We start from the raw sequence: 227,295 nt of genomic DNA, 5'->3' as shown, positions 1-227,295 counted from the left end.
GAATTCGAGTTCCACCGGCGTCGCGCGGCCGAAGATGGACACAGCCACCTTCAGGCGCGAGCGGCTGTCGTCGACCTCTTCCACAATGCCGTTGAAGGACGCGAACGGGCCGTCCGACACCTTCACCGTCTCGCCGACCTCATAAGAAATCGACGGCTTCGGACGCTCGATGCCCTCCTGCACCTGCTGCAGGATGCGCATGGCCTCCGATTCGGAGATCGGCATGGGCTTGTTGTCGGCGCCCAGGAAGCCGGTGACCTTCGGCGTGTTCTTGATGAGATGGAAGGCCTCGTCGGTGAGGTCCATCTTCACCAGCACGTAGCCGGGGAAAAACTTGCGCTCGGTGTCCACCTTCCGACCGCGGCGCACCTCAACCACCTTCTCGGTGGGCACGAGGATCTGCTCGAACAGATCGGTCAGGCCGCGCTGGTCAGCCTGCTCGCGGATCGAGTCGGCCACCTTCTTCTCGAAGTTGGAATATGCGTGAACGATGTACCAGCGCTTCGCCATGTGGGCCTCCCGCCTCAGTGCCCGAGGGTCAGCAGCGTGGAGACGCCGAACCGGATGATCTGGTCGGAGACGAGGAAGAAGATGGACGCCAGGAAGACCATCACGAACACCATGGCGGTGGTGATCAGCGTCTCGCGGCGGGTGGGCCAGGTGACCTTGGCCGTTTCCGCGCGGACCTGCTGATAGAACTCCATCGGGCCGTTCTTCGCCATGGCGTCTCGCCGTCCGTTCCTGTTGCCGCCCGTTCCCGCGCCGCCGGTTGCCACGCACCGGACCTTCCGATGACGCGAATGCGGCACATGCCGCTCAAATCTTCTTCCCGCCGGCTTCGGCTCTCGCGAGACGCTGCTGCGGGCTTGCCTTCGGCGGGGCCGGATCGTGCCCTCATATGGGCTGTCCGAAACGCGCCTTCAAGCCGTGCCATTCCGGCGTCGTCGTCTCGCCTGACCTGCCGTCCTGCGGTTGCCCAAGGTCCGGGCTGGCCGAAGATGGCAGGAGTGGAGGGACTCGAACCCCCAACCCCCGGTTTTGGAGACCGGTGCTCTAACCAGTTGAGCTACACTCCTAAGGCCCGCGCCCCGAAGCCTGGCAGAATCAGCTTTTCAGCGATCAGCTTGCCTCGAGGGTAGACTCCGCCGCGCCGGGAAGTGACCCAGCGCATCGGCCGGCTGTGTTTAGTGGGATGCCGCGCGGCTGTAAAGGGGGACCGAGGGGCGATCCGGCCTGTCCACCGCAAAGGCGGCTAGAGGTGATGGAGGACGAAGGCCGCTCGTCCCGTCCCGTCGGTCCGTGGCAGGTCCACCGTCTCGTGGCCGAGGGCGCGATAGGTGTCGACCATGACCGCATGGGTGCGCACGGCTTCGTCCCAATCCTGCCGGCGCTCGGCATCGTTTGCGTAGATCTCGCGCCATGGCGGGGCGACGAACACGAGGGGATCGTATCTGAACACCGCGCAAGCCCGGCTGATGTGCCGGGGAATCGGCAGGCCACATAGCGAAAGGTATCCGGCCACGTCTGGAATGCCGCGGTCGAAGAAGACCGGGCCGACCCGCCCTACCTGCTCCTCGTAGGATCGCAGGTCCCAGGCAAGCATCGCCTCCGCGAACGCCGCCCTGTCCCGCCACGGGAGGGCTGGGCCGTCAATGGCCATCTGCTGGCGGATGACGGCCCGGCCCGCCTCCGGCGCGATGGCGTGCCCGGCGGTCGCAAGAGCATCCAACAGGGTGCTCTTGCCCGAACCCGGACCACCCGTGAGCACGATCAAGCGTGTAGAGCCGCGCGCCATGGCCGCCTGCCTCTGCATTATCGAGTTTTAGGGATGCACCCGGACGCGCTGCGTGTAGCCGCGTCAAAAGGGGAGCCCAAGCAGGATGCCCCGCGCGAACCGGGAGCGCAAGCCACCGGGACAGTGGGAGACAGCATCTGTCTGCGGGGTGCCCGGGGTTAGGGATAGGCCAAAAGAAAAAGGCGGCGCCCGAAGGCGCCGCCCTGTTCCGTCACGCTGCAGACGCGAGGTCCGAAAGCGCTATCACTCGATGATGGCAGCGACGACGCCGGCGCCGACGGTGCGGCCGCCTTCACGGATGGCGAAGCGCAGCTTCTCCTCCATGGCGATCGGAACGATCAGGTGCACGTCCATCGACACGTTGTCGCCCGGCATCACCATCTCGGTGCCTTCGGGCAGCGTGCACACGCCGGTCACGTCCGTCGTGCGGAAGTAGAACTGCGGGCGGTAGTTGGTGAAGAAGGGGGTGTGACGACCACCCTCTTCCTTCGTCAGGATGTAGGCCTCGGCCTTGAACTTGGTGTGCGGCTTCACCGAACCCGGCTTGCACACGACCTGGCCACGCTCCACGTCCTCGCGCTTGGTGCCGCGCAGCAGGATGCCGACGTTGTCGCCAGCCTGGCCCTGGTCGAGCAGCTTGCGGAACATCTCGACGCCGGTCACGGTCGTCTTCACGGTCGGACGGATGCCGACGATCTCGACTTCCTCGCCGACCTTGATGATGCCGCGCTCGACACGGCCGGTCACCACGGTGCCGCGGCCGGAGATCGAGAACACGTCCTCGATGGGCATCAGGAACGGCAGGTCGATGGGGCGCTCGGGCTGCGGGATGTAGGCGTCGACCGCCTCCATCAGCTTCAGCACCGCGTTCTTGCCCAGCTCCGGATCGCCGTTCTCGAGCGCAACCAGCGCCGAGCCACGGATGATCGGGATGTCATCGCCGGGGAAGTCGTACTTCGAGAGGAGCTCGCGCACCTCCATCTCCACGAGCTCGAGGAGCTCCGGATCGTCGACCATGTCGCACTTGTTCAGGAACACCACCAGCGCCGGAACGCCGACCTGACGGGCGAGCAGGATGTGCTCGCGGGTCTGCGGCATCGGGCCGTCGGCGGCCGAAACCACCAGGATCGCGCCGTCCATCTGCGCCGCGCCGGTGATCATGTTCTTCACATAGTCGGCGTGCCCGGGGCAGTCGACGTGCGCATAGTGGCGGTTGTTGGTCTCGTACTCAACGTGAGCGGTCGAGATCGTGATGCCGCGCGCCTTCTCTTCCGGCGCCTTGTCGATCTGGTCGTACGCCGTGAACGTCGCGCCGCCAGACTCCGCAAGGATCTTCGTGATCGCTGCCGTCAGCGACGTCTTGCCGTGATCAACGTGACCGATCGTGCCGATGTTGCAGTGCGGCTTCGAGCGGTTGAACTTCTCTTTGGCCATTTCGTCTCTCTCACTCTCGGTCAGCGCCCCGCGCGGGCCGCCAAAAAATCCGCCGTGGGATAGGGGGTTTCAGAAGCGGATGCAAGAGGCGGGACAATCGCGCGCAAAACCGTCCGCCCCCGCGCGCACGCGCGAAGGCCAGTCCGACAAGGCCGCGACGCGGCCCCCTTCCCCTATCCGCCGTCCCCGGGACAAGCCTCAGAGCCACGGCCGGCGCCATAGGGTGTCGCGGCGATGAAGGCGTTCAGCGCGTCCGCAACGCCCGTCGATTTCGCGCGGACGATGAAGGAGAACGGCTCGTTCCGCACGTTTCCGTCCGGCGTCATCATGCAGTGCGGCCAGACCGGGACGAGGCCCATCTTCTGCGACAGGTACTGGACCGTGCCGAGCCCCGAGCCGAAGGCGAACGGGCCTTCTCCCTCCGCGGCGTCGCGGACCCGCCGGGCATTTTCCACATCGTCCGAGGTGCCGATGATGGTCACGTCGGCGATCCGGGCCTGTGCCACGCGGCTGCGGGCGTCCACATCCGCCGTCGAGCCGGCGATGACCATGATGGTCCTGCCCTCAAGGTCGGCCGCACGCGCCAGCTTCCCGGCATCGGCCTTGCGCACGCCGAAGGCACGCAGCACGAAATAATAATGATCGGACCACACCCCCGCCGCGCCGGTCGCCTGCCGACGCGTGGCGAGGTCGGCGATACCCGAGGCGGCGATGTCGCAGGCGTCGGCGCCGGGGCGTGTCCACAGCCCGTCGAAATCCGCCACCTCCACCGGCTGGAACCGCAGCCCATGCGTCGCGGCGAAGGCCTTGAGATAGTCCACGTCCCACCCCTCCCAGACGCCGGCGTCAGACTTGCCGACGAAGGGCGGGAAGGTGGCGAACATGCAGACCGAGAGCGTGCCGGGCGCAAGCGTTTCAACCGGCGCGGCAGCGAGCGGCGGCACGGTGGCAGCCGCCAGAATCATCCCGGCCGCGAAACCGACGGCCCCACGTCGAGCTACCCGCACGCACGCCTCCCCGAAGCTGTGCCGGGACCATAGTCGAGCCGGCCGAACGCGCAATGCGGAGGTATCAACGGGCGCTAGAGAATCGCTCCCACGGGCTGGCGCCTTGCCCCAGCGTCCGCGAACCGTCACAGTGCGACGGTCTTTGCTGACCTCAAGGAAATGCAGGGGCACCACAGCCAGCACGGGTGCGACATGAGCCCTGACATGTCCCCTCTTTCCAGCCCTCCTCTTGCCTGCTCTCCTCTTGACTGCGCGCCGGACGACCTCCTGTCCGCCTCCGACGTGCGCGACATCGTGAGGCTGCTGGGCGACGTTATCGTCTCGCGCGCGGACTTCTCCTGCGTGAAGCGGCAGCTCATCGATGGCATCTCGACGCTGGTCGGCGCCGATTCCTGGACCTGGAGCCTCGGCTGCCTCGCGGAGCCGGGCGAGCAACCGGTTTATCTCGGCGTGGCCCATGGCGGTTTCGACGAGGCGCGCTATGGGCGCCTCCTGCTCGCCGCCGCCCATCCCGACATGGCCTGGACCTCTGCGAAGCTGCTGGGCGAGATGCGCGCGTGCAACGCCCACGTCACCCGGACACGGCAGCAGATCGTGGATGAAGCCACCTTCGTCGCCTCGGGAGTCGGCACCCACCTGGCTGATGCGGACATCGGACCCTTTATCTTCTCGCTCCGGCCCATCGACGAGCGCGCCGTGAGCACCATCTCGCTCTTCCGGCGCCGGGACGCAGCCCCGTTTTCCGATCGGGAGGCGCGCATCGCCCATATCCTGCTCAGCGAGCTGCCCTGGCTGCACGAGCAGGGCTGGCCGAGCGACCGCGGCGCCAGCGTGCCCCGCCTCTCCCCCCGGCTGCGGCTGGTGCTGAACCTTCTGCTCGACGGGCGCACGCGCAAGGAAATCGCCGTCAACCTCAACCTCTCCGAATACACGGTCGCGCAATACCAGCGGGCGGTCTATCGCCACTTCGGCGTCCGTTCCCACGCCACCCTGCTGCGGCGGTTCCAGATGGGCGACGGTGGCGACCGCCGGTCGACCGTCCAGGAGGCGGGCTGATCACCGCAGTCCCGGCCCCCTCCCTCAAATGAGGGAATAGGAAGAGTTCCGGCGCGTTTGGTATGCAGGGCAAGCTGCAGCGTCGGCGGACAGCATCTGTGAAGCACGGATAGCTTCACGCGGCGGGATATGCCCCGCAGGACGCATGCGCACTTGCACGTCCAGATTAAATTTAAACGCCTGATTTAAATTTTATCGCACCGCACGCCTCGAATTTCCAAAAATGACGCGACGTATCGGCATTCATAAATTACTGATACCCTGATTTTTACTTGGTCCGGGGAAGAAAAAAACATGCGTCCCTCGCGGCGTGATTTCGTGACGTGGGTTGCTGCCAGCGGGATCATGCTTGCCATGAGCCGCATCGGCGCGGCGCAGGCCGCCGGCTTCGATGCGAGCCAGACGCTCCCCGGCCCGGCCGCGTCCCGCCTCCCCGGCGCCACGACCGGGCGCATCGATGCCTTGGCCAAGGTGACGGGTGCGAAGCTCTACGCATCGGATTTCCGCGCGGCGGACATGGAGGGCTGGCCGGCAACGACCGCCCACGCCCTGCTCCTGCGTGCCGCCGACGCCACCCACGTCTTCACCGGGCTCGATCTCTCCGCGCTGGACGCCGGCGCCCGGCCGACGCAGGTGGTGACGGCGCAGGATCTGGAGCGCGCCGGGGTCCGCGTGCCGCCCTTCTATGCCGGCGACCTGCTCTGCCCGGCGGGCAAGACGCCGCTCTATCTCGGCCAGCCGCTGGCGCTTCTGCTGTTCGAGACGTTCGATGCCTATGACCGGGCGCGGGCGATCCTGCGCGAGAAGGCCCCCGCCCAGTTCGGCGCCGAGACCGGACCCGTGGCGGAGCCGAACTACGCCGCCCTCCGCTTCACCCGCGTCGCGGGGGATGCGCCCGGCGCCCCGGATGTCTATTCGCCGCTGATCGAGGGCTGGATCAGCCCCGGCGTCTTCGAGCCCGGCGGCCGGCCCGTCTGGCAGCCGCTGCCTACCTCCGAAGGCGGCCAGTACAAGAAGGGCGCCATCCACGGCGAGGCCATCCGCGCCTTCATCGCCGCCGGCGGCGCACCGGACATGCTGGTCCTCGACCGCCGGTTCCGCACCCAGTCCGTGGACCCCATGTTCCTGGAACCGGAGGGCGGCCTCGCCTGGTACGACCCGCAGGCCAAGGCGCTGCGGATGGTGCTCGGCGTGCAGTCGCCGTTCGAGGCGAGCGAGGAGCTGGCTCACCTTCTGGGAGCGGCGGCGGCGGGGTTCCGCCCCGAGCGGATCGAGAGCCATTTCGCCCATCTGGGCGGCGGCTTCGGCGGGCGCGACCATACCCCGTTCCCGTTCTACGTGGCTTTGGCCGCCATGTTCCTGCCGGGACGCCCCATCCGCCTCGCCCACGACCGGTTTCAGCAGTTCCAGGGCGGCATCAAGCGCCATGCCTTCGACATGCACACGCAGGTGGCCTTCGAACGCGCCACCGGGCGGATGCGGGCCTTTGCGGCCGACCATGTCCTCGACGGTGGCGGCCTCGCCAACTATTCGGCGAGCGTGGCCGCAGTGTCCGCCACATCAGCCATCGGCATCTACGACATTCCGAAGGTGGACGTGACCACCCTCGCCGAGCACACCCGGGGCGTCACGGCCGGGTCCATGCGCGGCTACGGCGTGCTCCAGACCACCACGGCTCTGGAGACCCTAGTGGACGAGGCGGCGCAGGCGCTGTCGATGGACCCGATCACCCTTCGGCGGCGCAACCTGCTGAAGGCCGGCGATCTGACCATGACCGGCAATCCGTGGACCGTCTCGATCCGCACGCCGGAAATCCTCGACAAGCTGGAAACCCACGCCCTGTGGCGGGGCCGCGACGCGGCCCGCAAGGCCGCTCCGGCCGGGACGCTGGTCGGCACCGGCGTCGCCGTCTGCGCCAAGGACTACGGGACGGGCGCCGACTGCTCCCTCGGCCGGGTGGAGGTCGATCCCCAGGGGCGCATCCGCATCTTTTGCGACGCGGTGGAGATGGGCAACGGCATCGGCACGGCGGTGGCGAACCGCGTGGCGGGCTTGCTCGGACGGCGGGCGGATGCGGTCTCCGTCGCCCGCATCGATGCGTTCGATGAACTCGGGCTCGTGACCTCAGGCGATCCCTACACCCTCACGCAGTCGGAGCAGGACGCCGCCGCCCGCAATCCGCGCTGGGTACCGGCGATCAGCTCGGCCACCAGCGCCTCCATCGGCGCCCATGTGGGTACCCAGGCGGCGGCCGAGGCGGCGCGGCTCATTTTTCGCTTCGGTCTGTGGCCGGCGGCGCTCAGCCTGTGGGGCATCGCCCAGGACGATCCGCGCCGCTTCCTGTGGCAGGAGGCGTTCTGGTTCGACGACGCGCTCATCCTCTCCGGCCTGCCGCCGCTGCAGCAGGAGAAGGTGGCCGCCCGCGCCCACGAGGTGGGCGGCCTCACCGGCGCCATGGCCCACGCCTTCTCCCGCTGGGCATGGGCGCAGGCGGCTTTTCCGCTGGACGGGTTCGAATGGGTCGTGGACCTCGATGCGCTGGCGGTGCGCCGCGGCGGCGGCGCGTTCAAGGTGCTGGATCGCAGCTTCATCGCCTTCCCGCCGGCGAGCTACAACCGGATCGGCACCTCCTTCACATCGAGCTGCGGCACGCTGGTCAAGGTCGAGATCGAGAAGGCGAGCGGCGCCGTGCGGGTCTCGCAGGCCTACAGCGTGCTGGAATGCGGCGAGGTGCTGACCCCCGAGGTGGTGGTCGGCCAGGCGCAGGGCGGATTCGCCATGGGCCTTGGCTACGCTTTGCTCGAAACCCTGCCGCCGTTCGAGGACGGGCCCGGCAATGGCCGCTGGAACCTCGGCGACTATGTGGTCGCCCGCGGCTCCGATCTGCCCCTCCACGCGCTGGAGGTGGAAGTCTTGCCACGCGTCGCCCCGAACGAACCGCCCAAGGGCATGGCCGAGGTGGTCATGATCCCTGTGGTGCCCGCCATTCTCAACGCCATCCACGATGCCACCGGCCATCGTTTCCGTGCCTTGCCCGTCACGCCGGACGATGTCCGGCGGGTGCTGTGAAGGGAGAAGCCGCTTGCCTCCGGTCTCACTCACCATCAACGGTCGCAGCCACGGTCCCATCGAGGTCCGCGAGGGCCTGAGCATGAACGACTTCCTGCGGGAAGTGCTGGGCATGACCGGCACCAAGTTCGGCTGCGGCGCCGCCCAGTGCCTCAGTTGCGCGGTCATCGTGGATCATGCGGACGGAACCAGTTCCACCACGCCCACCTGTATCGCGTCCGCCACCGACTTCAACACGCTCGCCATCCGCACCGTGGAGGGCCACGCGAAGAACGGCGAGCTGACGCCGCTGCAGAAGAGCTTCGTCGCCCATTTCGCCTTCCAGTGCGGCTATTGCACCCCCGGCTTCCTCAACGAGGGGCAGGTGTTGCTGGAGCGGCTGGAACGCTCGCCCATTCCCCGGGCCGATCTGGAGCGCACCATCGCCGAGGCCCTCGACGGCCATCTGTGCCGCTGCTCCGGCTACGTCAAATATCATCAGGCGGTGCGCGATGTCGTGCTCGCCGACCCCAAACGCTTCCTGACCTGAGGGGCTTCGATGCTGTTCGACAGGCGCCTCGCAATGACCCTACCTGCGGCGGCCCTCGCCGGGCTGCTGGCGGCAGCCGGGATCGCGCTTTCGGCGCCCGCAGGTACGCTTGCGGCACCCGCAGGTGCTCTTGCGCCGCCGGACGCTTTCGCCGCCATCGCCGATCCGGCACAGCGGTCGGCAGCCTATTTTGGTGAGCTCAGCAAGGTGCTCACCCACCCGCGCTGCACCAATTGCCACCCCGCCACGGATCGGCCCCGACAGGGGGATTCCGCACGTCTGCACCAGCCGCCGGTGACGCGTGGCACGGACGGGTTCGGCACCGCGAGCCTCAGGTGCGGCACCTGCCATCACGGCGAGAATTACGCGCCGGCCGGCGTGCCCGGCCATCCCGAATGGCATCTCGCGCCCGCCGAGATGGCCTGGGAAGGCAAGAGCCCGGCCGAAATCTGCATCCAGATCAAGGACCCGAGCCGCAACGGCGGACGATCGCTCGCCGATCTCATCGCCCATATCGGCGACGACACGCTGGTCGGCTGGGCCTGGCATCCCGGCGGCACGCGAACGCCCGCGCCGGGCTCGCAACAGGAGGCGAAAGCCCTGGTCAAGGCGTGGGTCGAGAGCGGCGCCGCCTGCCCCAAATGATCTGCCCCCAGCGACCCGCGCAAATGACATATGGAGGAGGAAAAGATGAAATACCGTTCCGTCGGATTGGCCGTGGCGGCGGCGCTCGCCGCAACGCCGCTGCCCGGCGCCCTCGCGGCCGAGCCACCGGCCTATCTCAAGCCCATCTCCGGGCCGCCGCAGCCGCTTTCCGCGCAGGATCTCGCCACCCGCAACGTCCTCCAGCTCAACACCACCATGTTCGCGCTGTACGACAATGCCGGCACCGCGTTTCGCCGCAACATCCTCGCCAGCCATCCGGTCATCCTGGCGCTGTTCTCGGGCGCCGGCGGCCGCATGATCCTCTACCGGCCGGGCCAGCCGCCGCTGGAGGCGCCTTCAGTGCCCAAGGCCTATCAGGTGATGAAGTCGCTCGGCCACAGCGCCATGGCCATTTCCGAGGTCGTGCTGCCGTATCTGGACACGCCGGCCGACACCTCCTGGGTCGCGCCCATGCGGGCCTATCTGAGTGAGACGAAGAGCGCGCTGGAGACCATCGGCGCGGCGGAGATGCCCGATGCGTGGCGGGCGAATTCCCGCGCCATCCTGGAGAACAACATCGCCTTCATGGAGGACAGCCTCGCCAAGGGCGTCGTCACCCTCGATGCGGTGCAGGCCTATGCGAAGAAGCAGGCGCCGGTCCTGCGCAATGCCATCGCCTGGGCGGCCCAGACGCAGGTCAAGCACTGGATGGGCGTGCTGGACGGCTGGAAGAAGGACCTCGGCGGCAGCTTCGATCAGGCCTTCGGCGCCAGCAACACCATCTATGTGGCCCGCCAGAACAACGTGCTGTTCAGCGTGCTCGCCCAGTATTTCGGTGAGAAGGCCATCAACGACCGCCTGTTCCTGATCGAGACCGTCTCCTTCACCACCACGCCGGAGGACATGCTGACCGCCGTGGTGCGCATCATCTCCGACCGCTCGGTGGGCGGACTGTTCTTCAACAGCGATCGGCTGATGGATTACGAGCTGATGGGAGGCGATGCCCGCAAGGCCATCATCGCGGAGATGAAGGCGCGCGGACAGGAGCCGTTCCTGCCGCCGCAGGTGCCGTTCGGCTCGAAGCAGTGGCCGGCGCTGATCTCCGGCGGATCGGGCGCCGCCTCCCTCGACGACCTCCATTGAACGACGCCCCGGGCGCGGCACATCCGTGCCTGGGACCATGCACAGGCAGGTGGGACATGCGCGCACCGATCTTCGCCCTTCTCCTCGCCGCCGTCGCGGCCCTCACCCCCGGGCGCGCTCCGGCGGCAGAGGGCGCTGGCACCGACTGGATCACCGGCCTGCCACGGCAGGACATTCCCGTCGCCGCATGGCCGGGCGGCAAGAAAGTCGCCGTGCTGTTCGTCCTCTATGTGGAGACGTGGGGCCACGGACAGGGGCCGAACTTCCGCCCCGACATGACCGGCCGCACGCCCGACCTCGTGGACGAGGGCTTTCGGCAATACGCCATCAATTTCGGCTTGCCCCGCACCGGCCGGCTGTTCAAGGAGATGGGCGTTCCCCTCAGCCTCGCGCTCAATGCCCAGTTCCCCAAGGCGCAGCCGCAGGTGTGGGCGACGCTGCGGGCGCTCGTTCCGTCAGCGCCCATCATCGCCCACGGGCTGAACAATTCCACCGACCTCCTGCCCCTGTCGGAGGGGCCGGCGGCGCAGCGGGCCTATATCCGCAAGACGCTGGACATGATCGAGGCAGACACCGGCGTGCGCTCCACCGGCTGGTCGAGCCCGAGCGTCTATCCCGATGCGCAGACCTTCGAGGCCACCGCCGCCGAAGGCATCCGCTACACCCTCGACGGGATGGATTCCGACGTGCTGGCGCGCCTCGACACCAAGCCGGCGCCGCTGGTGCTGGTGCCCTACCCGCCGAGCGTGGTGGACATGGGCCAGTATCTCTCCCGCTTCAAGGAAGCCGACGACCTCGCTCGCCTCTGGATCGACTACGTGCGCGAGTTGGCCCGCGAGGCGAAAGCCGATCCGGCGCGGCCGGCGACGGTGGTCGCCATCGGCATCCACCCCTTCGTCGTCGGCACGCCGGCGGGAGCGGCCGCCCTGCGGCGGGTGCTGGAGGCGCTGAAGGTCGAGGATCAGGTCTGGCTGGGCGACACGGAGGCGGTGATGCAGGCCGCCGGCCCGTCTTTGGCGAGTCCCGCTCCCGGCAAGAAGTGATGAAGCGTCCTCAAATACCGCTCATACCGAGATCTGGAGGGTGCGCCGGGGTTTGACGAGAAGTTGAAGCCAATTTTCGGCGGGGAAAAATGCGCAGCGCTCCCTTGACCCGCGAAGATCGACGAAATCGGCGCAGGCGTTGAATAAATCCTGTTTTAAGAAATGGCCTCCGAACGGACTGAGATTACTAACCTACCACCCGACGTATCGGCAGGTATCAACATATTTCCCCGCCCCCTGTGCGATGGCGCGCAAAGCAAAACGCGGCGCTTGGGCTTGAGATAACGTCCCGCCGCGCCGCAGGGCGGCTAGATGCAACGCAAGTTGCTCTTTATCGATTGGGGGATACGCAATGAAAGTTTCCAGGCGCACAGTTACGGCCGGTCTCGGCCTTCTGGGTGCAAGCTCAGCGCTTGGCTCTGCGCAGGCGGAAGGCTTCATCGGCGAAATGGTGACGGACGCGGAAGATCTGCGCGCCGCGTCGGATGCCTATATCTACGGCTACCCGCTCGTGACCATGGAGTTCACGCGCCGGGTGATGACCAATGTGGCCGCCCCCGAAGGCAGCCATGCGCCCATGGGGCAATTCGCGCGCCTGCGCACCTATCCCGATGCGAGCTTCCGCGACGTGACCGCGCCCAACGCGGACACGCTCTACACGATGACGTGGCTCGACGTGGCCAAGGAGCCGTGGATCGTCAGCATCCCCGACATGAAGGGGCGCTATTACCTCTTCCCCATGCTGGACGGCTGGACCAACGTGTTCCAGGTTCCCGGCACCCGCACCACGGGCACCGGCGCGCAGACCTATGCCATCACCGGCCCCGGCTGGAAGGGCACGCTCCCGGCCGGCGTCGTCCAGTACAAGTCGCCGACCGCGCTCGTCTGGCTGCTCGGCCGCATCTACTGCACCGGCACGCCGGAGGATTACGCCGCCGTCCATGCGCTGCAGGATGCCTGCAAGGTCTATCCCCTCAGCGCCTATGGCAAGGACTACACCCCGCCCGCCGGCAAGGTGGACCCGTCCGTCGACATGAAGACGGCTGTGCGCGAGCAGGTGAACGCCCTGAGCGGCGTCGAGTACTTCAAGCTTCTGGCGGAGCTGATGAAGACCAACCCGCCCGTTCCCGCCGATGCGCCCATCCTGCCGAAGCTCGCCGAGATCGGCATCGTGCCCGGCAAGGATTTCGACGCCAAGGCCGCCAATCCCGAAGTGCTCGACCGGGTGAAGAAGATCAGCGTCGACCGTGTCATGCTGCACATGGTCACCAGCGGAGACTTCAAGAACGTCAACGGCTGGCGCTACAGCACCAAGACCGGCCTCTACGGCACCGACTACATGCAGCGTGCGCTGATCACCGCCGTCGGGCTCGGTGCCAACCGCCCCGAGGACGCGATCTATCCCATCTCGCTGAAGTCCGGCAGCGGCGTCTTCGCGCGCAAGTACAACGGCGCGAACAAGTATGTGATGCACTTTCCCAAGGGGCAGCTGCCTCCGGTGAAGGGCTTCTGGTCCCTCACCATGTATGACGACAAGTATTTCTTCGTCGCCAATCCCATCAACCGCTACTCGATCAGCGCCCGGCAGAACCTGAAGGCCAACGCCGACGGCTCGATCGACCTCTACGTCCAGCACGACTCGCCGGGAGCGGACAAGGAATCGAACTGGCTGCCGGCACCGGCGGGCGAGTTCATCCTCATGCTGCGCATGTACTGGCCGAACCCCAAGAAGCCCTCGATCCTCGACGGCACCTGGACGATCCCTGAAGTCAAGGCGTCCTGACACCAGGGCGCTGGCTCCAGCGCCCCCCGCAGAGAAACGATCCGCCCTCCGGACGCAGGCGACCTCACCGGCCGCCTGCGTACAGGGCGTTCATTGACTGTTCCCGAACTCCCGGCCTGGTGCCGGGTCCACCAAAAGGAAAATGACATGACCTTTCGCACGCTGAAGCTGGCCATCGCTGCCGGCAGCCTTGCCGCCGCCAGCCTCGCCGCCGCCCTGCCGGCCGCGGCCCAGGCACCCGCCGTGCCGAAGCCCGAGGCGGTCGAGGTCGTGACCCTGCCGGGCGTCGGCAGCGCCACCGTCCTCACCTACAAGGTCCGCTTCGTCTCTGCCGATCCGGCGACCCGCCGGGTCGTGCTGGAGACCCCGGCCGGCAAGCGCTGGGCCGTCATCGCCCCGCCGCTGGTGGGCGACCTCACCGCCTTCCGCAACGGCCAGAGCCTGCTGATCCGCAAGCTGCCCGGCGTGGTCACCGCCATTGCCAAGCCCGCCAAGAACGAGCCCGCGGAAGTCCTGAACGAGGTCGTGGTGAATGACGGCCTGCCCGGCCTGCCCGAGGGCTTCGGCCTGCGCGAGGTGACGATCGTCGCCCCCGTCGTCGGCACCGATCCGGCCGCGGGCACCGTGAGCTTCCCCGGCCCGGATGGCTACCTGCGCACCCTGAAGGCCGCCAACGGCAAGGTTCTCAGCGACCTCCAGACGCTGCAGCAGGGTGTCAACGCGAAGTTCACCTACGTGGAAGGCCTCGCCATCAACGCGGTGCAGTGAACGGTCGCCTGACGACCGTTTGAAGGATTGGAACCTCGACCTCGGTGGGGTGTGCGATGTCGGCTCCGGGCCGCCGTGCAGCGAGCGAGGTTCCATGCCGTCAGGGGCTCCGAACGCCCCTGACGGCCGCTTTCGTTCTGGGGGGCGAAATCGTCACGGCCATCGGAGTCTCCCGCATCGCCGGCACGGTCGCGTCCCGACGAATCGGGGCGGTCAGCACCCGAGGCGATCGGCGCTCATGAGCCGGCTGGAACAGCGCGGACAGGCACGGTCTGAAATTCAGAAAACAGGGCTGGAGCGGGTGAAGGGAATCGAACCCTCGTATTCAGCTTGGAAGGCTGCTGCTCTACCATTGAGCTACACCCGCATGCCGGCTGGCTTAGCATGCCGGTTCAAAGGGCGGAAGAGGTGGCGGGCGACCGGACAGGCCGGCTCCCTCCTGCTTCCGCGGGCCGGCGGACACCGGCCCCGCGCTCGCGAGAGCGCATTGCGACGACGGGTGGTGGAGGGGGTTGGATTTGAACCAACGTAGGCAGAGCCAACGGATTTACAGTCCGTCCCCTTTAACCACTCGGGCACCCCTCCATAACGACGCCCGTCATCGCGGACCTTCATGCCGGAGCAGGAAGGCTTCGAGCCGGACTGGTGATGCAGGAAAGCGCCAGCGGCCGAAGGTGACGCAGAGCGTGAACTCAAATCGCCATCCGAGGCCGGGTTTATGTGAAAACACCGTGCCGAAGTCAACCGGAAATCGCCCGCCCATGCGCCTCGATCCCCGCCCCTGTGGACGGCCGGGCCGGCCGTGCCGCCGCAACCGGCACCGAAACGCCTGTCCGGGCCCCGCCGCCCCTTGCGCGCGGCGGCGGTGTCTGACAAAGCCACGTCATGTCTGATCGTCCGCCCCGCGAACCGCGCCGCCCCGGCGCCCGCCCGCCCTTCGCCGGCCGTGGCGGCCCGCGCCCATCCGGCGCGCCGTTTCCCCCACGCAAGGGCAAGGGTGGCGGCAAGCCGCCGCCGTGGGCCGGCGCGGACGATGTCGCGCTGCTCTATGGCTGGCACACGGTCGCCGAGGCGATCGGCAATCCCAAGCGGCGGTTCCGCAAGCTGATGGCGACGGAAAACGCGATCAACCGCCTCGCCGAGGAGGGACTTGTCCCGCCGGTTACGCCCGAGCTGGTGCGCCCCGGCGACATCGACAAGCTGCTGGGGCCTGATGCGGTGCATCAGGGGCTCCTGGCGGAGGTCGACCACCTGCGGTCGCCCCCGCTCAAGGATCTCGCGCAGAGCGAGCTTGTCCTCGTGCTCGACCAGATCACCGACCCGCACAATGTCGGCGCCATCGTGCGCTCGGCGGCGGCGTTCGGGGTGAGCGCCATCGTCACCACCGCCCGTCACAGCCCGGCGGCCACCGGTGTGCTGGCCAAGAGCGCGTCAGGCGGGCTGGAGCACGTGCCCTTCTGCCTCGTGCAGAATCTGTCGCGGGCGCTGACCGAGCTGAAGGACAACGGCATGCTGGTGGTCGGCCTCGACAGCGAGGGGCCGGCGGATATCGAGGACACCCGGTTGCGCGCGCCCCTCGCCCTGGTGCTGGGCGCCGAGGGCAAGGGCCTGCGCCAGCTCACCCGCGAGACGTGCGACGTGCTGGCCCGCATCGACCTGCCCGGCGCCATCAAGAGCCTCAACGTCTCCAATGCCGCTGCCTTGGCCCTCGGCATCGCCCGCCGCGCGCTGAAGAAGGGCTGACGCGGGGCAGGCCTGCCAAACGGCAGGCCACCATGCTGCGGCGCATGCATTTTTCGCCCTGCACCTAAGACCAATGACCAATCGTAAGGCTGCCACACCTTCGCCATGATACCGCTCGACGCGCCGTGCGCGTCCAGCCCTGCGGGATATCCGTGCGCCAACAATGACGCGGAACCCAGAGGGTCTACCGGAGGAACGCCCTGAGATCCGTCGCACTCCCGCGTGCGCACGGCGCGGTGGGCTTGCGCCGAAAAGACCCTCTCTCGCAGGACCTGTTGGGTCCGACATCCGCCGGCGGCGGAACCCGAAGCGATGGGAGGGATAGGTTCCATGAGCGTGACCACAGCGGGGGCGGCAGCCAAGCCTCGCCCCATGAGCCGGGAGGAGAAGAAGGTCATCTTCGCCTCGTCCCTGGGCACCGTCTTCGAGTGGTATGATTTCTATCTGTATGGCTCGCTGGCAGCCATCATCGGCGCGCAGTTCTTCTCCGCCTATCCGCCGGCCACGCGCGACATCTTCGCCCTGCTGGCCTTCGCCGCCGGCTTCCTGGTGCGCCCCTTCGGCGCCATCGTGTTCGGGCGCATCGGCGATCTCGTCGGCCGCAAGTACACCTTCCTCGTCACCATCCTCATCATGGGCCTGTCGACCTTCATCGTCGGCATCCTGCCCAATGCCGCCTCTATCGGCATCGCCGCCCCGATCATCCTGATCGGCCTGCGCCTGCTGCAGGGCCTCGCCCTCGGCGGTGAGTATGGCGGCGCCGCGACCTACGTGGCGGAGCACGCCCCGCACGGCCGCCGCGGCTTCTACACCTCGTGGATCCAGACCACGGCGACCCTCGGCCTGTTCCTGTCGCTGATCGTGATCCTGTTCACCCGCACCATCGTGGGTGAGCAGAACTTCGCGGCGTGGGGCTGGCGCGTGCCGTTCCTCGTCTCCATCGCGCTGCTCGGCGTCTCGGTCTGGATTCGTCTCCAGCTCTCCGAATCGCCGACCTTCCAGAAGATGAAGGAGGAGGGCACCACCTCGAAGGCACCGCTCTCGGAGGCCTTCGGCAAGTGGGGCAACCTCAAGGTGGTCCTGATCGCGCTGTTCGGCCTCGTCGCCGGCCAGGGCGTGGTCTGGTACACGGGCCAGTTCTATGCCCTGTTCTTCCTGCAATCGATCCTCAAGGTCGATGGCTACACCTCCAACCTGCTCATCGCGTGGTCGCTGGTGTTCGGCACGATGTTCTTCGTGTTCTTCGGCTGGCTGTCCGACAAGATCGGCCGCAAGCCGATCATCCTCGCCGGCTGCCTGATCGCCGCGGCGAGCTATTTCCCGCTGTTCAACATGATCACCACCTACGCCAACCCGGCGCTGGAGAAGGCGATCCAGAACATCCGGGTCACGGTTGTGTCCGATCCGGCGAACTGCGGCAGCCTCTTCAACCCGGTGGGCACCCGCATCTACACCCAGCCCTGCGACCTCGCCCGCGACTTCCTCGCGAAGTCCTCGGTGAAGTACTCGACCGAGGCCGGCCCCGCCGGTTCCCCGGTGCAGCTGAAGGTCAACGACACGGTCGTGCCCTACAGCCCCGACTTCAACAAGACGGCCCTCGCGGCGCTCCAGACGGCGGGCTACCCGTCGGCGGCGACCAACAAGGACGTCGTGAAGATGGCGCATCCGTTCGACATCTTCCGCCCGCAGGTGGCGGCGGTGATCGGGCTGCTGTTCATCCTCGTGCTGTTCGTGACCATGGTGTACGGCCCGATCGCGGCAGCTCTGGTCGAGCTGTTCCCGGCCCGCATCCGCTACACCTCCATGTCGCTGCCCTACCACATCGGCAACGGCTGGTTCGGCGGCCTGCTGCCGGCCACCGCCTTCGCCATGGTGGCCGCCACCGGCGACATCTACTACGGCCTCTGGTACCCGATCGTGATCGCGCTGATGACCTTCGTCATCGGTCTTCTGTTCGTGCCCGAGACCAAGGATCGCAACATCGATCACTGGCACTGAGGTTGCGCGCGGCCCCGCCGCGCGTCTCCCCGCAATCGAACGGCTCCGCCCAAGGCGGGGCCGTTTTCATTTCCCCCTGCTCCCGGCTTGTTCAGCCCTTGGCGCGCTGGTAGAGCATGGGGCCGGAGCCGGGTTAGCACAGCGGTAGTGCAGCGGTTTTGTAAACCGAAGGTCGGGGGTTCGATCCCCTCACCCGGCACCATTCCCCCCTTCTCTGACATTCACTGACGTAAAGAAAATGGCCCAGATACAGGGCTTTTCGCGAGATCGGCGTTAGTGGGCATAAGCCCTCAGCTGTTGGCATTCAGCGGATTTGTTGGCATGATTGTTGGCATCGTCAGGTGCCAACAAATCCGGATGCCAACAATATGGCGCTTTCTGATGTCGCCGTTCGTTCCGCCAAACCCCAGCCGCGTCCCGTGAAGTTGTCTGACGGAGGCGGCCTCCACCTGCTGGTCACGCCCACGGGCGGCCGTCTTTGGCGCCTGGCTTACCGATTCGAAGGCAAACAGAAGCAGCTCGCGCTCGGCGCCTACCCGGCGGTTGGGCTCGCCGACGCCCGAAAAGCACGGGACGCGGCAAAGTCGGCTTTGGCGGCAGGTGTCGATCCAGCCGCGAAGGCAAAGGCGGAGAAAGCTGCGCGTCAGACGGCGGCAGCGAACACGTTCAATCTCATCGCCGACGAGCTTCTGGAAAAGCTGGCTCAGGAAAATCGGTCCGCCACAACGCTGGACAAGGTCGCCTGGCTGTTGGGGTTCGCCAGGGAGGAACTTGGAAATCGCCCAATCTCGGAGATCACCGCGGCAGAGGTGCTCTCCGTGTTGAAAAAGATGGAGGCACGGGGCCGACATGAAAGTGCCGGCCGGCTCCGATCGACGATTGGACGCGTTTTCCGATATGCGGCTGCGACAGCTCGCACGGATCGAGATCCAACCCTCGCCTTGAAGGGGTCTCTCGTCACACCGACGGTCGTGCATCGTCCGGCAGTGACCGACCCGAAAGCCTTTGGAGCGCTGCTTCGGGCCATTGCGGGCTTCGACGGGCAACCCACGACAAGAGCTGCACTGCAGCTCATGCCGATCCTCTTTCCGAGGCCCGGCGAACTCAGGATGGCGGAATGGAGAGAGTTCGACCTCGAAAAGGCCGAATGGACCATTCCGGCGGCGCGCATGAAGATGCGACGTCCGCATAGGAGCCCCCTCCCCCAACAGGCAGTATCGATCCTCAAGCGGCTGCACCAGATCACAGGACGGGGACGGCTGGCCTTCCCTTCTATCCGCACCGTGCTCCGCCCAATCAGCGAAAACACGATGAACGCGGCCCTCCGACGGCTAGGCTATGCGAACGACGAAGTCACCCCTCACGGCTTTCGGGCCACCGCGTCCACGCTGCTGAACGAGAGCGGCCTGTGGCACGCGGACGCCATCGAGCGCCAGCTTGCCCATCTCGACGGCAATGCAGTTCGAAAAGCATATGCCCGCGGCGAGCACTGGGACGAGCGCGTCCGGATGATGCAGTGGTGGGCGGACCACCTCGACGCATTGGCGAGCGCGACGCCGGTGGATAATCCAGCCGACACCGGCGATTGACGGCAGCAGTCGGAAGGCGCTCAGCCGGTGGAAAACGGGTACAGCGCTGCAGCGTGGATCATAGGGTCGGCCAGCCTACTTCCGAGCTGGACCAGATGTGGTATTTATAACTGCGAACATCCACTAGCCATTGGGGAGAAGCTCCACGACCCACGCTTAGGTGTGAACTTTGGAGGTCACCGATGGGTGCCGCGAAAAATACTCGCCACGCCGCCACTTGCCGTGGGGCGGGATACTGGAACGCCGCTCAGGCGGTGGTAATGATCGCGACTGGCGACGACCGTCTAGCCACGCGAGCTACTGCATATGGGCGAGCTGCCCTAAGCAAGCTTGGTCCTGCTTTTTATCTGGCTTGCAGTGAGTTAGAGAGCGCGTGCAAAAGCTTCGCTCCGTCATTTTCAGGGAACGAAGAGCGCGGCATTCAAGTCCTAGCTGTACCCAGCGATGGATCCGATGGCCCCCTAGAAGTTATCGAACCAGCAGACCTCCTAGGCCTTCGCCTTCGTCTGGCCGACAACGCTTTGGCTTTCTGCACGTCGCGATCAGTCGAATTTAAGAATCTTCATTTTGATCGATCAGCCATCGTCCGTTTAGCGGCTCTAAAGCGCCAAATGGCGAGAGATGAACACTTTCGACGCATTGCTGAAATCGAGGCGTTGAGCAAGATCAACTGGTGCTCGCTCGGAGATACAGTTCGGCTGATGATGGCTTTCTCGGATAGTGAAGGGATGCAGCTCGCTGCAATCTGCGACGTTGACACCGTTAACCGCCACAGCCTCCCCAAAAATCTGGTTTGGATCTATGGCGTGGAGCTCGCGGCCTCGACCCACGGGAGAGCCATGAAGATTTGGGCTCGTGCCAAAGCCAACCTACTGCACCGCCTGCAGGCCGGGGAAGTGAAAGCTTTCGGTGAAGGAGGTGAAATCAGGCCAGACGAATGGAGTGATGTCGCAACACTGGATGGTAAAAATTTGAACATATGGGGCAGCTCTCTTGGAAATCACGAAAAAATTCGAGTAGGCCCCTTGAATAGCGCTAACCTACCAGAGCGGAAGTCTCCGCCGCCATCGGCTGAGCTAGACAAAATTTACGTCGAAATTGTCGCCCCGATGCTCCTGTCAGCACCCGCAGAAGAAGCTTTTCTGAGGAAGCATTACAACGTCAAACGGTGGGTCGCGCGCGAGTTGCGTGCGAGGCTCGCCCATCGACGATCTGGACGGCCCGCACTTCAATCTCACAATCCTCGCCGGGAACCTCGCCACGGCGAGGATGCCGGACCGCTATTATAAATGTCTGCTCACGAGCATTCCTGGTTCGAAATGCCCGTGAGGTTAGAATGTCCATTGGCTGCGCCGAGCACATCCCGCAAACGAAAGAGGCGGCAGGCCGCCGGCCCCGTCTGCAAGAGATAAAACACTTCTGTGCTGACTACAGCATCAGCCATGTGACCGCGTACAAGCTCATCCACGAACAGGCCATCGAAGCAGTCAAGCTCGGTCGGAAAACCCTGATCGTGGTGGAGTCGGCGGACGCCTGGGCAGCATCGCTCCCGCGGATGAAGCCTAAGACGCGGGCGGCTTGAGCGATGGCCGCAACGAAAAGCCCCACGCCGGGGTGGGATCGGCGCGGGGCTCTTGGGCAAACCGTTCAGGCGAGCGGTGACCAGGAGCTTCCCTCTTCCCCATTCGTGCCTCAACGCACCGGCACCCGCCCTGCACATCAGGCGGTAATCCTAAGCCACGGCATCCAACGGTGTTCGCCCAGCGATAGAGCCGGCCGGCCGGTGTTCGTCGTCGAAACCGCCTCGGAGAATGGCACCGTTCGGCTGGTCGCGATTTGTTGGACGCGGAAAGCCGCGGATGACGAAGTGCTCCGCCATCTGGTGCCGGGCATGGCGTTCGTCGATCGGACGGGAGGCGGGTCATGAAGAGCCCGTCCCCGATCACCGTCGCGGAGTGGCCAAAGAATGGCAAGGAAACGCTGCGGGTCCAACTGACGGAGTACCAAGGGCGCCCAATCATCGATCTGCGCGTCTGGTACGAGGGCCGGGACGGTGAGCTACGCCCCTCTCGCTCTGGCCTCACCTGCTCCACATCGCACGTCGAGCGGCTTGCTGATGCCCTCGCCGAGGCCTTATCGCAGCTGAAGGCTGCTCGTCGATGACGGCCGCCCTCTCCCTTTCCCAGCTGGCCCGTGTCCTCGGCGGGGATGTCGCCGGCGCGCAGGTGCTGGCGCCTGGGCCCGGCCATTCGCCGAAAGACCGTAGCCTAAGCGTCCGTTTGGCGGCTTCGGCGCCCGACGGCTTTGTCGTCCACAGCCATTGCGGCGACGACTGGCAGACGTGTCGCGATCATGTTGCCGAGCGGCTGGGCATACGCCGAGGATTCGAGCCGCGCCGGTCGGAACCGGTGACGGCACCGCGCCGCGTCGAGCATCCCCGGCCCGAGCCGATAGCCGGTGATGACGACGCTGCCCAGCGGATCGCGACAGCGCTACGCATCTGGGACGAGGCGTTGGATCCCCGCGGAACGGTGGTCGACGCGTATCTGCGTGCTCGCGGTCTCGCTATCGAGGACGGCATGGCCGGCGTCGTGCTCCGCTTGCATCCAGCACTCCGCTTCGAGAGCGGGACCGTGCCTGGAATGATGGGGCTCTATCGCGACATCCGAACTGATGAGCCGTGCGGCATTCACCGCACCTTTCTCGGTCCCGACGGCCAGAAACTCGGTCGGAAGATGCTCGGGCGCGCCAAGGGCGCCGCCATCAAGCTCGATAGCGACGACACCGTGGCACTCGGGCTGACCATCGGCGAGGGCATCGAGACGGCGCTCTCCGGTCGGATCGCGGGATTTCGCCCAGCTTGGGCACTGGGCTCAGCTGGAGCGATCGCGGACTTCCCCGTCCTGTCGGGCGTCGAGTGCCTCACGGTACTCGGAGAGACCGATGACACCGGCGCGAACGAGCGCGCTGTGCGCGTCTGTGCCCAGCGCTGGCTCAATGCTGGCGTCGAGGTTCAGGTTATTCGGCCGAGGCGACGGGGAGATCTCAACGACGTGCTTCAGGGAGGGCTTCGTTGACCAGCGCCTCCTCCGAACTGCTCGCCAAGCTCGACGTGCAGGTTCTCCGCCCGGAGGATCAGTCCTCCACGAACGCAGGGGAATCGAAGCCCACGGGTCGCAGGGGCTCGAACGAGCTCGTTACCGAGGACAATGCTGCGCGGCTCTTCGCCGAGGAGTACGGGGGCAAGCTCAGGTATTGCCATAGTCGGGGCTCTTGGTTTCGGTGGGACGGTGTTGTCTGGCGCATGGATCAGACGAGGCTCGCATTTGACTGGGCGAGATGCCTCGCGCGCGAGCTGGCGACGAACGAGCCCGACCGTGTTCGCTTCATCGTCGGGAAAACCAGCTTCGCCTCCGGCGTAGAGAAGTTTGCCCAAGCCGACAGAGCGTTTGCCCGAACTGCTGCCGATTGGGACGGCGACCCGCTATTGTTGGGCACCCCCTCGGGAACGGTCGATCTTCGGACCGGCCGCCTTCGGCCCGGGAAGCCCGACGATGGAATTACGAAGCTCACGGGATGCGGCCCCTCACCGGCACCGGCCTGCCCCCGCTGGATGCGGTTTCTGGAAGAGGCCACGGGGGGCGATCCGGATTTCATCCGCTTCCTGCAGCAGTGGTGCGGATATTGCCTCACCGGCGACACGCGCGAGCATGCCCTCGTCTTCCTGCATGGGATGGGAGGGAACGGAAAGTCTGTGTTCCTCAACGTGTTGCTGGGGATCCTCTTCGACTACGCCATCATGGCCGCAATGGACACCTTCACCGCTTCACGTTCCGAGAAGCACCCGACCGACCTTGCCATGCTCAATGGCGCCCGGGTCGTCACGGCATCGGAAACTGAAGAGGGGCGTGCTTGGGCTGAGGCTCGCATTAAGCAGATGACCGGTGGCGACACCATCACGGCACGGTTCATGCGGCAGGACTTCTTCAGCTTTCGGCCGACGTTCAAGCTGACGATCGTCGGCAACCACAAGCCGGCGCTGCGCAATGTCGATGATGCTGCTCGCCGCAGGTTCAACATCGTGCCGTTCACCCGGAAGCCGGCGAAGCCTGATCCCGAGCTGGAGGCGAAGCTGAAGGAGGAATGGCCCGGCATCTTGCGATGGATGATCGAAGGCTGCCTGGACTGGCAGATGAATGGCCTAATCCGGCCGGCGATCATCGCTGACGCCACCCAAAGCTACTTCCTGGATCAGGATGTCCTCGGCCAATGGCTCGAGGAGAAATGCGAGGTCGATCGCGACAATGGCGCGTTGTGGGACCGGACCAGCGATCTGTTCGAATCCTGGGCCCAGTTCGCCCGCGCTGCCGGCGAAGAGGCTGGCACGGTGAAGTCGTTCAATGATGCCCTTCAGCGCAAGGGCTTCGTCCCCCATCGGAAGACGGCCGGCCGCGGCTTCAGGGGAGTGCGCTGCCGCTCAGAAATTACCAGCCCGCCTGCGTGGAATGACGGATGACGCTTAATGACGGGTTTTTCTATTCCACGCTCCTATACGCGTACACGCGCGCGCAATAGGGGGCCTATGGCGTAAAACCCGACATAACCCGTCATCCGTCATTTTGCATGCGTCAGATGTGGAATGTGAGCCGGTTCGGCTGAGGTCCCCACAATGCCCGACGAAGTCACTTGGAGCGTGTAGGAGAGGCACTGAAGCCGAAGGAACAGCGGGTTGTGGAGGTGAGGTAGGTCCACCGCGCAACGCGTCCGGCAACCTTCTTTGACCCCTCGCCGACCGCCCGGCCACCGCGTCACGCGACCGCCCGTCCTCCCGGCCCGCCGGGAAGCGCGCGGGACGCAGAGCAGTGCGGGAAGGATCGGTGGGAAGGTGCGGTCGGCACTCGACGCAGAGCCGGGCTCAGCCGGCAGCCAGGCGCTTCCGGAGCCGGGCGACGCCTGCGGCGGTCCAGCCTTCAGCGCCGTTGACGCTCGGAACGCCCTCGGCTTCTAGTGCTGCGGCCACCGTGCGGAGGGACAGGGCACCGTGCGGATCGATGCGAGAAAGGATCGGCGCCAGGGACCGGGCGCGCTCGTCGGCGTTCTGCTGGCGCGCCTCGCGGGCCTTCGCCAGATCCTCCGCCCGGCCGACATAGCCGCGATCCCCGCCGAGCTTGACGCCGCGGGCCTTTGCAGCGGCCAGCGCTGCCTTTGTCCGGGCACCGATCATGCGGCGCTCCTCCTCGGCCACCATCGCCATGATTCCGACGGTGAGCCGGTTCGCGGAGGGCATGTCCGTTGCGACGAACTCCACGCCGGCCTTTTGCAGGCCCAGCAGGAAGTGGGCATCGCGAGCGAGACGATCGAGCTTCGCGACCACCAGCGTCGCCTTCTTCGCCTTGCACAGCGCCAGCGCCAGCGCCAGTTCCGGCCGATCGTCGCGCTTCCCGCTCTCGACCTCCACCACCTCGGCCAGCAGCTTCCAGCGGCCCCCGTTGAGGAAGTCGGCAACGGCCTGGCGCTGGGCTTCGAGGCCGAGCCCGGACCTGCCCTGCTTGTCGGTGGACACCCGCAGGTAGGAGACAAACCGTCCATCAGCCATCGTTCCGACCCCTGTATCGCGAACATCATCCTTCGTTGATGATGACGATACATGCATCGCGAACGCCTGCAAGTCCTTTATTTGCAACGCCTCGCGCGTGATCCTGCCCGTTTCTCCTGCGATGGCAAGCAGGCCGACCGGCACCCCTTTTCCGGCTCGGCCCTGCGCCGGCCGACGGGGCGCCCCCCACCCTGGGGCCATTGCACATGCGAACGCGCGGGAGGGGGTGGGGGGCAAAAACCGGGCCCGCCTTCGGGGCTCCTGCTTCGCCCACACAACAGGCCCGAAAACGATCCGGGGTTCAGGATTTTTCTGGCTCGGATATCGTCCCGGAAATGTCCGCGCCGCATCCGCTCAGCGGTGGTTCAGTTCGCGGCACACCTCGATGACATGGTTCATGACCGCCCTCACGCGGGCTGCGCGCCTAAGGTCGGGGTGAACCACGAGCCAGAGTTCCCGCGAGACCTCGCCCTCCATCACGCAGGTTAGATCGTCCTGCCTTGCCAGCACGTGAGGGAGAGCGGCGAGGCCGATGCCCGCGCGCACCGCCGAGATGAGGCTGGAGAGATCGTTGCTCTGAAACACGATGGGGCGACCTTGCGCCACCGTTTCGAGCCAGATCTGCTGCGGGGAGCGAGCCAGTTCCTCGTCATAGCCTAGATAGACGCGGCGCGGCTCCGGCGTCGCCTCCACATAGGCCCGTGCCCCATAGAGCCCGTAGGCGAGGCTGCCCAGGCGTCGGGCGACCAGCCCCTTCTCCTGCGGTCGCGACAGGCGAAGTGCAAGGTCCGCCTCGTTCCGAGACAGGCGCGCGGCGGCAGGTGTGCCGGAAACATCGACTTTGAGGTCGGGATGGCGAGCGAGCAGCGGCGCGAGGCGTGGCACCAGCCAGTGGCTCGCAAGCGCAGGCGGCGCGCTGATCCGGACCCGCCCGACAATCCCCGGCGCGGCGCCGGATGCGAAGCGCTGCACCCCGTGCACCGCCTGTTCCACGAGACCTGCGCGATCCAGCAACTGCTCCCCGTCCTCGGTGAGTGCGTATCCGCGCGGCAGGCGGTCGAAGAGCTTCAGGGCCAGCGCCTCTTCCAACGCAGCGATGCGCCGGGAGACGGTGGAATGGTCGGCATCGAGCTGTCGCGCGGCCTTGGACAGGCTACCGGACCGCGCCAGCTCGACAAAGAAGCGGAGGTCGTCCCAGTTCAGCATCGGCACATCTGCGCAAAAATCCCCAGGAAGTGCGCATTTATCAGGAATTTCTGCCCAGAACCATCGCGGCTAGGGTTCCAGCGACCTCACAGGGGATCCGCGATGAACACCACCTTCGCCATAGAGTTGACCGCGCCCGGCGGCATAGAGTGCTTGTGCGCCGCAAACCGCACCCTTCCCGCTCCAGGGCCCGGAGAAGTCCGCATCCGCCATACCGCGATCGGCGTGAACTTCGTCGACATTTACCAGCGCAGCGGCCTCTATCCGGTCGGCGAAATGCCAGCCGTGCTTGGGGTGGAGGGCGCAGGCGTGGTCGAGGAGATCGGCCCGGATGTGCGTGATGTGGCTGCAGGCGAGCGCGTGGCTTACGCCGGCTTGCCATTGGGGGGATATGCGCAGGCCCGCAACATTCCTGCGAGCCGGCTCATCCGCATTCCGGATGGGATCGAAGACCGTATCGCCGCAGCGGCCATGCTGCGCGGTGTCACCGCCCACATGCTATTGCGGCGCGTGTTTCTGGTGGGAGCCGACACAACCATCCTTCTCCACGCCGCTGCTGGCGGGCTGGGGCTGCTGGTGACCGCATGGGCGAAGCGGCTTGGCGCGCGCGTGATCGGCACCGCCGGTTCGCCCGCCAAGGCGGAACTGGCCCTCGCCCAGGGTGCCGACCATGTGATCCTCTACAGAGAGCAGGATTTCGTCGCCGAGGTTCGCCGTCTGACCGATGGATGCGGCGTGGACTTTGCGATTGATGGCATCGGGGGCGAGACGCTCGTTCGAACGCTGGATACCGTGCGCCCTTTCGGAATGGTGGCGAGCATCGGCCAGGCTTCCGGCTCGCTGCCGCAACTGCCTCTGACGGAGCTTGGCGCGCGCCGCTCTCTGGCCCTTAGCCGGCCGAGCGTGTTCGCATATGCAGCCGATCTCTCCGCCTACCGGCCGGCAGCGGAAGATCTGTTCAGCGAGATCACCGCCGGGCTGCCTGTGACCATTGGGACCGAATTGCCACTCGCTCGCGTCGCCGATGCCCACATCATGCTCGAGCGAGGCGAAACCACGGGATCGCTGCTTTTGGTGCCGTAGGGTTCGTCGGAATGAAGCTCCAGCTTCGGCGAGTGTCGGACCGCAGTCGTGTCCTCCGCCTCCCGGGCCAGCGTGGCGGCGGCCGGCCCAGAGCGAGACAGGCGGAGCCCCAAAAGCTCCCGGGTCGGAAATTTTTCAGGCCGGAGAAATATCCGGAACATCGATGCTGCCTTGTTCCTTCTCAGAGGCGGTTCGAGCGGAGCGCCACGCGCGGCGGTTGCTTGCGCCAACCGGAGGGGCCACTCTCGCGCCCAAAGATCGGCGTATCAGCCCATGAAGGGTGCCCGGGGGAATGGCTGCCACCCTGCGCGAGGCGAGGAGCAAGCGTCATGCTGCGACTGGGCAAAAGATACGGCCACCTCGCGGGTTCGAACGGGTGCGGCTGCTGCGATCCCGCGCTTCGGCAAGCCACGCGGCGTCTCGACGCGTTCTCGCGGCGGCACTTCCTCGCCGGGGCCATAGCCAGCGTTGCTGGCTTGGCCAGCGGCACGGCTTCGGCGCAAGCGCCGCGTCGCATCCTGTTCCGGGGCACCAAGGTATTCGACGGACGCTCGGGCACAGGCTTCGTGCCGGCCCAGGTCCTGGTGGAAGGCAATCGCATCGCGGCGGTCGACACCGCCATGAACCCGGCTCCGGACGGCGCGCAAGTGATCGATTGCGACGGCCGCATCCTCATGCCGGGCCTGATCGATGCGCACTGGCACGCGATCTACGCCGCCGTCCCGCTGAACGTCCTTTTGGCCGGCGACCCCGGCATCATCTTCGCGACCGCCACAGCGGAAGCCGGGCGGACACTGCTGCGCGGCTTCACCACCGTGCGCGATATGGGCGGACCCGTCTTTTCCTTCAGGCAGGCGATCGACAGCGGGATCATCGCCGGCCCGCGCATCTTCCCCTCGGGCGCGATGATCACGACGTCGGGCGGCCATGGTGATTTGCGCATGCCGTCGGAGATCCCCCGCGACGGCGACCGGCTCTCCCTGAGCGAGCGCATGGGCGCTGCGGCGATCGCGGATGATGCCGGCAGACTGCAGCAGCGGATCAGGGAGCAGCTGCTGCAAGGCGCCTCGCAGGTGAAGGTGGTGGGCGGCGGTGGGGTATCCTCACCTCGCAGCCCGCTCGACATTTCCACCTTCAGCGAGGACGAACTGCGTGCCGCGGTGGCGGTGGCACGCGACTGGAACACCTATGTCGCCGTGCACGCTTATGCGCCCGAGACCGTCCAACGGGCGCTACGAGCAGGCGCCACCTGCATCGAGCACGGGCACCTGATGGACGAGGCCACGGCACAGGCCATCGCCGAAAAAGGCGCTTGGCTCTCGATGCAGCCCTTCCTCACCCCGGCCGATACGGGCGCGCTGACAGGGCCGGCGGCGGAGCGCGCCGAGCGGCTCTTCGCCGGCACGCCGAAGGTCTACGACTTCATCCGGCGCTTCGGCATCAAGGCGGCCTGGGGTTCGGACCTGCTGTTCTCCGCCGAGCTCGCACCACGGCAAAGCGTGATGTTGACCCATCTCGCCAACTGGTACTCGAACGCGGAGGCACTGCGCATCGCCACGGCCGTCAACGCGGAACTTCTGGCGCTCTCCGGGCTGCGCTCGCCCTATGACGGCAGGCTGGGTGTGATCGAGGCCGGAGCGCTGGCGGACATCCTGGTGGTGAACGGCGACCCGGTCGCCGACATCCGGCTGCTGGAAGATCCGGCCCGGAACCTCGCAATCATCATGAAGGACGGACGGGTCCACAAGAACACCCTGCCGTAGTGCCGAAGGGCCGAAAGCGATCCATGTGGGCAGGGCGTGGCGTTCCATCCGCGCCCTACGGGCTGGCCGCCAACTGCGCCGGCAACGGATCGGCGGTCACCGCCGGCGCGTAATTGACCCACGCCTTGTGCGCCGCAAGCTCGTCCGTCTGCCCGGACGACAGCGCCTTGATGTAGGGGTCCGGCCGCAGGAACTTCGTCGATTGCACCTCACGGAGCGGCTTGCCTTCTTCGAGCAGCCGCTTTCGGATTGTCAGGGCCCGCGTCACATCCTCGAAGATGTAGAGGGCAATGTCCGCTGCATTGTGCTGGTGCGGATGGCCGTGGGTGAGCGCGACCCTCAACGTGTTGCAGAACACGAAGATCGCAACCTGATCCTCCTGCAGGATCGAGTCATATAGGGCAACGGTGATATCCGGTCGCTGCAGCTGGCTCCGCAGCGTGTCGATCTTCATCAACCGGTTGGGGTCCGTGTCCGCGGTGTCGCGCATCTCCATCCAGGTCGAATAGAGGTTGCGAATGGTCGCGAGGTAGCCGGTGATGCGGTGAACGGCTGCGTCTCGGCTGCTGGCAGCGTGACCGTAAAGCACGCCGACGTAAGCGAGCGCGCCGGCCGTGACAGTCGCCAGGGCTCCCAGCACGGCGCCGGTGAAGCCGAGCCAGTTGGATAGCTGGTTCTCGTTGATGGCCCGGACCAGCGGATCCCAGAATGTGGCTGCCAGGGCGAACCCAAGCACGACGCCGATCACGACGCCGAGGCCGCAGATCATTGCCGCTCCCAACCCATCCTTCATCCCTTGCTCCCTTATCGACCGCGCCGCCCCCAGCAAGAAGTACCGCAATCGTGGTGCTCTCGCACCTACCACCGGGATGCAGCCCGCTCTTGGCATCTCCCCCTCTAGGGCTGCAATCGGCTGCCCGGTGCCCCCCATGTCCGAGCTAGCCCTGAGAGATAGCTGCACGCATGACCCGGTGCGTTGTCGCGATTTGCGGCGGCCCTAGCCTCTCCTGAACACCTGCTGGCAGCGGGTGAGCGCGGCCACCGATCTCGAATTCTCTCGGCTCCGGCGGTCGCTCTGCGACCCCCTTCGTTCGCGCTCTGGGCCTGCCAGGCCGGAGCCGGGAGAACTCCATGCCGAGCGGCGTATCCACCCACCACATGCAGGCGTCGGAGGAGCGGACCGTCGCGAACATCGCGCCCTTCCCGTCGCACCTCGTTCGCCCGAGCAATCTGCCGCGCTTTGCTGATGCCCAGGTGGCGCCGCAGCGCGAGGAGACGCTGGTTGAAGAGCTCAATCGCGTCCTCGCCAACATCGGTCGCCTCAGCACGCCGCAGGAGGGCATCTGATGGGCGACCCCATTTCTGCAACTGTCATGCTGGGCACGATGGCGCTGCAAGGCGCGTCGACCATGACAAAAGCCTACGGTGAATCCCAGGCGCAATCCTATCAGGCGGCGGTTGCCGAGCGCGACGCCATGGTGGCGAAGACGCAGGCGGCGCAGACCGACACTGCCCTGCGCGAGGAGCTGAACCGCACCCTCGCGCGCATCGGCACCATTCGCGCCTCCGCCAATGTAGGCCTCGACAGTCCCACGACGCAGGCGATCATGGACGAGCAGCGACGGGTGTCCGATCGCGAGCGGCGCATTCGCGTCGAGAGCCTCGACATGCAGGCGACAGCGAAGCGCGATGAGGCCGCGTTCCGGCGGTCGGCCGCCAATATGGCGCTGGTGGGGGGCGGGCTAGATGCCGTGACCGGTATGGCGAAGTTCGGCTTCGGCAGCATGAAGTCGCCCGGCTCGACCAGTTCCTGAGGAGGCGGCAATGGTTGATCTTCCTGAAGTTCCCCACCGCCTGGCGCTGACCGAGGCGCCTCGCTCCGGCATCACGGCCGCCGACATTGCCGCGCCTTATGCCATGTTCGCGCGGGCCATGGACAACGCCGCCGAGGTGGTGAAGCCCATCGCCATTGAGCAGGCGGAAGCCCGCGGCGCCGAGGCCGTCACCATCGGCCCCGACGGCACCCCCGAAATCACCGAGATGGCGACGCTCGGCGTGCTGGGGCAGGCCTATCAGCGTGGTGCCCGCGCACATTACTTTGCCCAGCTGCAGACGAACGCGGCTGAAAAGATGCTGGAGCTTCGGCAGCAGTTTGAGGCGGACCCGAAGCGGTTCGACGATATGGCGAAGCTCTATAACAAGGAGCTGGTGAACCGGGCCGAACCGGCCCTGCGGCCGGCGGTGTCCGCCGCCCTCGATAAGCTGCGGCTCGGCCACTATCTCGACTTGTCGGAGCGGGATTTCGCTGTCGCGCAGGCCAATGCCAAGACGGCACTGGAGACCCAGTACAACACAGTGGCCGACAATATCGTCGCCCTCGCCCGCAAGGGCGGCGTGAACAGCGGCGAATACCTGGCCCAGGTGCAGAATGCGCGGTCCATCCTCGGCGAACTCGGCAAGAACCCGCGTTGGGGCTACAATCCGGCCGTCGTCGACGATCGCCTGCGCCGCCTGGAGGACCGCGGCCGCGCGGCTGCCGTCCTGTCGAGCGTCGACGCCACCTATGATCGCGTCGGCCCTCACGAGGCCCTGAAGCAGGCCGAGATCGCCATCTTCGACCCCGGCCTGCAAATGGATGAAGCGGAGCGCCAGTCGCGCTTCAACATGGTCAAGGCGCACGTCTCGGCGCGCAAGGCCGAGGCGACCGAAGACATCCGCGAGATACGCGCCCTGGCCGAACCCACCATCACGGCGCTCCGGGATGGTGTGGATCTGGAGGCGGACGGCGACCTGCTCCGCCAGAAGATGCTCAGCCTCGGTGACACGATCGGCGCGGCGCGGGTCACCTATGCGATGGAATATGGCCGCGGAAAGCGCGGCCAGTTTGCGCTTCCGACGGCGGATTGGTCACGGAGCTCGGCGGTGCCGGGCGCGACCTCGCCCATCGGCCAGAAGGTGGCCGCCGCTGCCCAGGCAGCGGGGCTGCCGCTCAACATCGTCATGCCCATCATTGCGCAGGAAAGTGGGTTCGATCCCGCGCGCCGGCCGATCGGGAAGGACGGAAAGGCCCTCTCGTCGGCGTTCGGCATCTTCCAGCTGCTGAAGGCCGAGCGTGATTCCGCCGGCATCGGCGACACGACCGATCCGGACGCGCAGATCCCTGCCGGCATTCGCAAGATGCAGTCCGTCTATGCCACCGCGAAGGCAGCTGTCGGGCGCGAACCCACACCCGGCGAGTTCTACGCGGTGTACTATCAGGGCGAAGGCGCCGGGCCGAAGATCCTCCAGAACCCGGAGGGCGATTTCCGCGCGACCGTCGGCCAGAGGGTGATCGACGCGAACCCCTGGCTTGCCGGGCTCAAGACCAACGGCGATTTCATCCGGTGGACCAGCCAGAAGATGGCGGAGCGCGGAGCCGGAGCGGTTGACCCGCTCCCCTCGCGCCCGCCGGCTGGCCTTCTGGAGACGGGAAACATCGATCTGGGCAGTCGCCCGGTGGTGAAGAACGCCGACGGCTCCATCAGCACCGTTCGGTCGATCTCGATTGGCGAGGACGGGCGCGAGGTGCTGATCCCGACCGTCTCACCGGATGGCAAGGTGCTGTCCAATGAGGAGGCGATCGCGCTCTATCGCCAGTCCGGCAAACACCTCGGCAAGTTCGACACGCCTGAGAACGCGACGGCCTATGCGCAGTCGCTGCATCAGCAGCAGGCGCAGCAGTATGGAAGCGGCGTCGCGGGCCTCCCGCCGTCTCAGATCGCGGGCCTGCGCCAATGGGCCGGCACCACGTTCGACGGCATGATGGCCGACGCGAAGAAGTCCATCGGCAAGTGGCACGTCACCGAGGATGATGTCGGGTTTCTCTCCGGTCGAGTGTTCCCGTTCCTCGATGAGAAGCGGAAGCGGCAGGCCGTCGAATTTCTCGGCGATGCGGAACGGGCGGGGGCCTTGCTCGACCTCTCGCCCGATGCGCGGCAGGTTCTCCGCAACAGCCTCGAGGAGGCGGCGGCCGGCGGCAACCACGCGGCCCGCGCCGCTCTGCTCGATGACGAAGAGCGGTTCGCCACCCTCCAGCGCATGGAGCAGGAGACGCCGCTCCTGCGCGGCGTGCGCGCCGGCTGGATCAAGCCCCCGCCGCCGGTGCCGTGGCAGGGTTCCGATGATCAGGTGCAGGCCGCGCTCCAGGCGCACGCCAAGGCCGCCATGGTGGTCACGAACCAGTTGAAGAGGCCGGTCCCCGCTTTCGAGGGGGAGGATCTGCGATCCCTCACCAGCGCCCTCGATGCCGCTGACACCAGCGGGAAGGTGCGTATCCTCGGCGCCCTGGCCACACTGCCGCCCGGCGTGCGGGAAGCCACGTTCGGGAAACTGCACGAGACTGGGCCGAAGGGGGCGGTGCTGGCCTTTGCCGGAGGTCTGGCGAAGGATGCACCGGATATTGCTGCCGGCATCGTGCGCGGGCGCGAAGCGCTCTCGGTCGAGCCAAGGTTCGTCCCCGAGAAGGGCACCGACGCCGAAGACTTCGTGAAAGCGCTCGACGCCGCACTGCCCGTGGGGGCGTTTTCTGCGCGCGCCGGGGTCAGCGAGAATGGCCCCTATGCGACGATGCGGACCGCGATCAAGGCGCGGTATGCCGACCTGTCGGCGGCCGCCGGCGACACGTCCGGCGTGCTGAAGCGCGAACGGCTCGACCGGGCGACGGAAGAGGTGACGGGTGGCACGGTCCGCCACAACGGCAGCACCATCATCGCCCCGCGCCGCGGGATGGGCCAGTCGACGTTCGACGGCATCTTGCTTGGCCTCGCGGATACGGACTTTGCGGGCGTTCGCACGAGTTCCGGCAAGCCCATCACGGCTCAATATGTCCGGGACAGCGCCGGCCTCGAATCCTTCGGCGCCGGGCGCTACCTGGTGCGGCTCAACCGCAATGCCGAGAGCCCCCAATATGCCGTCCAGGAGGACGGCACGCCCTTCATCCTGCGCCTGGACAACAGGGTGCCTGCCCCGCCCCGCACCTGGGGTGTGCCGGCGGCAGCACCGGCCCTCCCGTGGGCCCAATCGAACTTCGGTCAGCAAGATGGCGGTTGGCCTGGAGAGGCACGATGAGCCTCGACATTTTCACCCGCTACCAGAGCGAAGCGCTCGACTTCGCGCGTCAGCACCCGGCCGAGGATCTGCCGCTGGAGTTCGGCGAGGCCTTCGACGCCTCCTGGCGGGAAGGCCTCCTCTTCGGCCAGTCGGTCTCCTCCAGCACCTCGCGCATGGAGGGCGTCCAGGATTATCTCGACGGCATCCGCGAGAAGACCGGCACGGTGCTCACCAACCCGGCGCTAGGCGGCGGCGATGCGGCGCTCGCCGAGCTGAACGGCCAGCTGACGGCGCTCGCGCCGCGCTTCCCCCATCTCAATCTGAAGCCGCTGACCGTGGACGATCTCGACCGCCTGGGCGAGGAGAAGGCCCGCCGGGCGCGGCAGGTGTACCAGCGGGCCGTCTCCCGCGAGCAGACATGGGGTGGAGCCGCCGGGCTGGCGCTCGGCTCCCTCGCGTCCGGTGCGACCGACCCCGTCAACATTGTGACCGTGCCGCTGGCGGCGCCGGCCTCTCTTGGCATCCTCGGGACCGCGCTCGCCACCGCGGGCATCACCGCCGGCACCCAGATCGGCATTGAGGCGCTCGCCGCTCCCTTCAAGGAACGCGTCGAGCCCGGCTACGGCGCGAGCGGCGAGGCGGCCCAGAACGTCTTGATGGCGGGCGTCGCTGGTGGCGTGCTCGGGGGCGGCGTGAAGGGGCTTTCGGCGCTCTGGACGCGGTATCGCACCGGCGCCTGGCCGCGCTCCGTTCGCGACGCCGGCAACGTGGTGGCGAGCGAAGGTCAGATCGCCGACACCAACCTCGTGCCCACGGTCGAAGGCGAGATCGCACACCGCACGGCGCTCCAGAAGGCCATCGACGACCTCGTCTCCGGCCGGCCGGTAGATGTCTCCGAGAACGTCACGCCCGACCTGCTGCGCGCCTATGGCGAGCGCCTCGCCCCCGTGCTGGAGGCGCGATCGAAGGCCGTCGCCGCGGAAGAGACCGCCTTCGCCCTGGAGCGTGAAGCCGCTCGCCTGCCCGCCTCCATGGAGCGGCTCTCCGAGCTTCAGCTCGCGGAAATCCGGGGCTCGGCCCGGTCGCTTGATCAGGAAGCCGCCGCGGCCTTCGCGTCCCTGCGCGCGGAAGCCGACAGCTTGGCTTCGCGTCGCGCAGCAATCGAGGCGCGGGCTCCCGATCGCGATGCCCTGCGCACGGAGGTGGAAGGCCTCCGCGCGGACCTTGCGGCGGCCGAGCAGCGCCTCGCCGGTGCGCGCACCCCGACGGATCCAGACACGGCGGCCCGGCTGTCGGCCATCGAGCAGGATCTTGCCGGCGAAGGCCTGCCTGCCACTCGCCGTGCGGAGCTCGAAGCCGAGCGCACCAGCATCACCGAGACGCTGGCCGCCACGGCACCGGGAGACGCCCGGGCCATCGCGAGCCTCGCCGCCGAGGCGAAAGGCCTGCGCTCCGCCCTCGCGAGGAAGGAGAAGGCGCTCGCCCGGGCGGAGGAGACCGACGCGCGAGCCCGCGCCAAGCTCGACAAGGCGGACGCGGACCTTCCGCGCCGGATCACGGCGGGAGAGCAGCGCGCCGCCGGTCGGCGGGAAGCCATCACCACCGAGATGCGCCGCACCGTCGCCCGGCTCGCTCAGGACGGATATGGCGTTCGCCTCTCTCAAGACGAGGCCGCCCAGATCGCCAGCCGCATTCTCGATGCTGGCGATGGTGAAGCCGATCAGGTGCTGCGCTCGGTCACCGAAGACCTGGTCGACCGCGCCCTGGCCCGGCGCCGCGCCGAACCGCTATCTACGCCCGCCGCCGGCCGGGCCGATCCTGTCGGCGAGCAGCGGGCGCGTGCCGGGCATTGGACCGAGCAGACGCGCAAGCGCATCCAGGGGCTCGCCCGCGAGGTCGGATATGACATGCCGCGCGACGAAGCCGCGACGGTCGCCGCCGCTGTGGCGCGCGCAGGCAACGAGGATGAAGCTCTCGCCATTCTGGACGAGGTGATGCTGCGGCCGCGCACCATCGCGGAGGCATTGCCCGGCTCTGCGGCAGCCCGCGAGCCGCTTCGACCGGCCTCCACGCCGTCCGCGGAGCGCCCGGAGCAGGTGGCCGCGTTGGCCGACGAGCTGACGGCGGAGAAGATCGTCGCCGCCCGCTCCGCTGACGAGACCGAGGCGGCGGTGCTGCACGACCTCGACAAGCTGCGCGCCACCCGAGACCTCCAGATCCCCGTCGGCGAGCGTCTCGATGAGGCCGGCCAGCGCGTCGCCGATATGCGGTCTGTCGACGATCTCCTGGACGAAGCCGATGCCCGCATCGCTGCGGCTGCGGAAATCCGCGCTTGCGCCATGCCCATTCCGGAGGTGCTGCCGTGAGCGTCGTGGACTGCATCGACAAGCTGGTGAAGACGGGGCAGATCACGCGGCAGATCGCCGACGAGGCGCTCGGCCTCTACGAGCGCTCCCGCGGCGAGTTCTCCCGCAGCATGGGGCCTGCCAGCGCCGAGGCCGCCGCCGGCCTTGCCGCGGCGCGCGCGCTGGAATCCTCGGCCAAGCGTCTGAAGAACGACACAGCGAAGCAGGCCATCGCCTGGGCGAAGGCGGAAGAGCGCGTCCTCAGCCATCCCAAGGGCCGCGTCGCCGGCGTCATGTCCATGCTCACCCGGGACATCTGGGAAGCCGGCGGCGAGAACGTCGCGACCAAGGGCGAGGTCATCTGGGCTCAGCTCGCGCGTAAGGTCGACCAAGCGCTGGAGGCCTATTCTCCCGGCCTGCTCGGCCAGTCCCGGCAACAGATCGCCGGCGTGCGCAATCTTGTGCGGGAGGTGTTCGGGGTCGAGACGGGGGATGCTACGGCGAAGGCCGCCGCAGCAGGCTGGAAGGCCGCCGAGAAGGAGGCCGTAGACCGGGTCACCGCGGCCGGGCGGAACCTCCCCGCCAGCGAGGATTGGCGGGTGCCCCAGTTCTGGGACACGCTGCGCGTCCGCACCTTCACGCGAGAGGAGTTCAAGGCCGACTTCGCTGCCGAAGTGGACCGCGGCGCCGTGACCCTGTGGGATCGCGACACCGGCGCGCCGGCGAAGATGGACCGACGGGACTTCGTTCTGGATCGCGCCTATCGGGACATCACAGTCGGCGACAGCTCCGCAACCGCATTCTCGCCCGAACAGCGCACATTCCAGTTCAGCGGCGGCGCCGATGGCGCGGAGGCCTGGCTGCGCCTCTCCGAGAAGTACGGCGCCGGCGAGAACGCCTTCGGCCTGCTGATGGGCCACCTGCACAAGATGGCCAATGAGATCGCCCTCGCCGAAGTGGTCGGGCCGAACCATGGGGCCATCGTTCGGGCGGCGCTGACCATGGCCAAGGAGGAAGAGGCCGGCCTGTCGCGGCTGCAGCGTCTCAACCCGCTGCGGATGCTGGAGAGCCGCTCCATCGCCGAGCGCACCTATGACGTGCTGACCGGCCGCGCCAATGCCGTCGACGGGCCACTGATGGCCGGCTTCTTCGGCGGGCTGCGCTCCTTGAACGTTTCCTCGAAGCTCGGCGGCGCCATCGTCTCGGCCATCCCGGGCGACAGTGTCACCACCGCGCTCGCCGCGAGCTACAACGGGATGGACCCTGGTCGCATTCTGTCCGGGGTCATCCGGGAGATAGGCCGCGGCGGTGAGGAGAGCCGGGCCCTCGCGGCGCGCCTGCAACTCACCGCGCATGCTGCAATGGACAGCGCCCATGGCTTCGTCCGCTTCGCCGGGGAGGCATCCGGCCCGCAGATCCTGCGCGCCATGGCCAACACCGTGATCCGGGCACAGGGGCTGGCGGCGTGGACCGACATGATGAAGCGCGTCTTCACCATGGAATTCATGGGCAATCTGGCGGATCACGCTGGGCACTCGCTGGATGCCCTGCGCGGGGTGAACGAGCCGCTCGCCAACTTCCTCGACCGTCACCAGATCAGCGCGAAGGACTGGGACAGCATCCGCTCCGGCGCGCCGCTGGAGGTGGAGGGTGCGCGCTTCCTCGACAGCGAGGGCATCGCGGACCGGTCGCTGCGCGAGAAGCTGCTGGGCGCGATTATCGAGGAGCGGGCGTTCGCGATCCTCGAACCCGATGCCCGCATCCGCGCCGTCATGACTGGCGGCACCACGGCCGGCACGTTCTGGGGCGAGATGGTCCGCAGCGCCACGCTGTTCAAGTCGTTCAGCATGACGATGGTCGCCACGCACATGATGCGCCTCGCGACGCAGGGGCCGATCGAGAAGCGCATCTGGAATGGCACCGCCTTCGTGCTGTTCAACCTGCTCGCCGGCGCTGCGGCGATCCAGGCCCGCGCGGTGATCTACGGCAAGACGCCGGAGGCCATGGACAATCCCGGCTTCTGGGTGCGCTCCGGCCTGCAATCCGGCTCGCTCGGCGTCTATGGCGACCTGATCAATGCCTCGACCTCGCGCACCGGCCGATCGCCCGTCTCGGACCTCGCCGGCCCGGCCATCGGTGCGGCCGAGGATGTCGCCCGCCTGTCTTCGCAGCAGCTGCGGCGCCTCATGGAAGGCGACGACACGACGTTCGGCGCCGAGCTCGTGCGCACCGCGCGGCGCTATGACCCAAGCCTCTGGTACACGCGCCTCGCCGTGGATCGCCTCCTGTTCGACCAGCTCCAGACGCTCGTCGATCCTGATTATCGCGCCTCGTTCCGCCGCGCCGAAAAGGCGGCGCAGCGCGATTTCGGGCAGTCCTATTGGTGGGCGCCCGGCGATGCGATGCCGCGAGGCGTGCGATGACCCGAATGAACTGGGGCGCGCCCTGCAAGCGCTGGGATCCCGAGACCAGCTTCGCACGGCCCCTGCCGGCGATCGATCGGAAACCTCGCGCGCCCCGGCCCTCATCCCCGCCGGCGGCAGCGCCGATCGACGCGGCTGGCATCTCGCTCTCCTATCTGGCCGGCTTCGGCTTCAACCGGCTCTCAGCCTGGTGCCCAAGGTGCCGCGTCGTTGCGCACGTCGCGTTCGCTGACCTTGCCGCCGAGCACCTTGATCGCGCGCTGGAGGATTTGGGCAGCGTCCTGTCGTGCCCGGACTGCGCCACGCCGCGCGCCGTGTCCGCCATGACGGAGAAGGCGGTGCGAAAGGGATGATCCTAGAGCCGCTCGCCATCTGCCGCGACTACCGCCAGCTCATGGATGTGCTGAAAGCGCGACGGCTGGCGCTCGGTTTCACGCAGTTGGAAGTGGACGAGCGTTCCGGATTGCAAGACGGGTACACGGGCAAACTGGAGGCATGGGACCGCGATAGCGGCCGTCGGCTCGGCCCAGTCTCCATGGCGCTCCTCCTTCAAGCCCTCGGTCTGGAACTCGCCGTGCTGGAGGCGCGCCGGCCCGCGCCGACGCCCATTCCCGATCCCGATCAGCTCGTTCTTCCACTGTCCGGCGGAGAAATGCGCCGATGGACGGATCAGGATTTCCAGCGCCTGCCCGGCCGCAACCGGAGGCGAGAAGCCAAAGCGGCGGCCGAGGCAGCCTCGGCCGCCGCTCTCCTCGAAATCAAGGAGGCCGCGGAGTGATCGACGCTGAGAACGGCATGCGCAATCGCATCCGGGCCGAAGTCCGCCGGCGCTGGAAGCCGCTTTCGCGCCGCGCGCTCGGCTGCCGGAAGGGCGGGAGGGACCGGCGGGGCGCCTGGCTCCTCGCCAGCGACATGAGCGCCATCATCATGCGGGTGATCGCGCGCGAACTGGCGGCCGGCCGCGACGTGCATATTCCCGGCTTCGGCACGTTCTATTCCCGCTTCGGCGGAACGACGATCGGCCTTCAGGGCAATGTGCCCGGCCACAGGCCTTTGCCGCCGCGGCGGATGGCGCAGGTGCGCTTCTCCGACACCCTGCTGCGGCAGGTGCCCGGCGACGGGACGCGATACAGCCTGCGCTTCCGGGCGTCGCCGCTGCTCAAGGCTGCCATCCAGCCGGGTGGGCCGTCGCTGAAGCGCAAGCGGCGGAGGAAGGTCCTGCCTGTGCCCGTCATGCGACCCGCGCCGGCGCCGCGCCCGCCGGCACCCCTGGCCGAAATCCGGCTGCGCTGAGGAGAACACGATGACCGACGAGACCGACGACGACCTTCTCCCCGAGCTGACCACGCCGGACCCGATGACGCCCAAACGCCGGGCCCTGATCGACGGCATGGTGTGGCGGGGTCTCAAGCTCGCCGAGGCCGCCATCGAGGCCGGGATGACCGAGCGCAATGCCCACATGTGCGCCCAGGATCCCAAGTTCCGTGCGGCACTCAACGCGGAAATGGCGGCGTTCAAGGTGTCGCAGCGCCCGCGCAATGTGCATCGCCTCGCCGAGTTGCGGGATCAGAACGAAGCTAAGGGTGCCGCGGTCCAGGCGATCCGGGCGCTCGAAGAATTGGCGCAGCAGGCGGACGCCGCACCTCCTTCCGATGTGCGGCCCGGCATCGTCGTGATCATCCAGCGTGGTCATCTCCAGCCGGAGCCGTTGGGCAGCGGGGCGCAGATCATGTTCTCCGATAGCGGGGATGAAGAAGAATAAGACGGGCCTGCCAGCAAAGAGCCATCACCGTCGTCGGTAAGGTTAACGGTAGTGCGTTGTTGACTGACTCACGCCAAGGTTGATTTCTTAAGGAATTGTTAAATTGGACGACCTCGGGGGCAGAAATGGGTGCCGGCGCTCGTGCACAGATGTCGCCGCTTGCCTTCGTCAAGAAGTGGAAGTCAGCCTCGCTTAATGAGCGACAAACTGCGCAGGAGCACTTCATCGATCTTTGCGCCTTGGTCGGCCACCCGACGCCTACCGAAGACGACCCGACTGGCGAATTCTTTGCCTTCGAGAAGGGCGCCAGCAAAGTCGGCGGCGGGCGGGGCTTTGCCGATGTTTGGAAGCGCGATCACTTCGCCTGGGAGTATAAACAGAAAAATGGGGATTTGGACGGCGCACTTCTCCAATTGATGCGCTACGCCCCGGCCTTGGAAAACCCGCCACTTCACGTTGTCTGTGATATCGAGCGGTTCCGCATCCACACAGCATGGACGAACACAGTCCCCACTACCTACGAGATTGCTCTAGACGACATCACGGATCCGCATAACCGTGAGATTCTACACAACGTCTTTTTCAATCCCGAAAAGCTTAAACCCACGCGCACGCGGGCCGGACTGACGAAGGATGCGGCCGACAAGTTCTCCACGATCGCTTGGCGTCTGCAAGGGCGGGGCTCGCCGGAAGAGATCGCGCACTTCGTCAACCAGCTGGTGTTCTGCTTCTTCGCGCAGAGCGTTGGCCTTCTCCGCGGCGCGATTTTCACCAAGCTGTTACGGCGGGTGTCCCAAAATCCCGGTAAAGCGTGTGACTACCTCAATGGCCTGTTCGAAGCCATGGAGAAGGGCGGCGAGTTCGCACTCACCGACATCATGCACTTCAACGGAGGCCTGTTCGACGGACGTAGGGCGCTCCCGCTTGACGAAGGCGACATCGGCCTTTTGATCGCCGCCGACAGCCTCGACTGGAGCCTGATCGACCCGACCATCTTCGGTACACTGTTCGAGCGGTTCCTTGATCCCAAAAAGCGGGCTCAGATCGGCGCCCACTACACCGATGCCGACAAGATCAGCCGGATCGTAGATCCTGTGATCCTGCGGCCGCTTCGAGCCGAGTGGGAGAAGGCGAGAACGGAGATTTCGGCACTCCTCGAAGGGACGCGCACGCCGCCGATGCGGAAGAAGCTCCGGCGCCGGATGACCCGGGATGAAGCCGCGGAGGAGGTGCGGTCACGCTTCATCGAGAGGCTGTGCGAACTGCGCATTCTCGATCCGGCCTGTGGCTCCGGGAACTTCCTCTATCTCGCCTTGCAGGGGGTGAAGGACATCGAGAACCGCGCAAACCTTGATTGCGAGATGCTCGGCCTGAAGTCGCGTCTGCCGGCCGTCGGCCCAGAGATCCTGCTGGGCATCGAGATCAATGCCCTCGCCGCCGAGCTCGCGCGCACGACGATCTGGATTGGTGACATCCAGTGGCGCCTGCGAAACGGGATCCGCACGCACCACGTTCCCGTTCTTCGGAAGCTGAAGGCGATTGAGCAAGCTGATGCCCTCGTCGAACGCGTGCCGGTTCCCGAAGGAGAGGGGCAGATGGATCTGCTGGCTCGCCCCGAGGCCGGCGGCGCTTTTCGGTCCACCAAGTGGCCCGCCGCGGATTTCATCGTCGGAAATCCGCCGTTCCTCGGCGGCAAGCTGCTGCGGCAGGGGCTCGGGGACAATGCCGTGGAACGGCTCTTCACGCTCTACGATGGTCGGGTGCCGAGGGAATCCGACCTCGTCTGCTATTGGTTCGAACAAGCGCTGGCGATGGTTCGGAACGGCCACACGCAGGGGGTCGGCCTCGTAGCGACAAATTCCATCCGTGGCGGCACCAACCGTAAGGTGCTGGATCAGATAGCAGCCGACAGCCGTATATTCGAGGCTTGGAGCGACGAGCCCTGGGTCGTCGATGGTGCCGCGGTACGGGTGTCCTTGGTATGCTTCGGCAGTGGCGAAAACGTGTGCCATCTTGATGGCGAGCCTGTTGCGCGGATCAATGCCGACCTCACAGCCGGCGCAGTGGACCTCACAAAGGCGCGCCGCCTCAGAGAAAACCTTGGCGTCGCATTCATGGGGGACACGAAGGGCGGCGCCTTTGACATCCCAGGAGAACTCGCGCGAGCTTGGCTTCAGATGCCATTGAACCCCAACGGTCGATCAAACTCCGACGTGCTGCGGCCCTGGCGCAACGGCATGGATACCACTCGCCGGTCCCGTGATATGTGGATCATCGATTTCGGCTGGGAAATGTCGGAGCAGGAAGCATCACTATACGAGGCGCCGTTCCAATATGTGAAGGAGCATGTGCTCCCCGAGCGGGCCAAAAACCGACGTGATACCTACCGTGAGCGCTGGTGGCGGCATGTTGAACCAAGGCCGGGAATGTGGCGCGCGCTTCATGGGCGTCATCGAATTATCGTTACCCCCGAGGTCTCGCGCCATAGGGTCTTTGCATGGCAATCTACTCAAATCGTCCCGGACCACAAACTTCAAATCATTGCTCGGGACGACGATTTTATATTTGGATTGTTAAATTCAAAATATCATCTTCGGTGGTCGTTAGGCGTGGGGTCATGGCACGGCACGGGAAATGATCCTCGTTATACCATAAGCTCTTGCTTCGAATCGTTCCCATTTCCTGATGGGCTGACGCCGGACCTCCCAGTCGCCCGTCTGCAGCGTGATCCACGCGCCGGTTTCATCGCTCAAGCCGCCAAACGCCTGGATGAGCTTCGCAACGCCTGGCTTAACCCAGCCGATCTGACCAGTATCGAGCCGGAGGTGGTGCCCGGCTTTCCCGATCGCATGCTCCCGAAGGACACTGCCGCGGCAGCGATCTTGCGCGTCCGCACCCTGACCAACCTCTACAACCGGCCTCCGCAATGGCTGATCAACGCCCACCGCGAACTCGATGATGCTGTTGCGGCAGCCTATGGCTGGCCAGACGACATCTCAGACGACGAAGCCCTGGCGCGGCTGCTGGAGCTCAACCTAGCGCGGGCTTCTGCCGAGGAGGCGCGACCGTCGGCTCGATCGACCAAGCGCCAGCCGAAGTCTGATGGCGAGCATCGCCAGACGCACATGAAATTGCCGATCACTGGCAAGCCGCAGAGCAAGGGAAATGTCTCGCTTCCTGAACTGCCACAGCAATCGGAGTTGGAGAGAGCCCCTCCACGACACCGCCGTGGCCGGCGCCGAGCCAGCTGATGGTTGCCGAACACGACGACGATCTGTTCAGCGCGGGGTGACCGCGAGACGCGAGCGCTATTTCTTCGCCACCGGCTTCCGAGGTGGCTCCAGCGGTTCACGCGGTCGTTCCATGCCCCCCACCTTCGAGGGGATGAAGTGGTTATGGAGGCTGGCTCGACGGTCGAACCAAGCTTTGACCGCGGGCCAGTACCGGGCGCCGAACACGAGATCCTTTATCGGGAGCCCATGCCGCTCCAGAATCACGGAGATCGCCTTCCATTCGTCCGTGTGCCCCGGCCCCAGGATGGCACGGGAGATGTCAACATCATCGGCAAACATCGGAAGGTCATCGAAGCGCCGGCTGGTTGCCATAGCCCGTCCTCGGCGCCGTTTGCCGAATGCCGCCGCGATGGCGCTGGCGCCAACGGCGGCTCAGCTCATACCCTGAGCGGATCACAGACAAGGCCGTACTCGTCGCCATCGATCACCTCGCCGTCATCGCGATCGGAGCGCCTTGCGAGAGCCGCCTGGCGGCGAGGGCGTTTGCGCGGGAGGCCGGCACTATCCCTCGCCTTCTTTTGTACGCGGTTGGCAATCGCATGCCGTCACCCCCCGAGCGTTGATATTGTGGCAGCGCGGGCATTCCCAGTTGGGCCGGTAGGGCGGGGGCGTAGTATCCGGGACGGGCAGGCTCATGATGAGCGGGTCGCAATGTTCGCAGCCTGGGGACGGACAAGGGAATCGGGTGCAGGCATGCGGTATCATGGCGCCTCCTCTCGCTTTGGTGCCACGGCGGGGACAATAAGCCTGACCACATCATCCTTGGGCCACGCCGTTTGTTTTGGCGAGTACTTCTTCGTCGGCTTTCAACGACTCTTCAGTCACTTCACGCTGTGCAGGTATCTGCATGCTGTAGCTGAAATCGAATACCCAAGACTAGACGTCAGCATAGTCGCGAAAGAGTTCGTCTGCGGCTCCATCGATCACCGGCCCATGCGTCGATTCTGTCCGCTGCCCGAACCTGTGCTCAGCCACCCGCGCCATCCCGGCGAGGATCGCGTCACCTCCGCGGAGATCGCCGCTCCGGAAGCCGGCGGCCCTGGCGCGCTTCCCGAACTCGGAATCCGGATGATCGATGAGGACTTCCGCGGCGGCCGTGACCATCGACGACCGGGGCTCCGTCCGTCGCCGCTGCGCTCCCGGCGCCGGATCATAGGCCCCCTCCATCATCTTCGCGAAGCTCTCGGGCTTCAGCAGGAAATCCAGGCTCGCCCGCCATCCGCGGTCGTTGTCGCCGCGGAGGAACGGCGATGACCGAACCCGGTCCATGGCGATCCGCCAGCCGGCAATCCCTCCGCAGTCCTGCAAACGAGCCTTCAGGGCCAGCCGGCGTTTACGGCTCAGTCCCTGCGCTTCGGGTAGGCCGACCTCAGCCGCCATCCGGTTGAATACCGTCAGCGCCTCGGCAAGTTCGTCCTGTCGATCCGTCGCGTCGCAATCCGTCGCCGAGGGGGAGGAGGTTCCGTTAGGAACCGACGGGGTGAAATTGGGAGAGGGTTGGGTTTTTTCTTTAGAGGGGGTGCAGGGGGAGACCTTTCTTTTTTCCTCGGGAGAGGGGTCGCATTCGTCGCGCGATGTCGCGGAAGTCGCGCGACAATCGGCGACTTCGTGCGACACCTGCGACTTTTCCCGGTCGTCCGCCCGACCGTTCTCCGCCCTGGCAGCTTCCCTCTTCCGACGCAGGCGCTCGCGGTCGGCTTCGCGCTTCCGCTCGACCGCGTCGCTCGAACGAGCGATCGGCGGAGAGATCGCCATCTCGGCCTCGATCCGGGCGACGGCAGCGACCAGTTCGTCGCCGGTGAGACCGGCGGCCATCAGCTCGCGCAGGGCAGCGGCGATCACGCTCATGCGCCGCTCTCCGGTCCGCGCGTGATGCCGATCGCCGGCACGAACACACCCACGATGCGACCCACCAGCCGGCTTGCGGCGCCCTCGGTCGAGAACAAGCCCTCCGACAGCGGGAAAGCCACGGCCCCGTGCGCAAGCCAGAATGATCCGCCATCTGGCTCGTGGTGATGCGCGATCCATCCCTCTTCCCTCCCTTCGCGCCGCGAGCGCTTCCGACGCATCTCGCACAGGCGGTAGCGCTGGCCGCTCTCCGCGCGGGGATCCCGGTAGGAGATCAGGAACAGCTCGCCATGGGCCGGCTGGTGGTCGGCGAAGTCCACCACGGCGAATTCGCCGCGGCGCAGGTGCGGATGAAAGGCTTCGTCCAGGACTGGAAAGGTCAGGTGTCCGGCGGGGATCGCGGCGACCACCGGTAGCGCCCGGAGATCAGGCTGGTGCTCGAAGGTGGAAGCGACCGACGGCACCGTCTTTGCGGGAGGGACGCGCCTAGCCATGGGCGCCTCCAGTGGCCACGACAAAGGCCCGCATCGTGCCGAAGATGGCCGCCATGTCGTCGTCGCGCGGAGCGATACCGTCGAAGCCGGCCGGCCCGCTGATGTGGTCCAGCCAAGCCAGCATGCCGGCGGACGTGAGGGGCACGGTGTGCAGCACCTGCTCCAGAGCCTCGACCTCCAGCTCGGAGGCGGCATCGCGCAGTGCGCCAGCTTCGGCAGCGAGAGGGCAGTCGGGACAGTCTGCCAGTTCGGCCTCTCCCGCCGCGTCGAATGCAGCCTCGTGTTCGGCCCGGCGCCGCTGGTGTTATGCGATGGCGGCGAAGATCGGATCAGCCATGGTGGGCCTCGTCTTCTGATCCGGTCGCCTTGTCCGGTCCCAATATACCGCCGCCATTTGCTCCGCAGCGGGCGATCTTCTCGAAGTTCGCGCCGACAGCCGTGAGTATTCGCACTGCTCGCGACGAAGGCTTCGCTATTTTCCTCCAGGAGCCGCAAGGCGGCAGATGGAGTTCGCCAGCGCCGGTGTTGCAGGGGACCACGCGATCAGCATCGTCCCCCATCTCCGGATAGAGCTCCATCCCGAGGAGGCGCCCTTCCATGAAGAGCCACTCGCGATAGGCCTCCAATTCCATTCGCGTCGCTGGCCGCTCGACCGGAGCGGTGAACGTTTTCAGGCAGCCGAGTGCCGACCGGACCAGCGCGGGCGCGAAGTCGGGTTCAATCTGGGCCAACTCCAGTGCCGCGATGGCCCCCTCGAGACTTTGTGCCGAGGGAACTCGGTTCAGCTCGTCGTCGTCATGCCAGCTTTCGGTATCGTTCGGCGGTCGCGAGGCGAACTCGGCGCGGGCCTCTCGCCATTGGGCGATCAGCGCAATGACCGGATCGACGGGCTTCTGGGCAGTGGGCAAGCCGGGGGCTTTCGCGCCGGCGCGCGGTGGGGTATTCGTCGTTCTACTCATCGTTGGTTCTCGCTGTTCTGATGGTGGGTTCAAAAGCGGCGGTGGAGCGGGTTTCCTAGGCCTCTGGCTCCGCCGCCGTTTCGTTCTCGGGTGTGTAATCAACCATCCGGTCCATTCGCTCCCGAATGCACCGGATGATCTCGCTGTTGAGCGAGGCGCCATTGCGCCCGGCTTGCCGTTCGATCCATTCCCTCATTTCGGGTGGCACGCGGAGCTTGATCTGATGGGCGCTTCTTCGCATCGGATAAACCAAAATTAACCACGGTGGTACCGTAACCACGGTGGTCCATTGATGTCAACACCACGGTGGTGCATCGTGCCCACATGTCCCGCGAAGACCCCCAATTGAAGCTTCGGCTTCCTCCAGAACTAAAAGATCGAATTACCAAGGCAGCCTCTGATAATGGCCGCTCGGTAAATGCGGAAATATTGGCTCGACTTGAACGTTCATTTGAAGATGATGAAACGATTTCTGAGCTATATACGCGCGTTGATAAGATTGAAGACATGGTATATTCGCATGATGAAATTCTGAATCCTGGAAAATACAATCGAAAATAAGTGAAAAATTGACAAGCTAAAGAACCTTTTGCCGCTCCTCGGCTCGCACCCTCCATTTCGAGTTCGACGCGACGCCCACTGCCGGCCCCGGCCCCGGCCCCGGAGCGGCGCCGGCCCGGCGTGCTGCCGACGGACGAGGTGACAGCCTATTCGGAAGGCCCCGGAGTGCGCCTTGCGAAGGCCTCGTCCAAGGATTGAAGCAGGGCGAGACGCGGCTATTCTCTCTCGTAGCGTGCAGAACGCACGGGAGGCGCTCGATGAGCCTGGACATCTTCACCCAATCACAGCGAGACGGGCTCGATTTCGCACAGCAGCACCTTGCTCACACGCTCCCAGATCCGCCGCTCGACCTGTTCCCGTGGGTGGTGCTGGTACTCACGATTCTCACGTTCATCGTATTCCTGCTTGCGAACCGCGCTCTTGACCGTGCCCGAACGCGGGAGGCGGACTTATCCCTCTCTGGTTTGGCGGCCGGCCTTATCCTCTGGATTTGCGGAACGGCGCGAGCCATGTCCGATCCGGTGTGCCGCTTCGCCGCCGATGTGCGGGCGAAAGTGCAGAAGGGGCAGTCGCATTAAGGCGCGCCACCGCATGGCCTCGAAGCCGCCGGCGTGATCTTCGTTGCCGAGAACGGCGTGGGGCCCGGGGTGAGGCTGAGGAAGGGGCAAAAATGATGGCAACGGGAAGCACCAGCATCCCGGCCAATCTCTATTCCCTGCACGGGGCAGAGGAACAATTACGCGAGAAGGCCATCGGCATTATTGCCAATGACTACCGCCTCCAACTGCACCTGGAAATCGTGGAAGCGGCAATGAATCTTGCCGACATCTTTCGACAATTCGAAACCATAAACGAAGACCTTAAGGTCGCTCAGGTTCTATCGATGCGGATGTTCAATGCGTTCGGAGCCAGCCTCAAGCTGGTGCTGTCCGGGTATCATCAGAACAGTGCGCTGATCCTTCGCGATATTCTCGAGACGGTCTTCCTGCTCAACCTTTTCGCTCGTGACAGGACCCTGATCGCGCGATGGCGTCAGGCCGACAAAAAAGCGCGAATGAAGGACTTCTCGCCCGTGAAAGTGCGGGAGGCGCTCGATGCCCGTGATGGCTTCACCGCGAAACGGCGTGCGGAGATTTACGAGCTGTTCTCGGAGCTGGCGGGCCACCCGACGATGAAGTCGGCTTGGATGATGCGCCCTGAGAAGGACGGGGATGCAGTCATCGGCCCGTTTATGGCGGCGACCACCCTTGAGGCGGTCGTGTCGGAGATGGGTCGACTGGCGGTACAGGTCGGCGAGCAGGTCAACGCCTTTCTTCCTGCAGATTGGATGCGAGGATTACCCAGTAGGGTCTCCTTCGCCCAGTTGAAGCGACAGTGGATTGGGACCTTCTACCCGTCTCCCGAAGAACGAAGCTGACCCATGGCCAGATCGGGCGAGCTCGTATCCGAGGTAGGCCTGCTCCCGACGAGCGCGTGGATTGTCGGACGCGGATCCCCGCAGCCTTGCCTATCACCGCGCTTGCTGTATCGTCACTGTGCTTCCTGAGACTGCGTGCGGCAGCACGTTGAGGAGGCCGGGTCATCCGCACCGCCTGTGCGCGTCGCCCCCGCATCGCTCCGAAGGCTCAGCCCAACAAGGGCATGAGCCGCACGTAGGCTACTCAGTTAGCTGGAGTTGATGCTATGTCCATTGAAGATCAGGTTCTCGCTGCATATCATCGTGCCATCGCCCGTCACCGCGATCGGACCGGCGTGTCCTATCCGTTTGTTAGAGCGTCATGTGTGGACCTGGAGCGGCAGGAAGTCGGAACCACTGGATGCTTCCCCGAGGTGGTTGCCACGTTCACCTGGGACGCGCTTGACCGAGTGCGCATCAGGTTGGTTTGACAAGCGTCGGCCGGCGCCCATCCCGCAGACGCCGGCCGTTGATGCACGTGGCTCCGAGAGCGCCGCGCCGGCGCCATAGCCACAAGCGCCACGGCGCCCCATGGCGAAGCCGGAGACCATAAGCGCGGTGGCGGTCGAACTCTGCAGCAGAGTGGTGACGACGGCGACGGCGCAGAAGCCTTTCAGCGGCCCCGCCAGCGCATGGCCGAGCACCATCTTCAGCCGCGGCCCGAGCGCGCGCATCACGCCGCTCTGGACCATATGGATGCCCCACAGCAGCAGAGCCGCGAAACCCGCGAGGTCGAGCAGGGTGGCGGAGAAGCTCATGCCATGCAGCTCCGTGGGTAGTCGTCAAAAGACGATGGTCGGCTAAGCTTCAGGCCAGCCGAGCCAACAAGCAAGATGAATGGCTATTCTGGCAGCGGCAGGGCATCGTGCCGGGATGCGAGTTCGAACCTGCTCCGCGCGAATTGGATCCGCGCCGGCGGCACCACCGCCCGCCCACATCGCGAGTTCCGCCTGATCGCCTCGGTCGCCACCGTGATAAGGCGGCTAAGCGCGCGACGGGGCAGCACCACCCGCGCCGCTACCCGCGCCCGTCCGGTGGGCCATGTACATAAGATGGCGCATATTTTGAGGTTGTTTTCGTAAAAAAGGGGAGCTATCCTCCCTCATGACATGAGTGAGGATTCTTCGTGCCACTTCCATTGCGAGATTTTGTTCAGCAGGTGCTGCTGGAAAAGGGGCGGGCGTCGCGGATTCATGGTGCGGTCCACCGCGCATGGAGGCAGGCGAACGAGGAGTATCCTCAGCGTGCCCGTTGGCGGCGGAAATCTACCTTCCGAGGGCTGGTATGGGAGGAGGTAGTTCGCGAACTCAGCCTTCTATCTGTCGATGACCCAGACTTCAAATTCGTCGAACATCGGGATACAGCCTCATTTATCATTGAGGATGCAGTCCTATTTCGTTTCAAGCATGCAGATATCAGCCTGACCACGGCAAACTATCCCACAACAGAAGCGGTAAGCTTCGACAATCATGACATTGATCTTTACGGCTATGCAGGCCTTCAGCGTGTTGAACTCTGCTATGTCCTCAACGAGTTTGAGACGGAAATAATTTGGATTGGTGTGTCAGCCCGAGACAAAGGCGCGCATCTCTGGAAGATTGAGCTCAATGACGCTGGTGTGGTAGTGCCGACCGCCGAATTGCCGTTGCCCGAACCGGAGGTGGATCCGGCGAAGCTGGCGAAACTCAAGCATACGGATCAACCATCCGTCGAAAAGAAGACGAAAGACAGTGGCGGAAAATGACTTCCGTATTTAATAGCGACATGCTGCTTCTTGCACGGCAGTATCGTGGAAAAAGCCAAGCAGAAGTTGCGCAAGACGCCGGGCTTGACCAAGGGCACTACTCTCGCATCGAGAGGGGGCTGCTAAATTCGCTGCCCTCTACGGCCACGATTGAGGCCGTCGCGACAGCTCTGCGTTTTCCAGTTTCCTTTTTTACTCAGAACGATGAGCTTTCAGGCCTCCCATTGAGCGTTCACGATGTAGCTTGGAGGAAAAAGGCGTCGGTGAACGCCACTGATCTCAAGCGATTGCACGCCGAACTCAACCTGCGCGTCATGAATCTGCGCCGCCTTCTCAGCGCTATCGATCTGGCGCCTGAACTCCCGCTGCCTCGGCTGGACGCCGATGAGATGGGCGGGGCGGACAAAGTGGCTCTGTTCATCCGCAAGGCGTGGATGGTCCAAGACGGTCCTATCAAGAATCTCACTGCGCTTTGTGAGCGTGCAGGCATCTTGGTGATTTTGGCGGATTTCGCAGAACATGTCGACGGTGTGACTATGCGCCTGAGGGATGTTCCGCCGGTCATTTTCCTGAACAAGAATGCGCCTGCCGATCGGATGAGGCACTCGCTTGCGCATGAGCTTGGTCATCTCATCATGCATTCGATCCCCTCGGATGAAATGGAGGATGAGGCGGACTCTTTCGCGGGTGAGTTGCTGGCTCCGTCCGCGCAATTGAGGGGCGATTTCATTGGCGGTAGAGTTACGTTGGAGCGTCTGGTCCAGCTTAAGCGGTATTGGCGCGTTTCCGTTGCGTCGTTGCTATATCGTGGGGGCCGGGCGGGTTTCCTCTCGAAAAACCAAACCGATTATCTTTGGCGGCAACTCAGTGCCAGAGGGTGGCGCAAGCGAGAGCCCGAGGAAACACAATTTCCCGCCGAGACGACAAGGCTGTTCGATCACATTGTCACGCTTCACCAGGACCAGTTCGGCTATACCTCATCCGATTTTGGCGCACTGCTGCATCTCGACGAGCGCGATGTTCAATTACTTTACGGCATAGAGCCGTCGAGCCGGCCGCCTCGTCAACTGAGGGTCGTCAAATAGCGCAATCAGAGAGATATCGCCTTCATTTCCTTTCCACTACCAGCACCACCTGCGCCGGCTCGCTCATTAACCGGATAGCATCGCAATGTGTGAGCCGGATCACCTCCGCCGCGGCTCCGGACCGGGTGACGGCATAGGCGCCGTCACCCTCCCAATCGATAGAGAGGCGGGTCACGGGTGGGGCTTCATGATCTGGATCTGCGCACCGATCCACATCAGGCCGGTCATGGCCACCACGATGATCCCGATGATCACAATGCTGATCTGCCGGGCGAGCCCGCCCAGCCGGCGACCTGACCAGCCGAGGGTCACTGCCCCATGGCATCCTTCACGCACTTGGTGGTGAAGCTGGTTTGGGCGGCGCCGTGAAGCTTCTTGTCGGCCGCCTGCGTGTTGCAGGCCGCCCTCGCGTCCTTCTGGCACTTGGTGAGGAAGCTGGTGCGGGCCGCGCCAGCAAGCTTCTTCGCGTCGGCATTGGCAACGCAGATGTCAGCCGAGGCGGCGGCCGCCGAAAGCGACAGCAGGGCGAACGCGATTGCGAGCGTCTTCATGGTGAGGCTATCACCGGCCGAGACGACGTTCGACGGTGCCGGAACGTCAGACGCCGAGCCGCCTTCGCCGCTCTCTCCGGAGCACCGACCGCCCTCGACTGATCCGTTCCAGAAAAGTCCCGCCTTTCGCACGCCCAAGCGGCCCTGATAAGCTTGGCCGCAGCGGGCCGAATGCTGAAGGCGCCCGCCGCCCAAGGGGGAGAAATCATGAGCATCAATCGCCGCACGCTTCTTGCGGGCCTTGTCGCCTGCCCGGCCTGCGCCAGCGCCGCACGCGCCTCGGAGGGTGCCCACTGGACCTATGAAGGCCACGGCGGGCCGCAGGAATGGGGTTCCCTCGAACAGGGCTTCTCGGCCTGCTCGGTGGGATCGCAGCAATCGCCCATCAATCTGGAAGGCGCCGTCAAGGCGGAGAGCGCCGGCCCCGTGCTCGCGTGGAAGCCGTTCGCCTACAAGGTCGTGAACAACGGCCACACCATCCAGGCGGACGTGACCGGCGATGGCGGCACCGCCACCCTCGGCGGCAAGACCTATGCGCTGAAGCAGTTCCACTTCCATTCGCCGAGCGAGCACGCGATCGACGGTAAGCGCACCGCCATGGAAGCGCATTTCGTCCATGCGGCGCCTGAGGGCGGACTCCTGGTGGCCGGCGTGTTCATGGTGCCAGGTGCGGCCAATGCCGCCTTCTCCTCGCTCATGGCCGCCGCTCCGCGCGCGGCAGGAGACAAGACGCTGGCCGCCCCGCTCGATCCCGCCGCCTTCCTGCCGTCGGCCCGCGGCACGTATCGCTATGAGGGGTCGCTAACCACCCCACCTTGCTCGGAAATCGTGGACTGGAACGTGTTCGCGGCGCCCATCGAAGTGGCGCAAGCGGACATCGACGCCTTCCGCGCCATCTTCCCCATGAACGCCCGCCCGCTGCAGGCGGTGAACCGGCGTTTCCTGCTGCGGCTGAACTGAGGTCAGCGCACACTGATACGGCCCCAACCCATTGCGGACCGTCAATTGCGGGGGAGGACGGCGCGTCCTCCCTAGTCGCGGTCGGCGAAGTTCACCCAAAGCGGCGCCCATGCTACATTTAGGCGAACTTATGGAGAAGCGAGATGGATCCGCAGAGTAGATTGCTCGATCTCACAGATTCTGAACGCACATTTCATAAAGACATGCACGGCCTTTCAATTGACAAGGGTGGAAGCGAAATATTGTCCGGACTTACGCATGAGGAATCAGTTTTTTATATCGAATGTCTTCATCTTCGCGCTGCAAATTCGGATGCGGTCAGAGGGAGGGATTTTGACAGATGGGTCGGCTTGGATGAAAAGCATGAACACGCCCGTTTCAGAATGATCGCTGCCGACGCTGAAGCGAAATGCGCCTCTAAATCCGCATCGTAAGCTTATCCTGCCTGTACTCGAGAGAAGCGCGGGCGACGTCGCCCGCGCTTCGGGCATGCACTGGCGGGACACCGGACAATCCATCTACCCGCCGAGCGTCACGTCAGTTGCCCCGACGGCGTTATCGAATTCGTCCGGCTGGTAGATCACGACGCGGTTCCTGCCCGCGCCCTTAGCCTCGTAAAGCGCACGATCCGCCCGCGCGACGAGGTCTGCTCCCGATGTCGTTGGGTCCGCCAGCGTCACTGAAATGCCTATGCTCACAGTGACCTTGCCAAGTGCTGGCTCGTTCGGACAGGGCTCCATCGAAGCAATCGCCAGCCGCATCCGCTCGGCGATGAAGCTGGCCCCTCCCGTCTCGGTCGCAGGAAGTATGACGGTGAACTCTTCTCCGCCGTAGCGGGCGGCGAAGTCGCCGGGCCGGCGGATGGACCGCGAGATTTCCTTGGCAATCCGCGCCAAAACCACGTCGCCCACCGCGTGTCCAAAATTGTCGTTGACGCGCTTGAAGTGATCGACATCGAGCATCAGCACCGCAAGGGACGTGCGGTGCCTCGCGGCGCGGCGCATTTCCGCAGCCAAAGCCAGATCGAAGGCCCGGCGATTGGGTAAGCTCGTGAGCTCGTCCGTGACAGCCAGGACTTCCAGTTGCTCCTCGACTTCCTGACTTCGCCGGAGAGCGAGCCGGAGCACGCGGACCAGCACAATGAACAGAATGCACATTCCGATCGTGAGCGCCGAGGAAATCAGAGCAAATTCGGTCCATTCAGCCAGAGCCGCCGCCGGCGAAATGCCGACGGAGAGAAGGAGAGGATAGTCGCCGATGATCGTGTGAAGGTAATAGCGATCGATGCCATCCAGCCGCGACCGCTCGCTGAATTGCTCGCCAGGCCTTGCGATCATCCTTTGAAACACGGGAGAGGCAGCGACGCTAATGCCGGAATTCCCCTTGCCATCGGTCGAAGGCGATCGAAGGATCACCGTCCCGTCCGTGCGCGTGATGGCGATCACACTTTCCAGCCCGAGATTGATGGAGTTGAGGAGCGACTGGAAAAAGGCGAGGCGGAGCGCCGCTGCTACGACGCCTTCAAACTGACCATCCCGGCCGGAGATGCCCCGGCTCAAGGCAATGCTCGGGTCATTGTCGCGCAGCCGGCTCAGGAATGGCGCGCTCACATACGTGCCGGTCTTCCCATTCACCTGGGCTTTGAAATAATCCCGGTCTGCAAAATTCATCTGGTGCTGCTGAGATGACCCCGACTCCTCGACGAGGTTTCCGTCGCGATCAAGAATTACCAGCGCACCGAGGTATCGGGCGCTTGCGGCTCGGTCGAACAACACCATGCGCCGGATCTCCGGCGTCAGATTCCTCACCGCCTCTGCGGTAAAGGCGTCCTCGGCGCCGCGCAACGTCAGATCGATGACGGTCAAGTTCCGTTCGATGTTGGCCGCGACGGTATTCAGGACGTTCTCTGCGGAGTGGACCGCGAGCTGCCAGGTGGCCTGATAGGATCGCCAGAGGGTCAGACCCTGGGCAAGGATAATGACAGCAACCAGCGTCACCACAATCAGCGGCACATACGCCCCGGCTATTAGACGCCGCATAATCGATCCGCTCGCGAGCAATCCGGACGGTGCCCTGACGATGGGAAACATGCACTTCAGGCTGTGAAATGGCAACCGCGCCGGAAGTAGGGCTTGGGCAGTTAGCTCCGGCGCTTAGCTTATCAAGGACGCATCTTCCATGGTTTTAGACTGGCGCTCAGCTCAATGTCGCAATAGGCTTCCCTTGCGATAGGTTGGCTTACGGCCGAGAATGTCGCTCCCGGTCATCCCAACGCCGGGAATCCGGTCCCTGAAACGGCCGGAGGACGCTGAGCCGGGATAAACATCCCCCGCTCGCCCCCGGCTCCGCTCCCATCATTGAAGAAAATTCCACTCCGTTGAACAAAGTCGCGATTGCTTGCACTTTTGACGCCGAGCTGCGGTGTTGCGTGTATAGTGTGGTGGCCCGCCTCTAGCCCTGATCGAGGCGGGTGGAAGCCGGGTGGTCTGCCCCGGTAGGTCGCTCGGCTTGCCTTCATTTGAGGTGGCTCAGACTAAGATCCGGGCGGTGTCCGCACATGCCCACCCGGCCCTTGCTGCTCTGCTTCAGGTTGCGCTAGCGTGCCGCGGCCTACCACGGCCCAAGTTTCACACGGGGTAGGCAGCCGGACGGTGGAGCCGCAATCGCCGTCCGGCTCTTGTCAATGCGATTGCCTCGTTGAATGAGGCGGCTGTCATCGCGGAAGCCGGAACATGCCGATGGGCACCAGCATCCGCATTACCCCGACGCATGCACGGGCAGGGCGTGTGACATCTGCTTCAGGGTTGCGCGCGGATCTACGGTCCATCTAATCTGGTCTCAAGGGGCTCCCGCGATTGCCCCGTGAGGCGCCAGCCTGAAATCGCGTCCTTTCTCCCCTCTGCTCAGGGATGGACGCTCGTGCCTTCAAACACCGAAATCACAGTGGCGCAGCTCGGCCGCCTCGTCGGCCTGCCAACCGCGCCCATCATCATCGACGTGCGCACCGACGACGATTTCGCCGCGGACCGGCGAATGCTGCCGGCGGCTCGCCGGCGCTCCCATGCGGACGTCGCGGGCTGGGGGCCCCCGCTGGCGGGACGATCCGTCGTCGTGGTCTGCCAGAAGGGCCACAAGATCAGCCAGGGCGCGGCCGCGTGGCTTCGGGTCCAGGGCGTTGCGGCGGAAACGCTGGAAGGCGGATTCGCGGCGTGGCGGGATAGCGGCGGCCTGCTCTTCTCTGAAGCAGCCCTGCCGCCGCGCGATGCGGAGGGGCGGACCGTCTGGGTCACGCGCACGCGCCCAAAGGTGGATCGCATTGCCTGCCCCTGGCTGATCCGCCGCTTCATCGATCCCGACGCCGCCTTCCTCTTTGTCGGCGCCTCCGAGGTGGAGGGCGTCGCGGCGGCCTTCGGTGCCGCGCCCTTCGATATCGACGGCGCATTCTGGAGCCACCGCGGCGAGGGCTGCACCTTCGACACCATGATCGAGGAATTTGGCCTCCGGTCCCCCGTTCTCGACCACCTCGCGGTCATCGTCCGCGCCGCTGATACGGCACGGCTCGACCTGTCGCCCCAGGCGGCCGGCTTCCTTGCGGCCTCCCTCGGTCTCTCCCGCATGTATCGGGACGACCTGCAGCAACTCGACGCCGGCATGCTGCTCTACGACGCCTTCTATCGCTGGTGCCGTGACGCCGTGGAGGAAACCCACAACTGGCCCGCGGGCCAGCAGAAGCAGGGCTGAGGGGCGCGCCATGACCATCACCTTCGAGACGAGCGGCCCCGCCGCAGCACCCGCGCGCCCGACCTTCCGGGAGGCCGTGAAAGTCTGGGCGAAGATCGGCTGCCTCAGCTTCGGCGGCCCCGCCGGGCAGATCGCCCTCATGCACCGGGAACTCGTGGAGGAGCGCCGCTGGATCGGCGAGCAGCGGTTCCTGCACGCCCTGAACTACTGCATGCTCCTGCCCGGTCCCGAGGCGCAGCAGCTCGCCACCTATATCGGCTGGCTGATGCACCGCACCGCAGGCGGGCTGGTGGCCGGCCTGCTGTTCGTGCTGCCCGGCGCAGTGGTGATGCTGGCGCTCAGCATCCTTTATGCCCTCTATCGCCATGTGCCGCTCATCGACGCGGCCTTTCTCGGCATCAAGGCGGCCGTGCTGGCGGTGGTGGTGGAGGCGCTCCTGCGGATCAGCCGCCGTGCGCTGAAGAACCGCCTGATGGTGGGAATTGCCGGCCTCGCCTTCCTGGCCATCTATGTCCTGCATATCCCGTTCCCGCTCATCATCCTTGCCGCTGGCCTCACCGGATGGGCAGGCAGCCGGGCGGCTCCGGAGCTGTTCCAGAGCGCCGGCCACGCGGGCGCCAAGGCCGATACCCATGGTGTGGTGGACCAGATGTTCGAGCGGGGAGAACTGGCCCATGCCGAGCCATCGCTGCGGCGGGCGGCCGGCATCATCGCGGTCTGGCTGCCCCTGTGGCTAGGCCCGGTCGCGCTGCTGTGGGCGACCTTCGGCAGCGGGAGCGTGTGGACGCAGATCGGCTCCTTCTTCAGCCTCATGGCGGTTGTCACCTTCGGCGGCGCCTACGCGGTGCTCGCCTATGTGGCGCAGGCGGCGGTGGACGGATTCGGCTGGCTCGCGCCCGGCGAGATGCTGGACGGTCTGGGCCTCGCCGAGACCACGCCCGGCCCCCTCGTCATGGTGCTGCAGTTCGTCGGCTTCCTCGCCGCCTACCGCGCGCCCGGCGTCCTAAACCCGATGCTGGCGGGTTGCCTCGGCGCCGTGCTGACGCTCTGGGTGACCTTCGCGCCCTGCTTTTTCTGGATCTTCCTTGGGGCGCCCTACGTGGAGGCCCTGCGCGGCAACCGCGCGCTCGGGGCAGCCCTGTCCGCGATCACGGCGGCGGTGGTGGGCGTGATCCTGAACCTCGCATTGTGGTTCGCGATCCACGTCGTCTTCCGGCACGTGGTGAGCGTGGACTGGCGCGGCATCGGGCCAGACCTGCCCGTGCTCTCCTCCATCGACTGGCGAGCGGCGGTGCTCTCCGCGATGGCGATGCTCGCCATGTTCCGGCTCAGGCTCGGGATGCTCCCCGCGCTCGCGGTATGCGGCGTGGCGGGGGTGGCGCTCTCGGTGTTGGGCTGAGTTCGTCGCCCGGGCACCCCGCCCCGAGTTTCGCTGGCCGAGGAAGAAGCTGCAATCCAGCGACGTTCTCAGCCATCCACATAATACCGCTGCCAGGGGCTTTTCGCGGGCTGGTGAATCATAGAAACAGCGCGCCCTTGCCGCCACTACCCCCGGCACCGGAGCAGCATAAATAATGATCGGCAGACCAAAGACGAAGTTCGCCCGCATGGTGGTACGCTTCTGCCGCACACGAGCTGCTACGGCACTATCCCCTCGCGAGGTGGCGAACTTTCAGCGCTACCTGCTGGAGCTTTTGACCGAAGGGAGATCGCCGTCGGCGCAACATAGCTCGATCGACTGGAACGCAATCGCTGCTGCTTGTGAGATAGACCCCCAGATCATGGAGCAAGCGGCTCAGACGCTGTCTCCCGTACTGGAAGCGCTCTCCCGTGAGATCTCACGCAGCCGCCGCGTGTCCAAAAGAGTGAGCACGCGGATCAGCATTTCCGACGCGCTTTCGACCGTGGTCGCCCTCTGCGAGCCCAGCCCGAGTTTGGTTGGAAGCGCCCCCGCGCAGGAAAATTTGGCCAGCTCGGTCGGACGTGGTGGTGCGCGGCGCAGAGCTGGGCGACCTGCGAAGCCGGTCGTGGAGTTCCCGCCGGCAAAGACCACACATTGGCTAGATCCCTGCGAGTTCTCTGACGCATTGACGCTGCACATGGAACGCCATGACGATTCGACAAAACACCTCGCTAAAGCACTTACCGTTGGTGGCTTTCCCACGAACTGGACGACAATCCGCTCGTGGCTGCACAGCGAAAAATGCCCTCGGTCGGCTGATAGCCTAGCCGCGTTGGATTTCCTAGATCGGCGCTATCGCCTTCCGCTCGGCTACTTCAGATCCAAGCTACCAATGTCCGACCGCAGCCCATCCGCGAAGAAACTTCCTGGCATCACGGCCGCGGAGCGTCGGCGCCTGGCTTGGCACCTCCCCCATGACTTCGATCGCCGACCGCTTCATGAACGGGAAGCGATTCTCGAATGGGTCCAGCGAGTGGTCATCACCGGAACGACCGAATATCGTCAGTTCCAGGCGGCAGCCATGAAGCACCCCTACGCGATTCGCTTCCCAGAGTTTCAGTCGAAGAAGCTGCGCCGGGCCCGCGCCGCCGTCGATGAGGAAGCGGTTGGAGCAGACCTTGATCCGGACCTTTCCGGCACCGTCACCGACGCTCCCGCAGGGCTCGCGGCCGAGATGGCGCAGCTCGTGCGGTTCAAAACATCGACGCTCACAAGTTTCGGCCTGCAGCGCAGCGGCGTATGGGGTGAAGAGACGGCCTCCCAGCGGATCGAGCATTTCGGCCTGATGTTCGGGGCCCTGGCGGCGGCACCCAGTGGGGCAGTCCGCGGGTTCGGCGTGCCGCTTGAAAACCTCACGTTCGGTCTGCTGGTCTTCCCCATCGTGTGGGATTGGTACGTGCAATGGCGCGAGCGCCGGCGCGGCTTCTTCACTCGGTGGGAGTCGGAGATGCTGGCGCTCGGACTGTCCTTCACGAGAAAGGACACCGGATGGATCCGGCAGCATCCGGCGCTGGCCGACCGGCTGCGCCCTATCCCCAACCTCATCACCGAGACGGACATCGCGAAGGCGCGCGGCGACTGGGAAGGTGCCTGCGACGTCTTCCAGAAGCACGCTCATGCAAGGGTACGGGAGATCAACCGCGTCGTGCGCGTCCATCGCGACCCGTTCGAGCCGATCCTGGCGGTGCTCGAGGCCGAAAGCCCCGTGCGCGAATATCTTAAGATCCCCGCCGAGATCCTCCGCCTCATGCCCGACACCAAGCGCTATCCAATGGCGGCAGCTGAGGCGGTTCGCTCCTTCCTGATGATCCGCCTAGGGCTCCACCTCGGCCTGCGGCAGAAGAACCTCAGGCAGCTTCTCGTCTGCCCACGCGGGCAGGCGCCGGCGACCGAACGCCAGTTGGAGGATGCGAAACGAGGAGAACTGCGCTGGAGTGAGCGGGAGCGGGGCTGGGAGGTGTTCATTCCAGCCTGCGCCTTCAAGAACGCCACGTCCTCCTATTTCGGTTCGAAGCCGTTCCGTCTGGTGCTGCCCGACCTCGGCAACCTCTATCACTACATCGACGCCTATATCGACCGACACCGGAAGGTGCTCCTGCGAGGAGCCTCCGATCCCCGCACCTTCTTCGTCAAGTCGGTGAAGGCTAAGACGGCGGACCCGGCGTATTGCCAGAACACGTTCTATGAGGCGTGGCGGCAGACGATACAGCGCTATGGCATCTACAATCCCTACACCGAGCGCGGCGCCATCAAGGGGCTTCTGCCCCATGGGCCGCACAACGTCCGCGATGTCCTGGCGACGCATATCCTGAAGGTGACGGGCTCCTACGAGCAGGCGAGCTACGCAATCCAGGACACGCCCGAGATGGTCGCGAGCCACTACGGCCGGTTCCTGCCGCAGGACAAGGCCGCGCTCGCAGCTCAGATCTTGAACCGGGTATGGGAGGCGGCCTGAGCGGCCGTCGTCCCGTCTATTCCCGCGTGATCCCGGCAGTTCGCCGGATAGCGCCCTCCAGGAGCATCGCCCCGATTTGTTGGCATTTGTGTTGGCACCAACTTGATGCAAGACTGAAATTTATAACTATTTTCAACTAGATATGCGAAAATTAAGGTGCCCTCACCCGGCACCATTTCCCGGTCGGCCCACGTCGATTGACGCCGATAACTCAAACAAAATCAACGGACTGAAAGCCCCGCTCGTCGGAGGCCGCCTTTGGGCATCTGCTGGCATCGTCAGGTGCCAACAAATCCCGATGCCAGCAATCTGGCGCTTTCCGATGCCGTCGTTCGTTCCACCAAGCCCCAGCCGCGCCCCGTAAAACCGTCTGGCGGAGGCGGCTTCCACCGGCTCGTGACGCCCGCCGGCGGCCGCCTTTGGCGCCTGGCTTACCGATTCGATGGCGGCTGGGGATCACCAAGCACTCGCTCTACGAGTGGAGGAAGCGGAACGGCAACGGCGTCCTTGTCCGACACCCGTCGTCGCCGGACAGCCAGTGCTGCCCGGATCTCACGGCAACTCAATTCGCGCGCGCGGCACCGGTGATCCAGCTGGTGGAGAGCACCCCACATTCGAACAATTCAAATTATTATCTGAATGCAAACCTCTCACCTTTCGACCAGCCTTCATCAATTTTGGACGACTATTTATTATAGTTCCAAATCAACGCGATTGATCCCTCAGGTCAGAACGGATACCTCCTTCATACTCAATTCAAATATTTCTCCTGCCCCACCACGATGACTGCGAAACCTGATGCCGCTGGCGATCTGATGCTGGCCTACATGCGCCAATGGCACGACCTGCGCGGCCACCTCAGCAGGCGCGTGGGTTCGCGAGACCTTGCCGAGGAGGCGCTCCAGGAGACCTGGCTACGGCTCGCCGGCATGGGACAGGCGCGAGCGGAGGTGCGCGATTGCCACGCCTTCCTGCTGCGCATCGCGGGGAACATTGCCATCGATCTGTTGCGGCGCGAACGCCGTCATGTCGCGCGGCAGATCAGCAACGAGGCCGTCCTGCGCGAGATTGCCGACGCCGCCCCCTCCCCCGAGGCCTATGCCCTGCACCGCGACGAATTGCGGGTGCTGGTGGCCGCCCTTGCCGAGTTGGCGCCGAAGCCTCGCGCTGCCCTGCTGCTGAGCCGCTGCGACGGGCGGACCCATGCCGAGGTCGCGGCGCAGCTAAAAGTCTCCGAAAGCATGGTCGCAAAATATCTGGTGCAGGCTCTGCGTCACTGCCGCGACCGCCTGAGGGCATTGGGCTAACTTCAAGGGTTCGTTGAGACATACCCGCATGACGCACACGCCGCCCCAGTCCTCCGCAGCGGTCGCCCGCCCCTCCATCGCGGCGAGCGATCGCGCCATTGAATGGGTCGTGCGTATGCATTCGGGAGCGCCGGAGGCTGAAGCGGAAGCCCGGGCCTTCGCCCGCTGGCGCGCGGAAAGTCCCGAGAACGAGGCGGCGGCGCGAGAAGCCGAGGCGCTCTGGCATGGGCTCGGCGGTGCCGGCGTCCTGGCCCGGGACGCGAAACGCAAGGCGTCGCGGGAGAAGATCACGCGCCGCGCGCTGATCGGCGGCGGCGCCTTCGCCGCCCTGGGCCTCGGAGCGCTCGCAGCCGGCGCCATCCGCGATCGCCTCGCCGCGGATGTCGCGACCGGCGTCAACGAGGTGCGGACAACCGAACTGCCGGACGGTTCCCGCGTCCTGCTCAATGCCAGTACGGCGCTGGCGCTCGATTTCAGTGCAACGGAGCGGGGTGTGAGACTGCTGTCCGGGCAGGCCATGTTTACCGTGGCGCGCGATCCGGCGCGGCCGTTCGTCGTCACCGCGGGGGATGGGCGGACCCGGGCCATAGGCACGGCCTTCGACGTGGACATCCGGCCCGACGGCGTGGTGGTGACGGTGGTGGAGGGCGTCGTCGCCGTGGCGACGGCAGCCGGCGGAGCAGGTGCCATCCTGCGCGCCGACCAGAGCCTGCGCTATGACGGACGCGGACGCGTCATCGGCCCGCAGGCGGTGAATGCGGATGCCGCAACCGCCTGGCGGCGCGGGAAGCTCATCTTCGATCGCCGCCCCCTGGTGGAGGTGGTGGCAGAGCTTCAGCGTCACACCCACGCGCGCATCATCATCGCCGGCAACCGCCTCAAGGGCCTGGAAGTGACAGGCGTGTTCGAGTTGGACGACCCCAGTGCCGTGCTGGAAACCATCGAGCAGACGCTCCCGGTGCGGGTCGTGCGCCTGCCGCTGATCAACGTCATCCTCTGATTGGAAAAAAAGTCGCCCGCGCCGGTGCAAGGTCGCCGGGCTGGTTTCGTCCTTGTCCTTGAAGGTCCTGAACGGCGGCGCGCTGGCGGGCCGGCCTCAAGGAGAGAGACGATGGCGGCGGTTGGGAATGGCGTCCGGCGACGGGCGCGCGGAGCGTTGACACGAACGGCATGGCTGACGGGTGCAGCCATCTGCGCCCTGGTCGCGACAGCCTCGGCCGGTCGTGCGCAGTCTGGCGATGCGCCCCCCGGCATCGCCTTCAGCATCCCTGCGCAGGATCTCGGCAGCGCGCTCACGACCTTCGCCGACAAGGCCGGCGTACGCCTGCTGTTCCCGTCTGATCTGGTGGCTGGGCGCCGCACGCCCGGGTTGACCGGCACCTATTCGCGCGATGCCGGGCTGGCGCGCTTGCTGGCGGGCACCGGCCTCGTCTACCGCTTCACGAGTGCCAACACGGTGACCATCACGGCGCCTCAGGCGCAGGGCGCGACAGGGGCCGGCGACGCATGGCTCGGCATGGTGGATGTGCAGGGCGAGGACACCCAGCAGGTGGTGGCGCTGGAGACCTCGGCCGGGACCAAGACCGAGACGCCGCTCATCGACACCCCGCAATCCATCAGCGTGGTGACGCGGGCGGAAATGGACCAGCGCGGCGTGCAGGACTTCAATTCCGCCGTGGCTTACACCCCGGGCGTGCGGGCGGTGGACTATCCCGGCGGCCAGGGCATGCCGGACATCTATATTCGCGGTTTCCGCGCGATCGACCAGAATGCCAATTTCCGCGACGGCCTGCGCAACGGCTTCAATAATTATGACGCCGACATCGAGGTCTATGGCCTCCAGCGCCTGGATGTGGTGAAGGGGCCGGCCTCGGCTCTTTACGGCGCCGGCACGCCGGGCGGCATCATCGATGCCGTCACCAAGCGCCCCACATCCGCGCCGCTGCACGAGATCGAGATTCTCGGCGGCAGTTACGACCGCATCCAGGGCGCCTTCGACATCGGCGGACCGGCGACCGAAGACGGGACCTGGCTCTATCGCCTCACCGGCCTGATCCGGGACAGCGGCACCCAGATCGACTATTCCCCCGACAACCGCATCTACATCGCGCCTGCCGTCACATGGCAGCCGAACGCCAATACATCGCTTACCCTTCTCGCCAACTACCAGAAGACGGAAAAGGGCGGCTCCGAGCAGAGCATTCCCATGGCCAACAGCCTTTTTCCGCTGGGGCCGAAGATCTCGCCCAGCCTCTATCTCGGCGCCCCCGGACTGACCAGCTGGAACGTCGAGAACACCTCCGTCGGCTACGAGTTCAAGCACAGGTTCGAGAATGACTGGCAATTGGTCCAGAATGCCCGGTACGCTCACGCCGATGTGGACTATAACTCCGCCTGGGGCTGGGACTGGCCCATCGCGGTGGTCGACAACAAATACTACAATGTGGGCGTGCAATTGCGGCCCAAGGTGGCGGACAGCTTCCTCATCGACACCCACCTCTCCCGCGATTTTCAGACTGGGCCGCTGACACACAAGATCCTGATCGGCATCGACGGGGGGTGGTACAACTCGACCGAAACCCGCACGAACTCCACCAACTACAACTCCATCAACATATTCGCGCCGAACTACAACTTCATCTACACATTCGGTCGCCCCTGGTCGGACAGCGAGAGCACCATCTCCCAGATCGGCGTCTACGCTCAGGACCAGGTGGCCCTCAACAACTGGCTGCTCACCTTGAGCGGGCGTCAGGATTGGGTGCGCAACGAAGAGGCCAACTATTATTCCCGCACCCTCCTCGCGGACTCCGGCCTTACGGACCAAATCGCGACGGCCAATTATTCTGCTTTCACGTGGCGCGCCGGTCTTGGATACAAGTTCGACAACGGCGTGATGCCCTACGCCAGCTACGCGACCTCCTTCCTGCCGGTGGCCGGGACGGACTTCCGTGGCCAGTCCTTCAAGCCGACGACAGGCGAGCAGTACGAGGCCGGCATCAAATATGAGCCGCAGGGCTGGCGGGCCCTGTTCACGGCATCCGTCTTCCAGATCACCCAGCAGAACGTGCTCACCACCGATCCCGTCAACGTGGGCTACTCGGTGCAGGACGGCGAGGTGCGCTCGCGCGGCATCGAGCTGGAGGCGAAGGCCAATATCACCGCCAATCTCGATATCATTGCCTCCTATACCTATCTCGACGCGGTGGTGACGCAGGCCAACCCCAACGAGGCGGGCATCAGCAAGGTGGGCACCGCGCCGTCAGGCGTGCCGCACAACAGCGCCGCCCTCTGGGCCTACTATACGTTCCGCGAGGGCGCGCTGGACGGGCTCGGCATCGGCGCCGGCTTGCGCTATGTGGGCAGTTCCTGGGCGGTGATGAACGAGAGCAACGGCGGCCAGGTCGCCATTCCCGGCTATACGCTGGTGGACGCCTCGCTCCGCTACGACCTCGGCAAGCTCAATGAGCAACTGCGCGGTGCCACCTTCTCGCTTTCGGGCACCAACCTTTTCAACACGGAATATTATACCGCGGGCTTCTACGCCAACTCTGTCATCTACGGCACCCGGCGCACCATCTACGCATCCCTGAACTATCGCTGGTAGGCGGCCGGCGTCATGCCCAGCCCGATCTTTGATATCAGGCGCTGGGACCGGAAGACGCCGGACGCCGCCCTCGACAAGGCGAAGGGGCTGCGGCGACGGCGTAGAAATCACTGCACCATCCCGTCCGTCTCGCCCCTCGTGGCGAGGCCGGCTCACGCTGCGCCGCGCATTGACGGCGGCGTGGGAACGGGTGCCCATACGTAGCCGCAACATCAGAAGCGCTCTTGAGCACGATCTGGACGGCTGGGGCAAACGTTCATGACTTACATTGTGCTGATAGCGGTCGGAGGCGTTCTGCTGCTGCAGTGGAGCGGCGCCATACCGATGGATAGCGTTGGCGGCGCGCTGGTGATCGCGGCCGCTGTAATCCTGGGTTCGCTGGCGGTCGCGATCCACGAGGCATGGACGAAGCGACGGGGCGTCCTCGGCTGGATCGTCAACATCGTCGTCTCGTTCGCGGGCGCGTTGCTGATCGCTCCACTCGCCGGCGGCGTGATGGTGGCGCTGCTCCTTCCGTTCATGGACGGGGCGTCGTCACTGGCTGCGGCCGGCGGGGCCAGGATGTCTGTCGCGCTTTCCGGCCAAATGGCCCTCACGCTCCTGGGATCCTGGGGGGCGCTGTGGCTCTTGAACCGTTGGCGATGAGCCCACCGGGCGCGCCCCTGCGGCGTCTACTGTCCGACGGCATCCTTGACGCACTTCGTGGTGAAGCTGGTCTGGGCGGCGCCGCGGAGCTTCTTGTCGGTCGCCTGGGTATTGCAGGCCGCCGTCGCGTCCTTCTGGCACTTGGTGAGGAAGCTGGTGCGCGCCGCACCGGCGAGCTTCTGCGCATCGGCATTGGCGACGCAGGTATCCGCCGAGGCGGCGACGGCCGAAAACGACAGCAGGGTGAGCGCGATTGCGAGCGTCTTCATGATTCCCTCCCACAGGTGGAGACGGGAGGCTATCACCGGCCGGGACGACGTTCGATGGTGACCAAGCGTCAGACGCCGAACCACCGGCACCACAGCCTGACGATCGGGTCCAATAACAGGTTCAGGAACAGGTCCAAGAACAGGACCAGGAACAAGAGTATCCACGCCGGGTGCATGTCGAGCCCCCCGAGATGCTTTGAGGGGCATCTCGACTGTTGGCGTGTCGGGCCCAAGCGCTCCGGCCTTGGGCGGCCATCCTGATCGGCAAGACGTCCGCTGACCGTGAGGAAGACTTCGCCTTATCGCCGTGCTTGACATTGCGGGCGGCGTTGGGCTCTCTCCTCGCCATGCTCCGAACCTCGGGATGGTATTTTGCACGTTTGTGGTCGCTGGCGCTGCGCCGGCTGATCGCGGCCTGCGTCGTGCTGTCCATGGTTGCGGCCCCCGTCGCCGCCGGGCTCGTCACCCATCATTCGGACGATCTGGACAGCCCCGCCTTCGCGGCGGTCGTGGCTGGTGCGGAAGCCGCCCTTCCGCTCGTGGCTGCAAAGGATGTGGCCGTCGACAGCGCCAAGAATGGCGACGCCGCCCAGACGAAGCATGTCGTTCCCTCCGCAGACCATGACTGCCATGGCTGCGCCGCCGTGCTCCTCCCCGCTGCCGATGCCACCCGTTTGGCCGAGGTCGTGGCGGTGACGGGCACCACCGTCCCGGCGCTCGGCTCCGGCCGCGCCGTTCCCGCCGACCCCCGCCCCCCGCGCGCCTGATCCCTTCTGTTCGCACGCCGATGCGCTGCATCGGCCCATCGCAATCAGAATCCGGATCAGATCATGCCGCCCCGTGCAAACGGGCAGGCTCTCGCGCTCGCGCTCGGGGCAGCATTCGCGCTGCTTTCCGCTCTGCCCGGCCGCGCGGAGACCCAACGCCCGCTGACCCTTACCAGTGCCCTTGCGAGCGCGCTCGCAGCCAATCCGCGGCTGACCGCCGCCGAGCGTGACATCGGCATGGCCGCCGGCCGCGACCGGCAGGCCGCGGCGCTGCCGAACCCGAACCTCTCGCTGGAGGTGGACAACGCGTTCGGGTCCGGCCCCTACCAAGGGCTGGACCTTGCCGAGCAGACTTTGCAGATCAGCCAGCTGGTCGAGCTGGGCGGCAAGCGCGAGGCCCGCATGGCGGCCTCCGGGGCCGGCGTCGGCATCGCCCGCTGGGAGCGCGAGGCCATCCGCCTGCAGGTGCTGGCCGAGACGACAGCGGCCTTCGCTGGCGTCCTCGGCGCGCAGCAGCGGGTCAACATCCTCCAGGCCCAGGCCGAGGCCATCGGCCGCCTCTCCCCGCTCCTTCAGCAGCGGGTGGAGGCGGGCGCATCGTCGCCGTCCGAAATCTCCCGCGCCCGGGTGGCGGCCGATTTCGCGCGGGTGGAGCTGGACCGCGCCAAGGCGGCCCTCGGCACTGCCCGGCGGGAGCTGGCCCTCCTCATGGGCCTCGGGGCGGCGACCTTTTCCCGCGCCACGGGCAACCTTCTCCGCGTGGCGCCCCCGCCGGCGCTGCCGCAACTGCTGAAATCCGCACAGGGCAACCCGCAGCTCACCCGCTTCACCGTGCTCCAGGCGCAGCGTCGCGCCGAGCTGCGCTCGGCCCAGGCCAAGGCGGTGCCGGACGTCACCCTCGGCGTCGGCTACCGGCACTATAACGAGACCGCCGACAGCGGGATGATCTTCACCCTGTCGGTTCCCATCCCGCTGTTCGACCGCAACGAGGGCGGCATCAGCGAAGCGCGGGAATCCCTCCTCAGGGCCGAGGCCGAGGAGGCGATCGCCCGCAGCGCGTTGATCTCCCAGCTCGGGCGCGCCCACGACCAGTTGAAGGCCGCCTTCGACGAGGTGACGCTGCTGCGCGGCAGCACCATTCCCGGCGCGCGCAGCGCCTATGAAGGGGTTGAGACCGGCTACACCCAGGGCCGCTACACGCTGCTGGAACTGCTCGACGCGCAATCCGCCCTCTCCGAGGCATCCCTGCGCGAACTCGACGCGCTCGTCACCTATCACACCGCGCTCGCGACCATCGAAGGCCTCACCGGCCGTCCCGTCGCCTTCGCCAAGGGAAAATCCAAATGAGCCGCTCGGCGCGACGGGACCTCGCGATGCTGCTCGTCGGCCTTCTGGCCGGAGCGGGTGCCGCCTACACATTCTCGGACCGCGCCGCCCCGGTGGGCGGCAGCCAAGCGGCGGAAGACAGCCACGCCGAAAAGGCGGGCGGCGGCCACGGCGACAGCCATGGCGAAGGCGCCGTCGAGCTGGACGACGCCAAGCTCTCCGCCGCCGGCATCGGGCTGGAGACGGCCGGCCCGGGCACCCTCAGGCAGACGCTCCGGCTCAACGGGCTGGTGCAGACCAACCAGGAAGCCGTCGTCCAGGTGACGCCGCGCTTTCCCGGCATCGTCCGCGAGATCCGCAAGCGCATCGGCGACACCGTGCAGAAGGGCGACGTGCTCGCGGTGATCGAGAGCAACCAGAGCCTCACCAGCTACGACCTGAAGGCGCCCATCGCCGGCACCGTGGTGGACCGGCAGGTGGCTTTGGGCGAATACGCCTCCGACCAGAAGCCGTCCTTCGTGGTCGCGGACCTCTCCACCTTGTGGGTGGATCTCTCCGTCTACCGGCGCGACTTCGCCCGCGTGCGCGTGGGCGACGCGGTGGCCATCGACCCGGACGACGGAGCGCCGCCCATCATCGGCAAGGTCTCCTACGTCTCGCCCATCGGCTCGGCCGATACCCAGTCCGCTCTGGCGCGGGTGGTCATTCCCAATGACGGCCTGAGGCTGCGGCCGGGGCTGTTCGCCAGCGGCACCATCACCCTCGCCGAACAGCCCGTGGACCTCGCGGTGCGCCTCTCGGCCCTTCAATCCATCGAGGGGCGCACGGTGGTCTTCGTGCGCAACGGCGACGCCTTCGAGCCGCGCGACGTGGAGACCGGCGCACGCGATGGCGCGTTCGCCGAGGTCGTGTTCGGCCTCATGCCGGGCGACGTCTACGCGGCGAAGAACAGCTTCGTGGTCAAGGCGGAACTCGCCAAGGGGAGCGCCAGCCATGAGCACTGAGACGGCACACGAATCTCGGAACGACCTCCAGCGCATCACCGCCTTCCTCCAGCCCCATCTGGAAGCGCGGGCGGTGCAGGCGCTGCATGCGCTGGAAGAGTTTCCCGGCTTCTCCATCGTCGAGGCGCGCGGCCAGGGCCGTGGCCGCGGCGCAGGAGGAACCTATGTCGCGAGCGAATACGACCTCACGTACCAGCGCCACATCCGCATCGAGATCGTCTGCCGCGCCGCGGCGGTGGACCTGATCGTGCGCACGCTGGCGGAGGCCGGCTGGACCGGGCGGCGCGGCGACGGGGTGATCTTCGTCTCGGCCGTGGAACGCTTCGTCCGCATCCGCGAGGCCGGCACGCCGGCAGCCGAAATGCGGGAGGGCGCGCGATGATCGACACCATCCTCGCCTTTTCCATCCGCCAGCGCTGGCTGGTGGTTCTCGCCTGCCTGATGGTGGGCGCGTTCGGCGCGTGGAACTTCACCCGCCTGCCCATCGATGCGGTGCCAGACATCACCAACGTCCAGGTGCAGATCAACACCCAGGCGCCGGGCTTTTCCCCGCTGGAGGTGGAGCAGCGCATCACCTTCCCCATCGAGACCGCCATGGGCGGCCTGCCGGGGCTCCAGTACACGCGCTCCCTCTCGCGCTACGGGCTCTCGCAGGTCACCGTGGTGTTCCGCGACGGGACCGACACCTACTTCGCGCGCCAGCTGGTGAACGAGCGCATCCAGCAGGCCAAGGACCAGCTCCCGCAGGGCGTCGAGACCGCTCCGGGGCCAATCTCTACCGGCCTCGGCGAAATCTACATGTACACGGTGGAGGCGAAGCCCGGCGCGAAGAAGCCGGACGGCACGCCCTTCACCCCCACCGAGCTGCGCACGATCCAGGACTGGATCATCAAGCCCCAGCTGCGCACCGTGCAGGGGGTGGTCGAGGTCAACACCATCGGCGGCTACGAGAAACAGTTCCACGTGCTGCCCGATCCCGCCCGGCTGATGGCCTATTCCATCTCGTTCCGGGACGTGATGACCGCGCTTGCCGCCAACAACGCCAATGTCGGCGCGGGCTATATCGAGCGCAACGGCGAGCAGTATCTGGTGCGCACGCCGGGTCAGGTGGCCGGCGCCGAGGACATCCGCGAGATCGTCATTGGCTCGAAAGGCGGCACGCCCATCCGCATCGGCGACGTCTCCGAGGTGCGCGAGGGCCGGGAGCTGCGCACCGGCGCCGCGACGCTGAACGGGGAGGAGGTGGTGCTCGGCACCACCATGCTGCTCATCGGCGAGAACAGCCGCACCGTCGCCCAGCGCGTGGCGGCGCGGCTGGAGCAGATCTCCCGTTCCCTGCCGGAGGGCGTTGTCGCCCGCGCCGTCTATGACCGGGCGCACCTGGTGGAAGCCACCATCGCCACGGTGGAGAAGAACCTGCTGGAAGGCGCGCTCTTCGTTGTCGTGGTGCTGTTCGTGCTGCTCGGCAATTTCCGCGCGGCGCTGGTGACGGCCTGCGTCATCCCGCTCTCCATGATGCTCACCATCACCGGCATGGTGGAGAACAAGGTCAGCGCCAATCTCATGAGCCTCGGCGCCATCGACTTCGGCATCATCATCGATGGCGCGGTCATCATCGTGGAGAACTGCCTGCGCCTGCTCGCCGAGGAGCAGCACCGGCGTGGCCGCCTGCTGACGCGCGCCGAGCGCTTCGAGACCATCCTCGCGGGCGCCAAGGAGGTGATCCGGCCGAGCCTGTTTGGCACCCTCATCATCGCCGTCGTCTATCTGCCCGTGCTGACCCTCACCGGGGTCGAGGGCAAGATGTTCACGCCCATGGCCATCACGGTGCTGATGGCGCTGGGGGCGGCGGCGCTGTTCTCCATGACCTTCGTGCCGGCGGCGGTGGCGCTGCTCGTCACGGGCAAGGTCTCGGAGCACGAGAACTTCATCATGCGTGCGGCGCGGCGCGTCTACACGCCGCTGCTGGACGCCGCCATCAACCTGCGCGCCCTTGTGGCCGTCGGTGCGGCGGCGCTGGTGATCGCGTCGGGCGTCGCCGCCTCCCGCATGGGCGGCGAGTTCATCCCGAGCCTCGACGAGGGCGATGCCGCCATCCAGGCCCTCCGGGTGCCCGGCACCAGCCTGACCCAGTCGCTGGAGATGCAGCAGGCGCTGGAGAAGGCCCTGCTCGGGGTGCCGGAGGTGCGGGAGGTGTTCGCCCGCACCGGGACGGCGGAGGTCGCGACCGACCCCATGCCGCCCTCCATCTCCGACGGCTACGTGATGCTGAAGCCCCGCGCCGAATGGCCGGACCCCGGCAAAGCAAAGAGCGCGGTGATGGAGGACATCGAGAAGGCGGCCGAACAGGTGGCGGGCAGCAATTACGAGCTCTCGCAACCCATCCAGCTGCGCTTCAACGAGCTGATCTCGGGCATCCGCTCCGACGTGGGCGTGAAGATCTTCGGCGACGATCTCGACACGCTGCTCCAGGTGGCCGGGCAGGTGGAAGCGGTCATGCGCGCCGTCCCCGGCGCCGCCGATGTGAAAAGTGAGCAGGTCTCCGGCCTGCCCATGCTCACCGTGGCGCTGAACCGCCCGGCCATGGCGCGCTACGGCGTGAGCGTGGCGGAGGTGCAGGAGCTGGTCGAGATCGCTGTCGGCGGGCGCGAGGCCGGTGTCCTGTTCGAGGGCGACCGGCGCTTCGACATCATCGTCCGCCTGCCGGAGAACCTGCGCACGGACGTGGAGGCGCTGCGGGATCTGCCGATCCCCCTGCCGCCGGCCACGGCGGCGCCGGAGCAGGCGGTGCGCGCCGCCTGGAGACCGGCCGCCACGGGGCAGATCCGTTATGTGCCGCTCTCGGCCATCGCCAGCCTCTCGGTGTCGCCCGGCCCCAACCAGATCAGCCGGGAGGACGGCAAGCGGCGCATCGTGGTGAGCGCCAACGTGCGCGAACGGGACCTCGGCTCCTTCGTCTCCGAGGCCCAGCGGCAGGTGGCCGAGAAGGTCCGGCTGCCCGCCGGCTACTGGATCGGCTGGGGCGGACAGTTCGAGCAGCTGGTGTCGGCGACGCAACGCCTCGCCATCGTGGTGCCCATCGCGCTGCTGCTCATCTTCCTGCTGCTGTTCATGAGCTTCGGCTCCATGGCCGATGCGGCGCTGGTGTTCTCCGGGGTGCCGCTGGCGCTCACCGGCGGCATCGCGGCGCTGATCCTGCGCGGGCTGCCGCTCTCCATCAGCGCCGGCATCGGCTTCATCGCCCTGTCCGGCGTGGCGGTGCTGAACGGCCTCGTCATCATCGCCTTCATCCAGAAGCTGCGGGCGGAGGGGCGCGACATCGTCACTGCCGTCCGGGAGGGGGCGCTGACGCGCCTGCGTCCGGTGCTGATGACGGCGCTGGTCGCGTCCCTCGGCTTCGTGCCCATGGCCATCGCCACCGGCCCCGGCGCGGAGGTGCAGAGGCCGCTCGCCACCGTGGTCATCGGCGGCATCGTCTCCTCAACCATCCTAACGCTGCTCGTGCTGCCGGCGCTCTACGTGCTGTTCCGGCGCGAGCCCAAGCCCGCCGCCCCGCCCGAACCCGCGGCGGCCGCATCCCATTGACCCCAAGGAGAAACCCCATGCTCAAGAGCCTGATCGTCGCCCTCGGCCTCGTCGCCGCCGGCCCGGCCCTCGCCCAGCACGCCCACGGCGCCCAGAAGGGGCCGAATGGCGGCCCCATGGAGGACGTGGCGGGCGTTCATGTGGAGATGGTCGTGGCCAGAGAGGCCGTGACCTTCAACCTGCTCGACGAGGCGGGCAAGCCGCTCGGCGCAGCCGGATTCACCGGCTCCGCCATGGTTGCGGCCGGGACCGAACGCAAGACGCTGCCGCTCGCGGCCGCCGGCGAGGCCCTCGCCGGGAAGGCTGCCGCGCCCGTACCCAAGGGCGCCGCCGTGACCTTGCTCATCAAGACGCCGGGCGGGAAGTCCGGTCAGGCCAAGTTCACGGCACCCTAGGACGGCACCGATGGCGCAGCTTCGAAGGCTCGGCGGCGCGGCTGCGGTCGTCATCGCCTTGCTCGGTCTCGGGTCGCCGGCGCTGGGCCTGGACCCGAGGCCGACCACCTATCGCGAAAGGCTGAGGCACGATTTCCGCGATGTGCAGCTCGGCCTCGCACATCCCGTACCCGACGGGCGCAGCACGCCTGTCGGCCCTCCGGCCACGCAGGGACGGTCCCGCGGGCCAACTACCGCCCCCGGCATCCCCGCCACACCGATTACGAAAGGCACGCCATGAAAGGCCCGCGCTACACAAGCCTCATCTGCCTCGCCCTCAGCAGCCTTGCCGTGGGCCCGGCCCTCGGAGACGGCATCCCGCCCGCGCGGCCGGCGAGCGCCTTGGACGCCGGCTGCGAGCATGGCAGCGCCGGCGCGCACAACCTCTTCTGCGCGAAGACCAAATCGGAATGCATCAGCAGCAACCGCGCATTCCGGCCGCACGAGATCACCCATTGCTCCATTCGCTATGACCAGTGCATGCGGGTGTGGGGCACGGCCAAATGAGGGCGGCGGCGTCTTCAGCGTGGATGCTGCGTCTTCTGGTGGCGGCCGCAACACCTCTTGCGCTCGGGCCGGCGCAGGCCAGCGAGAGACACAATGAGCGCGATCTGATCCGGGCCTTCACCTTTCAAAACCTCACGGTCTATTGCGGCCAGTTCACCCCCGCCGCCCTCTCCCAGACGGTCGGAAAGGACGGCGGGATCAACGGGCTGGCTCTCCATGTGAAGGCGGAAGCCGCAGCCGAACTTCCCGAGGCGGACGCCGATCGCCTCCTCCGGCGCTCCGCGGATACCGCGCGCGCCCTCGCACTGAACGCGGTGCGTCTGCACTATGACGCAGATCGCGAAGTGGAAAACGCCCGCATCACACAATGGTGCGACGCGGTCGTGGTACCTGCGGTGCGGCGGCATATTGAATCGCATGGTGCAGCGGAAGAGGGTGGCCCGACGGCGACGGAGCAGCGCCGGCCTTGAGGCGGTCTCACTCGGAACGCCGCTGGCGCCCTTCATCACCGAGCACGCCTGCCGGAAGGTCCCCGTGTGCGTTGTGGAGCATCGGTGCCAACCGTTTCATATCCCGCCCCAACGGATAGAAATACTCCCAAGGGAGGCGGCCATGAACACCGGAATTGTCTTCGCACTCGTCTCGGCCGGCCTGTTCGGCGCAAGCACGCCGCTCGCCAAGCTGCTCCTTGGCGCCATCGATCCGTGGATGATGGCCGGCCTGCTCTACCTCGGGGCAGGTGCGGGCCTCGCCGCCGTGCATCTGTCCCGGGCCGCGCTCCGGCTGCCGGCGGTGGAGGCGCCGCTGCGGCGGACGGACGTGCCGTGGCTCGCGCTGGTGATCCTCACCGGCGGCGTCCTCGGCCCGCTGCTGCTCATGTTCGGCCTCGCCCGGACCGACGGCGCGAGCGCATCCCTTCTCCTCAATCTGGAAGGTGTGGCGACCATGGCCATCGCCTGGATCGCCTTCCGCGAGAATGTGGACAGGCGCCTCCTTCTGGGCGCGCTCGCCATCCTCGCCGGTGCGGCGCTGCTGTCATGGCAGGGCCGGGCGACGCTCGACCTCGGCGCCATGCTGATCGCCGGCGCCTGCCTGTGCTGGGGCATCGACAACAACCTCACCCGCAAGCTGTCCTCCGCCGATCCCGTGCAGATCGCCATGCTGAAGGGCCTGATCGCCGGAACCATCAACCTGGTGATCGCGCTCGGCCACGGGGCGGCCTTCCCTTCGGCAGGGGCGGTAGCCGCGGCTGCCGTGGTCGGCTTCTTCGGCTATGGGGTCAGCCTCGCCCTGTTCGTGCTCGCGCTGCGCCATCTCGGCACCGCGCGCACCGGCGCCTATTTCTCGCTCGCGCCGTTCGCGGGCGCGCTCCTCGCTATCGCGCTGCTCGGCGAGGCTCTTACGCCCCAGCTCGTGATCGCGGGCCTCTTCATGGCGCTCGGCCTCTGGCTCCACCTCTCCGAGCAGCATGAGCACGAGCACGCCCACGAAGCTCTGGAACACGAGCACCGCCACCGCCACGACGCGCACCACCAGCACGCCCACGAGGCGGGCATCCCGGCCGACGAGCCGCACACCCATCGGCACCGGCACACACCCATGGTGCACCGGCATCCGCACTACCCGGACATCCACCACAGGCACGGGCATGGCGCGTGACGTCTGAGACCGGATTGCGCGCGGATCATCGATCGCGGCCGTCCGTCGTCGAGGCTTCCCTATATGCTCGAAATCCCTTCCCATAGGGAGAGGACACGAGACGGAGGTTCAGATGCGGGAGGGACAGGGACCGGATCTCATCCAACGCATGGCGCCTCCCCCCATGCGGCCGCCGCGCCGGTACCGCGCAGTCCTTGCGGGCGCGCTGGCTGCGGTGCTCGCCGCCATGCCTGGTGTGGCCGAGACACAGAGGGCATCGACCTCAACGTCGCCGGAGCCGGTGCGGATGGTGCTGGATCGGCCTGCCCTGAGCATGGTCGAGGCCAAGGGCTGGTCTTTCGCCGCGCTCATGGGCGCGCCCGGCGCGGCAACGCTCGATGCGTTGAAGGCCCGCAGCCCGCTCTATGGCGACCTCTCCCGCCAGCTCGGCGACGACGTGAAGGCGCTGCGGACGGAGATGGCGGCCAACAAGCGCCCGCTGTTCGAGGTCACCGACGACAATGTGGGCCGGATCATCGATCTGCGCTGGCTCGCCTCGCCCTTGGCCAGCTTCCGCCTCGTCGGCGTGGTCAACCGCACCGACCGGCGCGATTTCACCGCGCTGACATCCCGGCCGTCCTGCGGCGAGGTGCGCCTCATCTATCGCCTCGCCTATCGCTTCCGCCGGGGGGCCCTTGTCTATGCCTCCCGTCTGCCGGTGAACATCAATGCGGTGTTCGACGTGCCGGCCGCGGCCGGGGTCCCCTGCCCCGACCTCGCCCGCGCCTGGACGCCGCCGCACCCCGATATGGACGCGGCCGAGACGGCGAACTGGCTGGCGACCGGGCCGCTCGCGGGCCTCGCCTTGCGACAGATCGAGATCAACGCCCAGGTGGTCCGCCTGCCGTCCGGCATGGAAACCGAGCTCGGCGGGCAGGCCATCTATCTCATGCGGGTGTTCCGCATTGAAGGCGACCGCGCCATTCCAAAGCCGCTGGAAAACACGCCGGATGTGGCGCGGCTCGGCGCCGATGCCGCATTGAAGGCGCGTCTGGTGGACTATCTGCGCGCCCACCTGCCTGAGATCGACCGGGGCGTGTACCAGATCCCGGACGAGTTCCTGGCCGACAAGGCCCTCTCCTTCTCCACCTTCGGCAGCGCGCGGACCGCCAACCATCCCTTCGCCAGCCTGTTCACGCCAACGGATTTTGCCGGCCTGCCCTATGCGGACCTCGGCTATGTGGCCTCCCCGGCCGGGCTGATCGCGCGGCTCGATGACGGAACCTGCACCGGCTGCCATCAGGGCGCGGCGACGGCGGGCTTCCACCTGATCGGCCATGACGAGCCGGACGCCTCCCCCTTCAACGTGGTAAAGGTGCCCATCTCGCCCCATCTTTACGCTGAGGATGCGCGACGGCGTGCCTATCATGCCGCGCTGGCGGAGGGGCGCGACCCCGACGTGTTCCGGCCGCTCTCCATCGCGCCGCCAGCCTCATGGACCGGCGCGACCCCGCATGCGCCGATCACGGCGGCCGCCACCATGGCATGCCTGCTGCCCAGGGAGCCGGCGCCCTTCAAGGACGGATGGAGCTGCGGCGGTGCGTTCTCCTGCGAGGCCATCGCCCACAATCCGCGCCTGCCGGTGGAGACCGGCCAGTGCATGCCGACGCAGGACAAGGGCCGCAACAATGGCATCGTCTCCGGCATGGCCTGCCTCTCCGGCGAGATCGTGCCCGGCAGGGCGCCCTATCTCGATCGGTTCCGCATCCTCCGGCAGATCAACAGCCAGTCGGCGACGGTCTCGCCCACCGCCTACAATTGCCGGCCGGCAAAGCTCGGCGTGCCGGGCGGCGCGGCCTATCGCCAGTGTACGCCGGCCGAGCGCGCGTTCTCGGGATTCACGGCGGGCCAGGCACCGGCGGAAATCTGCGCCCTGGTCGGCGGCAAGGCGTTCGACTTGTGTGTCGCAACCGACAACTTCGCCAAATGCATGGATGCAAGCGTGGTCCGAGGCAACCGGCCGAGCTGTGGCACCGGCCGCTTCTGCCGCGAAGACTTCATGTGCCAGGCCCTGCCGCCGAACATTCCCGGCGTCGCCCCGGTGGCGCGGGACAACGGCTTCTGCTCACCCACGTATTTCGTGTTCCAGATGCGCATCGACGGCCATCCGGATCCGATCCAGGGCGTGAAATAGATCCGTCGGCCGGCCTCGGGGGAGGCCGGCCGACCACTCGCATGGACCTATCGCAGGTCCGTCAGGTCGGGTTTTCCAGATTGAACTGGCCGGCGTGCTCGTCATAGCCGAACAGCTCGCCATAGCGGCCCCAGGTTATGAGCGCACGCAGGGTCGTCTCGGCGAAGTCCTCGGACATGTGGTCCTCCAGTTCCTCGCTGAAGCGGGTGAACGGCGCGCGGTGGGTCGGCCGCTCGTCCAGCACCCGACGGATGAGGCCGGCCAGCGGCACGTAGGCCATCAGGTGATCCGCGAACAGGCGCTTGCGGGCATCCACCTCGGATTCGGCAAAGTGCCGGCCGGCCTCCGACAGCGTCACGTCGCCCGCTTCCACCCCGGCGAACCGCAGCAGCTGCAGCGTCTCGACGATGGGAAACAGCTCGTCCACCTCCATCTGCAAGGCGGCTGCGAGAACGGGGAGATCGGCCCTGCCGTTGTAAGGCGGCCCGGCCAGCGTCTCCATCAGGCCCGAGAGGAGGTTGGTGGAGATGTTGGGCAGAGCGGTGCCGATGCCCGCGATGCCGGCGCCTTCGTGCCTGGGCTCGCTCTTTTCCAGCGGCGTCCGCTGGGTCATGCGGCCATAGATGTCATCCACGATGGCGCGGAACACCGGGTCGAGCCGCGCGCGCGGATGCGGCAGGTCGATCTTGATCTCCGCCGCCACCCGGCCGGGATTGGAGGAGAAGATCAGGATGCGGTCGCACATGAGCACCGCTTCCTCGATGTTGTGCGTGACCATGAGGATGGACTTGATGGGCAGCCGCCCCTCGATCCACAGGTCGATCAGGTCGGTGCGCAGCGTCTCGGCGGTCAGCACGTCGAGCGCCGAGAAGGGCTCGTCCATGAGCATCAGGCGCGGGTGCACCACCAGGGCGCGGGCGAAGCCCACGCGCTGGCGCATGCCGCCGGAAAGCTCCTTGGGATAGGCACTCTCGAAGCCGTCGAGACCGATGAGGTCGATGGCCTGAATGGCGCGGCGGCGGCCTTCCGCCGCGGGCACGCCGATGGCGTCGAGACCGACCTCCACATTCTCCAGAACGGTGAGCCAGGGAAACAGCGCGAAGCTCTGGAACACCATGGACAGGCCCTCGCACGGGCCGGTGACGGGCTTGCCGCACCATTCCACGCGGCCGGTGGTGGGCTTCACCAGGCCGGAGATGATGCGCAGGAGCGTGGATTTGCCGGAGCCCGAGCGGCCCAGAAGCCCCACCACTTCGCCCTCATTGATGGTGAGCGACACGTCATCCAGCACCAGCAGGTCGGCATTCTCGCCCTTGTGGTAGATCTGCCGGACGCCTGAGGCGGAGACGAGGGTTTTCTTTTCGCTGTCGACGACAGAGGTGTGGTGTTCCATCAAGGTCATCTCATCCTCCATCAGTCGAGGCGCAGACGGCGGCCGGCGAAGACATAGAGCGGACGCCAGAGCAGTCGGTTGAACAGGATCACGAAGATCGACATCACCGCGATGCCGAGCACGATGCGCGGATAGTCGCCCGCGGCGGTGGCATCGGCGATGTAGGCGCCGATGCCGTGGGCGCGCAGCGTGGTGTCACCCCAGCTCGCCACCTCGGCGACGATGGAGGCGTTCCAGGAGCCTCCGCTCGCGGTGATGGCGCCGGTGACGTAATAGGGAAAGATCCCTGGCAGCATCACCTTCTTCCACCAGCTCCAGCCGCGGATGCGGAAGGTGCCCGCCGCCTCCCTCAAATCGTTGGGGAAGGCGCTCGCCCCTGCCACCACGTTGAACAGGATGTACCACTGGGTGCCGAGCACCATCAGCGGCGACAGCCAGATGTCCGGGTCGAGGCCGAGCCGGACGATGGCCACCACCGCGAACGGAAAGATGATGTTGGCCGGGAAGGCGGCGAGGAACTGCGCCAGCGGCTGCACCCGCTCGGCCCAGGCCGGCCGGAGGCCGATCCAGACCCCGATGGGCACCCAGATGAGGGTGGCAAGGGCGATCAGCACGATCACCCGCAGCATGGTCAACACCCCGAGGCCGAAGGCCTGCGCCACCTCCGGCCAGGTCAGCTCGGTGGCGACGAAGGTGACGATGGTCCACAGGCAATAGGCCGTCACCGCCAGCACCAGCGCGAGCCACACCTTGTCGGAGAGGGGGCTGGACAAGGCGCGGCGGGCATCCCCCGGCACCGCGACCGGAAGGGCGAGGCGCTGGCGCGGGACCGCGGACAGCAGCGCCCCCAGCGGCCCCAACAAGCGCTGGAACAGGCGGGTGCGCCGGGCCGCCGAGAGCAGCCAGGAGGACGGCGCGGCGCCGCTGGCGGAGGTCTCCACCCGGAACTTGTCGGCCCAGGCCACCAGCGGGCGGAACAGCAGCTGGTCGTAGATGAGGATGACGGCCAGCATGGCCAGCACCGCCCAGCCCACCGCCGGCAGGTTCTGCTCCTTGATGGCGAGGGCCACGTAGGAGCCCACCCCCGGCAGGGTGATGGTGGTGTCGCCCACCGAGATGGCCTCCGACGCCACCACGAAGAACCAGCCCCCGGACATGGACATCATGGTGTTCCACACCAGCCCCGGCATGGAGAAGGGCACTTCCAGCCGCCAGAAGCGCTGCCAGCCGGTGAGGCGGAAGGAGCGGGTGGCCTCGTCGAGGTCGCGCGGCACCGTCTTCAGCGACTGGTAGAAGCTGAAGGTCATATTCCAGGCCTGGCTGGTGAAGATGGCGAAGATGGCCGCCAGTTCCACCCCCAGCACCTTGCCCGGGAACAGGGACATGAAGCCCACCACGGTGAAGGACAGGAAGCCCAGCACCGGCACCGACTGGAGGATGTCCAGCATGGGGATGAGCACCATCTCCGCCCGCCGGCTCTTGGCCGCCAGCGCGCCGTAGAGGAAGGTGAAGACCAGCGAGGCGAGGATGGCCGCCAGCATGCGCAGCGTGGTGCGCAGCGCATATTCCGGCAACTGGGCGGGATCGAGGGAGACGGGCGTCTGGTTCAAGGCCGCGAGGGGCACGAGTGTGCCCTGCCCGCCGTGCACGATCAGGATGAGCGCGCCGAACAGCAGGCCGAAGGCCAGCGCATCCCACAGGTTCGGCGCGAAGCGCCGCCGACGGCCCGCCTCCAGGGCCGGGTGCTGCATCGTCATGACGACAGATCCGAATGCGATTGGAATTTACGGCGCCGACGGGCAGCCGGTGCCGGGAGGTTTCGCATGGGACTGGGGCTCACCCTGTCCTGCCGGGACAGCAGGAACCGCCCTGCCCGAGGCCGCGCAGCGGAGCACGGCCATGCGACGCCACAGTGACGGCGCCGCGATGGGGCTGTGGTCAGCCAGGATGGGTGCCAGGCCTGCGCCTGCGCGCGCATCGGCTTCGATCGCCGTCCTCGTTACGATGAGAGAACGCGATAGGTCTGCGGAAATACAGCGCCCGCATGGCTCACCTCTTGTCCCGGAGCCTGCCGGCGGGACGGTGAACCGGACGCGAAAGGTCAGGTCCGCGCGGCCGCGGGCGGGCTCGAGCTAGATCGACTGGAACTGTCCATCACCCGATTGCTTTCAAGAAATCCGGCCGGCCTGACGGTAGAGTCTTCGATGAACCCGCGAACGGGCACGCTCCATCTCCCAGGCATCCGGTGACGCCGCCTATCGCGCCCGGCGCCGGCGCGGTCAAGCGGAAAATGCGCGGTGCGGCAAGGCGTCCGGACTGACGCTGCGAGACTGGCTGCGGCGCCCCGGGACGGCAGCTGAGGCACGAAATCTCCGGTCATCGGCCAAGAATGGATGCATCCAGTGCGGCCTTGAGCCGTGCACCGCCCTACCTGCCGCTCCGTCTCCGGAGCCCATCGACCGCCCGAAGGATCGCCTTCGCCTCGGCCCCTGCGTCGAACGGCACTGCATCTCCGCCCCGCCCGTAGAGGCGCGCGTCGAGGCGCGCCGTCTCTTGCCCGCTCACCGGCAGTCCGAGTGCGCGCCACCGGCGCAGGTGGCGCTCCACCGCGCGGCGGAGCGCGAATGGCTCGCCGGTCCGCACCGCCCGGCGCACGGCGATACGGGTGGGGTCCACCGGCGAGAGCCGCCCGAGCGCCTTCAGCACGTCGTCCCGCCGGCGCGGCCCGAGGCCCGCGAGGACCAGCACACATCCCGCCAACAGCCCGCCCGTGATGGCCAGCGCCGCGGCCCGCACCTGCCCGGCGGGCAGATGCCCGGTGCCGCCGACCCCGGCATAGATGCTGGCATAGCCGAAGGGGATCGCCGGGATCTCCGCCGTGCGCATCTGCCGTGCTTCGGTGTCAAACCAGGGGATGGCGATGGCCGGAAGCACGGCGGGGTCGCCGGTGCTCGGCCGCAGGTGCCATTCCCATGTCACCGTCGTGACCGGCCCGTCCGGCGTCAGGCGCTGCGTGCGCGCCTCCGGCGCCGCGAAGCTGATGAGCCAGGGCGCGCGCACGATGGGGCGCGGCGGCACCAGATGCGAGGGCGCCCCCACCGCCTCGATGGTGACGCGGCGGACGAGGGTTTCCCCGTCGCGCAGCTTGCCGGGCTCGGCGGACAGCGCGTCGGTGACGGTGAGGCTGCGCGCCGCGAGCGTTGCCCCCTCGACCGGGAACGGGGCCACCGCCACCGTCACGGGCTCCGCCGTGACCGGCAGGTCCTCCCGCGGCGCATCGGTGCCCACCACGGTCAGCCGGTGCGTCACCGGCCCGATGGTGAGGGGACCCGCGTGGCGCGGGAACAGCGCGATGCGGCGCTCGAACACCCGGACGGACCGCCCCTCCACCTGCTCCGTCCGCCACTGGTCGCGGGCGAGCTGCATCCAGTCATAGTCGGGAGAATCGGGAAAGCTCAGCTTTTCCAGCGTGATCTGCCGCTCGTATTCGCCGCGCACGGTGACGGGGATCATCTCGCCCGCCACCGGCCGCATCTCGGGAATGACCAGCCGCAGGCTCTCCGCCCGCGCGGCGCCGGCCGGGCACAGGAGGAGCAGGAGGCAAAGCGCACGGCGTAGCCTCATTGTGCGTCTCCATCCCGCCCGATCAGGCCGAGCGCCGCCCGTCGCTCGAATTCCTTGCGCAGGCGCAGGCGCAGGTACGCGCCGGGATCGTCGGCGATGGTGTCGAGCCAGGCATCGGAGGCGACGATGCCGCGCGCCTCGATGGGCTTCTTCAACTCCGGGTCGGGGGTCGCCACCACGCCGTCGCCCGTGTTCGCGGATGCAGTGCCCACAGCAGCCGGGATATGGCCGCGGACGACGCTGGTTCCCACCGTCTTGGGCGCCAGCGCGTCGATGATCCCGCGCAGCCGGCGCGCCTCGGCGTCCGCCGGATCCACGAACAGCACGGCGTCGAGATAGGCGACGGACAGCGCGTAGCGGCCGGTCGCCGCGAGGGTCAGGGCGCGGTTGAAGGTCTCGCTGCGGCCGGCCTCCGCGAAGGCCGCGTCCGCGGCGGGGTAGTCGCCCGCCCGGTAGAAGGCGATGCCCCGCGCGGCGGCATCGTCCTGCCAGCGCGCCGTTCCCGGCGCCCCCGCCCAGAAGGCGAGCCGCGCAAGGGAGGACGGCCCCGCAAGCATGAGGCAGGCGAGGCCCGCCGCCGCCATGAGGAGGATGCGCCGTGCCGGGGAGAGGCCGCTCATGCACGCCTCCGGAACAGGGCGAGAAACGGGACGAGCGCGAGCGCCGCGACCAGCGGGCCGAGATCCTCGAACATAAGCCCCGCCGCCCGCCCGTCACGCGTGAGCGCCGCCGAACCGGACAGGCGGTCGATGACCGGCCGGGGCGCACGGGCCGGCGCGGATGCGACGCCCAGCGCCTCGAGCGACGCCCCTCCGTCGCTCCCCGCGCCGAGGGCGAGAGTGAAGAGGCGGACGCCGCCCATGGCGAGCCGCGCCGCCTCCGTGCGCGCCGCTGCATCGAGGCCGCTGCCGTCCGAGATCAGAACGAGATCCGCGTCCGGCGTCCCCTCCAGCATGCGGCGGGCGAGCCGCAACGCGGCGGCCGGCCGGGCGCCACTGCTCGGCATGGTATCGGGGCCAAGCACGGCGATCAGGCTCTCCAGCACCGCGGGATCACCCGTCGGCGCCGCCACGTCATAAGCCTCGTCGGAATAGAGGATGAGGCCCACCGGCCGCCCGGCCGCGGCAGCCATGACGCCGGCGGCGGCGGCCTGCGCATCGGCCAGCGCCGCTCCGGCGACGCCGGGCGTCAGACCGATGGCCACCAGCACGGCCCCCGCCCCGGCGAATTGCGGGGCGTCCGCGCGCGGGATCGCAGGCCCCGCAAGGCCGAGGCCGACCAGCGCCGCCGCCGCCACCGGCATCAGGCTGGCACCGGCATCGTCCCGGCGCAGATGGCCGAGGGTGCGCATGGCCGCCAGCATGGCGGGCGTCATCACCCGCCCCCAGCCGCCCGCCACGGGGCCGCGCCGCCACAGCCAGACGGCCAGCGCGGCGAGGAGCGGCAAGGCGGCGAGCCACCAGGGGCGGAGCAGGACGAAGCCATTCATGAACGCCGCCCCATGGCCGGCAGCAGGGCCAGCAGCGCGGCAAGGACGAGCGCCGCCGCCGCGGGCCACATCCAGAGGGAGCGCCAGTACAGGGTCGGGGGGCGCCGCATGGGGTTCGGCTCCAGCCGGTCGAGGGTCGCGGCCACGTCCACCAGATCGTCGAGGGTGCGCACCCGGAAACTCGCCCCGCCGCCGGCGGCGGCAGTGGCCCGGAGGCCGGCGACATCCACCGCATCGCTGGCGTCCGGCTGGCTCTCCAGATCCTCCGGTCCAAGGGCGATGGTGTGCACGCGGATGCCGTGGCGGGCCGCAAGCTGCGCCGCGTCGCTCGCCTGCACCTTGCCCGAGGTGTCGATCCCGTCCGAGAGCAGGATCACCGCTTGGGACTTGGCTTCTTTGGACCTGCCATCGCTGCGGGAAAGGCGGCGCACGGCGAGGCCGAGCCCCTCGGAAATCGCCGTGGACAGGCCGGAGATGCCGATCTGCAACGTCTCCACGGCGCGGGCCGTGGAAGCCACGTCGAAGGTGGGCGGCTGCGCCACATAGGCCCGGTCGCCGAAGACGACGAGGCCGATCCTGTCGCCCTGCCGGCCGGCAATGAAGCGCGCCGCGACCGCCTTGACCGCGTCGAGGCGCGACAGCGGCCGGCCGTCGAGCACGAAGTCCGTCTTCGCCATGCTCCCCGACAGGTCGAGGGCGAGGATGATCTCCCGGCCGGACGCGGTGGGAAGGCTCACGGGCGTGGCGACGCGCGGCCCGGCCAGCGCCACCACCAGCGCGATCCAGGCCCCCGCGCGCAGCAGGGCCGCGACGGGGTCATGGCGCAGGCCGGACGGGGCGGCAGCGGCAAAGGCGGTGGCATCGACGGCGAGCGAAGCCATCGCCGGCGCCCGCGCCGCGAGGACGCGCCCGACCAGCCACGGTAGGGGCAGGAGCAGCAGGACGAGGGGAAAGGCGAGGCTCATCGGCGCGCGCGCCTCGCCTTCAGCGCGATGCGCTCGATGGCCTCGGCGCCGGGCGGCGGCGCGGCGCCGTAGGCCGCGGCGCGCAGTTCGTCGGGCAGGCGGCCGAGGATGCGGGCGATGGCGAGCAGCCGTGCCTCGGGCTCAAGGGAGCGCACCGCCCGGAGCCGCGCACGGAGCGGGACAGGCCGCGCGAGGAGCGGCAGCACGAGGGCGCAGCACAGCGCGCCGAGGAGCAGGCCGAGGCCGAACAGGGCGACAAGGTCGGTCGCATGGAGCGCCATCAAGGCGGGCGGCAGGCGCCCTTCCGGCAAGGCGGCGATCAGCTCAGCCTGCGTCATCCGGGATCACCTCGAGGCTGACATTCAGGCCGGCCATCCGGTCGGCCAGCGGTGCGGGATCGAACGGGCGGAGCCGCGCCAGCCGCCGCTCCGCCCCGGCATGGATCGGCAAAGGCGCGGCGGGCGGCGCCACGTCGAGCGGATCGAGCGGAAGCAGCACGCGCACCCGCCGCTGACGCGCGAGGCGTGCCAGCGCCGCCTCGTCGGCCGGGCGGATGCCATCCGGACCGGTGGCGATGAGCACCTCCGCGCCCGACGGGACCATGGCCACCGCCCGCGCCAGCACCTCGCGCAGGGACGTCGCCCCGTCTCCCCTCCGGCCCGCCGCGAGCGCGCGGTCGTGGCTGTCGGCCAGCATGTGGCTGATGCGGCCCATCTGCGCCACCCCGGCGCCCGCGGCGGCGACGGCAACGCCGGATGCATCGAGGCTGATGGCGGCGAGGACGGCGCGGCGCGCCACCGCCTGCCAGCCGCGCCGCGCCAGAACGCGGGCAGCGCGCACCGAGCGCAGGCTGTCCCCGGTGCCCCAGAGCATGGCCGGCCGGAAATCGGCGATCAGCAGCACCGTGTCGTCGCGCTCCTCGTGGAAGCTGCGGATGTGCGGCGCGCCGGTGCGGGCGGTGGCGGCGGGATCGATCCGCCGGAAGTCGTCGCCTTCGGCGAAGGCGCGGATCTCCCGAAGGTCCATGCCGGAGCCGGCCGGGCGCGCCTGCACCGCGCCGGGGCGCCGCGTCACCGGGCGGTGGCGGGCGGGCGGCAGGCGCGTGTCGCGCAGCGCCAGCAGTTCGGCCGCGACGAGCCGGATGCCGGGCACATCGAGCGCCGCCGTCACCATGGCTCCACCGCCTTCAGGATGTCGGCGACGAGGCTGCGGCCGGTGCGCCCTTCGCCGACGGCAGCCCAGGTCGGCACCAGCCGATGGGCCAGCGCGTCGGGCGCCAGGGCGATGACATCCTCGGGCAGGCCGTAGTCGCGCCCCTTCAGCCAGGCGAGAGCCTGCGCCGCCGCGGCCAGCGCCAGCGTGCCGCGCGGCGAGACCGGGTGTTCCACCCATTCGGCAACCACGCCACCGGGCCGCGAGGCCATCACCAGCCGGACGATGAAATCCTTGAGCGCCGGAGCGAGATGGACGGTCGCGACCTCGGCCTTGGCCTGCGCCAGCGTGTCCGGCGACAGCGCGGCCTCCGCCTGCGCCGGACCCGCGATCCGCTCGGCGGCGACGAGATCGAGGATCGCGCGCTCCTGCTCGGCGTGGGGCAGTCCGAGGGACAGGTGGAGCAGGAAGCGGTCCATCTGGGCTTCGGGCAGGGGAAAGGTGCCCTCGTGCTCGATGGGGTTCTGGGTCGCCACCACCATGAAGGGCTGCGGCAGCGGGCGGGTGACGCCCGAGGAAGTCACCTGCCCCTCGGCCATGGCTTCAAGCAGCGCCGACTGCACCTTGGGCGGCGCCCGGTTGATCTCGTCGACCAGAACGAGCGCATGGAACAGCGGGCCGGCGACGAAATCGAAGCGTCCGGTCTCCGGTCGAAACACCTGGGTGCCCGTCAGGTCCGAGGGGAGCAGGTCCGGCGTGCACTGGATGCGGGCGTGGCTTCCCGGCAGGCTGGCGGCGAGGCGCTTGACGGCGCGGGTCTTGGCGATGCCCGGCGGTCCCTCGATCAGCACATGGCCGCCGACCAGCAGGGCGATCAGCAGCCGCTCCACCAGCGCCTCGTGGCCGATCAGCCCGGCGGCGACGGCGCTGCCGAGGCGGGTGATCGGATGGCTCATGTCGTTCATGCCCGGCGCCTCCCATGGTCGGGAGAGGATGCGGGCGCCCGGCGCCGCGCCGCCAGAGAGCCCTTCCCGGCCGGTTCGGGAAGATCACCCGGATCAGCGGGGAAGACGTGCCGTCGCCCGCATGCCGCCGCCCGACGGCGCCAGCGCGAAGCTGCCGCCCAGCGCATCGACCCGCTCGCGGATGCCGAGCAGGCCGAAGCCGTCGCCCGCCCGGCTGTCGGGCCGCGCGGCGCCGTCGTCCTCGACGGTCAGGGTGATCGTCTCGGCGACCTCCAGAGTCAGGATGACGCTGCCGGGGCCGCCATGGCGGACGGCATTGGTGAGGCATTCCTGGGCGATGCGGTAGAGGCTGAGGGCGAGGGTGTCCGGCACCGCCTCCATGTCGCCCTTCAGCTCCAGCGCGAAGCGGATGGCAGGCACGCGGCTGCGCCAATCGGCGACGAGCCGCTCCAGCGCGTGGCGCAGGCCGAGGTCGTCGAGATCGGGCGGGCGCAGGCGGGACAGCTCGGTGCGCAGGCTGTCCATCATCTGGCCGCTGATCTCGGCGATCCGCGCGCCGTCCTCGGCGGTGGTCTCCTTCGACTGCGCGATGGCCGTGGCCAGCGCGCGGGTGGCGGTGAGGCACTGGCCGAACTCGTCGTGCAGCTCGCGGGCGAGCGCGCGCCGCTCGCTCTCCTGCATGGTAAACAGGCGGCGCGTCAGCTCGGTGCGCATGGCCTGCGCCTCCCTGAGCGTCTCCGCCGTATGGTTCAGCGCCGTGCTCAGGCGATCGAACTCGGCGACGTGGAGCGGCGGCAGCCCGGCCGAGAAGTCGCGCCGCTGGAGGCGCTCGATGCCGCTCAGGATGATGCGGAACGGGGCGAGGAGCCGGACCATCAGCAGGCCGGTGAGGATGGAGCCGCCGACCGCCATGCCCACCGCCACCCGCATCAGGTCGCCGGTCCGCGTCCAGGCCCGGCTCATGACGACGCCGGTGTCGGCCGAAGCGGTGACATAGGCATCGGTCAGGTAGCGCGTGCGCACCGGCACGGACATGGGCTCAGGCATCAGGCCGAGGTGCCCCGCCAGCCAGACGAACCAGCCCGGCGGCGCCACATCGGCGGCGACATAGGGGCCGCAGCGCCGGTGCAGCGGATTCTCCCGCGCGCCGAGTTCGACGCAGATCCCCGGTGCGATGAGGGTCCAGGCGGGAAAGGCCTGCCAGTCGCGGAACACCGGCACCGGCGCCACGCCGCCGAAGGCGAGCCCCTCGAAGCTCGGGCGGGCGGCGATGGCGTCGGCGACGCGGACGGCGGTGGTCGCCACATCCTGCCGCGCGGCCTGCGCCGTATCCCACAGCACCCAGCCGGCGGCGACCACCACCGTGGCAAGCCCCGCCGCCAGCACGCGCAGCACCAGCTGGGGCAGGAGCCGGCGCATCAGATGGCCGGGACGAGGCCGGACCGCTGAGCCTTCAGCACCAGATCGGCGTCACCGGAGGCGCCGAGCTTGGCCCGGATCAGCGACAGGTTGTTCTGGACGGTCTTGGAGGAAAGCCCGAGGCTGCGGGCGATGGAGCGGCCGTTCATGCCGCGCGCGACGAGCAGCAGGATCTCGCGCTCACGCGGTGTCAGGCTGGCGATCTCGTCGGTGCCGAGCGAGGTGCGGGCCAGCTCCTGGGCCATGTCGGACGACAGCGCCCGCCGCCCCGCCGCCACCGCCGTGATGGCCTTGACCAGTTCCTCCGGCGGGCTGCTCTTGGACACGAAGCCCCGCGCGCCCGCCGCCATGGCCTTCTGGGCGAAGATGGCGCCCTGGTGCATGGACACGACGATGATCCGCGCCCCCGGATCGCGGGCCACCATGGCCTCCACCGCCGTGAAGCCGCCGCCGCCGGGCATGGACAGGTCCATCAGCACGATATCCGGCGCATGGGCGGCGAAGGCGGTGAGCGCCGCGATCCCGTCGCCCGCCTCGGCCACGACAGAAAGGCCGGGCTGACGGTCGAGCAGCCGGCGGTAGCCCTCGCGCACGATCGGATGATCGTCGACCAGCAGAATGCGGATCATGTCCATGGGGCGAGGATATCCCTCCGCGGCGCCCGCACAATGGGGCGCCGGGCTTGGGAGGGCTCCGCGGGGGCCGCGACCGTCCGGGTCGGGCGGTCTCGGCGAGCCCGGCGCGATACGCGCGCCCTCCCCCCGTTGAACTCGGCTCACTCGTGCCTCGGTCTATTCGACCTTCGACGGTGAGGCGCGGCTGACCCTCAGCTGCCGCTGCGGGTGCGCAGCTGCGGCACGAACAGGTCGCTCCAGCTCGCCGGCTTCGCCTTGATGGAGCCCGCGAGGTGCATGAAATCGGCAATCTTCATGATGCCCTCGGGGGTGGTGGAGAACCAGGTGTCCTTGTCCTCCAGCATCTCCAGCACCTCCTGCTGGGTGGTCTTCACCTTGGAGGAGCGCACATAGATCTCGGCTGCGGCCGCCTTGTCCCTGGCGATGAACGCGTCCGCCTCGTCGAGCGCGTCGAGGAAGGCCTGCACCACCTTCGGGTTGGCATCGACGAAGCGCTTGGGGGCGAACGTCACGTCCATGGTCAGGCGGCCGAGGATGTCCACCGAGTTGGCCACCCGGCGCACATTGGGGTTCTTCACCTCCAGATAGGAGAAGGGCGGCGAGGTGAAGTGCGCGGTGATCTCGGTCCGGCCGGCGGTGAGGGCCGCGAGCGCCTCGGGATGGGGCAGGCCCACGGTCATGGGATCGAGCTTGGCATAGTTTTCGCGGCCGAACTCCTGCGCCGCCATCATCTGGAGAATGACGGCCGAGAGCGATGTCTTGATGCCCGGCAAAGCGATCTTGTCGGAGGACTTGAAGTCCTTCAGCGAATTCACGGCCGGATTGTTGGTGTTCATCCACAGGGCGGTGGAGGACAGGCCGCTGATGCCGACCACCTCCACGTTGGGGATGCCCTTGGCCTTGGACCACAGCGTGATGAAGCCGGGCGCGCCGGTGCCGGCGATGTCGAGGGAGCCAGCCATCATGGCGTCGTTGATGACGTTGCCGCCGTCCAGCATCAGCCAGTTGACCTTGAGCGGGCCAAGGCCCGCCTTCTCCGCCTGCTTCTCCAGGAGCTTCTGGTCCTCCATCACGATGAGCGGCAGATAGAGGATGCCGTAGCCCTTCGAGATGCGGACCTCCTTCACTTCCGCCTGCGCGGCGCCGGCGGCGAGCGTGGCAGCGATGGCGACGGCGATTTCAGCGTGATCCTCGAATTGCGCTGAACCGGGCGCGCTCCGAGCCGGAGCGGCAGCTCGATCCCGTCGATCACGGCGCGGGCGCGAAGAACGATCGGGCCTGCGGCATCAAGACAGCCGGCCCTGGGAGTGCGCGACAGGAATGCGGAGCGCCTCAGCCCCTCACCTGAGGGAAGAAATCGGTCGGCCCCATCTGGCCGCCCTTCAGCACCAGTTCCAGCCCGTCATAGAGCGGATCGTCGGACCATGCGCGGCACAGGGGGGCGCCGGGGGCGAGGCCGGCAACGATGTCGAGGGCGAAGATGTTGAGCGCCTCCATCACCTCGCCGGAACTATCGCCGCCCGCCACCATCACCCGCCGCACCGCGCCGCTTTCCACGATGCGGCGCATGATCTCCGCCAGCACCGTGCCCACCCGCCGCGCCGCATCGGCACGGGAGAGGCCGGCCACAGCGGCGGTGGCGTCGAAGTCGGTGACGGCCGGGTCGTCCGGCCCCTCGGCGCTGTAGACGACCGGGCTCAGGCCACGCGACAGCCCATCCATGGCCGTGGCGACGGCGCGGGCGATTTCCGCCTCCCGATGGGCGTCGGAGAGCGCGTGGGAGAGGTCCAGCCGCTCCGTGTGGAAGCCTGCGGTCCGCGCGTGAGCGAGCTGCGCCGCCGTCACCGGCGAGCAGCTGCCCGAGACCACGGCGATCTTTTCCACGGCACTGGCCTTGGGCAGACCGGGTGTTTCCGGCAGCAGACCGAGGCTGCGCCAATAGGCGGCGAGCGCATATTGCAGGCCGGAGGAGGAGGCGGAGAACAGGCCGTCGCCGCGGTTCTCCCAGATGAGCCGCCCGGCCTCCACCAGGGTCGCCTCGTCCATCACGTCGATGAGCACCACGGGCGTGTCATCGCCCCGGAGCGCGTCGCAGCGCGCCTGCGCCTGGCCGGCGCGGAGCTCGGCGAGATCGATGAGGGCGATGCGCCGGTCCGTCTGGCGCGCGATATGGCGGCCGAGATCCGCCTCGTCCATGGGCGTCACCGGATGACGCGACATGGTGGGGTGACGGTCGAGCCGGTAGGTGGTGCCGTTCCAGGTGACGAACAAATTGCCGAACATCTGGTAGCGGCCGAGGCGCGGCACGCCCACCACCATGGGCGACCAGCCGCCGCCCATCTGCCTCACCCCGAGATCGATGGCGCGGCCGATGGAGCCCACATGGGGGGCGGAATCGAAGGTGGAGCACACCTTGTAGTGCAGCACCGGCGCGCCCAGCGCCGCGAGGCGGGCGAACAGAGGCGGCAGCTCCTTGTCCATCCACTCCGGCGAGCGCCCGCGCGAGGAGCCGGCAAGGCCGATGGCGCGGGCATGGGGAAAGCGCGCGCGCATCTCCTCGGTGGGCGGGCGCAGGAACAGCACCGAGGGCACGCCGGCCGCGGTGATCGCCTCCAGCGCATCGGTGGAGCCGGTGAAGTCGTCGCCGTAATAGGCGAGGAGCAGGCCCTCCGGCAGCGCCGCCCCGGTCTTGGTCCCCGAAATCATCGCCAGAAGCCGAGCGCGGCCTTCAGCGCGGTGCTGCGGGTCGCCTCGTCCTCAAGGCTCGCCCCCGCCATGGCCGCCCGCCACGCCGCCCGCAGCGCCTCGACGCCGGCCGGCACCCCAGCGGGATGGCCGAAGATGCCGCCGCCTGCCGTGTGGATGAGATCGGCGCAGCCGATGGCGGCATAGGTCTGTGCCGCCTGCCGTCCGGTCTGGCCGGAGGAGAAGACCGGCATGGCTTCCATGGGAGCCGCGTCATTGATAGGCGCCAGCACCGCGCGGGCGGCGGCGATGACGCTCTCGTTGCTCTCGGAGAACTTGTTGTAGAGCCCGTTCACATGCAGGTGGTCCACCCCCGCCAGCCGCCAGAGCTGCTGCCAGGGGGCATAGTCCCACCCCAGCGCCGGGGCGCGGTAGAGAGTGCCCCAGCCGGCGCGGTGGCCGTGCAAGGGCAGCTGGGCATGGCGGGCGATCTCCCGCACCCCCACGAGGCCGATGGAATTGAGGCAGACCATCACGCAGGTGCCGCCCAGCTCCAGCACGAGGTCATGGCGGCGGCGCATCTCGTCCAGGTCGCCGGTGATGTTGAAGGCCACCATCACCTTGCGGCCCCGCCGGTCGGCGGCATCGTTCACCACCCGCATCACCGCCCGCACCCGCTCCTCGAACGGGCAGCGGCCGCCGTCGGCCTGCAGTTCGTCGTCCTTGATGAAGTCAATGTCCCCGGCGATCAGCTCCCGCACCTGCTGCGCGGTCTCCTCCGCCGTGAGGCCGATGGAGGGCTTGATGATGGTGCCGATGATCGGCCCTTCCGCCACTCCGGCGAGGCGGCGGGTGCCGGAAATGCCGAAGGCCGGACCCTTGAAAGCTGACGTGAAGCCGAATGGCAGCTGAAGGCCGGTGATACGCAGACCGGAAACCTGGTGTAACTCGAACAGATTGCCGGCGATGGTGGACATCAGGTTCGGCAGGGACGGGCCGAAATTCTCCACCGGCCAGGACAGTTCGAGCGTCGCCCTCGTGTAGCGATCGGACGCCATGGCGCCCGGCAGGCTGGGCCGATCTACCACGTCAAGTATCTCAAGACGCTCGACTTTCGCGCCCGAGCGCTGCTTCAGCTCCGCCGTCTCGGTGGCCAGCGCCACGAAGGTGCCGCTCGACTGCTCCCCGGCGATGACCTCCGCCGTCCGCGCCGGGTCGCCCCCGGTCTCCATCCAGTAGGTGGCATGGACACGATCGCTCATTACAGGGGTTCCCAAGGTCGTCTGTCAAGTGAGTCCAACCAATTGCCTTTGTTGAGGAATTGGTTGGGCTCTCGGGGGAGCTGGTACCGCTCAGGTGATGCGGCGGATGCTCTCGGCGATCTCGTCATTGTCCAGGCACTTGAGCCAGTCGTCCCGCATCAGCCGCGGCTTGCCGAACTGGATGGCCTTGTTGCAAGCATCTGAGAACATGCCCGGAATCTCCTTGAACGTCACCGCCGCAAGGATGTTCATGTGGCCCAGCAGGAAGTCCCGCGCGCACTCCGCCGGCACCCCCCGCCGCACCGTCTCGTCCATGGCTTCGCGCATGACATCGAGCAGGGTGGCGCAGATGGTCTCGGACAGGCCCGGCTCCAGGATCGCCATCTGTTCAACGGTCAGGCGATAGGAGCGCAGGATGGGGGCGTAGATGGCCTTCGCCACCGCCTCGCCCAGGGCGAACGCCTCGTCCGGCCCCTGCATCAGCGCGGAGGTGATGGACTGCTTCGCCGCCACGCCGCCGAAATAGTCGCGCCGGCCTTCCTCGGTGGTCTCGTCGTTGAAAATCAACGGGTGGCAGGGGTGCGAGACGAAGTAGATGAGGTCGGGCCGCTCCGGCAGATGGCCGGCGAAGGGCGCCGCGGCGTCCAGCAGCATCACCATGGTGCCTGCCTTCAGCTTGGGCGAGATGGCGTGCGAGACCTTGCCGATGAGTGTGTCCGGCACGGCGAGGATGACCACGTCGGCGCCGTCGAGGGCGGCATCCACCTCGATGCAGTCGACGCCCACCTCGTCCTTGAGCCGCTTTTGACCGACCTCGCTGACCTCCACATGGGCCACGCGGAAGTCCGTCTTGGCGAGGTTCTTGGACAGGCGCACGCCCATCTTTCCGCCGGCGCCGAACAGCGCGATCTTCGCATCCATCTTGTTTCTCCCGTCGTCTTCATCGGGGCCGGCAGGGCCGGCCCCTCGTGCTTGTTCAGTTGCGCCGTCAGGCCGAGCGCGCCGGAGCCGCGGCCCTGTCGGCGAGGCTCTCGCCCTGCCGCGCCACCACCAGGGTCAGCACCGCGGACAGGAGCATGAAGCCGCCCACCAGCAGCATCGCCGCCTGGAAGGAGCCAGTGGCATCCTTCACCCATCCGGTGATGAAGGGTGCTGCAAAGCCGGCCACATTGCCTACCGTGTTGATGAGGGCGATGCCCGCCGCCGCGCCGGCGCCCGACAGGAAGCGGGCGGGGATGGCCCAGAAGTTGGGCAGTGCCGAGAAGATGGCGCAGGCCGTGACCGTGATGACCGCCACCGTGGCCGCAGGCGAGTTCATGTAGAGCGCCACCGGGATGGAGACCGCGCCGATGAGGGCGGGCAGGCCCACATGCCACGGCTTCACGCCGGTCTTCGCCGCCTGCCGGCTCCACAGCACCAGGGCGAACGCCGCGGGCAGATAGGGGATGGCGGTGATGAAGCCCTTCTGCATCACGCTGAACTTGGAGCCGAACTGGGCCTCGAAGCCGGAGATGATGGTGGGCAGGAAGAAGGCCAGCGCATAGAGGCCGTAGATGAGGCCGAAATAGACGAAGGAGAGCAGCCACACCCGTCCGTTCAGCAGCGCGCCGGTGGCGAGGATGTTGTGTGAGCCGCCCTTCGCCTTCTCTTCCTTGGCAAGCTCGGACGTGAGCCAGGAGCGCTCCGCGGCGGTCAGCCATTTCGCGTCGGCCGGCTTGTCCACGAGGTAGAACCAGGCGATCACGCCCACCACGATGGCCGGCACCGCGACGCCGAAGAACATGACACGCCAGCCGGCAAGGCCCATCAGCCCGTCAGCCCCGATCAGCGCCGACGCGAAGGGCGCGCCGATGACGATGGTGAGCGGTTGCGCCACATAGAACAGCGCCAGCACCTTGTTGCGGTGACGCGCCGGTACCCACAGGCTGAGATAGAGGATCGCGCCGGGGAAGAAGCCGGCTTCGGCAACGCCCAGCAGGAAGCGCAGGAAATAGAGGCCTTCCACGCTGCTCACCCAGGTGAACAGCAGGGCGACGATGCCCCAGGTGACCATGATGCGGGCCAGCCAGCGGCGGGCGCCGAACTTGTGAAGCGCAAGGTTGCTCGGCACTTCCAGAAGGATGTAGCCGAGGAAGAAGATGCCCGCGGCGAAGCCGAACTGTGCGGCGTTCAGGCCGAGGTCCTTGGTCATGCCGTTGGGTCCGGCGAAGGACACGGCGGTACGGTCGAGGAAGTTGATGAAGAACATCAGGCCGATGAACGGCGTCAGCCGCCAGCAGACCTTGCTGATGGCCGACCGCTCGACGGCCGACACCTCGGGCTCAGGCATGGTTATCCTCCCAGATAAGGCAGATGGGTTGCCGTCTGCGCATTCTTGTTTTTGGGCTCGGGACGCCGCGCAGGTGGCTGCCCGGGCTTAGAGCTGACGTGCGCCATTAGGCGCTGGGAGGCGGCAGGAACAATCGATTTGTTGTCCGCCGGATGTGAGCTAAACTCACATCTTTGATGCTGCATTGCAGCGAAACCGAGCCTTCAACTGATGTCTCAACAGCCGAGCCACCCCTTGCCATCATTGGTGGCGCTGCGCGCGTTCGAGGCCACGGCGCGGCACCGGAGCATGAGCCGGGCCGCGGAGGAATTGTGCGTCACGCACGGGGCCGTCAGCCGCCATGTGAAGGCGCTGGAAGCGACCCTCGGCGTGCAGTTGCTGGCCCGCCGGGGTACCGCCACCGATCCGACGCCCGAGGGCCAGCGCCTCGCCGAGGGGCTGACGACCGCTTTCGGGGTGATCCATGCCACGCTTGAGCGGGTGCGGCCGGGGCCGCTGACCCTCTCCTGCTCGGCCTCCATCATGCTGTGCTGGCTCATCCCGCGCATGGCGGGGTTTCACCGCCGCAATCCGGACGTGCAGGTGGAGCTGAACATGAATTACGACAAGGTGGATTTCAGCCGCGACAACATCTCGCTGGCGATCCGCTCCTCCACCATCCCGCCGCCACGCGATGCCATCATCCGCGAACTGGGGGCAGAGTGGATCGGGCCGGTCTGCGCCCCCGACTATCTTGCCGCCATGCCGCTGGCGACGCCGGATGATCTGGCGCGCGCGCACCTTCTGGCCACCAACACCCGGCCGGAGGCGTGGCGGGACTGGGCCGAGGCGACCGGCAACGGCGACCTCACCCTCAAGGCGCAGCGCAGCTTCGATCATTTCTATCTGCTCATCCAGGCGGCGGCCTGCGGCCTCGGCGTTGCGGTGGTGCCGCACATGCTGGCGCTGAGCGAACTGCAATCCGGCCGGCTGGTGGCGCCGTTCGGCTTCACGCCCGGCGCGCGGCACCTCAGGCTGTGGATCTCGCCGCAGGCGGCCATCCGCGCCGAACTGAGGGCGCTCGAAGCGTGGCTCGTAGGCGAGATGGCGACATTCGGCGCGGCGCCCCGGCCGGCGCGTGGCGGAGCCTGACCTCAGGTCGGCTTAGAGCAATGAGATCCATTCAGGGACCGCCGAAGCGGGCCATCGCGCATCCCCCCTTTGCACGCGTGGTTCGCCCTAGACGCGGCGCGCGATGCCGTAGCGGCGCATGCGGCGGTGGATCGTGGTGCGGTCCACACCGAGGTCGCGGGCGACGGCGGAGATGTTCCAGCTCCGCGCCCGCAGGGCGGCGAGGAGCCGGTCGTGGGCGATCTCCCCCTCCCCTGATGGGAAGGCGGGCGACAGGGCAGCCGCGCCCGCCTCGTGCGGGGCGTCAGCCTCGCGCAGGCGTTCGGGAAGGTCTTCCCACTGGATCGTCCCCTCGGCGGCGAGCGCGCAGGCGAAATCGAGCGTGTTCATCAGCTCGCGGATATTGCCGGGCCAGCGATAGGCGCGCAGCAGATCGCGCGCGTGCGGCGACAGGCTGAAGCGGGTCTTCGCCGCTTTGCCCCGCTCCTCCAGCAGGCGCTCCACCAGCCACTCGAAATCGGCGCGGCGGCGCAGCGGCGGCAATGTCAGGACGGCGCCGCTCAGGCGGAAATAGAGGTCTTCGCGGAAGCGGCCGGCGTTCACCTCCGCGAGGAGATCGCGGTGGGTCGCGGCGATGACGCGGATGTTCACCGGTACCGGCCGCGTGCGACCCAACGGCGTTACCTCCCGCTCCGCCAGCACGCGCAGGAGGCGGGTCTGGAGGGTCAGCGGCATGTCGCCAATCTCGTCCAGGAACAGCGTGCCGCCGTCCGCCTCCAGCACGAGCCCCTTGCGGCCGCGTGCGACGGCGCCAGTGAAGGCACCGGCCTCGTAGCCGAACAATTCGCCCTCGATCAACGTCTCCGGCAGCGCCGCGCAGTTCACCGCCACGAAGGGCCGCGCGGAGCGGGCGCCGGCGGCGTGGATGGCCTTGGCGAGGAATTCCTTGCCGGTGCCCGTCTCGCCGCAGACGATGAGGTTCATCTGGGTGTTCACGAGCCGCGCCGCGCGGGCCGTCACTGTCGCCATGGCCGCATCACCGCCGTGGAGGCCGGCGAGCGGTGCCGGCAGGCTCGGCGGGGCGGCCGCAACCGACCGCGTGGAGATGCGGGCGGGCAGCTGGCAATGGGCGAACATGGGCGTCCCCGTGCCGGCAAGGCGGACCATACGCTGCGCCACGGGGCTCGCCGGGCCGAGGCGCGGCAGGTCGTCGATGGCGATCTCGATGAACTCGCTCAGGCGGCGCCCCACCAGAGGCCGCACGGCATCGGCCGGCGGGCGTGCCTCCAGCTCGCGCCGCAGCAGCGCGCGGGCCTTGCTGTTGAAACCGGCGATGCACCCGGCACTGTCCACCGCCAGCACATAAGGCGGGTCCACATCGGCGAATTCGGGCGAGGGCGCGAGGCGCAGGATGAACTCGCCCCGGAAGCGATTGAGCAGGTTCGCCGTCTCGATCTTGTGGGCGACCGACTTTACCAGCTGGAGCGCGAGGAGTTGGCTCTCCTTCGGCTGGGGGGAGCGCAGCGCCGAGATGTCGAGCACGGCGGCGAGCGCACCGGAGGGATCGAACACGGGCGCCGCCGTGCAGGTGAGCGGGATGTGGGTCGCGTCGAAATGATCGGTCTGATGGACCACCAACGCCTCGCCGGTGGCGATGCAGGTGCCCACGGCGCAGGTGCCCGCGCTCGGCTCCTTCCAGTCGGCGCCGAGATAGAGGCCGGCGCGCATGAGGGTGGCGTCGAAGGTGGGATCGCCGATGAAGTCCACGGTGATGCCCTTGGCATCGGTGAGCAGCAGCACGTAGCCGAGCCCCGCCACGTCCCGATAGAGCGTCTCCACCCCGAAGCGCGCGGTGTGGGTGAATTCGTCCATGGCGTCCTGATGCTCGCGCAGCTGCGTCGAGGGCAGGATCAGCGGCTCGCGCAACACCACCGGATCGAGACGGTGCTCGCTGACGCAGCGCTGCCAGGACTTCATGATGACGGGATCGCGCGTGCCGCGTGACGGCACGGGCAAGCCGCTCGCCGCGCGCATGAGCTCGTCGATATGCGCGACCTGCTCCTGTCGCATGACGATCCTCCCAGATCGTTTTTTATTGTGCGCGAGTGTTGCCGCGAAATGGAGCGCCCGCAAGCCTTTCCGAGGGTCAGGGATGTGTCGGCGCAATCCATGGTGAGGGCCAAGCTGCAACACCTGTGGCACGCGCGGCGCCACACTTGTGGCGTCACCGCCTCAGGTACCCCTGCCCCACGCTGGCTGCACCGCCTTGTCCCGCAACGGTTTGACGCGACGGGCGCGATTGGCCCGCCCCTTGCTCATGTCCTTTCCATCAAGCCGGCGCGAAGCCGGCACTGAAGAACACGGCAAGGGAAGGAAACGTGGCCCGCTCCGCCAGAAGCGGGCCGTGAACGGGCGCGCCTGCGGCTGCCCTTCCTCCCTGCCGGTCCCGTCGATCCGAAGGAGGAGGAAAAGCCCATGTCCATCACATCGCCCATGCAGACTGCCGACGGCGCGCTGTCCAACAATCCCATTCCGCTGGAGAAGGATGCTCTGCTCGCGGCCTACCGCACCATGCGGACCATCCGCGATTTCGAGGAGCGGCTGCACGTGGAATTCGCCAAGGGCGACATCCCCGGCTTCGTCCACCTCTATGCCGGCGAGGAGGCCTGCGCCACCGGCATCATGATGCACCTCACCGACAGCGACCGCATCGCCTCCACCCATCGCGGCCACGGGCACTGCATCGCCAAGGGCGTGGACGTGGAGGAGATGATGGCCGAGATCTACGGCAAGTCGTCCGGCTCGTGCCGCGGCAAGGGCGGCTCCATGCACATCGCCGATCTGTCCAAGGGGATGATGGGCGCCAACGGCATCCTCGGCGCCGGTGCGCCGCTCATCTGCGGCGCTGCGCTCGCCGCCAAGTGCCGCGGCGACGGCGGCGTGGGCATCACCTTCTTCGGCGACGGCGCGGCCAACCAGGGCACGGTTCTCGAAAGCATGAACCTCGCCGCCGTCTGGAACTTGCCGGTGATCTTCGTGCTGGAGAACAACGGATACGCGGAGGCGACGTCGGTTACTTACGCAACGGGCGTGGACAACTTCCTCGACCGCGCCCACGGCTTCGGCCTGCCGGGCGTCAGCGTGGACGGCACGGATTTCTTCGCCGTGCACAAGGCGGCCGGCGAACTGATCGCCAAGGCGCGCGCGGGCGGCGGGCCGGCGCTGCTCGAATGCAAGATGGTGCGCTTCTACGGCCATTTCGAGGGCGACAGCCAGACCTACAAGGCCAAGGGCGAGAACGACTTCAACCGCCTCAACCGCGACTGCTTGAAGATCTTCGCCGATCGCGTGACGGCGGCGGGCATCGTCTCCGATGCCGAGATCGCGCTCATGGACCGCGAGGTGGCGAACCTCATCGACGATGCCGTGTCCTCGGCCAAGTCGGCGCCGCAGCCGACGCCGCAGGAGCTCACCAGCGACGTCTACGTCTCCTACTGAGCCACGACAGCGAACCCGCACGGCCCAACGATTTCCTGGAGGAAACCATGTCCCGCACCCTCAGCTTCAAGCTGGCGATCAACGAAGCCCTCGACCTTGAAATGCGCCGCGATCCCTCCGTCATCCTGCTCGGCGAGGATATCGTCGGCGGCTCCGGTTCGCCGGGGGAGATGGACGCCTGGGGCGGCGTGCTCGGCGTCACCAAGGGGCTCTACGGCAAGCACGGCAACCGCCTGATGGACACCCCCCTGTCCGAGAGCGCCTACATCGGCGCGGCCATCGGCGCCGCCGCCTGCGGCATGCGCCCGGTGGCGGAGCTGATGTTCCTCGACTTCATGGGCGTGTGCTTCGACCAGATCCTGAACCAGGCGGCCAAGTTCCGCTACATGTTCGGCGGCAAGGCGAAGACGCCCGTGGTCATCCGCGCCATGGTCGGTGCCGGCTTCCGCGCCGCCGCGCAGCACTCGCAGATGCTCACCCCCATGTTCACCCACGTGCCCGGGCTGAAGGTGGTGTGCCCCTCCAACGCCTATGACGCCAAGGGCCTCCTGATCCAGTCCATCCGCGACGACGATCCGGTGATCTTCTGCGAGCACAAGAACCTCTATGCCAGCGAGGCGGACGTGCCGGCCGAGCCCTACGCCATCCCCTTCGGCGAGGCGAACGTGGTGCGGGACGGGCGCGACGTGACCATCGTCAGCTACGGCCTCACCGTCCACCGGGCGCTGGAGGCGGCAGAGACCCTCTCGAAGCGCAGCGGCATCGAGGCGGAGGTGATCGACCTGCGCACCCTCTCGCCCATCGACTGGGACACGGTGATCGAGAGCGTGGAGAACACCGGCCGCCTGGTGGTGGTGGACGAGGCCAATCCGCGCTGCTCCATCGCCACGGATGTTGCGGCCTACGTGGCCCAGCAGGCCTTCGGGGCGCTGAAGGCTGCGCCGCAGATGGTGACTGCGCCACACACGCCGGTGCCGTTCTCGCCCGCGCTGGAGGACCTCTACATCCCCTCCGCCGACGCCATCGCCGCCGCCGTGCTGAAGACCCATCCCCAGGCGCTCGCCGCCTGATCGCCGGAGACATCGGACAATGACGGACACGCGCATCAAGCCCATCGTCATGCCCAAGTGGGGGCTCTCCATGGCGGAGGGCAAGGTCACGGGCTGGCTGAAACCGGAGGGCACGGCCATCGCCATCGGCGACGAGATTGTCGAGGTGGAGACCGACAAGATCGCCGGCGTGGTGGAGGCGGGCGACGCCGGCGTCCTGCGCCGGACCCTCGGCACGCCGGGCACGGTCTATCCGGTCAAGGCACTCATCGGCGTGCTGGCCGATGCGGACATTCCGGACGCCGAGATCGACGCCTTCGTCGCCGCCTTCGCGGTGCCGGAGGAGGCGGGCGCGGGGGAGGAAGCCTCGGGTCCACGCTATGAGTTCGTGGACACGCCCGCCGGCCGCCTGCGCTACGCTCGCCGAGGCGAGGGCGAGAGGATCGTGGTTCTGGTCCACGGCTTCGGCGGCGACCTCGACAACTGGCTGTTCAACATCGACGCCCTCGCCGAGGCCGCCACGGTCTATGCCCTCGACCTGCCGGGGCACGGGCAATCGGACAAGGCGGTGGGCGAGGCGAACCTCGCCTTCCTCTCCGGTGCGCTCATCGCCTTCATGGATGCGCTCGCAATTCCGCGCGCGCATCTCGTGGGCCATTCCATGGGCGGGGCGGTGGCGAGCGCCGCCGCGCTGGAGCATCCGGAGCGGGTCGCCTCCCTCGCGCTCATCGGCTCGGCCGGGCTCGGGCCGGAGATCAATTCCGGCTACACCCACGGCTTCGTCGCCGCCGGCTCACGGCGCGACATGAAGCCGGTGCTGGAGCAGTTGTTCCATGATCCGGGAACAGTGACGCGCCAGTTGATCGAGGATATCCTCAAGTACAAGCGCCTCGACGGCGTGGACAGCGCGCTGACCGCCCTCTCCGCCAATCTCTTCCCCGCCGAGCGGCAGACCCATGTGCTGGCCGACAGGCTGAAGCAGACCGACGCGCCCATCCTCGTGGTGTGGGGCGAGACCGACCGCGTCATTCCCGCCGCCCATGCCGGCGCGCTGGAAGGCCGCGCCACCGTGGAGGTGCTGCCCGGCGCCGGCCACATGGTGCAGATGGAGAAATCCGGCCGGGTGAACGAGCTGCTGCTCGACCACCTCAAGCGCTGACCGCCTGAAACCCCGCAACGACAAGCGCCGGCGCGCCAGGGTGACCGGCGAAGGAGGACACATGTCCGATCTCAAGGACAAGAGCATCATCATCACCGGAGCGGCCGGCGGCATCGGCGCCGCCATCGCCAGGGCCCTCGCGGAGGACGGCGCGCGCATCGTCGTCGCCGACCTTTCAGAGGCGGCAGCGACGAAGGTGGCGAACGAGATCACCGCCAAGGGCGGCACCGCCATCGCCGTGCCCGTGGACGTGCGCGAGCGGCCACAGGTGCGTGCGCTCATCGACAAGGCTGTCGCTGCCTTCGGGCGGCTCGACGTGCTGTTCAACAATGCCGGCGTCGCCCAGACGCGCCCCTTCCTCGACATCACCGAGGAGGACTGGCGCTTCGTCACCGATGTGAATGCGCTCGGCGTGCTCATCGGCATGCAGGAAGCGGTGAAGACGTTCCGCAAGCAGGGCGGCGGCGGCAAGATCATCAACACCGCCTCCATCGCCGCCAAGCAGGGCTACGAGCCCCTGGCCCATTACTGCGCCAGCAAGTTCGCGGTGGTGGCCATGACCCAGGCCGCCGCCCGCGCCTTCGGCAAGGAGGGCATCACCGCCAATGCCTTCTGCCCCGGCGTGGTGGCCACCGACATGTGGAAGGTGATCGACAAGGGCTTCCGCGACAGCGGCCTGACCCACGGCGAGAACGAGGCGTTCGAGACCTTCGCGGCCGGCGCCGTGCTGGGCCGCGCCTCGCGCCCGGACGATCTCGTCGGCGTCGCCCGCTTCCTCGCCTCGTCCCAATCCGACTTCATGACCGGCCAGTCCCTGCTCGTGGACGGCGGCATGGTCTTCACCTGAGGAAATGCCATGACATCTTCCGTGCCCCAGCAATTGAGAGAGATGAACCAGCGTTTCGGCGCCCTTGCCAAGGCGGCGCCGCAGGTGATGACGGCCTTCCGCGGTCTCATGGGTGAGGCGTCGAAGTCCGGCGCCGTGCCGGCCAAGATGAAGGAGCTGGTGGCCCTCGCCATCGCCGTCCACCAGGGCTGCGCGGACTGCATCGTGTTCCACGCCGCCAATGCGCGGAGCCACGGCGCCACCCGCGCGGAAGTGGCCGAGATCCTCGGCGTGTGCATCGAGATGGGCGGCGGGCCGTCCGCCGTCTATGCGGGCAAGGCGCTGGAGGCGTTCGACGCGCTGGCCACCGAGCCGGCCTGACCAACCATCAAGAACAGACACAAGGGAGAAACGCCCATGAAGGCCGCCCGCTTCCACGCCAAGCGCGACGTGCGCGTCGAGGACATCGCCGAACCGCCCGCCCCCGGCCCCCGCCAGGTCGTCATCCGCAACAGCTTCTGCGGCATCTGCGGCACCGACCTGCACGAATACGCCGCCGGCCCCATCTTCATCCCAACCGAGCCGCATCCCTACACCGGCGCGAAGCTGCCGCAGGTGCTGGGCCATGAATTTGGCGGCACCGTCGTCGCCATCGGCAGGGAGGTGACGAACGTGAAGGTGGGCGACCGGGTTTCGGTGCAGCCCATGGTGTCGCCGCGCGACGACTATTTCGGCACGCGCGGCCTCTACCAGCTCTCTGAGAGCCTCGCCATCATCGGCCTCGGCTGGCAATGGGGCGGCATGGCGGAATACGCGTTGGTGAACGACTACAACGTCTTCGCCATGCCGGATTTCGTCAGCGACGAGCAGGCGGCGCTGGTGGAGCCCACGGCGGTCACCGTCTATGCCGCCGAGCGTGGCGGGGTGAAGCCGGGATCGAGCGTGCTGGTCACCGGTGCCGGACCCATCGGGCAGTTGCAGGTGCTGGCGGCGCGGGCGGCGGGGGCGACGCAGATCTTCCTCTCCGACACCAACGACAACCGCCTCGCCATGGCGCGGGCCATCCTGCCTGATGTCATCACCCTCAACCCGAAGCGGGACGCGGTGGCCGATGCCATCCGCGACCAGACCGAGGGCCATGTGGGCGTGGACGTGGCGCTCGAATGCGTGGGCGCCGAGGCGGCGCTCGCCACCTGCATCGACGCGGTGCGCCGGCAGGGCGTGGTGGTGCAGGTGGGGCTGCATGTGGGCAAGCCGGCGGTGGACGGCTTCACCGTCACCTTCAAGGACATCGATGTACGCGGCTCGTGGTGCTACACGACCCTCATGTGGCCGAAGGTGGCGGCGCTGATCGGCAAGGGTCTGCTGCCGGCGGAAAAGGTCGTTACCCGCCGCATCCGCCTCGACGAGGTGGTGGCAAACGGCTTCGAAGCCCTCCTCGCCCCCGCCGGGCAGGAGCTGAAGATCCTCATCGACCTGCGCTGACGCCCGGAAGACCCGCTCCGTGACGAGGGCATCGCGCAGCTGCCTGCGCGATGCCCCGCCCCCTCAATAGATGCCGGTTTCCACGGCCACGCGCCGATAGCTCGCGCCGGCCGTGAAGCCGCCGTCGATCACGAAGTCCTCGCCCGTGATGAAAGCCGAGCGATCCGAGGCAAGGAACAGCACCAGCTCGGCGATCTCCTCCGGCGTGCCGCTGCGGCCCATGGGCGTCATGCCGATCATGGGCTGAAGGTGCGGGCTCGCGGCGTTGAGGGCCGTCACCACGAGGCCGGGGCACACGGCGTTCACGCGGATGCGGCGCGCGGCATATTCCATGGCGGCGCTACGGGTGAGGCCGCGCAGGCCCCATTTGCTGGCTGTATAGGCCGGGTCGTAATGCCCGGAAAAGGCGCTGTTCGACGAGATGTTGACGATGGCACCACCGCCGGTCTCCTCCATCAGCGGCACCGCCGCCCGGATGCCGAGGAAGGCGCCGGTGAGGTTGACCTTGAGCACCCGCTCCCAGGCATCCGGCTCGGTGGCGGAGACGGTGCTGCGGTTGATGATGCCGGCATTGTTGATGAGGATGTCGAGCCGCCCCTTCCAGCCGCGCACCTCTTCCACCGCCTGAGCCCAGGCCTCGGGATCTGTCACGTCGAGGGTGCGGAAGCGGGCGTCGATGCCCTCGGCCGAAAGCTCCGCCACGAACGCCTCGCCCTCGGGCACCAGCACGTCGCAGACCAGCACCGCCGCGCCTTCGCGCCCCAGACGCCGGGACTCGGCCGCGCCCTGCCCCCGCGCGCCCCCGGTGACGATGGCGACGCGCCCCTCCAGCTCCGTCATGGTTTTCTCCCGGCTTTATCGTTCGCGGCCGGCTGGCCTCCGGTCGCGCATCCGCCCCCGAATACCCCTTGCCACTGTTTCTAGAATAAACTAAAAATCGCATAATACGAGATTAATTGTCGTTCAAGCGATCACCGGACGCGCGCGGCGCAGAATCCGGGACGGGGGAGGAACGGAATGCTCGACGGGAAGGTCACCCTCATCACGGGAGCGGGCATCGGAATCGGCCGGTGCGCGGCGGAGCTGTTCGCGCGGAACGGCGCGCGCATCGTCGTCGCCGAGATCAATGCAGAGGCGGGAGAAGAGACGGCGGCGCGCATCCATGCGGCCGGCGGCGACGCCCTGTTCGTGCGCACCGACGTGACCGACGCGGCAAGCGTGGAAGCGGCGGTTGCCGCGGCGGTCGCGCACTATGGCCGGCTCGACGTGATCTACAACAATGCCGGCGGTTCCACGACCCGCGACAGCGACCTCACCCGCGCGCCGGACGACGAATTCTGGCGGGCCATGACGCTCGATCTGCACGGCACCTGGCTCGTCAGCCGCTTCGGCATTCCCGAGCTCATCAAAGGCGGCGGCGGCGCCGTGGTCAATGCGGCGTCCGTGGTGGCCCTGATGGGCTGGCCGGGCAAGGATGCCTACACCGCCGCCAAGGGCGCGGTGGCTGCACTCACCCGCTCCATGGCCGTGGAATATGCGCCCCACAATATCCGCGTGAACGCGGTGGCGCCGGGCGTCACCCGTACGCCGCGGGTGGTGGCGCAACTTGAGCAGCTGGAGACGACCCAGCGGCTCACTGCCGCCCACCTCCTGGGCATGGTGGAGCCGGAGCATGTGGCGCAGGCGGCGCTGTTCCTCGCGTCCGATGCCTCGGGCCGGACCACCGGGCATGTGCTGCCCGTGGACAGCGGCCTCTCCATCTCCTGACCTCTGGCGTGGCGGCTCACTCCACGGATGAGGCGTCCTCGGGAACGGGGCTGCGGATCTTGCGCGGGCGTGCCGCCCGCTGGGCCGGCCGCACGCCCGCCTCCCCGGCGATGGCGCTGGTGATGCGGGCAGCGAGAGTCTTGATCTCGGCCACCAGTTCTTCCTTGCCCGCGCTCTGGAAGCGCGCCTCCGGCAGCGCGAACACCACGCTGCCGAGAACGCGCCGCTCGGCATCGAACACCGGGGCGCCGATGCCCACGAGATCGGGGATCACCTCGCCGCGCGTTATGCAGTAACCGTCGCGGCGCAGGCGCGACATGTTGGAGCGGAACTGCTCCCAGTTCTCGCCGAGGCCCGCCTCGCGCACCAGTTCCCCGTGCCAGAGCATGATGTTGCGCAGCTGGTAGGGTGTGAGGTGGGCGAGGATGGTCTTGGCCATGGCACCGCGGAACATGGGCATGGGACGGCCGCGCTCGTAATATTCCGGCACCGAACGCTCGGGCCACACGATGTCGGCGCACATGACCTTGTCGCCGTAATAGCTGCACAGCATCACGTTGATGCCGAGCCGCGCGCTCACGTCCCGCATCGGCCCGCCAGCGCGGGTCAGCAGCGGGTCGGCGCGGCGCACGAGGCGATCGAGCTCGATGATGCGCGGGCCGAGCACATAGCTGCCGCCCGTGGTGGGGGCGAGCAGGCCCGAATCGCACAGGGACTGGGTGTAGCGATAAGCGGTGGCGCGGGAGGCGCCGGCCGCCTGCACGTCTTCGAGCTGGATGCTCATGCGGTCCTCATCGAAAAGGTCCAGCACCTTCAGCATCTTGTCGAGACTGCTCATGCAGCGTCCCTTCGGCTCGCGGCGTTATGCGCCCCGAGGCGCAGCACCTGTCGCGGCATTATAGGGCCGCACGCTCGCGGATTGAAATTTGCGAGCAGTTTCAAATCCGCGCAGCCCACCGTCGTTTAGGCGCCACCCGCGCGGGACTGCCACCCGTCGGAGCCCTCCGGAAACCTGACCGTTGCAGGCTGGGAGCGATTGACAGACATCAAGATACAGAAATAGTCTCATATTACGAGAATAATCTACAACACGGAAACGCCATGCCCCATCCAGAAAAGGCCCCCAGCCGGGCCCATGTCACGTTTGCACATCCTCTGGAGGGCGACCGATGACATCCCGCGCGCCTTACGATCTTTCCGGCATGCGCATCCTGCTCACGGGCGCGGCCGGCGGCATCGGGCGGGCGACGGCGTATCTGTGCGCGCGCCTTGGCGCCGAGATGGTGCTGACCGATGCGGGCGATGCGCCCGGCCTTGTGGATGAACTCGCCCGCGATCACGGCCAAACCCACGCTTACGCCGCCTGCGACGTGCGCGATCGTGCGGCGGTCGAGACCCTGTGCCGGGAGGCCGGGCCGCTCGACGCCGCCGTGCTGAATGCCGGCATCTTTCCGCAGGAGCAGTGGCTGGCCGACGACTGGGACGACCTTTTCCATGAGGTGATGGCGGTGAACGTGGCGGGGCCTGCGCACTTCGCCCGCGCCCTCGTTCCCGCCATGAAAGCGCGGGGCAACGGCCGCATCGTGCTGCTCGGCTCCGTCGCCGCCCACACCGGCGGCACCTATGCCCATTCGCCGGTGAGCTATGCCGCCTCCAAGGGCGCGATCCACACCTTCGTGCGCTGGCTGGCGCGTCGCGCCGCACCGGAAGTGCTGGTGAATGCGGTGGCGCCCGGCTCCACCCTCACGCGCATGGTGGCGACCGCCGATCCGAAGGCGCTGGAGGCGATGCCGGTCCCGCGCTTCGGCCGACCGGAAGAGATCGCCTGGCCCATCGCCTTCCTCTGCTCCCCCGGCGCCAGCTTCGTCTGCGGTGCCATCCTGGATGTGAACGGCGGCGCCTACATGGGCTAAAGGCGCGGGGCGCAGATGGTCTCGCCCCCGCCAATGTGCCCGCGCCGCAAACAGATTGACACTAGTCTCATAAAATGAGATTTTTAGTTATTCGCTCTTTAAGTAGAAAACGACCTGCAAAGGCAGGCGCATTGGGCGCCCCGGCGTCCGATCATGGGGAGGAAACACAGATGAAGCGCATGTTGACCCGCACCGCCCTTGCCCTGGCGGTGGGCGGCCTTTCCCTCGCGGCGACATCCGCCGCACGGGCCCAGTTCACCGATGGCGTCGTCCGCATCGGCGTGCTCAACGACCAGAACGGCATCTATGCCGACATGGCCGGCCCCGGCTCGGTCGCGGCCGCGAAGATCGCGGTGGAGGAGATCGGCGGCAAGATCGGCAACACGCCCATCGAGATCATCGTCGGCGACCACCAGAACAAGCCGGACATCGGCCTCAACATCGCGCGCAAGTGGCTCGACGTGGACGGCGTCGACATGATCGCCGACATCCCCAATTCCTCCATCTCGCTGGCGCTGGTCCAGCTGGTGAAGGAAAAGAACAAGGTGGCCGTCATCGCCACCTCCAACAGCAATCGCCTGACCGGCGATTCCTGCACGCCCAACCATGTCCACTGGACGCTCGACAATTACTCCCTCGCAAAGAGCACAGCGACGGAAGTGCTGAAATCCGGCGGCAACAGCTGGTACTTCGTGACGGTGGACTATGCTTTCGGCCACGACATGGAGCGCGAGGCAGGCCAGATCGTGAAGAATGCCGGCGGCACCGTGGTCGGCTCCGTCCGCCATCCGCTCGGCTCGTCGGACCTCTCCTCCTTCCTGCTGCAGGCCCAGGCCTCCGGCGCCAAGGTCATCGGCTTCGCCAATTCCGGCGCCGACTTCACCAATTCCATGAAGCAGTCGGCCGAATTCGGCATCACCCAGGGCAAGCAGAAGCTGGCGGCGCTCGCCGTGTACCTCACGGACATCAAGTCCCTCGGCCTCACCAGCGGCCAGGGTCTCTACCTCAGCGAGCCGTTCTACTGGGACCTCAATGACCAGACGCGTGCCTTCGCCAAGAAGTTCTCGGAGAAGATGAACGGCGCCATGCCCACCTCCTTCCAGGCGGGCGTCTATTCCGGCGTGCTCCACTATCTCAAGGCGGTCCAGGCCCTCAACAGCGATGCGGACGGCCGCGCCATCGTCGCCAAGATGAAGGAATTGCCCACCGATGACCTCGCCTTCGGCAAGGGCTACGTGCGGGCCGACGGCCGCAAGATCCATCCCATGTACCTGTTCAAGGTGAAGAGCCCGGCCGAGTCCAAGGGGCCGTGGGATCTCTACACCAAGATCGGCGAGACGCCTGCCGATCAGGCCTTCAAGCCGCTTGAGGCCGGCGGCTGCGCCCTCGTGAAGCAGAACTGAGCTCGCCGGGCTGTTCCCTTCAGCGAAGCCGGGAGGCTGCGGGCTCCCGGCCGAATGCTCCGCTCAACCCGAGTCCCGCATCGATTTTCAGGAGCTGAACATGGTCGCAATCACCCCCGGCCTCGCCGGCGAGGACAGGCTCGGTCCGAAGGAGTCCCGCTACGTGGACGTGGCGAGCCTGCCGTGGAAGCCCACCCCCACCAAGGGTATCGACATGAAGATCCTCCTCCTCGACGAGGAGACCGGGCTCATGACCGCCCTCTTCCGCTGGCAGCCCGGCACCGAGCTGCCCCGCCACGAGCATGTGGAGATCGAGCAGACCTACGTGCTCGAGGGCAGCATCGTGGATGCGGAAGGCGAGGCGCTCTCCGGCAATTATGTCTGGCGCCCGGCGGGCAACCAGCATGTGGCCCGCTCGCCCAACGGCGCGCTCGTCATCTCCATGTTCCTGCGCCCCAACAAGTTCCTCGACGGCGATCTCGCCGGCCACGAACTCAAGTAATCCCATTGGCACGCCGGGGCGGCCGGGCTTGTCCGGCCCCGCGGCTGTGCGAAAGGCCATCATGCGCATCGTCCGTTTCGAACATCAGGGCCGCATCCAGTTCGGCACGCGCCGGCAGGACGACGTCGTCCCCTTCGCGGGGCTGGCGGGAGGATCCTTCACCGCCCTTCTCGCCGCCCTGCAGGGCGCAGCGCCCCTGCCCGAGGCCAATGCCATTGCGCTGGCGCAGGTGAGCCTGCTGCCGCCGGTGCCGCTCACGGGCAAGATCATCTGCATCGGCCTCAATTATGCGGACCATGCGCGCGAGGGCGGACACCCCATCCCCACCTATCCGGCGGTCTTCCTGCGCACCGCCACTTCGCTGGTCGGCCACGGGCAGCCGCTGGTGCGCCCGGCCCTGTCCGAACGCTTCGACTATGAAGCCGAGCTGGCCGTGGTGATCGGGCGGACCGCGCATCATGTCCGCGCCGCCGATGCCCTTCAGCATGTGGCGGGCTATTCCTGCTTCAACGACGGCTCCATCCGCGATTTCCAGCGCAAGTCCACCCAGTGGACCATGGGCAAGAATTTCGACCGCTCCGGCTCCATCGGCCCCGAGCTGGTGACGCCGCGGGCGCTGCCCTCCGGCGTCGACAACCTGCGCATCGCCGCGCGGCTCAACGGCGAGACGCTGCAGGACGGCTCCACCCGCGAGATGATCTTCCCCGTGGCGAACCTCATCGAGACCCTCTCCGCCGTCATGACGCTGGAGCCCGGCGACGTGATCGCCACCGGCACGCCCGCAGGCGTCGGTTTCGCCCGCACGCCGCCGCGCTTCATGCAGGCCGGCGACCTCATCGAGATCGAGATCGAGGGCATCGGCATCCTCGCCAACACAATCGTCGATGAGGCGCCCGACGCCGCAGAGCAGGAAAGCCATCGCCCATGATCGTCGAAGAGCGGATGTATGTGCTCCACACCGAGGTGAACATTGCCGACTACATGGCGATCTACACCAGCGAGGGCCTGCCGCTGCAGCGGGAAATCCTCGGCGGCTTCCTCGGCTATTTCACCACCGAGATCGGCACCCAGAACCAGCTCGTCCACTTCTGGGCCTATGCGGACCTCGATGAGCGTCGGAAGCGGCGCGAGAAGCTGGCGGCGCAGCCCGGCTGGCAGGCGTGCCTCGTGAAGATACGGCCCATGATCATGACCATGGAGAACCGCATTCTCGTTCCCACCGCCTTCTCCCCCTGGCCCGGCGGCAGCCCCGCTGTGGGTTGAAAGCCGCACGGGACGCGGGTACGCGACGGGATGTCTAGATCACCGCCTCGCGCGGGAGCGCTGAACGAACCGGGCCGGGGTGGAGAGGGGCCCCGCATTCTGCTCTTGAAAGACGTGTCGGCGGCTCGGCCTAAGCGTCCCCTTCATGGCGCCCCGGCCAGGGCGAGGCCGATCAATCGTCGTCCCGGTCGGGGACCCGTTCCAAGCGCGCGGGGTCGAACTTCGCCTTCATCCGCGCCCCTTGCGGGTTGGTAGCGCGCACCTTGTAGCAGCCGTCGTCCGAGCGGATGGAGAGCACCGTCCAGCCTTCGGCCTCCAGCTTCTTCTGCAAAGCCTCACGCGGCTGCCAGTCGGCCAGAGGCACATTGCAATCGTGCTCTGCGGACGCCGGCGTGGCGGCGAGGCCGGCAACGACCAGGCCCGCCAAGATATTCCGCACTGCCAACCCCGAGCGTTTCACCGCACGAACTCCTTCCGACCAAGCCTGATGAAAAGCACGCCAAGCTGACACTCACCTGAACGCAGGGGCAGATTCTCTCGCCCGTTCCACGTCCGGCCGCGCTAGATTGCCATGCGCCCCGCCGAGGTGACAGATGCGTATCCTGCTGATCGAAGACGATCCCGTCCTGGGCATGGCCGTGCGCGACCAGATCGTCGCGGACGGGCACGGCGCCGACTGGGTGACGCGCCTTGCCGACGCCGAACACGCCGTCCATGCCGCGGCCTTCGATCTGATCCTTCTCGACCTCATGCTGCCCGACGGGCGCGGCTCCGACTTTCTGAGGAAGCTGCGCAGCACGGGCGACGCGACGCCGGTGATGGTGCTGACCGCCCGCGACCAGATCTCCGACCGCATCGCGGCCCTCGACGCCGGCGCCGACGACTATCTGGTGAAGCCGTTCGACCTATTCGAGCTGTCGGCGCGCATCCGCGCCGTGGGGCGGCGCTACGCGGGTAATCCCAACCCGCTGGTCACGCTCGGAGACATCGAGGTGGATCTTGCCGCCCGCTCGGTGCGCCGCGCCGGGCAGGCCGTGGCCCTGACAGCGCGGGAATGGGCGCTGTTCGAGGCCTTCGTGCAGCGGCCGCACCAGCTCATGTCGAAGCCGCAGCTGGAGGAACGGCTCTATTCCTTCGATGCGGAAGTGGAGAGCAACACCATCGAGGTCTATGTGGCCCGTCTGCGCAAGAAGCTCGGTGCCGACGTGATCGAGACCGTGCGCGGCATGGGCTATCGCCTCGGCACGCCGGGAGGCGGCGCATGAGCGGACGCTGGAGCCTGCGCCGGCGCCTCGGCCTGTGGCTCGCGTTGTCGGTCGCCGCGCTGTGGCTCGCCGCGGCAACGGTCGCCGGGCTGGTGCTGCGGCACGAGATCGACGAGGTCTTCGACAGCGCATTGCAGGAGGTGGCCCAGCGCGTGCTGCCCCTCGCCTATTCCGAGCTGCTCGCGCGCGAGGATGGGGCCGGCACGCACCACATGCCGCCCGTAGGCCCACACCGCGAATTCATCACCTATGTGGTGCGTGACGCCCAAGGCCGTGTGCTGCTCCAGTCCAGCGACGCCGAGCAGATGGCCATTCCCGCCGGCCTCGCCCCCGGTTTTCACACCACGCCCCGGCTGCGCACCTACACGGAAGCGGCGGTGCGTGGCACCGTCATCGTCACCACGGCGGAGGAGCTGGACCATCGCGCCGCCGCGGTCTGGCGCGCGGTCATGGCGCTGATCTGGCCGCTCGTCGCCCTCGTGCCCATCGCGCTTGCCGGTGTCTGGCTCACGCTTCGCCTCACCTTGAAGCCGGTGCTCGCCTTCCGCCATGCCATCGCCGCGCGGGGGCGGGGCAACCTGGCGCCGGTGCCGGAGCAGGGTTTGCCCGAGGAGATGGCACCCGTCGCAGGCGCCGTGAATGCGCTCATGGAGCGCCTGCGCGGGGCGCTGGAGGCGGAGCGGGGCTTTGCCGCCAACAGCGCCCATGAGTTGCGCACCCCCATCGCCGCCGCTCTGGCGCAGACCCAGCGGCTCGTGGCCGAGCTGCCGGAAGGACCGGCGCAGGAGCGCGCGCGCGCCATCGCAGGCGCGCTGCGCCGCCTCTCGCGCCTGTCGGAGAAGCTGCTCCAGCTCGCCAAGGCCGAAGGCGCCGGCCTGCTCGCGGAGGCGCCGGCGCCGCTCGCGCCGGTGCTGCGCCATGTGATAGCCGACATCGACCGCCGGACCGACCGCGCGGGAGACATCGCCCTCAGCATCGCGGCGGAGGGCGGGCCCATCAGCGATCTGGACCCCGACGCCTTCGCGGTTCTGGCACGCAATCTCATTGAAAATGCTTTGAAACACGGCGCGCCGGACACGTCGGTCCAGGTCCGCCTCACCGCCGACCGGCTGGAAATCACCAACCACGGCGCCGTCGTTCCGGCGGAACGGATGGCCCAGTTGCTGCGGCCGTTCGAGCGGGGACCGACGGGGGCGGAGGGCTCTGGCCTCGGCCTCGCCATTGCCGCCGCCATCTGCCGCGGGGCGGGGCTAATGCTGGAAATCGCCTCGCCCATCCCGGGGGCGGCGGAGGGCTTCAGCGCCGTCGTGCGCTTTCCCGAAGCGCGATCCTGACAGCAAGCTGAACGCGATTCAGCAGGGGGTTCAGGCGGCTGTCAGGTTGGTTCGAGAGGGTGTCAGCGTCATCAAACGCCGGAGCCCTCCATGAAGACGCGCACCCTGATCGGAACCGCCCTCCTCCTCTCCACCGCCGGTCTCGGCGTGGCGCTGGCGGCGACCCAGATCGACCATCTCGATCTCCCCTTCCACAGCCGCGACGAAGCTGTCCGCGCCGACGCCCGCCCCCTCCGTCTCGCTGACAACGACCACCGGCGCGAGGGCAAGGAGCGCCATCACGGCCGCCATCACGACGATGATGACGACGACGACGACGATGACGGCCGCCCGGGCGCCCGGCCCGGTGCCGTTCCGCAGAACGGCCCGGCCGATCCCGCCGCGCCGGTGCCGGACAACGGCCTGTTCCAGGGCAAGGCCCGGCCCAAGGTCGAGGTGCAGTGACCCTCGGCCGACCCCGCACACCTTCAAAGGAATAATCAGATGAAATTCGTTCTTCCCGCCGTGGCGGCCACCGCCACCCTGCTGTCGCCGGTGCTGGCCGAGGCGCGGCAGGTCACGTTCGAGACCACCCTGAAGCCCTACGGCGGCAACGGCGCCTATGTGGTGCTCTACGTCACCGATGCGGCCGGCGCCTACAAGGGCACGCTCTGGATGGCCGGGGGCAAGGCGAAATACTACCGCCACCTCTCCGACTGGCAGCGCGCCTCCGGCGGGCGCCCTGCGGAGATCGACGGCATCACCGGTGCCAGCATCGGTTCCGGCAAGACGCTGAAGATCACCCTCGATCTCGCCGATGCCATGATCGATGCCGGCTACCAGGTCCATGTGGACACGGCGGTGGAGGACGGCATGGACAATCCCTCCGAGGTGGTCACCCCCCTCGCCGCAGGCGCCTCCGGCAAGCCCCTCGCCGGCAAGGGCTATGTGAAGTCCTTCACCGTCACCTTCTGATCCCCCTTCGGACACCCCCCAAAATGCTTCGCCGCCTCCATGGCCTGCCCGGCATCGCGCTGGCGCTGGCCCTTGCCGTCACTGCCCTCTCCGGCACGGTCCTTTCCGTGCAACCGGCGCTGAACCACGTTGCCGCCGCGGCCATCCCGGCATCCGCCAGCGTCGCGGACGTCGCGGGTGCGGTCGCCGCGCGCCATCCCGGCGTCAGCGCCATCCGGCTGCGGGCGGACGGCAGCCTCACGGCGGCCTTCGACGATGATGGCACGCGTGGCGTGGAGCGTATCGATCCCGCCACCGGCGCGGGGCTGGGGCCTTACGCGGTGTCGGACACCACCCGCTTCATCACCAACCTGCACCGCGCCTTCCTGATGGGCGATGCGGGGCGCGTGGCGGCGGCCATCGGCGCGCTGGCGATGCTCGGCCTCAGCGTCTCCGGCCTCCTGATGCTGGCCCGCCGGCTCGGCGGCATGGGGGCGCTGCTGCGGCCCATCCGCGGCACCCCGGCGCAGCGCTGGCATGGCGAACTCGGCCGGCTCGCGGCCGTGGGCCTGCTCCTGTCGTCGCTGACCGGCCTGTGGATGTCGGCGGGCACCTTCGGGCTTCTGCCGGAAACGGCGGCGACCACCCCCGCTGTCACCGCCAGCGGCGGCGCGCCGGCGCCCGTCGGGACGCTCGCCGGCCTGAACAGCGTGAAGCTCCAGGATCTGCGCGAACTCACCTTCCCCGACCCCGCCGACCCCACCGACGTCTTCACCCTCGTCACCGCCGATGGCGAGCGGCTGGTGGATGCCGCCACCGGCGCCACCCTCGCCATGACGCCGGCGACGGCGCTGGAGCGGATGAACGACCTCGTGCGCACGCTGCACACCGGGCGCGGCGCCTGGGTGCTCGGCCTTTTGCTGGGCCTCGCCTCGGCCATGGTCCCCGTGCTCGGCGGAACGGGCCTTGTCCTGTGGCTGCGGCGGCGGGCGGCGCGGCCGCGCATCGGTGCCAATGTCCCGGCGCGGGCGGCGGATACCGTGATCCTCGTGGGCAGCGAAGGCAATTCCACCTGGGGTTTCGCGGGCACCCTGCACGCGGCCCTCGCCGCCGCTGGCCACAAGGTCCACACCGCGGCCATGAATGACGTGAGCGCGGCGCATATGGCCGCCCCGCGCCTGCTGGTGCTCGCCGCCACCTATGGCGAGGGCGCGGCGCCGCAATCGGCCAGACACTTCCTGTCCCGCCTCGCCACTCTGCCGGGGCAACCGGCTGTGGCGGTGCTGGGCTTCGGCGATCGCAGCTTCCCCCATTTCTGCCGGTTCGCGCGCGACGTCGCCGATGCGCTGGATGCGCGCGGCTGCCCGCAGCTCCTGCCCATGAAACGGGTGGATCGCCGCTCGCCCCAGGAATTCGCCCAATGGGGCCACGATCTGGGGGATGTGCTGGGGCACGACCTCGTGCTCACCCATGTGGCGGAGCCGCCCAAGACCACCCAGTTGGTGCTCGCGGGGCGGGAGCTTTACGGCGAGGCGGTGGGCGCACCCGTGGCGATCCTGCGCATCACGGCGCCCGTTGACCCGCGCACCGGCGCGCCGGGCCCCCTGCCCGCCTTCGAGGCCGGCGACCTCGTGGGCATCGTGCCGCCCGGCGATGCCATGCCGCGCTTCTATTCGCTGGCCTCCTCCACCCGCGACGGTGTGCTGGAAATCTGCGTGCGGCTGCGCGAAGGCGGCCTGTGCTCCACCTTCCTGCACGGGCTGCGGCCCGGCGAGGGCATCGATGCCTTCATCCGGGAAAATCCGACCTTCCGTCCGGCCAAGGGACGCGGCCCGCTCATCCTCATCGGCGCGGGGGCCGGCATCGGGCCGCTGGCCGGCTTCGTGCGGGCCAATGCGGCGGGCCGGCCGGTGCATCTCTATTGGGGCGGGCGGAGCGCGGCGTCCGACTTCCTCTATGAGCACGAGCTGGCCCAGCACCTCGCCGAGCGGCGGCTGACCACCCTGCGCACCGCCTTCTCGCGGGATGCGGACGGGAGCGCCTATGTGCAGGACCGCATCGCCGCCGATGCCCCGCGTCTGCGGGAACTGGTGAAACAGGGCGCGCAAATCCTCGTCTGCGGCGGCCGCGACATGGCCGAGGCCGTGACCCGCGCGCTGGAGCCGGTGGTGCGCCCGCTGGGCCTCGACCTTCCCACCCTCAAATCGAGCGGACGCTATGTCGAAGATGTCTATTGATGCGGGTCGGGATGCGACGGCGCTCCGCCGCCGCGCCCTGAGCGGCCCGGCCATGGGTGCGCGCTGGTCCGCCACCTTCTTCGCCGCCGGCGACGTGGACGAAGCGGCGCTCACCCACGGCCTCCAGGCCGCGGTGGAGCGGGTGGAACAGCAGATGTCCACTTTCCGGCCGGACTCCGATCTGGAACGGCTGAACGCCGTGCCCATCGGGGCGTGGATGCCCATCCCCCGCGAGCTGATGCATGTCCTCTCCACCGCGCTGGAGATCGGCCTCCTCTCCGGCGGGGCGTTCGACATCGGGGTGGGCGATCTGGTCCGGGCATGGGGCTTCGGCGGAGCGCCGGGGCCGGATGGCGGACGCATCGCGGGGCTTGCCGGCCGCCCCTCCTTCGAGCCGCCCAAGACCTTGCAGCTCGATCCGGCCGGCTGCCGCGCGCGCCGTCTGGCGCCGCTCCGGCTCGATCTGGCCGGCATCGCCAAGGGCTTCGGCGTAGATGAGCTGGCCCGCGAGATGCGCGCGTCCGGCCTCTCCTCCTTTCTGGTGGGCATCGACGGCGAGATGCGCGCCGAAGGCCTGAAGCCGGACGGCCGGCCGTGGACGGTGGCGCATGAGCGGCCGTCCGTGGGGGAGCGGGACATCCTCGGCGTGCTGGAACTCTCCGGCGCCGCCGTCGCCACCTCGGGCAATTATCGCCATCGGGTGGAGGTGGCGGGGCGCGTGCTCTCCCACACCATGGACCCGGCGCGGGGGGCGCCGCTGGAGAATGACCTTTGCGCCGTCACCGTGCTCGGCGAGACCTGCATGGCGGCGGACGCCTGGGCGACCGCTTTGCTGGTGCGTGGGGCAAGCGAGGGGCCAGCCCTCGCCCGCCGCCTCGGGCTCGCGGCGCTGTTCGTGCGCGCGGACGGCACAATGGAGGGGACGGGTCCGCTGGCTCAGCCCGCCGGGGCGTAGAGACGGCGCCGGTCCTCATCGCGCCGGGCGTCTCACTGGGCCAGGAAGCCGCCGTCCACCGCCAGCACGTGACCTGTCACCATGGCCGCCATGGGGCTCGCGAGGAACAGGATGGCGTCCGCCACCTCCTCCGGCTCGGCGATGCGGCCGAGCGGCATCAGCTTCTCGATGGCGGCGAGCTTGTCCGGATCGCGCATCAGCGGATCGATGAAGGGCGTGCGCACCCAGGTGGGCGCAACCGCATTGACGCGGATCTTCACCGGCGCCAGCTCGATGGCCAGCGCGCGGGTGAAATTCACCACCGCCCCCTTGCTCGCCTGATAGGCGGGGTTGGGATAGGGCCCGCCGCCGCTCAGCCCCATGATGGACGAGACGTTCACGATGGCGCCGCCGCCCCGCGCCGTCATGGACGGCACCGCCGCCCGCGCGCAGAGGAAGCCGCCGGTGACGTTCACCGCGAACACCTTCTCCCAGTCGGCGAGCTGGAGTTCCGTCAGCCCCTTGCGGATGGAGAGGCCGGCATTGTTGACGAGGATGTCGAGGCCGCCATGGCCGGCCACCACCTGCCCGAACGCGGCGGAGACCGCCGCCTCGTCGGTCACGTCGAACGCCAGCGCCTCGGCGCCGGGGATGCCGGCAGCGGCGCGCGCGGCGGCCTCGCCGTCCCGGTCGGCGAGGATGACGCGGGCGCCGGCCTCCGCCATGGCGGTTGCGGCAGCAAGGCCGATGCCGCTCGCCCCGCCCGTCACCACCGCCACCCGTCCTGTCAGATCGAGCCTTCGCGCCATAGTCCGTCCCCGGTTCCGCCGTGCCGCCGTCGCGGCCGAGAGGAGTGGTGATAGAAGATCGCCCGGCCGATCTCCAGCCTTGCGCCGCAGGCCGGACCCGCATGACAAGACCTGCCGCCTTCGACTAGAACACAGCCTTACACAGCGACGATGGATCGATGGAGCAGGGACTTCCAGACAGCGCCGCACCGGATGGGTCCGTGCGCCGTCCACTGAGGGCGCGCCTCGCCCGCCTCACGCACGAACCGGCGCCCCTCGCAGCGCTTGAAGCATTGCCGTGGCATTCCTGGATCGTCGTCGGCCTCGTCTCCATCGGTGCCTTCGTCGGGCAGCTCGACGCCACCATCGTCCAGCTCGCCCTGCCCACGCTGGCGACCACGTTCGACGCCGGGCTGCATGCGGTGAGCTGGGTGTCACTGGGCTATCTCGTCGCCTTCGCGTCCTTCCTGCCGATCTTCGGGCGCCTGTGCCAGATGTATGGCCGCAAGACGCTTTATCTCCTCGGCTATCTCGTCTTCGTCGCGGCCAGCGCTTTGTGCGCCCTGGCGCCGGACCTGCCGTCGCTGGTGGCGGCGCGGGTGGTGCAGGGGATCGGCGGGGCGCTGCTCGGCGCCAACAGCATCGCCATCCTCGTCGCCGCCGTGCCGGAGGACAAGCGCGGCCGGGCGCTGGGCGTGTTCGCAGCGGCGCAGGCCATCGGCATGAGCGCGGGGCCGGCGGTGGGCGGCATCGTGCTCGGTGCGCTGGGCTGGCCGTGGATCTTCTGGCTGACGGTGCCGTTCGGCCTCCTCGCAGCGATGGCCGGCTGGATCGCCCTGCCCCGCACGCGCGGCGCGCGCCCCGAAGCCCGTTTCGACTGGCTGGGGGCCCTGCTGCTCGCGCCGGCTCTGGTCATCCTGGTGCGGGCGCTGAACCACGCCGCCGGCTGGGGGCTCACCTCCCCCGAGACGATCGGCAGCGTCGTGCTCTCCGCCGGGCTCATCTGGCTGCTGGTACAGCAGGAGCGGCGCGCGGCGTTTCCGCTGGTGGACCTGAAACTGTTCGCCAATCCCGGCTTCGCGCTGGGCGCGGGCGCCGTGGTGCTCGGCTATGCCATGCTCTACGCCATGTTCTTTCTCATGTCGTTCCTGCTGGAGCACGGCTACGGGGAACGCGCGTGGGAGGCCGGCCTGCGCCTTGCCGTCATTCCGGTGATTCTCGGGCTGGTCGCGCCGTTCAGCGGCGGCCTCGCCGATCGCCTCGGCATCCGCGTGCTCGGCGCCAGCGGCATGGGCGTGTGCCTGCTGGGTCTGCTGGTGCTGGGCCTCGGCGTCGGCGATTCGGCCGCAAGCCCGCTGGTGAGCTTCGGCGCCTTCATGCTGTTCGGCGCGGGGCTCGGCCTGTTCATCGCCCCCAACAACCACGCCACCCTCAAGGCCGCGCCGCCGGAGCTGGCGACGCAGGCCGGCTCCCTGCTGAACCTCATGCGCGTGCTGGGCACCAGCCTCGGCGTCGCGGGGGCGACGTCCACCCTGTCGCTGGGCCTGAAGCAAGCCGGGGGAATGACGGACCGGATGAGGGATGTGTCGGGGCCGGCGCTGGTGAATGCCGTGGAATGGGGCCTCGTCCTCGTCGCCATCATGGCGCTCGTTGCCGCAGTCCTCTGCGTCCTGCGGCGCCGCACGTAACGGCATGCGGAAGGTGCGGCATCCGTGCATCGGCCGGAGGAGCGATTCACGCACCGGAGTATCGACGCCGCCGGTTACCCCGTCTATGGTCCGATGGCATCCAGCAGGTTGCATGCACCCATCCGCGGCGGGATGGCGCGCAGCCCTGCCGGGATTGCCCCAGGAGCGGACGCCATGGATTTCGATCCCGTCACCCTCGCGCGCATGCAGTTTGCCTTCACGGTCTCCTTCCACATCATATTTCCCGCCTTCACCATCGGCCTGTCCGCCTTCATCGCGACGCTGGAGCTGATCTGGCTGTGGACCGGGAAGGACGTGTTCCATCGCCTCGCGCGGTTCTGGACCAAGATCTTCGCCGTCTCCTTCGCCATGGGCGTGGTGTCCGGCATCGTGCTGTCCTATCAGTTCGGCACCAACTGGAGCCGCTATGCCGAATTCGTCGGCTCGGTGGTCGCGCCGCTCATCGGCTTCGAGGTGCTCACCGCCTTCTTCCTGGAGGCGACCTTCCTCGGCATCATGCTGTTCGGCTGGAACCGGGTTCCGCCGTGGCTGCACGTTCTGTCCTGCTGCGTGGTGGCGTTCGGCACCTTCATGTCGGCCTTCTGGATCCTCGCCGCCAACAGCTGGATGCAGACGCCGGCCGGCTTCGATATCCGCAGTGGCGCGGCATACCCGCTCGACTGGCTTGAGATCATCTTCAACCCGAGCTTCCACTGGCGCCTGCCGCACATGCTGCTCGCCGCCTACCTCACCACCTCGCTGGTGGTGCTCTCGGTGGGCGCGCGCTACCTGCTCGCCGGCAAGTTCAAGGAAGAATCGAAGGTGATGATGGTGATGGGCATCGGCATGCTCGCCATCGTCGGCCCCATCCAGGCCTTCGTCGGCGACAGCCACGGCCTCAATACCGCGCACTACCAGCCGGCCAAGATCGCGGCGGTGGAGGCGCACTGGGACAGCTCCAAGCCCGCGCCCCTGGTGCTGTTCGCCTGGCCGGACGAGAAGGCCGAGAAGAACCTGTTCGAGATCTCGATCCCGCACGGCGCCTCGCTGATGATCACCCACAGCCTCGACGGCCTTTTCCCGGGCCTCAAGGACTTCCCGCCGCAGGATCGCCCGCCGGTGTTCGGCCCCTTCTTCGGCTTCCGCGCCATGGTGGGCGTGGGCGTCGTCATGATCCTTCTGGGCTGGATCGGCGCCTGGCTGATCTTCAAGGGCCGTGAGACCACGACCCGCTGGTACCTGATCGTCACCTCCTGGGCATGGCCGCTGGGCTTCATCGCCATCCTCTCCGGCTGGATCGTCACCGAGCAGGGACGGCAGCCCTGGGTGGTGGAGGGGCTGCTGCGAACCGAGGATGCCATGTCGCCCCTCGCCGGCTGGACCGTGGGGCTGTCGCTGACGCTGTTTGTGGTCGTCTACGCCGTGATCTTCGCCACCGGCATCCACTTCATGAACCGGCTCATCGTCCGCGGTCCCGACCAGACCTTGATCCAGCCGCCGGCTCGCGAACGCCCCACCCGCCCCATCGCCGCCGCCCATGGCGAAGGCCAGATGACCCCCGGAACCTGACCCGCCGACGCGCAGGAGGACATGACCATGGAATGGTATCTCCCCGTCATCTGGGGTCTCATCATCGGCGTCGCGGTCATCATGTATGTGGTGCTCGACGGCTTCGACCTCGGCATCGGCATCCTTTTCCCCTTCGCCAAGGAGGAGAAGGAACGCGATGTGATGATGAACACCGTCGCCCCCTTCTGGGACGGCAACGAGACCTGGCTCATCCTCGGCGGCGGTGGCCTGTGGGTGGCCTTCCCCAAGGCCTATGCCGTGGTGATGCCGGCGCTCTATCTGCCGGTCATCATCATGCTGCTGGCCCTGGTATTTCGCGGCGTCGCCTTCGAATTCCGATGGGTCGCGGCCTCCAGCCGGCGGCTGTGGAACTTCGCGTTCGCGGCCGGTTCGCTGGTGGCGGCCTTCTTCCAGGGCATCATCCTCGGCGGGCTGGTGCAGGGCATCACCGTGAAGGACGGCGCCTTCGCCGGCGGCCCGCTCGACTGGGCCACCCCCTTCGCCCTGCTGTGCGGCGTCGGCGTGGTCGTGGGCTATGCCCTGCTCGGCTCGACCTGGCTGCTGGTGAAGACCGAGGGCGCCGTCGCCGACCGGGCGCGGAGCCATGCCATCCCGCTGCTCCTCGCCGTCGTCGTGCTGATGGGGCTGGTGAGCCTGTGGACTCCGCTGGCGTTCGATCGCATCGCCACGCGCTGGTTCTCCCGGCCCAACATCTTCTTCCTGGCGCCGGTGCCCATCATCACCGCCGGGCTCACCTATCTGGTCTGGCACTGGCTGAAGACGGGACGGGAGATGCTGCCCTTCTTCGGCACCATCGGGCTGTTCGTGCTCGGCTTCCTCGGCCTCGCGATCTCGACCTTCCCCTATTTGGTCCCGCCGAGCCTCACCGTGTGGCAGACGGCGGCCGCTCCGCCGAGCCAGATCCTGATGCTGTTCGGCGTCATCTTTCTGCTGCCGGTGGTGTTGGGCTACATCGTCTTCGTCTACTGGATTTTCCGCGGGAAGGTGCGGGAAGGCGAAGGCTACCACTGAAGCCAGGGCCGCGGCCGGACGACCCCGGCCCCGGCCCCCGTCTTATGCCCTTGGCCTCGCCTCACGCGGCGAGGCTGCCCAGCTCCTTGTCGATGAAATAGGCGGTGTGGGGTCCCTCGCCGATGAGGTCGATCCGGTCGAGGATCTTCCGGCAGAGCTTTTCTTCCTCGTGCTGCTCGCGGGAGAACCATTCGAGGAAGGAATCGGTCTCGAAGCTGTTCTCGGCGCGCGCGAGCGTGATGGCCTCGACGATGTGGGCCGTCACCTTGCGCTCCTCTTCCTGAATGCGCAGGAACAGCTCGCGGACGTTGCCCGCGGAGATCACCGGCCGCTGGTGGCCATGCAGCGCGATTTGCGCGCCGAGGTCATCGAGGAACTCGAAGAACTTCAGCATGTGCCCCATCTCCTCCTTGGCATGGCCGAGAAGGAACTTGGTCACGCCCTCGAACTTGTGGGCGGACGCCCAGGCGGCGGCCTGGGTATAGACGTGATGGGCCTCCATCTCGCCGTTCAACAGCTCGTTCAGCTTCGCTTCCAGCTTTTCACTGACCATCGCCTTCTCCACCAAGAGAGAACCGCCGCGCATGACGCCGGCGGAACGGGGAAGGGCGGCACCGGCACTGTCCATGGCCGGCCACGACCGCGCTTCCCGCACGGATGTGCAGGAGCCGGCGGCGGCGGATCAATCGGCACGCATCAATCTTGCGCCAGATTTGGATTGGGCCAATTCAAGCGCGCCGCTCAAACGCGTGGCGCGGTGCCGGCTTGCGCCAGCTTCTCGACCGCTTCCAATCTCTCGTTGAGAGCTATTCCGCAGCGTCCGGGACCGGCCCGCCGCCGAACAGGCCCAGTTGCTGCTCGCGCACCGGCGCGAAGGAGCGGCGGTGGTGCAGGCAGGGGCCGTGGGTGACGAGCGCGGTGCTGTGCTCCGCCGTCGCGTAGCCCATGTGCCGCTCGAAACCGTAAGCGGGAAAGGCGGCGCCGAGAGAAGCCATCAGCCGGTCCCGCACCACCTTGGCGACGATGGAGGCCGCGGCGATGGAGGCGATCTGCCGATCGCCGCCGATGATCGCCTCGACCGCGCAGGGCACCTTCGGCGGGTCGTTGCCATCCACCAGCAGGAAGGCCGGGCGGCGCGGCAACCCGCGCACCGCCTGCGCCAGCGCCCAAAGGGTCGCCTGCCGGATATTGTCGCGGTCGATGCGCTCGGGCGGCGCCATGGCCACCGCCACTTCCGCCGTCGCGCAGATTTCGAGATACAGCGCCTCGCGCTTCGCCCGCGTCAGCCGCTTGGAATCATCAAGGCCCTGCGGCACCCGTTCCGGATCGAGCACGACCGCGGCCGCAACCACCGGCCCCGCCAATGGCCCGCGCCCCACCTCATCCGCACCGGCGATGGGCGCATGCCCCTGGGCGTAAAGGCCACGCTCCCGGGTGAAATCGAGACCGATCCAGGCATCCACGACAGGCACCTTGACCTTCGGCGGACGGCCGCGCGGGCGCGCAGCAGGCTGCGGCTCGATCGAGGTGCGGCTGGGGTTCGGCTCTCGGCGTGGCGGCATCGGCCCGGCGTTCGCCCGATGAGGCCCCGGCGACAGGCGAGCCGAGCGATTCGGCCACGCCGTCGTTGATAGCATGGAACCGGGGCGGGGGCCGGGGATTGCTCCTTGTGCCGTGTCAGCCCATGTTCAAGCTCAGGGTTCAAGCTGCCGGCGTTGGCGTCCGCGGGAGAAGAGCATGCGGTGGGAGGATTTCCGCTCCAGCGATAATGTTGAGGACCGGCGCGGCGATGGCGGCGGCGGCGGCGGGTTCCAGATGCCCGGCGGCCGCGGCGGCCTCGGCATCGGTACCATCATCATCGTCGGCCTGATCGGCTGGGCGCTGGGAATCAATCCGGCGCTGCTGATCGGCGGGCTGGAGGCGATCAACGGCGGCGGCTCCACCCAGCAGGCCGCCCCGGCCCCGCAGCGCGGCCGGCCGACTGCCCCGCCCACCGACCAGCTTGGGCGCTTCGCGGCGGCGGTCCTCGCCCAGACCGAGGACGTGTGGACCGAGCTGTTCCGCGCCGACGGCAAGACCTACCAGGATCCGAAATTGGTGCTGTTCTCCGGCTCCACGCGCTCGGCCTGCGGCGGAGCCCAGTCGGCCATGGGGCCGTTCTATTGTCCGCTGGACCAGAAGGTGTATCTCGACCTCACCTTCTTCCAGGAGATGAAGAGCCGCTTCAAGGCGGGGGGCGACTTCGCGCAGGCCTATGTGATCGCCCACGAGGTCGGCCACCATGTGGAAAACCTCATCGGCATCCTGCCCAAGGTGCAGCAGGCCCAGGCCCGCGCCTCGTCCCGCGCCGAGGCCAACAACCTCTCGGTCCGCGTCGAACTGATGGCCGATTGCCTCGCCGGCGTATGGGCCTACCACGCCAACGACCGCTTCCGCATTCTGGAGCCCGGCGACGTGGAGCAGGCGCTCAACGCGGCGAGCGCCATCGGCGACGACACGCTGCAGAAGCGCTCCCAGGGCTTTGCGGTGCCGGACAGCTTCACCCACGGCACGTCGCAGCAACGGGTGAACTGGTTCACGCGCGGCCTGAAGACCGGCTCCATGCAGCAGTGCAATACCTTCTCCGGCGCGATCTGAGGGACGCCCGCGCCGACCCCGGCCGAATCGACGCGTCATTGCCTTCCGGAATGACGCGTCTGATGGCCGCTGATGCCGCCGCCTCGGTCCCGGCGAACGCCCGCCGCCGGCGTGCCAAACACCTGTCCAGGACCTGCTCTCCCTTGTCTGCTTGAGCGCGGCGGGAGGCATGCCCCCTTGCCTCCGGGCGGCTGGCGTGCGAAGCAGCATCAACGCACGGCGCCGCCGCGGGAGAAGCCTCTCGCGCGGACCGTTCGGCGTCGGCCATTGAAACCTCTTGCAGCCTTCGCTATAGGGGCCGACAACTCATTCCGAAGGGGCCATGCGGCCATCCCTCGGCCCCGGTCGGTGCCTTGCACCAAAGCCTGCGCGCCACGCGGGCGGGCCGCGACCGCAAGGGCCGAGCATACGAGAGGCGTCAGTCCATGTCTTCGACGTTCGACACGGTGGCCAACATCATCGCGGAAACCTGCGACATTCCGCGCGACACCATCACGCCGGACAGCCACGCCATCGACGATCTTGGCATCGACAGCCTCGACTTCCTCGACATCGCGTTCGCCATCGACAAGGCCTTCGGCATCAAGCTGCCGCTGGAGCAGTGGACGCAGGAAGTGAACGACGGCAAGGCCACGACCGAGCAGTATTTCGTGCTCAAGAACCTCTGCGCCCGCATCGACGAGTTGGTCGCTGCGAAGGCCGCCTGAGGCCGATAGATGCGTCCTGAAGTCTTCAAGATGATCGACCGGGTCGTCGCCATCGACCCGTCGCTGGAGAAGATCCACTGCCAGGGCATGGTGCCCGAGGAAAGCTCCATCTTCGAGGGGCACTTCCCCGGCTACCCCATCATGCCCGGCGTGCTGCTCATAGAAGCCATGGCGCAGACCACCGGCTGGCTGGTGCTTGCGCGCAACCGCTTCGAAAAGATGCCCTTCCTCGCCACCGTGAAGGAAGCGAAGCTGCGTACCTTCGTGCTGCCGGGGCAGAACCTCGACCTTTACTCGCAGATCCTGCACGAGGGTTCCGGTTTCGTCGTCGCCAAGACGAACGCCACCCTTGAGGGCAAGCCCATCTGCAGCGCCGAGCTCACCTTCCGCGTGCTGCCCTGGCCCGAGGGCAAGATGAAAGCGGTGGTGATGAAGGTTGCCGAGTACGTCTCCTTCCCCCTTTCGGAATTTGCCGATGCCTGACGTGACTGAAGGCCGGGGCCGGATCCAGCGCGACGTCTGGATCACGGGCATCGGCCTCGTCTCCTCCCTCGGGGAGGGGCTCGATGCCCATTGGCAGGCCTTCGCCGCCGGCTCGGCCCCGGTGACGGACAACACCACCTTCGCGCCCTATGTGGTCCATCCGCTGGTGAAGGTGAGCTTCGACAACCAGATCCCTAAGAAGGGCGACCAGCGGCAGATGGAGCCCTGGCAGCGCATCGGCACCTATGCGGCCGGCCTTGCGCTCGACAGCGCGGGCATCGCCAAGAACGCCGAGATCCTGTCGAACACCGACATGGTGGTCGCGGCCGGCGGCGGCGAACGCGATTTCCAGGTGGATGCGGCGATCCTGAACGATCTTTCCGCCTCCAACGATGCCGGCCGCCTCCTGAACGAGCGCCTGCTGTCGGACCTGCGGCCGACCCTCTCGTTGGCCCAGCTCTCCAACCTGCTCGCCGGCAACATCTCCATCGTCCACGGCGTCACCGGCTCCTCGCGCACCTTCATGGGCGAGGAAAGCTCGGGCGTGGACGCCGCGCGCATCGCCTATGCCCGCATCGCGGCGGGCCAGAGCGAGATCGGCCTCGTGGGCGGCGCCTACAATGCCGAGCGCGAGGACACGCTGCTCCTCAACGATCTCGACGCCTTCTGCATGAAGGGCGAATTCAGCCCGGCCTTCACCGCCCCCGGCATCGCCTCCGGCTCCATGGGTGCCTTCCTGGTGCTGGAATCGCCGGAGCATGCCAAGGCCCACGGCGCCACGCCCATCGCCAAGCTGTCCGGCGTCTGGTCGGAGCGGGCCAAGCGCGCCGTCGCCGGGGCCGTCACCGCCAAGGTGAAGTCGCTCCTCGACAAGGCCGGCACCGCACCGGGCACCGCCGTCATTTCCGGCGTCACCGGCGCCCGTGAGGCGACCGAGGCCGAGGCCGAGGCGCTGACCGCGAGCGGCCTGCCTGTGCGGGCCGTCGCCAATCGCATCGGGCACGGCTTCGAGGCCCAGTTTATCGCCGCCCTCGCCCTTGCGGCGCTGACGGTGTCCAAGGGCACCCTGTTCCCGCCACTCGCCGGCGACCCGCTTGAAAAGGCGGCGGACAGCGTATCCCGCGTGATCGTGACCCAGGTGGGCCACTGGCGGGGCGAAGGCGCCGGACTGGTGGAGAAGGCCTGAGGGCTTTTCTCCCTCTCCCGCGAGGGGAGGACGGACGATTGTCCTTTGCGCCGGCTTCGGCGTATTTTCCGGCGCGAGTGCCGGGCCCTCCCACAGCGCGGGTCCCGGCGCGCCCTTCGAGCGGCGCCGGGGCGGGCGCGCTTCAACGACAGGAGCCGCGATCATGACGCAGGCGCATCTCGACAAATTCGGCCGCCCCATCGTGGTGGTGACGGGTATCGGCATCGTCACCTCCCTCGGCCAGGGCAAGGAAGACAACTGGCGCCGCCTCACCGCGGGTGAATCCGGCATCCACACCATCACGCGCTTCCCCATCGAGGGCATGCGCACGACCATCGCCGGCACGGTGGACTTCCTGTTCGACGGCCGCGTGGCCGCCCCCAACCTTTCCGAAAAGCTGGCGACCCTCGCCGCCGAGGAAGCCATCGCCGAATCCGGCATCGGCACGCCCGGCGAGTTCCCCGGCCCGCTATTCGCCGCCGTTCCCCCGGTGGAGCTGGAATGGCCCGAGCGCCAGCAGCTCGCCGATGCGGTGGGCCATTACCCCATCGTCTATCGCGACCTCCTCGGCGCCGCCGCCTCCGGCCAGTTCCGGCCGTGGCATGAGCGCTTCCTGTTCGGCTCGGTGGCGGATCGCCTGGCCGACAAGTTCGGCACGCAGGGCCAGCCCATTTCCCTGTCGACCGCCTGTGCCTCGGGTGGCACCGCCATCCAGCTCGGCGTCGAGGCCATCCGCCGCGGCGAGACCGAAGTGGCGCTGTCCCTCGGCACGGACGGCTCGGTGCATCCCGAGGCGCTGATCCGTTTCTCCCTGCTGTCGGCGCTCACCACCGCCAATGACAAGCCCGAGGAAGCCGCGCGGCCCTTCGCCAAGAATCGGGAGGGCTTCGTGATGGCCGAGGGCGCCGCCGCCTTCGTGCTGGAGAGCTATGCCCATGCGGTGGCGCGCGGCGCGAAGATCCTCGGCGTGCTGGAAGGCTGCGGCGAGATGGCCGACAATTTCCACCGCACCCGGTCGAGCCCGGACGGCCGCCCGATCATCGGCTGCATGAAGAATGCGCTTGCCGACGCCGGCGTGACCCCTGATGACGTGGACTACATCAACGCCCACGGCACCTCCACGCCCGAGAACGACCGCATGGAATATGTGGGCCTCAAGGGCGTGTTCAGCGAGGAGAAGCTGGCGGCAACGCCGATCTCCTCCAACAAGTCCATGATCGGCCACACGCTGACGGCGGCGGGCGCCATCGAGGCGGCGGTGTCGCTGCTGACCATCCAGAACGGCCGCATCCCGCCGACCATCAACTACAACATCCCCGATCCGGCCATCCCGCTGGACGTGGTGCCGAACGTCGCCCGTGACGCTCAGGTGCGGCGGGTGATCTCCAACTCGTTCGGTTTCGGCGGCCAGAACGTCTGCCTCGTGCTCGCGGCGGAACCGGCGTGAGCGGATCGCGCACCGGGACTGGCCTCAACCGATGACCGCTCCCATCCTCGTCACCGGCGGCGGCCGCGGGCTTGGCTCGGCCATCGTGCGGCGGCTCGCCGAGGCCGGCTATCCCGTCGTCTTCACCTACCGCTCGGCGGTCGCCGAGGCGGAGGCGCTGATCGCCTACGTCCGTGCGGCGACGCCCGGAGCCGTCATCTCGGCTCGCCCCCTCGACCTCGCCGACCGCGCGGCGGTGGAGGCGTTCGCCGAGGAACTGGAGGCCGGGGAAACCTTCTTCGGCTTCTGCCACAACGCCGGCGCCTCCTACGACACGCTCGCCGCCATGATCGACCAGGATAAGGCCGAGGCGGTGATGCAGGTGAACCACTTCGCCTTCGTGCGCCTCACCCGTGCTCTGGTGCGTCCCATGACCCGCGCCAGGACCGGCCGCATCGTCGCCATCGGCTCGGTGGCGGCGCTGCAGGCGAACCAGGGCAATGCCGCCTACGCCGCCTCCAAGGCCGCCCTGCTCGCCCATGTGCGCGGCCTCGCCATCGAGACCGCGCGGCGCGGCGTGACGGTGAATTATGTCGCCCCCGGCTTCATCGATACCGCCATGCTGGAGAAGTTCGCGGACTATCGGGCGAAGATGGAGGCGCAGATCCCCGCCGGCCGCTTCGCCACCCCCGACGACGTGGCACAGGTGGTGGCCTTTCTCTTCTCCCCCGGCGCGGGCTATATGACCGGCGCCATTCTGCCGGTGGATGGCGGGCTTTCCGCCTCGCTCGCCGCCCACCGCTGACACTTATTCCAAGAGAACAACAATGCGTGGCCTCCAGCTCGTCTCCGACCGCAAGCTCGAACTCGTCGATCTCCCCGAGGCGGAAGCCCCGGGCGCCGGAGAGGTGCAGATCCGGGTGAAGGCGCTGGCGCTCAACCATATCGATGTATGGGGCTGGCGCGGCATGGCCTTCGCCAAGCGCAAGATGCCCCTCGTGGTGGGCGCCGAGGCCGCCGGCGAGATCGTGGCGCTGGGCGCCGACGTGCGCGGCCTCAAGGTGGGCCAGACGGTCGCCATGTACGGCGCCATGACCTGCGGCCACTGCGCCAACTGCCTGAAGGGCCGCGACAACCTCTGCCAGAACGTGGGCGGCGTGCTCGGCTTCCACATCGACGGCTTTGCCCGCGACGTGCTGAACATGCCCGAGCGGCTGGTGATCCCCGCCCCTGAGGGCGTCTCCTTCGAGGAAGCGGCCTGCGCCGGCATCACCTTCTCCACCGTCGAGCACATGCTGTTCGACAATGCGAAACTGGAGAAGGGCGAGACCGTGCTCGTCCATGCCGGCGGCTCGGGCATCGGCTCCGCCGCCATCCGCCTCGCCAAGGACGTGGGCGCCACCGTCATCACCACCGTGGGCGATGACGAGAAGATGGACAAGGCGAAGGCGCTGGGCGCCGACCACGTCATCAACTACCGCAAGGACCGTTTCGAGCACGAGGTCCGCAAGATCACCAAGAAGGTGGGCGTGGACGTGGTGTTCGAGCATGTGGGCGCCGACACCTGGAACGCCTCGCTGCTCTCCATGAAGCCCGGCGCGCGGCTCGTCACCTGCGGCTCCACCTCGGGCGTCTCGGTGCAGATGAACCTGATGCAGCTGTTCCAGCGCCAGTACAAGATCTTCGGCTCGTTCGGCGCCACCATCCGCAACGTGGCGGACGGGCTCGAGAAGATGGGCCGGGGCGTCAAGCCCGTCATCGACACCGTGGTGCCGCTCGAGAACTTCAACGAGGGCCTGGAGCGGCTGGAAAGCCGCAAGGTGTTCGGCAAGATCGTGGTGAAGTTCTGAGGCGGGGGCGGCGCACGCAACCGTGGCCCGGCTCCCCCTCCCCGTCCGCAAGGCCATCCATCGGCTGAAGCTGGCGCTCGCGCCCGCCGTCGAGGTGCTGGTCGCGGGCTATGTGCGCTTCTCCGTGTGGTGGCTGCGCCTGTGGCCGCTGTGGCTCTCGGCCGGCGGCATGGCCTTCTGGGCCAAGCTGCTCGGCCCGTTCTTCGCGGTCAGCAAGGTGGCGCGGCGCAATCTCGCCGCCGCCTACCCGGAGAAGAGCCCGGCGGAAATCAACACTCTCGTCCGCGGCATCTGGGCCAACATGGGCCGCCTCGCCGCCGAGTTCGCCCAGCAGGATCGCCTGTGGGACTATGATCCCGCGCATCCGAACACGGGCCGGATCGAGGTGAAGGGTGCGGAGATCTTCCAGCGCCTGCGGGACGACGGCCGCCCCGCGCTGTTCTTCACCGCCCATACCGGCAATTGGGAATTGTGCGCCATCGCCGGCGCCGCGTTCGGCGTACCGGGAGGCGTGCTCTATCGCGCGCCCAACAACAAGCGCGCCGCCGAGCTGATCGAGGAGATGCGCTCCGGCACCATGCCCGGCCTCGTGCGCGCCGGCCGCGATGCGGGCCGCCAGATGGCGCGCATGCTGGCCGAGGGGCAGCATCTGGGCATGCTGATCGACCAGTACTGGACCGGCGGTCCGCCGGTGATGTTCTTCGGCCGCCCCTGCGCCACCAACCCGACCCTCGCCCGCCTCGCCCGCCAGTTCGATTGCCCGGTGCACGGCATGCGCGTCATCCGCCTGCCCGGCGCCCGCTTCCGAGTGGAAATCACCGAGGAAATCGCCCTCCCCCGCGACGGCGATGGCAAGATCGAGGTGGTGGGCGCCATGCAGGCCGTCACGTCAGTCATCGAGGGCTGGGTGCGCGAATATCCCGAACAATGGCTCTGGCTCCACCGCCGCTGGCGGTGAGCGCACACCGGCGCGCGCTCAGGTCGTCCCCGGCTTGCCGAGGGTATCGGACAGGGCTTTCGAGAAGCGGTCGAGCACCGAGAAAAGGACATCGGTGCTGAACCCGATCAGGAAGGCGACGCCGAAGGCGCTCAGGGACGTCAGCTGGATCGTGTTGGGCGTTTGCGGCGCCGGCGTCCAGAACCAGACCATGATGACACCAGCGATCCCCCCGAGCATCAACCGATAGAGCAGCTTCCCCAATGTCGGATCTGGCTGGGAGGGATCGACGTAGTGTCGCATGAAGAACAGCATGGCGCCGAAGACGCCATAGAGGGCAGGCAGAACCCATTTACCGAGCAGGTCGATGTTCGTCTTCAGATGATGGACGTCAGCAAGGTAATTCTTGTGGTCCCTCGGATTGAAGTCGAGGCCCAGAGCCCCCATGACGAGATTGATATCGTCGACGTGGGCCATGATGACGCAATGGGGCAACTTCCCATCCGCACCCTTCAGGTCCGGAGCGCCTCCCGCTGCCGGGATGGCGGGGGGAGCAGGCAAGGCAGGGGCTGGGGCGGCCATTTGCTCCGTCTGACATGCTTTTTTCAGTTTTTCCCTATGATCTTCGACTGCGGCAGGCGCTTGACGGGCGTTCTTTTCCACCTGTCTCAGCGGCAGAATGCAATCCTCCTGTCCCGGCGGACAAAAGCGCCGCCCTCGCGGCAGCAGTAGATCCAGAGCTTCGAATACCGAAATCCACAAGCCTCCGACGACGTGATTGGCAAGGTCAAATGACAACAAGGATCCGTTGATGTCACTCGAGATCGCGGCATAAGACGTCTCCGACATCATTTGTTGTCTGATGGATGCCACATCTTTGATTGCATTCAGATAGGCTGTTCGACCGCTTTGATCGTCGAGCTTCAATGAACGGATCGTAAAGTAGATTGCTTCCATCGACTCCTCGGTATGCGAGGTCTGAAGCTCCTTCGCCGATGTCAGAAACGAGCTTGTCTTTTCATAAACCAGGGTAAGATAGCCCGTCTGAACCAGGACGGCTAAAGCGATCGCCATCACAATCCAGAACAGCACCGCTTGCCTCAGGGTACGCGTGAAGGGGCGCCACCCCTTACGCAAGTCGCCCAGGGTGATCGGGGCAAGGTTCACGAGGACATCGTTTATGGACAGCCTTAACTTGGCTTCCTCGTCGGGCGAAAGGTCTTGGCCTCCCGTCTTGCTCTTGGCTTGGGCGACCAGTTGAACCAGGTCCTGACTCTTCCCAAGCTTCCCGAGCGAGGCCGCAACCTCGGCGACCAGATCGGCATCGGCGACCAGACCGGCAGACTGCGCGACGACCATTTCCCCCTCCCCTTGAGTCATGGCTCCCCCCATGGGCTGCGGCGGCATCCGCCGAGACGAGGCACAGCACCCCAGTCGCGCCAGTCATGGGTCGCGGGCGAAATAATGATACAAGTAAAAGTTGTTTTAACGTATTTTGCAATACACGACCATCGCGACGGCAGGGCGCGCGCCCGTACCCTGCAGCACCCCTCCCCCTTGCCGCGCCCCGGCCAATCCTATAAAGCCCGCGCTTTCCGTTTTCGCGAAGGTATGAGGGATGAGCACGGCTGACGTTGCCGTCATCATGGGCAGCCAGTCCGACTGGGAGACCATGCGCCATGCGGCCGAGACGCTGGATGCGCTCGGGATCACGCACGACTGCCGCATCGTCTCCGCCCACCGCACGCCGGATCGCATGTATGCCTTCGCCAGAAGCGCGAAGGCTGACGGCTTCAAGGTCATCATCGCCGGTGCCGGCGGCGCGGCGCACCTGCCGGGCATGGTGGCGGCGCTGACGCCCCTGCCGGTGTTCGGCGTGCCGGTGCAGTCCAAGGCGCTCTCCGGCCTCGACAGCCTCTATTCCATCGTGCAGATGCCGGCCGGAATCCCGGTCGGTACGCTGGCCATCGGCGTTGCGGGCGCCACCAACGCCGCCCTGCTGGCGGCCGCCGTGCTGGCGCTCTCCGACCCCGCCCTCGCCGACCGGCTCGACGCCTGGCGCGCCGCGCGCACGGAAGCCGTGGCGGAACGGCCGGTCTGACCATGCTCAAGCCCGGTAGCGTTATCGGTATTCTCGGCGGCGGGCAGCTCGGCCGCATGATCGCTCTCGCGGCGGCGGAGCTTGGCCTCAAGGCGCACGTGCTGTGCCCGGACAAGGACAGCCCCGCCTTCCACGTCAGCGCCGCCCATATCTGCGCCGCCTATGACGATTTCGACGCGCTGGCGCGCTTCGCGGCCGGGGTCGACGTCGTGACCTACGAGTTCGAGAACGTGCCGCTGGCCACCGCCGAGTTCCTCGCCGCGCGGGTGCCGCTGCGGCCGGGTGCCAAGGCGCTCGCCATCACCCAGGACCGGCTCGCGGAGAAGAGCTTCGTACGCGACCTCGGCATCGAGACCGCGCCCTTCGCCGCCGTGGACAGCCTCGCCGATCTCGAAGCCGCGGTTGCGCAGCTGGGCCTGCCTGCCGTGCTGAAGACGCGCCGCTTCGGCTATGACGGCAAGGGGCAGGTGATGATCCGCCCCGGCGAGGACCTCACCGCCGCGTGGCACGCCCTCGGGCGGCAGAGCGCGATCCTCGAAGGCTTCGTCAGCTTCGTCCGCGAGGTGTCCGTGGTCGCGGCCCGTCGCGGCGACGGCGCCTTCTGCGCCTACGACGTGACCGAGAACGTGCACCGCGAGCACATCCTGCACACCTCCACCGTTCCCGCGACCCTCACCGCCGAAGCGGCCCGCAAGGCGCGCGCCATCGCGCGGGACATCGGCGACGCGCTCGACTACGAGGGCGTGTTCGCGGTTGAGCTGTTCGTGGTCTGCCAGGGGTCGAGCGAGCGGGTGATCGTCAACGAGATCGCCCCGCGCGTGCACAACAGCGGCCACTGGACCCAGGACGGCGCCGTCACCTCCCAGTTCGAGCAGCATGTGCGCGCCATCGCCGGCTGGCCCCTCGGCGAGGTCTCGCGCCTCGGCCGGGCGCAGATGACCAACCTCATCGGCGCGGACGTGCATGACTGGCACGCTCTGCTCGCAGAGCCGGGCACGCACCTGCACCTCTATGGCAAGGAAGAAGCCCGCGCCGGCCGCAAGATGGGCCATGTGGTGCGGGTCGCGCGCGATCCCGAAGCCTGCGCGAATGTGCCGGATGGCGAAGGCTGCTGACTCGTGAGCCGGCTCTTCCGCTACGGACTGAGACGAATCGCCATGATGACGCATCGCAGCGTTTGACGCATGAATCGGGCGTTCGCGGCGGTTTTTTTGTACCGCCGAAGCCATGATCCGAAACTGTGGTGGCAGATGTCTTTGTCCGACGATCGCATCAAGGACCGCTTCTCCGAATGGCTGCGCGACCTTGCACGGCATATGGCCCGGTCCGGGCGCTATTGCAGCTGGCGGGTCATCCAGATCGAACTGCGCTTCATGCAGGGCATCCGCGAGGCGGCCACCTGCTTCTCCGATGCCGCCATCCGCAGCGAGCTCGACGCCCTCTGCCGCGAGGCGCAGAAGAGCGGCACCCCGATCTTCATGCTGCCCGCCCGGAGCGAATCCGGCCTGACGACGGCCGGCTGAAGCGTTCGGCGAAGTACCCCGCGAGTCGATGCCGGCGCGCGGGAAAGTGAGCCGGCGCAAGGCGCCGCCTCCCGTTTTCGCCTTTGCGAGGCGTGTGGACAAGCTGCACCTCTTCTGGTAAGAGAGCGCTTCCTTCGGACAGGTCGAGGACAGGCGCACGCGCCATCTTCTGCGGTCCGATGTTTCAGATCAGGTAAGGCTCCGGCTCGGCGCAACAGCTCGAAGAGGTAAACACGTGCAAGTTCTCGTCCGCGATAACAACGTCGATCAGGCCCTCAAGGCGCTCAAGAAGAAGATGCAGCGCGAGGGGATCTTCCGCGAGATGAAGCTGCGTGGCCACTACGAGAAGCCGTCCGAGAAGCGCGCCCGCGAGGAGGCTGAGGCCATCCGCCGTGCACGCAAGCTGGCCCGCAAGCGCGCCCAGCGCGAAGGTCTGATTCCGTCCAAGCCGCGCCCCACCACCCGCTGAAACGCCCAGGTCGCTGAGGTCCGCCACGCCGGGCATTCGAGCTGACCGTCGAAAGCGTTCCCTCAGTCGGTTTATGAGCTTTTGCATCCGCGCGATCCCGGTCGCGCGGATTTGCTTTTATGGCGGCCGGGCATTTTCGTGCGCCGCCTGGCGCCACGCTCCCGCCTGTCGCGCGCCTGTCTCCGAAGCCGTGGGAAGAGAAAGTGGTGTTCGCTCAGATTGCGGTGCAATCCGATCGACGCCTGCTCTAGACTGCCGTTGCGCCGGCATGCCGGGCCTTGATCCGGCTGCGGGTCGGCCGGTCGGCGCAGGGGGCGCAAGGCCTCCGATGAGGGAGAAAGGCCGAATGGTCGCGCGCGTGGTCACTGTCGAGCCCTTCGATATCGTCGTCTTCGGTGCCACCGGCGATCTCGCCCGTCGCAAACTCCTGCCAGCGTTGTTCGAGCGCGACCTCGCCGGCCAGATGCCGGACGACGCGCGCATCATCGGCACCTCCCGCCGCCCTCTGCCCGATGACGACTTCCGTGCCTTCGCCCGTGATGCGCTCGGCGTTGCGGATGGTGTCGAGGACGTGGACCAGGCGGTGCTGGCCCGCTTCCTCAACCGGCTGACCTACGTGGCGGTGGATGCCCTCTCCGACGAGGGCTGGCCCGATCTCGCCGCGACGCTGAAGGCGGGGGAAGATCGCGTCCGCGTCTTCTATCTGGCGGTGGGGCCGGACCTGTTCGATCCCATCTGCGCGCGCATCGGCGCGTTCGGTCTCGTCACCGATCTCTCCCGCGTGGTGGTGGAAAAGCCGGTGGGCAAGGACCTCGCCTCCGCCCAGAAGGTGAATGCGGCGGTCGGGCGCGTCTTCCGCGAGGAGGCGGTGTTCCGCATCGACCATTACCTCGGCAAGGAGACGGTGCAGAACCTGATGGCGCTCAGGTTTGCCAACGCCTTGTTCGAGCCGGTGTGGAACAACGCGCACATCGACCATGTGCAGATCACGGTGGCCGAGAGCATCGGCACCGCCGGCCGCGCCGGCTATTACGACACCGCCGGCGCGCTGCGCGACATGGTGCAGAACCATATCCTCCAGCTCCTCTGCCTCGTGGCCATGGAGCCGCCGGTCTCGCTCGACGCCGACGCGGTGCGCGACGAGAAGTTGAAGGTGCTCAAGGCGCTGGAGCCCATCAACGAGAGCAATTTCGCGCAGATGACGGTGCGCGGCCAGTATCGCGCCGGTGCCTCGGCCGGCGGGGCGGTGCCCGGCTATCTGGAGGAACTCGGCTCCGGCGAGAGCAGCACCGAGACGTTCGTCGCCATCAAGGCGGAGATCGGCAACTGGCGCTGGTCCGGCGTGCCGTTCTACCTGCGCACGGGCAAGCGCCTCGCCTCGCGCGTGTCGGAGATCGTGGTGGCCTTCCGGCCCATTCCCCATTCGGTGTTCGACGATCACGCCGGCCCCATCATGGCCAATCGCCTGGTGATCCGCCTGCAGCCGGACGAAGGCGTGAAGCTGTGGCTGATGATCAAGGATCCCGGCCCCGGCGGCATGCGCCTGCAGCATGTGCCGCTGGACATGAGCTTCGCTTCCGTCTTCGGCGTGCGGAACCCGGACGCCTACGAGCGGCTTATCATGGACGTGGTGCGCGGCAACCAGACCCTGTTCATGCGTCGCGACGAGGTGGAAGCCGCCTGGCGCTGGGTGGACCCCATCCTCGACGCCTGGCGGGCCTCGCGCGACCAGCCCAAGCCCTACACGGCCGGGACATGGGGGCCTTCCGCCGCCATCGCCCTGATCGAACGGGACGGGCGCACCTGGACCGATGACGCCTGAGGCTTCCCGTGACCCCGCCGACCACACCCATCGCCCTCAACGCCTATGAGGATTCGGCCGGCCTCGCCCGGGCGCTTGCCGCCCATGTGGCCGAGGCCCTGCGCCGCCGCATCGCCCGCGACGGCATGGCGAGCCTCGCCGTCTCGGGCGGGCGCACCCCGCTCGCCTTCTTCGAAACCCTCTCCGGCGCGCCGATCGACTGGTCCCGCGTGGCGGTGACGCTGGTGGACGAGCGCTGGGTGCCGGAGACGTCGGACCGCTCCAACGCCGCTCTGGTCCGCCACCACCTGCTGAAGGGGCTGGCGGCCGCAGCCCGCTTCGTGCCGCTCTATACCGGCGCGGCGACGCCGGAGGACGGGCTTGCGGAGGCCGCCGAGCGGGTCGCCGCCCTCCCCTCCCCCTTCGCGGCCGTAGTGCTCGGCATGGGAGACGACGGGCATACCGCCTCCTTCTTCCCCGGCGCCGAGACGCTTGCCGCAGCCATCGATTCCGCGACGCCCGAAATCCTCGCCGCCGTGCGCGCAGATGCGGCGGGCGAGCCGCGCATCACCTTCACCCTGCCCCGGCTGGTTTCAGCCGACACGCTGGTGCTGCACATCGAGGGCATGACCAAGCGCGCGGTGCTGGAGCGCGCCTGCGCCGGCGGCCCCGTTGAAGAGTTGCCCATCCGCTCCGTCCTCAGGGCGCGTGCGCCCCTCGACGTGATGTGGTGCCCCTGAACAAGAGGTCCGAGCCATGACTGAAGCCCAGCCGAGCGCGACCGACGCCGCCTTCGCCGCCCTCGACGCCGCCTGGAAAGGCCGGACCGGGCGCATCGCCGACCTGTTCGCCTCCTCCGACCGCTTCGAGCGCTTTTCCACCAGCTACGGCGACCTGCTGCTCGATTTCTCCAAGACCGCCATCACAGACGAGACCCTGGCGCAATTGCTGGATCTCGCCCGGGCCGCGGGCGTGGAACAGCTGCGTGACGCCATGTTCGCCGGCGACCACATCAACCTCACCGAGGACCGGGCTGTGCTGCACACGGCGCTCCGCAACCGCTCGGACGAGAGCATTCCCGTCGACGGCATCGACGTGAAGACCGGCGTGGACGAGACCCTGCGCAACCTCACCAGCTTCGCCTACGCAGTGCGCGAGGGGCGCATCGCCGGTGCGCGCGGCAACGCCTTCACCGACGTGGTGAACATCGGCATCGGCGGCTCGGATCTCGGCCCGGCCATGGTGACGGGGGCTCTTGCGCCCTATCACGACGGCCCCCGCTGCCACTTCGTCTCCAACGTGGATGGCGCCCACATCGCCGATACCCTCAAGGGGCTCAATCCGGCGACGACGCTGTTCATTGTCGCCTCGAAGACCTTCACCACCGTCGAGACCATGTGCAATGCCGGCACGGCCCGCGCCTTCATCGCGGATACGCTGGGCGAGGCGGCCGTGGGCGACCATTTCGCCGCCGTCTCCACGTCCCTTGACCGGGTGGAGGCTTTCGGCATCTCGCGCGAGCGAACCTTCGGTTTCTGGGACTGGGTGGGCGGCCGCTATTCGGTGTGGTCGGCCATCGGCCTGCCGGTGATGATCGCCATCGGGCCAGATCGCTTCGGCGAGTTCCTCGCCGGCGCGGCTGCCATGGACGAGCATTTCCGCTCCGCGCCGCTGGACCAGAACATGCCGGTGCTGCTGGGCCTCGTCGGGATCTGGCACCGAAATGTCTGCGGCTATCCCAGCCGCGCCATCATTCCCTACGACCAGCGCCTCGCGCGCCTGCCGGCCTATCTCCAGCAGCTCGACATGGAGAGCAACGGCAAGAGCGTCACGCGCGACGGCCGGCCTGCCGTGCGTGGCACCGGCCCCATCGTCTGGGGCGAGCCGGGCACCAATGCCCAGCACGCGTTCTTCCAGCTGCTCCACCAGGGCACCGATACCGTGCCGGTGGAATTCCTCATCGCCGCGCAGGGCCACGAGCCGAACCTGAAGAATCACCAGAACCTTCTGGTGGCCAACTGCCTCGCCCAGGCGGAAGCGCTGATGCGCGGCCGCACCCTGGAGGAGGCCGCGGCCCAACTCGTCCGGAAGGGGTTCGCGGCCGAACAGGTCGCCGCGATAGCCCCCCATCGGGTGTTCCCCGGCGACCGGCCCTCCGTCACCATCGCCTATGCGGAGCTCGACCCCTTCTCCCTCGGCCGCATCATCGCGCTCTATGAGCATCGGGTGTTCGTCGAGGCGGCGGTGTGGGGCATCAACGCCTTCGACCAGTGGGGCGTTGAGCTTGGGAAGGAACTGGCAACACAGTTCCTCCCCGCCGTCGAAGGCGGGGCCCTCCCCCCCGGCGCATCGGGGTCGACAGCCGGCCTCCTGGCCTACCTTGGCGGTCTGGCTCAAGCCTGAAGTGACTGCTTTCGGATGACGGGTGCCTGCGCGCTTGTGCGCGCTTGCCGACGGCGAGGGGCAATGCTGCTATGCAGCATTGCGGGTCCGCCTCTGCGTATTTTGTATACCACGAGTTTGGGCAAGCGCGGTACAAGGTGACTGTACCGGGACGCGGAGGCGTCGGGCGAATTGGATCGAGCCCGGCGAAACGCGCCGCATCCCTTCGGCATCATGCCGGGAGAGAGTTATGAACGCGCTTGAGCTTACGGCTTTCGGCCTTTTCGGGATTGTCCTCACCTTCGCCGCCAACGGCCTGACGGCACAGAAGCCGTACATGACGGTGGCCGGCGGCCCTGGCATTCCGATCGAGGATGTCCTGCTGCAGACGCCCGAGCCGCGCGTTGCCCGCGTTGCCCCCTCGACCGATACGAAGGGCGCGGTCTCGAACCTCGTCATGGTCCATGCCGGCCCCTTCACCGCAGTGCCGCGCGGCAACTGACCAAAAAGAAGGGAGCGGCAAGCCGCTCCCTCAGTTGGGCCCGGGGTAGGTGGGCCGAACGTTTGAGGCAGAGCCTCAGCCAGTGACCTTCGCGCTTGCCGGCTGGGCCGCAGCCTGGGCAGCGGCGCCGGCAACGAAGCGGGTGCGCATCGGCTTCAGCACGAAGATGGCCATGAGAGCGGCGATCGCGTTGACCGCAGCGGTGATCATGAACACCAGGTCCCAGTTGCCGAGGCTGGCCACAGCCACCGAGGCCATCGGCACCACCAGCGAGGCCGTGCCCTTGGCGGTGTAGAGAAGGCCGGCATTGGTGGTGGCGAACTTGCCGCCGAAGGTGTCGCCGCAGGTGGCGGGGAAGAGCGAGTAGATCTCACCCCAGGCGAAGAACACGAGGCCGGTCAGCAGCACGAACAGCACCGGGTTGGAGCCGAAGTGGGCCAGGGCCAGCACGCCCACCGCTTCGAGGCCGAAGGCGATGAACATGGTGTTCTCACGGCCGATGTTGTCCGACACCCAGCCGAAGAAGGGACGGGTGAGGCCGTTCAGCACGCGGTCGATGGACAGGGCGAAGGTCAGCGCCGGCATGGTCAGGCCGATGATGGAGACCGGCACGTCGGCGATCTTGAAGTCCTTGGCGATGGAGCCGAGCTGCGCGGTCGCCATGAGGCCACCAGCCGCCACCAGCACGAACATGAGGTACATGACCCAGAACACCGGGGCCTTCACCATCTCGCCGGGGCCGTAATTGCGACGGCTCTGGGTGGCCGAAGCCTTGACCGCGGGCAGTTGTCCTTCCTTCGGCGCCTGCAGCAGCAGGGAGAGCACCATCACGACCGCGCCCTGCATCAGGCCGAAGAACAGGAAGGTGTGCTCGTAGCCCTGCGACTTGATCATGGCCGCGATGGGTACGATCGTGAGCGCGGAGCCCGCGCCGAAACCGGCGGCCGTGATGCCCGCGGCGAGACCGCGACGATCCGGGAACCACTTCAGCGCGGAGCCGACGCAAGTACCATAGACCGCGCCCGCGCCGGTGCCGCCCAGGGCCGCCGAGACATAGAGCATGGCGAGGCTGTCGGCCCGCGAATTCAGGAACCAGGACAGGGCGCACAGGATACCGCCGATGAACACGACGATCCGCGGGCCGAACTTGTCCACGAACCAGCCCTCGACCGGAACCAGCCAGGTCTCGAACAGCACGAAGATGGTGAAGGCGACCTGGATGGAGGCGCGGCCCCACTGGTGCTTCTCATTCATGGGCTCGACGAACAGCGTCCACCCATACTGAAGATTGGCGATCATCGACATGCAGATCACGCCGATGAGCAGTTGCAGCCAACGCCCTCCAATCGGGCCGCCGACAGGCGCTGCGGAGTTCTGAGCCATTTCCTTCCCTTTCTCACTGGGGATCATCGAATGCGATGAACGGCCCGTGACGGTCGCCATTCTTGTTCGGGCCGTTCATCGACCCGTTCGCGAACCGAGGGGAAAGGTGCACACAGAATCTGGTATACAGAATGCCGTTACGGCTATGTAACTGTTACTTTTCGCTGTAATTCGGGCGTTAGAGGGCCGTTTCGGCAATTCAGAACCAGAACCCGTTTGTAAAGAGAGAAGGGAACCCAAGTCCCGTTCCTGGGCTTCAGGATTCGCACATAGAACACGGCAGTCGAATAAATCTATTCTCTACTTGAGACACATAAACAAACACCGAATCATTCTGCATTTCTACAGGGTCGCCGCAATCAGGCCAAGCCCTGTCATTTCAGGGCGGTGATGCTCGGCCGGGAGCGGATTTGGCATCACCGGCGCCATCTCGGCCCTGCCCTCCCTGTACCTCAAACGAAAAAAAGCCCCGGCCGAAGCCGGGGCTTGAGGGACCGCCAGATGGCGGTGGAGGGACTCGTTGGCGCGCGATCGGGCCGCGCGGATTGAAATCTCGCGTGCGCGGGGGAGGTCTCGCTCCTTTCCCACACGCCGGCACCGTCATGGCAGCGCCTGACTTATGTGTGTCCGGGCGGCATTCACCGCCCGGAACAGAACCTCAGGCCGTCACCTGACGCGCGGCCGTTGCAGCCGCCGCCTCGGCATTGAGCCGGTGATGGCGGGCGAGCATGGGCCGCAGGACGAACAGGGCGCCGAAAGCGGCGGTCAGGTCCATGGCGGCGACGGTATAGAGTACTGTGCTCCAGCTGCCGGTCGCTTCCATCAGCAGGTTGGCCATCGGCACCAGCAGGGCGGCAAAGCCCTTCGCGGTGTAGAGCATGCCGTAGATCTTGCCGATGTGCTTGGAACCGAAGGTATCCGCGGCCGTGGCCGAGAACAGGGAGTAGACTTCGCCCCAGGCGAGGAAGACGACGCCCGACAGGATCACGAAGGCCCAAGGATTAGTGCCGAACGTGCCCAGCGCGACAATGCCGATACCTTCCATGGCGAAGGCGAAGAACATCGTCTTCTCACGGCCGATATGATCGGAGATCCAGCCGAAGAACGGACGCGAGAAGCCGTTCAGGATGCGGTCCAGCATCAGCGCGAAGGGCAGCGCGGCCATGGTGAAGAAGTACAGGTTCACATCGATGTGCTTGACGCCGAGATCCTCGGCGATCACGCCCAGCTGCGCCACCGCCATCAGGCCGCCGGAGACGGTGAGGACGAACATGGTCAGCATCACGTAGAACACCGGGGTGCGCAGGGCCTCGCCGAGCGTGTAGTCCCGGCGGGACTGGGCAACCGTCGAGGAGAACGTCACCTCGCTCTTGCCCGGCGCGCGCAGGAAGCCGGCGGCGAGCATGATCACCGCGCCCTGCACGAGGCCGAAGGTGAAGAAGGTGTCCTGATAGCCGCTCGACTTGATCATCGCGGCGATGGGCAGGATGGTCAGCACCGTGCCGGAGCCGTAGCCGGCTGCGGTGAGGCCCACTGCGAGGCCGCGGCGGTCCGGGAACCACTTCAGCGCGGCGTTCACGCAGGTGGCGTAGACGCAGCCGACGCCGATGCCGCCGACGGCAGCCGCCACATAAAGCGCGGTGAGCGAACCCGCATAGGAGTTCATCACCCAGCTGAGGCCGGTGAAGAAGCCGCCGACCAGCACCATCACGCGCGGGCCGTACTTGTCGATGAAGTAACCCTCGATGGGGGTGAGCCAGGTCTGCACCACCACGAATACGGTGAAGGCCACCTGGACGGACGCGCGGGTCCAGCCGTGCGCCGAAACGATTTCAGGAACGAACAAAGTCCACGAATACTGAATGTTTGCTGCCGCCACCATGCACACGACGCCAGCGACCAACTGGAGCCAGCGATTTGTCGCTGGCGCCTTCACTGCCATTTCGCTCATTTTTCCTACCCCTTAGACCATTTTTTTATATTTTTGATCTGATTGACCGCCCCACCCTCTTTTTGTCCCTCGTGGCGCGGCGTTTCGTTTTTCGGACGGTTCGTACCCTCCCCGTCAGACGGCACCGGCGGCACGCATGCCGGCGATCTCTTCGGCCGAGAAGCCCACGCTCGCGAGGACCTCGTCGGTATGCTCGCCGAGGAGCGGCGCGCGCTCCACCGGCACGTTGTTGGCGGACAGGCTTATGGGGGAGCCGACCGTCACATAGGTTCCGCGCTCGGGGTGCGGCACCTCCACGAGGAAGCCGCGGTCGTAGAGCGCGCGGTCGTCCATGATGTCCTTGGTGGAAAGCACCGGCCCGCAGGGCACGTCGATGGCGTTGAGCGCTTCCATCACCTCGAACTTGGTGCGGCGGGCGGTCCAGCGCTCGATGATCTCGAAGCACTGCTCCAGCCGCTGGGCGCGGGCCTCGTGGGAGGCGAATTTGGGATCGTCGATCAGGTCCTTGCGGCCCACGAGCCGCATCAGCGGCGCCCAGCCCTGGGGCTGGATGATGACGTAGCAATAATCGTTCTCGCCGCCGGGCGCGCACCGCAGCGCCGCACCGGGCTGGCCGCCGCCGGAGCAGTTGCCGGCCCGCGGCACGCATTCACCCGAGGGCGCGCCGGGATATTCCGCGAGCGCGCCTGCATCGAGCCGCTGCTGGTCACGCAGCTTCACCCGGAGAAGGTTCACCACGCAGTCCTGCATGGCCACGTCCACCTTCTGGCCCTCGCCCGTCACCGTGCGCTGGAACAGCGCGGCAAGGATGCCGGCGACACAATGGATGCCGGTGCCGGTGTCGCCGATCTGCGCGCTGGAGGCGGTCGGCGGGCCGGAACGCCAGCCCGTGGTGCTCATGGCGCCGCCCATGGCCTGGGCGATGGTCTCGTAAGCCTTGGCGTCGACACCCGAGGCTTCGGCGAAGCCGCGAATGGAGGCATAGATCAGGCGCGGATTGCGGGCGCGGACCTGCTCATAGCCGAAGCCCTGGCGATCGAGCACGCCGGGACCGAAATTCTCGACCATCACGTCGCAGGTTTCCACGAGGCGGTTCAATGCCTCCTGACCGGCGGGGGTCTTGATGTTGAGGGTAACGCTCTTCTTGTTGGCGTTAAGCATGGTGAAGTAGAGACTGTCCACGTTGGACTTGTCCCTGAGCTGCGAACGGGTGATGTCCCCGCGCCGCGGCATTTCCACCTTGATGACATCCGCACCCAGCCACGCAAGAAGCTGCGTCGCCGAGGGGCCGGACTGAACGTGCGTCATGTCCAGGACGCGCACGCCGTCAAGCGCCTTGCCCATGCACCCACTCCCGGAATTCCCTGCCCTGTTCCTTCGGTGCCGGTCTGCGCCGGCTTGGATGCGCCCCTCGGAGATACGATCGAAGGGACCCACCCTCTGGCATTTCAAGTTTTGAATTACGTATGCCAGATACAGAACTGTAACACTGCGTTCGTCCGTTCGCAAACGGGTTTTGAGTCATTCTTAGACGAAAGTAGGAAAAAACCTCGGGGCCGCAGCGGGATACAGGCGGCCCCGAAAAGCTCCCGCGCCTCAGCGCAGGGCGGCGAGACCCGCCTCGATGCCGCCCGAGACGACCTGAAGCGCAGGTTGGGTCTCGGATTCCTTAAGGTAATGGCGCATCAGGTCGGTGGCGCTGATGACACCCACGAGCGCGTAGCTCTCCATGACCGGGAGATGACGCACCTGATGCTCCACCATCAGCCGCAGCACGGTCTCTATTGTGTCTTCGAGGCTGCAGGAGATGACCTCCCGCTTCAGCAGCGAGGCCAGCACCACCTTCGGCGTGTTGGCCCCATGCTCCAGCACCGCGCGGGTCACGTCGCGTTCGGAGAAGACGCCCACCACGGTGTTTCCCTCGGTGCGGCAGACGTCCTTGATGATGACGGAGGAAATGTTCTCCCGCTTCATCACGAGCACGGCGTCGGCCACCGTCTCATGCATGCGCAGGGTGATGATGCGGGTGTCACGTTTTTCCCGCAGGATATCGTCCACGGTAATCATTGGCGTGTCCTCCCCTGGCGAATGCTCGCCTATTGCCACGGCGAAAGCTTCGCCGGGCAGGGTGGGGCTTTGTTGCGCCCATCTTCCCTCGGATCATCGTGGTATTCAAAATACATCCTGTCAACGCAAGAAGCGTCCCGCACCCGCGCAGAAGATGCTGCATTGCCACAAGATTTCGGGACACCTGCGGCATTGCTTGCCGGCGCACTCTTCCTCGCATGTGATATGATGTATTTGGTGCGCAAGACGGGAATCACTTCAGGCCCGACTGACTGCCGAAAGCCTAAGGCGAAGGGGTGCGATGACGTACCAGGATATCAACGTGAAGCCGATCGAGACGGAATCGAGCTTCCGGATGAAGGCCTACAAGGCGCTGAAGGCGGCCATCATGGAGATGGACATCTACAGCCACCCCGAGGAGATCCGCCTCGAGGAGCGCCAGCTGTCAGAGAAGCTCGGGGTGTCGCGCACGCCCATCCGCGAGGCGATGACGCTGCTTGAGCAGGAGGGCTTCGTGCGCTCCGTGCCGCGCCGGGGCATCTTCGTGGTGCGCAAGACCAAGCAGGAAATCATCGAGATGATTACCGTCTGGGCGGCGCTGGAGAGCATGGCGGCGCGCCTCGCCTGCGAGCGCGCCACCGAGACCGAGATTCGCCAGCTGCGCGAGAACGTCCGCGCCTTCGCCAACCGCAATCCGGAAGAGTTCGTCTCCGAATATTCCGAGGCGAATCTCGCCTTCCACAAGCTCATCATCCGCATGTCCGGCTGCGCCCTGATCGCGGAGACGACGGAGAACCTGTTCCCCCACATGCGGGGCGTCCGCAAGGTGACCATCGGCCAGGCGCACCGGGCCCAGCGCTCCATTGTCGATCACACGCATATCGTCGAGGCCATCGAGAAGCGCGACCCGGACCTCGCCGAACGCCTCGTCCGCGAGCATACCCTCGGCCTCGCCCGGCATGTGGCGGAGCATGGCGAGTTCCTGAACTAGCCTGCACGCTGCACGAACCGACAACAGAAAAGGGCCGGCACTTGCGAGCCGGCCCTTTTTCTTTCCGGGCGAAGACGGCTCAGGCCGCCTTGTGCTTCTCGATCATCGTGACGAAGCGGTCGAACAGATAGTGACTGTCCTGCGGGCCGGGGCTCGCCTCGGGGTGGTACTGCACCGAGAACACCGGCTTGTCGGCCAGCGCGATGCCGGCGTTGGAGCCGTCGAACAGGGAGACGTGCGTCTCCACCGCATTCTTCGGCAGGCTGTCGCGGTCCACGGCGAAGCCGTGGTTCATGGAGGTGATCTCCACCTTGCCGGTGGTGAGGTCCTTGACCGGGTGGTTCGCGCCGTGATGGCCCTGGTGCATCTTCACCGTGCGGCCGCCGACCGCGAGGCCGATCATCTGGTGGCCGAGGCAGATGCCGAAGGTGGGCACCCCCTTCTCGATCACCTTCTGGATAACCGGCACCGCATATTCCCCCGTCGCCGCCGGATCGCCGGGGCCGTTGGAGAGGAACACGCCGTCCGGCTGGAGCGCGAGGATGTCCTCGGCCGAGGTGGTGGCAGGCACCACGGTGACTTTGCAGCCGGCGCGGGCGAGCAGGCGCAGGATGTTGCGCTTCACGCCGTAGTCGATGGCGACCACGTGATGGCGCGGCGCCTCCTGCCGGCCATAGCCGGTTTCCTGATTCCAGGTGGTCTCGTCCCAGTCGAAGCGCTGGACGGAGGTGACGCCGGGCACGAGGTCCATGCCGACGAGGCCGGGCCAGGAGCGGGCTTCCTTCTTCAGCGCCTCGATGTCGAACACGCCATCCGGGGCATGGGCGATGACCGCATTGGGCATGCCCGCCTCACGGATGAGGGCGGTCAAGGCGCGGGTATCGATGCCGGTGATGCCGGGGATGCCGCGGGCCTTCAGCCAGTCATCGAAATGGCGGGTGGCGCGGTAGTTGGACGGGTCCGTCACCGCGGTGCGCAGCACCACCCCGCGCACGCCGGAGGCCGAGGCCATGGACACCGTCTCGATGTCCTCCTCGTTGGTGCCCACGTTGCCGATGTGCGGGAAGGTGAAGGTGATGATCTGCCCGGCATAGGAGGGATCGGTGAGGATCTCCTCATAGCCGGTGATGGCGGTGTTGAAGCACACTTCGCCGGCGAGATGGCCGGTGGCGCCGATGCCGAAGCCTTCGAGCACGGTGCCGTCGGCGAGCACGAGCAGGGCGGTGGGCCGGGGCTCGGCCCAACCCTCGGTGGCGTTGGGGGCGTGGTCTTGTTCGCTGGTCATGGATCGCCTAGATAGAGGCTCGCGCGCCGCGTTTCCAGCGCCTCTCGCAGGAATTTGTGCGCCCTCAGCGCCGCCGGCCGGATGGCCGCGAGATCCTGCTGCCGGAAATGGCGCCATTCAACACAGGACGGACGATCGTGCTTCGCGACGACATCAACGCGGCCCTCAAAGAGGCGCTAAAGGCCCAGGATAAAAAGAGAACCGGGACGCTCCGCCTCATCAATGCGGCGCTCAAGGACCGGGATATCGAGCAACGGGGACATGGCAAGGACCCGCTCACCGACGACGAACTGCGCGCCCTGCTCGCCAAGATGGTGAAGCAGCGTGAGGAGAGCGCCCGCATCTATGACGAAGCGGGCCGCCCCGAGCTTGCCGCGCAGGAGCGCGAGGAAATTACCTACATCCAGGCCTTTCTGCCTAAACAGCTTTCCGAGGCCGACACGCGCGCTGCCATCGCCGCGGTGATCGCCGAGATCGACGCCAAGGGCATCAAAGACATGGGCCGCACCATGGCCGTGCTGAAGGAGCGCCATGCCGGCGCGCTGGATTTCGGCAAGGCCTCCGGCTGGGTGAAGGACGCGTTGACGGCGGCCTGACGGGGCCGGTTCACACCACCTTTCCGGGTGCTGTTCGGGGGCGGAATCGGTGACGTTCGGCAGATGCCGGGTCCGATTCCGCCCCCTTTTCTATTTCCGGCTCCAGATCTTCCGGTCGACGCCGGGGGGCAGGTCGGCCATCTCGTCGGCGACGAACACCGGCTCCTTCCCCGCCTTCCGCTGCGTAATATAATCCTGCGTCAGCCGCACCACCGTGCCCGAGAGCAGGACGATGGCGACAAGGTTGATGGAGGCCATCAGCCCCATGGAGGCGTCCGCCGTGTTGAACACGGTGGCGACGCTCTGCAGCGATCCCCACACCACCATGGCCAGCAGCGCGACGCGCAGGATGATGACGCCCGAGACATGGCCATGGCCGAGGAAGACCAGCGCGTTTTCGGCATAGGAATAATTGCCGATGATGGAGGTGAAGGCGAAGAAGAAGATGGCGATGGCCACGAAATAGCGCCCGAGCCACCCCACATGCACTTCCAGCGCAGCCTGGGTGAGCTGGGTTCCGGTGAGTTCCGCCGAGGGCACCACCTCCGACAGCAGGATCAGCAGCGCGGTGGCGGTGCAGATGACGATAGTGTCGATGAACACCCCCAGCGACTGCACGAAGCCCTGGCTCACCGGGTGGTGCGGGTCGGGCGTCGCCACCGCGGCGATGTTGGGGGCGCTGCCCATGCCGGCCTCGTTGGAGAACAGGCCGCGCTTCACCCCGTTCATCATGGCCGCCGCCACCGAGCCGGCGACGCCGCCCGCCGCCGCGCCGACGCCGAAGGCGCTGCCGACGATGTGGGCGAGGATGCCGGGCACCAGGGTGATGTGGGTCACGAGCGCGTAGAAGGCGAGGCCCACATAGGCGAGGGCCATGAAGGGCACCACGAATTCGGCGGTGCGGGCGATGGTGGCGATGCCGCCGAAGATGATGACGCCGGACATGAGCGCCACCACCAGCCCGGTGCCGAGCTTCGGCACGCCAAAGGCACCCTCCACCGCATCGGCGATGGAATTGGCCTGCACCGCGTTGAACACCAGGCCGAACGAGATGATGAGGCAGACCGAGAACAGCCCGCCCGCCCACGAGGCCTTGAGGCCATGGGCGATGTAGAAGGCCGGGCCGCCGCGATAGCGCCCCTCCTCGTCCTTCACCTTGTAGAGCTGGGCCAGTGTGCTCTCGGCAAAGGCGGTGGCCATGCCCAGCGCCGCCACCACCCACATCCAGAAGATGGCCCCCGGCCCGCCCAAGGTGAGCGCCACCGCCACGCCGGCGATGTTGCCGGTGCCGACGCGGGAGGCGAGCGAGGTGCACAGGGCCTGGAACGGCGTGATACCCGATTTGTCGGTGTCGTTGGAGCGCAGCACCGACCGCAGCATCTCGGGGAAATGGACGATCTGCACGAAGCCGAGCCGCAGGGTGAAATACACGCCCACCGCCAGCAGTCCGTAGATCAGGATGTAGCCCCAGAAGATGGTGTTGAGGAAATCGATCACCGCATCCATGTCGGCCCCCCCCCGCTGAAACCGTGAAGCTTACCAGCGGGGCTGTGGCGGTCCATCCCTGCCCACACCGCGTGCGCCACTTTGTGGACACAATTCGGAGACGGCGGGAGGGGTGTGGATAAGGGGGATTGCGGGGGTGAACCACTCTCGCGCCCCGGACGCATGCAGCGACAGCGGAATGCGAGCCGGGGCCCAGCGCAACAGTCCGCCGAAGGCGGTTCCTGACCCTCCGCCCTCAGGCTTTGCCCCGCTGCGCGGGAGTCTTGCGCTGGACCCCGGATCAGCGCTCCACCTTCGGTGTCGTTTGTCCGGAGAACAGCTCTCGCGCCCCGGACGTATGCAGCGCAGCGGAATGCGAGCCGGGGCCCAGCGCAACGGTCCGCCGAAGGCGCTTCCGAACCCCACCGCTCTCAGGCTTCGTCCCGCTTCGCGGGGAGTCTTGCGCTGGACCCCGGATCCGCGCTCCACCTTCGGTGTCGCTTGTCCGGGGAACAGGTCAGGACAGCCAGTCCTCTGCCAGATCGCGCCAGTCGGGGTTGTCCCGTTCGATGAGGGCGAGTTTCCAGTCCCGGTGCCACCTCTTCAGCCGCCGTTCGTGAGCGCGGGCAGCGTCCAGATCATCGAACAGATCCACATGCACGAGGAGGTAGACGGCATATTTGCGGGTGAAGCCGGGGACGGCGCCGGAGCGGTGCTCGAACAGGCGGCGGGCCAAGTCGTTCGTGACGCCCACATAAAGCGTCCCGTTGCGGCCGCTCGCGAGGATGTAAACGGCGAAGCTCGGCATTTGCCCGAAGGTAACAGGATTCGGCCCCGCTGCGCGGGAGAGGTATCCCCTACCCCGGATCAGCGCTCCGGCGTCCGCCGTCGATTGTCCGGGGAACAGCTCTCGCGCCCCGGACGCATGCAGCGCAGCGGAATGCGAGCCGGGGCCCAGCGCAACGAACCGCCGAAGGCGCTTCCGAGCACAAGCGCTCTCGGGCTTTGCCCCGCTGCGCGGGAGTCTTGCGCTGGGCCCCGGATCGGCGCTCCGGCTCCGCCGTCGCTTGTCCGGGGCACGAGGGTGGTTGACGCGGCCCGGGTGCCGCCCCCCGTTTCCCCCTCCCCCATTCCCGGCTACACTGAAGGGCTGATCTTCCGGCGCCTGACTTTGGGTGACCGACGTCCCGCGCCCCTCACAGACTGCTGGCTCCGCCTGTCCATGCGCTTTTCACCCGCCTTTCTCGACGAGATCCGCGCCCGGCTTCCGGTGTCGGAGGTGGTCGGCCGTCGGGTGAAGCTGAAGAAGCAGGGGCGCGAGTTCGCCGGGCTCTCGCCGTTCAACGCGGAGAAGTCGCCGTCCTTTTTTGTCAATGACCAGAAGGGCTTCTACCACTGCTTCTCCTCCGGCAAGCACGGCGACGTGTTCGATTTCCTGATGGAGACGGAGGGCGCCTCCTTCGGCGAGGCGGTGGAGCGGCTGGCCGCCATGGCGGGCCTGTCCCTGCCGCAGGAGACGCCGGAGGCGGCGGCGAAGGAGCAGCGACGGCGCACCCTCTATGAGGTGATGGCGCTGGCGGCCAAGCATTTCGAGGCCAATCTGCAGTCCCGCCTCGGCGCCAAGGCGCGCGGCTATCTCGCCGACCGGGAGATCGGGCCCGCCACGCAGAAGCGATTCGGCCTCGGCTATGCGGCGGGCGAGCGCTTCAACCTGAAGGAAGCGCTGGGCAAGGAGGGCGTTTCCGTCGCCGACATGGTGGAAGCGGGCCTGCTCATCTCCGGCGAGGACATCCCCGTCCCCTACGATCGCTTCCGCGACCGGGTGATGTTCCCCATCACCGACCTCAAGGGCCGCGTGGTGGCCTTCGGCGGCCGGGCGCTGGAGAAGGACGTTCCGGCGAAATACCTCAATTCCCCGGAGACCCCGCTCTTTCACAAGGGGTCCTTGCTTTATAACGGCTTTTCCGCCCGCACCGCCGCCCAGTCCGGCGCCCGCGTCATCGCGGTGGAAGGCTATGTGGACGTAATCGCCATGGTGGAGGCGGGCTTTACCGGTGCCGTGGCACCGCTCGGCACCGCCCTCACCGAGGACCAATTGCAATTGCTCTGGCGCATGTCGGAGGAGCCGCTGCTGCTGTTCGACGGCGACAAGGCCGGCCGGCGCGCCGCCCATCGCGCCATCGACCTCGCGCTGCCCCACCTGAAGGCCGGGCGCAGCCTGTCGTTTGCCGCCCTTCCCGAAGGTCAGGACCCGGATGACCTGATTCGCCGCTCCGGCCGCGAGGCCATGGAGCAGGTTCTGGCGCAGGCGCGCCCTCTCGCTGCGGAACTCTGGGCGCGGGAAAGCGAAAATGCCTCGCTGGAGACCCCGGAGCGTCGGGCGGGGCTGGAAGGCCGGCTGAACGAGGTCGTGAACGCCATCGGCGACGAGACGGTGCGCAAGCATTACCGGGCGGATCTGATGGGCCGGTTCAACGCCCTCGTTGCCCCTGCGGATCGCGCGCGCGGTCCCGGTCGCGGGGGCGGCAGCCGGGAGAGCTGGTCGCCCGGTTTCACCCCCGGACGGGGGCGCGGCGGCAAGTTTCCCGGTAAGCCTTCCGCCCCGCCCCTGGCCCCGCGCGGCCAAGAGATTGCAAGGAGCGCGCTGGTGCGCGGCCCCATGGCCGCCCTGCCCCGCAACGAGGCGCTGCTGCTGTTCTGCCTCATCAACCACCCCTTCCTTTTGGACGAGGCGGGCGAGGAGGTGTCGAGCCTGCCCCTCGCCAATCCGGAGGCCGACCGGCTGCGCCGCGCGCTCATCGAGGCGCACCTGGAGGGGCTGGACGCGGAGGCCCTCGCCGAGCATCTCGACCGCTCGGATCTCGACGCCCTGACGCGCCGGGTGAAGGCCCTCGCCAACCCCCGACACGACTGGCCAGCCTATTCAGATACCGCAGAAGCCGATGTTCGGCTCTGGTGGCATCAGCGCACGGCCTTGCATCGCAAGGCTCACGCGCTATCTAGAGAGCTGAAGGAAGCCGAGCGCACGCTGGGGGAGGATCCCAGTGAGGTCAATTTCGCCTGGTTGAGGGACGTCCGCGAGCGCCTGTCGGCGATCGAGGGGACCGAGGCGCTGGTGGAAGGGTTCGGTGCATCTTCGGGTCGTTCGGCCGTCCGGTCCCTTTAGGGGCGCGCAAGCCGGAGCGGCACAATTTGGCCAAGAGCGTCTGGCATGGCCCGCAGGGCGGGTGCATGCCGAAGCTTCGGCCCACGGGACGGAAGGCAGCCTGCCGCCGACGACCATAGGGGTTGGAAGCGCGTTCAGGCTGGTTTAACGGGATGGCGTCAAAAAGGCCGCTCCCGGGTTCAAGGGCAAAAGGTGGCGAGGCAGAGGAGCCGCGCCGCCGTTCTGCTGTTGGAAATCGGCGGGATCAGCAGGAGAAGTCGATGGCGAAGCAATCTTCCGAAGCCACAGAGGCCCCGGAGAAGGAGACCGACGCCCCCGACGGGCCGTTGCTCGACCTGTCCGACGCCGCTGTGCGGAAGATGATCAAGAACGCCAAGCGGCGCGGCTACGTGACCTACGAGCAGCTCAACGAGGTGATGCCTTCCGAGGAAGTCACCTCCGAGCAGATCGAGGACACGCTGGCGATGCTCAATGACATGGGCATCAATGTCATCGAGGCCGAGGAAGCCGAGGCCGAAGAGGGCAGCGAGGAGACCGAGACTCCCGACGAGCCAGAAGAGGCCGAAGGCGGCGAGCTCGCCGAGCCCGCCCCGCGCGCCGTCGCCCGCGCCGAGACCAAGTCCGAGCCGGCCGAGCGCACCGACGACCCGGTGCGCATGTACCTGCGCGAGATGGGCTCGGTGGAGCTGCTCTCCCGCGAGGGCGAAATCGCCATCGCCAAGCGCATCGAGGCCGGCCGCGAGGCCATGATCGCCGGCCTGTGCGAGAGCCCCCTCACCTTCCAGGCCATCATCATCTGGCGCGACGAGCTGACCGAAGGCCGCGTGCTGCTGCGCGACATCATCGATCTCGAAGCCACCTATGCCGGCCCCGAGGGCAAGAACCCGCCCGCGGCCCTCGGCGAGGAAGCGGCCCTTGCCCCCGAGGCGGGCGAGGACGGCCTGCTCGGCGACGGCGCCGGCCCGGATGGCGAAGAGGACGACATGGAGAATTCCATGTCCCTCGCCGCCATGGAGGCGGAGATCAAGCCGAAGGTGGTGGAGACCTTCGACCGCATCCATTCCAGCTACACCAAGCTGCGCCGCCTGCAGGACCAGAACGTCGAGTCCAAGCTCAAGAACGAGACCCTCTCGCCCGCGCAGGAGCGCAAGGCGAAGAAGCTCAAGGAAGAGCTGGTGGGCGACGTGAAGAGCCTGTCGCTCAACCAGGCGCGCATCGACGCGCTGGTGGAGCAGCTCTACGAGATCAACAAGCGCCTCGTGGGCTACGAGGGCCGCCTGCTGCGTCTCGCCGATAGCTACGGCGTCTCCCGCGACGACTTCCTGAAGAACTACATGGGCGCGGAGCTGGACCCCAAGTGGGTGCTGCGCATCTCCAAGCTCGGCACGCGGGGCTGGAAGGGCTTCGTCGCGCACGAGAAGGACACCATCCACGAGATCCGCGGCGACATCCACGCGCTGGCCACCGAGACCGGGCTGGAGATCGCCGAGTTCCGCAAGATCGTGCAGATGGTGCAGAAGGGCGAGAAGGAAGCCCGGCAGGCCAAGAAGGAAATGGTGGAGGCGAACCTGCGCCTCGTCATCTCCATCGCCAAGAAATACACCAACCGCGGCCTGCAGTTCCTGGACCTCATCCAGGAGGGCAACATCGGCCTGATGAAGGCGGTGGACAAGTTCGAGTACCGCCGCGGCTACAAGTTCTCCACCTACGCCACGTGGTGGATCCGGCAGGCCATCACCCGCTCGATCGCCGACCAGGCGCGGACCATCCGCATCCCGGTCCACATGATCGAGACGATCAACAAGATCGTCCGCACCTCGCGGCAGATGCTGCACGAGATCGGCCGCGAGCCCACCCCCGAGGAGTTGGCCGAGAAGCTCGGCATGCCCCTCGAGAAGGTGCGCAAGGTGCTGAAGATCGCCAAGGAGCCCATCTCCCTCGAGACGCCCATCGGCGACGAGGAGGATTCGCACCTCGGCGACTTCATCGAGGACAAGAACGCCATCCTGCCCATCGACGCCGCGATCCAGAGCAATCTGCGCGAGACGACGACCCGGGTGCTGGCCTCCCTCACCCCCCGCGAGGAGCGCGTGCTTCGCATGCGCTTCGGCATCGGCATGAACACGGACCACACGCTGGAGGAAGTCGGCCAGCAATTCTCCGTGACGCGCGAGCGTATCCGCCAGATCGAGGCCAAGGCCCTGCGCAAGCTCAAGCACCCGAGCCGCTCGCGCAAGCTGCGCTCGTTCCTCGACAATTGAGCGGCGCACGTCTTCAGGATCAAACGGCAGGCTTCGGCCTGCCGTTTTCGTTTGGGCGCCCGGTCCCTGAACTCGGCTGCTGCCGGGCGGTGACAAGCGCATAGAACAAGCCTCGCGCCCCGGACGCATGAAGCGTCAGCGGAATGCGAGCCGGGGCCCAGCGCAAAGGTCCGCCGAAGGCGCTTCCTGATCCCGGCGCTCGAAGGCATTGCCCCGCTTTGCGGGAATCTTCCCCTGGCCCCCGGATCGGCGCTCCGGCTTCGCCGTCGCTTGTCCGGGGAACGGGCGTTCTAGGGATGGTCACACCCCCAGAAACCGCCCCACCAGCTCCGCATCCCCCGCGAAATCCGCAGCCGCACCGGAATGCACCACCCGGCCCTTCTCCATTACCGCCACCTGATCGCACACGCCGGCGAGCGCCGAGACGTGTTTGTCGACGACGATGAGGGAGAGCCCCTCCCCCTTCAGCACGGAGAGCACCGCCCAGATCTCCGCGCGGATGAGTGGGGCGAGGCCTTCGGTGGCCTCATCCAGAATGAGCAGGCGGGGATTGGTCATCAGCGCGCGGCCGATGGCGAGCATCTGCTGCTCGCCGCCGGAGAGGCGGTTGCCGTAGTTGCGGCGCCGCTCGGCGAGGCGCGGGAACAGCCCATAGACGCGCTCCAGCGTCCACGGCGGCAGGCCGGAGCGGCCGGGGGTGGCGGTGGCGACGAGGTTTTCCTCCACCGTGAGCGTGGGGAAAATCTGCCGCCCCTCGGGCACGAGGCCGAGGCCGAGGCGGGCGATCTTGTGCGGCTTCAACCCGCGCAAGGCCACGCCGTCGAAGATGAGCGTGCCGCCGCTCGGCGGCAGAAGGCCCATGAGGGCGCGCAGGGTGGTGGTCTTGCCCATGCCGTTGCGGCCCACCAGCGCCAGCGCGCCGCCCACGGGCACGGATAGATCCACGCCGAACAGAGCGGGCGTGCCGCCATAGCCGGCGGTGAGGCCCGTGATGGTGAGGAGCGGCGCGCTCATGCGCCGTCCCCGAGATAGGCGGCGCGCACGGCGGCGTCGGCGCGCACGGCGTCCGGCGTGCCGCAGGCGATGATGCGCCCGTTGACCAGCACGCTGATGCGGTCGGCGAGGCGGAACACCGCATCCATGTCGTGCTCCACCAAGAGGATGGCGCAGCGGCCCTTGAGGCGGGTGAGCAGCGCCACCATGGCGGCGGATTCCGCCGGGCCGGTGCCGGCCATGGGCTCGTCCAGCAGCATCAGGCGCGGGCGGACGGCGAGCGCCATGGCGAGTTCCAGCGCCCTTTTCTCCCCATGGCTGAGCGCGGCCGCCGCCACCTCGGCACGGGCGCCAAGGCCCACTTCTTCGAGCAGGCCGGCCGCCTCCTCCCGCGCCGCGCGGTCGGAGGACGCGGGGCGCAGCAGGCGGAAGGTGCGCCCGCGCGCCGCCATCACCGCCAGCGCCGCATGCTCCAGCGCGGTGAAGCGGGGGAAGATGGAGGTGATCTGGAACGCCCGCGCCAGCCCCAGCCGCGCCCGGCGATGCACCGGCAGGCGGGTGATGTCCGCCCCGTCGAAGCGGATCGTGCCAGCGTCGGGCATCACCTCGCCGGCGATCTGGCCCACGAGAGTGGTCTTGCCGGCGCCGTTGGGGCCGATGAGGGCGTGGATCTCGCCGGGCAACACCGCGAGCTCCACCCCGGCCGTCACATGCAGCGCGCCATAGGCCTTGGCGAGGCCGGCGATGTGGAGCAGCGCCTCAGCCATCGCGCCGTCCCCCGAGCAGGGCCTTGATGCCGCCCCGCGCCAGCACCAGCAGCACCAGCAGCGGGCCGAAGATGATGCGCCAGTGCTCGGTGAGATGGGCAAGCCCATCCTCCAGCAGCACCACACCCAGCGCGCCGAGCACCGGGCCGAGGGCGGTGCCCGGCCCGCCCGCCACCACCATCACGATGAATTCCGCCGAGCGGTGCCAGGAGAGGTAGGCCGGGCTCACGAACTCGGTGAGGTTGGCATAGAGCGCGCCCGCGAGCCCGGCGAAGGCGCCGGCGATGACATAGGCGACGAGGCGATAGGCATAGGGGTCCACCCCCAGCGCGCGCAGCCGCCGCTCATTGTCCCGCCCCGCCGCCAGCACCCGGCCGAAGGGGGAGCGCGCCAGCATGGTCGAGACGAGCACGGTGAGGGCGAGGAGGCCGAGCACCACGTAATGAAAGGTCTTCGGGTCCTTCAGCCAGCGCATCCCCGCCACGGTGGAGCGGGCGGCGAGCGTCAGGCCGTCGTCCCCGCCATAGGCGGACAGGCTCTGGGTGACGAAGAAGGCCATCTGCCCGAAGGCCAAAGTAATCATGATGAAATAGACGCCGCGCGTGCGCAGCGAGATCGCCCCCGTCACGAGGGCGAACAGGCCGGCCGCCGCCATGGCCACGGGGAAGGCGACGAGGGCGTCGCGCACGCCCTCCTCCATCAGGATGCCCACCGCATAGGCGCCGATGCCCATGGTGGCCGCATGGCCGAAGGAGACGAGCCCGCCCTGCCCCAGGATGAAGCCGAGGCTGGTGGCGGCGAGGGCGAAGATCATGGCCCGCGCCACCAGCGTCAGCAGCGCCGTATCGGCGAAGGCCGGCACGGCGGCGAGGGCCGCGAACGTGACGAGGGCGAGGAGGGCGCGGGTCATGCCGGCGCCGGGAACAGGCCGCGCGGGCGGAAGAAGAGGATGGCCGCCATCAGCACATAGACGCTCATGGAGGCGAGCGCCGGCCCGGCCGCGCTGGCGGCGGAGGCGGACATGACGAGTTTCAATATGTCGGTAAGGAAGGAGCGGCCGAGCGTGTCGATGAGCCCCACCAGCAGCGCCGCCACGAACGCCCCGCGCATGGAACCGATGCCGCCGATGACGATAACCACGAAGGCGAGGATGAGGAGATTGTCGCCCATCCCCGGCTCCACGGAGAGGATCGGCCCCGCCATGGCGCCGGCAAAGGCCGCCAGCATGGCGCCGAAGGCGAAGATGCGGGCGAACAGGGCATTGATGTCCACCCCCAGCGCCGAGACCATGGGCGCGTTGGTCGCCCCCGCCCGCAGCAGCATCCCCGCCCGCGTGCGGGTGACGAGCACATAGAGGAGCCCCGCCACGCCCAGCCCCGCGCCGATGAGGACGAGGCGGTAGACGGGATAGTTCAGCCCGTCCATCAGCCGCACCGAACCCGACAGCGCCTGCGGCATGGGGATGGCGAGGGGCGCCGAGCCCCACACCATGCGCACCGCCTCGCTCACGAACAGGATGATGCCGAAGGTGGCCAGCACCTGATCGAGATGATCCCGCCCGTAGAGCTGGCGGATGACGAGGCGCTCCAGCAGCAGCCCCAGCACCAAAGCGGCGGCAAGGGCCAGCGGCAGGCCCAGCCAGAAGCTGCCGGTGAGGGCGGTGGCCGTCACCATCAGATAGGCGCCCAGCATGTACTGGACGCCGTGAGCGAGATTGATGACATCCATCACCCCGAACACCAGCGTCAGCCCCGCCGCCACCAGGAACAGCAGGATGCCGAGCTGGAGCCCGTTGAGCATCTGGACGAGGAAGAGGGTGAGGGTCATGGATCGCGCGGGTGGACAAAGGAAGAGTGTTACGCACCCAAGCCGCCGTCATGGCCGGGCTTGTCCCGGCCATCCACGTCGACCCGCGCGCGCCAATGCGGCAGGACCGTTCCCGGCCTTACCACGTGGATGCCCGGCACAAGGCCGGGCATGACGGTGACTCATCAGAATTTCGTCCCCCGGACAAGCGACACCGCAGGTGGAGCGCTGATCCGGGGTCCAGGGGAGAAGTCGGCGAAGCCGGCGAAAGCCGTCCCAGCCTCAGGGCACGCCGCCTGCGGCGAACCCTTGCGCTGGACCCCGGCTCGCATGCCGCTTTCGCTGCATGCGTCCGGGATGCGAAATGAAGTGAGGGTGGCCCCTCACTTCATTTCGCACTTTTCCGCGTAGGCGTCGCCATAGTTGGAGAAGACCTTCTCCTGCACCATGGTCTCCACCTTGCCGTCCGGCCGCTTGCCCACCTTCACGAGGTAGAAGTCCTGGATGGGGAACTGGTTGGTGTTGAACTTGAAGTTGCCGCGCACGCTCGAAAAGTCCGCCTTCTTCAGCGCCGCGCGCACGGCGGCCTTGTCGGCGGTCTTGCCGCCGGTGGCCTTCAGCGCGCTGTCGATGAGCTTGGCGGCGTCATAACCCTGCGCGGCGTAGAGCGCGGGGATGTAGCCGTATTCCTTCTCGAAGGCGGCGACGAAGGCCTTGTTGGCGGGCGTGTCGAGGTCCGGCGCCCAGGCCGCGCCGGAATAGAAGCCGAGCGCCGCCTCGCCGGTGGCGGGCAGCGTCGTCTCGTCCACGGTGAAGGCGGAGAGGAAGGGCGTGGTGTCGGCGAGGCCCGCCTGCCGGTACTGCTTCACGAGGTTCACGCCCATGCCGCCGGGCATGAAGGTGAACACCGCATCGGGCTTGGCCGCCGCGATCTTGGCGAGTTCGGCGGAGAAATCGAGCTGGCCGAGCTGGGTGTAGATCTCGTCCGCCACCTCGCCCTTGTAATAGCGCTTGAAGCCGGCCAGCGAATCCTTGCCCGCCTGATAGTTGGGGGCGATCAGCACCACCTTCTTGAACCCCTTGTCCTGCGCATACTTGCCGAGAACCTCGTGGTTCTGGTCGTTCTGGTAGGAGGCGGAGAAGAAGAAGGGGCTGCACCCGGCGCCGGCGATGGTGGAGGGGCCGGCATTGCCGGAGATGAGGAAGGTCTCGTTCGCCGTCACGGGCTTGGCCACCGCGCCCATCACGTTGGAGAAGACCACGCCGGCGACGAAGTCCACCTTGTCGCGCTCCAGCAGGCCCTTCACCTTCTGCACGGCGATGTCCGGCTTCAGCTCGTCATCGACGACCACCACCTCGGTCGGCTGCCCGCCGAGCTTGCCACCCAGCTCCTTCACCGCCAGCAGGAAGCCGTCGCGCATGTGCTGGCCGAGCACGGCGGAGGGGCCGGAGAGGGTCGAGACCAGCCCCACCTTCACCGGATCGGCGGCGGCCGCGCCGGACAGTGCGAGGGTGCCGAGGAGCGCGGTGGAGGCGAGAAGTCCCTTGAAACCCATGGCGGTGGAGTCCCCGTTGGATGGTTCTGACGTGATGGTTCTGACGTTATTCGTCTGACGTGGCGGCACCCTTGCAGAGCCGCGCGCGCCAGACAAGCCGGATGTCGGGTGCGCCGCCCTTACGGCCCCCGCGCGGGGGGCAGGCCGGCGGCGACGCGCTCTTCCAGATAGGGGAAGAAGGGGTTGGAGGACATGCGCACCAGCATCTCCACGCCCACCACCAGCGCCCCATATTCCCCGCGCGCGGCGATGTCGCCGAGGCGGATGCCGAATTTTTCCGCCGGGTCGGGATCAAGCCCGTAGAGCCCGTCCGACAGGGGGAAGGGCACCGCCACGTGGGAGAGGGAATAGACATCGTCCGGATAGAGGGCGGAGAGCGGCCGCACCGTCTCCTCCGTCGCATCCGCCAGCGTCTCCCGCACCACGGTGGCGGACGAGCCGGGCGCCGCATTGCCGATGACGGCGGTGCGGAAGCGGCGGGGGCCGGCGGCAGCAGAGACGAGATGGCGGTGTCGGCCCGTCGGTTCAGCAGATCCTCGAACTGGCCCGAGCGGTTGATATCGACCAGCACCAGCTCGCTGCCGTTGTCCTCCAGCCGGGCGTGCAACTGCTCGATCACCGCCTGCGCGCTCACCGTATGGTCCAGCACCGACTGGAAGGTAAGCACCGGCGCCAGCCCGGTGAGGCGGCCGGAGCGGGCATGACGCTCGATATTGGCCTGGAGCACCTGCGTCAGCGCGAAGGATTCCCGCGCGGCGTGCACCGGGAAGGAATTGTACTTGAAGGGGTTGAACTCGGGCGTGATGTTCAGCCACGCCGCCTTGGCGAAGGCCGGGAAGATGGCCGGCAGGCCCGCGAGGCCGGCGAAGCGGGCAAACTCCGTCACCCCCACCATGGGCGACATGAGCACGATGCGCGACGGCGCCACGAGGCCGGGATCATCCAGCGCGTCGAGCGCGTGCATCAGCGCCAGCGCGCCACCGTTGGAATAGCCGACGATATGCACCGGCTTGCCCGGCCCCACCCGCTTGCGGGCCTCGCGCATGGCAAGGCGGGTGGCGGCGATCCAGTCCTCGTGGCCGATCTCGGTCAGCGATCCCGGTACCGTGCCATGCCCGGGCAGGCGCAGCACGATGGCGATGAAGCCATGGTCCGCATAGAGCTGCGCCAGATGGCGGTGGCTGTAGGGCGAATCGGTAAGCCCGTGCAGGAACACCGCCGCCCCGGCGGGCTCGCCTTTCGGCTGGAGCACGTGGGTGCGGTTGAAATCCTGCGCGAAGCTCGGCGGATAGATGGGGCTCGCGGCAAAATAGCGGTTGAAGCGGACGCGGTCTTCCGGGTCCACCTTGTCGGTCACATTGGCCTTCACGCCGGCAAAGGCCTTGTCCTCGGCGGCCATGTAGGCGGCGAGATCCGCGCTCGCCATGGCGCTGCGGCTCATCTCCGGGGGATGGTAGGTGTGCCAGCGCTCCAGCGGCGGGCCGCGCTGGGAATCCACCGCCCGCACCACGAAGATGGTGGCGACCACGGCAAAGATCAGCAGCGCCAGGATTTTCACCGTGCGCTTCGTCCCCCGCCACATGACCCCGAACGCCCCCATCCCATGCCTCCCCCATCGCGCGGCGAACCTACAGGGCAAAGCCTTGCCGGCAAAGCCGGGACGGGACGCGGGAGGCGTTGGGAACCGCTCTCGCGCCCCGGACGCATGCAGCGCCAGCGGAGGGGAGGTTTAAACCGTCATCGCCCGGACAAGCCGGGCGATGACGGCGGAGAGCCTGGAGCCCGCAGCCCCGGGATGGCACGGTGGGGTTACGCTTCGTCCCGCCACGCGACCACCTTCATCCCCCCAGCCCCTTGCGGCGGGCGGGTGGCGTCGCTATCTGCGGTTCACGCCCAAAAGAGGCTGCATCGCCATGGAAAACCTGAAGCTCATCGCCCTCGACGAGGAAGACCTCGCCATTTTTTCCGCCCATCTGCAGGATGCGGTGGTGAAGATGGTGGACATGGGCTTCCTGCCCCGGCTGCAGCGCTTCGCCCTGGTGCTGAACCGCTTCGACTGGGACCAGAAGGTCGTCGCCAACGAGACCGTCCGCCGCCGCACCGGCCTGCATTTCGAGCGGGTGCGCGACGTGAAGTGCCGCGGCATGGAAGAGGCGCAGCGCACCGGCGTGCTCAACCTGCTCGCCGTCACCTTCATGCCCGGCGACCTGCCCTCGGGCTTCGTCTATCTCACCTTCTCCGGCGGTGCCGAGGTGCGGCTCGAAGTCGAGTGCATCGAGGCGGGCCTGCGCGATCTCGGCCCCGCATGGGGGTGCACCCACGCCCCCAAACATCCGGAAGTTGCCTTGCCCCCCACCGGCGTCGGCGGGAGCGCCGGGCAGGGCTGAACGCGCCCATTAACCAGGATCGCGACTGCCCGAGGCCGCCCCTATCCGGCGGCCTTTCCGCGTTGTATCGCAATCTGAATCGCCCGTTTGGGACGCGTCCGCATGGCAGAGCGGATCCGATCCTTCTTTCCGGACGTAATAACGTCGCAAAAATCGGTTAGAGGGCCGGATTCCCCCCCCCCGCAGAGGATTGCAGTTCGCGTCGCCATGTCGTTTCGATCTTTAAATACAGCGTCGGTTTCGACATTGCCGCGGCGTTGGATCCTGATCTACGGAAGTATAATAGTAACGGCCATCGCAGTATTTCTCGCCATCCTGCAGGCCGATCTCATCCACTCCGTCTTTTTCATCGGCGAGGCGCATCAGGTCTGGCATCTCGACGAGCTGTTCGCCGCGTGGATCGTTGCGACCGGCGCGCTCATCGCGATCCTGATCGTCCGCGAAAGTGAGCTGCGCAAGCTCATCGTCCAGCAGCGCGAAATCCTGAAGCTGGTGGACGACGCCTCCGCCTTCGACGGTCTGACCGGCATCGCCAACCGCCTACAGTTCCAGTCGGAGTTCGGCCGCGAGCTGAAAGAGGCCTGGCACAAAAGCTCGCGCCTCGCCCTCCTCGTGGTCGATGTGGACCTGCTGCGTTCGGTCAACGAGACACACGGGCACGGCGCCGGCGACGATCTCCTGCGCCAGGTGGCGACGCGCCTCGTGTCGGTGCCGCATCGCCACGGCATGGTCGCCCGGCTCGGCAGCGGTGAATTCGCCATCCTGTTCCCCATGGGATCGGACGAGACCGAGGCGCTGTTCCGGCTGGCGAGTCGTATCCTGTCGCGGCTGCGCGAGCCATTCGACTGCAACGGTACCCAGGTGGACATTACCGCCAGCATCGGCATCAGCAAGTATCCGCGCGACGGATCGTCGGCGACGGACCTGCTCCAGTCGGCGGAGAAGGCACTGCGGCAGGCCAAGGCGGCGGGCAAGGACTGCTATGCGCTCTACGATTCCGGCCTCGACGCCCGCGGGCGGGAGCGCCGGAGCCTGGAAACCGAGTTCCGGCGCGGCCTCGAGGCCGGCGAGATCGTGGCCCAGTACCAGCCGGTGGTCTGCCTCAAGACGGGCGAGACGGTGGGGTTCGAGGCGCTGGCGCGCTGGCAGCACCCCACGCGCGGCCTCCTCGGCCCCGCCGAGTTCATCCCCATCGCCGAGGACGAGGGCCTCATCGACCCGCTCTTCACCGCCATGCTGCGCCGGGCGGGCGATGACCTCGCCACCTGGAAAACGCCGCGGACGGTGGCCGTGAACCTGTCTCCGGTTCAACTGGTGGACCCGCACCTGCCGGACCGCACCCTGGCCCTTCTGGAGCAGATGAACATCCCACCGGGGCAGATCGAGCTGGAAATCACCGAGACCGGCCTGCTGGCGGACTTCGAGGCGGCCCGCAAGACGCTGGTCGCGCTCAAGGAGGCGGGGGTGCGCATCTCCCTCGACGATTTCGGCACCGGCTTCTCCAGCCTGCGCCACCTCAACGAGCTGCCCATCGACAAGATCAAGATCGACCGCTCCTTCACGCGGCGCATCGCCACAGAGGCCCAGAGCTGCAAGATCATCGCCTCCATGCTCAGCCTCGGCCGGGCGCTGGAGCTGACCACCGTCGCCGAGGGCGTCGAAACCCGCGAGGAGGCCGATTTCCTGTTGAGCGAGGGCTGCGAGCTGGGACAGGGCTACCTGTTCGCCCGCCCGCTCTGGCCGCAGGAGGCCTTCGCCACCGCCGGCCGCTTCGGCGGCTGACGCTCCTACCTCAGGGGGGCAGGCCCGGCCGGCGCGCCGTTGCGGGGCAAATGCTGCCGCACCGCTTGGGGCTTCCCTCGCGCGCGAACCTGCTCTAGCAAGGCGGCATGCCGATCCGCCTCACCATCAGCCAGCCCGACTTTCCCGAGCGCTTCATCGAATTCCTCGGCTCCAAGCGCGAGGCGTCCGTGGACGTGCAGGACAAGGTGTCCGCCATCATCGCCGACGTCCGCGCCCGCGGCGACCGGGCGCTGGTGGACCTCTCCCGCACCTTCGACCGGGTGGACCTCGACGCGCTGGGCATCAAGGTGAGCGACGCCGAGCTGGACGCGGCGCTCGCCTCCATCCCGGACGAGACCCGCGCGGCGCTGGAGTTCGCCAAGGCCCGCATCGAATCGCACCATGCCCGCCAGAAGCCGGCGGACGAGACCTATGTGGACGCCGCCGGCGTCACCCTCGGCCACCGCTGGACCAGCGTGGATGCCGTGGGCCTCTACGTGCCGGGCGGCACCGCGGCCTATCCCTCCTCCGTGCTCATGAATGCGGTGCCCGCGCAGGTGGCCGGCGTGCCGCGCATCGTCATGGTGGTGCCGGCGCCGGACGGCGTGATTGCGCCGCTGGTGCTCGCCGCCGCGCGCCTTGCCGGCGTGCACGAGGTCTATCGCGTGGGCGGGGCCCAGGCGGTGGCAGCGCTGGCCTATGGCACGGAAACCATCCGGCCGGTGGACAAGATCGTCGGCCCCGGCAACGCCTTCGTGGCGGCGGCCAAGCGGCAGGTGTTCGGCAAGGTCGGCATCGACATGGTGGCCGGCCCCTCCGAGGTGCTGATCCTCGCCGATGGTGACGCCAGCGCGGACTTCATCGCCGCCGACCTCCTCGCCCAGGCGGAGCACGACACGGCCGCGCAATCCATCCTCATCACCTCCTCGCCGGAGCTGGCGGATCGGGTGGAGAAGGCGGTGGAGGGGATGCTCGCCACCCTGCCGCGCGCCGAGATCGCTTCCGCCTCCTGGCGCGACCACGGCGCCATCTTCCTGGTGGACAGCCTCGCCGACGCCATCCCGCTGGTGGACCGCATCGCGCCCGAGCATCTGGAAATCCACGCGGCGGATGCCGACGCTCTGGCCGCGCAGGTGCGGCACGCCGGCGCCATCTTCATCGGCGCCTGGACCCCGGAAGCCATCGGCGACTATGTGGGCGGCACCAACCATGTGCTCCCCACGGCCCGCTCGGCCCGCTTCTCCTCCGGCCTCGGCGTGCTGGACTTCATGAAGCGCACGTCGATCCTCAAGCTCGATGCCGACGCGCTGGAAAAGCTCGGGCCGGCCGCCGTGCGCCTTGCCGCCGTGGAACGGCTCGACGCGCACGGGCGGTCCGTCTCCATCCGCACCAACAGATGACGGGGAAATAGCGATGAGCAACAAGGCGGAGACAAAGCCCTCGGCCCGGCTCAGCGCCGTGACCCTCGACGAAGCCTCCATCGGCCACGGCGGCAGCCCGGACATCGAGCACGAGCGCGCCACGGCCATCTGGGACCTCATCGAAGACAACAGCTTCATGCCCTGCGGCGATCCCGGCGAGGGGCCATACCAGCTCTTCATCTCGCTGGCCGACAACCGTCTCGTGCTGGACATCAAGCGCGAGAGCGGCGAGCAGGTGGTGCAGCACCATCTCTCCCTGACCCCCCTGCGCAAGGTGGTGAAGGACTATTTCCTGATCTGCGAGAGCTATTACAACGCCATCCGCACCGCCTCGCCGAGCCAGATCGAGGCCATCGACATGGGCCGGCGCGGCCTTCACAACGAGGGATCGACGCTGCTTCAGGAACGCCTCAACGGCAAGGTGGTGGTGGATTTCGACACCGCCCGCCGCCTGTTCACCCTCGTCTGCGCCCTGCACTGGAAAGGCTGACCGGCGATGGAGCCCCCTGCGGCGTCCCAGCGCTCAGCGCGGCCGCAATCGGTTCTCTTCATGTGCGGGCAGAACGTGGTGCGCTCGGTGATGGCGTCCGCGCTCGCCCGGCATCTGTTCGGCAAATCCATCTATGTGGGCTCGGCCGGAGTGATCGCGGGTGATCCCGACCCCTTCGTCACGGCGGTGATGGACGAGATCGGCCTCGACGTGAAGAAGCACCGGCCGCAGAGCGTCGAAGACCTGGAGGAATACGAGGGGCTCAACTTCGACCTCGCCATCTCGCTGTCGCCCGACGCCCACCACCGCGCGCTGGAGCTGACCCGCACCAACGCCCTCAAGGTGGAATACTGGCCCACCCCCGACCCCACCGGCGAAGGCGGCAACCGCGAGCAGCGGCTGGAGGCCTACCGCAACGTGCGCGACGAGCTGGAGCGCCGCATCCGGGCGCGGTTCCGGCAGCCCTAGGACACCCGCCCCCCGGAAGCTACGCCTGCCCCGCCTCCTCGGTCGCCACCCGGCCGGAGAACAGCTCGGCGACGAAGCGCGTGTCGGGATGGTGGGCGCACAAGGTGAGGCCGGCAATCAGGATCGGCACGCCGATGAAGGCGCCGGCAATGCCCCAGAGGAAAGCGAAGAAGAACACCGCCAGCAGCACCAGCACCGGCGACACCGACAGCGCCTTGCCGGCGAGACGCGGCTCCAGATAGCTGCCCGACAGGAACTGGATGATGTTGAGGCACACGAACACGAACACCGCCATCTCCCAGCTCTCGAACTGGGCGAGGGCGAAGAGCGTGGGCAGCAGCGTCGCCACGAACGGGCCGATGAAGGGGATGTAGTTCAGCGCGAAGGCGATGGCGCCCCAGGCCAGCGCCAGTTCCAGCCCGGCGGTGAGGGTGAAGGCCCACACCACCGCGCCGGTGGCGATGCTCATGAGCGTGCGCACCGCCATGTAGGTCTGCATCTTGCGGGCGATGTCGGCGAGCGCCGGGGCGAGGAAGGGCGCGCGGCCGGAGCGGGAGAGGCGCAGTACCTGGCTCTTCATGGCGTCCACTTCGAGCAGGCCCAGCAGCACGTAGATGAAGGTGAAGACGAGGAAGCTCGCCATGCCCTGCAGGCGGCCGGACAGATCCTGGAACAGGCGCAGCAGCCAGCGCACGTCGAAATGCTCGGCCCACAGGCCGGCGAGGACGAAGCCGTGGCCTTCCAGCCAGACCGCCGCCTGGCCATAGAGCGTCTGGAAGCGGGCGGCGTTCTGGAACACCCAGGCGGCCACATGGCTGAAGCCCCACACCACCACGGAGGACACCGCCCCCACCACCGCCAGCGTGATGAGAAGCGTGCCGAGCACGGCCACCATCTTGGGCAGCTTCGCCTCCAGCCGCGCCAGCAGCGGATGCACCACGGCGATGACAAACAGCGCGAAGACAACCGGCGCCAGCAGCGCGCCCGTCACGTAGAGCGCCGCGAACACGACCACCGCCGCCGCCAGCCCCACCAATCCCCGCATCATCCCGCCTCCGGTTTCCCCATGGCGATTACCTGAGGCCGAGACGATTGGCGAGCCTCACGCGGCAAGCTTCACGCGACAAGGATGCGCCGCATGGCCCGAAGCCCGAGGCCGGCGGCGCCCGGCCCGTTGACCAGCGCGAACACGCCGAAGGGCGACGGCGCGTCCGTGCCCTGCCAGGCGAGGAAGCCCATCCACGCCGTGAAGCCCGCCACCGCCCCGTCCTTGGTGACGAGGGCGAGCGGGCCGGAGGCGTCGGCCACGTCGTGCATGATCCAGCCATAGGCGGTGCGCGGCGCCTTGCCGCCGCCGCAGCGGGGGGAGGCGAAGATGTTGCCCTGCTGGTAGGCGAGGGCCGGGCTCTCCATGCCCCCCGCGCCATGGCCCATGCTGGTCCTGAGGAAGGCCAGCATGTCAGCGCCGGTGGAGACGATGCCGCCCGCGCCGACGCCGGTGAGGCGGGTGGGCGCATAGTCCGCGCGTGGCGGCAGAGGCTGCCAGTTTTTCCGATAGCCGATGGGGAGTTGCGGCTTCATCCCGGGCCGGAAGATGCCGGTAGCGGACATGCCCATGCCGGCGGCGTAGGCCTTCAGCGCACGGTCGTAGCGCTCAGCCGCCGCCCCCATGCTGCCCTGCCCCGCGCCTGATCCGGCCAGCGCCAGCAGCGACCAGCTGAGGTTGGAGTAGGAGTAGCAGCTCCCCGGCGGGAACAGCGGCTGGAGCGTCGCGAGATAGGGGAACATCGTTCCGAAGCTCGCCATCACGCCGGGCGGATGCACCCCGCCCTGATTGTCCTGCGCCATGCCGGACTGGTAGCGCGCGATATCGGCGAGCGGAGTGCGCGCGAGGCCCGGCGAGAGCGCGCGGGGGGCGAGCCAGTCGCCGAGATTGCCCTTGAACGGTCCATGCGCCTGATAGTGCAGGCAGGCGGTGAACACCTTGGAGATGGAGCCGATGGCGAACGGCGTTCCGCCATCGAGCGTCATGGGCCGCCCGCCGGGATGGGTGAGGTCCGGCGCGGCGGCGAGGAAGAGCTGGCCGTTGCCGCGCGGATTGACCACGCCCAGCACCACCGCGAGCCGCGCGCCATGCTGCGTGCGGGCTCGCGCCACCTCGGCGTCCGCCATCTGCTGCAGCGCCTCGAACGGCAGGCGCGGATAGCCCGCGGCGAAGGCCGGGCGGGTCAGCATCCCCGCCGCGAGGGCTCCCTTCAGAAATGCGCGCCGGTCCAGCATGCCCTGCCTCCCTCGCCCGCAGAATGGCTTGGCGCGCGGCGGATGGCGAGCCTACGCGTGTATGCAATGCGCATCAGAACCGACGCATCTGCACAAAATTTCGGCCGCAAATGCCCAGCCGAGGCGCAGGCCTTTGCCTGGCGATTCTGGCAAGCCGTTGAAAACAAATGCGCGACGGCTTGGCACGCGGGTTGCTTTTAGAGATGTCGAGTTGGTGGCTAGGGTTCCGGCATCCAAAAGATGCGCTGGTCCGAGAGCTGCCACCGCGACGGGAGACATCCGGCGCGGGTGCACGGCGGGATAAAAGCCCGGGAGACCTCAGTGGCCAAGGAATTGGCGGCACTGGTCTCGCCAATTCCCAATTCGTCGAAGCGAAGGGGAATTTGAATGCGCACTCCGGTTTCGTCCAAACTTCATCGTCTGAAATCCGCGCTCGCGGGGGCTTTCGGCCTCGCGGCAGTCGCCGGCCTCGCGCTCGGCGCCGGCCCGGCGGAAGCCGCGCCGAAGAAGGAATTCAAGGTCGCCTGGTCGATCTATGTGGGCTGGATGCCCTGGGGCTACGCCAACGACACCGGCATCGTGAAGAAGTGGGCCGACAAGTACGGCATCAAGATCGATGTGGTGCAGTTCAACGACTATGTGGAGAGCATCAACCAGTACACGGCCGGCGCCTTCGACGCCCTGACCGTGACCAACATGGATGCCCTCTCCGTGCCCGCCGCCGGCGGCGTGGACACCACCGCCGTCATCGTCGGCGACTTCTCCAACGGCAATGACGCCGTGATCCTGAAGGGCAAGAAGGACCTCGCCGCCATCAAGGGCCAGAAGGTCAACCTCGTCGAATTCTCCGTCTCCCACTATCTGCTCGCCCGCGCGCTTGAATCGATCAAGCTGAAAGAGCGCGACGTGAAGGTGGTGAACACCTCGGATGCCGACATGGTCGCCGCCTACAAGACCAAGGCGGTCACGGCGGTCGTCACCTGGAACCCGCTGGTGTCGGAAATCCTCACCGACAAGAACGCCCACGCGGTGTTCGATTCCTCCAAGATCCCCGGCGAGATCATGGACCTCCTCGTCGCCAACACCGCCGTGCTGAAGGACAACCCGGACTTCGCCAAGGCGCTGGTGGGCATCTGGTACGACACGACCACCCTCTTCACCGCCGACACGCCGGAAGGCAAGGCGGCGCGCGAGGCCATGGGCAAGGCCTCCGGCACCGACCTCGCCGGCTTCGACAGCCAGCTCGCCGCCACCCGCCTCTTCGCCAAGGCCCCCGAGGCCGTGGCCTTCGTGCGCTCGCCGGATGTGGGCACCACCATGGACCGCGTGCGCAAGTTCCTGTTCGAGAAGGAGCTGCTCGGCTCCGGCGCCAAGTCCGCCGACGCCATCGGCATCGAACTGCCCGGCGGCAAGGTGCTGGGCGACGCCAAGAACGTGAAGCTGCGCTTCACCGACACCTGGATGGCGATGGTCGCCGACGGGAAGCTGTGAGGGGGTAGCGCCATCCTCGTATCCCGGACAAGCGAAGGCGCAGCCTGAGCACTGATCCGGGATCCAGGGGAAGGCCCTGCGCAGCAGGCCGTATCCTGCCAGCCGAGCTGGCATAAGCCGCCTTCGGCGAACCCGTGCGCTGGGCCCCGGCTCTCCTTGCGCTGACGCTCCAGTCGGCCGGGGCGCGAGGCCTGTCCCCACCGACATTCTCCAGGCTGGGCGGCCCTTCAACCCGCCCGCCGTCTTCCCACCCTTCAGGAGCAGCGCTGATGCGCCTCATCAATGTCAGGCCGGATCGGGGAACGGCGCTGTTCCTTGCCGTCCTCCCGTTCGCCCTGGTCGTTCTCGCCTACATTCTCGGCTCGGCGCAGCGCCTTGCGGAGAACCCGGACGACAAGCTGCTGCCGAGCCTGCCCTCCCTCGGCAATGCCATCGTGAAGATGGCCTTCACCGCCGATGCCCGCACCGGCGACTATCTGCTGTGGACGGACACGTTCGCCAGCATGGAGCGGCTGCTGGCGGCGCTGGCCATCGCCACCGTCATCGCCCTCGTCATCGGCGTGCTGGTGGGCATGCTGCCCCTCGTGCGGGCGCTGCTGGCGCCGTTCGTCGCCATGGTGTCCATGGTGCCGCCGCTGGCGCTTCTGCCCATCCTGTTCATCGTCATGGGGCTGGGCGAGGAATCCAAGATCGCCCTCATCACCATCGGCATCACGCCCTATCTGGTGCGCGACCTCGCCATGCGGGTGGAGGAGCTGCCGCGCGAGCAGATGATCAAGGCGCAGACGCTCGGCGCCTCCACCTGGCAGATGATGGTGCGCGTGGTGCTGCCGCAGATCCTGCCCCGCCTCATGGACGGGCTGCGCCTGTCGCTGGGCCCGGCCTTCCTCTTCCTCATCGCGGCGGAAGCCATCGCCTCGGATTCGGGCCTCGGCTATCGCATCTTCCTGGTGCGGCGCTATCTCGCCATGGATGTGATCCTGCCCTACGTGGCCTGGATCACCCTCATCGCGGTGGCCATGGATTTCGGCCTCGCCCGCGCCCGCCGCGCCCTCTTCCCCTGGTTCGGAGGCGCGAAATGACCGCCATTTCCGTGCGCCATCTCTGGAAGGAATATGGCGAGCAGATCGTACTCGAGGACATCAGCCTCGAATTCGCGCCACGCTCCTTCATCGCCCTTGTCGGCCCCTCCGGCTGCGGCAAGACCACCTTCCTGCGCATCCTGCTCTCCGAGGAAACCGCGACACGGGGCGAGGTGCTCATCGAAGGCCAGCCCATCGCCCGCGAGCCGGGCGCCGACCGGGGCGTCGTCTTCCAGCGCTATTCGGTGTTTCCCCACCTCACAGTGCTGGGCAACGTGCTGCTCTCCGCCGAGATGGCGGAAGCGCCGCTCACCGGCCGGCTGTTCGGCGCCCGTCGCCGGCAGGCGCAGGACGAGGCCCGCGCCCTCATCGAGGAGGTCGGCCTCAAGGGCGCGGAGGACAAATATCCGGCGGCGCTTTCCGGCGGCATGCAGCAGCGCCTCGCGCTGGCGCAGGCCATCATGCGCAAGCCCAAGATCCTGCTGCTGGACGAGCCGTTCGGCGCGCTCGATCCCGGCATCCGCGCCGACATCCACCAGCTGATGCTCAAGCTGTGGAACACCTGCGAGATGACGGTGGTGATGGTGACCCACGACCTCAAGGAGGCCTTCACGCTGGCCACCCGCATCATCGCATTCGAGCGCCGCCGCAACCGGCCGGAGGAAAAGGCCCGCTACGGCGCCACCATCGCCAAGGACATCGAGGTCTGGCCCAAGCGCATTGCGGGCCAGCTGAAGCTCAAATCCACCGCCCCCGGCCGGGACGACCCGGCCATTCCCTCGGGCACCGGCCGGGACGACCCGGCGCTGAAGACGGCTTGAGGAGACAGCCATGACCGTCAGCGTCGAAACCCAGAAGTTCATCGAAGAGAACAAGCGCCGCTACGAAGAGCTGAAGGCGGCCGGCCAGCAGCACGCGCCCAAGGCCCTGCCCGGCCCCACCTTGCGCGGCTCGGCTTCCATCATGCCCGGCGCGGTGCTGCACACCGAGACCATCCCCGGTGGCTGGTACTGGTCCACGCCGCTGAAGGCGGGCGAAGCCCTGCGCATCCATCTGGCGCACGGGCCGGCGGCGGTCTCCATGATCGCCTGGTCGGCCACCGACGCCTCCGAGCGGCTGAACTATGCCGACACGGTGAAGGTGCAGTGGACCTCGGCCCTCGGAAAAGGCCGCGTGCTGTTCTCCGACATGGGCCGGGTGATGTTCTCCATGATCGAGGACACCACCGGCATGCATGACGCGCTGGTCGGCGGCTCCACCCCCGCCTCCAACCGCGCCCGCTATGGCGAGAAAGTGCTGCGCAACACGCGCGACAACTTCATCCTGGAGGCGCTGAAGCTCGGCCTCGACAAGCGGGACATTCCCCCCGCCTTGACCTTCTTCGCCCCCGTGCGCACGGACGGGGATGGCGCGTTCCGCTGGATCGAGGACGCCCGCCAGCAGGGCGACTTCGTGGACCTGCGCGCGGAGATGGACCTCATCGTCGCCCTCTCCAACTGCCCGCATCCCATGGACCCGGCGCCGGACTATGCCCCGCCCCCGGTGGAGGCCATCCGCTTCCAGCCGCCCGCCCCCGCCGCGGACGATCTCTGCCGCACCGCCACCATCGAGGCCGTCCGCGGCTTCGAGAACAACGCGCGCTGAGGGAGGACGACATGACTCGTTTCTTTGCGTCTCCCGTCCGCGATGCGTCTTCCGCTCTGCGCGATTACTTCGTGCCCGCCAACGCCCCCTTCTCCTGCCTCGTGAAGGCCGGCGAGAGCGTGCGCATCGTCGATCTGGAAGGCCAGCAGGCTGTCGATACTTTGTTCTACAAGGCCGATGACTTCGCCGAGCGCTATTCCTCGCAGGATACGCTGCGCGTGCAGGGCTCGGCCTATGTCTCCACCGGCACGAAGCTCATCTCGTCCGAGGGAAACGTGATGCTGACCGTGACGGCCGACACCTGCGGCCGGCACGACACCTCGGCGGGCGCCTGCTCGTGCGAGGCGAATACGGTGCGCTTCGGCCATCAGGTGAAGTATCTGCACGCCTGCCGCGAGAATTTCGTGCTCGAAGTGGCGAAGCACGGCATGACGAAGCGGGACATCGTGCCCAACATCAACTTCTTCATGAACGTGCCGGTGGAGCCCACCGGGGAACTCGCCATCGTGGACGGCATTTCCGGCCCCGGCGACTATGTGGAGCTGCGCGCGGAGATGGATGTGCTCCTCGTCATCTCCAACTGCCCGCAGATCAACAATCCCTGCAACGGCTTCAACCCGACGCCCATTCAGGTGCTCGTGTTCGGCGCGGAGGATTGAGATGTTCTCGAAAATCCTCATCGCCAACCGCGGCGAGATCGCGCGGCGGGTGATCCGTACCGCGCGCGCCATGGGCATCAAGTCCGTGGCGGTCCATTCGGACGCCGACCGCTTCACCCGCGGCGTGCTGGAGGCGGACGAGGCGGTGCGCCTCGGCCCGGCCCCGGCCGCCGAGAGCTATCTGAACGTCGATGCCGTCATCGCCGCCTGCAAGGCGACGGGGGCGCAGGCGGTGCATCCCGGCTACGGCTTCCTGTCCGAAAACGTGCGCTTCGCCAAGCTCCTCGCGGAGGAAGGCATCGCCTTCATCGGGCCGAAGCCGGAGCACCTGGAAGCCTTCGGCCTCAAGCACACCGCGCGCGAGCTGGCCAAGGCGAGCGGCGTGCCCCTGCTCCCCGGCACCGACCTCCTCGACAGCGCGGACGAGGCGCTCAAGGCGGCGGAGGCCATCACCTATCCGGTGATGCTGAAGTCCACCGCCGGCGGCGGCGGCATCGGCATGCAGCTCTGCCACACGCCAGACGAATTGCGCGACGTGTTCGAGCGCGTGCAGCGCACGGCCCGCGCCTCCTTCGGCGATGCCCGCGTCTATCTGGAGCGCTTCGTCTCGGAAGCGCGCCATGTGGAGGTGCAGATCTTCGGCGACGGCAAGGGCAAGGTCGTGGCGCTGGGCGAGCGCGACTGCTCGCTCCAGCGGCGGAACCAGAAGGTGGTGGAGGAAACCCCCGCCCCCCTCCTCTCCGACATTGTGCGCGCCCGCCTGCACGCCGCCGCCGTCCAGCTCGGCGAGAGCGTCCGTTACGAGAGCGCCGGGACAGTGGAGTTCATCTACGACCCGGCGCGGCAGGAGTTCTATTTCCTGGAGGTGAACACCCGCCTGCAGGTGGAACACCCCGTCACCGAGGCGGTGTTCGGCATCGACCTCGTGGACTGGATGATCCGGCAGGCGGCGGGCGAAGACCCCATCGCCTCCGCCGGCCCGCTCACGCCCAAGGGCGCGGCCATGGAGGTGCGCGTCTATGCGGAAATTCCCCACGCCAATTTCCAGCCCTCCGCCGGCCTGCTGACGGAAGTGAAATTCCCCGCGTGGGCGCGCATCGACGGCTGGATCGAGACCGGCACGGAGGTGACGCCCTTCTACGATCCCATGCTCGCCAAGGTGATCGTAAAGGCGGACGACCGCACCGGCGCCATCGCCGCTTTGCAGAAGGCCCTCAGCGAGACCTCCATCTGCGGCATCGAGACGAACCTTCAATATCTCTCGGCCATTGCCGCGTCCGGCCTCCTCGCCTCCGGCAAGGTGGCAACCACCGCGCTGAAGGACTTCGCCTTCCGGCCCACGAGTGTGGAAGTGGTCGTCCCCGGCGCCCAGTCCAGCCTTCAGGAGCTGCCGGGGCGGCTGAATTTGTGGCACGTGGGCGTGCCGCCCTCCGGCCCCATGGACGAACACTCCTTCCGCCGCGCCAATGCCCTCGTGGGCAATGCCGAGACCGCGTGCGCGCTGGAAATGACCGTCAACGGCCCCACCCTGCGCTTCCATGACGATACGACGGTGGCCATCTGTGGCGCCCACATGCCGGCCAAGCTCGACGGCGCCGTGGTGCCGCACGATGCGGCCTTCCCGGTGAAGGCGGGCCAGATGCTCGCCATCGGCACCATCGAGGGCGCCGGCCAGCGGGCCTATCTCGCGGTGGCCGGGGCCTTCCAGGCGCCGGTGGTGCTGGGCTCGCGGGCGACCTTCGCGCTGGGCCAGTTCGGCGGCCATGCCACCGGCACGCTGAAGGCGGGCGACGCGCTGCACCTCGCCCCCAAAGCCGAGCGTCCGACCGGCCCGGCGGCGCAAGTGCCCGCCCCCGCCCCGCTCACCCGCGACTGGCAGATCGGCGTGCTCTACGGCCCCCACGGCGCGCCCGACTTCTTCCAGCCGGACGACATCGCGGACCTGTTCTCGGCCACCTATGAGGTGCATTTCAACAGCGCCCGCACCGGCGTGCGCCTTATGGGGCCGACGCCCCACTGGGCGCGCACCGACGGCGGGGAAGCGGGGCTCCACCCCTCCAACCTGCACGACAACGCCTATGCCATCGGCGCCATCGACTTCACCGGCGACATGCCCATCATCCTCGGCCCGGACGGCCCCTCCCTCGGCGGCTTCGTCTGCCCGGCGGTGATCGCCCGCGACGAGCAATGGAAGATGGGCCAGTTGAAGCCCGGCGACCGCGTGCGCTTCCTCCCCCTGCCCCGGCTGGAGGACCCCATCGCCGGCCCGGCCATCGTCGGCGCGCCGGAGGAGACCTCTTCCCCCATCCTCGCCATCCACGAGGACGGGCCGGTGCGCGTGGTCTATCGCCGGCAGGGCGACGACAATCTGCTGGTCGAGTTCGGCGACATGCACCTCGACGTCGCCCTGCGCCTGCGCGCGCATCTGATGGCCGAGGCGGTGCAGCAGGCGAAGCTGCCGGGTCTCATCGACCTCACCCCCGGCATCCGCTCGCTCCAGATCCATTACGACGGCGCGAGCCTGCCCCGCACCAAGCTGCTCGATGCCCTCGCGGAGATCGAGAAGGGCCTGCCGGCGGCTGAGGACGTGGTGGTGCCGAGCCGCATCGTCCACCTGCCGCTGTCCTGGAACGACCCGCAGGCGGAACTCGCCATGCGCAAGTATCAGGAGCTGGTGCGGCCCAATGCGCCGTGGTGCCCGGACAACATCGAGTTCATCCGCCGCATCAACGGGCTCGAAAACGAGCAGGCGGTCAAGGACATCATCTTCGGTGCCAGCTATCAGGTGCTGGGGCTGGGCGATGTCTATCTCGGCGCGCCGGTGGCCACCCCCATCGATCCGCGCCACCGCCTCGTCACCACCAAATACAACCCGGCCCGCACCTGGACGCCGGAAAACGCCGTAGGCATCGGCGGTGCCTACATGTGCATCTATGGCATGGAGGGGCCGGGCGGCTACCAGCTCTTCGGCCGCACCATCCAGATGTGGAACACCTGGCGGCGCACGTCGGCGTTCCCCGAGAATCCCTGGCTGCTGCGCTTCTTCGACGAGATCCGCTTCTTCTACGTCTCCCATCAGGAGCTGATGGAGGCGCGTGCCGCCTTCCCGCACGGCGCCTATCCCGTGCGTATTGAGGACAGCCGCTTCTCCTATGCGGACTATGCCGCGAACCTTGCCGCCAATTCCGGCGCCATCGCCGCCGGCAAGGCCCGCCAGCAGGCCGCCTTCGAGGCGGAGCGCGCGCGCTGGAAGGCGGAGGGGCTGGACTCGTTCGTCGTCGAGGACGGCGCCGGAATGCTGGGCGAAAGCGAGATGCCCGACGGCTGCTTCGGGGTTTCCGCCAACGTGCCGGGCAATGTCTGGAAGGTGCTGGTGGAGGAGGAGGCGGTGGTCGCTGCGGGCGACACCATCGCCATCATCGAGAGCATGAAGATGGAGATTTCCATCACCGCCCACGCCGCCGGCCGCGTCCGCGAGATCCGCGCCGCGCCGGGCCGCACCGTCCGCTCGGGCGATGTGGTTTGCGTGCTCGAAACCGTGTGAGGACCAAGATGACCAACGAGACCCCGCTCAGCGGCGCTCGCGCCTCTCTCCCGCCGGATGTGGTGCCCATCGCCGTGGTGGGCGCGCATCTTTCGGGCATGCCCCTCAACGGCGAATTGACCGGCGCCGGCGGCGTGCTGGTGAAGAGCTGCCGCACCGCGCCGGACTATCGGCTCTTCGTCCTGCCCGACACCACGCCCCGCAAGCCCGGCGTGGTGCGCGCCCCCGGCTTCACCGGGCCGGGGCTGGAGGTGGAGGTGTGGGCACTCGCGCCCGCCGCCTTCGGCCGCTTCGTCGCCGCCATCCCCGCCCCGCTGGGGGTGGGCAAGCTGCGGCTGGAGGACGGCTCCGAGGTGCCCGGCTTCCTGTGCGAGGCCCATGCGGTGGAAGAGGCCGAGGAGATCACCGCGCTGGGCGGCTGGCGCGCGTATGTGAGCGGAGGGAAGGGTCTGTCCCAGGCATAGGACCGACAGGGCGGCCCTCACCGCCCTCGCGCCCCCGGACGCATGCAGCGAAAGCGGAATGCGGGCCGGGGCCCAGCGCAAGGGTCCGCCGAAGGCGCTTCCTGCCCCCCACCGCTCTCAGGCTTTGCCCCGCTACGCGGGAGTCCTGCGCTGGACCCCGGATCGGCGCTCCACCTTCGGTGTCGCTTGTCCGGGGAGCTTAAGGCCCGTTCCCCGAAGGTGAGAAAATCCGTGCTGCGGCGCACGCACCGCCCCCGCCGACGCCCAATCATTACTTCGTGATCCATTAAGACAGCTGAACAAGTGCTGAATCCCCGGCGTCTCCCCACACCGGCGATGCACTGCGGCCACGCCCGAGCCGCCTTTCTTTTCAACATCATGCCCCGAAAACCTGCCCGCCTCGCAAATTGCGAAAGCGTGGCCGCATGTTTACGCTTCGGGAACGTCTTGTTCAGCCCCCATTAAGACAAGTAAAAATCCTTTTATTTCCGTGCTTTAGCAAAGTCTTCATTGGCACCTGCCATCTTCATCGAAGTTGGTTTGAGTAGCAGGTGCGTAGATATGACCGATGCCTATCGGCCGAGGGTCAAATATGTGATCGGGCCGGACGGGGGACCCCTGACCATCGCCGACCTGCCGCCGCCGGATACGCGGCGCTGGGTCATCCGCCGCAAGGCGGAGGTGGTGGCCGCCGTGCGCGGCGGGCTTCTCTCTCTCGAGGAAGCCTGCAAGCGCTACACCCTCACCGTGGACGAATTCCTCTCGTGGCAGGCCTCCATCGACCGCCACGGCCTGCCCGGCCTGCGCACCACGCGCATCCAGCACTACCGGCAGTAGTTGCCCGCTTTGACCAGAGGCCCGTGAGCGCGGCTCCCGGGCCTTTGTTGCGCGCTCCCGCGACGGGGACGCCCTGCCTCAGCCGTGCATCAGCGCGGTGACGTGGGCGGCTGCGGAGGTGGCGAGGCCTTCCAGGTCGTAGCCGCCTTCCAGCAGCGAGACCACGCGGCCCTCGCACTTCTTGTCGGCGATCTCCATCAGCCGGCGCGTGATCCAGCCGAAATCGGTGTCCACGAGGCGCAGAGAGGCGAGCGGATCGCGCACGTGCGCGTCGAAGCCGGCCGAGATCAGGATCAGGTCCGGCGCGAACGAGGTGATGCGCGGCAGGATGCGCGTCTCCATGGCCTCCTTGAACACCGCGCCGTCGTCGCCCGAGCGCAGCGGGGCGTTGACGATGGTGTTCACCGCGCCCGTCTCGCCCTGCGCCCCGGTGCCGGGATAGAGCGGCATCTCGTGGGTGGAGCAATAGAGCACGCTGTCGTCGGCCCAGAAGATCTCCTGCGTGCCATTGCCGTGGTGGACGTCGAAATCCACGATGGCGACGCGCTGGAGGCCGTATTTCGCCTGCGCGTGCCGCGCCGCGATGGCCACCTGGTTCATCAGGCAGAAGCCCATGGGCTTGCGCGTCTCGCAATGGTGGCCCGGCGGGCGCATGGCGACGAAGGCGTTGGTGACCTTGCCTTCCATCACCTCATCCACCGCGAAGCAGGCGCCGCCCACCGCGCGCAGGGCCGCTTCCCAGCTGCCGGGCGAGAGGATGGTGTCGGAATCGATGCGCACCAGCCCGTCCTGCGGCACGGCCTCGCCCATGGCGTCCACGAAGTCGGCCGGATGCACGCGGATGATGTCCTCCCGCTCGCCGCGCGGCGCGAGATCGCGCACGAGATGGGCGAACTTTTCCTGCTCGAAGATGCGATCCAGCACGCGGAGCCGATCAGCGCGCTCGGGGTGACCGGCAGGCGTTGCGTGGCTGAGACCAGCGGGATGGGTGACGAGCAGCGTGGACATGGATGGGAACGCCCTCCCTTGGCGCAATCTTTACGTTCTTTATTTTGCCATACCATATTCCAGCAGCACCGGGAGGATGTTGCGCCGGATCAAGACTATTGCCGCCGCACGCCCCAATGGCCTCATCCCTTTGGGTGCGGCGTGGGCCGAATACGGCCCACCAAGCCTGCGCGGCGCCTGAGCGAAAGCAGCGAAAAACTCAATTCCCATCGAGGCGCCGCGAGAACACGATGCGCGGCTCCTCCACATAGCCCTCGGCGGCATAGAAGCCGCGCACCTTCTCGTTGTCCGGGCGCACGAGGAGCATGAGCTTGGGGACGGCGCGGGCGCGCAGCCAATCCTCCACCGCGCGCAGCAGCGCCCGGCCGAGGCCCCGGCCCTGCAGGTCCGGCTCCACCGCGAGGTAATAGACCCAGCCCCGGTGTCCGTCGTGGCCCACCATGGCGGAGCCGAGAATGCGACCGCCGTCCCGCGCCACCAGGATGGTGGAATGCGGCCCGCGCCGGGCGAGCGCGATGTCGGCATGGGGATCGTTCCACGGCCGGGTCAGGCCCGCCCGCTCCCAAAGCGCGGCCAGCGCCTCGGTGTCGGCGTCGGAGGCATGGCCGATGGCGATGGTGAGGCCGTCGACATCGAGCGTCTGGGTGGTCATTGCGGCAACTCGCTCTGGGAGGGTCGGGGGCGGCGGCGCGGGCGAGGCGGTCGGCGATGGCTTCGCCGAGACCTTCCCGCGGCAGGGGAACGACGGCGATGGCGGGAACGCCCGCCGCATCGAGGCTGCGCAGGGCGCCATAGAGCCGGGCGGCGGCCTCGGTGAGGCTGCCCGAGGGGCTGAGGTCGAGGACAACAGCCGCGCGCGCGATGCCCGGCGGACGGGCGCCGGCGAAGGTCAGGAGCGCTTCGCCGGCCATCACCTCGCCGGCATCAAGCCGCAGGGTGGCGCGCGGCGCGTAATGGGAGGCGAGGCGGCCGGGGGCGGAGGGCGCGGCGTCGCTGTGCGAGACGGGGAGCAGCAAGGGCCGGCCCAGTGCCGCCTCGATCTCCTCCCGCGCGAGCCCGCCGGGGCGGAGCAGCACGGGATCGGCGCCGGTGCAGTCCACGATGGTCGATTCGACGCCCACCGGTGTCGGCCCGCCATCCAGCACCGCATGGATACGGCCGGAGAGGTCGTCCATCACATGGCCGGCCTCGGTGGGGGAGACATGGCCGGAGCGGTTGGCGCTGGGGGCCACCACCGCACCGCCGAAGGCCGCGAGCAGCGCCCGCGCATGGGGATGGGACGGCACACGGAGCGCCACCGTGTCGAGCCCGGCGCGGGCGAGGTCGCACACGCCGGCCCCGCCGGCGAACGGCACCACCAGAGTCAGCGGTCCGGGCCAGAAGCGCGCGGCCAGAAGCGCCGCATCCGCGTTGAAGGCGCCGAGGCGGCGGGCGGCTTCGGCATCGGCGGTGTGGGCGATGAGCGGGTTGAAGGCCGGGCGACCCTTGGCGGCATAGAGGGCGGCCACCGCATCCGGGTTCGCGGCATCGGCGCCGAGGCCGTAGACCGTCTCGGTCGGGAAGGCCACCAGCCCGCCCGCCGCCAAAAGCCGCGCGGCCGCCTCCACGTCGCCCGGCATATGGGCGTCGAGGAGCCGGGTGGAGCCTTCGGGAGCGGTCACGGCCATGGCTTGAAACCCGCGCCCCCCGACCAATGGGTCAGGGCACGCCTCTTGACGTAAGAGGCCGGCGCCGCGATGTGGGAGACCGGCAATCGCCGTGCTTAGAGCGCGCCCGCCGGGAGCGGTCAAGCCGGCGCCCCAAAACCTCAAGGGAGGGTTCCGTGAGCTATCGCGCGCCGGTGGAAGAGATCTCCTATTTCCTCAAGACCTCCACCTCGCTCCCCGAGCTGATGGCCCAGGGGGTCGTCGACCTCTCCTTCGACGTGGTGGACGCCGTGCTGGACGAGGCCGGCAAGTTCGCCGGCTCCGTCGTCGCCCCCTTCGACCGCGTGGCGGACAAGCAGGGTTGCACCATCAAGGACGGCGCCGTGACGACGCCGGAAGGCATGCGCGCCGCCTATGAGGCCTGGACCGAGGCCGGCTGGTGCGGCGTCGCGGCCGAGGAGGAGTTCGGCGGCCAGAACCTGCCCACCTCCGTCACCTCCGCGCTCACCGAATTCTGGAATGCCGCCTCCCCCGCCTTCGGCATCTGCGGGGTACTCACCCTCGGCGCCATCGAGGCGCTCACCGCCCACGGCGCGCCGGCGCTTCAGCACATCTTCCTGCCGAAGATGGTGGCCGGCACCTGGACCGGCACCATGAACCTCACCGAGCCGCAGGCGGGCTCGGACCTCGCCGCCCTGCGCAGCAAGGCGGTGAAGCAGGCGGACGGCACCTACCGCATCTTCGGCACCAAGATCTTCATCACCTACGGCGAGCACGACATCGCCGAGAACATCGTCCACCTCGTGCTCGCCCGCCTGCCGGACGCGCCCGCCGGCACGCGCGGCATCTCCCTGTTCGTGGTGCCGAAGTTCCTGGTGAACGAAGACGGCAGCCTCGGCGCGCACAACGACGTGGTCTGCGCCGGCATCGAGCACAAGCTGGGCCTGCACGGCTCGCCCACCTGCACCATGACCTTCGGCGAGAAGGGCGAGGGCGCCATCGGCTACCTCGTGGGCGAGGAGAACCGCGGCCTCGCTTGCATGTTCACCATGATGAACAACGCCCGCCTCGCGGTGGGCGTGCAGGGCGTGGCGGTGGCCGAGCGCGCCACCCAGCGCGCCTTCGCCTATGCCAAGGATCGCAAGCAGGGCAAGGCCCCGGGCGTGGAGGGCTCCGCCCCCATCATCGCCCATCCGGATGTGAAGCGCATGCTGCTCACCATGCGCGCCGAGACCGACGCCGCCCGCGCGCTGTGCCTGAAGACCGCCGACGCGCTGGACCGCTCGCGCCTCCTGCCAGACCCCATCGCCCGCGCCGCCGCGCTGGCCGAGGCGAGCCTGCTGACCCCGGTGGCCAAGGCCTTCTCCACCGATGCCGGCATCGAGGTGTCGTCGCTGGGCATCCAGGTGCATGGCGGCATGGGCTATGTGGAGGAGACGGGCGCCGCCCAGCACCTGCGCGATGCCCGCATCTTCGCCATCTACGAGGGCACCAACGGCATCCAGGCCATCGATCTCGTCACCCGCAAGCTGACCCAGGAAGGCGGCGACGTGGTGAACGCGCTCATCGCCGACTATCGCGAGACGGCGGAGGAGGTCTCCGCCCTCAACGCGCCTGACTTCGGCCATGCCGGCCCCCGCCTCGCCGAGGCGGTGGATGCGCTCGGCCGGGCGACGCGGGTGATGCTGGATCGCGTCGCCGACGAGCCGGCGAAGGCGCTGGCCGCCGCGACCCCCTATCTCAGGCTCTATGCCCGCGCGGCCGGCGGCGCCTTCCTCGCCCGCACCGCCCTCGCCGCCTATGCCGAGCGCGCCGGCGGCGCCACCGATCCCCGCCTCGCCGCCCGCATCGCGGTGGCGCGCTTCTTCGCGGAGAACCTGGCGGTGGAGACGAAGGGGCTGGAAGAGGCCGTCACCGGCGGCGCCGGCGGCGTGCTGGACGCGGAAGCGGTTCTGGCGATCGGCTGAGCCCGGTCTCTACTCCGGCGGGCGGCGGTCGGCGCGCAGGCCGGAGCGCGGCAGCATCTGGCGGCGCGGGGTCTCGTGGGCGGCGTCCTCGGCATTGCGGGGGGCAATGCCCACCGCACGCCAGGTGCCGCGTCCCGCGTCCTTCGCCGCATAGAGGGCCGTGTCGGCCTCGGCGATGAGGGCGGCGGCATCGAGCGTGCGGTCGTCCGCCACCGCCATGCCGAGGGAGAAGGACGCGGGCAGCACCAGCCCTTCCACCTCCACCGGGCGCGAGAGGTGCTTGTGGAGGCGGTCCGCCATGGCGGCGAACTCTTCCCGGCTCTTGCCCGCGGCGATGATGGCAAACTCGTCGCCGCCATAGCGGGCCACGAGGTCGCCGGCGCGAATGGCCGATTGCAGCCGCCGCGCCGCGGTGGTCAGCAGCAGGTCGCCGGCCATGTGGCCGTGCTGGTCGTTGACCGACTTGAAATAATCGATGTCGATGAGCACCACGGCGAACAGCGCGCCGTCGCGCACGAGGCGGCGGCGCGCCTGCTCCAGCGCCCGGTCGAAGCCGGCGCGGTTGGAGAGGCCGGTGAGCGGATCGTGGGAGGCGGCGTGCTCCAGCGCGGCTTCCAGGTGCTTGCGCTGGGAGATGTCGGTGACGGTCCCCACCGCCCGCGTCGGCCGTCCCGCCGGATCACGCTCGACGATCTTGCCGCGCACCAGCACCCACAGCCAGCTGCCGTTGCGGTGCCGCGCCCGCATCTCCGCCTGGAACAGGAGGTGTCGGCCCTCGGCATGGTCCTTCAGCGACTTGGCGACGGCGGGCAGGTCCTCCGGATGGACCATCTGGCTGTAGTCCGATAGCCGCGTCGTCACGTGGTCGGGCTCGAGGCCGAGCATCCGGTGGGCGCGGGCGCTGAAGAATGCGGCGTCGGACGGCAGGTGCCAGTCCCAGATGCCGTCATTGGCGCCTTCCAGCGCATAGGCGAGGCGGCGGCGATCCTCCTGCACCTCGCGCTGCTGACGGCTGCGCTGGGCCATGATGGCGGCAATCAGCAGCGCCGGCAGCATCACCAGCACGAGCCGCGCCTGCAGGCGCAGCATGGTGACAACGAGATCGGCCGAGGCCTGCGGCGGCGAGACCGGCTGCGGCCACACCTGGGCCATGCCCAGCCCGAGCACCGCGAGGGCATAGGCGCTGGAGGCCACCGCGGTAGCGAACAGGCCGAGGCGGAAGGCGAACCACAGGAGGATGGCGCCGCCGAGGTCGCGCAGCAGCGACTCGCCATAATAGGCGCTCGCGGCCAGCGTCGCCGCCAGCGTGAGGCTGGCGAAGGCCAGTTCCTCCTCGCGGGAGAATTTCGGGCGGTTGCCCTCGGAGCCCCGCAGCCCCTCGTCCTCCGCGCGGCCGTGCCACAGCAGGAAGGGCGGCAGCAGCAGCAGCACGCTCGCCATCTCGGGAATCCACCAGCGCAGCAGCAGCGGTCCGAACTTGCCGTTGGTCTCGAGGAATTCGACGAAGGCGGTGATGATGGCGCCCGGCAGCGTGCCGGCCACGGCGACCACGCCGAGGCTCACCACCATGGGCACGCTGCGCAGCGCGCCGCGCTCCATGCCCGCGCGCACGCAGCCCCAGCCCACCAGGGCGAAGGTCAGCGCGTTGGCGCAGCCGGTGGCCAGCGCCGAGCCGATGTCCTGCCCCTGCATCGACAGGTGGACGACCATGGAGACGAGGGCGACCACCGTCGCGAGCCGCCCCACCGCATCCCGGAACATGAGGAAATAGACACCCACCGCCAGCGCATTGGTGGGCCAGACCGCCGGATAGACGCCGAGCCGGCGCCCCAGCTCGGTGAAGGCGATGACGAGACCGCCATAGAACAGGGCGAACAGGACGAGGTCGGTGAGAAGATCGACGACGGAGCCGCGCGGCTCAGGCGGACCGTTGGGCGCCGCCGCATGCAGGGGGGCAGCCGTTTCCTGCGGCGGTGACGGCAGGCCGTCCGCTCCGGTGGGGCTGTCCTTGGCCTCGGGGACCGGCGGCTTCATCGTCGGCGGCCCCACAGGCTGCATGATGTACGGGCGCATCTCACCCTGATGAGGGCTGCCGGCCTTTCGAGCCGGCGCTGGATCACGGCGGAGGATCCCTCCTCTCCCCGTCGCGTGCACGACTTACGCGTCGGCCACCCTGCGTTTCAAGTGACATCGTGGCCTATGGGTTTCGCACGAATCGCAAAATGCAACAAACCGCGGTATCATACGGTAGGTTCAACGGCCCGAGAAGCCGTCGAAGATGAAATCCGGCGCGCTGGTGTTGTGACGCGAGGGCACGAGGCGGCCGGCCCACAGCATGGAAACGTTCTGCGCATCGGCGAAGGAGAGCACCGGCGCCTCGCCCATGAGGCCGCCGGCTCCGCCCTTGCCGGTGCCGAGGCTGCGCCACGCGACGCGGGCGACATCCGCATTCCCTTCCGTCACGTACATGGAGCGCAGGGCGGCGAAGGTGCCGGGCGGGGTGCCGTCGAGCTGGACCTCGAGGCGCAGCTCATCCGAGCCCACCTTGACCACCTGCATCCGCGCCTTGCCGCCGGCCGCGTAATGGAGCGTGAAGGTGCGGGTCTGCGGGGTAAAGCCGACCTCCTTCAGCCGCACGATGGGCCGTTCCGCCTGCTCCACCGGCCCGACGAGGAAGGAGGAGCCATAGGCGGTATCGCGCATGTGGGCCGGCGACATGGGGCGGGCGCGCATGTAGCCGTCCGGCGGGTAGATCACCAGCACCTCCTCGGCCTTGCCGTCCACGCGCATCCAGAGCTGCACCATGTGCAGGCCCTGCGTCACGTCTCCGCCGATGCGGACGGGCACCGTCGCGGCGCGCCAGAAGGAGGGAAAGATGAAGCCGGTTAGCCACATGTCCGGCGTCTCGAAGATGGTGATTCGCTTCGGCGCGGCGGGGGAGGCGGCGGCGGGATTGGCACCGGGCTTGGCGGCGGGGTTAGCGGCGGAGGGCGGCAGCGGCGCCTTCGCATCGGCCGGCACCACCGGGTCGCCGGACATGTCGCAGGTTTCCCAGTCCGGCGCGGTGTTGTCGGCCAGGAGCATGCCCACATAGGCGGGATGCCGGACGCTGATGTTGAACTTCTGCACGTCGTCCGACACCAGCTTCAGCGTCACGTTGTCGGTCTCGGCGCAGGTGGCGTTCACGCTCTCGTTGCGCACCGTGACGCCGAGGGGTTCCGCGCCTGCCGATACGACCGCCAGAACGGTGGCGGCGAAGCCGGCAAGAAGCGCGGCGGCCAGCTTGGCGCGGGCGGGCATGGAGGTGCCGCGCGAAACGCTGGGATCGAAGGCAGGCATCACGTTCTCCGCAACTCGGTCGGCCGGGGCTGCGCGGACCTTAGCAGTGCGATCCACCGGCGGGAAAGCGCGACCTCTCCCCGCGGCAGCATTCTGGCCGGCGGCGCAGGCGCGAGATGACGTAAGGGAAATTCTATTGCGCCCACCCCTCGCAAATCCCGCCGCCCCTCCCATATGTCCGTCGGCACACGCAGCGGTGCGCAAGTCACCGCGCGGGAGGATCGAGGACAGATGTCTAGATTTCGCAAGGGTTCGTGGATGGGTTCGCGCAAGGCTTCCGGGATGGTGGCGGTGGCCGTGGCGCTGGGGCTGAGCCTCGTCGTCGCCGATCAGGCAGACGCCCGGCAGGGGGGCTCCTTCGGCAGCCGCGGCACCCGGACCTACACGACGCCGGCCCCGACCCAGACCGCGCCGAGCACCGCGGCGCCCATCCAGCGCTCCACCACGCCCCAGCCCGGCCCGCAGGCCACCAATCCCGGTGCCCGGCCGCAGACGGCGGCGCGCCCCTCCATGTTCGGCAACGGCTTCGGCGGCGCGCTCATGCGCGGCCTGCTCATCGGCGGCCTCGTGGGCATGCTGTTCGGCGGCGGCCTCGGTGGCATGGCCGGCATTCTGGGCCTGCTGCTGCAGGTGGCCCTCATCGGCGGCGCCATCTATCTCGTGATGCGCTTCCTGCGCAGCCGGAACCCCACCCCCGCCGCCGCCGGCTACGGCCGTTCCATGGCGGGCGGACCGATGCCCGGCGGGCCCAACAACGGCCCCATGAACAACGGCTCCATGAACAGCGGCCCGATTCCGGGCTACGGCGTGGGTGGCGGAATGGGCGGAGGAATGGCCGGTGGCCCGGTTCCGCCCCAGCCGTCCGCGCCCCCGGCCCGTGGCGGCAAGACCGACGAGATCGGTGTTCTGCCGGCGGACCTCGACACGTTCGAGCGCCTGCTCGCCACCATCCAGACCGCCTTCTCCCGCGAGGACCAGGGCGAGCTGAAGGCCAACACCACGCCGGAGATGTTCGGCTTCTTGGGCGACGAGTTGCGCGCCAATGCGGAGAAGGGCCTGCGCAACCAGGTCTCCGACGTGAAGCTGCTGCAGGGCGACGTGGCCGAGGCCTGGCGCGAGGGCATGCGCGACTACGCCACCGTGGCCATGCGCTACGCCATCAAGGACCAGATGGTGGACCGCACCAGCGGCCGCGTCGTCTCCGGCAACCCCGGCGTCGGCGAGACCACGGAGATCTGGACCTTCGTGCGCGAGCGCGGTCCTTTCGGCGCCGGCCCGTGGCTGCTCAGCGCCATTCAGGAGACCTGAGCCGAGCCGCTTCACCGGAGCCGCTTCCGCCCTCCCCGCGAATTCAGAATTTACATCCGCCCGGGTCCACCCCCGGGCGGAACGCGCTATAAGGCGCCCATGCCGAACGTCATCACCGTCTCAGGCCTCAGTAAGACCTACGCCACGGGTCACACGGCCCTGAACAATGTCTCGCTGGACATCCGGCGCGGCGAGATCTTCGCCCTTCTCGGCCCCAACGGCGCGGGCAAGACCACCCTCATCTCCATCGTCTGCGGCCTCGTGAAGCCCACCGCCGGCACGGTCACGGTGTCCGGCTTCGACATCGTCTCCCAGTATCGCGAGACCCGCTCGCGCATCGGCCTCGTGCCGCAGGAGCTGACCGCCGAAGCCTTCGAGAGCGTGTTCGCGACGGTGAGCTTCTCGCGCGGCCTGTTCGGCAAGAAGCCCGACCCCGCCTATGTGGAGAAGGTCATCCGCAGCCTCTCCCTCTGGGAGAAGCGGGACTCCCGCATCATGACCCTCTCGGGCGGCATGAAGCGGCGCGTGCTCATCGCCAAGGCGCTGGCCCATGAACCGGAGGTGCTGTTCCTCGATGAACCCTCCGCCGGCGTGGATGTGGAACTGCGCCGCGACATGTGGCGCCTCGTGCGCGAGCTGCGCGATTCCGGCGTCACCATCATCCTCACCACCCATTATCTGGAAGAGGCCGAGGAGATGGCCGACCGGGTAGGCGTCATCAATCGCGGCGAGCTGATCCTCGTGGAGGAGAAGGCCGCGCTGATGAAGACGCTGGGCAAGAAGAAGCTCTCCGTGGAGCTCAACGCGCCGCTGGCCACCGTCCCGGCGCGCCTCGCCCCGTTCAACCTGACGCTCTCCGACGGCGGCGGCTGCCTGACCTACACCTATGCCACGACCCCCGACGGCGCCGAGGGCCGCGACCACGGCATCGCCGACGTGCTGGAGGCGCTGGCCGCCGAGGGCATCGCCTTCCGCGATCTCCACACCCAGCAAAGCTCGCTCGAGGACATCTTCGTCAGCCTGGTGAGGCGCTCGTGAATCTTCAAGCCATCCGCGCCATCTACACCTACGAGATGAACCGCACGCGCCGCACCATCGGCCAGAGCATCGTCTCGCCCGTGCTGTCCACCTCGCTCTATTTCGTGGTGTTCGGCTCGGCCATCGGCTCGCGCATGTCGGAGGTGGGGGGCGTGCCCTACGGCGCCTTCATCGTGCCCGGCCTGATGATGCTGACGCTGCTGACCCAATCCATCAGCAACGCGGCCTTCGCCATCTACTTCCCGCGCTTCACCGGCACCATCTACGAGCTGCTCTCCGCCCCGGTCTCGCCGTTCGAGATCGTGGCCGGCTATGTGGGCGCGGCGGCGACGAAATCCGTGCTGCTCGGGCTCATCATCCTCGCCACGGCCGCGCTGTTCGTGCCCATGGAGGTGCGGCACCCGTTCTGGATGCTCACCTTCCTGGTGCTCACCGCCGTCACCTTCTCGCTGTTCGGCTTCATCATCGGCATCTGGGCGGACGGGTTCGAGCGCTTGCAGCTCATCCCCATGCTGGTCATCACGCCCCTCACCTTCCTCGGCGGCACCTTCTATTCGCTGGAAATGCTGCCGCCGGTGTGGCGCACCATCACCTTGTTCAACCCGGTGGTCTATCTGGTCGCCGGCTTCCGCTGGAGCTTCTTCGGCACGTCCGACGTGCGGGTGGAGGTGAGCGCGGCCATGACCCTCGCCTTCCTCATCGCCTGCCTCCTCATCGTGCGCTGGATGTTCCGCACCGGCTACCGGCTGAAGAGCTGATCCCCAAGAGGCCCCCATGTCCGAAGACTTTGCCCGCCCCACCTACAAGGCGTTCACCGAGCGCGCGCCGGATATCTATGCCGGCCTCGCCGCGCTAACCAAGGGCGTGGACGCCACCGGCCTCGACAAGGGGCTGACCGAGCTGGTGAAAGTGCGCGCCTCGCAGCTCAACGGCTGCGCCTTCTGCCTGAAGTTCCATCTCGGGGTCGCCCGCAAGGCCGGCGTCGCGCAGGAGAAGCTGGACCTGCTCGCAGCGTGGGAGGAGGCCTCCGCCTTCTCCGCCCGTGAAAAGGCGGCGCTGGCCTGGACCGAGGAGCTGACGCTGCTCGGCACCGGAGCCGCCTCGCAGGACGCCTGGGAGGCGGTGCTGGAGGAATTCTCGGCGGACGAGGCCATGTTCCTCACCGTTGCGATCGCCACCATCAACGCCTGGAACCGGATCGGCATCGCCTTCAATTTCGAGGCGTGAGGGGAAGAATCTGCCAGGGCTGACAGAGCGCCGGTCGATACCCTCACTTCCGTCATGGCCGGGCTTGTCCCGGCCATCCACGTCGGGCCGCAGGGGACCAAGTCAGCGATTCACTCCCGGCCGGACCACGTGGATGCCCGGCACGAGGCCGGGCATGACGCTTGTTGGGGCCGTGAGCGCTGTTCAGAAGCTCTCCCCTCACATCCCGCCCATGCAGACGTACTTGATGTTCAGGTAATCGTCGCAGCCGTACTTGGAGCCCTCGCGGCCGACGCCGCTCTCCTTCACGCCGCCGAAGGGCGCCACCTCGGTGGTGATGACGCCGGCATTCACGCCCACCTGCCCGTACTGCAACTGCTCGGAGACGCGGAAGGCGCGGCCGAGGTCCTTGGTGAAGAAGTAGCAGGCGAGGCCGTATTCGGTGTCGTTGGCGTAGGAGACGGCCTGTTCCTCCGTCTCGAACTTGAACAGCGGCGCCAGCGGGCCGAAGATCTCGTCGCGGGCGAAGGCCATGTCCTGCGTGGCATTGGCGAGCACGGTGGGCTCGAAGAAGGTGCCGCCCAGCGCCGGCTGCTTGCCGCCGGTGAGCACGGTGGCGCCCTTGTCGAGCGCGTCCTTCAGCAGCCGCTCCACCTTGGCCAGCGCCCGCGTGTCGATCAGCGGGCCGGCGACCACGCCCGCGTCCACGCCATTACCCACCTTCAGCTGCTTCGAGGCCTCGGCGAACTTCGCGGCGAAGGCGTCATAGATGCCCGCCTGCACATAGAAGCGGTTGGCGCAGACGCAGGTCTGGCCCACGTTGCGATACTTGGAGGCGATGGCCTGCTCCACCGCGAGGTCGAGGTCGGCGTCGTCGAACACGAGGAAGGGCGCGTTGCCGCCCAGCTCCAGCGACACCTTCTTCATGGTCTCGGCGGACTGCTTCATCAGCAGCTTGCCCACGGGGGTCGAGCCGGTGAACGTCACCTTCTTGACCGCCGGGTTGGAGGTCATCTCGCCGCCGATGGCCGGGGCATCGCCCACCACGATGTTGACCACGCCGGCCGGAATGCCGGCCATCTCCGCCAGTACGCCCCAGGCGAGGCCCGAATAGGGGGTCAGTTCGGAGGGCTTGCACACCACGGTGCAGCCGGCCGCCAGCGCCGCGCCGATCTTGCGCGAGAGCATGGAGGAGGGGAAATTCCACGGCGTCACCGCCGCGCACACGCCCACCGGCTCCTTGGTGACGAGGATGCGGCGGTTGGGCCACGGCGAGGGGATCACGTCGCCATAGAGGCGGCGGGCCTCCTCGGCGAACCAGCGCACATAGGCGGCGGAGCCACCGACCTCGCCCTTGGCCTCGGCCAGCGGCTTGCCCTGCTCGGTGGTGAGGATGAGCGCCAGCTCGTCGGCATTCTGGGTGATGAGGTCGGCGAGCTTGTGCAGCTTGGCCGCGCGCTCGGCGGCGGTGGTGGCGCGCCAGGTCTTGAAGGCCTCGGCGGCGGCCTCGATGGCGCGGCGCGTCTCGGCGGCGCCGGCCTTCGGAATGGTGCCGATGATCGCGCCCGTGGCCGGATTGTTGACCTCGATGGTCTCGCCGCCATCGGCATCCACCCACGCCCCGCCGATCAGCATCTTGTCGCGCAACAGGGTGAAATGGTGGGGCTCGGAGGTGAAGGCGGGCTGGGTGGCGGCCATGGACATGCTCCTTGGGTCTTGCTGCCTCCGGCCGTGGCATGCCGGAGGGCGCGCGCTCGTACCGGGCGCGGCGGCGCCCGTGGGATATACGATCAGCCGGGACCGGACCAGAGGGTCGGTATCAGCGCACGCAGATGTTCAGCGCACGCAGGTGATGGAGTGGAAGGGCACGATCTGCTCCTTCTGCCCGATCCCCACAGCCACCTGGCAGCGCAGATAATCCTTGCCGACGCTCAAAGGGGCAAAGCCGGTGATGGTGTTGCCGCCGACCACCTGGATGATGATGGCCTGACCTTCCTTGTGGCCGACGATGTCGAGCACGGCCTGGCGGAAATCGTCTTCCTTGTTCTGGCACTGCATCGCGTCCCTCCCGTGGGGAACCGGGCGTGCATGCGGCCCGGCGGACCGGCGCGCCTCTGGGAACTATAACGCCGCTTCGGCCGATCCGGTCATGCTCTAAACGCATGCGACATGCGGCGGCCATCTCCCGTTGATCCGCGTCAAGGGCGCCGTTGGGGAAGGGGCTAGAAGTTGAGCGTCTGCCCGCGGGAGCTTTGTCATGCTCAAGATCGCGATTCTCGTTTGGCTCGTGCTTGCCACCACTTTTGCGGGTGCTGCGGTGCTGGCCGTCCTGTCCATCCCTTCGCTGGCCGGGCAGGACATGCGCCTCATCCCCATCGCGGCCGGTGTCGGCGCGGTCGTGGCCATTCCGTTCGCGCTCATCATCGCCAAGCGCATCCTGGCGCTGACGGCGACAAAGGCCTGAGCGGCGCCGGGCGGCGATTCACACCGCGGAGGCGGCGGTTGACCGCCTCCTCCGGCCGCGGCCATTCTTTGCGTTTCCGTGAGGGGCGCAAAGGAAACGGCCGTGGGTTTTGATGTCATGTTGGGTTCGATGACGCTTGAGACCTGGGCGGCGTTCGCCGGGGCCTCGGCCGTCCTCCTCGTCATTCCCGGCCCCACCGTGCTGCTGGTGGTGTCCTATGCCCTCGGGCAGGGATGGCGGACGGCGCTGCCCATGGCGGTGGGTGTCGCGCTCGGCGATTTCACGGCCATGACCCTGTCCATGCTCGGCGTGGGCGCGCTGCTGTCCGCCTCGGCGAGCGTGTTCCTCGCGGTGAAATGGGCGGGTGCGGCCTATCTCGTCTATCTCGGCATCAAGCTCTGGCGCGCGGGCGGGACGCTCGATGCGGCGCCGCGCACGGAACGCTCCGCGCCGCTGAAGATGATGGCCCACGCTTGGCTGGTGACGGCGCTGAACCCCAAGAGCATCACCTTCTTCGTGGCTTTCCTGCCCCAGTTCCTCGACCCGCACGCGGCTTTCCTGCCGCAGTTGCTGGTGTTCCAGGCGACGTTCCTCACCCTCGCCTTCCTCAATGCGCTCGCCTATGCGCTCGCCGCCTCCCGCGCCCGCCGCGCGGTGCGCAGCCCGCGCGTGCTCGGCGCCATCAACAAGGCGGGCGGCTCCCTGCTCATCGGCGCGGGGATCGCCACCGTGGCGGTGCGCAGCGGCAATTCGTGAGGCTCACCCCCGCGCGATGGCGTGGAAGAAGCTGCCGGTGACGCTGCCTCGGCGGCTGCCAGCCAGCCCGAGGGGGCGGCCTTCGGCGTCCGAGAGGTCGGCGAGGGGTTGGTCCTCTCCACGCGAGAGCACGGTTGCATAATGGAATTCGTGGCCGCGCACCCACGCTCCCTCCGGCCCCAGCGGCGAGGGGGCGATGAGGCGCGCCTGCCGGTAGCCCAGATTCATGCGGCGCTTGGCGAAGCTGGTTTCCAGTTCCAGCAGGCCGAGCATGGCATGGCGCACGCCCTCCGCATCCACGAGGCCGGCGCCCAGCGCCATATAGCCCCCGCACTCCCCATGCACCGGCTTTCCCGCCGCCGCAAAGGCATGGACGCCGGCGCGGAAGCACTCCGCCGCCGCCAGCCGTCCGGCATGCAGCTCGGGATAGCCGCCGGGCAGCCAGAGCGCGTCGCAGGAGGCATCTGGCGCCTCGTCCGCCAGCGGAGAGAAGGGCACGATTTCCGCCCCCTGCCCGCGCCAGCCGGCGAGCATGTGGGCATAGACGAAGCCGAAGGCCGCATCCTGCGCCAGCGCGATCCGCTGGCCCGGCGGCGGCAGCAGCGCCTTGCCGTCCCCCTGCCCCTCCCCCACCCCGGCCTGAAGCGGCGCGGCGGCGGCGATGATGCCGTCGAGGTCGAGATGGGCCTCGGCGAGATCGGCCAGCGCCGCGAGGCGGGCCGGCAGGTCGTCCGTCTCCCCCGCCTGCACGAGGCCGAGATGGCGCTCGGGCAGCACGATGTCCGCCGCGCGCGGCACCGTGCCGAGCACCGGCACGCCGAGCGGGGCGACCGCATCCCGGATCATCCGCTCGTGCCGCTCGCTGCCCAATTTGTTCAGCACCACCCCGGCGATGCGCACCGCCGGATCATGCCCGATGAAGCCGCGCAGCACCGCCGCCGCCGTCTGCGACTGGCCGGAGACATCCAGCACCAGCAGCACCGGCAGGCCGAGCCGGGCCGCCACATCCGCCCCCGCGCCGGTGCGGCCCTTTTCCACCGCCACCCCGTCGAACAGGCCCATGGCCCCCTCGCCGATGACGATCTGAGCCCCCTCCCCCGCCAGCCCAGCGAGATAGTCGAGCAGCGCCGGGGGCATGGCCCAGCTGTCGAGGTTCAGCCCCGGCCGGCCGGTGGCGGCGGCATGGAAGGCGGGGTCGATGTAATCCGGCCCGGACTTGATGGCCCGCACCGCCTTGCCCCGCCGACGCAGCGCCGCCAGCAAGGCGAGGGTCACGGTCGTCTTGCCCGAGCCCGAGCGCGGGGCGGCGATGAGCAGGCCGCGGGGCGCATCACTCATGACGCGCACCCTTCCTTGCCCGCTCCCGGCCGGCTATCACGGAGCCCATGAGCACAGGCGACACCGCCGACGACGCACCCGACAGGCCCCTGAAGCGCGGCTGGACCACCGGCACCTGCGCGGCCGGCGCGGCCAAGGCGGCGTTCGCGGCGCTGGTCACGGGCGACTTTCCCGATCCGGTGGAGGTGGAGCTGCCCTCCGGCGCCCGCCCGGCCTTCGCCCTCGCCATGCATGATCGCGGCAGTGAGACGGCCACCGCCGGCATCGTGAAGGATGCGGGCGATGATCCGGACGTGACCCACGGCGCCCTCGTCCGCGCCACCGTGCGGCGCGGCGCGGCGGGCGCGGGCATCACCTTCAAGGCGGGCGCGGGTGTCGGCACGGTCACGCGGCCGGGCCTGCCCATTCCGCCCGGCGAACCCGCCATCAATCCCGTGCCCCGCCGTATGATCGCCGCCGGCATCGCAGAGGTCGCCGCCGCCCATGGCGTTGCGGGCGATGCGGAGGTGGAAATTTCCATTGCAGACGGCGCGACGCTGGCGCTGAAGACGCTCAACCCGCGCCTCGGCATCGTCGGCGGCCTGTCGGTGCTGGGCACCACGGGCATCGTCGTGCCCTATTCCTGCGCGGCGTGGATCCACTCCATCCATCGCGGCATCGATGTCGCCCGCGCCATGGGGCTCGACCACGTGGCCGGCGCCACCGGCTCCGCCTCGGAGGCGGCGGTGGCCAAGCTGCACGCCCTCGATGAGGTGGCGCTCATCGACATGGGCGATTTCGTCGGCGGAATGCTGAAATACGTTCACGCCCACCCCGTGCCCAAGGTGACGGTGGCCGGCGGCGTCGCCAAGATGACGAAGCTCGCGCAGGGTTTCCTCGATCTGCATTCCAAGCGCGGCAGCGCCGACCTTCCCGCCCTCGCCCGCCTCGCCGCCGAGGCCGGTGCCGACGCCGATCTCTGCGCCCGCATCGCCGGGGCGAACATGGTGGCGGAGGCCTTCCAGATCGCGGCCGCCGCCGGCTTCCCGCTGGGGGATTGCGTCGCCCGCGCCGCCTGGGGCACCGCCGCCCGCGCCCTCGACCGGGCGGATGTGCTGCTGGAAATCACCGTCTTCGACCGCGACGGCGCCCTCATGGGCCGCGCGCCGCTCCTGCCCGCCAAAGGACCCGCAAGGCGCTGAGCGGCGGATCATTCACCACCCCCGCGAAAGCGGCGGACATAGGCGGTGTCATAGAGCGCACTCTCGCGGAAATCCTCCGCAGCCAGCGCCCGCCCCACGAGGATCAGCGCCGTACGCGGAATGGGATCGGCGGCAAGCTTATCCGCGATATCGCCGAGCGTGCCCGTGACCACTCGCTCGTTCGGCCACGTCGCCCGCGCCACCACAGCCACCGGGCAGTCGGCGCCCAGCACGGGCACCAGCTCCGCCACCACCTGATCCAGCGCATGGATGGCGAGATGGATGGCGAGCGTCGCCCCGGTCTGCGCGAACGTCGCGAGCTTCTCCGCCTCCGGCATGGCCGAGGCGCGGCCGGAGACGCGGGTGATGACGAGGCTCTGCGCCACCTCCGGCACGGTGAGTTCCCGCCGGAGCACGGACGCCGCCGCCGCGAAGGCCGGCACGCCGGGCGTCAGCGTATAGGGAATGCCTCGCCGCTCCAGCCGGCGCACCTGCTCGGCCACCGCGCTGTAGACGGAGAGGTCTCCCGAATGCAACCGCGCCACGTCCTCCCCGGCCTCGAAGGCGCGGACATATTCCGCTTCGATCCGGTCGAGATCGAGCGGCGCCGTATCGACGATGCGTGCCCCCGGCGGGCACCAGGAGAGCATTTCCGCCGGCACGATGGAGCCGGCATAGAGGCACACCGGGCAGCGGGCGATGAGATCGCGCCCGCGCACGGTGATGAGATCCGCCGCGCCGGGGCCGGCGCCGATGAAATGGACGGTCAAACCACACCCTCCCGCCGCGCCAGCGCGCAGGTGACAGGACCCAGCGCGAGGCGCGGACCGAGCAGACGGCCATGAGCCCCCGCCGCTGCGAGGGCGGCCGTCTCGGCGGCGGAGGGCACGCGCAGCAGCGCCACCACCCGCTCCGAATGGGTCTTGGCCCGGCTGGAGGCGGCCTCGAGCTGGCTCTGCGGCACCAGCACCAAGGGCAGGCCGAGCAGCGCCGCCGCCTCGCTGATGCCGGCCTCCCCGCCCTTTATCGCCGGAGTGGCGACGAGGGATACGTCGTCCCGCCCAAGCTCGGCGCGCGCGAGGGCGGCGTCGAAGGCGGCGATCACCTCCTCCACAGACACACCCCGCTTCGAGCCGATCCCGGCCACGATCATGCGCCCTCTCCCGCGTCCGTCGTCTCTCTGGGCTTCACCCAGCGCCATTGCGTCACCGGCATGGCCGGCCGCCAGCCGGTCATGCCCTTCACCGCCACCGACCGCGCCAGCGAGATGCGCGTGAGCGTGCCACCGAGGCGGGCCTGGGCGGCGATCAGCAGGGCCTCGGTCTCCAGCGTCACCGCATTGGCCACCATCCGCCCGCCCGGCTTGAGCGCTTCAAGCGCCATGTCGAACACGCCGGGCTCGCTGGCCCCGCCGCCGATGAAGATCACATCCGGCGTGGGCAATCCGGCAAGGGCGCTCGGTGCCGCACCCTCCACCACCTTCAGGTGCGGCACGCCGAGCTTATGGGCGTTGCGACCGATACGGGCGGCGCGTTCCGCATTCCCCTCGATGGCGATGGCGGCAAGCGAGGGATGCGCCAGCAGCCATTCGATGGCGATGGAGCCCGCCCCGGCGCCGATATCCCACAGCAATTCCCCCCGCCGGGGCGCGAGAGAGGAGAGGGTGAGCGCCCGCACCTCGCGCTTGGTGATCTGCCCATCATGCTCGAACAGATCGTCCGCGAGGCCGGCGGCAAGGGGCAGGACGGGCGCATCGGGCGCGGCCCGCACCTCCAGCGCCACAACGTTGAGGGCGGCCACGTCTTCGAAATCAAAACCCTCGGCCGTGGCGCTGCGGATGCGCTCCGCCGGTCCCCCAGCGCCTCCAGCACGGTGAGGCGGGAGGCGCCGCAGCCGTGGGCCGTTACGAAAGCCGCCAACTGCGCCGGGCCGTCGCCATCCGAGGTCAGCAGCAGCAGCCGCGCGCCGTCCTGCAGGAAGGGCCGCAGCCGCGCCAGCGGGCGGCCGTGGAGGGAGACCATGTCCACCTCCTGCTGCGCCCAGCCGAGCCGCGCGGCGGCCAGCGCGAAGGCGGAGGGGGCGGGAAAGGCGGCCATCTCCGCCGCCGGCACATGGCGGGCAAGGCTGGCGCCCACGCCGTAGAGAAACGGATCGCCCGAGGCGAGCACGCACACCCGCTGCCCGCGCGCGGCCAAGACCCCATCGACGCTGAAGGGGCTCGGCCACACCCGCGCCTCGCCTTTCACCAGATCCCCGGCCAGCGCCAGATGGCGCGCACCACCGAACACGATGGCGGCGGCGGAAACGGCGGCGCGGGCGGCGGGGGAAAGGCCCTGCGCCCCATCCTCGCCGATGCCGACGATGGACAGCCAGCGCCCCGCCGGGGCAGTGTCGGCGGCGATGGAAACCCCTGCCTCAGCCATGACACCCCACATCCTTCTCCTCGGCGGCACCGGCGATGCCCGCGCGCTCGCAACACGCCTCGCGCCGCGCGCCGACATCCGCGTCACGCTCTCGCTTGCCGGCCGCACCGAAAATCCGGCGCCCCAGCCGGTGCCGGTGCGCGTCGGCGGCTTCGGCGGGCCGGCCGGGCTGGAAGATTATCTCAAGGCGGAAGGCATCGCCGCCGTCATCGACGCGACGCACCCCTATGCGGCGCGCATGTCCTTCAACACCGCGCTGGCCTGCGCTTCGGCGGGCGTGCCCCTGCTCGCGCTGCGCCGGGCGCCATGGCAGCCCCAGCCAGGCGACCGCTGGCGCGAGGTGGCGGATGTGCCGGCCGCCGTGGGGGCGCTGGGGGAGGTGCCCCGCCGGGTGTTCCTCGCCCTCGGCCGCAATGAGGTGCGCGCCTTCGAAGCGGCGCCGCAGCATGTCTATCTGGTGCGCAGCGTCGATCCTGTCACGCCGCCGCTCAACGTGCCGCAGGCCGAATACGTGCTCGGGCGCGGGCCGTTCGGTGAAGCGGAGGATCATGCTTTGCTCAAGGCCCAAGGCATCGACACCATCGTCGCCAAAAACAGCGGCGGCAGCGCCACCTATGGCAAAATGGCGGCGGCGCGGGCGCTGGGCATCGAGGTGATCCTGATCGCCCGCCCGCCGGTGCCGGACGTCACCGCCGTGGAGCGCCCGGCCGACGCCGAGGCCTGGCTCGACGGCATCCTTTCTCACGGCGCGGGGGCCGAGCGCGGCGCATAGACGAGGGGCGACTTCCCCTCGCGCGGCACGATGCGCGTCTCTGTGGTGCCGATGAGGACGCAGGTGGCCATGTCCGCCCGCGCCGGATCGGCTTCGGCCAGCGTCGCAAGCGCGATGCGCTCGTCGTCCCGCCCCGCCGCGCGGCCGAACACCACCGGTACGCTTCCCGGCAGCTTTTCCCGCAGCAGCTCGAATGCGCGGCCGAGCTGCCAGGGGCGCGCCTTGCTGATGGGATTGTAGAGGGCGATCACGAAACCGGCCTCGGCGGCGAGCGCGAGGCGCTTTTCCACCAGCGGCCAGGGCTTGAGATTGTCCGAGAGCGAGATGGCGCAGAAATCGTGGCCCAACGGCGCGCCGCAGCGGGCGGCCACCGCCAGCATGGCGGTGACGCCGGGCACGATCTCCACGTCCAGCGCCCGCCACTCCGCCGGGCCGTGCTCGATGGCCTCGCACACCGCCGCCGCCATGGCGAACACGCCGGGATCGCCGCCCGACACCATCACCACCTTCGCCCCGGCCACGGCCGCCTCAAGGGCAGCAGAGGCGCGGGCGATCTCCTCGCGATTGTCCGAAGGCCGCCGCTCCTGCCCCGGCCGTTCCGGCAGGCGGGCGAGATAGGGCACGTAGCCGAACAGGATGTCCGCCGCCGCAACGGCCTCGGAAGCCTCCGGCGTCATCTGCCGCGCCGATCCCGGACCGAGGCCGACCACCGTCAGCCGCCCGCTCACGCCGCGCGCTCCCAGCCGGGCACCAGCACGATGGCGAAATAGGGCGCGCGCTCGTCGGCCCGCTCGGCGAGGGGAATGAGCGCGCAATCGGCCATGGTGCCGCGCTCCACATAGACCGCCCGGTCGAGCCGGCCGGCAGCGGCGAGCGCGCGGCGGATCTTCGGCAGGTTGCGCCCCACCTTCATGATGACCGCCGCATCCGCCTCGGCGAGGCGGCGGGCGAGTTCGGCCTCATCCAGCGTGCCAGGCAGCACCATGAGCACATCGTCGCCCTGGGCGATGGGAGCGCCGGCTTCCGACCAGCAGCCGGACATGCCGGTGACGCCGGGAATGACCTGCGTCTGGAACCGCCCGGCGAGGCGCACATGGATGTGCATGTAGGAGCCGTAGAAGAGCGGATCGCCCTCGCTCAGCACCGCCACCGTGCGGCCGGCCATGAGATGCTCGGCCACCGCGGCGGCGGAGGCGTCGTAGAAGGCGCCGATGGCCGTGCGATAGGCGGCGTCGTGCCGGTGGATTTCGGTGGTGACGGGATAGAGCAGCGGCAGCTCCACCGCGCCCGGCGGGAAGTGCGCGGCGGCCACCGTGCGGGCGTGGCTGACGTTGCCGGCCTTGGCGAAATAGCCCACCACGTCCGCGCTCTGCAGCGCCTTCACCGCCTTGAGGGTGAGCAGATCGGGATCGCCCGGGCCGACGCCCACGCCGATGAGATGTCCCTTCACAGCCCAGCCCTCGCAAGCGCATTCACTGCGGCGGAGGTGATGGCGCTGCCGCCCAGCCGCCCGCGCACGATGGCGAAGGGCACGCCGCGCGGATCGTCCGCCAGCGCATCCTTGGATTCCGCCGCGCCCACGAAGCCCACCGGCATGCCGAGGATGGCCGCCGGCTTGGGCGCGCCGCGATCGAGCATTTCCAGCAGGTGAAAGAGCGCGGTCGGCGCATTGCCGATGGCGACGACCGCCCCGGCGAGGTGATCGCCCCACAATTCCAGCGCGGCGGCGGAACGGGTGGTGCCGAGCTTTTCCGCCAGCGCCGGCACCGCCGGATCGCGCAGGGTGCAGATCACGTCGTTGCCAGCCGGAAGCCGCGCGCGGGTGATGCCATGGGCCACCATCTGCGCATCGCACAGGATGGGTGCGCCGGCCTGGAGCGCCGCGCGCGCGGCGGCGATCGAGCCGGCGCCGAACACGAAGTCCCGCGCCGCCTCCACGAGGCCGCAGGCGTGGATCATGCGCACCGCCACGTCCTCCTCGTCCGCCGAGAAGCGGGAGAGGTCGGCTTCCGCGCGGATGATGGCGAAGGATCGCTCGTAGATGGCCGTGCCGTCGCGCACGTAATCGAGGGGAAGGGTCATTCTGCGCGGCTCGTCACGTCGTCTTTTCCGGCCCGTCTGTTCTCGCCGTGCCCGCCCACAGGCCCGCCAGATCCAGGCGGGCAAGGAGCGCACGTGTCGTTTCACCCGGATTTCGCCGGGCCGCCAGCGTCGCGGCGAGGGATGCGACAGCGGCGGGAAGGTCCGCCGCCAGCCGCACCGGGCGCGCCGCGCCGGAGGCAGGGCCGTCATGCACCAGTGCGGCGCCGCCGTCCATGCCCACGAAGGCGAGGGTCGCCGGCGCGGGGTGGGCGCAGCCCTTGGTACAGGCGGAGAGGTGCAGAGACACCGTCCCATCCAGCAGCGGCGCGAATGCCTGCGCCAGCACGGGCGCGAGCGCACGGGCCGGGATGTGGGCGGAGGCGCAGGCCGGCGCCCCGGCACAGGCGGCGATGGCGGCGCGGGGATCGTTCGCGGCGGTGATGCAGCCGAGGGCGGCGATGCGCGCGGCGAAGACATCGACACCGGCTGGCGATAGCCCGGTGGCGAGGAGCGTGCGCTCGGGCGCCGGACGCAGATCCCGCGCGCCGGTCGCTTCCGCCGCATCGGCGAGGGCCTCGAACTGCGCGGCATCCCCCGCCCCGAAGGGCAGGCCGAAGCCGAAGGCCAATGTGCCATCGGCCAGCGGAATACGCCCCAGCGGCGGCGCCGCTTCGGCCACGCGCGCCCGGCCGCCACATCCCGGCAGATCAGTGGCGCGGGCCGCACGACCCAAGGCGGCGATGGACGCGAGCGCGGCCAATGCCTCGGCCACCGCGTCGCCCTCGGACAGCACGCGGGCCGGTCCATGGCCGATGGTGAGCGCCCAGTGTCCCGGCCAAGCTGCGACGAGGCGCACATCCGCTTTCTGTCCGGCGAGGCTGACGGCGCCGCCGCCCTCCACCACCACCGACACCTTCGGCCCCAGCTTCCCCGCCAGAGGCTGCGCCCCGGCGATGATCGCGGCGGCCAGCTTGTGCCCATCCGCGATCTCGGTCGGGTCCATCCCGCCCAGCGGCGAGACATCCACCGCGAGGCCGAGACGCGGCGTGATGCCCAGCGCGACCACCGCATCCTGAAGCAGCGGCACGGACTCTTGCGTCAGCCCGCGCACCTGAAGGCTGCCGCGCGCCGTCACCTCCATCATCCCGTTGCCGAGGCGGCGGGCAGCGTCCGCCAGCCCGCGCAATTGCGCCGGGGAGAGCCGGCCATCGGCCGGGACGAGGCGCAGGATGAGCCCGTCGCCGGTCTCCATGGGCGCGAGGAAGGCCGGGCAGGCGCCGCGACGGGTGGGAGGAATGGGCGTCATTCCGCGGCCTCCCGGCCGGCTTCGGCGCGGAGCGCGTCGAGATCGCTGTCGAGGTCGTTGCGCCGCGCATGCCACAGGCCCCGCCGCCGGGCATCGGCGAAGCGGCGGGCAATCGCGCGGGCGGCGGCGGGGTTCTGCGCGAGCAGGAAGGCGCGCACCTCAGGGTCCATCACATAGGCCGCGTGGAGGCGGTCCAGCAGCGCGGCGGGCACCTGCTCCGTGGTCTCGGCGAAGGCGACGAGGCGGTCCACCGTCTCCGCCAGCTCCGATGCGCCGCGGGGGCCGTGTCGCATCTGCCCGGCGATGAAGCGGGCGGAGACGCGCCCGTGCACCAGCCGCGCCAGCGCTTCCTTGAGCGGTCGGGCGCGGGGGCGGTCGGGATCGGTCGTGTCGAGCACGACGAGATGGGCCGAGCGCCCCAGCGCCGCGCCGGCCGCCGCGAAGCCGCCCATGAAGGCGGCATCCTCGCTGCCGTCGAGGAGGTCGCGGGCGGCATCGTCAGCGCCATGCACCAGCGCATCCGCTTCGGCGAGCCGCGCCGCGAACAGGCCGGGCGCCGGGCGCGCGGTGCCGTCCGCGCCGCCATAAGCATGGGAGGCGGCGGCGAGATAGGCGTGGCCCAGCTCTTCCCGCGTCTCGAACGCCCCGCGCTGCAAGGTCGCCTCGATGCCCGCGCCATAGGCGCCGGGCGCGGAGCCGAACAGGCGGGACAGGTCCTCCCCCTTGCGGCGGGCCTCGGCGAGGGGGTTTTCCGAAGCGTCCTCGTCGCGCTCCGCCACCGCGCGCACGGCGGCATCCAGCAAGGCGATCTGGGCGGGGAAGATGTCTCGGAACAGGCCGGAGATGCGGAAGGTCACGTCGATGCGCGGGCGGCCGAGCACGGCGGGCGGCAGCACCTCCACCCCCGTGACGCGGCCGGTCGCGGCCTCCCACACCGGCCGGCAGCCGAGGAAGGCGAGGCCCTGGGCGATCTCCTCGCCCCCCGTGCGCAGGCTGGCGCTGCCCCACAAGTCCAGCACCAGCGCGCGGGGCCAGTCGCCCTGTTCCTGAAGAATGAGGCGCACCGCCTCGTCCGCCGCCTTGCGGGCGAGGTCGCAGGCGGTGGGGGTGGGCAGCGTGCGCGGATCAGCGGTGAAGAGATTGCGCCCGGTGGGCAGCACATCCCGCCGCCCCCGCGCCGGAGCACCGGCCGGGCCGGCGGGCACGAAGCGGCCGTCGAGGGCAGTCAGCAGCGCGCGGGTTTCCGCCTCCGCCGAGGCGGCGCGCAGCGGGTCGGCCTCGCCCTCGGCCATGGCGCCGAAGATGTGGAGGCCGTCCTTCACCGCGAGGTCCTTCAGGTCGCACAGCCACGCATCGATGCGGCGCAGCGCCTCGTCCGGATCGGCGCCTGCGGAAACGCCGGCGGTGGCGGCAAGGCCGGTCTCGGCGGCGGTCTCGACGATGAGGGCGGCGAGGCGCTCGCGGCGGCGGCGGTCGAGGCCGTCGGCCTGCGCATATTCATCCACCAGCCGCTCCAGCCGCTGCTCGGCCTCGCTGAGGCCTGCGGCAGCCAGCGGCGGTGGCAGGTGGCCGATGGTGACGGCGGCGAGCCGGCGCTTGGCCTGTGCCGCCTCGCCGGGATTGGAGACGATGAAGGGATAGACCACCGGCAGCGCCCCCATCACCACCTGCGGAAAGCAGGCCGGGGTGAGCGCCACCGCCTTGCCCGGCAGCCATTCCAGCGTGCCATGGGCGCCGAGATGGACCACGGCGTGGGCATCCAGCCCTTCCCGCAGCCACAGGCCGAAGGCGAGGAGCCCGTGGCGGGGCGGCAGGCTGGCGTCGTGATAATCCGCCCGCCGATCGAGGCTCGCACCACGATCGGGGGCGAAGGCGAGCGTGATAGTGCCGGAACGGGCGTGGCGGAAGCGGAAGGCGCCATCGACGACATCCGCATCGTCCTCCGGAGCGCGCCAGGCGGCGGTGACGGCGGCCTGCGCGGCCTCCGGCAGGGTGGCGAAGAGGCCCCGGTAGGTGTCCAGCGTCAGCGCCGGTTCGGGCTGGAACGCGGCAAGGAGCGCCTTTGCATCGTCGGGCACGGGGCCGGCGCCGTAGCCGGCCGCCGCGAGCGTCCCAAGCATCCGCCGCGCGCTCTCGGGCACGTCGAGGCCCACCGCATAGCCGGCGCGGCCTTCCGCGCCGGGATAGTCCGGCAGGATCAGCGCCAGCCTCCGCTCCGCGCGGGGCGTGGCGGCGAGGCGCACCAGCGCCGCCGCGCGATCGGCCACATGGGCCACCGCCTCCGGCTCGGGCCGGTTGATGGCGGCGGTGAAGGCGAGGTCGGCGTCGGGCGGGGCGAAATCCTTGAAGGAGAGGGCGCCGGCCAGCACGCGCCCGTCCAACTCCGGCAGCACGACGTGCATGGCGAGGTCCGCCGCCGAGAAGCCGCGTGGGCTCCCCGCCCACGCCTCCCGCGCCGTGGTGGCGGGCGCCGCCTGTAGCACCGGCGGGCCGCCTTCCGGGAACAGCTCGGCCGCATCGCCGGCCGCGAAGGCGGTGGTGGTGAGGAGGATGGCGGGGTCCAGCGCCGCCGTCGCCGCCCGCACGGCCGCGCGGGCCTCCGGCGCCTTGAGGCTGGGGACGAACAGGCAATGGGCGGCGATGCCCCGCGCTTCCAGCGCTACAGCCAGCGCATCCACGGCGGCGGTGTCGGCGGCGAGCCATTGGGAGCGGTAGAAGAGGATGAGCGCGTTCGGCCGCCCCTCCCCTTCCCTGCCCTTGTCCCGCCCACGCACCTCCTCCAGCGTCGCGAGGCCGGCGCCGGGGCGGTGGAAGGCGGTGGCCGGCACGGGGTGCGGCACGGGGATGGCATGGGGCGCGGGAAAGCCCGCCGCCTCGCCCATGGCGGCGAGCAGGGCCGCCATGTTCGCCGGCCCACCCGCACGGAAATAGCCGAGCCAGCGGGCGAGCGTATCCTGCGGCAGCGTGGAGAGGGCGGCGAGGCGCGGGTCGTCCTGGTCCTCGCCGGGCAGCAGCGCAAGGGCGATACCACGGGCGCGGGCCGTGGCGGCCAATTGCTCGGCGCCGTAACGCCACCAATCCAGCCCGCCGAGCTGGCGCACCAGCACCACCTTCGCCTTGGCCGCGATCTTCTCCACCCACAGGTCCACGGACATGGGGTGGCGCAGATCCTTCAGCCGCGCGAGGCGCAGGCTAGGCACCGCACCGCCGCGCGCCCGCCAGGCGGCGGCGAGGGCGATGAGATCGCTGTCGGTGAAGGAGAGCGCCACCATGTCGCCGGGCGGCTGGGCGAGGTCGACCGGCTCGGCCAACTCCTCCAGGCTCGTCGATGTGGTGGCGAGGATGTGCATGGGCTAGCCGAGGATGGCCTGTTCCACCGCCGCGCGGTCGAAGCCCTTGAGGCCGATGACCACCAGCGCCCCGCGCCGCGCCTCGCCCGCGCCCCACGCGCGATCGAAATGGTGCGACACGCGCGGGCCGACGCCCTGCACCAGCAGGCGCAGCGGCTTGCCTTCCACAGCGGCGAAGCCCTTCACGCGCAGCACGTCCGGCGTCTCCGCCGCCTTCACCACGCGGGCGGCCAGCGCGGCGGGATCGGCGATCTCGGGCAAGGCGAGGACGATGCTCTCGAACTCGTCGTGGTCGTGGTCTTCCTCGTCGTCGTGATGGGTGCGGCGGGTGTCGATCAGGTCTTCCGCGCCGACGCCGAGGCCGAGCAGCACGGCCAGATCCACCTTGCCGCCGGAGGATCGCACCAGCTTCACCGCGCGCGGCAGGGCGCCGGCCACCGCCTTCTCGGCGGCGATGAATCCGGCCGCATCGAGCAGATCGGACTTGGAGAGGATGACGAGATCGGCACAGGCGATCTGGTCCTCGAACACTTCTTCCACGGGATCGTCATGGTCGAGGCTTTCGTCCCCGGCCCGCTGCGCGTCCAGCGCGGCGAGATCAGGGGCGACGCGGCCTTCCGCCAGCGCCGGGCCGTCCACCACCGCGATCACGCCGTCCACCGTCACCCGGCCCTTGATGGCCGGCCACTGGAAGGCCTGCACCAGCGGCTTCGGCAGCGCGAGGCCGGAGGTCTCGATGAGGATATGATCCACCTTCGGCGCGCGGGCGAGGATCTGGTCCAGCGCCGGCACGAAATCATCCGCCACGGTGCAGCACAGGCAGCCGTTGGCCAGTTCCACGATGGAGCCCTCGTCGCAGCTCTCGATGCCGCAGCCCTTCAGGATCTCGCCGTCGATGCCCACGTCGCCAAACTCGTTGACGATCACCGCGAGGCGCTTGCCGCCGGCATTCTCCAGCACATGGCGGATCAGCGTCGTCTTTCCGGCACCGAGGAAGCCGGTGACGATGGTGCAGGGCACGCGGGCGAGGGAGGTCATCGGGTCTCCTTGGGGAAAAGCGGGGGAATGCGCGCGACCATGCCGCGCTTGAGAGCATCCGGCCGGCCGCGCCAGGGCATCAGGCCGTCTGGCGAGCCTGCGAGAAGCGCGGCGCCGGTGAGAAGGTCAGCGGCGCTGTCGGGGGAGAGGTCGCCGAACACATAGGTCCAGCCATCGCGGCGAACCATGGCGGCGGAGAGCGCGCGCTTGCAATTGGCGAGACAGGAAACGCCTTCGACCGCGACGCCTTCCACCGCGACGCCTTCGGGGAGGGATGCGGCGCAGGCGGAGGCGAGGAGGCGGGCGCCGTCACGCTGGGCGTCGGGTGGGGCGTCATTGCCGGGGGCGCGGCAGGTGGTGCAGATGAGGAGGGTGACGGCGGGGGCGGTTTCGCGCGCGGCTTCTGGCGCAGCTTGGGGCGCGCAGCCGGCTTCCGCGCTGTCGCCGCCCGGCTCGGGTGCTGTGCTGTCGGGAATCGCGCCGCGCTCCACCGAAACGTCCACGGGTGCGAGCGCCCGCGCGCACGGGCTCGAAGGGACGCAATACCGGAGCACCCCGCCCGGCGCGGACCTCGTCGAAGGCAGGTCTCCTGGCTCGCGGTTCACCGCCCCCGCCGCCTTCCCGGATTGCTCCAGTGGCGTCTGGCAGGGGCTCACCGCCGACAGTTGCGGGGGCAGCCGCGGCATTGGGGGGTCTCCCCGCACCGCATTCCCTTTTACGCCCGTGTGGGACCACGGGACCTTCGACGCCGCCACTAAAGGCAGTGGCGGGCGGGATTGTCAAATGAGGGCGTAGAACCCCGGACCAGCGACGGCGAAGCCGGAACGCCGAGCCGGGGCCCAGCGCAAGGCACCGCCGCAGGCGCTTCAATATCCGGCGGTCTCGGGCTTTGCCCGCTGCGCGGAGGCTCCTTGCGCTGGCCCCCGGCTCTCCTTCCACTCCGCTGCGCTGCGTTGCAGTCGGCCGGGGCGCCCTACCCCTCGATGCGGTCGAAATCGGCGATGCCGCGGGTGGCGGCGCGGATTTCGTCGAGGAGCTTCAGGCGGTTCTCGCGCAGCGCGGGATCGGCGTCGTTCACCGTCACGGCGTCGAAGAAGGCATCCACCGGCTGGCGCAGGTCCGACAGCGCGGTCATGGCGGCCTCGAAATCCTCGGCCGCGACGGCCCTGGAGACGCGGGCCTTCACGTCCTCGATGGCGGCGGCGAGGTGCTCCTCGGCCGGCTCCTTCAGCAGCGCGGCGGAGGTGGGGCCGGCGAAGGCGCGGCCGTCCTTCTTCTCCTCGATGCGCAGGATGTTCACCGCGCGGCGATAGCCGGCAAGGAGGTTCCTGCCGTCCTCGGTGGCGAGGAAGGCGGCGAGGGCCTCCACGCGGCGGACGACGAGGAGGAGGTCGTCCTGCCCTTCCAGGGCGAAGACGGCATCAACGAGATCGTGACGGACGCCGCGGTCGCGGAGGTAGACTTTCAGGCGGTCGGCGAAGAAGGCGAGGAGGTCGGACGCAATCGATTGGATGCGATTACGATACCGCGGATGTTCCAGGAACTTTGGCGCATCGGGCTCATCTGGATCATCGGGTACCACTCTTCCCGTCAGACGGGTTTCAACTTCGTCTGCCAGGTCAGGGCGTCCTGTCCTTCCAGCAACCTCTTCAGAAAGAGACAAGGTCCGCTCTATCTCAAGCGATTGGAAGCTACTGAAAATGCCGTCTAGGCCGAGGGCCGAATACGATCGCAGCCCCAGCCGAACCTCATTCTCCAGCACAATCCGGATCACCCCCAGCGCCGCCCGGCGCAGCGCATAAGGGTCCTTGCTCCCGGTCGGCTTCTCATCGATCGCCCAGAAACCCACCAGCGTGTCGATCTTGTCCGCCAGCGCCACGGCCACCGAAACCGGCGCGGTGGGCACGCGGTCGTTCGGGCCCTGCGGCTTGTAGTGGTCCTCGCAGGCGGCGGCGACTTCCGGGGGCAGGTTCTCGCCCTGCGCGTAGTAGCGGCCCATGAGGCCCTGCAGCTCGGGGAACTCGCCCACCACCTCGGTCAGCAGGTCCGCCTTGGCCACCAAAGCGGCCTCCTCGGCCAGCGCCACCGACGCGCCCACCTTGGGGGCCAGCTCCTTGGCGAGGCGCACTATGCGCTCGATGCGCTCGGCCTGCGAGCCCAGCTTCTCGTGGAAGGTGATGGACTGGAACTTGGGCATGCGGCTGGCGAGGCCGTTCAGCCGGTCCGTATCCCAGAAGAATTTCGCGTCCGACAGGCGGGCGCGGATGACCCGCTCGTTGCCGGCGACGATGGCCGCGCCGCCGTCCGAGGCAACGAGGTTCGAGATGAGGATGAAGCGGTTGGCGAGGCGCCCGGTCTTGGGGTCCTTCAGCACGAAGCACTTCTGGTTGGCGCGGATGGTGGCGCGGATCACCTCGTCCGGGATGTCGAGGAAGCGTTCCTCGAACGATCCCATCAGCACCACGGGCCATTCCACCAGCCCGCATACCTCGTCGAGCAGCCCCTCGTCCTCCACCAGCTCCAGGCCGGCGGCGAGCGCGAGGTCCTTGGCGTCGTTGAGGATGATTTCCTTGCGGCGGTCGCGGTCGGCCACCACCTTGGCGGCCTCCAGCTTCGCCATCCAGTCGTCCAGCCGCTTCACGGTGAAGGGCTCGGGCGCCATGAAGCGGTGGCCGCGGGTGACGTTGGAGGCCTCGATGCCGTCCACGGAGAAATGCACCACCTCCGGCTCGTCCCCCTCGGCGCCGAAGGTGGCGACGATGGAATGGAGCGGGCGCACCCAGCGCAGCGTGCCGGACCCCCAGCGCATGGACTTCGGCCAGGGGAACTTGCGGATGATGTCCGGCACGATCTCGGCCACCACCTCGGTGGTGGCGCGGCCGGGCTTTTCCACCACGGCCACGTAGAAATCGCCCTTCTTGGGGTCAGACTGGATGGTCGCCTGATCGAGGGAGGCGAGGCCCGCGCTTTTAAGGAAGCCGGCCACCGCCTGCTCGGGGGCGCCCACGCGCGGCCCCTTCTTCTCCTCCCGCTGGTCGGCCTGCCGGCCCGGCAGGCCATGCACGGCAAGGGCGAGGCGGCGCGGCGTCACGAAGGCTTTCGCGCCCTCATAGAGCAGGCCGCGCTCCACCAGTGCGTCGGTGACGAGCTTCTTCAGCGCGTCGGCCGCCTGGGCCTGCATGCGGGCGGGGATTTCCTCGGAGAAGAGTTCGAGCAGAAGATCGGGCATCGGTTCGGGCTCGTCCTCCCCATGCGGGGAGGCTGGCGCTTGCGCGCGGCGGGTGAATTTCGCGGCCTGTGCCAGAGCGCGATCCGGGCGGATTGAAACAATCCGCCCGGATCGCGCTCTAAACTCAGGGAAGAGAACGCGTGATCCAATCAGATTGCGATGCAATCTGATTGGCGCGTGCTCTAGTGCCTTTCGGCCGCCGCGTCGAGGGGGCGGGCTCAGTCGAGGGAGCGGCCGCGCATCTCCGTGAGCCCCAGCGCGGCGAGGAAGGCTACCACGCCGCCGGCGATCATGAAGAAGGCCGGGGCCATGGCATCGCCGGTGAGGCTCACCAGCAAGACCGCCACCATGGGCGCCGTGCCCCCGCCGAGGCCGAGGCCGAGATTCCAGCTCAGCCCCACCGCCGTGCAGCGGGTGTGGCGGGGAAACATCTCCACCAGCGCCACCGCCATGGGGCCACCATAGATGGAGACGATCACCGCAAAACCCAGCTGCCCCAGCAGCGCCAGCCCGGCCGAGCCGGAACCCAGCAGCAGGAACAGCGGCCAGGTGAACACGGCAAGGCACAGGAAGCCGCCGACGATGAGCGGCTTGCGGCCGATGCGATCGGACAGCGCGGCGAAGCCGAAGCACCCCGCCATCACCACCGCCATGCTCACGGCGTTCAGCTCCAGCGCCACATGGGGGGTGAAATGGTCGTGCTGCTGCAGCCAGGTCGCGAGATAGACGAAGGAGAGGTAATAGGCGATGCCCAGCACGATGTTGATGAGCGTCGCCCTGAGGATGCCGCCGCCACTCTCGCGGAAGGCCTCCACCACCGGCAGGGTCGGCCGGTGCACCGGTTTCACGTCGCGCGCCACCGTCCGGCGCAGGATGAGGGCAAAGCCGCCGAGCAGGCAGCCGAGCAGGAAGGGAATGCGCCAGCCCCAGGCGGCAAGGTCGTCCGCTGACATGAGGCCGGAGACGAGCGCCCCCACTGCCGAGCCCAGCAGCATCCCGCCATTGCAGCCGACGATGACCAGCGACGTCACCGCCCCACGCCAGCGCAGCTGCGCATTCTCCGCCAGGAAGACGGCGGAGGTCATGTATTCCCCGCCCACGGAAAGCCCCTGCGCGAGGCGCAGCACCAGCAGCAGCACGGCGGAGAGCACGCCCGCCGTCTCATAGGTGGGCAGGAGGCCGACGCAGAAGGTGGAGATGCTCATGAGCGCCGCGGAGGACATGAGCGCCGCGCGCCGGCCCAGCCGGTCGCCGATATGGCCGAACAGGATCGAGCCCAAAGGCCGCATGAGGAAGGAGGCAGCGAACACGCCGAACACCGAGAGCATGGCCGCTGTCGGGCTCGACTCGGGGAAGAAGTTGCGGGCGAAGATGCTGGCGAGGAACCCGTAGACGGCGAAATCGTACCATTCCAGCACGTTGCCGAGCATGCCGGCGGCCATCAGCCGGCGCGAGAGGACGGGTGCGCCGTCGGGCGCCATCCCGCCGCGGACGTCTTCGGCCTCGTTATGCGCAATGCTGCTCATCGATCCCGTTCCTGCTCCGCTCAAGCGTTAGGGCCATTGGGAAGGTGCGTCCAGCACCCGGCCCCGGCGTTCGGCGAGGACCGCGACGCCCACCAGAGCGACGGCCGCCAGCCCCATCAGGTGGACCGCCGGCGCCATGGTGAGGCCGAGGCCGGTCACGAAATAGGTGGCGAGCATGGGCGCGAAGCCGCCGGAGACGCCGATGCCGAGATTCCACGCAAAGCCCATGGCGCTGCACCGCACCGGCGTCTCGAACAGCTCCACCAGCAGCGCCGGCAGCGGGCTCGTGACCGCCGCGGCCATCACCGAGAAGACCAGCTGCGCGGCCAGCACTTCCGCCGGGCTTCCGCCGCGCAGCAGCAGGAACAGCGGCCAGGAGAGAAGGACGAAGCCGGAAAGCCCCGCCGCCACGATCCGGCGCCGGCCGATGCGATCCGACAGCGCGGCGAACAGCAGGCAGCAGATCACCGACACGATCAGCGCGAGAGTGGTGAAGGCAAGGGCGGTCGCGGGGGCAAGGCCGGCCTCCTGCTCCATATAGGTCGGCAGGTAGACAAACAGGAGATAGGTGTCGGCGCCGACGAACACGGTCACCAGCATCGCGGCGACGATGGAGCCGCCCGCCTCCCGGAAGGCCCGCGTCAGCGGCAGGCCCCTGGCCTTGCTGCCCCCGCGATCGCCGGGTCGGCGCCGGCGCAGCACCAGCGCCGTGATGCCGAGCACCGCGCCGAGCAGGAACGGCAGCCGCCAGCCGAAGGCCTGCATCGCCTCCGCCGACAGAAGCGCGCTCAGCAGCGCGCAAACGCCGGAGCCGATGAGCGTTCCGGTCTGCCCTCCTGCCGTGGAGAAGGCGGCGGTGAGGCCGCGATGGCGGGGCACGGCATGCTCGGCGAGATAGATGGAGGAGGTGGTGTATTCCCCACCGATGGACAGCCCCTGCAACAGCCGCAGGATGAGGAGCAGCAAGGGGGCGAGGACGCCGGCGGTCGCATAGGTGGGCAACAGGCCGATACCCACCGTGGCGCAGCTCATGACCGAGACCGAAGCAATGAGCGCGATGCGGGGGCCGAACCGGTCGCCCACATGGCCGAACAGGATCGCCCCCAAGGGCCGCATCAGGAAGGCCGCGCCGAACAGGCCGAAGGCGGAGATGAGCCCCACCAGCGCATCCTCGGCCGGAAAGAAGGTGCGGGCGAAGATGGGCGCGAGGAAGCCGTAGGAGGCGAAGTCGTACCACTCCAAGAGATTGCCGATGGCGCCTGCCGCGAGCAGGCGCGGCGACGCGCCGCCCGGATGGGACGCGCCCGGCGGCCGGATGCCGGACAGGTCACGGGTGCCGACATCGGTGGCGGTCATGGCGGGTCCGGACGGCGGGCGGGTGCGGCTCCGTTTCAGCTACCACCCGAATGGAGGTCGGGGCAATCCCTTACCGCTGGCCCTCAGGCGGCGGCGCCGCCGCCCTCTGTCTTCAGCCATGCGGCGCCGCAGGCCTTGGCGAGTTCCCGCACCCGCAGAATGTAGCTCTGCCGCTCGGTGACGGAGATCACGCCGCGCGCGTCCAAGAGGTTGAAGACGTGGGAGGCCTTGATGCACTGGTCATAGGCCGGCAGGGCCATGTCGTGCTTTTCGCCCTTGTCGCCGAAGGCCAGATACTTGTGGCAGGCGGCCTCGGCCATGCGGAACTGCTCGAACAGCATGTCCGTGTCGGCGGCCTCGAAATTGTGCCGGGAATATTCCCGTTCGGCCTGGAGGAAGACGTCGCCGTAGGTGGTCTTCTCGGCGCCCTCTCGGCCGTTGAAATTGAGGTCGTAGACGTTTTCCACGCCCTGCACATACATGGCGAGGCGTTCCAGGCCGTAGGTGAGCTCACCCGAGACCGGCGAACACTCGAAGCCCGCGACCTGCTGGAAGTAAGTGAACTGCGACACCTCCATGCCGTCGCACCAGCATTCCCAGCCGAGGCCCCAGGCGCCCAGCGTCGGGCTCTCCCAGTCGTCTTCCACGAAGCGCACGTCGTGCAGCTTCAGGTCCACGCCGATGGCCGCCAGCGATTGCAGGTACAGCTCCTGCAGGTTCTCCGGCGAGGGCTTCAGGATGACCTGGAACTGGTAATAGTGCTGGAGCCGGTTGGGGTTCTCACCATAGCGGCCGTCCTTGGGGCGGCGCGAGGGCTGCACATAGGCCGCCTTCCAGTGCTTCGGCCCCAGCGCACGGAGCGTCGTCGCCGGGTGGAAGGTGCCGGCGCCCACTTCCATGTCGTAAGGCTGGAGCACCACGCAGCCCTGGTCCGCCCAGAATCGCTGAAGGGTCAGGAGCAGCGCCTGGAACGAGCGGTCTGGGCGCATGTGGGCGGGAAGGCTCTCGTCGATCATTTCGGAACAGCTCGCAGCAACGTGACCCCGGCGCGCCCTCCCCGGCAGCGCGGGACGGGGGGCCTCAGGCGCGCGGACACTAGGCAGTGGCTGGGGCGATTGCAATGTGGGCGGGGCAACTTCGCTTTGGCCGGCTGAAAATCGGCACTGAACCGAAATGCGGTCTCCGCGGTTGTCCTGCCGTGCAGTCAATTGGAGGGAGACCCCGCATGAACATCGCAAAGTATGCCATTCCCGTCGCCGCCGCCGCCCTCATCGCCATGACCGGCGCCGCCAGCGCCCAGTCCGGCACCGCGCCCGGCCAGAACCCCCAGCGCGGCCCCGCGCAGGAAGGCGGACGCACCCAGGCCACCCCCGGCCCCAGCGGCAGCGGCATGACCGCGCCCGGCCCCGGCGTGCCGTCCACTCCGCATTCCGGCATGTCCGCGGGCCAGGATACCCACAAGGGACCGGCGCAGGAGGCCGGCCGCACGCAGGCGACGCCCGGCGGCTCGTCCAGCGGCAACGCACCGGCCATGGACACCACCGGCACGGTGACGCCGCGGTCCGGCACCACGCCGGGCCAGGACCAGCACAAGGGTCCGGCGCAGGAAGGCGGCCGCACCCAGGCGACCCCCGGCGGCACGCGCTGAGCGTACTGAGCAAAGAAAAAGCCCCGGAGCCATGCTCCGGGGCTTTGACTTGACGCGCGGCGGCTTCGATCAGCCGCGGCTGCGGGCGCGGACCATGAAGTCGTCGTAGGTGAACTCGACGATCTGCCACCAGAGATAGGCGTTGTTGCGGAACGTCTTCATGTCCTCGTAGATCTTCTTGAAGTCCTCGTTCTTGCCGCCGATTTCCTCATAGAGCTGCTGCGAGGCCTTGTAGGCGGCGTCCATCACGTCGCTGGGATAGCGGCGCAGCTGGGTGCCGGCCTTCACGAGGCTCTGCACCGACACCGGGTTCTTGGCGTCGTAGCTTGCGAGCATGCTCTCGTTGGCCTGCGCCATGGCGGCGGTGAGGATGGACTTGTAGTTCTTCGGCAGCTCGGCGAGCTTGTCCTGGTTGACGAAGAAGTTGAGGGCGGCGGAGCCCTCCCACCAGCCCGGGAAGTAGTAATACTGGGCGACCTTGTAGAGGCCGAGCTTCTCGTCGTCATACGGGCCGACCCACTCGGCCGCGTCGATGGTGCCCTTCTCCAGCGCGGGATAGATGTCGCCGCCGGCGAGCTGCTGCGGCACCACGCCGAGCTTGGCGAGCACCTGGCCGCCGATGCCGGCGATGCGCATCTTGAGGCCCTTGAGGTCCTCGACGGTCTTGATTTCCTTGCGGAACCAGCCGCCCATCTGGCCGCCGGTGTTGCCACCGGGGAACATCACGACGCCGTACTTCTTGTAGAATTCGTTGAGCAGGTTCATGCCGTTGCCGAACAGGAACCACGCGTTGATCTGGCGGGCGTTGAGGCCGAACGGCACGGCGGTGCCGAGGCCGAAGGTCGGATCCTTGCCCACGTAGTAATACGACGCCGAGTGGCACATCTCGACGGTCTTGTTCGTGGTGGCGTCAAGCGCCTGCAGGCCGGGGACGATTTCACCCGCCGCGAACACCTGGATCTGGAACTTGCCGTCGGTCGCGTCGGCCACCTGCTTCGCCATCAGCTCGGCGGCGCCGTAGATGGTGTCGAGGGACTTGGGGAAGGACGACGTGCAGCGCCACTTCACTTCCGGCGCCGTCTGGGCGATCGCCGGCATGGCCACGGCTGCGGAAGCGGCGACACCCGCGCTGGCGGCGGTGAGGAACTCACGGCGTTTCATGGAGAACTCCCTGGGGCTCTTTCACATCGCAGCGCCGCTTCTATGGGCGGGCCGTCGTACCGCTTTTAGAGCACGCGCCGTTCGGGCTCAACGCGGAGGAAGGTATGAATCGCCGCGCGCCGGGGAAAAAATGCCCCGGCGGCTCAAATTCGCGGCACCAGATCGACCGATGCCGTCGGTGCGTCACTCGATGACGATGCGCGGCGCCTGCCGGGTCTGGGCGGTGGCCTTGTCGAGGGCCGCCTTCACGCCGGTCGCCACATGCCGGTAGGCCGCCGCCTGCGGGCTGTCGGGATCGGAGATCAGGATCGGCAGGCCGGCATCCGACATCTCGCGGATGCGCATGTGCAGCGGGATTTCGCCGAGGAACGGCACGCCCAGCTTGTCCGCCTCCGCATGGGCGCCGCCGTGGCCGAAGATGTCGGACCGGCCGCCGCAGTGCGGGCAGATGAAGTGGGACATGTTCTCCACAACGCCGAGGATCGGCACGTTCACCCGCTCGAACATGGCGACGCCGCGCCGCGCATCGATCAAGGCGAGATCCTGCGGGGTGGAGACGATGACCGCGCCGGCAAGGTTCACCTGCTGCGCCATGGTGAGCTGGGCGTCGCCCGTGCCGGGGGGCATGTCCACCACCAGCACGTCGAGGGGACCCCACTTCACGTCCTTCAGCATCTGCGAGATGGCGGACATGACCATGGGCCCGCGCCAGATCATCGGCGTGTCTTCCTCCACGAGGAAGCCGATGGACATCAGCTGCAGGCCGAAATTCTCCAGCGGCAGCATGGTCTTGCCGTCCGCCGTGGTCTCCGGTTTCTGGGCGACGCCGGTGAGGCGCGGCACCGAGGGGCCGTAGATGTCGGCATCGAGCAGGCCGACCTTCAGGCCGAGGTCCCGGAGCGCGATGGCGAGGTTGATGGAGGTGGTGGACTTGCCCACGCCGCCCTTGCCCGAGGCCACCGCGATGATGGAGGCGACGCCCGGCACGGCGATGCCGCGCGGCGCAGGGGCTCCTCCATGCGCACCGCCATGGGCATGGCCATGACTGTGCGCGGCCGGGGCGGCAGGCGCCTGCTTGCGCTCGGCGGTAAGGGTGACGAGGGCCGAGGCGACGCCCGGCAGCGCCTTCACCGCGTTCTCAGCGGCGATGCGCACATCCTCCCACGCCCGTGCCTGGGCCGGATCGATGTTGATGGAGAGATAGACCTTGCCCGACGTGACCACGACGCCGGACAAGGCCGGCGAGACGGAAAGAGCCACGCCTTCGGGCGTGCGCACCTTCGCGAGCGTGGAACGGACGGTATCCTCGGAAAGCTCGGCCGTGTGGCTCATCATGTCACTCAACTCCCCGGCCGGGCGGCGCGCATCTGGGGCAGGCGCGGAGGCCGGGCTGGAATGATTTGAAATCATCTTCTGATTCGCACGAGAGGCGGCGACTGCAAAGCCCGACATATGAGCGCTGCTTAAACGCTAGGCAGAGCTGACGCCGATCTCCCATGCGCATTCTTTTAGTCCGGCTGTTGCGGCAGGGCTATACTTCCATTATTCACGAAATATGGAATTGAATCAGGCCGTCCCCGTCTTCTCCGCCCTCGCCCATGAAGGGCGCCTGAGTGCGCTGCGCCTTCTGGTCGAAGCAGGGCCGGAAGGGCTTGCGGCCGGGGAGATGGCGCGGCGGCTCGGCATTCCCCCGAATACGCTGTCGGCCAGCCTCTCCGTGCTCGCCCACGCCGGGCTTGTGACATCGCGCCGCGATGGCCGCTCCATCATCTATGCCGCGCAGTACGAGACGGTGAGCGATCTCATCGCCTTTCTCACCGACAAGTGCTGCGGGGGCCAGCCCGAGCTGTGCGCTCCGGCAGGGCCGGAAGCCGGCGCGTGTGCCCCGAAGACTGCGCAGGAACGGCAGCCGTCATGAACCAGATCAGCCCGCCCGCCGCCGCACTCGGGGAGGCCCGGCCCATCGCGGCGTCTTCCGCTTTCGATCTGTCCCGGCGTCTCGCCGCCGAAACCCTCGGAACCGCGCTGCTGCTCGCCATCGTCATCGGCTCGGGCATCATGGGCGAGCGGCTGGCGGGCGGAAACACCGCGATCGCCCTGCTGGGCAACACGCTGGCCACCGGCGCGGGGCTGGTCGTGCTGATCGCCGCCTTCGGCCCGGTGTCCGGGGCACACTTCAATCCGGCGGTGACGCTGGTGTTCGCGCTGCGGCGGGAGATCGGCTGGCGCGCCGCCGGCGCCTATGTGGCCGCCCAGCTTGCCGGGGCCGTCGCGGGTGTGCTCGCCGCCCACGCCATGTTCGCCGAGCCCATGGTGCAGATTTCCGGCAAGCTCCGGGACGGGCCGGCGCAGGGCTTTTCGGAGGCGGTGGCGACCTTCGGCCTCGTGACGGCGATCCTCGCCACCGTGCGCCTGCGCCCGCAGATGGTGCAGGCCGTGGTCGGCCTCTATATCACCTCGGCCTACTGGTTCACGGCCTCCACCTCGTTCGCCAACCCTGCTGTGACGCTGGCGCGGAGCCTCAGCGATACCTTCGCCGGCATCGCGCCCCAGTCCGTTCCCCTGTTCCTGCTCGCCCAATCGGCGGGCGCCCTCGCCGCCGCAGCCCTGTGCGGCTGGCTTTTCCGCGAGAGATCCCGCCCATGAGCGATTTTCCCGTCACCATCTACCACAACCCGCGCTGCGGCACGTCGCGCAATACCCTGGCGATGATCCGCGCCTCCGGCGTGGAGCCCACCGTGGTCGAGTATCTGAAGACCGGATGGACCAAGGCGCAGCTCACGGACCTCGCCGCCGCCACCGGCGCGCCCCTGCGCGATCTCCTGCGCGCCAAGGAGCCGCTCGTCGCCGAGCTGAAGCTGGCCGAGCCGGGCGTGACGGACGCGCAATTGCTCGACGCCATGGTCGAGCACCCCATCCTGGTGAACCGGCCCATCGTGGTGACGCCCAAGGGCACCCGCCTGTGCCGGCCTTCGGAGGTGGTGCTCGACCTGCTGGAGACGCCGCCGGGGAGCTTCACCAAGGAGGACGGCGAGGTGGTGACGACCGGTCGCTAGGAAGACGGCGGGACGGGCCGCGACTGGTACAGGAAATGCTTCGCTCACGTCCCGCTGTCGCGAACCCGCCCAAGATCGTCACGCCGACCATGACCGTCACGCCCGCCCATGAGATTCCCCTCGGCATCCGCCGCAAGGCCATCGCGGTCCACGAGGCCGGACATGCTTTGGTGGCCATCCTGCTCAAGCGGGAGGTGACCGAAGCGCTGCTGCGTCCGCCGGACGGATTGAGCGGGGAAACGCGGTTCGCCCATGGGGAAAGCGCCCCGCTCGACCTCTCGCAGGAAGCCGACCGGCGCCGGGCGGCCGACGCCATCGTCGTGCTCATGGCCGGGCAGGTCGCGGAGGCGGAATACTGGCGGCGGCACGCCTCGCTCTATTCGCCGAAGGTGAATTCCCATCGCAGCGATGCTGCGGAAGTCCTCACGCTCAAGTCCAGCCTCGCCCTCGGCCCGGAGCAGGATGCGCTGTTCACCGGCTACTGCATCGAGAAGGCGAAGAAGCTGGTACTTGAGGATGCCGCCCAGGCGGCCATCCAGGAAATCGCCATGCGGCTGTCCGAAACCATGTCGATCCAGCGGACGGAGATGGACGAGATCATCACCCGCCACCAGGTGGTGCTGCGACAGCCGTCGAGAGCGCACCGCTACTGACCCGAGGCTCAGGGGCAGAACCCCTTGATGCGCTGCACAAAACGCTCCGACCCGATGGTGCGGCGCGTCCGAAAGCGAAAATGCCGTGGGCAAGCCCCGCGCGGCGGGCCTGATCGCGCCCCATCGGTTGCCTTTCCCCTTGAGCCCGGAGCGAGTTTCGCAGACCGTTCAGCGCGCCAGCGAGTCGACGCGCTGGCCTGCATCAGGGCAAGAGGTCTCCATGTCACTACACACCCATGACCCTTCGGACGTGATCGGACGCGCCTGGGCGGTCAAGGCCAGCGCCGTCCTCGGATGGCTGACGGAGATCCCCGCCGCGGTGCTGGTGGTGGCCGAAATCCTCGTGCTGCTGGCGGGCGTCATCTTCCGCTATGCCCTGCACAAGCCGCTCATCTGGTCGGATGAGCTAGCTTCCATGCTCTTTCTCTGGCTGTCCCTGTTCGGCTCGGTGATCGCGCTCAATCGCGGCGAGCACATGCGCATGACGGCCATCGTCGGCATGATGAAGCCGCGCGCCCGCGCCTTCTTCGACATGATCGCCATCGCCGCCGCCGTCGCTTTCCTGCTGATGATCCTCCACCCGGCCATCGAGTATGCGCAGGAGGAAGCCTATGTGGTGATGCCGGCGCTGGAGATCCCCAACACCTGGCGCGCAGCCGCCATTCCGGTGGGCACGGCGCTGATGCTGATGGTGGGGCTGCTGAAGCTCGCCCAGCACGCCACCGGGCGGGATGCGCTGGTCGCCATCCTCGTGGTGGCCGCCATCGTCGGCGGCTTCTATGCGCTCGGCCCGGTGTTCCGGACGCTGGGCAACTACAATCTCTTGATCTTCTTCCTGTTCGGCGTGGGCGTGATGGTGCTGATGGCGGTGCCCATCGCCTTCTCCTTCGGCCTTGCCACCTTCGCCTACATCTCCCTCTCCACCCACACGCCGAGCATGGTGGTGATCGGCCGCTTCGACGAGGGCATGGGCCACCTGATCCTGCTCGCGGTGCCGCTGTTCGTGTTCCTCGGCCAGCTCATCGAGATGACCGGCATGGCGAAGGCGATGGTCGCCTTCCTCGCCAGCCTGCTCGGCCATGTGCGCGGCGGCCTGCATTATGTGCTCGTGGGCGCCATGTATCTCGTCTCCGGCATCTCCGGCTCGAAGGCGGCGGACATGGCGGCCGTCGCCCCGGTGCTGTTTCCGGAAATGACCAAGCGCGGTGCCAAGCCTGGCGACCTCGTGGCGCTGCTCTCAGCCACCGGCGCGCAGACCGAGACGATCCCGCCCTCCATCGTGCTCATCACCATCGGCTCGGTCACGGGCGTGTCCATCGCCGCTTTGTTCACCGGCGGCCTGCTGCCGGCGCTGGTGCTCGCCATCGCCTTGTGCTCGGTGGTGTGGTGGCGCTATCGCCACGAGGATCTGAGCGGCGTCACCAAGGCGAGCTGGGGCGAGGTGGGGCGCGCCTTCATCATCTCCGTGCCGGCCATCGCCTTGCCGTTCGTCATCCGCGCGGCGGTGATCGAGGGCGTCGCCACCGCCACCGAGGTCTCCACCATCGGCATCGTCTATTCGGTGGTGGCGGGCCTGCTCATCTATCGCCGGTTCGATTTCCGCCGCCTGTTCCCCATGCTGGTGGATACGGCGGCGCTCTCCGGCGCCATCCTGTTCATCATCGGCGCCGCCACCGGCATGGCCTGGGCGCTCACCCAGTCCGGCTTCTCCAACGCCTTGGCCGAGGCCATGCGCGCCCTGCCGGGCGGGTCGGCGAGCTTCCTCGCGGTGTCCATCGTCGCCTTCGTGGTGCTGGGCTCGGTGCTGGAGGGCATCCCCGCCATCGTGCTGTTCGGCCCGCTCCTCTTCCCCATCGCCAAGCAGGTGGGGGTGAACGAGGTGCACTATTCCATGGTGGTGATCCTCGCCATGGGCATGGGCCTGTTCGCGCCGCCCTTCGGCGTCGGCTACTACGCGGCCTGCGCCATCAGCCGCATCAGCCCGGACGCAGGCATGAAGCCCATCGTGGGCTACATGATCGCGCTGCTCATCGGCCTCATCATCGTCGCCGCCGTGCCGTGGATCTCCACCGGCTTCCTGTGACCGGACGGGCTGAGCCACCGACGCCCCAAAACGCAAACCGGCCGGATCGCAGGGCGATCCGGCCGGTTTTCATGAGAGGCTAGAGCACGCGTTGTCCGATCAGCTTGCGTCGCAAGTTGATCGGATCGCGCTCTAGGAGGTCAGCCCTTCACCATCGGGCACTTGCCATCGGCCATGGGGCGGAAGGCGTCCTTGGCGGGGATGGTCTCGACAAGGTTGTAATAGTCCCACGGCCCCTTGGACTGGTCCGGCGTCTTCACCTGGAACAGGTACATGTTGTGGATGTGCCGGCCGTCGGCACGCACCTCGCCCTTGCCGAACAGCGGATCGTCGGAGGGCATCTCCTTCATCTTCGACACCACCTTCTGGCCCTCGGTGGTGTTGGCCGCAGCGGCGGCGCGCAGATAGTGGAGCGCGCCGGAATAGACGCCCGCCTGGTTAGCGGTCGGGCGGCGGCCGTTCATCTGCGCCGCGAAGCGGTCGGCATAGGCGCGGGTGCCGTCATTCATGTTCCAGTAGAAGCCTTCCGTGAGGAACAGGCCCTTGGCCACCGGCAGGCCGAGGGAATGCACGTCGGTGACCTGCATCAGCAGCGCGGCGAGGCTCTGCTTCTGGGTGAGGCCGAACTCGGCCGCCGCCTTCACCGAATTGATGGTGTCGCCCACCGCATTGGCGAGGGCCACCACCTGCGCGCCGCTGGCCTGCGCCTGCAGGATGAAGGAGGAGAAGTCCGACGCATTCGGCGGATGGCGGACGGAGCCGAGCACCTTGCCGTCGGGCGACGCCTTCACCACGGCCATGGCATCGGCCTCCAGCGCGTGGCCGAAGGCGTAGTCGGCGGTCACGAAGAACCAGGTGTCCTTCTTCGCCTTCAAGAGCGCGGCAGCCGTGCCGTGGGCGAGCGCCCAGGTGTCGTAGGTCCAGTGGACGGTGTTGGGCGAGCATTTCTCGCCGGTGAGCAGCGCCGTGCCGGGGCCGGAGGCGATGAACGCGACGTTGGTGCCGCGCACCACCTCCTGCACCGCCAGCGCCACCGAGGAGAAGGGCACGTCGAGGATGGCATCCACGGTGCCGTCCGCCACCCACTTGCGGGCGGCGGCGGAGCCGACATCCGGCTTGTTCTGGTGATCGAGGGAGATCACCTCCACCTCGATGCCGGGATGGGCCTTCTTGAAATCCTCCGCGGCAAGGCGCGCCGACACGACGGAGCCGGTACCGGTGGAATCGGCGCCGTTTCCGTTCAGGTCGGTGAGCACGCCGAGGCGGATCTTGTTGCCGGGGATTTCCGCGCGGGCGGGCGTCGGCGCGGCGAAGTGCGCCGCGGCGAGGAATGCGGCGCCCGCGACGAGCGCGAGCCGGGTTGTCCTGAGCATGGTTTTCTCCCTGTGTGTTCTTCTGGCTGTTCTTGAAACCCGCGCGGTCAGTTGCCGCGCACCTCTTCGAGCACCTTCTGCGCCACATCCATGCGCACGCTGGCCCGCTCCACGAGAAGGCGGGCCACGCGGTCGATCTCCTCGCCCACGGCACCCGCCATCATGGCGATGTTCTGGGCATGAAGGGCCATGTGGCCCTTCTGGATGCCGGTGGTGGCGAGCGCCTTGAGCGCCGAGAAATTCTGCGCCAGCCCCACCGCCGCGATGATGCGCGCCAGCCGCTCGGCGGTGGTGACGCCGAGAATGGCGAGGCACGCGCGTGCCGTGGGATGCACCTTGGTGGCGCCGCCGATGAGCCCCACCGCCAGCGGCAACTCGATGGAGGCGGAAAGGTTGCCGTCCTTGTCCACCTCATAGGTGGTGAGCGAGGTATAGCGGCCCGAGCGGGCGGCGTAGGCATGGGCGCCGGCCTCCACCGCGCGGGTGTCGTTGCCGGTGGCGAGCACCACGGCGGAGATGCCGTTCATGATGCCCTTGTTGTGGGTGGCGGCGCGATAGGGGTCGGCGGCGGCGAACTCATAGGCGGAAACGATGCCGTCGCGCACCGCCTCGCCGCCGATGTCGGCCGCCTTCCACACCGCCCGGGCGCGGGCGAGGCGGCGGTCGGCGAGGTTGGAGAGGATGCGCAGATAGACCCGCCCGCCGCTCCACGCGGCGATGGACGGCGCGAGCTTCTCCGCCATGGTGTTCACCGCATTGGCGCCCATGGCATCGCGGGTATCGACGATGAGATGGGTGACGACCATGGTGCCCGACGGCGTGTCGAGCAGGCGCACCTCAAGATCGCGGAATCCGCCGCCGAGCGACACCAGCACCGGATCGCAGGCATCGCACGCGGCCTTGATCTCGTCGCGCTTCTCCAGAATGCGGATGCGCGCGCCGGCCGGATCGGCCACGTCCACCGCCTGCACCTGCGCGATCATCAGATTGCCGGAGACCGAGGTGAAGAAGCCGGTTTCGTAAACCTGCTTCGCCGCGTTGCAGACGGCGGCGACCACGGAGGATTCCTCCGTCGCCATGGGGACCAGCACGTCCTCGCCATCGATCTTCATGTTGGTGGCGACGCCCACCGGAATGTTCATGGTGCCGATGACGTTCTCGATCAGCTTGTCGGCGAGCACCGGATCGAGATTGCCCATGTTGGCGAGGTGCGCGACCTGCGCCTCATCCAGCCCGGCGAAACCGGCGACGAGATCGAGCCGGTCGCGCGGGCTCAGCTTGTGAAAGCCGGCAATGCGGGAGGAGCGGTTGGAGCCGGCGGCGCTGGTCATCTTGGGGCCTTCCTGTGGTCGCGCGACATCGCCGGGTGGCGGACGCGAGGCAGGCGCGAAGGCAAGCCCGCCGCACCCTTTTCGGGTGGCGCGGTTCCGGCGTTCCGTCCCTGTCTCTTGTCGGCCGCGCGTGGCGTGCCTGTTGGGGCGGACTTTCCGCTGAGGCGAGGGGTACGGCAAGGAACACTTTGCGTTGGAAACGATGCAGCCGTACCCTTCAATTCATGGGTACGATCGAGCAGCTTCTTGAGGACGACGAGAGCCTGACGCGGGTGGACGCGGTGGTCCGCCTGCTGTCACGCCGCATCGATGCCGGCCAGTTGCGGTCGGGAGAGAAGCTCCCCTCCATCCGTGCTGCCTTTGC

General features: G+C 68.1%; 204 protein-coding genes, 4 tRNA genes, 4 pseudogenes and 2 riboswitches (2 of these 214 cut by a window edge). Of the genes and pseudogenes, 126 read left to right on the top strand and 86 right to left on the bottom strand.

Annotation, left to right across the window (positions count from 1 at the left end):
• From nusG to A37E_RS27230, 6 genes are all read right to left on the bottom strand, one after another.
• Positions 1 to 510 carry the 5' portion of a transcription termination/antitermination protein NusG gene (nusG, locus tag A37E_RS0117440; protein ID WP_029557789.1) on the bottom strand. 21 nt of this gene lie to the left of the window's left edge, so 510 of the gene's 531 nt are visible here — the first part of the coding sequence; its start codon is at positions 508 to 510; its stop codon lies beyond the left edge, outside the window.
• 14 nt (positions 511 to 524) lie between these two features.
• Positions 525 to 722, bottom strand: a complete 198-nt coding sequence (gene secE, locus A37E_RS0117435) for a preprotein translocase subunit SecE (RefSeq protein WP_029557788.1) — start codon at positions 720 to 722, stop codon at positions 525 to 527.
• Positions 723 to 999: 277 nt separating this feature from the next.
• Positions 1,000 to 1,076, bottom strand: a tRNA-Trp gene (locus A37E_RS0117430).
• A gap of 176 nt (positions 1,077 to 1,252) precedes the next feature.
• Entirely contained in the window at positions 1,253 to 1,795 is a 543-nt protein-coding gene (locus A37E_RS0117425) for an AAA family ATPase (protein WP_197023005.1), read from the bottom strand.
• A gap of 243 nt (positions 1,796 to 2,038) precedes the next feature.
• The gene (tuf, locus tag A37E_RS0117420) at positions 2,039 to 3,229 is read right to left on the bottom strand and encodes an elongation factor Tu (protein ID WP_029557786.1); all 1,191 of its coding nucleotides are present in this window, start codon (positions 3,227 to 3,229) and stop codon (positions 2,039 to 2,041) included.
• Positions 3,230 to 3,402: 173 nt separating this feature from the next.
• Positions 3,403 to 4,194 (bottom strand): transporter substrate-binding domain-containing protein, encoded by a 792-nt coding sequence (locus A37E_RS27230; protein WP_029557785.1) that lies wholly within the window; start codon positions 4,192 to 4,194, stop codon positions 3,403 to 3,405.
• A gap of 246 nt (positions 4,195 to 4,440) precedes the next feature.
• On the opposite strand from A37E_RS27230, the gene A37E_RS0117410 reads away from it, so the two are divergent.
• The 8 genes from A37E_RS0117410 (at position 4,441) to A37E_RS0117375 (ending at position 14,272) form a co-directional block, all read left to right on the top strand.
• Positions 4,441 to 5,292 carry a LuxR C-terminal-related transcriptional regulator gene (locus A37E_RS0117410; protein WP_197023004.1) on the top strand — a complete coding sequence of 284 codons (852 nt, stop codon included), beginning with the start codon at positions 4,441 to 4,443 and terminating at the stop codon, positions 5,290 to 5,292.
• Between the two features lie 294 nt (positions 5,293 to 5,586).
• Complete coding sequence (locus A37E_RS0117405) at positions 5,587 to 8,361, top strand: molybdopterin cofactor-binding domain-containing protein (RefSeq protein ID WP_029557783.1); 2,775 nt, start codon at positions 5,587 to 5,589, stop codon at positions 8,359 to 8,361.
• A gap of 13 nt (positions 8,362 to 8,374) precedes the next feature.
• Positions 8,375 to 8,890 (top strand): 2Fe-2S iron-sulfur cluster-binding protein, encoded by a 516-nt coding sequence (locus A37E_RS0117400; RefSeq protein WP_029557782.1) that lies wholly within the window; start codon positions 8,375 to 8,377, stop codon positions 8,888 to 8,890.
• A 33-nt stretch (positions 8,891 to 8,923) separates the two neighbouring features.
• Complete coding sequence (locus A37E_RS0117395; protein WP_245279367.1) at positions 8,924 to 9,535, top strand: Isoquinoline 1-oxidoreductase subunit; 612 nt, start codon at positions 8,924 to 8,926, stop codon at positions 9,533 to 9,535.
• Between the two features lie 45 nt (positions 9,536 to 9,580).
• Positions 9,581 to 10,678: a hypothetical protein gene (locus A37E_RS0117390; protein ID WP_029557780.1), complete on the top strand. Its 1,098-nt coding sequence runs from the start codon at positions 9,581 to 9,583 to the stop codon at positions 10,676 to 10,678.
• Positions 10,679 to 10,734: 56 nt separating this feature from the next.
• The gene (locus tag A37E_RS0117385; RefSeq protein ID WP_051679133.1) at positions 10,735 to 11,721 is read left to right on the top strand and encodes a polysaccharide deacetylase; all 987 of its coding nucleotides are present in this window, start codon (positions 10,735 to 10,737) and stop codon (positions 11,719 to 11,721) included.
• 352 nt (positions 11,722 to 12,073) lie between these two features.
• Positions 12,074 to 13,504: a DUF1254 domain-containing protein gene (locus A37E_RS0117380; protein ID WP_029557778.1), complete on the top strand. Its 1,431-nt coding sequence runs from the start codon at positions 12,074 to 12,076 to the stop codon at positions 13,502 to 13,504.
• Positions 13,505 to 13,651: 147 nt separating this feature from the next.
• The gene (locus A37E_RS0117375) at positions 13,652 to 14,272 is read left to right on the top strand and encodes a hypothetical protein (RefSeq protein ID WP_029557777.1); all 621 of its coding nucleotides are present in this window, start codon (positions 13,652 to 13,654) and stop codon (positions 14,270 to 14,272) included.
• Between the two features lie 293 nt (positions 14,273 to 14,565).
• On the opposite strand, the gene A37E_RS0117370 is transcribed toward A37E_RS0117375, so the two are convergent.
• A tRNA-Gly gene (locus A37E_RS0117370) sits at positions 14,566 to 14,639 on the bottom strand.
• A gap of 133 nt (positions 14,640 to 14,772) precedes the next feature.
• A tRNA-Tyr gene (locus tag A37E_RS0117365) sits at positions 14,773 to 14,857 on the bottom strand.
• Positions 14,858 to 15,157: 300 nt separating this feature from the next.
• On the opposite strand from A37E_RS0117365, the gene rlmB reads away from it, so the two are divergent.
• The 9 genes from rlmB to A37E_RS0117325 all read left to right on the top strand — a co-directional run bounded on the left by rlmB (position 15,158) and on the right by A37E_RS0117325 (position 24,118).
• Complete coding sequence (gene rlmB / locus A37E_RS0117360; protein WP_029557776.1) at positions 15,158 to 16,015, top strand: 23S rRNA (guanosine(2251)-2'-O)-methyltransferase RlmB; 858 nt, start codon at positions 15,158 to 15,160, stop codon at positions 16,013 to 16,015.
• 330 nt (positions 16,016 to 16,345) lie between these two features.
• The gene (locus tag A37E_RS0117355; RefSeq protein WP_029557775.1) at positions 16,346 to 18,013 is read left to right on the top strand and encodes an MFS transporter; all 1,668 of its coding nucleotides are present in this window, start codon (positions 16,346 to 16,348) and stop codon (positions 18,011 to 18,013) included.
• Between the two features lie 127 nt (positions 18,014 to 18,140).
• A tRNA-Thr gene (locus A37E_RS0117350) sits at positions 18,141 to 18,215 on the top strand.
• A 166-nt stretch (positions 18,216 to 18,381) separates the two neighbouring features.
• Entirely contained in the window at positions 18,382 to 19,602 is a 1,221-nt protein-coding gene (locus A37E_RS0117345; protein ID WP_051679132.1) for an integrase arm-type DNA-binding domain-containing protein, read from the top strand.
• 182 nt (positions 19,603 to 19,784) lie between these two features.
• A complete protein-coding gene (locus A37E_RS27005) occupies positions 19,785 to 20,891 on the top strand; it encodes a hypothetical protein (protein ID WP_156026367.1) in 1,107 nt (368 codons plus the stop codon).
• 47 nt (positions 20,892 to 20,938) lie between these two features.
• A complete protein-coding gene (locus tag A37E_RS0117340; RefSeq protein ID WP_029557773.1) occupies positions 20,939 to 21,184 on the top strand; it encodes a hypothetical protein in 246 nt (81 codons plus the stop codon).
• Positions 21,185 to 21,525: 341 nt separating this feature from the next.
• Positions 21,526 to 21,765, top strand: coding sequence for a transcriptional coactivator p15/PC4 family protein (locus A37E_RS0117335; protein WP_029557772.1), 240 nt, complete (start codon positions 21,526 to 21,528; stop codon positions 21,763 to 21,765).
• Positions 21,762 to 22,679 carry a toprim domain-containing protein gene (locus A37E_RS0117330; protein WP_029557771.1) on the top strand — a complete coding sequence of 306 codons (918 nt, stop codon included), beginning with the start codon at positions 21,762 to 21,764 and terminating at the stop codon, positions 22,677 to 22,679. Before A37E_RS0117335 ends, A37E_RS0117330 begins: the two co-directional genes overlap by 4 nt.
• Positions 22,676 to 24,118: a phage/plasmid primase, P4 family gene (locus tag A37E_RS0117325; RefSeq protein WP_245279366.1), complete on the top strand. Its 1,443-nt coding sequence runs from the start codon at positions 22,676 to 22,678 to the stop codon at positions 24,116 to 24,118. The genes A37E_RS0117330 and A37E_RS0117325 overlap by 4 nt, the downstream gene beginning before the upstream one ends.
• Positions 24,119 to 24,517: 399 nt before the next feature.
• On the opposite strand, the gene A37E_RS0117320 is transcribed toward A37E_RS0117325, so the two are convergent.
• Together A37E_RS0117320 and A37E_RS0117315 are read right to left on the bottom strand one after the other, a co-directional pair.
• The gene (locus A37E_RS0117320) at positions 24,518 to 25,198 is read right to left on the bottom strand and encodes a recombinase family protein (protein ID WP_029557769.1); all 681 of its coding nucleotides are present in this window, start codon (positions 25,196 to 25,198) and stop codon (positions 24,518 to 24,520) included.
• Positions 25,199 to 25,552: 354 nt separating this feature from the next.
• Positions 25,553 to 26,404, bottom strand: a complete 852-nt coding sequence (locus A37E_RS0117315) for a LysR family transcriptional regulator (RefSeq protein WP_051679131.1) — start codon at positions 26,402 to 26,404, stop codon at positions 25,553 to 25,555.
• Between the two features lie 102 nt (positions 26,405 to 26,506).
• On the opposite strand from A37E_RS0117315, the gene A37E_RS0117310 reads away from it, so the two are divergent.
• Positions 26,507 to 27,487, top strand: a complete 981-nt coding sequence (locus tag A37E_RS0117310; RefSeq protein WP_029557767.1) for a quinone oxidoreductase — start codon at positions 26,507 to 26,509, stop codon at positions 27,485 to 27,487.
• Between the two features lie 329 nt (positions 27,488 to 27,816).
• Complete coding sequence (locus A37E_RS0117305; protein ID WP_029557766.1) at positions 27,817 to 29,250, top strand: amidohydrolase family protein; 1,434 nt, start codon at positions 27,817 to 27,819, stop codon at positions 29,248 to 29,250.
• A 55-nt stretch (positions 29,251 to 29,305) separates the two neighbouring features.
• Here A37E_RS0117305 and A37E_RS0117300 read toward each other — a convergent pair whose 3' ends face one another.
• Complete coding sequence (locus A37E_RS0117300; RefSeq protein WP_156026366.1) at positions 29,306 to 30,043, bottom strand: hypothetical protein; 738 nt, start codon at positions 30,041 to 30,043, stop codon at positions 29,306 to 29,308.
• Between the two features lie 338 nt (positions 30,044 to 30,381).
• Between A37E_RS0117300 and A37E_RS0117295 the strand changes: the two genes are divergently transcribed.
• The 10 genes from A37E_RS0117295 to A37E_RS0117250 all read left to right on the top strand — a co-directional run bounded on the left by A37E_RS0117295 (position 30,382) and on the right by A37E_RS0117250 (position 44,119).
• The gene (locus tag A37E_RS0117295) at positions 30,382 to 30,597 is read left to right on the top strand and encodes a hypothetical protein (RefSeq protein ID WP_029557764.1); all 216 of its coding nucleotides are present in this window, start codon (positions 30,382 to 30,384) and stop codon (positions 30,595 to 30,597) included.
• A complete protein-coding gene (locus A37E_RS0117290; protein ID WP_245279365.1) occupies positions 30,597 to 31,064 on the top strand; it encodes a hypothetical protein in 468 nt (155 codons plus the stop codon). The genes A37E_RS0117295 and A37E_RS0117290 overlap by 1 nt, the downstream gene beginning before the upstream one ends.
• A 10-nt stretch (positions 31,065 to 31,074) precedes the next feature.
• Positions 31,075 to 34,356: a transglycosylase SLT domain-containing protein gene (locus A37E_RS0117285; protein ID WP_029557762.1), complete on the top strand. Its 3,282-nt coding sequence runs from the start codon at positions 31,075 to 31,077 to the stop codon at positions 34,354 to 34,356.
• Positions 34,353 to 36,704, top strand: coding sequence for a hypothetical protein (locus A37E_RS0117280; protein ID WP_029557761.1), 2,352 nt, complete (start codon positions 34,353 to 34,355; stop codon positions 36,702 to 36,704). Before A37E_RS0117285 ends, A37E_RS0117280 begins: the two co-directional genes overlap by 4 nt.
• The gene (locus A37E_RS0117275; RefSeq protein WP_029557760.1) at positions 36,701 to 39,106 is read left to right on the top strand and encodes a hypothetical protein; all 2,406 of its coding nucleotides are present in this window, start codon (positions 36,701 to 36,703) and stop codon (positions 39,104 to 39,106) included. Before A37E_RS0117280 ends, A37E_RS0117275 begins: the two co-directional genes overlap by 4 nt.
• Positions 39,103 to 39,459 carry a hypothetical protein gene (locus tag A37E_RS0117270; RefSeq protein WP_156026365.1) on the top strand — a complete coding sequence of 119 codons (357 nt, stop codon included), beginning with the start codon at positions 39,103 to 39,105 and terminating at the stop codon, positions 39,457 to 39,459. The genes A37E_RS0117275 and A37E_RS0117270 overlap by 4 nt, the downstream gene beginning before the upstream one ends.
• Positions 39,456 to 39,884 carry a hypothetical protein gene (locus A37E_RS26055; RefSeq protein ID WP_051679130.1) on the top strand — a complete coding sequence of 143 codons (429 nt, stop codon included), beginning with the start codon at positions 39,456 to 39,458 and terminating at the stop codon, positions 39,882 to 39,884. The genes A37E_RS0117270 and A37E_RS26055 overlap by 4 nt, the downstream gene beginning before the upstream one ends.
• Positions 39,881 to 40,399, top strand: coding sequence for a hypothetical protein (locus A37E_RS0117260; RefSeq protein WP_029557757.1), 519 nt, complete (start codon positions 39,881 to 39,883; stop codon positions 40,397 to 40,399). The genes A37E_RS26055 and A37E_RS0117260 overlap by 4 nt, the downstream gene beginning before the upstream one ends.
• Positions 40,400 to 40,409: 10 nt before the next feature.
• Positions 40,410 to 40,868, top strand: coding sequence for a hypothetical protein (locus A37E_RS0117255; RefSeq protein ID WP_029557756.1), 459 nt, complete (start codon positions 40,410 to 40,412; stop codon positions 40,866 to 40,868).
• Between the two features lie 125 nt (positions 40,869 to 40,993).
• Entirely contained in the window at positions 40,994 to 44,119 is a 3,126-nt protein-coding gene (locus tag A37E_RS0117250) for a class I SAM-dependent DNA methyltransferase (RefSeq protein ID WP_197023003.1), read from the top strand.
• A 57-nt stretch (positions 44,120 to 44,176) separates the two neighbouring features.
• Here the strand turns inward: A37E_RS0117250 and A37E_RS0117245 are convergent, their stop codons facing one another.
• The 5 genes from A37E_RS0117245 to A37E_RS0117225 all read right to left on the bottom strand — a co-directional run bounded on the left by A37E_RS0117245 (position 44,177) and on the right by A37E_RS0117225 (position 47,462).
• Entirely contained in the window at positions 44,177 to 44,473 is a 297-nt protein-coding gene (locus tag A37E_RS0117245; protein ID WP_051679129.1) for a hypothetical protein, read from the bottom strand.
• A 564-nt stretch (positions 44,474 to 45,037) separates the two neighbouring features.
• On the bottom strand, positions 45,038 to 46,009 hold the full coding sequence (locus tag A37E_RS26050) for a hypothetical protein (protein WP_051679128.1): 972 nt from the start codon (positions 46,007 to 46,009) through the stop codon (positions 45,038 to 45,040).
• A complete protein-coding gene (locus A37E_RS0117235; protein ID WP_081837654.1) occupies positions 46,006 to 46,503 on the bottom strand; it encodes a hypothetical protein in 498 nt (165 codons plus the stop codon). Before A37E_RS0117235 ends, A37E_RS26050 begins: the two co-directional genes overlap by 4 nt.
• A complete protein-coding gene (locus A37E_RS27000) occupies positions 46,496 to 46,648 on the bottom strand; it encodes a hypothetical protein (RefSeq protein ID WP_156026364.1) in 153 nt (50 codons plus the stop codon). The genes A37E_RS0117235 and A37E_RS27000 overlap by 8 nt, the downstream gene beginning before the upstream one ends.
• A 184-nt stretch (positions 46,649 to 46,832) precedes the next feature.
• Positions 46,833 to 47,462, bottom strand: a complete 630-nt coding sequence (locus tag A37E_RS0117225; protein WP_156026363.1) for a hypothetical protein — start codon at positions 47,460 to 47,462, stop codon at positions 46,833 to 46,835.
• A gap of 324 nt (positions 47,463 to 47,786) precedes the next feature.
• Between A37E_RS0117225 and A37E_RS26545 the strand changes: the two genes are divergently transcribed.
• The 4 genes and pseudogenes from A37E_RS26545 to A37E_RS0117215 all read left to right on the top strand — a co-directional run bounded on the left by A37E_RS26545 (position 47,787) and on the right by A37E_RS0117215 (position 49,440).
• On the top strand, positions 47,787 to 48,023 hold the full coding sequence (locus A37E_RS26545; protein ID WP_081837652.1) for an Arc family DNA-binding protein: 237 nt from the start codon (positions 47,787 to 47,789) through the stop codon (positions 48,021 to 48,023).
• A gap of 257 nt (positions 48,024 to 48,280) precedes the next feature.
• On the top strand, positions 48,281 to 48,601 hold the full coding sequence (locus tag A37E_RS0117220; protein ID WP_029557750.1) for a hypothetical protein: 321 nt from the start codon (positions 48,281 to 48,283) through the stop codon (positions 48,599 to 48,601).
• Between the two features lie 18 nt (positions 48,602 to 48,619).
• Positions 48,620 to 48,697, top strand: a pseudogene (locus A37E_RS27725) (transcriptional regulator); the annotation flags it as partial.
• Positions 48,694 to 49,440: a hypothetical protein gene (locus A37E_RS0117215; RefSeq protein ID WP_245279364.1), complete on the top strand. Its 747-nt coding sequence runs from the start codon at positions 48,694 to 48,696 to the stop codon at positions 49,438 to 49,440. The pseudogene A37E_RS27725 and the gene A37E_RS0117215, both read left to right, overlap by 4 nt.
• Before the next feature lie 359 nt (positions 49,441 to 49,799).
• On the opposite strand, the gene A37E_RS27485 is transcribed toward A37E_RS0117215, so the two are convergent.
• Complete coding sequence (locus A37E_RS27485; protein WP_029557748.1) at positions 49,800 to 50,237, bottom strand: Na/Pi cotransporter family protein; 438 nt, start codon at positions 50,235 to 50,237, stop codon at positions 49,800 to 49,802.
• Positions 50,238 to 50,605: 368 nt separating this feature from the next.
• Here A37E_RS27485 and A37E_RS26990 point away from each other — a divergent pair, with 368 nt between their 5' ends.
• Positions 50,606 to 51,223, top strand: coding sequence for a hypothetical protein (locus tag A37E_RS26990; RefSeq protein WP_156026362.1), 618 nt, complete (start codon positions 50,606 to 50,608; stop codon positions 51,221 to 51,223).
• Positions 51,220 to 52,308 carry an XRE family transcriptional regulator gene (locus tag A37E_RS0117200; RefSeq protein WP_029557747.1) on the top strand — a complete coding sequence of 363 codons (1,089 nt, stop codon included), beginning with the start codon at positions 51,220 to 51,222 and terminating at the stop codon, positions 52,306 to 52,308. The genes A37E_RS26990 and A37E_RS0117200 overlap by 4 nt, the downstream gene beginning before the upstream one ends.
• Positions 52,309 to 52,479: 171 nt before the next feature.
• Here A37E_RS0117200 and A37E_RS26985 read toward each other — a convergent pair whose 3' ends face one another.
• Positions 52,480 to 52,620, bottom strand: coding sequence for a hypothetical protein (locus tag A37E_RS26985; RefSeq protein WP_156026361.1), 141 nt, complete (start codon positions 52,618 to 52,620; stop codon positions 52,480 to 52,482).
• Positions 52,617 to 52,859 carry a hypothetical protein gene (locus A37E_RS0117185; RefSeq protein WP_029557746.1) on the bottom strand — a complete coding sequence of 81 codons (243 nt, stop codon included), beginning with the start codon at positions 52,857 to 52,859 and terminating at the stop codon, positions 52,617 to 52,619. Before A37E_RS0117185 ends, A37E_RS26985 begins: the two co-directional genes overlap by 4 nt.
• A 207-nt stretch (positions 52,860 to 53,066) precedes the next feature.
• Here A37E_RS0117185 and A37E_RS0117180 point away from each other — a divergent pair, with 207 nt between their 5' ends.
• On the top strand, positions 53,067 to 53,819 hold the full coding sequence (locus tag A37E_RS0117180) for a carbonic anhydrase (protein ID WP_029557745.1): 753 nt from the start codon (positions 53,067 to 53,069) through the stop codon (positions 53,817 to 53,819).
• A 143-nt stretch (positions 53,820 to 53,962) separates the two neighbouring features.
• Complete coding sequence (locus tag A37E_RS26980; protein ID WP_156026360.1) at positions 53,963 to 54,253, top strand: hypothetical protein; 291 nt, start codon at positions 53,963 to 53,965, stop codon at positions 54,251 to 54,253.
• Positions 54,254 to 54,337: 84 nt separating this feature from the next.
• On the opposite strand, the gene A37E_RS0117175 is transcribed toward A37E_RS26980, so the two are convergent.
• Entirely contained in the window at positions 54,338 to 55,909 is a 1,572-nt protein-coding gene (locus A37E_RS0117175) for a sensor domain-containing diguanylate cyclase (protein WP_081837651.1), read from the bottom strand.
• Between the two features lie 829 nt (positions 55,910 to 56,738).
• Between A37E_RS0117175 and A37E_RS0117170 the strand changes: the two genes are divergently transcribed.
• The 8 genes from A37E_RS0117170 to A37E_RS0117140 all read left to right on the top strand — a co-directional run bounded on the left by A37E_RS0117170 (position 56,739) and on the right by A37E_RS0117140 (position 67,036).
• Positions 56,739 to 57,560 carry a sulfurtransferase/chromate resistance protein gene (locus A37E_RS0117170; RefSeq protein ID WP_029557743.1) on the top strand — a complete coding sequence of 274 codons (822 nt, stop codon included), beginning with the start codon at positions 56,739 to 56,741 and terminating at the stop codon, positions 57,558 to 57,560.
• A gap of 10 nt (positions 57,561 to 57,570) precedes the next feature.
• The gene (chrA, locus tag A37E_RS0117165) at positions 57,571 to 58,959 is read left to right on the top strand and encodes a chromate efflux transporter (protein WP_029557742.1); all 1,389 of its coding nucleotides are present in this window, start codon (positions 57,571 to 57,573) and stop codon (positions 58,957 to 58,959) included.
• 208 nt (positions 58,960 to 59,167) lie between these two features.
• Complete coding sequence (locus tag A37E_RS0117160; RefSeq protein ID WP_029557741.1) at positions 59,168 to 61,477, top strand: hypothetical protein; 2,310 nt, start codon at positions 59,168 to 59,170, stop codon at positions 61,475 to 61,477.
• A gap of 282 nt (positions 61,478 to 61,759) precedes the next feature.
• Positions 61,760 to 62,065 (top strand): Arm DNA-binding domain-containing protein, encoded by a 306-nt coding sequence (locus tag A37E_RS27720; protein ID WP_348550899.1) that lies wholly within the window; start codon positions 61,760 to 61,762, stop codon positions 62,063 to 62,065.
• 227 nt (positions 62,066 to 62,292) lie between these two features.
• A complete protein-coding gene (locus tag A37E_RS0117155; RefSeq protein WP_245279363.1) occupies positions 62,293 to 62,784 on the top strand; it encodes an RNA polymerase sigma factor in 492 nt (163 codons plus the stop codon).
• Positions 62,785 to 62,812: 28 nt separating this feature from the next.
• Positions 62,813 to 63,784 (top strand): FecR domain-containing protein, encoded by a 972-nt coding sequence (locus A37E_RS0117150; protein WP_029557739.1) that lies wholly within the window; start codon positions 62,813 to 62,815, stop codon positions 63,782 to 63,784.
• Between the two features lie 156 nt (positions 63,785 to 63,940).
• Positions 63,941 to 66,391: a TonB-dependent siderophore receptor gene (locus tag A37E_RS0117145; protein WP_051679124.1), complete on the top strand. Its 2,451-nt coding sequence runs from the start codon at positions 63,941 to 63,943 to the stop codon at positions 66,389 to 66,391.
• Positions 66,392 to 66,649: 258 nt separating this feature from the next.
• Positions 66,650 to 67,036: a hypothetical protein gene (locus A37E_RS0117140; RefSeq protein WP_029557737.1), complete on the top strand. Its 387-nt coding sequence runs from the start codon at positions 66,650 to 66,652 to the stop codon at positions 67,034 to 67,036.
• A 26-nt stretch (positions 67,037 to 67,062) separates the two neighbouring features.
• Here A37E_RS0117140 and A37E_RS0117135 read toward each other — a convergent pair whose 3' ends face one another.
• Positions 67,063 to 67,305, bottom strand: coding sequence for a hypothetical protein (locus tag A37E_RS0117135; protein ID WP_024279862.1), 243 nt, complete (start codon positions 67,303 to 67,305; stop codon positions 67,063 to 67,065).
• A 347-nt stretch (positions 67,306 to 67,652) separates the two neighbouring features.
• Between A37E_RS0117135 and A37E_RS0117125 the strand changes: the two genes are divergently transcribed.
• The 10 genes from A37E_RS0117125 (at position 67,653) to A37E_RS0117080 (ending at position 78,760) form a co-directional block, all read left to right on the top strand.
• Positions 67,653 to 68,072, top strand: a complete 420-nt coding sequence (locus A37E_RS0117125; protein ID WP_156026359.1) for a hypothetical protein — start codon at positions 67,653 to 67,655, stop codon at positions 68,070 to 68,072.
• Between the two features lie 63 nt (positions 68,073 to 68,135).
• On the top strand, positions 68,136 to 69,419 hold the full coding sequence (locus tag A37E_RS0117120; protein ID WP_029557735.1) for a TolC family protein: 1,284 nt from the start codon (positions 68,136 to 68,138) through the stop codon (positions 69,417 to 69,419).
• Entirely contained in the window at positions 69,416 to 70,402 is a 987-nt protein-coding gene (gene ihpB / locus A37E_RS0117115; protein ID WP_029557734.1) for a divalent metal ion exporter adaptor subunit IhpB, read from the top strand. Before A37E_RS0117120 ends, ihpB begins: the two co-directional genes overlap by 4 nt.
• Complete coding sequence (locus tag A37E_RS0117110; RefSeq protein WP_029557733.1) at positions 70,392 to 70,784, top strand: P-II family nitrogen regulator; 393 nt, start codon at positions 70,392 to 70,394, stop codon at positions 70,782 to 70,784. Before ihpB ends, A37E_RS0117110 begins: the two co-directional genes overlap by 11 nt.
• Positions 70,781 to 73,987, top strand: coding sequence for a CusA/CzcA family heavy metal efflux RND transporter (locus A37E_RS0117105; protein WP_029557732.1), 3,207 nt, complete (start codon positions 70,781 to 70,783; stop codon positions 73,985 to 73,987). Before A37E_RS0117110 ends, A37E_RS0117105 begins: the two co-directional genes overlap by 4 nt.
• Positions 73,988 to 74,004: 17 nt before the next feature.
• On the top strand, positions 74,005 to 74,382 hold the full coding sequence (locus A37E_RS0117100; RefSeq protein WP_029557731.1) for a hypothetical protein: 378 nt from the start codon (positions 74,005 to 74,007) through the stop codon (positions 74,380 to 74,382).
• Positions 74,383 to 74,658: 276 nt separating this feature from the next.
• Complete coding sequence (locus tag A37E_RS0117095; protein WP_029557730.1) at positions 74,659 to 74,928, top strand: hypothetical protein; 270 nt, start codon at positions 74,659 to 74,661, stop codon at positions 74,926 to 74,928.
• A gap of 23 nt (positions 74,929 to 74,951) precedes the next feature.
• Positions 74,952 to 75,398 (top strand): hypothetical protein, encoded by a 447-nt coding sequence (locus A37E_RS0117090; RefSeq protein ID WP_029557729.1) that lies wholly within the window; start codon positions 74,952 to 74,954, stop codon positions 75,396 to 75,398.
• Between the two features lie 142 nt (positions 75,399 to 75,540).
• Complete coding sequence (locus tag A37E_RS0117085; protein ID WP_029557728.1) at positions 75,541 to 76,587, top strand: DMT family transporter; 1,047 nt, start codon at positions 75,541 to 75,543, stop codon at positions 76,585 to 76,587.
• A 286-nt stretch (positions 76,588 to 76,873) separates the two neighbouring features.
• Positions 76,874 to 78,760 carry a hypothetical protein gene (locus tag A37E_RS0117080; protein WP_051679123.1) on the top strand — a complete coding sequence of 629 codons (1,887 nt, stop codon included), beginning with the start codon at positions 76,874 to 76,876 and terminating at the stop codon, positions 78,758 to 78,760.
• Between the two features lie 61 nt (positions 78,761 to 78,821).
• Here the strand turns inward: A37E_RS0117080 and A37E_RS0117075 are convergent, their stop codons facing one another.
• The 16 genes from A37E_RS0117075 to A37E_RS0117000 all read right to left on the bottom strand — a co-directional run bounded on the left by A37E_RS0117075 (position 78,822) and on the right by A37E_RS0117000 (position 96,678).
• Positions 78,822 to 80,153: a nitrate/sulfonate/bicarbonate ABC transporter ATP-binding protein gene (locus A37E_RS0117075; protein ID WP_029557726.1), complete on the bottom strand. Its 1,332-nt coding sequence runs from the start codon at positions 80,151 to 80,153 to the stop codon at positions 78,822 to 78,824.
• Positions 80,154 to 80,173: 20 nt separating this feature from the next.
• A complete protein-coding gene (locus tag A37E_RS0117070) occupies positions 80,174 to 81,910 on the bottom strand; it encodes an ABC transporter permease subunit (RefSeq protein ID WP_024279869.1) in 1,737 nt (578 codons plus the stop codon).
• 670 nt (positions 81,911 to 82,580) lie between these two features.
• Positions 82,581 to 83,777, bottom strand: coding sequence for a BatD family protein (locus tag A37E_RS0117065; protein ID WP_029557724.1), 1,197 nt, complete (start codon positions 83,775 to 83,777; stop codon positions 82,581 to 82,583).
• A complete protein-coding gene (locus A37E_RS0117060; protein ID WP_038193290.1) occupies positions 83,774 to 84,397 on the bottom strand; it encodes a hypothetical protein in 624 nt (207 codons plus the stop codon). The genes A37E_RS0117065 and A37E_RS0117060 overlap by 4 nt, the downstream gene beginning before the upstream one ends.
• Positions 84,394 to 85,266, bottom strand: a complete 873-nt coding sequence (locus tag A37E_RS0117055; protein WP_029557722.1) for a VWA domain-containing protein — start codon at positions 85,264 to 85,266, stop codon at positions 84,394 to 84,396. Before A37E_RS0117055 ends, A37E_RS0117060 begins: the two co-directional genes overlap by 4 nt.
• Positions 85,263 to 86,231, bottom strand: a complete 969-nt coding sequence (locus tag A37E_RS0117050) for a VWA domain-containing protein (protein ID WP_038193288.1) — start codon at positions 86,229 to 86,231, stop codon at positions 85,263 to 85,265. Before A37E_RS0117050 ends, A37E_RS0117055 begins: the two co-directional genes overlap by 4 nt.
• Entirely contained in the window at positions 86,228 to 86,569 is a 342-nt protein-coding gene (locus tag A37E_RS0117045) for a hypothetical protein (protein WP_029557720.1), read from the bottom strand. The genes A37E_RS0117050 and A37E_RS0117045 overlap by 4 nt, the downstream gene beginning before the upstream one ends.
• Positions 86,556 to 87,404 carry a DUF58 domain-containing protein gene (locus A37E_RS0117040; RefSeq protein ID WP_029557719.1) on the bottom strand — a complete coding sequence of 283 codons (849 nt, stop codon included), beginning with the start codon at positions 87,402 to 87,404 and terminating at the stop codon, positions 86,556 to 86,558. The genes A37E_RS0117045 and A37E_RS0117040 overlap by 14 nt, the downstream gene beginning before the upstream one ends.
• The gene (locus A37E_RS0117035; protein ID WP_029557718.1) at positions 87,398 to 88,348 is read right to left on the bottom strand and encodes a MoxR family ATPase; all 951 of its coding nucleotides are present in this window, start codon (positions 88,346 to 88,348) and stop codon (positions 87,398 to 87,400) included. The genes A37E_RS0117040 and A37E_RS0117035 overlap by 7 nt, the downstream gene beginning before the upstream one ends.
• A gap of 93 nt (positions 88,349 to 88,441) precedes the next feature.
• The gene (locus A37E_RS0117030; RefSeq protein WP_029557717.1) at positions 88,442 to 89,767 is read right to left on the bottom strand and encodes a histidine kinase; all 1,326 of its coding nucleotides are present in this window, start codon (positions 89,765 to 89,767) and stop codon (positions 88,442 to 88,444) included.
• Entirely contained in the window at positions 89,767 to 90,402 is a 636-nt protein-coding gene (locus tag A37E_RS0117025; RefSeq protein WP_029557716.1) for a response regulator transcription factor, read from the bottom strand. The genes A37E_RS0117030 and A37E_RS0117025 overlap by 1 nt, the downstream gene beginning before the upstream one ends.
• 191 nt (positions 90,403 to 90,593) lie before the next feature.
• A complete protein-coding gene (locus A37E_RS0117020) occupies positions 90,594 to 91,580 on the bottom strand; it encodes an ABC transporter substrate-binding protein (RefSeq protein WP_029557715.1) in 987 nt (328 codons plus the stop codon).
• A gap of 154 nt (positions 91,581 to 91,734) precedes the next feature.
• Positions 91,735 to 93,108 carry a 3-oxo-isoapionate kinase OiaK gene (gene oiaK, locus A37E_RS0117015; protein ID WP_029557714.1) on the bottom strand — a complete coding sequence of 458 codons (1,374 nt, stop codon included), beginning with the start codon at positions 93,106 to 93,108 and terminating at the stop codon, positions 91,735 to 91,737.
• Entirely contained in the window at positions 93,105 to 94,349 is a 1,245-nt protein-coding gene (locus A37E_RS0117010) for a ribulose-bisphosphate carboxylase large subunit family protein (protein WP_029557713.1), read from the bottom strand. The genes oiaK and A37E_RS0117010 overlap by 4 nt, the downstream gene beginning before the upstream one ends.
• A gap of 90 nt (positions 94,350 to 94,439) precedes the next feature.
• Positions 94,440 to 95,270, bottom strand: a complete 831-nt coding sequence (locus tag A37E_RS0117005; protein WP_029557712.1) for a phosphogluconate dehydrogenase C-terminal domain-containing protein — start codon at positions 95,268 to 95,270, stop codon at positions 94,440 to 94,442.
• Positions 95,271 to 95,337: 67 nt separating this feature from the next.
• Positions 95,338 to 96,678 (bottom strand): MFS transporter, encoded by a 1,341-nt coding sequence (locus A37E_RS0117000; protein ID WP_038193276.1) that lies wholly within the window; start codon positions 96,676 to 96,678, stop codon positions 95,338 to 95,340.
• Between the two features lie 210 nt (positions 96,679 to 96,888).
• Between A37E_RS0117000 and A37E_RS0116995 the strand changes: the two genes are divergently transcribed.
• Positions 96,889 to 97,809, top strand: coding sequence for a LysR substrate-binding domain-containing protein (locus A37E_RS0116995; protein ID WP_029557710.1), 921 nt, complete (start codon positions 96,889 to 96,891; stop codon positions 97,807 to 97,809).
• A gap of 87 nt (positions 97,810 to 97,896) precedes the next feature.
• Here A37E_RS0116995 and A37E_RS0116990 read toward each other — a convergent pair whose 3' ends face one another.
• Entirely contained in the window at positions 97,897 to 99,858 is a 1,962-nt protein-coding gene (locus tag A37E_RS0116990) for a sigma-54-dependent Fis family transcriptional regulator (protein WP_029557709.1), read from the bottom strand.
• A gap of 405 nt (positions 99,859 to 100,263) precedes the next feature.
• On the opposite strand from A37E_RS0116990, the gene A37E_RS0116985 reads away from it, so the two are divergent.
• The 6 genes from A37E_RS0116985 to A37E_RS0116960 all read left to right on the top strand — a co-directional run bounded on the left by A37E_RS0116985 (position 100,264) and on the right by A37E_RS0116960 (position 105,805).
• Complete coding sequence (locus tag A37E_RS0116985; RefSeq protein WP_280938447.1) at positions 100,264 to 101,286, top strand: thiamine pyrophosphate-dependent dehydrogenase E1 component subunit alpha; 1,023 nt, start codon at positions 100,264 to 100,266, stop codon at positions 101,284 to 101,286.
• Between the two features lie 47 nt (positions 101,287 to 101,333).
• Complete coding sequence (locus A37E_RS0116980) at positions 101,334 to 102,356, top strand: alpha-ketoacid dehydrogenase subunit beta (protein WP_029557707.1); 1,023 nt, start codon at positions 101,334 to 101,336, stop codon at positions 102,354 to 102,356.
• A gap of 19 nt (positions 102,357 to 102,375) precedes the next feature.
• Positions 102,376 to 103,494, top strand: coding sequence for an acetoin dehydrogenase dihydrolipoyllysine-residue acetyltransferase subunit (locus tag A37E_RS0116975; RefSeq protein ID WP_029557706.1), 1,119 nt, complete (start codon positions 102,376 to 102,378; stop codon positions 103,492 to 103,494).
• Between the two features lie 61 nt (positions 103,495 to 103,555).
• A complete protein-coding gene (locus A37E_RS0116970) occupies positions 103,556 to 104,341 on the top strand; it encodes a glucose 1-dehydrogenase (protein ID WP_029557705.1) in 786 nt (261 codons plus the stop codon).
• 9 nt (positions 104,342 to 104,350) lie between these two features.
• Positions 104,351 to 104,701, top strand: a complete 351-nt coding sequence (locus tag A37E_RS0116965) for a carboxymuconolactone decarboxylase family protein (RefSeq protein WP_024279895.1) — start codon at positions 104,351 to 104,353, stop codon at positions 104,699 to 104,701.
• A 36-nt stretch (positions 104,702 to 104,737) separates the two neighbouring features.
• On the top strand, positions 104,738 to 105,805 hold the full coding sequence (locus A37E_RS0116960) for a 2,3-butanediol dehydrogenase (RefSeq protein WP_029557704.1): 1,068 nt from the start codon (positions 104,738 to 104,740) through the stop codon (positions 105,803 to 105,805).
• A gap of 63 nt (positions 105,806 to 105,868) precedes the next feature.
• Here A37E_RS0116960 and A37E_RS0116955 read toward each other — a convergent pair whose 3' ends face one another.
• Positions 105,869 to 106,645, bottom strand: coding sequence for an SDR family NAD(P)-dependent oxidoreductase (locus tag A37E_RS0116955; protein WP_029557703.1), 777 nt, complete (start codon positions 106,643 to 106,645; stop codon positions 105,869 to 105,871).
• 177 nt (positions 106,646 to 106,822) lie between these two features.
• Here A37E_RS0116955 and A37E_RS0116950 point away from each other — a divergent pair, with 177 nt between their 5' ends.
• Positions 106,823 to 107,572: an SDR family oxidoreductase gene (locus A37E_RS0116950; RefSeq protein WP_029557702.1), complete on the top strand. Its 750-nt coding sequence runs from the start codon at positions 106,823 to 106,825 to the stop codon at positions 107,570 to 107,572.
• 16 nt (positions 107,573 to 107,588) lie between these two features.
• Here A37E_RS0116950 and A37E_RS0116945 read toward each other — a convergent pair whose 3' ends face one another.
• Positions 107,589 to 108,410, bottom strand: a complete 822-nt coding sequence (locus A37E_RS0116945; RefSeq protein ID WP_029557701.1) for an IclR family transcriptional regulator — start codon at positions 108,408 to 108,410, stop codon at positions 107,589 to 107,591.
• Between the two features lie 331 nt (positions 108,411 to 108,741).
• Here A37E_RS0116945 and A37E_RS0116940 point away from each other — a divergent pair, with 331 nt between their 5' ends.
• From A37E_RS0116940 to A37E_RS0116920, 5 genes are all read left to right on the top strand, one after another.
• The gene (locus A37E_RS0116940) at positions 108,742 to 109,485 is read left to right on the top strand and encodes an SDR family NAD(P)-dependent oxidoreductase (RefSeq protein ID WP_051679121.1); all 744 of its coding nucleotides are present in this window, start codon (positions 108,742 to 108,744) and stop codon (positions 109,483 to 109,485) included.
• Positions 109,486 to 109,655: 170 nt separating this feature from the next.
• Entirely contained in the window at positions 109,656 to 110,888 is a 1,233-nt protein-coding gene (locus A37E_RS0116935; protein ID WP_029557699.1) for an ABC transporter substrate-binding protein, read from the top strand.
• 100 nt (positions 110,889 to 110,988) lie between these two features.
• Positions 110,989 to 111,390 carry a cupin domain-containing protein gene (locus tag A37E_RS0116930; RefSeq protein WP_024279902.1) on the top strand — a complete coding sequence of 134 codons (402 nt, stop codon included), beginning with the start codon at positions 110,989 to 110,991 and terminating at the stop codon, positions 111,388 to 111,390.
• A gap of 61 nt (positions 111,391 to 111,451) precedes the next feature.
• Positions 111,452 to 112,318: a fumarylacetoacetate hydrolase family protein gene (locus A37E_RS0116925; protein ID WP_051679120.1), complete on the top strand. Its 867-nt coding sequence runs from the start codon at positions 111,452 to 111,454 to the stop codon at positions 112,316 to 112,318.
• Positions 112,315 to 112,653: an NIPSNAP family protein gene (locus tag A37E_RS0116920; RefSeq protein ID WP_029557697.1), complete on the top strand. Its 339-nt coding sequence runs from the start codon at positions 112,315 to 112,317 to the stop codon at positions 112,651 to 112,653. Before A37E_RS0116925 ends, A37E_RS0116920 begins: the two co-directional genes overlap by 4 nt.
• A 172-nt stretch (positions 112,654 to 112,825) precedes the next feature.
• Here the strand turns inward: A37E_RS0116920 and A37E_RS0116915 are convergent, their stop codons facing one another.
• Positions 112,826 to 113,080, bottom strand: a complete 255-nt coding sequence (locus tag A37E_RS0116915; protein ID WP_245279361.1) for a PepSY domain-containing protein — start codon at positions 113,078 to 113,080, stop codon at positions 112,826 to 112,828.
• Positions 113,081 to 113,246: 166 nt separating this feature from the next.
• On the opposite strand from A37E_RS0116915, the gene A37E_RS0116910 reads away from it, so the two are divergent.
• From A37E_RS0116910 to A37E_RS0116885, 6 genes are all read left to right on the top strand, one after another.
• Positions 113,247 to 113,918 carry a response regulator transcription factor gene (locus A37E_RS0116910; protein ID WP_029557695.1) on the top strand — a complete coding sequence of 224 codons (672 nt, stop codon included), beginning with the start codon at positions 113,247 to 113,249 and terminating at the stop codon, positions 113,916 to 113,918.
• Positions 113,915 to 115,252 carry an ATP-binding protein gene (locus A37E_RS0116905; protein ID WP_029557694.1) on the top strand — a complete coding sequence of 446 codons (1,338 nt, stop codon included), beginning with the start codon at positions 113,915 to 113,917 and terminating at the stop codon, positions 115,250 to 115,252. Before A37E_RS0116910 ends, A37E_RS0116905 begins: the two co-directional genes overlap by 4 nt.
• A gap of 90 nt (positions 115,253 to 115,342) precedes the next feature.
• Entirely contained in the window at positions 115,343 to 115,696 is a 354-nt protein-coding gene (locus tag A37E_RS0116900) for a hypothetical protein (RefSeq protein ID WP_029557693.1), read from the top strand.
• Positions 115,697 to 115,735: 39 nt separating this feature from the next.
• The gene (locus A37E_RS0116895; RefSeq protein WP_029557692.1) at positions 115,736 to 116,206 is read left to right on the top strand and encodes a DUF2271 domain-containing protein; all 471 of its coding nucleotides are present in this window, start codon (positions 115,736 to 115,738) and stop codon (positions 116,204 to 116,206) included.
• A 23-nt stretch (positions 116,207 to 116,229) separates the two neighbouring features.
• Positions 116,230 to 118,422: a PepSY domain-containing protein gene (locus A37E_RS0116890; protein ID WP_029557691.1), complete on the top strand. Its 2,193-nt coding sequence runs from the start codon at positions 116,230 to 116,232 to the stop codon at positions 118,420 to 118,422.
• Positions 118,403 to 119,377 (top strand): FAD:protein FMN transferase, encoded by a 975-nt coding sequence (locus tag A37E_RS0116885; RefSeq protein WP_029557690.1) that lies wholly within the window; start codon positions 118,403 to 118,405, stop codon positions 119,375 to 119,377. Before A37E_RS0116890 ends, A37E_RS0116885 begins: the two co-directional genes overlap by 20 nt.
• A gap of 32 nt (positions 119,378 to 119,409) precedes the next feature.
• Here the strand turns inward: A37E_RS0116885 and A37E_RS0116880 are convergent, their stop codons facing one another.
• Positions 119,410 to 120,165 (bottom strand): SDR family NAD(P)-dependent oxidoreductase, encoded by a 756-nt coding sequence (locus A37E_RS0116880; RefSeq protein ID WP_029557689.1) that lies wholly within the window; start codon positions 120,163 to 120,165, stop codon positions 119,410 to 119,412.
• Between the two features lie 200 nt (positions 120,166 to 120,365).
• Here A37E_RS0116880 and A37E_RS0116875 point away from each other — a divergent pair, with 200 nt between their 5' ends.
• The 3 genes from A37E_RS0116875 to cydB all read left to right on the top strand — a co-directional run bounded on the left by A37E_RS0116875 (position 120,366) and on the right by cydB (position 124,433).
• A complete protein-coding gene (locus A37E_RS0116875; protein WP_197023001.1) occupies positions 120,366 to 121,832 on the top strand; it encodes an MFS transporter in 1,467 nt (488 codons plus the stop codon).
• Positions 121,833 to 122,006: 174 nt separating this feature from the next.
• Positions 122,007 to 123,401 (top strand): cytochrome ubiquinol oxidase subunit I, encoded by a 1,395-nt coding sequence (locus tag A37E_RS0116870; protein WP_029557687.1) that lies wholly within the window; start codon positions 122,007 to 122,009, stop codon positions 123,399 to 123,401.
• Positions 123,402 to 123,428: 27 nt separating this feature from the next.
• Positions 123,429 to 124,433, top strand: coding sequence for a cytochrome d ubiquinol oxidase subunit II (gene cydB / locus A37E_RS0116865; protein ID WP_029557686.1), 1,005 nt, complete (start codon positions 123,429 to 123,431; stop codon positions 124,431 to 124,433).
• 61 nt (positions 124,434 to 124,494) lie between these two features.
• Here the strand turns inward: cydB and A37E_RS0116860 are convergent, their stop codons facing one another.
• Positions 124,495 to 124,986 (bottom strand): ferritin-like domain-containing protein, encoded by a 492-nt coding sequence (locus A37E_RS0116860; protein WP_029557685.1) that lies wholly within the window; start codon positions 124,984 to 124,986, stop codon positions 124,495 to 124,497.
• Between the two features lie 253 nt (positions 124,987 to 125,239).
• Positions 125,240 to 125,995, bottom strand: a complete 756-nt coding sequence (locus A37E_RS25450; protein WP_029557684.1) for a ribonuclease HII — start codon at positions 125,993 to 125,995, stop codon at positions 125,240 to 125,242.
• 175 nt (positions 125,996 to 126,170) lie between these two features.
• Between A37E_RS25450 and A37E_RS0116850 the strand changes: the two genes are divergently transcribed.
• The 8 genes from A37E_RS0116850 to A37E_RS0116815 all read left to right on the top strand — a co-directional run bounded on the left by A37E_RS0116850 (position 126,171) and on the right by A37E_RS0116815 (position 133,680).
• Positions 126,171 to 127,070 (top strand): neutral zinc metallopeptidase, encoded by a 900-nt coding sequence (locus tag A37E_RS0116850; protein WP_029557683.1) that lies wholly within the window; start codon positions 126,171 to 126,173, stop codon positions 127,068 to 127,070.
• A gap of 425 nt (positions 127,071 to 127,495) precedes the next feature.
• On the top strand, positions 127,496 to 127,777 hold the full coding sequence (locus A37E_RS0116845; protein WP_012113283.1) for an acyl carrier protein: 282 nt from the start codon (positions 127,496 to 127,498) through the stop codon (positions 127,775 to 127,777).
• A gap of 9 nt (positions 127,778 to 127,786) precedes the next feature.
• Positions 127,787 to 128,260, top strand: coding sequence for a 3-hydroxyacyl-ACP dehydratase FabZ family protein (locus tag A37E_RS0116840; protein WP_024279919.1), 474 nt, complete (start codon positions 127,787 to 127,789; stop codon positions 128,258 to 128,260).
• Positions 128,253 to 129,446 carry a beta-ketoacyl-ACP synthase gene (locus A37E_RS0116835; RefSeq protein ID WP_029557682.1) on the top strand — a complete coding sequence of 398 codons (1,194 nt, stop codon included), beginning with the start codon at positions 128,253 to 128,255 and terminating at the stop codon, positions 129,444 to 129,446. The genes A37E_RS0116840 and A37E_RS0116835 overlap by 8 nt, the downstream gene beginning before the upstream one ends.
• 163 nt (positions 129,447 to 129,609) lie before the next feature.
• Positions 129,610 to 130,893: a beta-ketoacyl-ACP synthase gene (locus tag A37E_RS0116830; RefSeq protein WP_024279921.1), complete on the top strand. Its 1,284-nt coding sequence runs from the start codon at positions 129,610 to 129,612 to the stop codon at positions 130,891 to 130,893.
• A gap of 31 nt (positions 130,894 to 130,924) precedes the next feature.
• Positions 130,925 to 131,677, top strand: coding sequence for an SDR family oxidoreductase (locus tag A37E_RS0116825; RefSeq protein ID WP_029557681.1), 753 nt, complete (start codon positions 130,925 to 130,927; stop codon positions 131,675 to 131,677).
• A 22-nt stretch (positions 131,678 to 131,699) separates the two neighbouring features.
• A complete protein-coding gene (locus tag A37E_RS0116820; RefSeq protein ID WP_029557680.1) occupies positions 131,700 to 132,722 on the top strand; it encodes a zinc-binding dehydrogenase in 1,023 nt (340 codons plus the stop codon).
• A 22-nt stretch (positions 132,723 to 132,744) separates the two neighbouring features.
• Positions 132,745 to 133,680 (top strand): lipid A biosynthesis lauroyl acyltransferase, encoded by a 936-nt coding sequence (locus A37E_RS0116815; RefSeq protein ID WP_029557679.1) that lies wholly within the window; start codon positions 132,745 to 132,747, stop codon positions 133,678 to 133,680.
• A gap of 18 nt (positions 133,681 to 133,698) precedes the next feature.
• On the opposite strand, the gene A37E_RS0116810 is transcribed toward A37E_RS0116815, so the two are convergent.
• Complete coding sequence (locus tag A37E_RS0116810; protein WP_029557678.1) at positions 133,699 to 135,018, bottom strand: hypothetical protein; 1,320 nt, start codon at positions 135,016 to 135,018, stop codon at positions 133,699 to 133,701.
• Positions 135,019 to 135,277: 259 nt separating this feature from the next.
• On the opposite strand from A37E_RS0116810, the gene purE reads away from it, so the two are divergent.
• From purE to A37E_RS0116770, 8 genes are all read left to right on the top strand, one after another.
• Positions 135,278 to 135,760, top strand: coding sequence for a 5-(carboxyamino)imidazole ribonucleotide mutase (purE, locus tag A37E_RS0116805; protein WP_029557677.1), 483 nt, complete (start codon positions 135,278 to 135,280; stop codon positions 135,758 to 135,760).
• A gap of 2 nt (positions 135,761 to 135,762) precedes the next feature.
• Positions 135,763 to 136,875, top strand: coding sequence for a 5-(carboxyamino)imidazole ribonucleotide synthase (locus A37E_RS0116800; protein WP_029557676.1), 1,113 nt, complete (start codon positions 135,763 to 135,765; stop codon positions 136,873 to 136,875).
• 69 nt (positions 136,876 to 136,944) lie between these two features.
• Complete coding sequence (locus A37E_RS0116795) at positions 136,945 to 137,283, top strand: hypothetical protein (protein WP_156026357.1); 339 nt, start codon at positions 136,945 to 136,947, stop codon at positions 137,281 to 137,283.
• Between the two features lie 235 nt (positions 137,284 to 137,518).
• Entirely contained in the window at positions 137,519 to 137,752 is a 234-nt protein-coding gene (rpsU, locus tag A37E_RS0116790) for a 30S ribosomal protein S21 (RefSeq protein WP_029557675.1), read from the top strand.
• Between the two features lie 346 nt (positions 137,753 to 138,098).
• A complete protein-coding gene (gene zwf / locus A37E_RS0116785; protein ID WP_029557674.1) occupies positions 138,099 to 139,574 on the top strand; it encodes a glucose-6-phosphate dehydrogenase in 1,476 nt (491 codons plus the stop codon).
• An 8-nt stretch (positions 139,575 to 139,582) separates the two neighbouring features.
• Positions 139,583 to 140,293, top strand: a complete 711-nt coding sequence (gene pgl / locus A37E_RS0116780) for a 6-phosphogluconolactonase (RefSeq protein ID WP_197023000.1) — start codon at positions 139,583 to 139,585, stop codon at positions 140,291 to 140,293.
• A 16-nt stretch (positions 140,294 to 140,309) separates the two neighbouring features.
• Positions 140,310 to 141,956 (top strand): glucose-6-phosphate isomerase, encoded by a 1,647-nt coding sequence (pgi, locus tag A37E_RS0116775; RefSeq protein ID WP_029557672.1) that lies wholly within the window; start codon positions 140,310 to 140,312, stop codon positions 141,954 to 141,956.
• 229 nt (positions 141,957 to 142,185) lie between these two features.
• Positions 142,186 to 142,437 (top strand): hypothetical protein, encoded by a 252-nt coding sequence (locus tag A37E_RS0116770; protein ID WP_029557671.1) that lies wholly within the window; start codon positions 142,186 to 142,188, stop codon positions 142,435 to 142,437.
• A gap of 75 nt (positions 142,438 to 142,512) precedes the next feature.
• Here A37E_RS0116770 and oxlT (A37E_RS0116765) read toward each other — a convergent pair whose 3' ends face one another.
• From oxlT (A37E_RS0116765) to A37E_RS0116750, 4 genes are all read right to left on the bottom strand, one after another.
• Positions 142,513 to 143,820, bottom strand: a complete 1,308-nt coding sequence (gene oxlT / locus A37E_RS0116765; RefSeq protein WP_029557670.1) for an oxalate/formate MFS antiporter — start codon at positions 143,818 to 143,820, stop codon at positions 142,513 to 142,515.
• 658 nt (positions 143,821 to 144,478) lie between these two features.
• Complete coding sequence (oxlT, locus tag A37E_RS0116760) at positions 144,479 to 145,762, bottom strand: oxalate/formate MFS antiporter (protein WP_051679118.1); 1,284 nt, start codon at positions 145,760 to 145,762, stop codon at positions 144,479 to 144,481.
• A 123-nt stretch (positions 145,763 to 145,885) separates the two neighbouring features.
• Entirely contained in the window at positions 145,886 to 147,115 is a 1,230-nt protein-coding gene (frc, locus tag A37E_RS0116755; protein WP_024279934.1) for a formyl-CoA transferase, read from the bottom strand.
• A 252-nt stretch (positions 147,116 to 147,367) separates the two neighbouring features.
• Complete coding sequence (locus tag A37E_RS0116750; protein ID WP_029557668.1) at positions 147,368 to 147,838, bottom strand: CBS domain-containing protein; 471 nt, start codon at positions 147,836 to 147,838, stop codon at positions 147,368 to 147,370.
• Between the two features lie 301 nt (positions 147,839 to 148,139).
• On the opposite strand from A37E_RS0116750, the gene A37E_RS0116745 reads away from it, so the two are divergent.
• Entirely contained in the window at positions 148,140 to 148,829 is a 690-nt protein-coding gene (locus A37E_RS0116745; RefSeq protein WP_024279936.1) for a GntR family transcriptional regulator, read from the top strand.
• A gap of 79 nt (positions 148,830 to 148,908) precedes the next feature.
• Here the strand turns inward: A37E_RS0116745 and carA are convergent, their stop codons facing one another.
• Positions 148,909 to 150,114 carry a glutamine-hydrolyzing carbamoyl-phosphate synthase small subunit gene (gene carA / locus A37E_RS0116740; protein ID WP_029557667.1) on the bottom strand — a complete coding sequence of 402 codons (1,206 nt, stop codon included), beginning with the start codon at positions 150,112 to 150,114 and terminating at the stop codon, positions 148,909 to 148,911.
• Positions 150,115 to 150,221: 107 nt separating this feature from the next.
• Between carA and A37E_RS0116735 the strand changes: the two genes are divergently transcribed.
• Entirely contained in the window at positions 150,222 to 150,710 is a 489-nt protein-coding gene (locus tag A37E_RS0116735) for a GatB/YqeY domain-containing protein (RefSeq protein ID WP_029557666.1), read from the top strand.
• 90 nt (positions 150,711 to 150,800) lie between these two features.
• Here the strand turns inward: A37E_RS0116735 and A37E_RS0116730 are convergent, their stop codons facing one another.
• Entirely contained in the window at positions 150,801 to 152,216 is a 1,416-nt protein-coding gene (locus A37E_RS0116730; RefSeq protein WP_029557665.1) for an alanine/glycine:cation symporter family protein, read from the bottom strand.
• A 496-nt stretch (positions 152,217 to 152,712) separates the two neighbouring features.
• On the bottom strand, positions 152,713 to 153,003 hold the full coding sequence (locus tag A37E_RS0116725; RefSeq protein ID WP_029557664.1) for a GIY-YIG nuclease family protein: 291 nt from the start codon (positions 153,001 to 153,003) through the stop codon (positions 152,713 to 152,715).
• Positions 153,004 to 153,417: 414 nt separating this feature from the next.
• Here A37E_RS0116725 and dnaG point away from each other — a divergent pair, with 414 nt between their 5' ends.
• Together dnaG and rpoD are read left to right on the top strand one after the other, a co-directional pair.
• Entirely contained in the window at positions 153,418 to 155,361 is a 1,944-nt protein-coding gene (gene dnaG / locus A37E_RS0116720) for a DNA primase (RefSeq protein WP_029557663.1), read from the top strand.
• A 260-nt stretch (positions 155,362 to 155,621) separates the two neighbouring features.
• Positions 155,622 to 157,622, top strand: a complete 2,001-nt coding sequence (rpoD, locus tag A37E_RS0116715; protein WP_029557662.1) for an RNA polymerase sigma factor RpoD — start codon at positions 155,622 to 155,624, stop codon at positions 157,620 to 157,622.
• 300 nt (positions 157,623 to 157,922) lie between these two features.
• Here rpoD and A37E_RS0116710 read toward each other — a convergent pair whose 3' ends face one another.
• From A37E_RS0116710 to A37E_RS25445, 6 genes are all read right to left on the bottom strand, one after another.
• Complete coding sequence (locus A37E_RS0116710; RefSeq protein ID WP_029557661.1) at positions 157,923 to 158,636, bottom strand: ABC transporter ATP-binding protein; 714 nt, start codon at positions 158,634 to 158,636, stop codon at positions 157,923 to 157,925.
• Entirely contained in the window at positions 158,633 to 159,382 is a 750-nt protein-coding gene (locus A37E_RS0116705) for an ABC transporter ATP-binding protein (RefSeq protein WP_029557660.1), read from the bottom strand. The genes A37E_RS0116710 and A37E_RS0116705 overlap by 4 nt, the downstream gene beginning before the upstream one ends.
• Positions 159,375 to 160,292, bottom strand: a complete 918-nt coding sequence (locus tag A37E_RS0116700; protein ID WP_038193267.1) for a branched-chain amino acid ABC transporter permease — start codon at positions 160,290 to 160,292, stop codon at positions 159,375 to 159,377. Before A37E_RS0116700 ends, A37E_RS0116705 begins: the two co-directional genes overlap by 8 nt.
• Entirely contained in the window at positions 160,289 to 161,209 is a 921-nt protein-coding gene (locus A37E_RS0116695; RefSeq protein ID WP_029557659.1) for a branched-chain amino acid ABC transporter permease, read from the bottom strand. Before A37E_RS0116695 ends, A37E_RS0116700 begins: the two co-directional genes overlap by 4 nt.
• Before the next feature lie 362 nt (positions 161,210 to 161,571).
• Complete coding sequence (locus tag A37E_RS0116690; RefSeq protein ID WP_029557658.1) at positions 161,572 to 162,744, bottom strand: ABC transporter substrate-binding protein; 1,173 nt, start codon at positions 162,742 to 162,744, stop codon at positions 161,572 to 161,574.
• A 46-nt stretch (positions 162,745 to 162,790) separates the two neighbouring features.
• Positions 162,791 to 164,344, bottom strand: a complete 1,554-nt coding sequence (locus tag A37E_RS25445; protein WP_245279360.1) for an alpha/beta fold hydrolase — start codon at positions 164,342 to 164,344, stop codon at positions 162,791 to 162,793.
• Positions 164,345 to 164,657: 313 nt separating this feature from the next.
• Between A37E_RS25445 and A37E_RS0116680 the strand changes: the two genes are divergently transcribed.
• The 5 genes from A37E_RS0116680 (at position 164,658) to A37E_RS0116660 (ending at position 169,292) form a co-directional block, all read left to right on the top strand.
• Positions 164,658 to 165,131 (top strand): DUF2948 family protein, encoded by a 474-nt coding sequence (locus tag A37E_RS0116680; RefSeq protein ID WP_051679117.1) that lies wholly within the window; start codon positions 164,658 to 164,660, stop codon positions 165,129 to 165,131.
• 246 nt (positions 165,132 to 165,377) lie between these two features.
• Entirely contained in the window at positions 165,378 to 166,913 is a 1,536-nt protein-coding gene (locus tag A37E_RS0116675) for an EAL domain-containing protein (RefSeq protein ID WP_051679116.1), read from the top strand.
• A gap of 107 nt (positions 166,914 to 167,020) precedes the next feature.
• The gene (gene hisD, locus A37E_RS0116670) at positions 167,021 to 168,313 is read left to right on the top strand and encodes a histidinol dehydrogenase (protein WP_029557655.1); all 1,293 of its coding nucleotides are present in this window, start codon (positions 167,021 to 167,023) and stop codon (positions 168,311 to 168,313) included.
• A gap of 13 nt (positions 168,314 to 168,326) precedes the next feature.
• Entirely contained in the window at positions 168,327 to 168,824 is a 498-nt protein-coding gene (locus A37E_RS0116665; protein ID WP_024279952.1) for a UPF0262 family protein, read from the top strand.
• Between the two features lie 6 nt (positions 168,825 to 168,830).
• Positions 168,831 to 169,292, top strand: coding sequence for an arsenate reductase ArsC (locus tag A37E_RS0116660; protein ID WP_024279953.1), 462 nt, complete (start codon positions 168,831 to 168,833; stop codon positions 169,290 to 169,292).
• A gap of 19 nt (positions 169,293 to 169,311) precedes the next feature.
• Here the strand turns inward: A37E_RS0116660 and A37E_RS0116655 are convergent, their stop codons facing one another.
• Positions 169,312 to 170,340, bottom strand: coding sequence for an AI-2E family transporter (locus tag A37E_RS0116655; protein ID WP_038193264.1), 1,029 nt, complete (start codon positions 170,338 to 170,340; stop codon positions 169,312 to 169,314).
• Between the two features lie 68 nt (positions 170,341 to 170,408).
• A complete protein-coding gene (locus A37E_RS0116650) occupies positions 170,409 to 171,572 on the bottom strand; it encodes a serine hydrolase domain-containing protein (protein ID WP_029557653.1) in 1,164 nt (387 codons plus the stop codon).
• 207 nt (positions 171,573 to 171,779) lie between these two features.
• A riboswitch (guanidine-I (ykkC/yxkD leader) is annotated at positions 171,780 to 171,889 on the top strand.
• Positions 171,890 to 171,959: 70 nt separating this feature from the next.
• Between A37E_RS0116650 and A37E_RS0116645 the strand changes: the two genes are divergently transcribed.
• The 8 genes and pseudogenes from A37E_RS0116645 (at position 171,960) to A37E_RS0116610 (ending at position 181,293) form a co-directional block, all read left to right on the top strand.
• Entirely contained in the window at positions 171,960 to 173,063 is a 1,104-nt protein-coding gene (locus A37E_RS0116645; protein WP_029557652.1) for a putative urea ABC transporter substrate-binding protein, read from the top strand.
• Between the two features lie 269 nt (positions 173,064 to 173,332).
• Positions 173,333 to 174,145 (top strand): ABC transporter permease, encoded by an 813-nt coding sequence (locus A37E_RS0116640; RefSeq protein WP_029557651.1) that lies wholly within the window; start codon positions 173,333 to 173,335, stop codon positions 174,143 to 174,145.
• A complete protein-coding gene (locus A37E_RS0116635) occupies positions 174,142 to 174,966 on the top strand; it encodes an ABC transporter ATP-binding protein (RefSeq protein ID WP_029557650.1) in 825 nt (274 codons plus the stop codon). The genes A37E_RS0116640 and A37E_RS0116635 overlap by 4 nt, the downstream gene beginning before the upstream one ends.
• A gap of 10 nt (positions 174,967 to 174,976) precedes the next feature.
• A complete protein-coding gene (locus A37E_RS0116630; protein WP_029557649.1) occupies positions 174,977 to 175,789 on the top strand; it encodes an urea amidolyase associated protein UAAP1 in 813 nt (270 codons plus the stop codon).
• An 11-nt stretch (positions 175,790 to 175,800) separates the two neighbouring features.
• Positions 175,801 to 176,448 carry an urea amidolyase associated protein UAAP2 gene (locus A37E_RS0116625; protein ID WP_029557648.1) on the top strand — a complete coding sequence of 216 codons (648 nt, stop codon included), beginning with the start codon at positions 175,801 to 175,803 and terminating at the stop codon, positions 176,446 to 176,448.
• 1 nt (position 176,449) lies between these two features.
• A complete protein-coding gene (uca, locus tag A37E_RS0116620) occupies positions 176,450 to 179,992 on the top strand; it encodes an urea carboxylase (RefSeq protein WP_029557647.1) in 3,543 nt (1,180 codons plus the stop codon).
• Positions 179,993 to 180,060: 68 nt separating this feature from the next.
• Positions 180,061 to 180,456 (top strand): annotated as a pseudogene (locus tag A37E_RS0116615) (amidase); the annotation flags it as partial.
• 561 nt (positions 180,457 to 181,017) lie between these two features.
• A complete protein-coding gene (locus A37E_RS0116610) occupies positions 181,018 to 181,293 on the top strand; it encodes a DUF1153 domain-containing protein (RefSeq protein ID WP_012113328.1) in 276 nt (91 codons plus the stop codon).
• Between the two features lie 78 nt (positions 181,294 to 181,371).
• On the opposite strand, the gene A37E_RS0116605 is transcribed toward A37E_RS0116610, so the two are convergent.
• The 3 genes and pseudogenes from A37E_RS0116605 to A37E_RS26535 all read right to left on the bottom strand — a co-directional run.
• Positions 181,372 to 182,301, bottom strand: coding sequence for a histone deacetylase family protein (locus tag A37E_RS0116605; RefSeq protein WP_029557645.1), 930 nt, complete (start codon positions 182,299 to 182,301; stop codon positions 181,372 to 181,374).
• 199 nt (positions 182,302 to 182,500) lie between these two features.
• Entirely contained in the window at positions 182,501 to 182,953 is a 453-nt protein-coding gene (locus A37E_RS0116600; RefSeq protein ID WP_051679115.1) for a GNAT family acetyltransferase, read from the bottom strand.
• 25 nt (positions 182,954 to 182,978) lie between these two features.
• Positions 182,979 to 183,920 (bottom strand): annotated as a pseudogene (locus tag A37E_RS26535) (L-threonylcarbamoyladenylate synthase); the annotation flags it as partial.
• Between the two features lie 203 nt (positions 183,921 to 184,123).
• Between A37E_RS26535 and A37E_RS0116590 the strand changes: the two are divergent.
• Entirely contained in the window at positions 184,124 to 185,914 is a 1,791-nt protein-coding gene (locus A37E_RS0116590) for an acyl-CoA dehydrogenase (protein ID WP_029557642.1), read from the top strand.
• Between the two features lie 9 nt (positions 185,915 to 185,923).
• On the opposite strand, the gene A37E_RS26040 is transcribed toward A37E_RS0116590, so the two are convergent.
• A complete protein-coding gene (locus tag A37E_RS26040; protein WP_156026355.1) occupies positions 185,924 to 187,948 on the bottom strand; it encodes a sensor domain-containing diguanylate cyclase in 2,025 nt (674 codons plus the stop codon).
• Positions 187,949 to 188,167: 219 nt separating this feature from the next.
• Positions 188,168 to 189,253, bottom strand: coding sequence for a hypothetical protein (locus A37E_RS0116580; protein WP_029557640.1), 1,086 nt, complete (start codon positions 189,251 to 189,253; stop codon positions 188,168 to 188,170).
• Between the two features lie 258 nt (positions 189,254 to 189,511).
• Here A37E_RS0116580 and A37E_RS0116575 point away from each other — a divergent pair, with 258 nt between their 5' ends.
• The 4 genes from A37E_RS0116575 to A37E_RS0116560 all read left to right on the top strand — a co-directional run bounded on the left by A37E_RS0116575 (position 189,512) and on the right by A37E_RS0116560 (position 192,826).
• Complete coding sequence (locus A37E_RS0116575; protein ID WP_029557639.1) at positions 189,512 to 190,561, top strand: TIM44-like domain-containing protein; 1,050 nt, start codon at positions 189,512 to 189,514, stop codon at positions 190,559 to 190,561.
• A gap of 99 nt (positions 190,562 to 190,660) precedes the next feature.
• A complete protein-coding gene (locus A37E_RS0116570) occupies positions 190,661 to 191,599 on the top strand; it encodes an ABC transporter ATP-binding protein (RefSeq protein WP_029557638.1) in 939 nt (312 codons plus the stop codon).
• A complete protein-coding gene (locus A37E_RS0116565) occupies positions 191,596 to 192,357 on the top strand; it encodes an ABC transporter permease (RefSeq protein WP_029557637.1) in 762 nt (253 codons plus the stop codon). Before A37E_RS0116570 ends, A37E_RS0116565 begins: the two co-directional genes overlap by 4 nt.
• A 16-nt stretch (positions 192,358 to 192,373) precedes the next feature.
• Positions 192,374 to 192,826, top strand: a complete 453-nt coding sequence (locus tag A37E_RS0116560) for a carboxymuconolactone decarboxylase family protein (RefSeq protein WP_029557636.1) — start codon at positions 192,374 to 192,376, stop codon at positions 192,824 to 192,826.
• 198 nt (positions 192,827 to 193,024) lie between these two features.
• On the opposite strand, the gene A37E_RS0116555 is transcribed toward A37E_RS0116560, so the two are convergent.
• Both A37E_RS0116555 and A37E_RS0116550 read right to left on the bottom strand, forming a co-directional pair.
• Positions 193,025 to 194,440 (bottom strand): NAD-dependent succinate-semialdehyde dehydrogenase, encoded by a 1,416-nt coding sequence (locus A37E_RS0116555; protein ID WP_197023067.1) that lies wholly within the window; start codon positions 194,438 to 194,440, stop codon positions 193,025 to 193,027.
• A gap of 201 nt (positions 194,441 to 194,641) precedes the next feature.
• Positions 194,642 to 194,863, bottom strand: coding sequence for a hypothetical protein (locus A37E_RS0116550; protein ID WP_024279974.1), 222 nt, complete (start codon positions 194,861 to 194,863; stop codon positions 194,642 to 194,644).
• A gap of 199 nt (positions 194,864 to 195,062) precedes the next feature.
• Here A37E_RS0116550 and A37E_RS0116545 point away from each other — a divergent pair, with 199 nt between their 5' ends.
• Together A37E_RS0116545 and A37E_RS0116540 are read left to right on the top strand one after the other, a co-directional pair.
• A complete protein-coding gene (locus tag A37E_RS0116545) occupies positions 195,063 to 195,269 on the top strand; it encodes a hypothetical protein (RefSeq protein WP_029557634.1) in 207 nt (68 codons plus the stop codon).
• A gap of 129 nt (positions 195,270 to 195,398) precedes the next feature.
• Entirely contained in the window at positions 195,399 to 196,025 is a 627-nt protein-coding gene (locus A37E_RS0116540; RefSeq protein ID WP_024279976.1) for a LysE family translocator, read from the top strand.
• Between the two features lie 3 nt (positions 196,026 to 196,028).
• Here the strand turns inward: A37E_RS0116540 and A37E_RS0116535 are convergent, their stop codons facing one another.
• Positions 196,029 to 197,363 carry a cobyrinate a,c-diamide synthase gene (locus A37E_RS0116535; RefSeq protein WP_029557633.1) on the bottom strand — a complete coding sequence of 445 codons (1,335 nt, stop codon included), beginning with the start codon at positions 197,361 to 197,363 and terminating at the stop codon, positions 196,029 to 196,031.
• Between the two features lie 47 nt (positions 197,364 to 197,410).
• On the opposite strand from A37E_RS0116535, the gene A37E_RS0116530 reads away from it, so the two are divergent.
• Positions 197,411 to 198,544 carry a cobalt-precorrin-5B (C(1))-methyltransferase gene (locus A37E_RS0116530; protein WP_029557632.1) on the top strand — a complete coding sequence of 378 codons (1,134 nt, stop codon included), beginning with the start codon at positions 197,411 to 197,413 and terminating at the stop codon, positions 198,542 to 198,544.
• An 8-nt stretch (positions 198,545 to 198,552) separates the two neighbouring features.
• Here A37E_RS0116530 and cobM read toward each other — a convergent pair whose 3' ends face one another.
• The 3 genes and pseudogenes from cobM to cbiE form a co-directional block, all read right to left on the bottom strand.
• Complete coding sequence (gene cobM / locus A37E_RS0116525; protein ID WP_029557631.1) at positions 198,553 to 199,314, bottom strand: precorrin-4 C(11)-methyltransferase; 762 nt, start codon at positions 199,312 to 199,314, stop codon at positions 198,553 to 198,555.
• A complete protein-coding gene (locus A37E_RS0116520) occupies positions 199,311 to 199,697 on the bottom strand; it encodes a cobalamin biosynthesis protein (RefSeq protein WP_029557630.1) in 387 nt (128 codons plus the stop codon). The genes cobM and A37E_RS0116520 overlap by 4 nt, the downstream gene beginning before the upstream one ends.
• Positions 199,694 to 200,967, bottom strand: a pseudogene (gene cbiE / locus A37E_RS25435) (precorrin-6y C5,15-methyltransferase (decarboxylating) subunit CbiE). Before cbiE ends, A37E_RS0116520 begins: the two are co-directional and overlap by 4 nt.
• Between cbiE and A37E_RS0116510 the strand changes: the two are divergent.
• Positions 200,966 to 201,739 carry a cobalt-precorrin-6A reductase gene (locus tag A37E_RS0116510; RefSeq protein ID WP_029557629.1) on the top strand — a complete coding sequence of 258 codons (774 nt, stop codon included), beginning with the start codon at positions 200,966 to 200,968 and terminating at the stop codon, positions 201,737 to 201,739. The pseudogene cbiE and the gene A37E_RS0116510 overlap by 2 nt on opposite strands.
• Here the strand turns inward: A37E_RS0116510 and A37E_RS0116505 are convergent.
• The 11 genes from A37E_RS0116505 to A37E_RS0116455 all read right to left on the bottom strand — a co-directional run bounded on the left by A37E_RS0116505 (position 201,709) and on the right by A37E_RS0116455 (position 216,639).
• Positions 201,709 to 202,467, bottom strand: coding sequence for a precorrin-3B C(17)-methyltransferase (locus A37E_RS0116505; RefSeq protein ID WP_029557628.1), 759 nt, complete (start codon positions 202,465 to 202,467; stop codon positions 201,709 to 201,711). The two genes, A37E_RS0116510 and A37E_RS0116505, sit on opposite strands and share 31 nt — an antisense overlap.
• Positions 202,464 to 203,189 (bottom strand): precorrin-2 C(20)-methyltransferase, encoded by a 726-nt coding sequence (locus A37E_RS0116500; RefSeq protein ID WP_029557627.1) that lies wholly within the window; start codon positions 203,187 to 203,189, stop codon positions 202,464 to 202,466. The genes A37E_RS0116505 and A37E_RS0116500 overlap by 4 nt, the downstream gene beginning before the upstream one ends.
• Complete coding sequence (locus tag A37E_RS0116495; protein ID WP_029557626.1) at positions 203,186 to 203,821, bottom strand: precorrin-8X methylmutase; 636 nt, start codon at positions 203,819 to 203,821, stop codon at positions 203,186 to 203,188. Before A37E_RS0116495 ends, A37E_RS0116500 begins: the two co-directional genes overlap by 4 nt.
• 13 nt (positions 203,822 to 203,834) lie before the next feature.
• On the bottom strand, positions 203,835 to 205,127 hold the full coding sequence (cobG, locus tag A37E_RS0116490) for a precorrin-3B synthase (protein ID WP_051679111.1): 1,293 nt from the start codon (positions 205,125 to 205,127) through the stop codon (positions 203,835 to 203,837).
• The gene (gene cobN / locus A37E_RS0116485; protein ID WP_029557624.1) at positions 205,124 to 208,477 is read right to left on the bottom strand and encodes a cobaltochelatase subunit CobN; all 3,354 of its coding nucleotides are present in this window, start codon (positions 208,475 to 208,477) and stop codon (positions 205,124 to 205,126) included. Before cobN ends, cobG begins: the two co-directional genes overlap by 4 nt.
• Positions 208,478 to 208,480: 3 nt before the next feature.
• Positions 208,481 to 209,515, bottom strand: coding sequence for a cobalamin biosynthesis protein CobW (cobW, locus tag A37E_RS0116480; protein ID WP_029557623.1), 1,035 nt, complete (start codon positions 209,513 to 209,515; stop codon positions 208,481 to 208,483).
• Positions 209,512 to 210,018, bottom strand: a complete 507-nt coding sequence (locus A37E_RS0116475) for a DUF1636 family protein (protein WP_029557622.1) — start codon at positions 210,016 to 210,018, stop codon at positions 209,512 to 209,514. The genes cobW and A37E_RS0116475 overlap by 4 nt, the downstream gene beginning before the upstream one ends.
• A 58-nt stretch (positions 210,019 to 210,076) precedes the next feature.
• A riboswitch (cobalamin riboswitch) is annotated at positions 210,077 to 210,274 on the bottom strand.
• 214 nt (positions 210,275 to 210,488) lie between these two features.
• Positions 210,489 to 212,744 carry a glycine--tRNA ligase subunit beta gene (glyS, locus tag A37E_RS0116470; RefSeq protein ID WP_029557621.1) on the bottom strand — a complete coding sequence of 752 codons (2,256 nt, stop codon included), beginning with the start codon at positions 212,742 to 212,744 and terminating at the stop codon, positions 210,489 to 210,491.
• A 218-nt stretch (positions 212,745 to 212,962) separates the two neighbouring features.
• Entirely contained in the window at positions 212,963 to 214,270 is a 1,308-nt protein-coding gene (locus tag A37E_RS0116465; protein ID WP_029557620.1) for an MFS transporter, read from the bottom strand.
• A gap of 27 nt (positions 214,271 to 214,297) precedes the next feature.
• A complete protein-coding gene (locus A37E_RS0116460) occupies positions 214,298 to 215,626 on the bottom strand; it encodes an MFS transporter (protein WP_029557619.1) in 1,329 nt (442 codons plus the stop codon).
• An 83-nt stretch (positions 215,627 to 215,709) separates the two neighbouring features.
• Positions 215,710 to 216,639 (bottom strand): glycine--tRNA ligase subunit alpha, encoded by a 930-nt coding sequence (locus A37E_RS0116455; protein WP_038194605.1) that lies wholly within the window; start codon positions 216,637 to 216,639, stop codon positions 215,710 to 215,712.
• A 212-nt stretch (positions 216,640 to 216,851) separates the two neighbouring features.
• Between A37E_RS0116455 and A37E_RS0116450 the strand changes: the two genes are divergently transcribed.
• Positions 216,852 to 217,274 carry a hypothetical protein gene (locus A37E_RS0116450; protein WP_029557617.1) on the top strand — a complete coding sequence of 141 codons (423 nt, stop codon included), beginning with the start codon at positions 216,852 to 216,854 and terminating at the stop codon, positions 217,272 to 217,274.
• Between the two features lie 69 nt (positions 217,275 to 217,343).
• On the opposite strand, the gene A37E_RS0116445 is transcribed toward A37E_RS0116450, so the two are convergent.
• Both A37E_RS0116445 and A37E_RS0116440 read right to left on the bottom strand, forming a co-directional pair.
• Positions 217,344 to 218,435 carry a TRAP transporter substrate-binding protein gene (locus tag A37E_RS0116445; protein ID WP_029557616.1) on the bottom strand — a complete coding sequence of 364 codons (1,092 nt, stop codon included), beginning with the start codon at positions 218,433 to 218,435 and terminating at the stop codon, positions 217,344 to 217,346.
• A gap of 183 nt (positions 218,436 to 218,618) precedes the next feature.
• On the bottom strand, positions 218,619 to 219,770 hold the full coding sequence (locus tag A37E_RS0116440; protein ID WP_245279359.1) for an Mrp/NBP35 family ATP-binding protein: 1,152 nt from the start codon (positions 219,768 to 219,770) through the stop codon (positions 218,619 to 218,621).
• Positions 219,771 to 219,990: 220 nt separating this feature from the next.
• Between A37E_RS0116440 and A37E_RS0116435 the strand changes: the two genes are divergently transcribed.
• The 5 genes from A37E_RS0116435 (at position 219,991) to A37E_RS0116415 (ending at position 224,227) form a co-directional block, all read left to right on the top strand.
• Complete coding sequence (locus A37E_RS0116435) at positions 219,991 to 220,353, top strand: metalloregulator ArsR/SmtB family transcription factor (RefSeq protein ID WP_029557614.1); 363 nt, start codon at positions 219,991 to 219,993, stop codon at positions 220,351 to 220,353.
• Positions 220,350 to 221,081: an MIP/aquaporin family protein gene (locus tag A37E_RS0116430; protein ID WP_051679110.1), complete on the top strand. Its 732-nt coding sequence runs from the start codon at positions 220,350 to 220,352 to the stop codon at positions 221,079 to 221,081. Before A37E_RS0116435 ends, A37E_RS0116430 begins: the two co-directional genes overlap by 4 nt.
• Positions 221,078 to 221,491 carry an arsenate reductase (glutaredoxin) gene (gene arsC / locus A37E_RS0116425; protein ID WP_029557612.1) on the top strand — a complete coding sequence of 138 codons (414 nt, stop codon included), beginning with the start codon at positions 221,078 to 221,080 and terminating at the stop codon, positions 221,489 to 221,491. The genes A37E_RS0116430 and arsC overlap by 4 nt, the downstream gene beginning before the upstream one ends.
• A gap of 35 nt (positions 221,492 to 221,526) precedes the next feature.
• Positions 221,527 to 222,144, top strand: a complete 618-nt coding sequence (locus tag A37E_RS0116420; RefSeq protein ID WP_029557611.1) for a hypothetical protein — start codon at positions 221,527 to 221,529, stop codon at positions 222,142 to 222,144.
• 220 nt (positions 222,145 to 222,364) lie between these two features.
• Entirely contained in the window at positions 222,365 to 224,227 is a 1,863-nt protein-coding gene (locus tag A37E_RS0116415; RefSeq protein WP_081837648.1) for a TRAP transporter large permease subunit, read from the top strand.
• Between the two features lie 140 nt (positions 224,228 to 224,367).
• On the opposite strand, the gene A37E_RS0116410 is transcribed toward A37E_RS0116415, so the two are convergent.
• On the bottom strand, positions 224,368 to 225,600 hold the full coding sequence (locus A37E_RS0116410; RefSeq protein WP_029557609.1) for an ABC transporter substrate-binding protein: 1,233 nt from the start codon (positions 225,598 to 225,600) through the stop codon (positions 224,368 to 224,370).
• A gap of 47 nt (positions 225,601 to 225,647) precedes the next feature.
• On the bottom strand, positions 225,648 to 226,931 hold the full coding sequence (locus A37E_RS0116405; protein WP_029557608.1) for a hydroxymethylglutaryl-CoA reductase, degradative: 1,284 nt from the start codon (positions 226,929 to 226,931) through the stop codon (positions 225,648 to 225,650).
• 224 nt (positions 226,932 to 227,155) lie between these two features.
• Here A37E_RS0116405 and A37E_RS0116400 point away from each other — a divergent pair, with 224 nt between their 5' ends.
• On the top strand, positions 227,156 to 227,295 hold the beginning of the coding sequence (locus A37E_RS0116400; protein WP_051679108.1) for a PLP-dependent aminotransferase family protein. It continues 1,276 nt past the right edge of the window; 140 of the gene's 1,416 nt are visible here — the first part of the coding sequence; it begins with the start codon at positions 227,156 to 227,158; the stop codon falls past the right edge of the window.

Origin of the sequence: Xanthobacter sp. 91, from assembly GCF_000702385.1 — a bacterium.
GTDB lineage: Bacteria > Pseudomonadota > Alphaproteobacteria > Rhizobiales > Xanthobacteraceae > Xanthobacter > Xanthobacter aminoxidans.
Note: the sequence above shows the minus strand (reverse complement) of the source record. Positions and strands in the feature narration are given on the sequence as shown.

Coding starts and splice junctions, on each gene's coding strand:
- A37E_RS0117355 (WP_029557775.1), top strand. CDS start 16,346: ATGAGCGTGACCACAGCGGGGGCGGCAGCCAAGCCTCGCCCCATGAGC.
- A37E_RS0116900 (WP_029557693.1), top strand. CDS start 115,343: ATGAAGACGCGCACCCTGATCGGAACCGCCCTCCTCCTCTCCACCGCC.
- A37E_RS0117110 (WP_029557733.1), top strand. CDS start 70,392: ATGAGCACTGAGACGGCACACGAATCTCGGAACGACCTCCAGCGCATC.
- dnaG (WP_029557663.1), top strand. CDS start 153,418: ATGCGCTTTTCACCCGCCTTTCTCGACGAGATCCGCGCCCGGCTTCCG.
- A37E_RS0116520 (WP_029557630.1), bottom strand. CDS start 199,697: ATGATCGTGGCCGGGATCGGCTCGAAGCGGGGTGTGTCTGTGGAGGAG.
- A37E_RS0116580 (WP_029557640.1), bottom strand. CDS start 189,253: ATGCCTGCCTTCGATCCCAGCGTTTCGCGCGGCACCTCCATGCCCGCC.
- A37E_RS0117065 (WP_029557724.1), bottom strand. CDS start 83,777: ATGAGGCTACGCCGTGCGCTTTGCCTCCTGCTCCTCCTGTGCCCGGCC.
- A37E_RS0116465 (WP_029557620.1), bottom strand. CDS start 214,270: ATGAGCAGCATTGCGCATAACGAGGCCGAAGACGTCCGCGGCGGGATG.
- A37E_RS0117035 (WP_029557718.1), bottom strand. CDS start 88,348: ATGAACGACATGAGCCATCCGATCACCCGCCTCGGCAGCGCCGTCGCC.
- A37E_RS0117390 (WP_029557780.1), top strand. CDS start 9,581: ATGAAATACCGTTCCGTCGGATTGGCCGTGGCGGCGGCGCTCGCCGCA.
- A37E_RS0116700 (WP_038193267.1), bottom strand. CDS start 160,292: ATGACCCGCGCCCTCCTCGCCCTCGTCACGTTCGCGGCCCTCGCCGCC.
- A37E_RS0116650 (WP_029557653.1), bottom strand. CDS start 171,572: ATGCTGGACCGGCGCGCATTTCTGAAGGGAGCCCTCGCGGCGGGGATG.
- A37E_RS25445 (WP_245279360.1), bottom strand. CDS start 164,344: ATGGGGGCGTTCGGGGTCATGTGGCGGGGGACGAAGCGCACGGTGAAA.
- A37E_RS0117050 (WP_038193288.1), bottom strand. CDS start 86,231: ATGAGCCTCGCCTTTCCCCTCGTCCTGCTGCTCCTGCCCCTACCGTGG.
- A37E_RS0117225 (WP_156026363.1), bottom strand. CDS start 47,462: ATGAGTAGAACGACGAATACCCCACCGCGCGCCGGCGCGAAAGCCCCC.
- A37E_RS0117175 (WP_081837651.1), bottom strand. CDS start 55,909: ATGTTTCCCATCGTCAGGGCACCGTCCGGATTGCTCGCGAGCGGATCG.
- A37E_RS0116460 (WP_029557619.1), bottom strand. CDS start 215,626: ATGACCGCCACCGATGTCGGCACCCGTGACCTGTCCGGCATCCGGCCG.
- A37E_RS0116545 (WP_029557634.1), top strand. CDS start 195,063: ATGCTCAAGATCGCGATTCTCGTTTGGCTCGTGCTTGCCACCACTTTT.
- A37E_RS0117295 (WP_029557764.1), top strand. CDS start 30,382: ATGCCGAGCGGCGTATCCACCCACCACATGCAGGCGTCGGAGGAGCGG.
- A37E_RS0116910 (WP_029557695.1), top strand. CDS start 113,247: ATGCGTATCCTGCTGATCGAAGACGATCCCGTCCTGGGCATGGCCGTG.
- A37E_RS0116605 (WP_029557645.1), bottom strand. CDS start 182,301: ATGTCCACGCTGCTCGTCACCCATCCCGCTGGTCTCAGCCACGCAACG.
- A37E_RS0116730 (WP_029557665.1), bottom strand. CDS start 152,216: ATGGATGCGGTGATCGATTTCCTCAACACCATCTTCTGGGGCTACATC.
- A37E_RS26055 (WP_051679130.1), top strand. CDS start 39,456: ATGATCCTAGAGCCGCTCGCCATCTGCCGCGACTACCGCCAGCTCATG.
- A37E_RS0116680 (WP_051679117.1), top strand. CDS start 164,658: ATGGAAAACCTGAAGCTCATCGCCCTCGACGAGGAAGACCTCGCCATT.
- cobG (WP_051679111.1), bottom strand. CDS start 205,127: ATGACGCCCATTCCTCCCACCCGTCGCGGCGCCTGCCCGGCCTTCCTC.
- A37E_RS0116990 (WP_029557709.1), bottom strand. CDS start 99,858: ATGCGACAGGAGCAGGTCGCGCATATCGACGAGCTCATGCGCGCGGCG.
- A37E_RS0117005 (WP_029557712.1), bottom strand. CDS start 95,270: ATGGATGCGAAGATCGCGCTGTTCGGCGCCGGCGGAAAGATGGGCGTG.
- A37E_RS0117185 (WP_029557746.1), bottom strand. CDS start 52,859: ATGAAGACGCTCGCAATCGCGTTCGCCCTGCTGTCGCTTTCGGCGGCC.
- A37E_RS0117075 (WP_029557726.1), bottom strand. CDS start 80,153: ATGGAACACCACACCTCTGTCGTCGACAGCGAAAAGAAAACCCTCGTC.
- A37E_RS0117290 (WP_245279365.1), top strand. CDS start 30,597: ATGGGCGACCCCATTTCTGCAACTGTCATGCTGGGCACGATGGCGCTG.
- A37E_RS0116965 (WP_024279895.1), top strand. CDS start 104,351: ATGACATCTTCCGTGCCCCAGCAATTGAGAGAGATGAACCAGCGTTTC.
- A37E_RS0116985 (WP_280938447.1), top strand. CDS start 100,264: ATGTCCATCACATCGCCCATGCAGACTGCCGACGGCGCGCTGTCCAAC.
- A37E_RS0116660 (WP_024279953.1), top strand. CDS start 168,831: ATGGAGCCCCCTGCGGCGTCCCAGCGCTCAGCGCGGCCGCAATCGGTT.
- A37E_RS0117300 (WP_156026366.1), bottom strand. CDS start 30,043: ATGAAGGATGGGTTGGGAGCGGCAATGATCTGCGGCCTCGGCGTCGTG.
- A37E_RS0116945 (WP_029557701.1), bottom strand. CDS start 108,410: ATGAGCAGTCTCGACAAGATGCTGAAGGTGCTGGACCTTTTCGATGAG.
- A37E_RS0117105 (WP_029557732.1), top strand. CDS start 70,781: ATGATCGACACCATCCTCGCCTTTTCCATCCGCCAGCGCTGGCTGGTG.
- A37E_RS0116870 (WP_029557687.1), top strand. CDS start 122,007: ATGGATTTCGATCCCGTCACCCTCGCGCGCATGCAGTTTGCCTTCACG.
- A37E_RS26980 (WP_156026360.1), top strand. CDS start 53,963: ATGGATCCGCAGAGTAGATTGCTCGATCTCACAGATTCTGAACGCACA.
- A37E_RS0117140 (WP_029557737.1), top strand. CDS start 66,650: ATGACTTACATTGTGCTGATAGCGGTCGGAGGCGTTCTGCTGCTGCAG.
- A37E_RS0116735 (WP_029557666.1), top strand. CDS start 150,222: ATGGCGCCATTCAACACAGGACGGACGATCGTGCTTCGCGACGACATC.
- A37E_RS0117220 (WP_029557750.1), top strand. CDS start 48,281: ATGAGCCTGGACATCTTCACCCAATCACAGCGAGACGGGCTCGATTTC.
- A37E_RS0117335 (WP_029557772.1), top strand. CDS start 21,526: ATGAAGAGCCCGTCCCCGATCACCGTCGCGGAGTGGCCAAAGAATGGC.
- A37E_RS0116845 (WP_012113283.1), top strand. CDS start 127,496: ATGTCTTCGACGTTCGACACGGTGGCCAACATCATCGCGGAAACCTGC.
- A37E_RS0116970 (WP_029557705.1), top strand. CDS start 103,556: ATGTCCGATCTCAAGGACAAGAGCATCATCATCACCGGAGCGGCCGGC.
- A37E_RS0116420 (WP_029557611.1), top strand. CDS start 221,527: ATGCTTCGCTCACGTCCCGCTGTCGCGAACCCGCCCAAGATCGTCACG.
- hisD (WP_029557655.1), top strand. CDS start 167,021: ATGCCGATCCGCCTCACCATCAGCCAGCCCGACTTTCCCGAGCGCTTC.
- A37E_RS0117000 (WP_038193276.1), bottom strand. CDS start 96,678: ATGCCTGAGCCCGAGGTGTCGGCCGTCGAGCGGTCGGCCATCAGCAAG.
- A37E_RS0117425 (WP_197023005.1), bottom strand. CDS start 1,795: ATGGCGCGCGGCTCTACACGCTTGATCGTGCTCACGGGTGGTCCGGGT.
- A37E_RS0116695 (WP_029557659.1), bottom strand. CDS start 161,209: ATGACCCTCACCCTCTTCCTCGTCCAGATGCTCAACGGGCTCCAGCTC.
- zwf (WP_029557674.1), top strand. CDS start 138,099: ATGGTCGCGCGCGTGGTCACTGTCGAGCCCTTCGATATCGTCGTCTTC.
- A37E_RS25450 (WP_029557684.1), bottom strand. CDS start 125,995: ATGCCGCCACGCCGAGAGCCGAACCCCAGCCGCACCTCGATCGAGCCG.
- A37E_RS0116905 (WP_029557694.1), top strand. CDS start 113,915: ATGAGCGGACGCTGGAGCCTGCGCCGGCGCCTCGGCCTGTGGCTCGCG.
- A37E_RS0116895 (WP_029557692.1), top strand. CDS start 115,736: ATGAAATTCGTTCTTCCCGCCGTGGCGGCCACCGCCACCCTGCTGTCG.
- secE (WP_029557788.1), bottom strand. CDS start 722: ATGGCGAAGAACGGCCCGATGGAGTTCTATCAGCAGGTCCGCGCGGAA.
- A37E_RS0117345 (WP_051679132.1), top strand. CDS start 18,382: ATGGCGCTTTCTGATGTCGCCGTTCGTTCCGCCAAACCCCAGCCGCGT.
- A37E_RS0116410 (WP_029557609.1), bottom strand. CDS start 225,600: ATGCTCAGGACAACCCGGCTCGCGCTCGTCGCGGGCGCCGCATTCCTC.
- A37E_RS0116630 (WP_029557649.1), top strand. CDS start 174,977: ATGACCGTCAGCGTCGAAACCCAGAAGTTCATCGAAGAGAACAAGCGC.
- A37E_RS0116980 (WP_029557707.1), top strand. CDS start 101,334: ATGTCCCGCACCCTCAGCTTCAAGCTGGCGATCAACGAAGCCCTCGAC.
- A37E_RS0116600 (WP_051679115.1), bottom strand. CDS start 182,953: ATGACCACCCAGACGCTCGATGTCGACGGCCTCACCATCGCCATCGGC.
- uca (WP_029557647.1), top strand. CDS start 176,450: ATGTTCTCGAAAATCCTCATCGCCAACCGCGGCGAGATCGCGCGGCGG.
- A37E_RS0116795 (WP_156026357.1), top strand. CDS start 136,945: ATGAATCGGGCGTTCGCGGCGGTTTTTTTGTACCGCCGAAGCCATGAT.
- A37E_RS27005 (WP_156026367.1), top strand. CDS start 19,785: ATGGGTGCCGCGAAAAATACTCGCCACGCCGCCACTTGCCGTGGGGCG.
- A37E_RS0116625 (WP_029557648.1), top strand. CDS start 175,801: ATGACTCGTTTCTTTGCGTCTCCCGTCCGCGATGCGTCTTCCGCTCTG.
- A37E_RS0116705 (WP_029557660.1), bottom strand. CDS start 159,382: ATGGCTGAGGCGCTGCTCCACATCGCCGGCCTCGCCAAGGCCTATGGC.
- A37E_RS0117025 (WP_029557716.1), bottom strand. CDS start 90,402: ATGGACATGATCCGCATTCTGCTGGTCGACGATCATCCGATCGTGCGC.
- A37E_RS0116560 (WP_029557636.1), top strand. CDS start 192,374: ATGTCCGAAGACTTTGCCCGCCCCACCTACAAGGCGTTCACCGAGCGC.
- A37E_RS0117090 (WP_029557729.1), top strand. CDS start 74,952: ATGCTGCGTCTTCTGGTGGCGGCCGCAACACCTCTTGCGCTCGGGCCG.
- cobW (WP_029557623.1), bottom strand. CDS start 209,515: ATGACCTCCCTCGCCCGCGTGCCCTGCACCATCGTCACCGGCTTCCTC.
- A37E_RS0116890 (WP_029557691.1), top strand. CDS start 116,230: ATGCTTCGCCGCCTCCATGGCCTGCCCGGCATCGCGCTGGCGCTGGCC.
- A37E_RS0116610 (WP_012113328.1), top strand. CDS start 181,018: ATGACCGATGCCTATCGGCCGAGGGTCAAATATGTGATCGGGCCGGAC.
- A37E_RS0117040 (WP_029557719.1), bottom strand. CDS start 87,404: ATGGTGACGGCGGCGCTCGATGTGCCCGGCATCCGGCTCGTCGCGGCC.
- A37E_RS0116445 (WP_029557616.1), bottom strand. CDS start 218,435: ATGAAACGCCGTGAGTTCCTCACCGCCGCCAGCGCGGGTGTCGCCGCT.
- A37E_RS0117045 (WP_029557720.1), bottom strand. CDS start 86,569: ATGACGCAGGCTGAGCTGATCGCCGCCTTGCCGGAAGGGCGCCTGCCG.
- A37E_RS0116540 (WP_024279976.1), top strand. CDS start 195,399: ATGACGCTTGAGACCTGGGCGGCGTTCGCCGGGGCCTCGGCCGTCCTC.
- A37E_RS0116405 (WP_029557608.1), bottom strand. CDS start 226,931: ATGACCAGCGCCGCCGGCTCCAACCGCTCCTCCCGCATTGCCGGCTTT.
- A37E_RS0116920 (WP_029557697.1), top strand. CDS start 112,315: ATGATCGTCGAAGAGCGGATGTATGTGCTCCACACCGAGGTGAACATT.
- A37E_RS0117060 (WP_038193290.1), bottom strand. CDS start 84,397: ATGAGCGGCCTCTCCCCGGCACGGCGCATCCTCCTCATGGCGGCGGCG.
- A37E_RS0116975 (WP_029557706.1), top strand. CDS start 102,376: ATGACGGACACGCGCATCAAGCCCATCGTCATGCCCAAGTGGGGGCTC.
- A37E_RS0117340 (WP_029557773.1), top strand. CDS start 20,939: ATGTCCATTGGCTGCGCCGAGCACATCCCGCAAACGAAAGAGGCGGCA.
- A37E_RS0116935 (WP_029557699.1), top strand. CDS start 109,656: ATGAAGCGCATGTTGACCCGCACCGCCCTTGCCCTGGCGGTGGGCGGC.
- pgi (WP_029557672.1), top strand. CDS start 140,310: ATGACTGAAGCCCAGCCGAGCGCGACCGACGCCGCCTTCGCCGCCCTC.
- A37E_RS26050 (WP_051679128.1), bottom strand. CDS start 46,009: ATGAGCGTGATCGCCGCTGCCCTGCGCGAGCTGATGGCCGCCGGTCTC.
- A37E_RS0117125 (WP_156026359.1), top strand. CDS start 67,653: ATGCTCCGAACCTCGGGATGGTATTTTGCACGTTTGTGGTCGCTGGCG.
- A37E_RS0116555 (WP_197023067.1), bottom strand. CDS start 194,440: ATGCTGATCGGCGGGGCGTGGGTGGATGCCGATGGCGGCGAGACCATC.
- A37E_RS0116510 (WP_029557629.1), top strand. CDS start 200,966: ATGACACCCCACATCCTTCTCCTCGGCGGCACCGGCGATGCCCGCGCG.
- A37E_RS0116745 (WP_024279936.1), top strand. CDS start 148,140: ATGACGTACCAGGATATCAACGTGAAGCCGATCGAGACGGAATCGAGC.
- A37E_RS0116950 (WP_029557702.1), top strand. CDS start 106,823: ATGCTCGACGGGAAGGTCACCCTCATCACGGGAGCGGGCATCGGAATC.
- A37E_RS0116430 (WP_051679110.1), top strand. CDS start 220,350: ATGAACCAGATCAGCCCGCCCGCCGCCGCACTCGGGGAGGCCCGGCCC.
- cydB (WP_029557686.1), top strand. CDS start 123,429: ATGGAATGGTATCTCCCCGTCATCTGGGGTCTCATCATCGGCGTCGCG.
- A37E_RS0117180 (WP_029557745.1), top strand. CDS start 53,067: ATGAGCATCAATCGCCGCACGCTTCTTGCGGGCCTTGTCGCCTGCCCG.
- A37E_RS0117255 (WP_029557756.1), top strand. CDS start 40,410: ATGACCGACGAGACCGACGACGACCTTCTCCCCGAGCTGACCACGCCG.
- A37E_RS0116830 (WP_024279921.1), top strand. CDS start 129,610: ATGACGCAGGCGCATCTCGACAAATTCGGCCGCCCCATCGTGGTGGTG.
- rlmB (WP_029557776.1), top strand. CDS start 15,158: ATGTCTGATCGTCCGCCCCGCGAACCGCGCCGCCCCGGCGCCCGCCCG.
- A37E_RS0116960 (WP_029557704.1), top strand. CDS start 104,738: ATGAAGGCCGCCCGCTTCCACGCCAAGCGCGACGTGCGCGTCGAGGAC.
- oiaK (WP_029557714.1), bottom strand. CDS start 93,108: ATGATTTCGGGGACCAAGACCGGGGCGGCGCTGCCGGAGGGCCTGCTC.
- tuf (WP_029557786.1), bottom strand. CDS start 3,229: ATGGCCAAAGAGAAGTTCAACCGCTCGAAGCCGCACTGCAACATCGGC.
- A37E_RS0117070 (WP_024279869.1), bottom strand. CDS start 81,910: ATGACGATGCAGCACCCGGCCCTGGAGGCGGGCCGTCGGCGGCGCTTC.
- A37E_RS0117375 (WP_029557777.1), top strand. CDS start 13,652: ATGACCTTTCGCACGCTGAAGCTGGCCATCGCTGCCGGCAGCCTTGCC.
- A37E_RS0117310 (WP_029557767.1), top strand. CDS start 26,507: ATGAACACCACCTTCGCCATAGAGTTGACCGCGCCCGGCGGCATAGAG.
- A37E_RS0116645 (WP_029557652.1), top strand. CDS start 171,960: ATGCGCACTCCGGTTTCGTCCAAACTTCATCGTCTGAAATCCGCGCTC.
- frc (WP_024279934.1), bottom strand. CDS start 147,115: ATGGGCAAGGCGCTTGACGGCGTGCGCGTCCTGGACATGACGCACGTT.
- A37E_RS0117385 (WP_051679133.1), top strand. CDS start 10,735: ATGCGCGCACCGATCTTCGCCCTTCTCCTCGCCGCCGTCGCGGCCCTC.
- A37E_RS0116640 (WP_029557651.1), top strand. CDS start 173,333: ATGCGCCTCATCAATGTCAGGCCGGATCGGGGAACGGCGCTGTTCCTT.
- A37E_RS0117270 (WP_156026365.1), top strand. CDS start 39,103: ATGACCCGAATGAACTGGGGCGCGCCCTGCAAGCGCTGGGATCCCGAG.
- A37E_RS0117160 (WP_029557741.1), top strand. CDS start 59,168: ATGGTGGTACGCTTCTGCCGCACACGAGCTGCTACGGCACTATCCCCT.
- A37E_RS0117010 (WP_029557713.1), bottom strand. CDS start 94,349: ATGAGCGATCGTGTCCATGCCACCTACTGGATGGAGACCGGGGGCGAC.
- A37E_RS0116415 (WP_081837648.1), top strand. CDS start 222,365: ATGTCACTACACACCCATGACCCTTCGGACGTGATCGGACGCGCCTGG.
- A37E_RS0116940 (WP_051679121.1), top strand. CDS start 108,742: ATGACATCCCGCGCGCCTTACGATCTTTCCGGCATGCGCATCCTGCTC.
- oxlT (WP_051679118.1), bottom strand. CDS start 145,762: ATGGCAGTGAAGGCGCCAGCGACAAATCGCTGGCTCCAGTTGGTCGCT.
- A37E_RS0117215 (WP_245279364.1), top strand. CDS start 48,694: ATGATGGCAACGGGAAGCACCAGCATCCCGGCCAATCTCTATTCCCTG.
- A37E_RS0117150 (WP_029557739.1), top strand. CDS start 62,813: ATGACGCACACGCCGCCCCAGTCCTCCGCAGCGGTCGCCCGCCCCTCC.
- A37E_RS0116835 (WP_029557682.1), top strand. CDS start 128,253: ATGCCTGACGTGACTGAAGGCCGGGGCCGGATCCAGCGCGACGTCTGG.
- A37E_RS0116530 (WP_029557632.1), top strand. CDS start 197,411: ATGAGCACAGGCGACACCGCCGACGACGCACCCGACAGGCCCCTGAAG.
- arsC (WP_029557612.1), top strand. CDS start 221,078: ATGAGCGATTTTCCCGTCACCATCTACCACAACCCGCGCTGCGGCACG.
- chrA (WP_029557742.1), top strand. CDS start 57,571: ATGACCATCACCTTCGAGACGAGCGGCCCCGCCGCAGCACCCGCGCGC.
- A37E_RS26040 (WP_156026355.1), bottom strand. CDS start 187,948: ATGAAGCCGCCGGTCCCCGAGGCCAAGGACAGCCCCACCGGAGCGGAC.
- A37E_RS0116575 (WP_029557639.1), top strand. CDS start 189,512: ATGGGTTCGCGCAAGGCTTCCGGGATGGTGGCGGTGGCCGTGGCGCTG.
- A37E_RS0117235 (WP_081837654.1), bottom strand. CDS start 46,503: ATGGCTAGGCGCGTCCCTCCCGCAAAGACGGTGCCGTCGGTCGCTTCC.
- A37E_RS0116570 (WP_029557638.1), top strand. CDS start 190,661: ATGCCGAACGTCATCACCGTCTCAGGCCTCAGTAAGACCTACGCCACG.
- A37E_RS0116665 (WP_024279952.1), top strand. CDS start 168,327: ATGAGCAACAAGGCGGAGACAAAGCCCTCGGCCCGGCTCAGCGCCGTG.
- A37E_RS0116655 (WP_038193264.1), bottom strand. CDS start 170,340: ATGATGCGGGGATTGGTGGGGCTGGCGGCGGCGGTGGTCGTGTTCGCG.
- A37E_RS0116810 (WP_029557678.1), bottom strand. CDS start 135,018: ATGGTCGTCGCGCAGTCTGCCGGTCTGGTCGCCGATGCCGATCTGGTC.
- A37E_RS0116955 (WP_029557703.1), bottom strand. CDS start 106,645: ATGACGGAGCTGGAGGGGCGCGTCGCCATCGTCACCGGGGGCGCGCGG.
- purE (WP_029557677.1), top strand. CDS start 135,278: ATGAGCACGGCTGACGTTGCCGTCATCATGGGCAGCCAGTCCGACTGG.
- A37E_RS0117085 (WP_029557728.1), top strand. CDS start 75,541: ATGAACACCGGAATTGTCTTCGCACTCGTCTCGGCCGGCCTGTTCGGC.
- A37E_RS0116495 (WP_029557626.1), bottom strand. CDS start 203,821: ATGACCCTTCCCCTCGATTACGTGCGCGACGGCACGGCCATCTACGAG.
- A37E_RS0117395 (WP_245279367.1), top strand. CDS start 8,924: ATGACCCTACCTGCGGCGGCCCTCGCCGGGCTGCTGGCGGCAGCCGGG.
- A37E_RS0116925 (WP_051679120.1), top strand. CDS start 111,452: ATGCGCATCGTCCGTTTCGAACATCAGGGCCGCATCCAGTTCGGCACG.
- ihpB (WP_029557734.1), top strand. CDS start 69,416: ATGAGCCGCTCGGCGCGACGGGACCTCGCGATGCTGCTCGTCGGCCTT.
- A37E_RS0116535 (WP_029557633.1), bottom strand. CDS start 197,363: ATGAGTGATGCGCCCCGCGGCCTGCTCATCGCCGCCCCGCGCTCGGGC.
- A37E_RS0117030 (WP_029557717.1), bottom strand. CDS start 89,767: ATGCGCCGGCTCCTGCCCCAGCTGGTGCTGCGCGTGCTGGCGGCGGGG.
- A37E_RS0116820 (WP_029557680.1), top strand. CDS start 131,700: ATGCGTGGCCTCCAGCTCGTCTCCGACCGCAAGCTCGAACTCGTCGAT.
- rpoD (WP_029557662.1), top strand. CDS start 155,622: ATGGCGAAGCAATCTTCCGAAGCCACAGAGGCCCCGGAGAAGGAGACC.
- A37E_RS0116435 (WP_029557614.1), top strand. CDS start 219,991: ATGGAATTGAATCAGGCCGTCCCCGTCTTCTCCGCCCTCGCCCATGAA.
- A37E_RS0117280 (WP_029557761.1), top strand. CDS start 34,353: ATGAGCCTCGACATTTTCACCCGCTACCAGAGCGAAGCGCTCGACTTC.
- A37E_RS0117245 (WP_051679129.1), bottom strand. CDS start 44,473: ATGGCAACCAGCCGGCGCTTCGATGACCTTCCGATGTTTGCCGATGAT.
- A37E_RS0116550 (WP_024279974.1), bottom strand. CDS start 194,863: ATGCAGTGCCAGAACAAGGAAGACGATTTCCGCCAGGCCGTGCTCGAC.
- A37E_RS0116690 (WP_029557658.1), bottom strand. CDS start 162,744: ATGGGTTTCAAGGGACTTCTCGCCTCCACCGCGCTCCTCGGCACCCTC.
- A37E_RS0117095 (WP_029557730.1), top strand. CDS start 74,659: ATGAAAGGCCCGCGCTACACAAGCCTCATCTGCCTCGCCCTCAGCAGC.
- A37E_RS27230 (WP_029557785.1), bottom strand. CDS start 4,194: ATGATTCTGGCGGCTGCCACCGTGCCGCCGCTCGCTGCCGCGCCGGTT.
- A37E_RS0117120 (WP_029557735.1), top strand. CDS start 68,136: ATGCCGCCCCGTGCAAACGGGCAGGCTCTCGCGCTCGCGCTCGGGGCA.
- A37E_RS0117250 (WP_197023003.1), top strand. CDS start 40,994: ATGGGTGCCGGCGCTCGTGCACAGATGTCGCCGCTTGCCTTCGTCAAG.
- A37E_RS0116840 (WP_024279919.1), top strand. CDS start 127,787: ATGCGTCCTGAAGTCTTCAAGATGATCGACCGGGTCGTCGCCATCGAC.
- A37E_RS0117380 (WP_029557778.1), top strand. CDS start 12,074: ATGAAAGTTTCCAGGCGCACAGTTACGGCCGGTCTCGGCCTTCTGGGT.
- A37E_RS0117305 (WP_029557766.1), top strand. CDS start 27,817: ATGCTGCGACTGGGCAAAAGATACGGCCACCTCGCGGGTTCGAACGGG.
- carA (WP_029557667.1), bottom strand. CDS start 150,114: ATGACCAGCGAACAAGACCACGCCCCCAACGCCACCGAGGGTTGGGCC.
- A37E_RS0117155 (WP_245279363.1), top strand. CDS start 62,293: ATGCTGGCCTACATGCGCCAATGGCACGACCTGCGCGGCCACCTCAGC.
- A37E_RS0117315 (WP_051679131.1), bottom strand. CDS start 26,404: ATGCTGAACTGGGACGACCTCCGCTTCTTTGTCGAGCTGGCGCGGTCC.
- A37E_RS0116800 (WP_029557676.1), top strand. CDS start 135,763: ATGCTCAAGCCCGGTAGCGTTATCGGTATTCTCGGCGGCGGGCAGCTC.
- A37E_RS0116750 (WP_029557668.1), bottom strand. CDS start 147,838: ATGATTACCGTGGACGATATCCTGCGGGAAAAACGTGACACCCGCATC.
- A37E_RS0117100 (WP_029557731.1), top strand. CDS start 74,005: ATGCTCAAGAGCCTGATCGTCGCCCTCGGCCTCGTCGCCGCCGGCCCG.
- A37E_RS0117055 (WP_029557722.1), bottom strand. CDS start 85,266: ATGAATGGCTTCGTCCTGCTCCGCCCCTGGTGGCTCGCCGCCTTGCCG.
- A37E_RS0117330 (WP_029557771.1), top strand. CDS start 21,762: ATGACGGCCGCCCTCTCCCTTTCCCAGCTGGCCCGTGTCCTCGGCGGG.
- oxlT (WP_029557670.1), bottom strand. CDS start 143,820: ATGGCTCAGAACTCCGCAGCGCCTGTCGGCGGCCCGATTGGAGGGCGT.
- A37E_RS0116880 (WP_029557689.1), bottom strand. CDS start 120,165: ATGGCGCGAAGGCTCGATCTGACAGGACGGGTGGCGGTGGTGACGGGC.
- A37E_RS0117285 (WP_029557762.1), top strand. CDS start 31,075: ATGGTTGATCTTCCTGAAGTTCCCCACCGCCTGGCGCTGACCGAGGCG.
- A37E_RS0116885 (WP_029557690.1), top strand. CDS start 118,403: ATGTCGAAGATGTCTATTGATGCGGGTCGGGATGCGACGGCGCTCCGC.
- A37E_RS0116450 (WP_029557617.1), top strand. CDS start 216,852: ATGAACATCGCAAAGTATGCCATTCCCGTCGCCGCCGCCGCCCTCATC.
- A37E_RS0116710 (WP_029557661.1), bottom strand. CDS start 158,636: ATGAGCGCGCCGCTCCTCACCATCACGGGCCTCACCGCCGGCTATGGC.
- A37E_RS0116850 (WP_029557683.1), top strand. CDS start 126,171: ATGCGGTGGGAGGATTTCCGCTCCAGCGATAATGTTGAGGACCGGCGC.
- A37E_RS0116860 (WP_029557685.1), bottom strand. CDS start 124,986: ATGGTCAGTGAAAAGCTGGAAGCGAAGCTGAACGAGCTGTTGAACGGC.
- A37E_RS0117405 (WP_029557783.1), top strand. CDS start 5,587: ATGCGTCCCTCGCGGCGTGATTTCGTGACGTGGGTTGCTGCCAGCGGG.
- A37E_RS0117200 (WP_029557747.1), top strand. CDS start 51,220: ATGACTTCCGTATTTAATAGCGACATGCTGCTTCTTGCACGGCAGTAT.
- A37E_RS0117135 (WP_024279862.1), bottom strand. CDS start 67,305: ATGAAGACGCTCGCAATCGCGCTCACCCTGCTGTCGTTTTCGGCCGTC.
- A37E_RS0117320 (WP_029557769.1), bottom strand. CDS start 25,198: ATGGCTGATGGACGGTTTGTCTCCTACCTGCGGGTGTCCACCGACAAG.
- A37E_RS0116725 (WP_029557664.1), bottom strand. CDS start 153,003: ATGCCGAGCTTCGCCGTTTACATCCTCGCGAGCGGCCGCAACGGGACG.
- A37E_RS0116770 (WP_029557671.1), top strand. CDS start 142,186: ATGAACGCGCTTGAGCTTACGGCTTTCGGCCTTTTCGGGATTGTCCTC.
- A37E_RS26545 (WP_081837652.1), top strand. CDS start 47,787: ATGTCCCGCGAAGACCCCCAATTGAAGCTTCGGCTTCCTCCAGAACTA.
- A37E_RS0116995 (WP_029557710.1), top strand. CDS start 96,889: ATGTCTCAACAGCCGAGCCACCCCTTGCCATCATTGGTGGCGCTGCGC.
- A37E_RS27485 (WP_029557748.1), bottom strand. CDS start 50,237: ATGAGCTTCTCCGCCACCCTGCTCGACCTCGCGGGTTTCGCGGCTCTG.
- cobN (WP_029557624.1), bottom strand. CDS start 208,477: ATGCACATCCTCGCCACCACATCGACGAGCCTGGAGGAGTTGGCCGAG.
- A37E_RS0116440 (WP_245279359.1), bottom strand. CDS start 219,770: ATGATGAGCCACACGGCCGAGCTTTCCGAGGATACCGTCCGTTCCACG.
- A37E_RS0117080 (WP_051679123.1), top strand. CDS start 76,874: ATGGTGCTGGATCGGCCTGCCCTGAGCATGGTCGAGGCCAAGGGCTGG.
- A37E_RS0116825 (WP_029557681.1), top strand. CDS start 130,925: ATGACCGCTCCCATCCTCGTCACCGGCGGCGGCCGCGGGCTTGGCTCG.
- glyS (WP_029557621.1), bottom strand. CDS start 212,744: ATGCCCGATCTTCTGCTCGAACTCTTCTCCGAGGAAATCCCCGCCCGC.
- A37E_RS0117410 (WP_197023004.1), top strand. CDS start 4,441: ATGTCCCCTCTTTCCAGCCCTCCTCTTGCCTGCTCTCCTCTTGACTGC.
- A37E_RS0116930 (WP_024279902.1), top strand. CDS start 110,989: ATGGTCGCAATCACCCCCGGCCTCGCCGGCGAGGACAGGCTCGGTCCG.
- A37E_RS0116635 (WP_029557650.1), top strand. CDS start 174,142: ATGACCGCCATTTCCGTGCGCCATCTCTGGAAGGAATATGGCGAGCAG.